The sequence below is a fragment of the Sphingobium sp. genome, from assembly GCA_035196065.1.
Classification (GTDB): Bacteria; Pseudomonadota; Alphaproteobacteria; order Sphingomonadales; family Sphingomonadaceae; genus Sphingorhabdus_B; species Sphingorhabdus_B rara.
The window spans coordinates 1,356,404-1,587,089 of the sequence record CP136575.1; the positions used below are offsets into that span (position 1 = coordinate 1,356,404).

191 protein-coding genes, 3 tRNA genes, 1 other RNA gene, 3 pseudogenes and 2 riboswitches (2 of these 200 cut by a window edge) are annotated in these 230,686 nt (G+C 57.1%); of the genes and pseudogenes, 105 read left to right on the forward strand and 93 right to left on the reverse strand.

Features of this window, described 5'->3' with window-relative positions:
• The 6 genes from RSE16_06615 to RSE16_06640 form a co-directional block, all read right to left on the reverse strand.
• Positions 1–332: the 5' portion of a DUF934 domain-containing protein gene (locus RSE16_06615; GenBank protein WRH77130.1), read on the reverse strand. It extends 82 nt beyond the left edge of the window; the window shows 332 of its 414 coding nt (coding positions 1–332); it begins with the start codon at positions 330–332; the stop codon falls past the left edge of the window.
• On the reverse strand, positions 325–1,956 hold the full coding sequence (locus RSE16_06620) for a nitrite/sulfite reductase (protein WRH77131.1): 1,632 nt from the start codon (positions 1,954–1,956) through the stop codon (positions 325–327). The genes RSE16_06615 and RSE16_06620 overlap by 8 nt, the downstream gene beginning before the upstream one ends.
• Before the next feature lies 1 nt (position 1,957).
• Positions 1,958–2,254, reverse strand: coding sequence for a DUF2849 domain-containing protein (locus RSE16_06625; GenBank protein ID WRH77132.1), 297 nt, complete (start codon positions 2,252–2,254; stop codon positions 1,958–1,960).
• Positions 2,251–3,018, reverse strand: a complete 768-nt coding sequence (gene cobA / locus RSE16_06630) for a uroporphyrinogen-III C-methyltransferase (protein WRH77133.1) — start codon at positions 3,016–3,018, stop codon at positions 2,251–2,253. The genes RSE16_06625 and cobA overlap by 4 nt, the downstream gene beginning before the upstream one ends.
• A gap of 110 nt (positions 3,019–3,128) precedes the next feature.
• Entirely contained in the window at positions 3,129–5,456 is a 2,328-nt protein-coding gene (gene clpA / locus RSE16_06635) for an ATP-dependent Clp protease ATP-binding subunit ClpA (protein ID WRH77134.1), read from the reverse strand.
• A 152-nt stretch (positions 5,457–5,608) separates the two neighbouring features.
• Positions 5,609–5,812: a DUF1192 domain-containing protein gene (locus RSE16_06640; GenBank protein WRH77135.1), complete on the reverse strand. Its 204-nt coding sequence runs from the start codon at positions 5,810–5,812 to the stop codon at positions 5,609–5,611.
• A 146-nt stretch (positions 5,813–5,958) separates the two neighbouring features.
• Here RSE16_06640 and RSE16_06645 point away from each other — a divergent pair, with 146 nt between their 5' ends.
• Positions 5,959–6,960 carry an NAD(P)H-quinone oxidoreductase gene (locus tag RSE16_06645; protein ID WRH77136.1) on the forward strand — a complete coding sequence of 334 codons (1,002 nt, stop codon included), beginning with the start codon at positions 5,959–5,961 and terminating at the stop codon, positions 6,958–6,960.
• A 49-nt stretch (positions 6,961–7,009) separates the two neighbouring features.
• Here RSE16_06645 and RSE16_06650 read toward each other — a convergent pair whose 3' ends face one another.
• The 4 genes and pseudogenes from RSE16_06650 to RSE16_06665 all read right to left on the reverse strand — a co-directional run bounded on the left by RSE16_06650 (position 7,010) and on the right by RSE16_06665 (position 12,818).
• A complete protein-coding gene (locus RSE16_06650; protein ID WRH77315.1) occupies positions 7,010–9,058 on the reverse strand; it encodes a TonB-dependent receptor in 2,049 nt (682 codons plus the stop codon).
• A 90-nt stretch (positions 9,059–9,148) separates the two neighbouring features.
• Positions 9,149–9,337, reverse strand: a pseudogene (locus tag RSE16_06655) (TonB-dependent receptor plug domain-containing protein).
• Positions 9,338–9,352: 15 nt separating this feature from the next.
• Positions 9,353–9,604, reverse strand: coding sequence for a hypothetical protein (locus RSE16_06660; protein ID WRH77137.1), 252 nt, complete (start codon positions 9,602–9,604; stop codon positions 9,353–9,355).
• A gap of 247 nt (positions 9,605–9,851) precedes the next feature.
• A complete protein-coding gene (locus RSE16_06665) occupies positions 9,852–12,818 on the reverse strand; it encodes a TonB-dependent receptor (protein ID WRH77138.1) in 2,967 nt (988 codons plus the stop codon).
• Between the two features lie 260 nt (positions 12,819–13,078).
• Here RSE16_06665 and RSE16_06670 point away from each other — a divergent pair, with 260 nt between their 5' ends.
• The 4 genes from RSE16_06670 (at position 13,079) to RSE16_06685 (ending at position 18,431) form a co-directional block, all read left to right on the forward strand.
• A complete protein-coding gene (locus RSE16_06670; protein ID WRH77139.1) occupies positions 13,079–13,786 on the forward strand; it encodes a DUF1013 domain-containing protein in 708 nt (235 codons plus the stop codon).
• Between the two features lie 92 nt (positions 13,787–13,878).
• Entirely contained in the window at positions 13,879–14,991 is a 1,113-nt protein-coding gene (locus tag RSE16_06675) for an MBL fold metallo-hydrolase (protein ID WRH77140.1), read from the forward strand.
• Between the two features lie 74 nt (positions 14,992–15,065).
• The gene (locus tag RSE16_06680) at positions 15,066–16,751 is read left to right on the forward strand and encodes an AMP-binding protein (GenBank protein WRH77141.1); all 1,686 of its coding nucleotides are present in this window, start codon (positions 15,066–15,068) and stop codon (positions 16,749–16,751) included.
• A 27-nt stretch (positions 16,752–16,778) separates the two neighbouring features.
• Complete coding sequence (locus RSE16_06685) at positions 16,779–18,431, forward strand: alkaline phosphatase family protein (protein ID WRH77142.1); 1,653 nt, start codon at positions 16,779–16,781, stop codon at positions 18,429–18,431.
• Positions 18,432–18,469: 38 nt separating this feature from the next.
• On the opposite strand, the gene RSE16_06690 is transcribed toward RSE16_06685, so the two are convergent.
• From RSE16_06690 to lipB, 3 genes are read right to left on the reverse strand one after another with little or no spacing between them, the layout of a single operon-like run.
• Positions 18,470–19,771, reverse strand: coding sequence for an NADH:flavin oxidoreductase/NADH oxidase family protein (locus RSE16_06690; protein WRH77143.1), 1,302 nt, complete (start codon positions 19,769–19,771; stop codon positions 18,470–18,472).
• Positions 19,771–20,040, reverse strand: a complete 270-nt coding sequence (locus RSE16_06695; protein WRH77144.1) for a hypothetical protein — start codon at positions 20,038–20,040, stop codon at positions 19,771–19,773. Before RSE16_06695 ends, RSE16_06690 begins: the two co-directional genes overlap by 1 nt.
• 52 nt (positions 20,041–20,092) lie before the next feature.
• Positions 20,093–20,761: a lipoyl(octanoyl) transferase LipB gene (gene lipB / locus RSE16_06700; GenBank protein WRH77145.1), complete on the reverse strand. Its 669-nt coding sequence runs from the start codon at positions 20,759–20,761 to the stop codon at positions 20,093–20,095.
• A gap of 79 nt (positions 20,762–20,840) precedes the next feature.
• On the opposite strand from lipB, the gene RSE16_06705 reads away from it, so the two are divergent.
• Entirely contained in the window at positions 20,841–21,572 is a 732-nt protein-coding gene (locus tag RSE16_06705; protein WRH77146.1) for a hypothetical protein, read from the forward strand.
• A gap of 4 nt (positions 21,573–21,576) precedes the next feature.
• Here the strand turns inward: RSE16_06705 and RSE16_06710 are convergent, their stop codons facing one another.
• From RSE16_06710 to RSE16_06740, 7 genes are all read right to left on the reverse strand, one after another.
• Positions 21,577–22,005 carry a group II truncated hemoglobin gene (locus RSE16_06710; GenBank protein ID WRH77147.1) on the reverse strand — a complete coding sequence of 143 codons (429 nt, stop codon included), beginning with the start codon at positions 22,003–22,005 and terminating at the stop codon, positions 21,577–21,579.
• Between the two features lie 51 nt (positions 22,006–22,056).
• A complete protein-coding gene (gene ychF / locus RSE16_06715) occupies positions 22,057–23,157 on the reverse strand; it encodes a redox-regulated ATPase YchF (protein ID WRH77148.1) in 1,101 nt (366 codons plus the stop codon).
• 98 nt (positions 23,158–23,255) lie between these two features.
• Entirely contained in the window at positions 23,256–24,239 is a 984-nt protein-coding gene (locus tag RSE16_06720) for an SDR family oxidoreductase (protein WRH77149.1), read from the reverse strand.
• A gap of 77 nt (positions 24,240–24,316) precedes the next feature.
• On the reverse strand, positions 24,317–24,886 hold the full coding sequence (gene pth / locus RSE16_06725; GenBank protein ID WRH77150.1) for an aminoacyl-tRNA hydrolase: 570 nt from the start codon (positions 24,884–24,886) through the stop codon (positions 24,317–24,319).
• Between the two features lie 110 nt (positions 24,887–24,996).
• A complete protein-coding gene (locus RSE16_06730; protein WRH77151.1) occupies positions 24,997–25,605 on the reverse strand; it encodes a 50S ribosomal protein L25/general stress protein Ctc in 609 nt (202 codons plus the stop codon).
• 121 nt (positions 25,606–25,726) lie between these two features.
• Positions 25,727–26,140, reverse strand: a complete 414-nt coding sequence (locus RSE16_06735) for a hypothetical protein (GenBank protein ID WRH77152.1) — start codon at positions 26,138–26,140, stop codon at positions 25,727–25,729.
• 89 nt (positions 26,141–26,229) lie between these two features.
• The gene (locus RSE16_06740) at positions 26,230–27,135 is read right to left on the reverse strand and encodes a TraB/GumN family protein (GenBank protein ID WRH77153.1); all 906 of its coding nucleotides are present in this window, start codon (positions 27,133–27,135) and stop codon (positions 26,230–26,232) included.
• A 138-nt stretch (positions 27,136–27,273) separates the two neighbouring features.
• On the opposite strand from RSE16_06740, the gene RSE16_06745 reads away from it, so the two are divergent.
• The 12 genes from RSE16_06745 (at position 27,274) to RSE16_06800 (ending at position 38,810) form a co-directional block, all read left to right on the forward strand.
• Positions 27,274–28,146 (forward strand): glycine--tRNA ligase subunit alpha, encoded by an 873-nt coding sequence (locus RSE16_06745; protein ID WRH77154.1) that lies wholly within the window; start codon positions 27,274–27,276, stop codon positions 28,144–28,146.
• The gene (gene glyS, locus RSE16_06750; GenBank protein WRH77316.1) at positions 28,146–30,233 is read left to right on the forward strand and encodes a glycine--tRNA ligase subunit beta; all 2,088 of its coding nucleotides are present in this window, start codon (positions 28,146–28,148) and stop codon (positions 30,231–30,233) included. The genes RSE16_06745 and glyS overlap by 1 nt, the downstream gene beginning before the upstream one ends.
• Before the next feature lie 94 nt (positions 30,234–30,327).
• Complete coding sequence (locus tag RSE16_06755; protein ID WRH77155.1) at positions 30,328–30,858, forward strand: cytochrome b/b6 domain-containing protein; 531 nt, start codon at positions 30,328–30,330, stop codon at positions 30,856–30,858.
• A gap of 81 nt (positions 30,859–30,939) precedes the next feature.
• Positions 30,940–33,591, forward strand: a complete 2,652-nt coding sequence (ppdK, locus tag RSE16_06760; GenBank protein ID WRH77156.1) for a pyruvate, phosphate dikinase — start codon at positions 30,940–30,942, stop codon at positions 33,589–33,591.
• Positions 33,592–33,627: 36 nt separating this feature from the next.
• Positions 33,628–34,203: a DUF1214 domain-containing protein gene (locus tag RSE16_06765; GenBank protein ID WRH77157.1), complete on the forward strand. Its 576-nt coding sequence runs from the start codon at positions 33,628–33,630 to the stop codon at positions 34,201–34,203.
• Positions 34,200–34,730, forward strand: a complete 531-nt coding sequence (locus RSE16_06770; GenBank protein ID WRH77158.1) for a DUF1254 domain-containing protein — start codon at positions 34,200–34,202, stop codon at positions 34,728–34,730. The genes RSE16_06765 and RSE16_06770 overlap by 4 nt, the downstream gene beginning before the upstream one ends.
• A gap of 44 nt (positions 34,731–34,774) precedes the next feature.
• Positions 34,775–34,851, forward strand: a tRNA-Arg gene (locus RSE16_06775).
• A 33-nt stretch (positions 34,852–34,884) separates the two neighbouring features.
• Positions 34,885–35,583 carry a 7-cyano-7-deazaguanine synthase QueC gene (gene queC, locus RSE16_06780; protein WRH77159.1) on the forward strand — a complete coding sequence of 233 codons (699 nt, stop codon included), beginning with the start codon at positions 34,885–34,887 and terminating at the stop codon, positions 35,581–35,583.
• On the forward strand, positions 35,580–36,218 hold the full coding sequence (gene queE / locus RSE16_06785) for a 7-carboxy-7-deazaguanine synthase (protein ID WRH77160.1): 639 nt from the start codon (positions 35,580–35,582) through the stop codon (positions 36,216–36,218). Before queC ends, queE begins: the two co-directional genes overlap by 4 nt.
• A 100-nt stretch (positions 36,219–36,318) precedes the next feature.
• Positions 36,319–36,648, forward strand: a complete 330-nt coding sequence (locus RSE16_06790) for a hypothetical protein (protein ID WRH77161.1) — start codon at positions 36,319–36,321, stop codon at positions 36,646–36,648.
• A gap of 34 nt (positions 36,649–36,682) precedes the next feature.
• Positions 36,683–38,029 (forward strand): TldD/PmbA family protein, encoded by a 1,347-nt coding sequence (locus RSE16_06795; GenBank protein WRH77162.1) that lies wholly within the window; start codon positions 36,683–36,685, stop codon positions 38,027–38,029.
• Complete coding sequence (locus RSE16_06800; protein ID WRH77163.1) at positions 38,022–38,810, forward strand: 3'(2'),5'-bisphosphate nucleotidase CysQ; 789 nt, start codon at positions 38,022–38,024, stop codon at positions 38,808–38,810. Before RSE16_06795 ends, RSE16_06800 begins: the two co-directional genes overlap by 8 nt.
• Positions 38,811–38,901: 91 nt before the next feature.
• Here RSE16_06800 and RSE16_06805 read toward each other — a convergent pair whose 3' ends face one another.
• The 5 genes from RSE16_06805 to crtY all read right to left on the reverse strand — a co-directional run bounded on the left by RSE16_06805 (position 38,902) and on the right by crtY (position 43,601).
• A complete protein-coding gene (locus RSE16_06805) occupies positions 38,902–39,192 on the reverse strand; it encodes a GIY-YIG nuclease family protein (GenBank protein ID WRH77164.1) in 291 nt (96 codons plus the stop codon).
• A 63-nt stretch (positions 39,193–39,255) separates the two neighbouring features.
• Positions 39,256–40,254, reverse strand: a complete 999-nt coding sequence (locus tag RSE16_06810) for a phytoene/squalene synthase family protein (protein WRH77165.1) — start codon at positions 40,252–40,254, stop codon at positions 39,256–39,258.
• 49 nt (positions 40,255–40,303) lie between these two features.
• The gene (locus RSE16_06815) at positions 40,304–40,885 is read right to left on the reverse strand and encodes a TIGR00730 family Rossman fold protein (GenBank protein WRH77166.1); all 582 of its coding nucleotides are present in this window, start codon (positions 40,883–40,885) and stop codon (positions 40,304–40,306) included.
• 56 nt (positions 40,886–40,941) lie between these two features.
• Positions 40,942–42,423, reverse strand: a complete 1,482-nt coding sequence (locus RSE16_06820) for a phytoene desaturase (protein ID WRH77167.1) — start codon at positions 42,421–42,423, stop codon at positions 40,942–40,944.
• Entirely contained in the window at positions 42,420–43,601 is a 1,182-nt protein-coding gene (crtY, locus tag RSE16_06825) for a lycopene beta-cyclase CrtY (GenBank protein WRH77168.1), read from the reverse strand. Before crtY ends, RSE16_06820 begins: the two co-directional genes overlap by 4 nt.
• 153 nt (positions 43,602–43,754) lie before the next feature.
• On the opposite strand from crtY, the gene RSE16_06830 reads away from it, so the two are divergent.
• Positions 43,755–44,423, forward strand: a complete 669-nt coding sequence (locus RSE16_06830; protein WRH77169.1) for an energy transducer TonB — start codon at positions 43,755–43,757, stop codon at positions 44,421–44,423.
• Between the two features lie 185 nt (positions 44,424–44,608).
• Here RSE16_06830 and RSE16_06835 read toward each other — a convergent pair whose 3' ends face one another.
• Positions 44,609–45,772 (reverse strand): hypothetical protein, encoded by a 1,164-nt coding sequence (locus RSE16_06835; protein ID WRH77170.1) that lies wholly within the window; start codon positions 45,770–45,772, stop codon positions 44,609–44,611.
• A gap of 88 nt (positions 45,773–45,860) precedes the next feature.
• Between RSE16_06835 and RSE16_06840 the strand changes: the two genes are divergently transcribed.
• Both RSE16_06840 and RSE16_06845 read left to right on the forward strand, forming a co-directional pair.
• The gene (locus tag RSE16_06840) at positions 45,861–46,604 is read left to right on the forward strand and encodes a sterol desaturase family protein (protein WRH77171.1); all 744 of its coding nucleotides are present in this window, start codon (positions 45,861–45,863) and stop codon (positions 46,602–46,604) included.
• Positions 46,567–46,968 (forward strand): DUF2141 domain-containing protein, encoded by a 402-nt coding sequence (locus tag RSE16_06845; GenBank protein ID WRH77172.1) that lies wholly within the window; start codon positions 46,567–46,569, stop codon positions 46,966–46,968. Before RSE16_06840 ends, RSE16_06845 begins: the two co-directional genes overlap by 38 nt.
• A gap of 63 nt (positions 46,969–47,031) precedes the next feature.
• On the opposite strand, the gene RSE16_06850 is transcribed toward RSE16_06845, so the two are convergent.
• The 3 genes from RSE16_06850 to RSE16_06860 form a co-directional block, all read right to left on the reverse strand.
• Positions 47,032–48,243, reverse strand: coding sequence for a cytochrome P450 (locus RSE16_06850; protein ID WRH77173.1), 1,212 nt, complete (start codon positions 48,241–48,243; stop codon positions 47,032–47,034).
• Positions 48,244–48,246: 3 nt separating this feature from the next.
• Complete coding sequence (locus tag RSE16_06855; protein WRH77174.1) at positions 48,247–49,608, reverse strand: NAD(P)-binding domain-containing protein; 1,362 nt, start codon at positions 49,606–49,608, stop codon at positions 48,247–48,249.
• Between the two features lie 95 nt (positions 49,609–49,703).
• Entirely contained in the window at positions 49,704–50,666 is a 963-nt protein-coding gene (locus RSE16_06860; GenBank protein ID WRH77175.1) for a glycosyltransferase family A protein, read from the reverse strand.
• Between the two features lie 105 nt (positions 50,667–50,771).
• Between RSE16_06860 and RSE16_06865 the strand changes: the two genes are divergently transcribed.
• Positions 50,772–51,623 (forward strand): MipA/OmpV family protein, encoded by an 852-nt coding sequence (locus RSE16_06865; GenBank protein WRH77176.1) that lies wholly within the window; start codon positions 50,772–50,774, stop codon positions 51,621–51,623.
• 4 nt (positions 51,624–51,627) lie between these two features.
• Here the strand turns inward: RSE16_06865 and RSE16_06870 are convergent, their stop codons facing one another.
• The gene (locus RSE16_06870) at positions 51,628–52,488 is read right to left on the reverse strand and encodes an MBL fold metallo-hydrolase (GenBank protein WRH77177.1); all 861 of its coding nucleotides are present in this window, start codon (positions 52,486–52,488) and stop codon (positions 51,628–51,630) included.
• A 66-nt stretch (positions 52,489–52,554) separates the two neighbouring features.
• Between RSE16_06870 and RSE16_06875 the strand changes: the two genes are divergently transcribed.
• The 7 genes from RSE16_06875 (at position 52,555) to RSE16_06905 (ending at position 59,371) form a co-directional block, all read left to right on the forward strand.
• Positions 52,555–52,887, forward strand: a complete 333-nt coding sequence (locus RSE16_06875) for a metalloregulator ArsR/SmtB family transcription factor (GenBank protein WRH77178.1) — start codon at positions 52,555–52,557, stop codon at positions 52,885–52,887.
• Entirely contained in the window at positions 52,884–53,417 is a 534-nt protein-coding gene (locus tag RSE16_06880) for a rhodanese family protein (GenBank protein ID WRH77179.1), read from the forward strand. The genes RSE16_06875 and RSE16_06880 overlap by 4 nt, the downstream gene beginning before the upstream one ends.
• 1 nt (position 53,418) lies before the next feature.
• Positions 53,419–54,183: a sulfite exporter TauE/SafE family protein gene (locus tag RSE16_06885; GenBank protein WRH77180.1), complete on the forward strand. Its 765-nt coding sequence runs from the start codon at positions 53,419–53,421 to the stop codon at positions 54,181–54,183.
• A 19-nt stretch (positions 54,184–54,202) separates the two neighbouring features.
• Positions 54,203–54,311, forward strand: a riboswitch (TPP riboswitch).
• A 34-nt stretch (positions 54,312–54,345) separates the two neighbouring features.
• Positions 54,346–56,208 (forward strand): phosphomethylpyrimidine synthase ThiC, encoded by a 1,863-nt coding sequence (gene thiC, locus RSE16_06890; GenBank protein WRH77181.1) that lies wholly within the window; start codon positions 54,346–54,348, stop codon positions 56,206–56,208.
• A 61-nt stretch (positions 56,209–56,269) separates the two neighbouring features.
• Positions 56,270–57,268, forward strand: a complete 999-nt coding sequence (locus tag RSE16_06895; GenBank protein ID WRH77182.1) for a hypothetical protein — start codon at positions 56,270–56,272, stop codon at positions 57,266–57,268.
• 454 nt (positions 57,269–57,722) lie between these two features.
• Positions 57,723–58,736: a hypothetical protein gene (locus tag RSE16_06900; protein ID WRH77183.1), complete on the forward strand. Its 1,014-nt coding sequence runs from the start codon at positions 57,723–57,725 to the stop codon at positions 58,734–58,736.
• Positions 58,733–59,371 carry a hypothetical protein gene (locus RSE16_06905; GenBank protein ID WRH77184.1) on the forward strand — a complete coding sequence of 213 codons (639 nt, stop codon included), beginning with the start codon at positions 58,733–58,735 and terminating at the stop codon, positions 59,369–59,371. The genes RSE16_06900 and RSE16_06905 overlap by 4 nt, the downstream gene beginning before the upstream one ends.
• 50 nt (positions 59,372–59,421) lie before the next feature.
• Here RSE16_06905 and RSE16_06910 read toward each other — a convergent pair whose 3' ends face one another.
• The 3 genes from RSE16_06910 to RSE16_06920 are packed head-to-tail and all read right to left on the reverse strand — an operon-like array spanning position 59,422 to position 60,782.
• Positions 59,422–59,901 carry a YaiI/YqxD family protein gene (locus tag RSE16_06910; GenBank protein ID WRH77185.1) on the reverse strand — a complete coding sequence of 160 codons (480 nt, stop codon included), beginning with the start codon at positions 59,899–59,901 and terminating at the stop codon, positions 59,422–59,424.
• Positions 59,902–59,950: 49 nt separating this feature from the next.
• Entirely contained in the window at positions 59,951–60,625 is a 675-nt protein-coding gene (locus RSE16_06915; protein WRH77186.1) for a dienelactone hydrolase family protein, read from the reverse strand.
• Positions 60,626–60,629: 4 nt separating this feature from the next.
• Entirely contained in the window at positions 60,630–60,782 is a 153-nt protein-coding gene (locus tag RSE16_06920; GenBank protein WRH77187.1) for a hypothetical protein, read from the reverse strand.
• A gap of 154 nt (positions 60,783–60,936) precedes the next feature.
• Between RSE16_06920 and ppsA the strand changes: the two genes are divergently transcribed.
• Positions 60,937–63,360: a phosphoenolpyruvate synthase gene (gene ppsA, locus RSE16_06925; GenBank protein WRH77188.1), complete on the forward strand. Its 2,424-nt coding sequence runs from the start codon at positions 60,937–60,939 to the stop codon at positions 63,358–63,360.
• A 4-nt stretch (positions 63,361–63,364) separates the two neighbouring features.
• The gene (locus RSE16_06930; GenBank protein ID WRH77189.1) at positions 63,365–63,955 is read left to right on the forward strand and encodes an NAD(P)H-dependent oxidoreductase; all 591 of its coding nucleotides are present in this window, start codon (positions 63,365–63,367) and stop codon (positions 63,953–63,955) included.
• On the opposite strand, the gene RSE16_06935 is transcribed toward RSE16_06930, so the two are convergent.
• A complete protein-coding gene (locus RSE16_06935; protein WRH77190.1) occupies positions 63,949–65,163 on the reverse strand; it encodes a divalent metal cation transporter in 1,215 nt (404 codons plus the stop codon). The two genes, RSE16_06930 and RSE16_06935, sit on opposite strands and share 7 nt — an antisense overlap.
• A gap of 217 nt (positions 65,164–65,380) precedes the next feature.
• Between RSE16_06935 and RSE16_06940 the strand changes: the two genes are divergently transcribed.
• The 3 genes from RSE16_06940 (at position 65,381) to RSE16_06950 (ending at position 68,696) form a co-directional block, all read left to right on the forward strand.
• On the forward strand, positions 65,381–66,193 hold the full coding sequence (locus RSE16_06940) for a universal stress protein (protein WRH77191.1): 813 nt from the start codon (positions 65,381–65,383) through the stop codon (positions 66,191–66,193).
• Between the two features lie 199 nt (positions 66,194–66,392).
• Positions 66,393–67,949, forward strand: a complete 1,557-nt coding sequence (locus tag RSE16_06945; GenBank protein WRH77192.1) for an MBL fold metallo-hydrolase — start codon at positions 66,393–66,395, stop codon at positions 67,947–67,949.
• 96 nt (positions 67,950–68,045) lie between these two features.
• Positions 68,046–68,696 (forward strand): BON domain-containing protein, encoded by a 651-nt coding sequence (locus RSE16_06950; GenBank protein WRH77193.1) that lies wholly within the window; start codon positions 68,046–68,048, stop codon positions 68,694–68,696.
• Between the two features lie 364 nt (positions 68,697–69,060).
• On the opposite strand, the gene RSE16_06955 is transcribed toward RSE16_06950, so the two are convergent.
• Positions 69,061–69,549, reverse strand: a complete 489-nt coding sequence (locus RSE16_06955; GenBank protein WRH77194.1) for an Hsp20/alpha crystallin family protein — start codon at positions 69,547–69,549, stop codon at positions 69,061–69,063.
• Between the two features lie 192 nt (positions 69,550–69,741).
• Between RSE16_06955 and RSE16_06960 the strand changes: the two genes are divergently transcribed.
• The 3 genes from RSE16_06960 to RSE16_06970 all read left to right on the forward strand — a co-directional run bounded on the left by RSE16_06960 (position 69,742) and on the right by RSE16_06970 (position 73,424).
• The gene (locus tag RSE16_06960; protein WRH77195.1) at positions 69,742–71,277 is read left to right on the forward strand and encodes a PAS domain S-box protein; all 1,536 of its coding nucleotides are present in this window, start codon (positions 69,742–69,744) and stop codon (positions 71,275–71,277) included.
• On the forward strand, positions 71,267–71,926 hold the full coding sequence (gene fixJ, locus RSE16_06965; GenBank protein WRH77196.1) for a response regulator FixJ: 660 nt from the start codon (positions 71,267–71,269) through the stop codon (positions 71,924–71,926). The genes RSE16_06960 and fixJ overlap by 11 nt, the downstream gene beginning before the upstream one ends.
• Positions 71,927–72,146: 220 nt before the next feature.
• Positions 72,147–73,424, forward strand: a complete 1,278-nt coding sequence (locus tag RSE16_06970; protein ID WRH77197.1) for a glycoside hydrolase family 130 protein — start codon at positions 72,147–72,149, stop codon at positions 73,422–73,424.
• Here RSE16_06970 and RSE16_06975 read toward each other — a convergent pair.
• From RSE16_06975 to RSE16_07000, 6 genes are all read right to left on the reverse strand, one after another.
• Positions 73,399–74,337 carry a 1-phosphofructokinase family hexose kinase gene (locus tag RSE16_06975; GenBank protein ID WRH77198.1) on the reverse strand — a complete coding sequence of 313 codons (939 nt, stop codon included), beginning with the start codon at positions 74,335–74,337 and terminating at the stop codon, positions 73,399–73,401. The two genes, RSE16_06970 and RSE16_06975, sit on opposite strands and share 26 nt — an antisense overlap.
• 4 nt (positions 74,338–74,341) lie before the next feature.
• Entirely contained in the window at positions 74,342–74,785 is a 444-nt protein-coding gene (locus RSE16_06980) for a host attachment family protein (protein WRH77199.1), read from the reverse strand.
• A gap of 21 nt (positions 74,786–74,806) precedes the next feature.
• Positions 74,807–75,130, reverse strand: coding sequence for a hypothetical protein (locus tag RSE16_06985; protein WRH77200.1), 324 nt, complete (start codon positions 75,128–75,130; stop codon positions 74,807–74,809).
• A gap of 15 nt (positions 75,131–75,145) precedes the next feature.
• Entirely contained in the window at positions 75,146–75,718 is a 573-nt protein-coding gene (locus RSE16_06990) for a GNAT family N-acetyltransferase (protein WRH77201.1), read from the reverse strand.
• A gap of 80 nt (positions 75,719–75,798) precedes the next feature.
• Entirely contained in the window at positions 75,799–78,327 is a 2,529-nt protein-coding gene (locus RSE16_06995; GenBank protein WRH77202.1) for a cation-translocating P-type ATPase, read from the reverse strand.
• Between the two features lie 347 nt (positions 78,328–78,674).
• Positions 78,675–78,751, reverse strand: a tRNA-Arg gene (locus tag RSE16_07000).
• A gap of 179 nt (positions 78,752–78,930) precedes the next feature.
• Between RSE16_07000 and RSE16_07005 the strand changes: the two genes are divergently transcribed.
• From RSE16_07005 to RSE16_07060, 12 genes are all read left to right on the forward strand, one after another.
• Entirely contained in the window at positions 78,931–80,205 is a 1,275-nt protein-coding gene (locus RSE16_07005; protein ID WRH77203.1) for an acyl-CoA dehydrogenase family protein, read from the forward strand.
• On the forward strand, positions 80,205–81,002 hold the full coding sequence (locus tag RSE16_07010; GenBank protein WRH77204.1) for a TIGR03084 family metal-binding protein: 798 nt from the start codon (positions 80,205–80,207) through the stop codon (positions 81,000–81,002). Before RSE16_07005 ends, RSE16_07010 begins: the two co-directional genes overlap by 1 nt.
• A gap of 78 nt (positions 81,003–81,080) precedes the next feature.
• Positions 81,081–83,597, forward strand: coding sequence for a transglycosylase domain-containing protein (locus RSE16_07015; protein ID WRH77205.1), 2,517 nt, complete (start codon positions 81,081–81,083; stop codon positions 83,595–83,597).
• Between the two features lie 127 nt (positions 83,598–83,724).
• Positions 83,725–84,264, forward strand: coding sequence for a hypothetical protein (locus RSE16_07020; protein ID WRH77206.1), 540 nt, complete (start codon positions 83,725–83,727; stop codon positions 84,262–84,264).
• 180 nt (positions 84,265–84,444) lie between these two features.
• Positions 84,445–85,221 carry a hypothetical protein gene (locus RSE16_07025; protein ID WRH77207.1) on the forward strand — a complete coding sequence of 259 codons (777 nt, stop codon included), beginning with the start codon at positions 84,445–84,447 and terminating at the stop codon, positions 85,219–85,221.
• A gap of 151 nt (positions 85,222–85,372) precedes the next feature.
• Positions 85,373–85,750: a CrcB family protein gene (locus RSE16_07030; GenBank protein WRH77208.1), complete on the forward strand. Its 378-nt coding sequence runs from the start codon at positions 85,373–85,375 to the stop codon at positions 85,748–85,750.
• Positions 85,747–86,907 carry an RluA family pseudouridine synthase gene (locus RSE16_07035; protein WRH77209.1) on the forward strand — a complete coding sequence of 387 codons (1,161 nt, stop codon included), beginning with the start codon at positions 85,747–85,749 and terminating at the stop codon, positions 86,905–86,907. Before RSE16_07030 ends, RSE16_07035 begins: the two co-directional genes overlap by 4 nt.
• On the forward strand, positions 86,907–87,524 hold the full coding sequence (locus RSE16_07040; GenBank protein ID WRH77210.1) for an FMN-binding negative transcriptional regulator: 618 nt from the start codon (positions 86,907–86,909) through the stop codon (positions 87,522–87,524). Before RSE16_07035 ends, RSE16_07040 begins: the two co-directional genes overlap by 1 nt.
• Positions 87,521–88,183 (forward strand): HAD-IA family hydrolase, encoded by a 663-nt coding sequence (locus RSE16_07045; protein ID WRH77211.1) that lies wholly within the window; start codon positions 87,521–87,523, stop codon positions 88,181–88,183. Before RSE16_07040 ends, RSE16_07045 begins: the two co-directional genes overlap by 4 nt.
• Entirely contained in the window at positions 88,180–88,416 is a 237-nt protein-coding gene (locus RSE16_07050; protein ID WRH77212.1) for a hypothetical protein, read from the forward strand. The genes RSE16_07045 and RSE16_07050 overlap by 4 nt, the downstream gene beginning before the upstream one ends.
• Positions 88,417–88,419: 3 nt before the next feature.
• The gene (locus RSE16_07055) at positions 88,420–89,115 is read left to right on the forward strand and encodes an ATP12 family protein (GenBank protein WRH77213.1); all 696 of its coding nucleotides are present in this window, start codon (positions 88,420–88,422) and stop codon (positions 89,113–89,115) included.
• Positions 89,116–89,279: 164 nt separating this feature from the next.
• Positions 89,280–89,696: a hypothetical protein gene (locus tag RSE16_07060; GenBank protein WRH77214.1), complete on the forward strand. Its 417-nt coding sequence runs from the start codon at positions 89,280–89,282 to the stop codon at positions 89,694–89,696.
• Here RSE16_07060 and gmk read toward each other — a convergent pair.
• The 4 genes from gmk to RSE16_07080 form a co-directional block, all read right to left on the reverse strand.
• Positions 89,693–90,325 (reverse strand): guanylate kinase, encoded by a 633-nt coding sequence (gene gmk / locus RSE16_07065; GenBank protein ID WRH77317.1) that lies wholly within the window; start codon positions 90,323–90,325, stop codon positions 89,693–89,695. The two genes, RSE16_07060 and gmk, sit on opposite strands and share 4 nt — an antisense overlap.
• Positions 90,326–90,418: 93 nt before the next feature.
• Positions 90,419–90,607 (reverse strand): hypothetical protein, encoded by a 189-nt coding sequence (locus RSE16_07070; protein ID WRH77215.1) that lies wholly within the window; start codon positions 90,605–90,607, stop codon positions 90,419–90,421.
• 46 nt (positions 90,608–90,653) lie between these two features.
• Positions 90,654–92,039 (reverse strand): class II fumarate hydratase, encoded by a 1,386-nt coding sequence (gene fumC, locus RSE16_07075; protein ID WRH77216.1) that lies wholly within the window; start codon positions 92,037–92,039, stop codon positions 90,654–90,656.
• Positions 92,036–92,509, reverse strand: coding sequence for a ClpXP protease specificity-enhancing factor SspB (locus RSE16_07080; GenBank protein WRH77318.1), 474 nt, complete (start codon positions 92,507–92,509; stop codon positions 92,036–92,038). Before RSE16_07080 ends, fumC begins: the two co-directional genes overlap by 4 nt.
• Positions 92,510–92,614: 105 nt before the next feature.
• Between RSE16_07080 and hisB the strand changes: the two genes are divergently transcribed.
• The 7 genes from hisB to RSE16_07115 all read left to right on the forward strand — a co-directional run bounded on the left by hisB (position 92,615) and on the right by RSE16_07115 (position 98,154).
• The gene (hisB, locus tag RSE16_07085; protein ID WRH77217.1) at positions 92,615–93,208 is read left to right on the forward strand and encodes an imidazoleglycerol-phosphate dehydratase HisB; all 594 of its coding nucleotides are present in this window, start codon (positions 92,615–92,617) and stop codon (positions 93,206–93,208) included.
• Positions 93,201–93,818, forward strand: coding sequence for an imidazole glycerol phosphate synthase subunit HisH (gene hisH / locus RSE16_07090; protein WRH77218.1), 618 nt, complete (start codon positions 93,201–93,203; stop codon positions 93,816–93,818). The genes hisB and hisH overlap by 8 nt, the downstream gene beginning before the upstream one ends.
• A gap of 13 nt (positions 93,819–93,831) precedes the next feature.
• The gene (hisA, locus tag RSE16_07095; GenBank protein ID WRH77219.1) at positions 93,832–94,560 is read left to right on the forward strand and encodes a 1-(5-phosphoribosyl)-5-[(5-phosphoribosylamino)methylideneamino]imidazole-4-carboxamide isomerase; all 729 of its coding nucleotides are present in this window, start codon (positions 93,832–93,834) and stop codon (positions 94,558–94,560) included.
• Positions 94,557–95,324, forward strand: a complete 768-nt coding sequence (gene hisF / locus RSE16_07100; GenBank protein WRH77220.1) for an imidazole glycerol phosphate synthase subunit HisF — start codon at positions 94,557–94,559, stop codon at positions 95,322–95,324. Before hisA ends, hisF begins: the two co-directional genes overlap by 4 nt.
• A gap of 179 nt (positions 95,325–95,503) precedes the next feature.
• On the forward strand, positions 95,504–95,791 hold the full coding sequence (groES, locus tag RSE16_07105; protein ID WRH77221.1) for a co-chaperone GroES: 288 nt from the start codon (positions 95,504–95,506) through the stop codon (positions 95,789–95,791).
• Positions 95,792–95,863: 72 nt separating this feature from the next.
• The gene (gene groL / locus RSE16_07110; GenBank protein ID WRH77222.1) at positions 95,864–97,507 is read left to right on the forward strand and encodes a chaperonin GroEL; all 1,644 of its coding nucleotides are present in this window, start codon (positions 95,864–95,866) and stop codon (positions 97,505–97,507) included.
• A gap of 95 nt (positions 97,508–97,602) precedes the next feature.
• The gene (locus RSE16_07115; GenBank protein WRH77223.1) at positions 97,603–98,154 is read left to right on the forward strand and encodes a pseudouridine synthase; all 552 of its coding nucleotides are present in this window, start codon (positions 97,603–97,605) and stop codon (positions 98,152–98,154) included.
• On the opposite strand, the gene phoB is transcribed toward RSE16_07115, so the two are convergent.
• The 8 genes from phoB to RSE16_07155 form a co-directional block, all read right to left on the reverse strand.
• Positions 98,151–98,834: a phosphate regulon transcriptional regulator PhoB gene (phoB, locus tag RSE16_07120; protein WRH77224.1), complete on the reverse strand. Its 684-nt coding sequence runs from the start codon at positions 98,832–98,834 to the stop codon at positions 98,151–98,153. The genes RSE16_07115 and phoB overlap by 4 nt on opposite strands.
• On the reverse strand, positions 98,831–99,520 hold the full coding sequence (gene phoU, locus RSE16_07125; GenBank protein WRH77225.1) for a phosphate signaling complex protein PhoU: 690 nt from the start codon (positions 99,518–99,520) through the stop codon (positions 98,831–98,833). Before phoU ends, phoB begins: the two co-directional genes overlap by 4 nt.
• An 11-nt stretch (positions 99,521–99,531) precedes the next feature.
• Positions 99,532–100,296 (reverse strand): phosphate ABC transporter ATP-binding protein PstB, encoded by a 765-nt coding sequence (gene pstB, locus RSE16_07130; GenBank protein WRH77226.1) that lies wholly within the window; start codon positions 100,294–100,296, stop codon positions 99,532–99,534.
• 13 nt (positions 100,297–100,309) lie between these two features.
• A complete protein-coding gene (pstA, locus tag RSE16_07135) occupies positions 100,310–101,191 on the reverse strand; it encodes a phosphate ABC transporter permease PstA (protein WRH77227.1) in 882 nt (293 codons plus the stop codon).
• Entirely contained in the window at positions 101,184–102,566 is a 1,383-nt protein-coding gene (gene pstC / locus RSE16_07140; GenBank protein WRH77228.1) for a phosphate ABC transporter permease subunit PstC, read from the reverse strand. The genes pstA and pstC overlap by 8 nt, the downstream gene beginning before the upstream one ends.
• A 20-nt stretch (positions 102,567–102,586) precedes the next feature.
• Entirely contained in the window at positions 102,587–103,630 is a 1,044-nt protein-coding gene (locus RSE16_07145) for a substrate-binding domain-containing protein (GenBank protein ID WRH77229.1), read from the reverse strand.
• 63 nt (positions 103,631–103,693) lie between these two features.
• Positions 103,694–104,683 carry an ATP-binding protein gene (locus tag RSE16_07150; GenBank protein WRH77230.1) on the reverse strand — a complete coding sequence of 330 codons (990 nt, stop codon included), beginning with the start codon at positions 104,681–104,683 and terminating at the stop codon, positions 103,694–103,696.
• Positions 104,684–104,836: 153 nt separating this feature from the next.
• Positions 104,837–105,181, reverse strand: coding sequence for a PilZ domain-containing protein (locus RSE16_07155; GenBank protein ID WRH77231.1), 345 nt, complete (start codon positions 105,179–105,181; stop codon positions 104,837–104,839).
• 163 nt (positions 105,182–105,344) lie between these two features.
• Here RSE16_07155 and ffs point away from each other — a divergent pair.
• The 7 genes from ffs (at position 105,345) to RSE16_07190 (ending at position 112,638) form a co-directional block, all read left to right on the forward strand.
• An RNA gene (gene ffs, locus RSE16_07160) (signal recognition particle sRNA small type) lies at positions 105,345–105,439 on the forward strand.
• 112 nt (positions 105,440–105,551) lie between these two features.
• Entirely contained in the window at positions 105,552–106,826 is a 1,275-nt protein-coding gene (ribB, locus tag RSE16_07165; protein ID WRH77232.1) for a 3,4-dihydroxy-2-butanone-4-phosphate synthase, read from the forward strand.
• Between the two features lie 5 nt (positions 106,827–106,831).
• On the forward strand, positions 106,832–107,251 hold the full coding sequence (gene ribH, locus RSE16_07170; protein ID WRH77233.1) for a 6,7-dimethyl-8-ribityllumazine synthase: 420 nt from the start codon (positions 106,832–106,834) through the stop codon (positions 107,249–107,251).
• 72 nt (positions 107,252–107,323) lie between these two features.
• On the forward strand, positions 107,324–108,931 hold the full coding sequence (locus RSE16_07175) for an AbgT family transporter (protein ID WRH77234.1): 1,608 nt from the start codon (positions 107,324–107,326) through the stop codon (positions 108,929–108,931).
• A 61-nt stretch (positions 108,932–108,992) separates the two neighbouring features.
• Complete coding sequence (locus tag RSE16_07180) at positions 108,993–109,115, forward strand: hypothetical protein (protein WRH77235.1); 123 nt, start codon at positions 108,993–108,995, stop codon at positions 109,113–109,115.
• 62 nt (positions 109,116–109,177) lie between these two features.
• On the forward strand, positions 109,178–110,776 hold the full coding sequence (locus RSE16_07185; protein ID WRH77236.1) for a carboxyl transferase domain-containing protein: 1,599 nt from the start codon (positions 109,178–109,180) through the stop codon (positions 110,774–110,776).
• A gap of 5 nt (positions 110,777–110,781) precedes the next feature.
• On the forward strand, positions 110,782–112,638 hold the full coding sequence (locus RSE16_07190) for an acetyl/propionyl/methylcrotonyl-CoA carboxylase subunit alpha (protein WRH77237.1): 1,857 nt from the start codon (positions 110,782–110,784) through the stop codon (positions 112,636–112,638).
• Positions 112,639–112,698: 60 nt separating this feature from the next.
• On the opposite strand, the gene acnA is transcribed toward RSE16_07190, so the two are convergent.
• The gene (gene acnA / locus RSE16_07195) at positions 112,699–115,377 is read right to left on the reverse strand and encodes an aconitate hydratase AcnA (protein ID WRH77238.1); all 2,679 of its coding nucleotides are present in this window, start codon (positions 115,375–115,377) and stop codon (positions 112,699–112,701) included.
• A gap of 342 nt (positions 115,378–115,719) precedes the next feature.
• The gene (locus RSE16_07200; protein WRH77239.1) at positions 115,720–116,076 is read right to left on the reverse strand and encodes a DUF559 domain-containing protein; all 357 of its coding nucleotides are present in this window, start codon (positions 116,074–116,076) and stop codon (positions 115,720–115,722) included.
• A gap of 226 nt (positions 116,077–116,302) precedes the next feature.
• Between RSE16_07200 and RSE16_07205 the strand changes: the two genes are divergently transcribed.
• The 4 genes from RSE16_07205 (at position 116,303) to rpmB (ending at position 119,153) form a co-directional block, all read left to right on the forward strand.
• Positions 116,303–117,007 (forward strand): hypothetical protein, encoded by a 705-nt coding sequence (locus tag RSE16_07205; GenBank protein WRH77240.1) that lies wholly within the window; start codon positions 116,303–116,305, stop codon positions 117,005–117,007.
• 37 nt (positions 117,008–117,044) lie between these two features.
• The gene (locus RSE16_07210) at positions 117,045–117,602 is read left to right on the forward strand and encodes an N-acetyltransferase family protein (GenBank protein WRH77241.1); all 558 of its coding nucleotides are present in this window, start codon (positions 117,045–117,047) and stop codon (positions 117,600–117,602) included.
• 50 nt (positions 117,603–117,652) lie between these two features.
• Positions 117,653–118,777, forward strand: coding sequence for an acyl-CoA dehydrogenase family protein (locus RSE16_07215; GenBank protein ID WRH77242.1), 1,125 nt, complete (start codon positions 117,653–117,655; stop codon positions 118,775–118,777).
• Positions 118,778–118,859: 82 nt separating this feature from the next.
• On the forward strand, positions 118,860–119,153 hold the full coding sequence (gene rpmB, locus RSE16_07220) for a 50S ribosomal protein L28 (GenBank protein ID WRH77243.1): 294 nt from the start codon (positions 118,860–118,862) through the stop codon (positions 119,151–119,153).
• A gap of 13 nt (positions 119,154–119,166) precedes the next feature.
• Here rpmB and RSE16_07225 read toward each other — a convergent pair whose 3' ends face one another.
• Positions 119,167–120,177: an esterase-like activity of phytase family protein gene (locus tag RSE16_07225; protein WRH77244.1), complete on the reverse strand. Its 1,011-nt coding sequence runs from the start codon at positions 120,175–120,177 to the stop codon at positions 119,167–119,169.
• A 167-nt stretch (positions 120,178–120,344) separates the two neighbouring features.
• Here RSE16_07225 and RSE16_07230 point away from each other — a divergent pair, with 167 nt between their 5' ends.
• Both RSE16_07230 and RSE16_07235 read left to right on the forward strand, forming a co-directional pair.
• Positions 120,345–120,740: a glycine zipper 2TM domain-containing protein gene (locus RSE16_07230; GenBank protein WRH77245.1), complete on the forward strand. Its 396-nt coding sequence runs from the start codon at positions 120,345–120,347 to the stop codon at positions 120,738–120,740.
• A 188-nt stretch (positions 120,741–120,928) separates the two neighbouring features.
• The gene (locus RSE16_07235) at positions 120,929–123,868 is read left to right on the forward strand and encodes an L-glutamate gamma-semialdehyde dehydrogenase (protein ID WRH77246.1); all 2,940 of its coding nucleotides are present in this window, start codon (positions 120,929–120,931) and stop codon (positions 123,866–123,868) included.
• A gap of 310 nt (positions 123,869–124,178) precedes the next feature.
• Here RSE16_07235 and gltB read toward each other — a convergent pair whose 3' ends face one another.
• The 5 genes from gltB to RSE16_07260 form a co-directional block, all read right to left on the reverse strand.
• Positions 124,179–128,711: a glutamate synthase large subunit gene (gene gltB / locus RSE16_07240; GenBank protein ID WRH77247.1), complete on the reverse strand. Its 4,533-nt coding sequence runs from the start codon at positions 128,709–128,711 to the stop codon at positions 124,179–124,181.
• Positions 128,712–128,726: 15 nt separating this feature from the next.
• Positions 128,727–129,404, reverse strand: a complete 678-nt coding sequence (locus RSE16_07245) for a DUF2059 domain-containing protein (protein WRH77248.1) — start codon at positions 129,402–129,404, stop codon at positions 128,727–128,729.
• Positions 129,401–130,843, reverse strand: coding sequence for an NAD(P)-dependent oxidoreductase (locus RSE16_07250; protein ID WRH77249.1), 1,443 nt, complete (start codon positions 130,841–130,843; stop codon positions 129,401–129,403). The genes RSE16_07245 and RSE16_07250 overlap by 4 nt, the downstream gene beginning before the upstream one ends.
• Before the next feature lie 163 nt (positions 130,844–131,006).
• A complete protein-coding gene (locus RSE16_07255) occupies positions 131,007–131,807 on the reverse strand; it encodes an undecaprenyl-diphosphate phosphatase (GenBank protein WRH77250.1) in 801 nt (266 codons plus the stop codon).
• Between the two features lie 141 nt (positions 131,808–131,948).
• Positions 131,949–132,905 (reverse strand): complex I NDUFA9 subunit family protein, encoded by a 957-nt coding sequence (locus RSE16_07260; protein ID WRH77251.1) that lies wholly within the window; start codon positions 132,903–132,905, stop codon positions 131,949–131,951.
• A gap of 245 nt (positions 132,906–133,150) precedes the next feature.
• On the opposite strand from RSE16_07260, the gene RSE16_07265 reads away from it, so the two are divergent.
• Positions 133,151–133,237 (forward strand) — tRNA-Leu (locus tag RSE16_07265).
• A 232-nt stretch (positions 133,238–133,469) separates the two neighbouring features.
• Here RSE16_07265 and RSE16_07270 read toward each other — a convergent pair.
• Genes RSE16_07270 through RSE16_07280 form a run of 3 tightly spaced genes read right to left on the reverse strand, consistent with a single transcriptional unit; the run spans position 133,470 to position 136,055 of the window.
• Entirely contained in the window at positions 133,470–135,278 is a 1,809-nt protein-coding gene (locus RSE16_07270) for a recombinase family protein (protein ID WRH77252.1), read from the reverse strand.
• Positions 135,271–135,825, reverse strand: a complete 555-nt coding sequence (locus RSE16_07275) for a DUF2924 domain-containing protein (GenBank protein WRH77253.1) — start codon at positions 135,823–135,825, stop codon at positions 135,271–135,273. The genes RSE16_07270 and RSE16_07275 overlap by 8 nt, the downstream gene beginning before the upstream one ends.
• Positions 135,822–136,055 (reverse strand): DUF3489 domain-containing protein, encoded by a 234-nt coding sequence (locus RSE16_07280; protein WRH77254.1) that lies wholly within the window; start codon positions 136,053–136,055, stop codon positions 135,822–135,824. Before RSE16_07280 ends, RSE16_07275 begins: the two co-directional genes overlap by 4 nt.
• A gap of 1,094 nt (positions 136,056–137,149) precedes the next feature.
• Here RSE16_07280 and RSE16_07285 point away from each other — a divergent pair.
• The 5 genes from RSE16_07285 (at position 137,150) to RSE16_07305 (ending at position 145,405) form a co-directional block, all read left to right on the forward strand.
• Positions 137,150–138,286: a DNA cytosine methyltransferase gene (locus RSE16_07285; GenBank protein WRH77255.1), complete on the forward strand. Its 1,137-nt coding sequence runs from the start codon at positions 137,150–137,152 to the stop codon at positions 138,284–138,286.
• Positions 138,286–139,224: a DNA cytosine methyltransferase gene (locus tag RSE16_07290; GenBank protein ID WRH77256.1), complete on the forward strand. Its 939-nt coding sequence runs from the start codon at positions 138,286–138,288 to the stop codon at positions 139,222–139,224. Before RSE16_07285 ends, RSE16_07290 begins: the two co-directional genes overlap by 1 nt.
• A 193-nt stretch (positions 139,225–139,417) precedes the next feature.
• On the forward strand, positions 139,418–142,153 hold the full coding sequence (locus RSE16_07295) for a DNA methyltransferase (GenBank protein WRH77257.1): 2,736 nt from the start codon (positions 139,418–139,420) through the stop codon (positions 142,151–142,153).
• A 13-nt stretch (positions 142,154–142,166) separates the two neighbouring features.
• Positions 142,167–144,218 (forward strand): ATP-dependent helicase, encoded by a 2,052-nt coding sequence (locus RSE16_07300; protein WRH77258.1) that lies wholly within the window; start codon positions 142,167–142,169, stop codon positions 144,216–144,218.
• Positions 144,218–145,405, forward strand: a complete 1,188-nt coding sequence (locus RSE16_07305; GenBank protein ID WRH77259.1) for a GIY-YIG nuclease family protein — start codon at positions 144,218–144,220, stop codon at positions 145,403–145,405. Before RSE16_07300 ends, RSE16_07305 begins: the two co-directional genes overlap by 1 nt.
• 57 nt (positions 145,406–145,462) lie before the next feature.
• Here RSE16_07305 and RSE16_07310 read toward each other — a convergent pair.
• Positions 145,463–145,679 (reverse strand): annotated as a pseudogene (locus RSE16_07310) (hypothetical protein).
• Positions 145,680–145,741: 62 nt separating this feature from the next.
• Positions 145,742–147,037 (reverse strand): trypsin-like peptidase domain-containing protein, encoded by a 1,296-nt coding sequence (locus RSE16_07315; protein WRH77260.1) that lies wholly within the window; start codon positions 147,035–147,037, stop codon positions 145,742–145,744.
• Between the two features lie 110 nt (positions 147,038–147,147).
• Between RSE16_07315 and RSE16_07320 the strand changes: the two genes are divergently transcribed.
• Together RSE16_07320 and RSE16_07325 are read left to right on the forward strand one after the other, a co-directional pair.
• On the forward strand, positions 147,148–148,179 hold the full coding sequence (locus tag RSE16_07320) for a WYL domain-containing protein (GenBank protein WRH77261.1): 1,032 nt from the start codon (positions 147,148–147,150) through the stop codon (positions 148,177–148,179).
• Positions 148,176–149,663, forward strand: a complete 1,488-nt coding sequence (locus tag RSE16_07325) for a DUF2779 domain-containing protein (protein ID WRH77262.1) — start codon at positions 148,176–148,178, stop codon at positions 149,661–149,663. Before RSE16_07320 ends, RSE16_07325 begins: the two co-directional genes overlap by 4 nt.
• Positions 149,664–150,114: 451 nt before the next feature.
• Here RSE16_07325 and RSE16_07330 read toward each other — a convergent pair whose 3' ends face one another.
• The 6 genes from RSE16_07330 to RSE16_07355 all read right to left on the reverse strand — a co-directional run bounded on the left by RSE16_07330 (position 150,115) and on the right by RSE16_07355 (position 157,698).
• Complete coding sequence (locus RSE16_07330; protein WRH77263.1) at positions 150,115–151,794, reverse strand: DEAD/DEAH box helicase family protein; 1,680 nt, start codon at positions 151,792–151,794, stop codon at positions 150,115–150,117.
• A 194-nt stretch (positions 151,795–151,988) separates the two neighbouring features.
• Positions 151,989–152,261: a helix-turn-helix domain-containing protein gene (locus RSE16_07335; GenBank protein ID WRH77264.1), complete on the reverse strand. Its 273-nt coding sequence runs from the start codon at positions 152,259–152,261 to the stop codon at positions 151,989–151,991.
• Position 152,262: 1 nt separating this feature from the next.
• Entirely contained in the window at positions 152,263–152,577 is a 315-nt protein-coding gene (locus RSE16_07340; protein ID WRH77265.1) for a hypothetical protein, read from the reverse strand.
• Positions 152,577–153,362, reverse strand: coding sequence for a hypothetical protein (locus RSE16_07345; GenBank protein WRH77266.1), 786 nt, complete (start codon positions 153,360–153,362; stop codon positions 152,577–152,579). The genes RSE16_07340 and RSE16_07345 overlap by 1 nt, the downstream gene beginning before the upstream one ends.
• A 133-nt stretch (positions 153,363–153,495) precedes the next feature.
• Positions 153,496–157,026 (reverse strand): CHAT domain-containing tetratricopeptide repeat protein, encoded by a 3,531-nt coding sequence (locus RSE16_07350; protein WRH77267.1) that lies wholly within the window; start codon positions 157,024–157,026, stop codon positions 153,496–153,498.
• The gene (locus RSE16_07355; protein ID WRH74554.1) at positions 157,027–157,698 is read right to left on the reverse strand and encodes a hypothetical protein; all 672 of its coding nucleotides are present in this window, start codon (positions 157,696–157,698) and stop codon (positions 157,027–157,029) included.
• A 51-nt stretch (positions 157,699–157,749) separates the two neighbouring features.
• Between RSE16_07355 and RSE16_07360 the strand changes: the two genes are divergently transcribed.
• The gene (locus RSE16_07360; GenBank protein WRH74555.1) at positions 157,750–159,111 is read left to right on the forward strand and encodes a HAMP domain-containing sensor histidine kinase; all 1,362 of its coding nucleotides are present in this window, start codon (positions 157,750–157,752) and stop codon (positions 159,109–159,111) included.
• Here the strand turns inward: RSE16_07360 and RSE16_07365 are convergent.
• Positions 159,093–159,788: a response regulator transcription factor gene (locus RSE16_07365; GenBank protein WRH74556.1), complete on the reverse strand. Its 696-nt coding sequence runs from the start codon at positions 159,786–159,788 to the stop codon at positions 159,093–159,095. The two genes, RSE16_07360 and RSE16_07365, sit on opposite strands and share 19 nt — an antisense overlap.
• Before the next feature lie 154 nt (positions 159,789–159,942).
• A complete protein-coding gene (locus RSE16_07370; protein WRH74557.1) occupies positions 159,943–162,114 on the reverse strand; it encodes a caspase family protein in 2,172 nt (723 codons plus the stop codon).
• 367 nt (positions 162,115–162,481) lie between these two features.
• On the opposite strand from RSE16_07370, the gene RSE16_07375 reads away from it, so the two are divergent.
• Both RSE16_07375 and RSE16_07380 read left to right on the forward strand, forming a co-directional pair.
• Positions 162,482–163,228 (forward strand): NAD-dependent deacylase, encoded by a 747-nt coding sequence (locus RSE16_07375; protein WRH74558.1) that lies wholly within the window; start codon positions 162,482–162,484, stop codon positions 163,226–163,228.
• Positions 163,228–163,803 carry a hypothetical protein gene (locus RSE16_07380; protein ID WRH74559.1) on the forward strand — a complete coding sequence of 192 codons (576 nt, stop codon included), beginning with the start codon at positions 163,228–163,230 and terminating at the stop codon, positions 163,801–163,803. Before RSE16_07375 ends, RSE16_07380 begins: the two co-directional genes overlap by 1 nt.
• 10 nt (positions 163,804–163,813) lie before the next feature.
• Here RSE16_07380 and RSE16_07385 read toward each other — a convergent pair whose 3' ends face one another.
• On the reverse strand, positions 163,814–164,191 hold the full coding sequence (locus tag RSE16_07385; GenBank protein ID WRH74560.1) for a hypothetical protein: 378 nt from the start codon (positions 164,189–164,191) through the stop codon (positions 163,814–163,816).
• 273 nt (positions 164,192–164,464) lie between these two features.
• A riboswitch (SAM-I-IV-variant riboswitch) is annotated at positions 164,465–164,561 on the forward strand.
• Between RSE16_07385 and RSE16_07390 the strand changes: the two genes are divergently transcribed.
• Both RSE16_07390 and RSE16_07395 read left to right on the forward strand, forming a co-directional pair.
• A complete protein-coding gene (locus RSE16_07390) occupies positions 164,562–165,074 on the forward strand; it encodes a hypothetical protein (protein ID WRH74561.1) in 513 nt (170 codons plus the stop codon).
• Positions 165,058–165,456: a hypothetical protein gene (locus tag RSE16_07395; protein WRH74562.1), complete on the forward strand. Its 399-nt coding sequence runs from the start codon at positions 165,058–165,060 to the stop codon at positions 165,454–165,456. Before RSE16_07390 ends, RSE16_07395 begins: the two co-directional genes overlap by 17 nt.
• Positions 165,457–166,499: 1,043 nt before the next feature.
• On the opposite strand, the gene RSE16_07400 is transcribed toward RSE16_07395, so the two are convergent.
• Positions 166,500–166,988 (reverse strand): hypothetical protein, encoded by a 489-nt coding sequence (locus RSE16_07400; GenBank protein ID WRH74563.1) that lies wholly within the window; start codon positions 166,986–166,988, stop codon positions 166,500–166,502.
• Positions 166,989–168,413: 1,425 nt separating this feature from the next.
• Here RSE16_07400 and RSE16_07405 point away from each other — a divergent pair.
• Complete coding sequence (locus RSE16_07405) at positions 168,414–181,949, forward strand: putative Ig domain-containing protein (protein ID WRH74564.1); 13,536 nt, start codon at positions 168,414–168,416, stop codon at positions 181,947–181,949.
• 148 nt (positions 181,950–182,097) lie between these two features.
• On the opposite strand, the gene RSE16_07410 is transcribed toward RSE16_07405, so the two are convergent.
• Both RSE16_07410 and RSE16_07415 read right to left on the reverse strand, forming a co-directional pair.
• Entirely contained in the window at positions 182,098–182,907 is an 810-nt protein-coding gene (locus RSE16_07410) for a Fic family protein (protein ID WRH77319.1), read from the reverse strand.
• A 63-nt stretch (positions 182,908–182,970) separates the two neighbouring features.
• A pseudogene (locus RSE16_07415) lies at positions 182,971–183,210 on the reverse strand (DUF4172 domain-containing protein).
• A gap of 213 nt (positions 183,211–183,423) precedes the next feature.
• Here RSE16_07415 and RSE16_07420 point away from each other — a divergent pair.
• Entirely contained in the window at positions 183,424–183,771 is a 348-nt protein-coding gene (locus RSE16_07420) for a hypothetical protein (GenBank protein WRH74565.1), read from the forward strand.
• Between the two features lie 6 nt (positions 183,772–183,777).
• The gene (locus tag RSE16_07425; protein ID WRH74566.1) at positions 183,778–184,332 is read left to right on the forward strand and encodes a hypothetical protein; all 555 of its coding nucleotides are present in this window, start codon (positions 183,778–183,780) and stop codon (positions 184,330–184,332) included.
• 93 nt (positions 184,333–184,425) lie between these two features.
• Here the strand turns inward: RSE16_07425 and RSE16_07430 are convergent, their stop codons facing one another.
• Together RSE16_07430 and RSE16_07435 are read right to left on the reverse strand one after the other, a co-directional pair.
• Positions 184,426–184,887 (reverse strand): DUF5681 domain-containing protein, encoded by a 462-nt coding sequence (locus tag RSE16_07430; GenBank protein ID WRH74567.1) that lies wholly within the window; start codon positions 184,885–184,887, stop codon positions 184,426–184,428.
• Positions 184,884–186,218: a DNA methyltransferase gene (locus RSE16_07435; protein ID WRH74568.1), complete on the reverse strand. Its 1,335-nt coding sequence runs from the start codon at positions 186,216–186,218 to the stop codon at positions 184,884–184,886. The genes RSE16_07430 and RSE16_07435 overlap by 4 nt, the downstream gene beginning before the upstream one ends.
• 997 nt (positions 186,219–187,215) lie before the next feature.
• Between RSE16_07435 and RSE16_07440 the strand changes: the two genes are divergently transcribed.
• From RSE16_07440 to RSE16_07470, 7 genes are all read left to right on the forward strand, one after another.
• Positions 187,216–187,386: a hypothetical protein gene (locus RSE16_07440; GenBank protein WRH74569.1), complete on the forward strand. Its 171-nt coding sequence runs from the start codon at positions 187,216–187,218 to the stop codon at positions 187,384–187,386.
• A 42-nt stretch (positions 187,387–187,428) separates the two neighbouring features.
• A complete protein-coding gene (locus RSE16_07445) occupies positions 187,429–187,776 on the forward strand; it encodes a hypothetical protein (protein WRH74570.1) in 348 nt (115 codons plus the stop codon).
• Between the two features lie 42 nt (positions 187,777–187,818).
• On the forward strand, positions 187,819–188,337 hold the full coding sequence (locus RSE16_07450; GenBank protein WRH74571.1) for a hypothetical protein: 519 nt from the start codon (positions 187,819–187,821) through the stop codon (positions 188,335–188,337).
• A gap of 975 nt (positions 188,338–189,312) precedes the next feature.
• Positions 189,313–190,539, forward strand: coding sequence for an FAD-binding domain-containing protein (locus RSE16_07455; protein WRH74572.1), 1,227 nt, complete (start codon positions 189,313–189,315; stop codon positions 190,537–190,539).
• Entirely contained in the window at positions 190,536–192,071 is a 1,536-nt protein-coding gene (locus tag RSE16_07460) for an FAD-binding domain-containing protein (protein ID WRH74573.1), read from the forward strand. Before RSE16_07455 ends, RSE16_07460 begins: the two co-directional genes overlap by 4 nt.
• A gap of 450 nt (positions 192,072–192,521) precedes the next feature.
• Positions 192,522–194,921, forward strand: coding sequence for a glycoside hydrolase family 3 N-terminal domain-containing protein (locus RSE16_07465; GenBank protein WRH74574.1), 2,400 nt, complete (start codon positions 192,522–192,524; stop codon positions 194,919–194,921).
• Positions 194,922–194,943: 22 nt separating this feature from the next.
• Positions 194,944–196,224 carry a sugar MFS transporter gene (locus RSE16_07470; GenBank protein ID WRH74575.1) on the forward strand — a complete coding sequence of 427 codons (1,281 nt, stop codon included), beginning with the start codon at positions 194,944–194,946 and terminating at the stop codon, positions 196,222–196,224.
• A gap of 1 nt (position 196,225) precedes the next feature.
• On the opposite strand, the gene RSE16_07475 is transcribed toward RSE16_07470, so the two are convergent.
• The 4 genes from RSE16_07475 to RSE16_07490 form a co-directional block, all read right to left on the reverse strand.
• The gene (locus RSE16_07475; protein WRH74576.1) at positions 196,226–197,437 is read right to left on the reverse strand and encodes an MFS transporter; all 1,212 of its coding nucleotides are present in this window, start codon (positions 197,435–197,437) and stop codon (positions 196,226–196,228) included.
• Positions 197,424–198,485 carry a LacI family DNA-binding transcriptional regulator gene (locus tag RSE16_07480; GenBank protein ID WRH74577.1) on the reverse strand — a complete coding sequence of 354 codons (1,062 nt, stop codon included), beginning with the start codon at positions 198,483–198,485 and terminating at the stop codon, positions 197,424–197,426. The genes RSE16_07475 and RSE16_07480 overlap by 14 nt, the downstream gene beginning before the upstream one ends.
• A gap of 3 nt (positions 198,486–198,488) precedes the next feature.
• Positions 198,489–199,463: a glycoside hydrolase family 16 protein gene (locus RSE16_07485; protein WRH74578.1), complete on the reverse strand. Its 975-nt coding sequence runs from the start codon at positions 199,461–199,463 to the stop codon at positions 198,489–198,491.
• A 123-nt stretch (positions 199,464–199,586) separates the two neighbouring features.
• Positions 199,587–202,778 carry a TonB-dependent receptor gene (locus RSE16_07490; GenBank protein ID WRH74579.1) on the reverse strand — a complete coding sequence of 1,064 codons (3,192 nt, stop codon included), beginning with the start codon at positions 202,776–202,778 and terminating at the stop codon, positions 199,587–199,589.
• A 158-nt stretch (positions 202,779–202,936) separates the two neighbouring features.
• Here RSE16_07490 and RSE16_07495 point away from each other — a divergent pair, with 158 nt between their 5' ends.
• Positions 202,937–204,442, forward strand: coding sequence for a tryptophan halogenase family protein (locus tag RSE16_07495; protein ID WRH74580.1), 1,506 nt, complete (start codon positions 202,937–202,939; stop codon positions 204,440–204,442).
• Between the two features lie 44 nt (positions 204,443–204,486).
• Here the strand turns inward: RSE16_07495 and RSE16_07500 are convergent, their stop codons facing one another.
• From RSE16_07500 to RSE16_07515, 4 genes are read right to left on the reverse strand one after another with little or no spacing between them, the layout of a single operon-like run.
• Positions 204,487–205,962 carry a bifunctional 3-(3-hydroxy-phenyl)propionate/3-hydroxycinnamic acid hydroxylase gene (locus tag RSE16_07500; protein ID WRH74581.1) on the reverse strand — a complete coding sequence of 492 codons (1,476 nt, stop codon included), beginning with the start codon at positions 205,960–205,962 and terminating at the stop codon, positions 204,487–204,489.
• Between the two features lie 36 nt (positions 205,963–205,998).
• On the reverse strand, positions 205,999–207,030 hold the full coding sequence (locus tag RSE16_07505) for an MBL fold metallo-hydrolase (GenBank protein ID WRH74582.1): 1,032 nt from the start codon (positions 207,028–207,030) through the stop codon (positions 205,999–206,001).
• Positions 207,031–207,035: 5 nt separating this feature from the next.
• Positions 207,036–207,875 carry a fumarylacetoacetate hydrolase family protein gene (locus RSE16_07510; GenBank protein ID WRH74583.1) on the reverse strand — a complete coding sequence of 280 codons (840 nt, stop codon included), beginning with the start codon at positions 207,873–207,875 and terminating at the stop codon, positions 207,036–207,038.
• Entirely contained in the window at positions 207,872–208,891 is a 1,020-nt protein-coding gene (locus RSE16_07515; protein ID WRH74584.1) for a VOC family protein, read from the reverse strand. Before RSE16_07515 ends, RSE16_07510 begins: the two co-directional genes overlap by 4 nt.
• A 79-nt stretch (positions 208,892–208,970) precedes the next feature.
• On the opposite strand from RSE16_07515, the gene RSE16_07520 reads away from it, so the two are divergent.
• From RSE16_07520 to RSE16_07550, 7 genes are all read left to right on the forward strand, one after another.
• Complete coding sequence (locus RSE16_07520) at positions 208,971–209,609, forward strand: TetR/AcrR family transcriptional regulator (GenBank protein WRH74585.1); 639 nt, start codon at positions 208,971–208,973, stop codon at positions 209,607–209,609.
• Between the two features lie 132 nt (positions 209,610–209,741).
• A complete protein-coding gene (locus tag RSE16_07525; protein ID WRH74586.1) occupies positions 209,742–212,744 on the forward strand; it encodes a TonB-dependent receptor in 3,003 nt (1,000 codons plus the stop codon).
• A 60-nt stretch (positions 212,745–212,804) separates the two neighbouring features.
• Entirely contained in the window at positions 212,805–213,698 is an 894-nt protein-coding gene (locus RSE16_07530) for a LysR family transcriptional regulator (protein ID WRH74587.1), read from the forward strand.
• A gap of 84 nt (positions 213,699–213,782) precedes the next feature.
• A complete protein-coding gene (locus RSE16_07535) occupies positions 213,783–215,072 on the forward strand; it encodes an FAD-dependent oxidoreductase (GenBank protein WRH74588.1) in 1,290 nt (429 codons plus the stop codon).
• Positions 215,072–216,802, forward strand: a complete 1,731-nt coding sequence (gene ggt, locus RSE16_07540; protein ID WRH74589.1) for a gamma-glutamyltransferase — start codon at positions 215,072–215,074, stop codon at positions 216,800–216,802. The genes RSE16_07535 and ggt overlap by 1 nt, the downstream gene beginning before the upstream one ends.
• Positions 216,803–216,824: 22 nt before the next feature.
• On the forward strand, positions 216,825–217,250 hold the full coding sequence (locus RSE16_07545) for a RidA family protein (GenBank protein ID WRH74590.1): 426 nt from the start codon (positions 216,825–216,827) through the stop codon (positions 217,248–217,250).
• A gap of 76 nt (positions 217,251–217,326) precedes the next feature.
• A complete protein-coding gene (locus RSE16_07550; GenBank protein ID WRH74591.1) occupies positions 217,327–218,937 on the forward strand; it encodes an amidohydrolase family protein in 1,611 nt (536 codons plus the stop codon).
• A gap of 64 nt (positions 218,938–219,001) precedes the next feature.
• Here the strand turns inward: RSE16_07550 and RSE16_07555 are convergent, their stop codons facing one another.
• The 3 genes from RSE16_07555 to RSE16_07565 all read right to left on the reverse strand — a co-directional run bounded on the left by RSE16_07555 (position 219,002) and on the right by RSE16_07565 (position 222,577).
• Positions 219,002–220,237 (reverse strand): MFS transporter, encoded by a 1,236-nt coding sequence (locus tag RSE16_07555; GenBank protein ID WRH74592.1) that lies wholly within the window; start codon positions 220,235–220,237, stop codon positions 219,002–219,004.
• Positions 220,238–220,239: 2 nt separating this feature from the next.
• Positions 220,240–221,583: a glycerate kinase gene (locus RSE16_07560; protein ID WRH74593.1), complete on the reverse strand. Its 1,344-nt coding sequence runs from the start codon at positions 221,581–221,583 to the stop codon at positions 220,240–220,242.
• A 91-nt stretch (positions 221,584–221,674) separates the two neighbouring features.
• Positions 221,675–222,577, reverse strand: coding sequence for a LysR substrate-binding domain-containing protein (locus tag RSE16_07565; GenBank protein WRH74594.1), 903 nt, complete (start codon positions 222,575–222,577; stop codon positions 221,675–221,677).
• 148 nt (positions 222,578–222,725) lie between these two features.
• Here RSE16_07565 and RSE16_07570 point away from each other — a divergent pair, with 148 nt between their 5' ends.
• Genes RSE16_07570 through RSE16_07585 form a run of 4 tightly spaced genes read left to right on the forward strand, consistent with a single transcriptional unit; the run spans position 222,726 to position 227,398 of the window.
• Entirely contained in the window at positions 222,726–224,633 is a 1,908-nt protein-coding gene (locus RSE16_07570) for a TonB-dependent receptor (GenBank protein WRH74595.1), read from the forward strand.
• Positions 224,599–225,294, forward strand: coding sequence for a TonB-dependent receptor (locus tag RSE16_07575; GenBank protein ID WRH74596.1), 696 nt, complete (start codon positions 224,599–224,601; stop codon positions 225,292–225,294). Before RSE16_07570 ends, RSE16_07575 begins: the two co-directional genes overlap by 35 nt.
• A gap of 53 nt (positions 225,295–225,347) precedes the next feature.
• On the forward strand, positions 225,348–226,625 hold the full coding sequence (locus RSE16_07580) for a trehalase family glycosidase (protein WRH74597.1): 1,278 nt from the start codon (positions 225,348–225,350) through the stop codon (positions 226,623–226,625).
• A gap of 17 nt (positions 226,626–226,642) precedes the next feature.
• The gene (locus tag RSE16_07585) at positions 226,643–227,398 is read left to right on the forward strand and encodes a phytanoyl-CoA dioxygenase family protein (GenBank protein ID WRH74598.1); all 756 of its coding nucleotides are present in this window, start codon (positions 226,643–226,645) and stop codon (positions 227,396–227,398) included.
• A 77-nt stretch (positions 227,399–227,475) separates the two neighbouring features.
• Here the strand turns inward: RSE16_07585 and RSE16_07590 are convergent, their stop codons facing one another.
• A complete protein-coding gene (locus RSE16_07590) occupies positions 227,476–228,645 on the reverse strand; it encodes an acyl-CoA dehydrogenase family protein (GenBank protein WRH74599.1) in 1,170 nt (389 codons plus the stop codon).
• A gap of 185 nt (positions 228,646–228,830) precedes the next feature.
• Between RSE16_07590 and RSE16_07595 the strand changes: the two genes are divergently transcribed.
• The gene (locus RSE16_07595; GenBank protein ID WRH74600.1) at positions 228,831–229,925 is read left to right on the forward strand and encodes a CoA transferase; all 1,095 of its coding nucleotides are present in this window, start codon (positions 228,831–228,833) and stop codon (positions 229,923–229,925) included.
• Here RSE16_07595 and RSE16_07600 read toward each other — a convergent pair.
• Positions 229,922–230,686, reverse strand: partial view of an alkene reductase gene (locus RSE16_07600; GenBank protein WRH74601.1) — the 3' portion only. 318 nt of this gene lie beyond the right edge of the window; 765 of the gene's 1,083 nt are visible here — the last part of the coding sequence; the start codon falls outside the window, past its right edge; it ends in the stop codon at positions 229,922–229,924. The two genes, RSE16_07595 and RSE16_07600, sit on opposite strands and share 4 nt — an antisense overlap.

Genomic DNA, 230,686 nt, shown 5'->3' on the forward strand with positions numbered 1-230,686 from the left:
TCGACATCGGCCGGGTTCAACGGGGCGTCGGACACGAAACTGTCAAAACCGCAACGCTTCATGAATGCGATCTGATCTACCAGAACATCGCCCTGCGCGCGCAATTCGCCAGTGTAGCCAGCCTCACGCAGGATACGGGCTGATGAATAGCCCCTGCCGTCGCGGAATTTCGGGAAGGCAATCTCCACCAGTGTGAGCCGGGTGATATGCGGGATCAGCGCGCGGGCATCATCGTCAGATTCCAGCCGCACCGCTGTCGCGTTGGTCTGGCCCAGAAAGGCATCGAGCGTGACGCAGGGTTCTTCGCCATCAGCGTGAATATGCTCAACCATAGATCGCCTCCTTGAACGGCGCCATGCCGACGCGGCGATAGGTATCGACGAAACGTTCGCCGCCTTCGCGCAATTCCTTATATTTTTCGGTGACGCGTTCGACCGCGTCGACAATGCCGTCCTCGTCAAAGCCGGGGCCGGTGATCGTGCCAAGCGACACGTCTTCGGCACCCGATCCGCCGAGCAGCAACTGATAATTTTCGACGCCCTTACGGTCGACACCCAAAATGCCGATATGGCCGGCATGGTGGTGGCCGCAGGCGTTGATGCAGCCCGAAATCTTCAGTTTCAATTCGCCCAGATCGCGCTGGCGATCGAGATTTTCGAAACGCTTTGCAATCTTCTGTGCGATCGGGATCGAACGGGCATTGGCAAGGCTGCAATAATCAAGGCCCGGGCAGGCGATGATATCGCTGATCAGATCAAGATTGGCATCGGCAAGGTCCGCTTCGCGCAGCGCTTGCCAAACTGCATAAAGATCGCGCTTGGCGACATAGGGCAGCACGATATTTTGCGCATGGGTGACGCGCAGTTCGTCAAAGCTGTATTTCTCCGCAAGGTCGGCCATTACGTCGATCTGCGCGGAGGAGGCATCGCCCGGAATGCCCTCAATCGGTTTCAGGCTGATATTGACGATGGCATAGCCGGCCTGCTTGTGCGGCTTCACATTCTGGTCGATCCAGACCGCGAAATCGGGATCGCTGCGGTCGATATCGTCGCTGAGGCCTGCTTCGAACGGCGGCGGAGCAAAATGGGCGGCAATGCGCTCCAGCTCTGCAGCCGGCGGGTCAATGCCGAGCGTCTTCACATGCGCAAATTCTTCCTCGACCTGACGGCGATATTCATCGGCGCCAATTTCGTGGACGAGGATCTTGATCCGCGCCTTGTAGATATTGTCGCGCCGGCCATAGCGGTTGTAAACGCGCAGGCATGCCTCGGAATAGCTGAGGAAATCCTCGATCGGCACATAATCCTTGATCAGCGGTGCGATCATTGGGGTGCGACCCATGCCACCGCCGACATAAAAGGCCGCGCCCAATTTGCCGTCGCGCGTCACCAGCTGGATGCCGATATCGTGGAGGCGCATCGCCGCGCGATCCTCGTCCGCTGCGATCACCGCAATTTTGAACTTGCGCGGCAAATAGCTGAATTCAGGGTGGAAAGTGCTCCACTGGCGCATCAGCTCGGCCCAGGGGCGGGGATCGGCCACTTCGTCGGCCGCAGCGCCTGCATATTGATCCGAACTGATGTTGCGGATGCAATTGCCGCTCGTCTGGATGGCGTGCATTTCGACACTGGCCAGATCGGCGAGGATATCGCCGGCATCTTCCAGCTTGATCCAGTTATATTGGATATTCTGACGCGTGGTGAAATGGCCATAGTCGCGGTCATATTTGCGCGCGATATGCGCCAGCATCCGCATCTGCCGGCTGTCCAGCGTGCCATAGGGAATGGCGACGCGCAGCATATAGGCGTGAAGCTGCAGATAGAGACCGTTCATCAGGCGGAGCGGCTTGAACTGGTCTTCGGTGATCTCGCCGGCAAGGCGGCGCTTCACCTGATCGCGAAATTCGGCGACGCGTGCATCGACGATCGCTTGGTCATAAGTGTCATATTTATACATGTCAGATCACCCAGTCGCCGACGCTCGGGTCGGCTGGTTTCAGCGAAAGGTCGAGGCGCACTGTTGGGCCAAGCGCGCGGACACGGTCCTTGATATGCGCAGGCCGCGGGCCTTCGGGTGTAGCCACCGCCTCGATGATATAAGGGGCATTGACGCGACGCGCACCTTCCTCGGCATGCAGAATGGCGTCGCCGCTTTCGCCCACATCGACGGCGTCCTCAACATGGACTGACCAGCTCTCGCCAGTCCACCAGGTTACCGCGCCCGAGGCGAGATCATTTCCTGTCAGCAATTTCAATTCAGATACTCCACTTCCCGGGCAATCGTCGTCAGCCGGTCTTCAGCATCGGCCATCATTACAACATCGCCCACAATGATGATGGCGGGAGAACGCACATTTTCGCGCGCGATCATATCGCCCAAGTCGGTCAAAAGGGTCCGCAGCGTGCGCCGGTCCTTTCGGCCGACACGCTCCAGCACGGCAACGGGCGTGTCGGGTGACAGGCCGTCGGAAATCAGTTTTTCGCAAATGGCGTCTGCAGTGGCGACGCCCATATAGATGACAAGTGTGCGGCCTTTGCCGGCAAGCCCTGCCCAATTCTGGTCGGTCAGCCCTTTGCATTGCCCTGCCACGAAAGTGACCGCGCTGGAGGCATCGCGGTGGGTGAGGGGAAGGAAGCTTTCCGCCCCACCTGCAATCGCCGCCGATATGCCGGGTATGACCTCGACCGGAACCGAGGCGTCACGGCAGGCATCAACCTCTTCGCCGCCCCGGCCGAAGATGAACGGATCACCGCCCTTCAGCCGGACGACGGCATGGCCTGCCCGCGCTTCTTCAACAAGGATTGCATTAATCCCTTCCTGCGGGACCGAATGGCGGCTGCGCTGCTTGGCAACCGAGATAAAGCGGGCGTCGCCGCGCGCGAGTGCGAGGATCGCATCGTCGACCAGACCGTCATGCACAATCACATCAGCGGCCGCGATCAGCCGTGCCGCCTTGACCGTCAACAGGTCCGGATCGCCGGGGCCTGCGCCCACCAGATAGACTATGCCTTTTTTCATGAAGAGCAGAATGGCGGGCAACCGAACAAAGGTAAAATCAGAATAGGTTGGCCGGGGGATAGGGCGACTTTAGCCCCATGCCATATCCCGGCCACCGATACGCTGCGACCTTAGCCCGCCTTGACTTTCTTTTTCGGCTTTTTCGGCTTTCCGGCCTTGGGTGCAGCAGGCGTAACCTCGAATGCAGGCTGCCCGTCCTTGATGCGGACTGCCACCTCGCCGCCATTGACCAGCTTGCCGAACAGCAGTTCCTCGGCCAGCGGCTGTTTGATCTTTTCCTGGATCAGGCGGCCCATTGGTCGTGCGCCGTACAGCTTGTCATAGCCACGCTCGGTCAGCCATGCGCGGGCTTCGTCGTCGAGCTTGATGTGGACATTCTGGTCGGCCAACTGCAGTTCCAGTTGCAGGATGAACTTGTCGACGACCATTGCAACAACCTCGGTCGGCAGATAGGCGAACGGCACTATCGCATCGAGGCGGTTGCGGAATTCGGGCGCGAACAGGTTTTTCACCGCATCTTCGCCGGCGTCTTCCTTGCTGATATTATTCCCGAAACCAATGCCTTCGCGCGCCATGTCGGATGCGCCGGCATTGGTCGTCATGATCAGGATGACATTGCGGAAATCCACCGTCTTGCCGTGATGATCGGTCAGACGGCCATTATCCATCACCTGCAACAATATGTTGAACAGATCAGGATGCGCCTTTTCGATCTCGTCGAGTAACAGCACGCTGTGCGGATTCTGGTCGACGGCATCGGTCAACAGACCGCCTTGGTCGAAACCGACATAACCCGGGGGGGCACCAATCAGCCGGCTAACCGAGTGGCGCTCCATATATTCGCTCATGTCGAAACGCTTCAGCGGAATGCCCATGATGCTTGCCAACTGGCGCGCAACCTCTGTCTTGCCGACACCGGTGGGGCCGCTGAACAGATAATTGCCGATGGGCTTGTCCGGATCGCGTAGGCCGGCACGGCTCAACTTGATCGCTGAGGACAGCACTTCGATTGCTTTGTCCTGCCCGAACACCACGCGTTTCAGATCCGCCTCAAGCGTACCCAGTGCGGTGCGGTCGTCAGACGATACCTGCCGGGGCGGGATGCGGGCGATGGTTGCGATCACGGCCTCGATTTCTTTGGGCGTGATCAGTTTGCGGCGCTTGGACGGCGGCACGAGCATCTGCATCGCGCCCACCTCATCGATGACGTCAATGGCCTTGTCCGGCAGTTTGCGGTCGTTGATATAACGCGCAGATAATTCGACCGCGGCTTTCAGCGCATCGGGGGTGTATTTCACCTTGTGATGCTCTTCAAACGCGCTGCGCAGACCAGCCAGAATCTTGACCGTATCCTCAAGCGTCGGCTCGTTCACGTCGATTTTCTGGAACCGACGCAGCAGGGCACGGTCCTTTTCGAAATGGTTGCGGAATTCCTTGTAAGTGGTCGATCCGATGCAGCGGATGGTACCGCCCGAAAGCGCGGGCTTCAGCAGGTTGGATGCGTCCATTGCACCGCCACTGGTCGCGCCGGCACCGATCACAGTATGGATTTCATCGATGAACAGGATCGCGTCGGGCAGCTTTTCCAGTTCGGAAACGACCGCCTTCAGCCGTTCCTCGAAATCGCCGCGATAGCGGGTGCCGGCAAGCAGCGCGCCCATGTCGAGCGAATAGATTACCGCCGGCAGCAACACTTCGGGCACCTGATGCTCGACGATACGCCGCGCCAGACCTTCGGCGATCGCAGTTTTGCCAACGCCCGGCTCACCCACATAAAGCGGATTATTCTTCGAACGGCGGCAGAGGATCTGCACCGTGCGGTCAACCTCTTCACTGCGTCCGATCAACGGATCAATCCGGCCCTGCTTCGCCTTTTCGTTGAGGTTGACGGTGAACTGTTCGAGCGCGGTTTCCTTGCCCTTCTTGTCCTTCGCGTCGGGCGCGGCTTCTTCTTTGCGTTCCTCGGCACCTTCAACCGGCTTCTGTTCGACCAGCTTGCCATCCTTGCCGATGCCGTGGCTGATATAGCTGACCGCGTCGAGGCGGCTCATATCCTGTTGCTGCAAGAAATAGACGGCATAGCTTTCGCGTTCTGAAAACAGCGCGACCAGCACATTGGCGCCCGTGACAACATCCTTGCCCGATGATTGCACATGCAGGATCGCGCGCTGCACCACGCGCTGAAACCCGCTGGTCGGCGAGGGATCGACATTGCCGCCGACTTTCAGGCTTTCCAGTTCATTGTCCAGATACTGGATTACCGCGTCGCTAAGCTCGCCAAGATCGACGCCGCACGCCTGCATTACCTTTGCCGCTTCTTCATCGTCAATCAGCGCCAGAAGCAGATGTTCAAGCGTCGCATATTCATGCGCACGTTCGGCCGCGTTCTTGAGCGCATTGTGCAGCGTAGCTTCGAGGGATTCGGCAAAACTCGGCATTCAAAAAACTCCAACGCAGTATGACCGACTACCGGCCACCCCGCTTTCATCAATGTCGCCCTTTTGACGACGCATTTCAACCGCAGTTGCGGCGAATGGTAAAGATAGCGAAAAAAACCGGTCGAAAAGTACGCGGGAAGTAGTGTTTGGTGTCACAAACCTTTGCGGAACAGGGCATCGGCGGCGCTGCGATGGCTTGTGGCAGCGGCCATTTTAGCCTCGCACCGGGCGATTTCTGTGTTCAGCGCGTCGATCCGGTCCTGAAGCTCATCCACAGATAGCCGGTCGATATCCTGCTTCAACACAATCGCAACCGGGTCTTCGGGCCGCTTGGCGAAAAGCTCATCCAGATCCATCGCTTCTTCTCCTGTCTGCAGCTATTGGCCCTGACCGGAAAATGGGGCTTGAGCCTGGCCTTGTCAATTCTTGCAGGCGGTGGCACGCAACATGCTGGAATCGCGACAGCTTGGCCGCTATGGTCTGACGCCTGAAGTGAGGGGACATGATGGCCGACTTTCCTGATATGATGACAGCGGTGGAAATTTCAGCGCCAGGTGGGCCCGATGTTCTGAAAGCGTGCACACGCCCCGTGCCCGAACCGGGTGAGGGTGAAGTGCTGGTGCGCGTTGCTGCCGCTGGGGTCAACCGGCCGGATGTTGTCCAGCGCATGGGGCTTTATCCGGCCCCGCCGGGGGCAAGCGATCTGCCTGGCCTTGAAATTTCGGGCACTGTGATTGCCTGTGGCGAGGGCGTGGGGCCGGAACTGCTGGGGCAGCATGTCTGTTCGCTGGTGGCGGGTGGCGGTTATGCCGAATATTGCATCGCCAGGGCCGACCTGTGTTGGCCGGTGCCCGACAGCCTTTCGATGGAAGAGGCCGCGGCCATCCCCGAAACACTGATGACCGTATGGCACAATGTGTTCGAACGCGGCTATGCGGTTGAGGGCGAGACCATCCTTGTCCATGGCGGAACCAGCGGCATTGGCAGCATGGCGATTAAGCTGGGCGGCCTTTTCGGTATTTCGGTGATTGCGACCTGCGGATCCGACGAAAAATGCGCAGCGGTAATCGCACTCGGCGCTGCACATGCGATCAATTACAAGAGCCATGACTTTGTCGAGGAAGTGAAACGCCTGACCGACGGTAAGGGCGTGCATTTGGTGCTCGATATGGTCGCAGGATCTTACGTGCCACGCAATCTTGCCTGCCTGCGCGAAGACGGCCGGCACGTGACCATTGCGGTGCAAGGCGGGTTGGTTGCTGAAATCAATATGGCACAGGTGATGAGCCGCAGGTTGACGCTAACCGGATCGACGCTGCGGCCGCGCAGCAACCAGTTCAAGGCATTGCTGGCCGACGAAATTCACCGCAATATATGGCCCGATGTGGTGGCAGGCCGGCTGCGGCCGACCATGGCGAAAAGCTTTCCGCTGGTTGAAGCAGCGGCCGCCCATAAGTTGATGGAAAGCGGCGATTTTGTCGGCAAGATTGTGCTTATCCCATAAAAAAACCCCGGAGTTTCCTCCGGGGTTTCTTTTTTGAGCTCAAGCCGATTTAGAATTTGGCGCGAACGGTAAGGCCGTACATGCGCGGTTCTTCAACGAAACCGATACGCGAACGTGTGCCTGCACCACCACGAAGCGGGGTGCTGGAGGTGATGCCACGCGTGATTTCATTGCTCAGGTTGGTACCCCACAATTCAAAGGTGAACTGCTCGTTCGGCGTCGTCAGGCCGATACGTGCGTTCATCTTGAAATAGGCATCCTGATAATCCAGCGGGATAGGCAGGTTGTTGGTATCCAACGGAACGGTGCTGGTACGGCGGCGATCCGAATAGTTGATATTGCCGTTTACCAGCAGGCCCCAACCCGAGTCATTGAGCGGACCATCATAAGTCAAACCTACAACACCGGCAAATTTCGGCGCGTTGGTCAATGACGATCCGCACAGGCGGTTGATTGATGCCAGCGCTGCTACAGCGACGCCAACATTACAGTTTTTGGGATAGCGGGCATCAGCATAGGTCGCCGAGACATTGGCCGAGATAGTATCGCTCAGCTTACCAAAAAGCTCCAGCTCCGCACCGGTTGAACGGGCCGAATGGACGTTAAAGGTAAGGAACTGAACGCCGGTGAATTCCAACACCTGGAAATCGCTCATCTTCATGTCGAACAAGGCCAGATTGGCTTTGATCGAACCGAACAAGGTCGCCTTTACACCGACTTCGATCTGGTCAACCTTTTCCGATTCAAAGCTGGGATCAGCATAGACCGGTGCCACGACCACTGGTGTGGGCGTTGTTGCCAGACCAGCCAGAATGGCGGCCGAGTTCTGCAAGGTTGCCGACTGCGGATCCAGATTGAAACCACCGGACTTAAAGCCATGGCTGTAACCTGCATAGAACAGCAGATCGTCATTCGCCTTGTACCCAACCTGTGCGGTATAGGTGATCTCGTCATCCTTGAACGTATCAGCCCATGCGCGCGGCAGAGGCAGCAAACGGCTTGCCAAACCACCGCCCAATGCCGCCGGTGCTGTCAGATTGACCGAAGTTGCAAAGGGGAAGCAGTTGATGCCGATCAGGCCCGCACGCAGCGGGGCCGGAACGGTACCTGCCAAGACGCCGTTGACGCTGGCCTGACAGGCGCTGGCGCCCGCACCCGTTGTGGCACCCAACTGGGTGAATGATGCTTCCTTTTCTTCCTTCACATAGCGTGCGCCCAAGGTCAGGCTCAGCTTGTCGGTGATGCTCAACACATTATGCGTGAAGATCGACCAGCTTTTGGCGTCCTGGAAAAAGCGGTTTTCGGCATAGTTGCCATTGGCATTGACCGGAACACCGGCATTGCCCAGCGCGGTAAGCGCGAACAACGGGTTGACGCCGGCGGCGCTACCAAAGTTGAATGCACCACCTGTGCGCTGGAAATCCGCATTCAGGGTCATGGTCTGGTCGGCGCGAATATTCTCGTCGCCATAGAAACCACCGATCAACCAATCCAGCTTGTCGCTAAAGGCCGTACCCTGAAGGCGCAGTTCCTGGGTCATGGTCTTGATGCGATCGCCTGACGGCAAAATGCCGGGCCGCGAAGTGGTAGCACCATTGCCAACAGTATAGGTGTCGTTGCTGGTGAAGCCACCTGTGGTGGTCGAGCTGGAATCAAATTTCCGATAGGAACCGATATAGGTCAGCTTTGCGCCGCCAAAATCCCATTTCAGTTCGCCCGACATGCCCCATTGCTTGGAACCGTTGAGATAGTTTTTGGCATTAATCGAGAGGTTGTTCAGTGCGGTCAAACCCGACTGATCAACACCGTCGGACGCCAGGCCATGAAAGGCTGAAAACGGTGCCAGCTCGGTTTCGCGAACGATAACGGCCTGACAGCATTGTTCATCGGTCTTGGCATAATCGGCAAGCAAACGGATGCTGACATCGGAATTGGGTTCGATGTAAAGCTGGCCGCGCAGCATATAACGGTCACGGTCATTGCTTTCGACGCCAGAGGGCGTTGTCAGATAACCATCGCGCTTGCGCCATGTGCCTGAAAGCCGAACGCCAGCGACGTCCTGTGCAACCGGAAGGCTGACGCCTGCCTGCACGTTCATGAAGTTGTAATTGCCATAGCTGGCATTCACAAAGCCTTCTGGGGTGGTCAGGCTGGGGCGTTTGGTGGTGACGTTCAACGCACCTGCCGAGGTGTTGCGGCCGAACAAAGTGCCCTGCGGACCACGCAGAATTTCAAGGCGCTCAAGGTCAACAAGGTCGCCAAGGGCAACGCCGGGGCGCGACTGATATACACCGTCGATGAACACGCCGACCGAGCTTTCAAGGCCGGTATTGTTGCCGGTGGTGCCGACGCCGCGAACCTTGATCGAGGTGCCCTGCGTTTCGGTCTGCGACTACTGGATGTTGAAGCTGGGCGAAATCGATGCCAGATTCTTGATGTCGTTGATGCCCTGGCGCTCCAGCGCCTCTGGCGCAACGGCCGTAACAGCTAGCGGAATGTCTTGCACATCCATCGCGCGCAGCGTGGCGGTAACGATGATTTCATCCGAAGCTTCTTCTTCGGTCTCCGGTGCATTTTGCGCATAGGCTGGCATTGCCAACGACATGGCAAGCGCAGTCGCACTGATAATTTGTAGCTTACGCATGGCCCTCTCCCTTAATTAAATTATTATAAAATATAGAGGTTTTTACAAATTCACTTTAGTAAGTCTTTTGAGGCCTCTGGGCGGAGGGTGTTAATCGCGGGATTAAATCAGTCAAGCCTTTCCTTCGCGGCCTATGCCATTGAGGGCATGGGAAAGATCGTGCGGTAACCAGCATTTATTGTGCGTTGCGCCAATAAAAAACCCCGGAGTTGCCTCCGGGGTTTTCAGTTTCAGACTGGTTGGAGGCTTAGAATTTGAAGCCTGCGGCCACGCCGTAACGGCGCGGTTCCAGCGTGAAGATGTTGGTGTACAGGCCCGACGACTGGTCGGTCACATACAGGCCGGTCGTGGCATTGCTGTTCGACAGGTTCTGGACGAACCCACGGACATACCAACGATCTTCGCGTCCGCTCAACTGGATCTGGGCATTGATCTGCGAATAGCCCTTCACCTTGTTGATCCGGCCATTGAAGATATTGCCATAGCTGTCACCGACATAGATGAGGTCGAGGCGCGGCACGAGTGTCAGGCCATTATCGAACTCGGTCGTGTGCTGGATGCCGACATTCCATTTGAAGTTCGGCGCCTGTGGCAGCTTGTTGCCCTTGATGTTCACAGGCACGCCGGCGGTGAGCACGTCAACACCGCCAAAGCTGCTGCCCACCGTTCCTGCAAGCGCCGAGAGGGCACCGCAGACGCTGAATGCGCCGGTTGCTGCAAGGCCGCTATCTGCCGGGAAGGCAGCTGTAGGCCGCAGGCCCGCACCCGCGCGCAGTCCGGGAATGGCGCCCGCATTGATCAGCGCGTTCACCTGGTTCACAAAGCCGTTTGCACCCGCAGCGCTGCCGCTACGGCTGGCCACGGCGCAGTTCGAACCGTTGGTGATGTCCTTGATGATCACGGCATCGGCACGGCCACCCGAGGGATCACGCTGATTGCTGAGCAACTTGTCCTGACTGACCTTGGTGTTCAGATAGCTGAGCCCGATATTGATCGCCAGTTGCCGGTCCGGACGGATGATGCTTTCCAGCTCAAGGCCATAGATATCGGCGTCAACATTGTCGTTGACCGACGTACGGGCGACGATGCGGCTCAACTGCAGTGCCTTATACTTATAGTAGAAAGCAGTTGCGTTGAGTGTGAACGTCCCGCCGGCGAAGCTGTTCTTCGAACCGATTTCAAAGGCATCGATGAATTCGGGGGCGAAGGATTCCTGTACAGCGAAGATCGGCTGCAATGGCGGGTTGATACCACCTGATTTATAGCCCCGCGAATAAGAGGCATAGATCAGATTGTCGTCGGTGATCTTGTAATCAAGCACCGCACGGCCGGTAAACTCGTCAAATGCGACATTGCGTTCCTGGAACAACTGGTTGCCAGCCAGACCCGGGTCGGCATCGTACAAGCCGACAAAGGGTGAACTGAAGGCGCTGGTCGAGTTATAGGGAACAAGGAAGCTCGCCAGCGTCGAACGGGCGCGGACAGCTTTCTTGTCATTGTTATAACGCAGGCCCAGCGTCAATTTCAGCTTGTCGCTGAAATCATAATAGGCCTCACCGAACATGCCGTAGCTTTTGACATGCAGGTTGTCCGTGTTGTTCCGGAAGTAGGGCGTTCCCAGGAATGACGGGGGAAGTCCGTTTGCGAAGGAGTTGAACGATCCGAGAATGCCCGTGACATAGTCGATGCCAAAGGAGTTCACGAAGTAGCTGTTCTCGCCCATCTTGAAGTCGGCATAGATGCCGCCGAGAAGGAAGTTGAACGGCCCGTCAAGATCGCTCGACAAGATGCCTTCAACCGACCAGTCCTTGCTGGACTGGTTCGAACGGTCGAAGTCTAGCGGGGTTGCTGCACAGATTTTCTTTCCGCCGAAGGAGCCCATGCCCGAAAACTCGGTGTCCGATGTGCACAGATTGCCATTCGGCCCGCCCGGGATAATTGCGGCTGCAAGCGGATTGAAATAGGCCGATGAACCGGGCACGAATGCGGGCGCTGCAAGACCGGTCGGGATGCCGTTAGCCGCGAACACGGCCAGCGTGTTGAGCGCTGGGGCAAAGCCCGCACGATCCTGGATCGACAGCGTGTAATCCTGCCGCGAATCAACCGATGACTTGTGATAGAAACCGGTGACCTGCAGTTTCATCTTGCCAAGATCCTGTTCGATCCGGGCCTGATATTGCTCCTCACTCGCCATATATTCCGGGTTAAAGTCTGTCCGCACCTGACGGACATTGGCCGGATTCACGAAGTTTGCATTGGTATCGGCGCCGTAAATGCTGCCAAGTGCCAACGCAGCCGGGATTCCCTGAGTGGTCAGGAATTCGCGTGACGACAACACGCCAACAAAGGTCGAGTTGGTGTTGGTGGCACCGAAATCGCGGCGGTTGGGCAGGCAGCCCAGAACGCCCGTGGGATCGCGCTGGCAAAGCTGTTTCTGGATGCGCGCGCGGTCGTCATTTTCTTTGAAATAATAGGCCATCAAATCGACGGTCGTCGATTCCGAAGGCTGCCAGCGCAGAGATCCACGCACGGCATACATGTCACGGCCGTCAGCATCACTGCCATCGTAAAGGTTTTCGGTGTAGCCGTCGCGCTTCAGATAAAAGCCGGAAACGCGCGCACCGAGCGTATCGCCCAGTGCCACATTGACCATCCCTTTGGCCTTCATCGAGTTGAAATTGCCATATTCGGCCTCACCCGCTGCGGCAAAGCCGTTGAGGTCAGGTCGGTTGGGGACAATGTTGACCACGCCCGATGTTGCGTTGCGGCCGAACAGCGTACCTTGTGGACCGCGCAGAACTTCGATGCGGCCGAGATCGAAGAACTCGGTTTCGAAGAGGCGCGTGCTCAGCAACGGCGTGCCGTCCAGATGGATCGCGGTTGCGCTATCGCACGATACGCCGACGCAAAGGTCGCCAATGCCGCGGATGGTGAAGCTGGATCCGGTAAAGTTGCCCTTCGAAAAGGTAACGTTGGGCAGGGTGAGCTGCAGGTCGCTCGAATTTTCGATCTGCTGTTTTTCCAGCGCTTCTTCGCTGAATGCCGATACCGCGATCGGAACATCTTGCAGGCTTTGCGCCTGACGCTGTGCGGTGACGACGATTTCGTCGTTAAAGCCGGTGTCTTCATCGGCTTGTGGTGCATTCTGCGCATAGGCTGGCATTGCCAACGACATAGCAAGCGCGGTTGCACTGATTAGATGTAGCTTACGCATGGTCCTCTCCCTCCATTAATGGCTACGAAAAATATAGGTGATGTAAGAAAATTACGTCTCAGAAGGTCTCCTCAAACCTTTGGTATCGGCGAGTGTTAAGTGCGCGATTAAGACAGTCAAGCCTTTCCTTCGAAGTAATGCAGAGTTTTCGGATGACTGTCGCACGAATGTCGCTTGCCGTAAGGGAGGCTTTGGCTTAAGCGGACGGCCATATCAGGCCGCTCCGGTAAGGGGCGGCCCTATTTATTGGAGAATCAGACATGGCCCAGAACGGACTCGTTCCCCTGATGCCGCATGCGACCGCTGCCTGGCTGGTCGACAATACTGCGTTGAGCTTTCAGCAGATCGCAGAATTTTGTGGCCTCCACATCCTGGAAGTGCAGGCAATGGCCGATGACATGACCGGGACCAAATATACCGGGCGCGATCCTGTGCGCGCAGGCGAACTGACGATGGAAGAAATCGAAAAGGGCCAGGCGGACGCCGATTACGCGTTGAAGATTTCCAAAGGCCCCGAACAGGTGCGTCGGACCAAGGGTCCGCGCTACACCCCGGTGTCGAAGCGTCAGGACAAGCCCGATGGCATCGCTTGGCTGCTGCGCAACCATCCCGAAATTTCGGACGGTGCAATATGCCGTCTGATCGGTACCACCCGCAACACGATTCAGGCGATCCGTGAACGCAGCCACTGGAACATCAGCGAGATCCAGCCCAAGGATCCGGTGACGCTCGGCCTATGTTCGCAGCGCGAGCTGGATGGCATCGTCTCGCGCGCTGCCAAAAAGGCCGGCCTTGAAGACAAGGCGGGCGAAGACAGCCGCTTTGCCGGCGACAAGGAAGCGCTGCTCGAACAGCTGCGCGCCGAGCGTGACGAAGCCAAGCGAGTCGCCGAAGACGCGGTGCATGGTGAGCCTGAGGCACCCGTTGAACTGACCGCCGAAACGCTCTTCAAGAAGAGCGGCGAATAAGAGGTGCAAACTCCTCTCCCCTCGGGGAGAGGATGTTTACCTTCCCTAACGTCACCATTGCGCATTGCGCCGGCATGAGGCACGGCAGGGGCATGACCTCTACCGAAATGCTCCGCGCCATCGACATGAGCCTTGAAGATCACGGCTTTGAACCGCTGGAGATCAAGGGATTGACCTATCCCTTGGGCGGACATGCGCCGGGCTATGGCGAAGTCTATCCGCTCGCCCCTGACATGGGCTGGACGCGGATGCCGGTGCCGGGCAACCTCAATCATATCAATATCTGGCTTCTCGACGATCGCGACGAAGAAGGTGATGGCTTTGCCATTGCCGATACCGGGCTGTTCATGCCGCCGGTGATTGAGGAATGGAAAGGCCTGCTCGAAGGCGCGTTGGGCCACAGGCGGATGACGCGGATTTTCGTTACGCATTTCCATCCCGACCATGTCGGCTGTGCGGGCTGGCTGGCGAACAGGGCCAAGGTGCAGGTCTGGATGAACCGAACCGAATGGCTGATGGCGCGCATGCTGGTGGCTGACCAGCGCGAAGAGCCGCCCAAGGATATTCTCGCCCGTCGCAAGTTTCAGGGCTATACCGACGAGCAGGTAGAAGACATGCGCCAGCGCGGTTTTGGCAACTTTGCCAAGGCCGTGTCGCTTCTCCCTACCGGCCACCGCCGTCTGGATGACGGCGCGCATATCCGTGTTGGCGGCCGCGTCTGGAAGGTGATGACCGGCGGCGGCCATACCCCCGAACATGCCTGTCTTGTCGATCACCACAATGGCGTGATTATCGCTGGCGACCAAATCCTTCCGCGCATCACCAGCAATGTATCGATCATGGACAGCGAACCCGATGCCGACCCGCTAGGCGAATGGCTCGACTCGATTGCCAAATTCCGCCGCGCGCTTCCTGCTGACATGCTGGTGCTTCCGGCGCATGGCGAACCGTTTCGCGGCGTCCATGTCCGGCTCGACAAGCTTGCTGACGGCCATAATGACCGGCTCGATAAACTGGAAGTCGCACTGCGCGAACGGTCTATGCGGGCAGTCGACACTTTCTCGCTGCTCTTCGACCGCCCAATCGACGAAAGCGTATTTGGCCTCGCAACCGGGGAATCGCATGCCCATCTTGTCCATCTTGTCGCGACCGGTCGCGCAAAAGTGGAGACAATTGACGGTGTAGGCTGGTATAGCGCTGCTTAAGGAATCAGGGTCGCTTCGATCAACCGCACGCCACCGGCAATCGCCGGGGTGAAGCTGCTGTACAATGGAGCCCTATGAACACTCCCGGTCCCTGGATTTCCAACTATCTCCATCCCGCTAAATGGGAACAGGCCTTTCCGCCGCTTTCGGTCCATGACATGTTTTTCCGGTCTGCCGAACGGATGGGCCAAGCCCCCCTGGCCGATTTCATGGGCCGCAAGTTCAGTTATGCCGAAATGGCCGCCATGGTGCGCCGTTTTGCCAAGGGATTGCAGGCGCGCGGCGTAGGGAAGGGGGATCATGTTGGCCTGTTCCTTCCCAATGTGCCCCATTATGTTGCGGCTTATTATGGCGCGATGGCGGCGGGGGCGACGGTGGTCAATTTCTCGCCGCTTTATACGGTCGACGAACTGACGCATCAGGTCGCCGACAGCGGGACGAGCATATTAGTCACTGTATCTGCAGTGGCATTGCTACCCACTGCGATCAAGGTCCTCGAAAAGTCCGACCTCAAACAGTTGATCGTCGGTAGCGTCGCAGAGGCACTGCCCCGCGTCAAAGGCTGGGCCTATAGGCTGTTCAAGAAAGCAGAGATTGCGTCCGTTCCGGACGATGCGCGAATCCTGCATTTTGGCGGGTTCATTGCCAATGACGGCGATTATGCGCCGCAACCCTGCGATCCCGAAACTACTGTTGCGCAGCTGCAATATACCGGCGGAACCACCGGCACGCCCAAGGGCGCGATGCTGACCCACCAGAATATCAGCGCCAATGCCCGGCAGATCAACCTGCTTGATCCGCACAGCAGCGCGAACAACCCGTTAGCGCCGGAACCCGATCGCATATTGGGCGTGCTGCCCTTCTTCCATGTCTTTGCCAATGCGACCGTGCTCAACCGCACGATCGACAATGGCGGAGAGATTGTGATGTTGCCCCGTTTCGAGGCGAAGGCGGCGTTGCAGGCGATTACACGCACAAAGGTGACATCGCTGCCCGGCGTGCCGACCATGTATCAGGCGCTGCTCGACAATCCCGAACTCGCAAAGACCGATTTCGGATCCTTGCGGGCCTGCATTTCAGGGGGCGCGCCACTCCCCGCCGAACTCAAGGCGCGGTTTGAGGAACGCAGCGGGTCGGTCGTGATCGAAGGCTATGGCCTTACCGAAAGTTCAGGCGTGATTTCCTGCAACCCCTATGAAGGCACGAACAAGACGGGCAGCATTGGCCAGCCGATACCCGGCACGCAAGTACGGCTGGTCGATAAGGAAGATCCGCACAAGGATGTGCCGCCTGGCGAGCCCGGTGAACTGGTTGCCAAGGGGCCGCAAATGATGGCGGGTTACTGGAACAAGCCAGAGGCGAGTCGCCAAGTTTTTGTCGACGGCTGGTTGCGCACCGGCGATGTTGCGACGATCGATGACGATGGCTTCATCTTCATCGTCGATCGTCTGAAAGACATGATTGCTGTCGGCGGGTTCAAGGTTTTTCCCAGCCAGATTGAAGATATACTCTACACCCATCCGGCGGTGAAGGAGGCGCTCGTCATCGGCGTGCCCGATAGCTATGCGGGAGAGCGTCCCAAGGCTTTTGTAACGTTGAACGAAGGTATAGCGGCGAATGGCGAGGACCTTGAAAAATGGCTCAATCCGAAGCTTGGAAAGCATGAGCGCGTGCTTGCGGTTGTCGTTCGCGAAAATTTGCCCAAGACGATGATCGGAAAGCTTGACCGCAAGGCGTTAAGGGCTGAAGTGGGCGCCTGATACCAAAAAGGGATACGGGTTATTGCCATGAAATTTGCCACTATTCTGATGGCCACTTGCGCCATGATCGGTGCCACTTCGGCCCGGGCCGAAACGTCCGCCGAGCCAACGGCGCCGCAGCCGAAACTGATTGTGGCGATTTCGGTCGACCAGTTCTCAACCGACCTGTTCAACGAATATCGCGCCAATTTCACCGGCGGTTTGAAAAGGCTTGCTGATGGCGTCGCCTTTCCCAACGGTTATCAAAGCCATGCCGCGACCGAAACCTGCCCCGGCCATTCGACGATCCTGACCGGCAGTCGCCCCTCGCGCACCGGCATCATCGCCAATAGCTGGTTCGACCCTTCGGCGACGCGGACCGGCAAGAATGGCAAGCCCGATTATGGCGTCTATTGTTCCGAAGACACCAGTGTCGCTGGCAGCACGAGCAGCAATTATACGGTTTCCCCCAAATTGCTGAAGGTCCCGACTCTTGGGGACCGGATGCGCGCGATCAATCCGGCGTCACAAGTCGTCGCCATTTCGGGCAAGGATCGCGGCGCGGTGATGATGGGCGGGCACAATACCAACTTGACCGTCTGGTGGGATGGCAAGGCGTTTCGCGGTTATGAAGGCAACACGCTTCCCGCTGCGGCAGCTTCGATCAATGCTCGGGCACAGGCTGCCATTGCAAAGCCGGCCATGGTTAAGCTTCCGCAGATGTGCGCTACGCATTCGCGTACTGTGCCGATTGGCGGTGACGCAACGGTGGGCACATTGCAGCCACGAAAGGCTGGCGATGCCCGCGCCTTCCGCGCCACTGGCGAATTTGACGCGCTGACCACGGATCTTGCGCTTGCCGCGCTTTCCGAACGGCAATTGGGCAAGGGCAGCGCTACCGATGTGTTGGCGATCAGCCTGTCGGCTACCGACTATATCGGCCACAGTTTCGGCACCGCAGGCGCGGAAAGCTGTACACAGATTGCGGCGCTGGACGCCAATCTCGGCCGGCTGTTCGCGGCGCTCGACAAAGCAAAGATCAATTATGTCACGGTTCTGACTGCCGACCATGGCGGCCATGACCTGCCGGAACGCAACAAGCAACAGGGCCTGCCCGCTGCCGAGCGGGCCGATATCAAATTGATGCCGCAGGGCGTTGGGCCGGCACTGGCCAAGGCCTTCGATCTTCCTGAAGCAGCGATCATGGGCGACGCGCCTTTTGGCGACATGTATCTGTCGAAGATGATCCCTGCGGAAAAACGGGACGCCGTGTTGGCAGCGGCGATCAATCATTACCGGTCACACCCGCAGATCGAGGCGGTTTATTCCAAGACCGATCTTGCCGCGATCCCCTCTCCTTCGGGCCCTCCAGAGGATTGGAGCCTCGCACAGCGTATCCGCGCCAATTTCGATCCTGAACGGTCGGGCGATTTCTATGTCGTGTTGAAACGCTATGTCACGCCGATTCCCAATACCGGTTTCGGCTATGTCGCGACACATGGGTCGCCATGGGGCTATGACCGGCGCGTGCCGATCCTCTTCTGGTGGAAGGGTGTTGCGCCGTTTGAACAGCCCAATGGTATCGAAACGGTCGACATCATGCCCACGCTTGCCAGCCTGATCAATCTGGACGTTCCCAAGGAAGAGATTGACGGCCGCTGTGTCGATCTGATCGCCGGTGCCGGGAGCAATTGTAAGTAATTGCACTTCCCCTCCCGCGCGGCGGGAGGGGGAGAGCATTATTTGCCCAAAGCGGCGCGCCGTTCTTTCATCCACCTTTTGTGGATTGCTTCAACCTCGCGCATTGCTTGGAAAACGCTGCGATCGGGGGCGGGGCGGCCCGTGCGGCCCAGCGCATATATCTGGCTGTAATACCAGAACTGGCAGGCAAAGCCGTCGATTGCCTTCAACGCCTTTATGCGGGTGAGGAACTGCAGCGACGGCGGGAAAAGCTTGAGCTCATTTTCCTTGCGCGGCAGCATTTCCATTCCGCCTAGCAGGCGCCTCGGCCCTTCGGGAAAATAGCAGAGCGGCCGCCCCAGCCCGATCACATCGGCCGCGCCTTGCCGCACCGCCTGTTCCATTGCTAACCGGCTGCGAAAGCCGCCAGTGACCATCAGGGGCATTTTGATTTCGGCGCGCATAGCCTTTGCAAAATCGACGAAATATGCTTCGCGGGCGAGCGTTGAGGCAGCGACATTTTGCGGTGCGGCTTCTTCCAGCCCTTCCATGTCCATCATTTTGGGCTGTTCATAGCTTCCGCCCGAAATCTCAAGAAGGTCGACACCCGCCTGTTCGAGCCATTTGGCAACTTGCAGGCTGTCTTCGAAGTCAAAGCCGCCGCGCTGGAAATCCGCGCTGTTTAACTTGACGGATATGGGGAAATTGGGGCCGACCACGGTGCGCACAGTGTTGACGATGAACAGCAACATACGGGCCCTGTTTTCAAGGCTTCCGCCCCAGCGATCGTTGCGCTGGTTGGAACGGGGGCTCAGAAATTGGGATAGCAGATAGCCGTGCGCCGCATGGATTTGCACACCGGTAAAGCCCACCTCCTTGCATATCCGCGCCGCAGTGCCGAAACGGCCGATCAGGTTGAGTATCTCTTCCTCGGTCAGTGCGACCGGCTGTCCGAACTGGCCGCCTGGCAGGCCGAGCTTGACGGCAGAGGGGGCCTTGGGATGCGGGTTGACCAGTTTCTGCGTCTGCCGCCCGGCGTGGCTGAGTTGGGCCCAGAAATGGTTGCCATTGCGCGTCGCTGCACTCGCCCAGTGCGACAGCGCGCGCTTTGCGTCGTCATCGGGTTCGCGGTCGATGATAACATTGCCCGGCCGTTCCAGATGATCGCCGTCGATCTGGATGTTGCCGGATAACAGCATTCCTGCGCCACCGTCGCTCCACGCAAGATAAAGGCGATCAAGGTCACCCGTCGCATGGCCATATATGTCAGCCAGCCCCTCGGTCATCGCCGCCTTGGAAAGGCGGTTCGGCAGGATGGCGCCACAAGGTAGCGTCAAAGGTTCGGCAAGTAGGGATGGCATTATTCGGCTTCGGCTTCGGTCTCGGACGTTTTGGCTGCGTCCTGACTCTTGTCATCTGCCTTGGGCTTGGCAGCAGCAGGGGCGGCGCTTGCCTCTATCGGTGCCATTTCGGTGTTTTCATCGGTCGGCACCATTTCATCGCTAATCGTACCTTCGACACTGTCGATATCGTCCATGCGCGTTTCGGTGACCTTGCTGTCAGCGCCGCCGCCCCCACAGGCAGCCAAAGCAAGGCAGGCAATCGGCAATATCATCAAGGGACGGCGCATAAGTTGACCTCTCTTCATTCTCAATTTTGCCGCATGTTACGGCCGGAAACATCTATGTGTTGCAAGTCCCGCTCGCCTTTTCAAGCGCAGCGAGAAAATCGGGCAATGTCGCCTCCAGTGCCGCATCAAAATCGCCAAGGCTGGCGGTGATGCCAAGGTCGGCAAGGCTGGTGACCGGATATTCGGCGATGCCGCAAGGCACGATGCCACCAAAATGCGATAGGTCGGGCGCGACATTGACAGCAAATCCATGTGCGGTGACCCAGCGGCGCACGCGTACTCCTATCGCGCCGATCTTTGCTTCCTGGCCAAAACGGTTGTCGCACCAGATGCCAATGCGTCCCTCTGCGCGGCGCGCCTTTATCCCGAACTGGTCCAGCGCGGCGATCACCCAGCCTTCGATGGCATGGACATAGCAGCGCACATCCTTGCAACGTGCCGCAAGGTCGAGCATCACATAGCCGACGCGCTGGCCGGGCCCATGATAGGTATAGCGCCCGCCACGGCCGGTATCATAAACGGGAAATTGCTGGCTCAGCAGCTCGGCCGGATCAGCGCTGGTGCCGCCGGTATAGAGCGGCGGGTGTTCAAGCAGCCAGATGAGTTCGCGCGCACTACCATCGCGAATGGCTGCTTGGCGTGTCTCCATCCTTGCCAACGCTTCCGGATAGGGAATGTGCGCGGCTGAAATGTCCCAGTCGATATTGCCAAAGGCCTGCATCGGATCGCCTTAGCGGCTGTGTACGCTGCTTGCCAGCCCTCCTGCCACAAGGTAACGCGTTGGGAAATTCGGAGACATTATGGCCAGACCGCTCGATTACTCACTCGCTTGGCAGGATGCCAAGGCATTGCTTCGCGGCCAGCGTGACGGGGTGATCGCCATTGCCGGCGCGCTCTGGTTCTTTCCGACCTGGCTTTCGGGATATCTGACCCGCAATAGCGAAATGGGATCAGGCGAAAACTTCGCTGACCTTATCATCGCCGTGCAGCAAATGTATGCCGCTCACTGGTATATCCTGCTGCCAACCATGCTGATCGGTCTGTGGGGTACGACCTCGCTCTACGCGCTGCTCACCCGTGGCGACCTTGCGAAAAATGGCGATGCCCTGCGTTTAGGGCTGGCTCTGCTGCCGGTCTATTTCCTTGCGCAACTTCTGACCGGCTGGGCGATCATGCTAGGAATATTGCTGTTCATCCTGCCTGGGCTGTATCTGATCGGGCGATTGCTTCCCGTTGGCGCGGTGATTGTTGCCGAACCGGCACGCGGCGTAATCGGCAGCCTGCGCCATGGCTGGGCGTTGACCGCCGGTCAGGGCTGGCGGGTGACGCTGTTTTTTCTGGTGATCATGCTGATTACGACGATCGCCTATTTTGTTGCCAGCCTGTTTATCGAACTTCCGGTGACATTGATGGCAGGGCGGGGTGGGGTACCTTTATTGTCGGCCGCGGTAGAGGCGGCGGGCAGCACGGTGATCAACCTGCTGTCGCTTGCCGTGACGGTGGCGGTATATCGGCGGTTGTCAGCAGACTGAGCGGCTAGTGGTTGTCGGTCTGGCCGGCATTTGCGGCCATCGATTTTGACATGCCGGCAAAGGCCGACACCATCGAATCCACGAAATCGGGATCGGCGGGGATGGTCTCCTTCGCCGCCTGTTGCATCGCCACTACCCATTGGGTGGCCACTGCATAATTCATTCCCGGCATCGCCCGATGCGCCGACATCACACAGGCCCCCGGGTGCTTTTCAAACCAATCGCGCGGGCCGCCCATCCATGCGACGAGGAAATCGGTCAAGGATTCGCGCATTGGTGCAAGGTCAGGGCCGTGCATCGCCCGCAATTCGGCAAAGTCGGGTTCGCTGTCCATCAGGTCGTAAAAGCGGTCGACCATGCGCGCGATCGGTTCACGCCCGCCGATACGTTCAAAGGGCCGTTGCGGCTTTGCTGCAGGGTCGGCTTCGCTCATGCTCTCGCTTTAACAATCAGATGTCGATTCCGTCTTTGCGTCAGATCAAAATCAGACGTTGAAACGGAACAGCATGATATCGCCGTCCTTGACCTCATATTCCTTGCCTTCGGAACGCCATTTACCGGCTTCCTTGGCACCGGCTTCCCCATTGTGATCGACATAGTCCTGATAGGCCATGGTCTCGGCGCGGATGAAGCCCTTTTCGAAATCTGTGTGAATGACGCCTGCGGCCTGCGGGCCCTTCGCGCCCTTGAACACGGTCCAGGCCCGCGCTTCCTTGGGACCGACGGTGAAGAAGGTGATGAGGTGGAGCAGTTCATAACCTGCGCGGATCACGCGGGCGAGGCCGGTTTCCTCTAAACCGAGATCGGCGAGGAAGACCTCCCGGTCTTCGTCTGGCATTGTCGAAATCTCGGCCTCGATTGCGGCGGAAACGACCACCGCTTCGGCACCTTCGGCCTTGGCCTTTTCAAACACCTTCGCCGACAACGCATTGCCGTTGGCTGCCGAGCTTTCTTCGACATTGCAGACATAGAGAACCGGCTTTGATGTTAGCAACTGCGCCTGTTTCAGGATGCGTTCTTCTTCGGGGTCGTTGGGCACGACCAGCCGGGCAGGCTTTCCATCGCGCAGCAGATCAAGCGCACGGCCCAGCACGGCCGCGGCGATCTTTGCTTCCTTGTCGCCGCCAGTCGCCTTTTTCTGAAAGGCGGGCACCCGCTTTTCTAGGCTTTCAAGATCGGAAAGCATCAATTCGGTTTCGACGGTGTCCGCATCCGAAATCGGATCGATCTTGTTGTCGACATGCTGGATATCGTCATTTTCGAAACAGCGCAGAACATGGACGATCGCGTCCACTTCCCGGATGTTGGCAAGAAACTGGTTGCCTAGGCCTTCGCCCTTGGATGCACCGCGCACCAGCCCGGCAATATCGACAAAGCTTAGCTGCGTTTCGATGATCTTGGCACTGCCGCCAATCTTGGCGATGGTGTGCAGCCGCGGATCGGGCACGGCGACTGCACCAACATTCGGCTCAATCGTGCAGAAGGGATAATTGGCCGCCTGCGCCGCCTGCGTCTCGGTCAGCGCATTGAACAGAGTGGACTTGCCGACATTGGGCAGCCCGACGATACCGCATTTGAAACCCATAATATCCTCTTTGGGAAAGATTTGCGGGCTCCCTAGCGGGAGTGCGCCGGAAAGGCCATAGCCACATCACCCCTCCCGCGTGCAGGAGGGGGAAGCGCTTAATCCAGCACGGCCTTCACCCAAGGCCCGACCGGCGAATTGCCGAGCATGGCGATTTGCGTTTCTGCCGAAACGCGATTGATCGCCTCTTGCGGCTTGGGCCCGGGATGCACCGCGCGGCGCAGCGGGCGGGTTCCGGCGGGCATGGCTGCAATCTCTGCAATCGCGCGGGGAATGTCCATCGGGTCGGCGGTACGGCGAGTGCCGTCTTCCTTGCCCATCCGGTCGACCAGCGCGGGGTAGGCCGCGGCTTCGTCTGCGGTCAGGCGCGCCTTTAATTCGCTGGCCAGTTCGTTGCGGTTCACCCAAACCTTGGTCGGATAACCACCGGGCTGGATCACGCAGACCTCGATATTGTGTGGCACCAACTCATACGCCATCGCCTCGCTCATTGCCTCCAGCGCGAATTTGGTCGGCGAATAATGGCCTGATGACGGGGTGATGACGCGGCCCAATTGTGAGGAAATGTTGAAGATCAGCCCGCGCTTCGCCTTGCGCATCCCGGGCAAAACAGCGCGCGCCATGCGGTGCGGGCCATAGACGTTGGTATCGAAGATCAGCTTGGTTGCCGCCATGTCCTGCAATTCGATTGGCCCGGCATAGCCGACGCCCGCATTGTTGATGAGGATGTCGATCGGCCCGCCCACTATCCGCTCCGCTTCGGCGACGCCTTTGGCGACCTGTTCGTCGGACGTCACGTCGATCTCGACGATATGCAGGTCCAGCTTTTCCTTCGCCGCCTCTGCCTTCAGTTCATCGGCTTCCTTGCGGGGAAGCCCCCGCATCGTCGCAATCACCTTTGCACCTTCGCGCGCAAGGTGCAGCGCTGCAAGATAGCCAAAGCCTGACGAGCAGCCGGTGATCAGCGCGGATTTGCCGGCGAGCGGCTTTGCGTTTGCCGAGGCTACGCCGGGAACGGCGGCAGCCGCGCCTGCGGCGATTGCGGTTTTCAGGATGGTTCGGCGTTCGATTGCAGACATCATGGCTCTCCTTCTGGTCGAAAGATTGGGTGCCGCCACATCGGATGCAAGTTCAGCCAGTCTTTAGGCTGTAGAGCCGGTCAATCCTGCAGGCGGAGCGCCACTTCGTTCATGAAGCGCACATCGTCGCCCTTGGCGAGCCATTCGGCCTCGGCAGCGATCGCGGCCAGCATATCGGCCAAAGGATCAATCTCGTTCTTGGCGAAATTACCGAGCACATAGGGCGTCACCCGGTCCTTATGGCCAGGATGGCCGATGCCCAAGCGTATCCGCCGGAAATCGGCGCCAATATGATCAATGGTCGAACGGATGCCATTGTGGCCGGCCGCACCGCCGCCGCGCTTCACCTTCATCTTGAACGGGGCAAGGTCGAGTTCGTCATAAAAGACGGTGACGTCTTCCGGTGTCAATTTGTAGAAATCGAGTGCGGCGCGAATGCTGCGGCCGCTTTCATTCATGAAGGTCGCCGGTTTCAGCAGGAGGATTTTGGCGGCGCCAATGCGCACTTCCTGTGCCCATCCCTGAAACTTCTTTTGGGCGGCGGGCGCATCATAGCGGTCTGCCATGACGTCAAGCGCCATGAAACCGATATTGTGCCGGTGCATCGCATATTGCGGACCGGGATTTCCGAGGCCTGCCCAGATCTGCAATTTGGCTCCCTTCCCACTTGCGGAAGGGGCTGGGGGAGGGCCCGATTTGGTGCCCCGTTACAGACCCTTCCCTAACCCCTCCCGCAAGCGGGAGGGGGATAAAGGGCTTATTAAGCGTCGGTCTTGCTGTTATCGCCTTCGGCCGAACGCATGCCCGAAGGGGCAACGATCGTCGCGATGGTGAAGTCACGGTCCGTGATCGCGCTCTTCGCGCCATCGGGCAGCTTCACATGGCTGATGTGGATCGAATCGCCGACGTCAAATCCGGCGACATCGATAGCGATTTCGTCAGGGATCTTGTCTGCAGCGCAAATCAGTTCGAGTTCGTGGCGAACAATGTTCAGCACGCCGCCGCGCTTCAAGCCAGGCGAGGCTTCTTCATTGGTGAACGACACGGGCACTTCGACGTGAATGGTCGAATCTTTGCCAAGGCGCATGAAGTCGACATGGATCGGGCGGTCGCTGACCGGATGGAAAGCCACATCCTTGGGAAGGGTACGCGTTACCGCGCTACCAACGGTGATCTCGACGATCGAGTTACCGAAATGGCCGGTCATCAAAGCCTTGATGAGTGCCTTTTCCTCGACATGGATGGTTTCGGGTTCCTTATTGTCGCCATAGATAACGGCGGGAACACGGCCTTCGCGACGCAATGCACGGGAGGCTCCCTTGCCAGCCCGTTCGCGCGGCTCAGCCGACAAAGTCAGCAGATCGCTCATAATATTTCTCCAGATAAATTTGCTTTTTGCCGCCACGCCTCCAGGGATGACCATCACGGCAAGCGCGCGCCACTAGGGCGAAACCTGCGCAAATGCAAGCCTTTTCGGGAATGTGCGCCCGTCAGTCGAGGATATAGTTGACCGATCCGCGATACCAACCTGCCGCATTGCCGCTGCCCTGGCGAATGCGCCCGTCCTGCGCAGCATAAAGTGCGGCACTTGCAGCGATGCTTTCAACCTCTGGGCAGCCAATCCGCTTCAACATCACCCGGTCGACTGAACCCGTGTCGCCAAACTGCACCAGGAACGGAATTTGCATGCGGATGCGTTTCTTGTTGCCAATCGCCTTGCACTTGCCAGCGGCAACAAGCCGGTCGACATCGGCCATCGCGCCGTCACCCAGATTGACCGTCATGCTCTTGGCAAGCGCCGGAAAATCCGCCCAGTCATTGTCTGCATCGGCAACTTCGACCCGCTGCGCCGCAAGCGGTGTTGCGGCAAGGGCAAACAGGGCGGTCAAAAGCAACGGACGCATGGACAATCTCCTTGAAAGGATCTTCTATCTTAAAGCAGCGGCGGCCGCCAGCGACCGCGCGACGAAGCGCCGATGCTGTTCGACCGGCCTCAATAGGCGATCCGCTTGGCCTCTATGCCATAGGCTTTCAGCAGTTCGGGTACACTGGTGGTACCCGAAAGATGCCCTGCACCCACCGCCATGAAGCTGGTGCCCGGCTTTTCCAACTGCTTGTTGATCCAGTGCGCCCATTGGGCATTGCGGTTGGTCAGCAGCGCGGCAAATAATTTGGGATCGGTCATCCCTTCATTCATCAATTTTGCCAGACCTTCAGGATCGGGCTGGCCCCACAGATCGACCATATTATCCATCATGCCGTTCAGGTCATCGATGCTTTTGGCGCCCTCGACCAGAAAGCGCAGTTGGGTTTCCTGCGACAGATTGTCGAAAATCTGCAGCTGCTGTTCCATCGTCTCCACGCCGATGATCGGCTTGTTTGCAGCCTTGGCAGCGGCCGTCAGCTGTGTTTCGACGCCACTATTCACATCAAAGCCGCTTTTCTGAAGGCCAACGACCTGCATTGTCACCGCTGCAGCCCATGGATCGAGCGGTTCGAACGCAGCGACCGGAAGGCCGACCTTCTCCATTGCCTTTGCATAGATCGCGCGCTCTTCCTCGGTCATTTTCGAGGTCAGTGCCTTGCCGCTATGGTCGATGCCATATTTGCCGAATAATTGCTGTGTTGTTGCCATGTCCGGCTCGACCAGTTCCAGCACAAGCCGTTCGGACCGGTCAAAGGCGGCCTTCACCTCTTCGTCAAACCACCCCATTCCCGGTTTCAGGATATGGACGGTGCCAAACATGTAGATTTTCGTATCGGCATCCTGAACGACCCAAAGCGCGGGATCGACATCCTTCACCGGTGCCGGCGCATCCTGCGCAACGGCGGGCGCTGCGGCTAGTGACAATGCGCCCAATGCTTTCAACAGGCGTGCGGGTTTACCAAATATCGACATTATCTTGGTCCTTTCAGCGGCTCGGGCCTTTCCACAAAATGGGATGCTCCGCAAAATTGTCCAGCTTTATGGGCAGATTGATCAGTAAAAAGAGGTAGCTGCCTTGATTTAGCCGGCTCCATCCGCCAAGGGCAGGCCATGTCTGATACAGGACCTTTGACCTTCCAGGACCTGATCCTGACGCTCCATGATTATTGGGGCAAGCAGGGCTGCGTCATCTTGCAACCTTATGATATGCGCGTTGGCGCGGGGACCTTTCACCCTGCCACCACTTTGCGCGCGCTCGGCCCCGATAGCTGGAACGCCGCATATGTGCAGCCCAGCCGTCGCCCGACCGATGGCCGCTATGGCGAAAACCCGAACCGGTTGCAGCATTATTACCAATATCAGGTGATCATGAAGCCCAGCCCGGCGAATTTGCAGGAGCTGTATCTGGGATCATTGGACGCGATCGGTATCGATCCGCTGAAGCACGATATCCGCTTTGTTGAGGATGACTGGGAATCGCCCACGCTGGGCGCCTGGGGTCTTGGCTGGGAAGTCTGGTGTGACGGGATGGAAGTGACGCAGTTCACATATTTCCAGCAAATGGGCGGCTTCGACTGCAAGCCTGTAGCCGGCGAACTGACTTATGGGCTGGAACGGCTCGCCATGTATATTCAAGGCAAAGACAGCGTTTACGATCTCGCCTTCAACAATGCCGGCGTGACTTATGGTGACGTGTTCCACAAGAATGAGGTCGAGTTTTCGACCTATAATTTCGAAGTCGCCGATACCGATCAGCTGTTTCAGGGTTTCAAAAATGCCGAGGCAGAGTGCAAGCGCTGCATCGAAGCGGGCGTGCCGCTTGCCGCCTATGACCAGGCGATCGAGGCGAGCCATTTGTTCAACCTGCTGCAAGCGCGCGGCGTGATCAGCGTGCAGGAACGCGCATCCTATATGGGCCGCGTCCGCGATCTCGCCAAAGGCAGTTGTCAGGCATGGATGGAAAAGAACGGTTGGGACGCGTGATGACCGATTTCCTCCTAGAACTTCGCAGCGAAGAAATCCCCGCGCGGATGCAGGCAAAGGCCAAGGACGATCTGGTCCGCCTTTTCACCGAAGCACTCGCCAAGGCCGGCCTCGCCGCCGAAACCGTCGAAGCCTTTGCCACGCCCCGCCGGCTGGCCTTGATTGCCAAGGGGCTGCCGCTGGAAACACAGGCGGTGTCTGAAGAAACCAAAGGGCCCAAAGTCGGCGCGCCGCCGCAGGCGATGGAGGGCTTTCTTCGTAAAACCGGATTGAACGAAGACCAGTTGGTTGAACGCGATGGCGTCTATTTTGCTGTGGTTGAAAAGCCTGGTCGCAAAACCGCCGATGTGCTGGCCGAAGCGATCCCGGCGATCATCCGCGCATTCCCCTGGCCGAAATCGCAACGCTGGGGTGCAGCATCGGCGAGCACCGAAAGCTTGCGCTGGGTGCGACCATTGCAGGGTATTATTGCCTTGCTCGGCGATGATGTGGTGGCATGCGAGATTGACGGCATCGTCAATGGACGTGAGACAATGGGCCACCGGTTCCATTCCACCGGCCCTGTCGAAATCGCCAATGCCGCCGCCTATGTTGAGGCATTGCGTGCCGCCCATGTGATCGTCCATTATAGCGAGCGCACCGCGATCATTCGCGATGGCGCCGCGGCCGCAGCGAAAGCGGCCGGGCTGACGCTGGTCGAGGATGAAGGTCTGGTCGCGGAAAATGCGGGCCTGACCGAATGGCCGGTGCCGATGCTTGGCCGGTTTGATCCTGCGTTTCTGGAAGTGCCGCAAGAGGTGATCCAGCTGACCGCGCGGGTGAACCAGAAATATTTCGTCTGCCATGACAAGTCCGGCAAACTGGCCAACGCCTTTGTCTGCACCGCCAATATCGTCGCCAATGATGGCGGCGCAGCGATTGTTGCGGGCAATGAAAAGGTGCTGGCGGCACGGCTTTCGGATGCCAAATTCTTCTGGGAACAGGATCTGAAAATCCCGCTCGACGAACAGGCGAAGAAACTGTCGCAGATCACCTTTCATGAGAAGCTGGGGACAGTTTCTGACAAGGTTGAACGCGTGGCACAGCTCGCCCGCTGGCTGGTTGAGCAAGCTATCGTCAACGGCGCTAGCGCCGATGATGCCGAACGCGCGGCACGCCTGTGCAAGGCCGATCTTGTCACTGGTATGGTCGGCGAATTCCCCGAACTGCAAGGCCTGATGGGCGGCTATTACGCCCGCGCCCAAGGCGAGGCAGATGCCGTCGCTGACGCAGTGCGCGACCATTATAAGCCGGTCGGGCAGGGCGATGATGTGCCCACCGCTCCGGTGACGGTGGCGGTTAGTTTGGCGGACAAGCTGGATACGCTGGTTGGGTTTTTTCAGATTGATGAAAAACCGACCGGATCCAAAGACCCCTTTGCTCTGCGGCGTGCGGCGATCGGGATATTGAGCCTTATATTGGAGAATGATCTGCGGGTTTCCATGCGAGACTTGATCACGGCGGCAGCTCATGCTGGCGGATCAAATGCTGGACTAGATATAGCCAACTTCCTGATTGACAGGCTTAAAGTTCAGCAACGCGATGCTGGTATTCGTCACGATATGATTGATGCCGTGGTGGCGGTTGCAAATGGCGGCGATAATGTCCTCATGGTAAAACGGGTGAAGGCTTTGCAAGGCTTTGTCGGCACCGATGAAGGCGCGAACCTGCTCGCGGGCTACAAGCGCGCGGCGAACATATTGAAGCAGGCAGACGTCGCCCCGGCGCAGGCCGGGGCCGCTGGAGGCGCTACTCAAACCGCACAGGATAAACCGACGGCGGCCCCTGCCTCCGCAGGGGCGACGGAATTAGCCCTGCTCTCTGCCCTCGACAGCGCCGAGCCCAAGGCCGTAGCCGCGATCGAGGCCGAGCAGTTCGAGGATGCCATGGCTGCGCTCGCCTCACTGCGCGCGCCGATTGATGCCTTTTTCGATGGCGTGATGGTGAATGACCCAGATCCCGAAAAACGGGCGTTCAGGCTGGGATTGCTGGCACGGTTCCGCGACGCGGTTAGCCAAGTTGCCGATTTCTCCAAAATCGAAGGATAGGTCTGTCCTGTAATCGGCCGCGATTGATCTGGATCATGGCGGCCGGCCCCGAAAGTGCCTCTGGTGGGTTACCTTTTATAAGGAGACCCGCATCATGGCCGTCATGCACCGAATTCGCATTTTTCATGCCTTTCTCGCGATCACCGTTCTTGCCGCTTATTTTTCCGCTGAAACCGGCCTGATCCACGCTTGGTTGGGATATGGCGTGGCGGCGCTTATCGCCTTCCGGTTGATTTGGGCATTGAGCGGTGCGCCGCAGCTCGGGCTTGAACGCTTTTATCCCTCGTTCAAGGACTTGCACCTAAAGGGCATCGCCACCCATCCCGCGATCAGCCGGCTGTTGCTAGCGTGCATCGCCCTTTCGGTCATCGGCGCGACGGGCACCGGGATAATGATGGACAATGGCCGTTCATTAAAGTCGGCTTCGCTCAGTTCCTTGTCCTTCTCGGCCGAAAGCGAGGAAAGCGAAGAAAGCGAGGACGAGTCGGGCGAGGCCTATGAAGAGGCGCATGAGTTGCTCGCCAATCTGGCCATGGCTTTTGTGGTCATGCATGTCTTATATTTGTTGGCATTCAAACGCCCCTTGGCGCGCTTCATGCTGTTTGCGAATAAATCCGCCAAATAATTCCCTTCTATGCTTGACTCTAAAGTGTTGCACTGCACAACGGCGCGCATCTTAGATGGCCACAAAGGAACCGGCTGCGCGATGACCCAATATGTTTTCCGTTTTGGCGGCGGTGTCGACGATAATGGCGCAGGCAATAAGAACCTGCTCGGCGGCAAGGGCGCGAATTTGGACGGCATGGCCGCGATCGGTCTTCCGGTGCCCCCGGGCTTTACGATCACCACCGAGGTTTGCACCGCCTATTACGCCAATGGGGAAGCCTTTCCTGACGGCCTTGCCGATCAGGTCGCACATGGAATTACGCATATTGAAGGCATGACGGACAAGCGTTTTGGCGATCCCGCCGATCCCTTGCTTGTTTCGGTGCGATCGGGCGCGCGGGTATCGATGCCGGGGATGATGGACACCGTCCTTAACCTTGGCCTCAACGATGTGACGGTCGAAGGGCTGGCAGCCTCATCTGGCGATGCACGCTTTGCGTGGGACAGTTATCGCCGCTTCATCCAGATGTATGCCGATGTGGTGTTGGGGCTGGACCATCATGCATTTGAGGATGCGTTGGAAATTGCGAAAGAGGATCGCGGGTTTTTTCTCGATACCGAATTGCAGGCTGATGACCTGATCGAACTGGTCGGCGAGTATAAGAAGCTGGTTGAGGCGGAATGGGGCAAGCCTTTTCCGCAGGATGTGCATGAACAGCTTTGGGGTGCAGTCGGCGCGGTATTTGCCAGTTGGGAATCGGATCGGGCCAAGGTCTATCGCCGTTTGAATGGCATTCCCGCCGATTGGGGCACCGCCGTCAATGTGCAGGCGATGGTCTTTGGCAATATGGGCGACACGTCGGCAACCGGCGTTGCCTTCACCCGCGACCCAGCGACCGGCGAAAATGCCTATTATGGCGAATATCTGATCAATGCCCAGGGCGAGGATGTTGTGGCTGGCATCCGCACGCCGCAATATTTGACCAAGGCTGCGCGCGAGGCGGCCGGTGCCAAGCCGCTGAGCATGGAAGAGGCGATGCCCGAGGCCTATGCCGAATTGGCGCGCGTGTTCGAGATACTCGAGCGGCATTATCGCGACATGCAGGATATCGAATTCACCGTCGAACGCGGCAAATTGTGGATGCTGCAGACACGTTCGGGCAAGCGCACCGCTAAGGCCGCGCTCAAGATCGCGGTCGATATGGCAGCGGAAGGGCTGATCACCAAAGAAGAGGCGGTCTGCCGCGTCGATCCGATGGCATTGGACCAGCTTCTCCACCCGACCCTCGATCCGCAAGCACCGCGCGATGTGTTGACCAAGGGTCTGCCGGCATCGCCGGGGGCGGCATCGGGCAAGATCGTGTTCGATGCTGACACGGCGGAAAAATGGAATGACCGCGGTGAGGCGGCGATCCTGGTCCGCGTTGAAACCAGCCCAGAAGATATTCACGGCATGCATGCCGCGCGCGGCATCTTGACCGCGCGGGGCGGGATGACGAGCCATGCGGCCGTCGTCGCGCGGGGCATGGGCCGGCCTTGCGTTTCCGGTGCAGGCAGCCTTGCAATTGACAATGCGGCAAAGCTGCTGCGCGTCGCCGGACGGACGTTGAGCGAAGGCGATGTGATTACCATTGACGGCGCGACGGGCGAAGTGATGGCAGGGTCTGTCCCCACGCTGCAGCCGGAACTGGTCGGCGATTTTGGCACGCTGATGGAATGGGCCGATGGATCGCGCCGGATGAAGGTGCGTGCCAATGCCGAAACGCCGCTGGATGCGCAGACCGCGCGCGATTTCGGCGCGGAAGGCATCGGGCTTTGCCGCACCGAACATATGTTCTTTGACGCGAGCCGGATCACCGCCGTGCGCCAAATGATTTTGGCCGAAGACGAACGTGGTCGCCGCGCCGCGCTGGAAAAACTGCTGCCTGAACAGCGCAGGGATTTTGTCGCGATCTTTGAAGTGATGGCGGGGCTGCCCGTTACCATCCGCCTGCTCGATCCGCCGCTGCACGAATTTTTGCCGACGCAGGAGGCCGATTTTGCAGAGGTCGCCGAGGCGGCCGGCGTCGGTATTGAAACGCTGAAACAGCGGGCGAACGAACTGCATGAATTCAACCCGATGTTGGGCCATCGCGGTTGCCGGCTGGGCGTGACCTATCCCGAAATCTACGAGATGCAGGCGCGGGCAATATTCGAGGCTGCCTGTGCGCTCGAAACCGCGCCAGTGCCCGAAATCATGATTCCCTTGGTTGCAACCAAGCGCGAGCTGGAGCTGATGAAAGAGGTTGTCGACAAAGCGGCAGAAGCGGTCTTTGCCGAACAGGGCAAGCGCATCGAATATCTTGTCGGCACGATGATTGAACTGCCGCGCGCCGCGTTGATGGCCGATGAGATTGCAGAGGTTGGCGCTTTCTTCTCCTTCGGTACCAATGACCTGACGCAAACCACGCTGGGTGTATCGCGCGACGATGCCGCGCGCTTCCTCATTCATTATGTGGATAAGGGCATCTATACGTCCGATCCATTCGTCTCGCTTGATGTTGAAGGCGTCGGCCAGTTGATCGAGATTGCGACAGCGAAGGGGCGTTCGGTGCGCCCCGAAATCAAGCTGGGCATATGCGGCGAACATGGCGGTGACCCCGCCTCGATCGCTTTCTGCGAAAAGACCGGCCTCGATTATGTCAGCGCCTCGCCTTATCGCGTGCCTATCGCCCGTTTGGCAGCAGCGCAGGCGGCCTTGCGTAGGGCGTAACCATGGGATAGCAGCCTCTTTGAGGGAGAGGCATTCATGAAGCCATGGTTACGATATGCGTTTTGCATCCTTTTGGGTGTCGGGGGCGGAACAGCCTTAGCCGTACACCAAGTGCGCGGTGCCGATCTTGGCCGGCAAGTCACCAATGGGCCATGGAGCACCAACACCGATAATGGCACCGCCGACGCCTCGGCGTTGAGCCGCGCCCGTGTTGCGCTTTTCGGCCTACTCGCGCTGCCCGCGAAGGAGGCGATGTATTACCGTGCGGAAAGCGATAGCGCCGGCGCTCCGCTCAACGGCAGTTGCACCTATACCGTCAGCGGCGGCGAAATGGATGCGCGCTGGTGGAGTATCACGCTTTACAAGGGCGAAGGTTGGCTGGTGAAAAATGAGGCAGACCGCTGGTCGGTGGGCGGCAATGCGCCGGCACGCGATGCGAGCGGCAACTGGTCGTTCACAGTTTCGCCTGAAAAGCCCGAAGGCGTTTGGCTGCCAACCGGACGGACGCCGCAATTTGACCTGACGTTGCGTATCTATCACCCGCGCGGTGCACTAATCGACAATCCGGCAAAAGCCACATTACCCGTCATCAAGAAGGAGCGCTGTGCATGATTCGCAATTGGCTCTTTCCCATCGCCGCAGGCCTGATCGTCGCAACGATCGCCTGGCAGGGCACTTTGGTTGCAACGCCTTATGTGCTGATGTCCACCGCAATGAAGCGCATCGGGCAGGGCGCACCGGTGAACAGTTTCGGATTTGGCGAAATGGCAACAGCTGATCGCCAGCCGATTGTGCGGCCCAGCCCCGATCTCAGCTATTCGACTTGCGTTTTTGACCTGTCGAAGGGACCGGTTCTGGTTGATGTTCCCTCTGTGCCGGGACGTTATTGGTCGGTCAGCATTTTTGATGCCCGAACCGACGTCGCCGCGGTCCGCAGTGATCGCGATACCGGCGGCAAGCCCGCAAGGTTGGCGCTGTTGCGCGAAGGACAAAAGGCCCCGGCAGGGTATGATGCTGTGCAATTGAGCTATGACAAGGGGCTGGCGCTGATCCGCATCCTGTTATCGAGTCCGTCGGACTTTGCCGAAATCGACGCGATCCGGCGCACCGCGACGTGCCGTGTCGCAAAAGCAAATTAAGGGCTTGCGAATCCGCCAGCGCGAGCCTATTGGCACGCCTCCACGCACCCATAGCTCAGCTGGATAGAGCACCAGACTACGAATCTGGGGGTCGGACGTTCGAATCGTTCTGGGTGCGCCATTTTCCTCTCCTTGTGCGAGAGTTGCCCCGAAAATGTCCTCAACAGCGAAATCCGCAATCGTTCTGCTGTCTGGCGGGCTCGATTCCATGGTTGTTGCCGCGCTGGCTCGTGAGGCGGGCTATGCAGTGCATGCGCTGACGATTGACTACAACCAGCGGCACCGTGTCGAACTGGAAAGCGCCGCGCGCATTGCCGCGCATCTGGGCGCCGCCGAACATATCGTCCTGCCGCTCGATCTGACCCGCTTTGGCGGATCGGCGCTGACGTCCGACATTGCCGTGCCCAAACATGGCGTCGACGAAAGCGGCATACCCGTCACCTATGTGCCGGCGCGCAATACCATCTTCCTTTCGCTGTGCCTTGGCCTTGCAGAGGCGCGCGGCGCGCATGACCTGTTCATCGGGGTCAATGCGCTCGATTATTCCGGCTATCCTGATTGCCGCCCAGAATTTATCGCGGCGTTTGAAACGATGGCCAATTTGGCGACAAAGGCCGGGGTTGAGGGTGCCCAATCCGGGGTAAAGGGTTTCACCGTCCACACACCGTTGCAGCACATGACCAAGGCTGAAATTGCGCGTGAAGCGCACCGGCTGGGCCTTGACGCTGGGATGAGCTGGTCTTGCTATGATCCTACGCCCGATAACAAGGCATGCGGCCAGTGCGACGCCTGCCGCCTGCGGGCCAAGGGCTTTGCCGACGCCGGCTTGCCTGATCCGACAATTTACGCATGAGCTACGCGGTCAAGGAAATCTTCCTGACATTGCAGGGCGAAGGCGTGCATGCCGGGCGGCGCGCTGTCTTCTTGCGCTTTGCCGGATGCAATTTGTGGAGCGGCCGTGAAGAGGATCGGAGCAGCGCAATCTGCCAGTTCTGCGATACCGACTTTGTCGGCATGGATGGTGAAAATGGCGGTCGTTACGAGGCGACCGCGCTCGCCGCGCTGGTTGCCGGCTTATGGGGGGAAGGGACCGCGCACCGCTATATCGTGCTGACTGGCGGTGAGCCCATGTTGCAGGTCGATGATGCGATCATCGATGCGTTGCACGCACAGGGTTTCACGATCGCGATTGAGAGCAACGGCACCTTGCCTGTCCATCCCGGAATTGACTGGGTGTGCGTCAGCCCCAAGGCAGGCAGTGATGTCGTGCAGCATCGCGGGAGTGAGTTGAAGCTGGTCTGGCCGCAGCCGGGCAGCGACACTGCCGCGATGGAGCAATGGGCATTCGACCATTTCCTGATCCAGCCGCTGGACAGCCATGATGCAGCGCGCAATGCCGGTAACCGGCAGGCCGCGATCGACTTTGTCCAAGCCAATCCCAAATGGCGGCTTTCGCTTCAAAATCACAAGGCTTTGGGGCTGCCCTGAACGGCTTCGTAAACCCCTTTGACTCGCTGCAACGATGGTGACAATATCATCGATGGAGAGAATGAAGGGGAGAGAGATTATGGCGTCAAAGGCGCAACCGATGATCCGTCGGGCCGAGCTGAAGGGCTATGGCAAGCGGATGAGCACCCACATTGCCTATGCGCTGGTGATGTACACACTCGCACTGATCTTTGAAGTGTCGCCGATGATCAAGGGATCGGGAATGGCGATCTGGCCTTATTTCCTGCTCGTATTCCTTGTTGGGTTGGTGATTCTTCCCTGCCGCAATTTTGAAAAGCGCTGGCAAATGCTGGAAGTCAGCGGTGAAGATGATTTGTCTGCCCAGTATAAGCGTGAGGTAAGGGGTCTTTGGCTGTGCGCCATCGGTGCTCCGACCGCGCTAATGGCGATCATCTGGATCATCCCCTGATTGACCCGTCTTCGCCCCCGTCCTAAGCGGGGGTATGCTATCCCCAAATGAAGCGCTCGATCGCGCAGTAAAACTCGTCGAACAGGCTCAAAAGGCCGGTGCCGACGCCGCAGATGCCGTTTATAGCTGCGATGCCTCCACCGAGGTGCAGGTGCGCCTTGGTGCGCTGGAAGATGTGGTGCGGTCCGAGGGCGAAGAGATTGGCCTGCGCGTTTTCCTGGGGCAGCGCTCCGCCACTATCTCCTCGTCGAGCATGAACCCGGACGTGTTGAAAAGCCTTGTCGAGCGCGCGCTGGATATGGCGCGTGAGGCACCCGAAGACCAATATGCAGGGCTTGCACCGCAAGACATGCTTCTGAAAGGCGCGGTTCCGGACGTTGATAGCGACGACGGGCTCGATCCCGATCCGCAATCATTGCGTGAAGTGGCGCTTGCCTGTGAAGATGCAGCGCGCGCCGTTGCAGGCGTTACCAATAGCGAAGGCGCGGGCGCAAGCGCCGGGCGATCCATCTTCGCCCTGGCCACCAGCCATGGCTTTGCAGGTGTCAGCCATGCGTCGGGCTATGGCATTTCGGCAAGCGTGCTTGCTGGCGAAGGCGATGCCAAGGAACGCGATTATGACTGGCGTTCGGCCCGCCACCGTGCCGATCTCGCTTCGGCCGAATCCGTTGGCCGCCGTGCTGGCGAACGGGCCGTGCGACGCATCAACCCAGGTGCGATCAAAAGCGGAGCGTTGCCTGTAGTGTTTGATCCGCGCGTTGGCGGGTCGCTTGTCGGCCATTTGATGGGCGCGATCAGCGGCGCGTCGATCGCGCGCAAGACCAGCTTCCTGCTTGAATCCGAAGGCGCGCAGCTTTTTGATAGCGGGCTGAGCGTCGTCGACGATCCGCTCCGCCTGCGCGGGCTCGGCAGCCGCGGCTTTGATGGCGAGGGCCTGCCCACGGCACGCCGCGCGATCATCGACAAGGGCGTACTTACCGGATGGCTGATGGAAAGCGCTGCCGCCCGCCAATTGGGCCGTAAACCCACCGGTCATGCCAGCCGTGGCGGCAGCGGTGCACCCGGCACCACATCCTCCAACCTGCATCTCGAGGGCGGCACGTTGAGCGTGGCAGAGTTGATCGCCGATATCGATTATGGCGTCTATGTCCATGAATTGTCGGGGCAGGGTGTGAACTCTGTAACCGGCGATTACAGCCGTGGCGCCGCCGGTTTCCTGATCGAAAAAGGCGAAATCACCGGCGCAGTCAGCGAGTTCACCATTGCATCGAATCTGAAGGACATGTTCCGCGCGCTGGTGGCCGCCAACGACATTGAATTCATCCGCTCGATCAATGTGCCAACGCTCCGCGTTGACGGTATGATGGTGGCGAGTGCCTGATCGCGATGCCGCGATAAGGATAGTTTGCGAGGCCGGGGAGCTTGCACTCGCCCATTGGCGCGAAGGTGCATCGCCTGTCGTTGATGTGTGGGAAAAAAGCCGCGACAATCCGGTCAGTGCGATCGACCTTGCCGTCGATGTCTTGCTCAAGGAACGTCTGGGCGCACTCGCGCCAAATATCGGCTGGCTTTCCGAAGAAACTGCCGACCATCCAGACCGGCTTTCCATGTCGCGCCAATGGCTGGTCGATCCGATTGACGGTACGCGCGATTATATTCGCGGGCGCAAGGGCTGGTGCGTATCAGTGGCGCTGGTCGAAGGTGCTGAAGTCGTCTTCGCCGTGATCCATGCTCCGGCGACGGGCCAGCTTTGGGTGGCGCATCAGGGGCAGGGTGCGACCTGTAATGGCCGACTGCTCAGTGCCAGCCAGCGGACTGACCTTGCGCGCGCGCGGGTGCCCACTGACGCACTACCCAAGGCGGACCGTGACCTCGAAATGGTCCACAAACCCAACAGCATCGCAATGCGGATGGCGATGGTGGCGTGCGACCGGGCCGATCTGGTCGCGACGCTGCGTTGGGGCAATGAATGGGATGTTGCGGCGGCCCATCTGATCGCGGCCGAGGCGGGGGCGATAGTAACAAGCGCGATGGGTGAGCCGATCCTTTACAACAAGCGCCAGCCGCTCGATTTTGGCCTGATCTGCTGCTCGCCGGGTATCCATGGGGCAGCGGTGGAGCGATTGAAGGGCAGGGCTTGGACGATACTGGCGAATACATGACGTCGCCGATTCCGAAGCGTCGCCCCTGCGAAGGCAGGGGCCGCTAGTGGTTTGCTAGGTCGACACTAATCGCCCGGGTTCAACCGCTCGCTTAACCGTTGAGCGTGGTGTAAAGATCATCCCAGTTCGGATTGGCATCAGAAGTCAGCCGCAATTTCCGTAGGTGGTTCCAGCCTTTCAGCCGCTTTTCTCGGATTATTGCCGCTTCGATGTCAATATGCGCCTCCATCCAGACAAGCCGTTTCAAGGCCCAGCGCCGACAAAAGACTGAGCCCCTGCCGTCGCGATGTGCGGTTATCCGTTCGGCGAGATTTGCCGTCACTCCAATATACAGGATACCGAACGGCTTGTTTGTCATAATGTAGACGTGGCCACCGCCCATGTCCGCTCTCCAGATCACCACCCTGGCTGAGATCGTGTCAGGGTAGCGGCGTCGGGGTAGACTTCAAGCGACCCCGGCCTCCGCCGGGGCGACGAAGTTTCGCGGCCGCGTCCATAATCCATCGCGGCACATTGCAGGCGGATGATTGCGCCACGCTTCTTGAAATGCCCGTGCCACCCACTGCAGTTTTTCCGCGCGAGAGGTGAATATCCGACCGTCCCAGGCATGGTCATCGGCTGCACGGACCTTACGCGCAATATCACCATAAATGCCCGCTGCGGATAGCACTGCCCAGCGCGCGCGGAACGGCAGGCGGGCTGCACCTATGCGCGCCGAGGCTTCATATTGTCCGGCTTCATCCGCAAGCCAGCGACCGATCAGCGCAAGTTTCTTGCGGTTATGCGGGCGCAGATGTTCGCCCGGCTCGATATCGAGTTGCGCCAGCCAGTCGTCAGGGATGTAGCAACGCCCGGCGCGGCCATCCTCGGCAATGTCGCGCGCGATATTCGCCAGCTGGAAGGCAAGGCCAAGGTCGCAGGCGCGGTCCAGTGTTTCGGTATCATCGGGTGATGCGCCCATCACGACAGCCATCATCACGCCGACCGCGCCTGCCACATGAAAGCAATAGCGATACAGATCGCCCTCATGACGCGGATGCCAGCCTGCGGTATCAAGCGCAAAGCCCTCGATCACGTCATCAGCCATTTTCTGGGTTAGGCCACATTCGCGTGCCACGATGCCAAGGCAGTCAAATGCGGCCTCGCCCGTTACCTCGCCTTGCAATGCTCTCGCGGTAAGATCGCGGATTGTTTGCAGCCGCGCATGCGGGTCGGCGATTTCGGACATCGCGCCGCCATGATCCTGCCCATCGGCCATGTCGTCGCATTTGCGGCACCAGGCATAGAGCAGCCATACCCGTTCCCGCGTGGTTCGGTCGAACAGCTTGCTGGCGGCGGCAAAGGATTTAGATCCGCGCGCGATACTCTCGCGGGCAAAGGCGACAAGTTCGTCCCTCCCACTTGCAGGAGGGGATGGGGGAGGGGTTGAAACAGTAAAGCTCACGCCCCTTCATGCCCTCCGCTGACCGCTGCCGCAAGCGGGAGGGGTAACTTCACAAATCCTCGGCCTTCATCTGGAAGATGTTCTTGTGCGGCACATGGCCCTCCATACGAGAGAGCAGCACGTCGAGTTCTTTCTCGACGATCATGATCCCGGCATGGGCTTCGCGGATGAAGCCGACCTCGATCATATGCGCGTTGAATTCGACTAGCCGGTCATAAAAGCCCGCGACGTTCAGCACCCCTACGGGTTTGGAATGATAGCCAAGTTGGGCCCAACTGATCGCTTCCCACAATTCGTCCATCGTGCCGACGCCGCCGGGGATAGTGACAAATCCGTCAGACAGGTCGGTGAACATGCGTTTGCGTTCGTGCATGCCGGGGACGACATGCAGTTCGGTGAGGCCGCGATGCGCAACCTCGCTGCCGACCAGCGCTTCAGGGATCACGCCGATAACCTCGCCGCCCGCTTCAAGACAGGCATCGGCTACTGCGCCCATCAGGCCAAGACGGCCGCCGCCATAGACCAGCCCGATACCGCGCGCCGCGAATTCGCGGCCGACCATGCGGGCGCTTTCCATATATACCGGGTCTGCGGGTGTGGCAGAGCCACAATAGACGGCTAGGCGTTTCAAATCAGGCCTCAAATAGATTTAACGTCGCCCCGCCTTCGCAGGGGCGACGGGATTTTTCAACCAGCCAAATCCGCAATCATCAATTCCGCTGTCGCCTTTGCGCTGCCGACGACCCCGGGGATGCCTGCACCGGGATGCGTGCCAGCGCCGACGAAATAGAGATTATCGATCACATCGTCGCGGTTGTGAACACGGAACCAGGCGCTTTGCGTCAGCACCGGTTCAAGGCTGAAGGCGCTACCCAGATGCGCGTTCAGATCATGACCGAAATCGGCCGGGGTGTAGTGGAACTTCGTCACGATCCGGTCGTGGATATCGGGGATCAGGCGGCGGCCGACCTCGTCAAGGATGCGCTTTTCAAAGACCGGGCCCATTTCCTCCCAGTCGATCGGCAGCTTGCCCTGATGCGCGACGGGCGCGAGCGCGTAAAAGGTAGAGCAGCCCTCTGGCGCCATGGACGGGTCGCTGACTGTCGGATGGTGCAGATAGAGCGAGAAATCCTGGGGCAACACGCCATGATCGTAAATGTCATCGAGCAGCCCTTTATAGCGCGGCCCGAACAGGATCATGTGATGCGGGATACCCGGCCAGCTACCCTTGATGCCAAAATGCACGACGAACAGGCTGGGGGAGAATTTCTTGCGTGAAAGCGCGCTTGCCGCCTTTTGTCCACGCGGATGATGGGCGAGCAGATCGCGATAGCTGTGCATGATGTCGCCATTGGTCGCAACCGCATCGCATTCGATCCGATGGCCCGACTGAGTGACAATGCCGGTGGTGCGATCGCCCTGTGTTTCGATCCGCTCGACCCCGTCATTCAGGATGATCGTGCCGCCGATGCGTTCGAACTGGGTCACCATTGCCGCGATCAGGCGGTTTGTGCCGCTCTTGGCAAACCAGACGCCGCCGTCCTTTTCCAGCTTGTGGATCAGCGCATAAATGGCGCTGGTTTTCATCGGGTTGCCGCCGACTAGCAGCGTATGGAACGACAGTGCCTCGCGCAATTTCTCGTTCTTCACGAATGAGGACACCATCGAATAGACGCTGCGCCAAGCCTGATATTTGGCAAGTGCCGGTGCCGCCTTGATCATCGAGGCGAAATCAAGAAATGCCTTTGTGCCGAGCTTTACATAGCCCTCGTCATGCACGCCTTTGCTGTATTCTAGGAATTTGCCATAGCCCGCCACGTCGGCAGGATCGAGCTTCTCGATTTCCTTGCGCAGCCCCGTCTCGTCATTTGAATAATCGAAATTGGTGCCATCGGGCCAATTCAGCCGGTAAAAGGGCATGACTGGCAGCAGCTCTATATCCTGCGCCATATCGTGCCCAGTCAGTGCCCAAAGCTGCGTTAGGCAGGGGGGATCGGTGATGACAGTCGGCCCACCATCAAAGATGAAGCCGTCCTTTTCCCAGAAATAGCCACGGCCACCAGGTTTGTCGCGTGCTTCGACGATTGTCGTCTTTATGCCCGCTGCCTGCAGGCGAATTGCCAGCGCAATGCCGCCAAAGCCCGCGCCAATCACTACTGCCGATTTCATCTTGCCTTCTTTCGCGACTGCAAAGCTTTCAACGCCTTTCCGACTGGCACCGGGGGTTTTCCCGTCAATATTCGTGCCTTGTCGCCCCCTGTGCTTTGGCCAGCGTAGAAGCGTTCGATCAATCCGGGCTTAAGCCTGTAGAAACGCTCGAAGATCTTGTAGCGCTCGCCATGGACCGATGCGCGGAACAGCATGCGGTTGAGTATGCGATAATATCTGCCATCTTTCCAAAGCGCTTCTGCACGTTGCCGCAGCAGCATGTTCAGCCGGTCGCCATCAAAATCGGTGAGTTCCGCAACAAAGGTGGCAAGCCGCACCGCATCGGGCAGCGAATAGCTGGTGATCGGGTGGAAAAACGCGCCGCGTGCACCTGCTTTTGCCGTTCGTCCGCTGCCGCTCGCCCAATAATTTTCAAGGTCGCCGCCCATCACCACCGGCAGCACGCCGGTTTCCTCGCGCAGCACCCGTTCAACTTCCCAGCCGCGATTGTCGGCATAAGCGGCAATGCGCTGTGCCATCACCCGCCTATCGAGATCCGGACGATCGCTGTAATAGGTATCCTCGACGAACACCTTGTCCATGCCAAAGGGCAGGACATAGACGAAGCGATAGCCGTCATGCTGGTCGACGGTTGCGTCCATCACGATTGGCCGGGTCAGGCTATGGGGCTCTGCCAGTTGCAGCAACTGGCCGGTGAATTTCTGCCAGCCGCAATCCAGATGATGATGGTCCGCGACCCCGCGCGCGTCGATCACGCCGCCGGCGTTGATCCGCTGTGCACCGTCAAGCACAACAAGACGCGGGCTGACCGCCTTCACTGTGCGCCCCGTCATCAGAGCCGATGCGGGCAGATTGTGCCGCAGCAGCCAATCGAGCCGTTCTGATTCAATTGTGTAGTATATCGTATCGAGCGTGCGGCTATGTTCCGGGAAGTGCACGTCATAGCCCGACCAACCATATGTAACGAGCGGCGCGGTCAGCCAGCGATGTTCAGGCGCAATGTCACTGGCAAAAAAGCTCCAGATATGATTGCCGCCAAAATGCTGTTCCTGTTCGATAAGGACAATCTTGAGTTCCGGTCGCGCCCGGGCAACCGCCAACGCGATCAACCCGCCGGCAAGACCGCCACCGACAATCGCCAAGTCGCATTTGATATGATCGGGAGCTGCCGAAGCCATGTAAAAAACCCTAGACGAGAGCGGGTCCAATCAAAAGTCGCGACCGCCACAAAGACGTGGATAATGCGCCGGTGAGGCCGGAAAATGTACCGAATGGCATCGGTGGCGGCGTCACCGTGGACAAGGCCAATGGTGCGCGATAGGGAATGGTCTATGCGTTTCGCTTGCCTCTTGCCCATCGCCTTGATGCTATCGCTCGCTGCCCCTTTCGGCAGCACAAAGGCCGCACCTATGCTCGCGCCCGGACAGATGGCAGCTGAGCAATGTATCGAATTCCGGCGAACCGGGGGTGCCGAATTCATCCTCTACAATGGCTGCGACGATGCCGTTAATCTGGCTCTGTGCGTGGAGGAGCGGGTTGGCACGGGTTGCGGCCGACCGGAGGATTTCGTAACCCACCGCGCCGCTGCAGGTGCCGACTATCCAGGCGTGTATCGCTCGCTGCAACTGCTGAACATGTTCGCCTGCCGCTCGCCCACTGTCGTGCAGTTTGCTGCAGGCGGGCAGGCGCGGTGCGAACGAGCCGAGGCATTATTGCCCCTGTTGCTGGCTTCCTCGCTCAAAAATCCCGGCACGATCATCACGGCGGCGGATTATCCACGCAATGTAAACGCCGAAGGGACGACGCGCTTCGAAATGTTGGTGGCGGCTGACGGCCGGCCAACAAGCTGCAATGTGACGGTGAGTTCGGGTACTGCAGCGCTCGACACGGCGACCTGCAATGCCTTCATGCGCCGGGCACGTTTCTCTCCCGCAAAGAACGCCAGCGGCCAACCGGTCGAAGGACGCTATCGCGGCAGCGTTACCTGGAAGGAACCCTGAGGCCGGCTTTCGCGTTGTACGCGGGCGCCTTGGCAAATCATGGCAGGCCGGAACAGTCCCCTCCGGCCTGCACGCCCCCCGCTGACGGACGGGTCGCTGAGTGATCAGCGAGGGACTCATGAATAGCAGTGTGATGCCCCGGGCACGATATGTGTGCACTACCCGAACGGGGAGGATTGCCGATTTTACAGTCGGTTAGACGGCGGTGGTTCCGGCAGCGTAGCGAGCGGTTTACCCCAACCTATCGGCACTTCGCGCAACATGGCAACCAGCTCGGTCTGGTTCGACAGGCCCGTCTTGGCGTAAATGCCCTTGAGCAGATATTTGCCGGCTTCTTTCGAAACGCCCCGATCTGAGGCATAGCCGCGCACGCCTGATCCCTGAACCAGGAATGTAGCCAGCCGCGCCTCGGCCGCGGTCAGATCAAAACTGGTTTGCAGCGCCTCTACCATGTCATTGGAAACCGCGATTTTCTGCCCTCCGACCAGCATCAGTGCTGTGCCGCCGACACCGTTGGCAAAGCTTTCGCCTTGCGCCGTAGGGACCGCGACTGCGCTCATCAACAATTGCCCGTCATCTTGGGTGCGGGCGTTGAAGGTAATCGATCGCGATTTGCCGTGGCCTGCCGCCATCTCGGCAAGGTCGCGCTGCGTGGCAGGGTCGTCGAGCAACAGCCGGCCATGGTGCAGCTTTATGCCACCACCGCGATCAAGCAAGGCTTGCGCCCGACTATTGGCCATCAACAGTTCAAGGCTGGGGCCAAGCGCGATGACACAATAGGGCGAGGAATCAATGAGGTCGGTTGCGGTCGCTGCGCGCAAATCCGCTTCCCCGATCCTACGGCTGATCCGCGCGGCACGCTGGATATGCGGGATCAGCATCGAAATTGCTTCCGGCAAATTGCCGGGGTCGCAGTCTGACGGTCCCGGGCAGACAATGCCCATATGATCGGGCCCTTGCCGGTCGAGCATGCCGAGGATTGCGAGTTCGTAACCCCAGGGGCCAAGGAAATGACGATAGAATTTCGTCTCCTTGAAATCATGCCGATCGATCAACTGATCGCTGAGCACGACATCGCCTAGCCGCATCTCGTGGCCGCGTATCGACCATTCGTGGCGGCCGGTAAAATGCTGCAGATAGGCGTCCCGCGCCAGCGGGTGGACCCCGGTAGAGCCAATGAAGCGGCCTGCAGGCGGATCGAGCCTTTCCCAGACGACAAAGGCCACATGCCATTCGCGCGGCGCGAAGAAATCGATCATTGAGGTAAGCGCAATATCCCAATGTGCGGGCACCAGTGCCGCTTCATAGATTTGGGAGACCACCCGATCATAGTTATCGAGTTCCAGCATAGCCTGATATTAGGCGCGTTGCTGCTGGAGTAAAGCCTCATAGAATGGGCGATTGCACTTACCGCGCACCAAATATAGACAGCCGGCCATGGCAGCCGTCCTTATCTCTGCACTTGCGATGACGCTGATCGTGGGGCTGCGCTATCTGGCGACCAGCGGTTTTTTCGCATGGCTAACGCAAAGGGTGCGTCCGGGGCTCTACGCTAAGCTTGGTCCGCAAATGCGGCGGGAAGTTTATTGGTCGTTGCTGTCTGCCGGAATTTACGGGATACCCTCCGGCATCGTCGCCTGGGGCTGGCAGAATATGGGGTGGACCCGCATCTATTCTGATATCAACGCTTGGCCTGTCTGGTATCTGCCGCTGTCGGTGCTGCTTTACCTTATCGCGCATGACAGCTGGTTTTATTGGACGCACCGCTGGATGCATACACCGCGGCTGTTCCGTATCGCCCATGCCGTCCACCATGACAGCCGCCCGCCCACTGCATGGGCCGCGATGAGCTTTCACCCATGGGAAGCGCTGACCGGCGCTGTTGTTATTCCGGCGTTGGTGTTTCTAATTCCGATCCATATCGGCGCGCTGGGTTTTGTGCTGTTCCTGATGACGCTGATGGGGATCACCAACCATATGGGTTGGGAAATGTTTCCGCGCTTCATGGTTCATGGCCGGTTAGGGAAGTGGCTGATAACGGCAACACATCATCAAAAGCATCACGATGCTTATAGGGGGAATTATGGCCTTTATTTCCGGTTTTGGGATCGCCTTTGCGGCACCGATCTTGGCCTTGGCAGTTTTGACAACAAGCGTCGCGGCGACCGCGTCAGCGGATAGCCAACTGGAAGTATCGGTTACGGGACTGCGCAACCAAAAAGGCAATGTGTTGATCTGCCTGACCGCCAACCCCAAGGCTTTCCCAGACTGTTCGAAAGATGCCAACGCCATCAAGCGGGTGGTTAAGGCAAATGCTGCCAGTTCGGTTGTCTTTGTTGGAGCCGCCCCGGGTACCTACGCCTTGTCGCTGATTCACGATGAAAACGGTAACGGAAAACTCGATACCGCGATGGCGATACCGCGCGAAGGCTTTGGCTTTTCGCGCAATCCAAAAATTGCGTTTGGCCCACCGAAATTCACTGCAGCAGCCTTTGCGTTCAGCGGCAGCGGCAGTCAGTCGGTGCGTATGAAATATATGTTCTGATCGCTTTCGACCTGTTTGAACGCCGGTGCTTGAAAGCCGGCGTACCAACGGCGGCGTTCCGGTTCAGACGCGTTGCAGTTGAACCGGATAGGCGGTGATGCCGTGGAGGAAGGGACTGGCGAGTCGTGTCGGCTTTTCCTGCGGCACGACATGCAGGCCGCGGTCGAGTAGTTCGTTGATCATTGTATCAAGCTGGATTTCGGCTAGCCGCGCGCCAACGCAGCGGTGGATGCCATGGCCAAAGGCGACGTGGCGGCGGGCGTTTTCGCGACCGATGTCAAATCTGTCCGCATCGGTAAAGACGGCCTCGTCGCGATTGCCGGAAATATACCAGAGGATGATCTTTTCGCCGGCCTTCAATTGCTGCCCCGCCAGTTCGACATCACAGGTCGTGGTCCGCCGCATGTGGGTGACGGGCGATTGCCAGCGGATGATTTCCTGCGATGCGTTAGAGACGAGGGACCGGTCCGCGCGCATCCGCTCGAGCTGTTCTGGATAGCGGGCAAGCGCATCGACCAGTCCGCTCATCGAGTTGCGGGTCGTGTCGTTGCCGCCGACGATCAGCAATGCGATATTGGCGATGCGTTCGATTGCAGTCAGATTGCCCATCGCTTCCGAATGCACCATCCGGCTCAATAAATCGTCTGCGGGCGGCTGGCTCCGCCGTTCTTCGAGCAATGCGTCGAAGCGTTGTAGCATGATGCCCATTTCGACGAAAAAGGCCTGCGCATAGTGCTCCGTCATCACCTCGGGCGAGACATTGCTCGCCATGTCGGACCATTTGCGCAAGTTCATCCGCTCTTCCCAAGGGAAATCGAGGACGATCGCCAGCATGCCGATGGTCAGCGGGATCGACACCTGTTCGACCCAGTCGAAAGTCTCGCCAATAGGCAATGCGTCGAACAACTCCTTCGTGCGTGCTTTGACCTGCTTCTCGCGTTGCGCCATCTGGCTGGGGCTGAACGCAGCCGCGACAACGCGGCGCTGTTCGGTATGGCGCGGCGGGTCCATCGCGATGAAGTTTGGAAATTCAGATCCCTCGGCACCCTCGGCGATGGTGATGTTGCCGGTTTCGGAGGAATAGGTCGCCGGGTCCAGTTCAACCTTCTGGATCAAATCATGCGTCACGACCGACCAATAGCCGCCATAGGGGCTGTCAGCACGCCAGCTGACCGGCGCATCGCGTCGCAGCGCGGCAAAGGGTTCGCGCCAGCTGCCTGCGGTATAGAGGCTGGTGTCGCTGAGATCGACGGGGGTAATTGCGCGGTCTGCCATGGCTTAAGCCTCCTCCAATTCGCGCGCTGCTAGCGGCGGGGCATGTCCCCGAGATGCAGCGCGTTTTGCGCCCTTTGCCAGTTCCTTGTTCAAGGCGCTGCAATAATGGTCGAAATCGAGCTGGATGGTGTGCCGGCGCGACTGATAGTAAAATCCGGTATAATAATCTTCGTCGGCCTGGATGATGCGTTCCATTTCCGCTTCAGGCGGCGGCGCATATTTGCCGGCGAGATAGGCGCCTACCAGTTTCGACTGCTGCTCTGCAAAATTGACCAGCGTCGGCAAGGGTTGCGCCAGTCCCATATAGAACAGGTCGGGCACGCCGGGTTTCATGATGCGCTTGAACAAGGGCGGCGGGCGGTTGTCGCTGTCAGCCAGAAATGCCGGGTCGTCGAAAAAGGGGAAGCTGATGTCATAGCCGGTGGCCCAGACGATTACGTCCACACTCTCGCGGCTACCATCGGTGAAGACCACGCCGTCGCCATCAAGCCGTTCGATCCCGGGTTTCATGGTGAGGTCGCCTGATCCGGCACGCAGCAGGAATTCCCCCGATACCGTGCCATGGCTTTCGAACATGCCATATTCGGGTTCAGGCAGGCCGTAATCGGGCATCGTACCGATCAGCTTGCGAACCATCCGTTCGCCGATCCTGTGACGCAACCAGCGCGGCATCCATGCCGGGGCAGGGTTTTTGTCACCGGGCTTGCCGCCGATATATTTGGGGAAGACCCAGACGCCACGGCGCGCCGATACAAAGAGTTTTTCAGCGATCGGGCGCGATGATAATTCGGATGAAATATCCATCGAGCTGTTGCCAAGGCCCACGACCAGCACTCTTTTCCCGATGCAGTCGATTGGATCGAAGGGAGAGCGATATTGGTGCGAATGGATTTGCGGTCCGTTGAAACTGCCAGGATATTCGGGGATGCGCGCGGCCCAATGATGACCATTGGCAACTACTAGCGCATCATAGCGTTTAGTCTCGCCGGTCGAGAGCGTGACATCCCAGCCACCGTCCGCGCGGCGCTTTGTCTTTTCGACGCGGGTGTTGAAGGTGATGTGCGGACGGATGCCGAAATGGTCGACATAATCGTGGAAATATTGAAGCAGTTGCGAATGGTGCGGATAATCGGGCCAGTCTTCGGGCACCGGATAATCTTCGAATGCCAGCCGCCATTTCGATGTGTCGATATGCAGGCTCTTGTAGCAGGCAGACATGCCATTGGGATTGTTGAAATACCAGTTGCCACCGATATCGTCCGACGCCTCATAGACGTCGAACGCGATGCCATAATCCTTGAGCCGCTTGGCTGTGGTAAAGCCAGAACAGCCAGCGCCGATGATACAAACCTTGGGCAGGTTCATGTCGCTCTCCCGTTTTTCCGCGCAATGCACGGTCTCCGGGAACGAGTATGTTTAAACGCGCGATTAAAGTCTAGCCCTATGCAAGGACCATACTGCTATTCTGCAGAAAGTAGAGCGATCGTTGCGGCATCAGACGCCGCAAGGCTGGTGGCGACCAGTTGCGTTTTCACGAAATAGGCGATCCAGCGCAAGATCTTGCCGGTGCTGCGCAATACGGTTGCAGGATGATCGCGTAGCGCACGCAGCAACAGGCCGAAGCGGATCTTGTACGGATCACGGCACAAGAGGCGGATATAGGCCTCTGCCCGGCGCGGCGAGCGCGGCAATGCCTTGATCTCCCGCAGCATGACCTGTGCGGCAAGCGCATGGATCTGCCGCGCCCGTGCACTGGTCAGGCTGCCCTTGTGCCGCCGGTAGAGGTACAGATCCTCGGCTATCGGAAAAAAGGCGAATTGCCGTGCGGCGCGCAGCCAGAAATCATAATCTTCCACACCGAACAGCGTCTCGTCATAGCCGCGCAGCGCCTGCTGGACTTCGCGGCGATAAAGGAAGCTACAGCCGACTGCATTACCGAACACCAGCTGGTCGGCAGGTGCGACCGCGACTTTCTGCCCGGGAACGCCGTCTTCATCGATCAAGCGGTAATCCGAATGGAACACCGCATGGCCCGGATTGGCTTTCGCCTCCGCGACCAGTGTTTCCAGCATGTGCGGGCGCAACAGATTGTCATCGGACGTCCAACTGAAAAGTTCGCCGCGGGCCAGTCTGAAACCGACATTGAGGCTGGCTGGCAGTTTGGAATTTGTCGCATTGCGATGAAGGCGGATGCGCGCGTCGCGGGCCGCATATTCGGCCAGGATTTCAGGCGTCGCATCGGTTGAACAATCATCCACCGCGATCAGTTCAAAGTCAGCAAAGCTTTGTGCAAGGATGGAATCAAGGGCATCGCGCAGATAGCATGCGCCGTTAAACACGGGCAGCACGATTGAAACCAGCGGCACAGTGCGTGCGCTGGCGGGTTTTGCATGATTGCCGTGTATTTCGACCCGATCATTCACGCTTCGTCGCATAGCAGCAAAGATTGAACGATTTCTTGATGGTAAGCGGGCAGGTGGGGCTTCGCCGATATGGCGGTTAGCCATGCCGGTTCTTATCTCCGGTATATGAAAACTGCCCCTTTTGCCATGCTGACCGGCGCTGCTTTGCTCCTGCTTCCTGCCATCGCTTCGGCGCAGCCTGCGGGCAGTGGCCGTCCGCCAGAGGATCGCAACAGCCTTGTCCTCGGATTGGGTGGCGGGATTGCTCCGGAATATGAAGGTGCAGACGACTATGGCTTTCAGCCCGGCGGTGTGATTCAGGGCAAGGTTGACGGTTTCGATTTCCAGGTGCGTGGGCCCAATATCTATGTCGATTTGTTGCGCGATGCCCCCGAAAGCCGATGGAACCTGATTGCCGGGCCGGTGGCGCAGGTGCGTTTTGAACGCAACAGCCGCAACGATATCGACGATCCGCGCGTCGCCGCGCTTGGCACGCGCGACACAGCGGTCGAATTGGGGGGCTATGTTGGCATTGGCCGCAAGGGTTTCCTTATTCCGCCCGCCAGCCTTACCTTTGATCTCGCCTTTGTGCGCGATGTTGCCGGCGCGCATGACAGTTTCATCCTGACGCCGGGCGTTGCCCTGTCCAGTCCGCTGTCGCAGCGCAGCTTTGCCCGGCTGGGGGTGACGGCTGACTATGTCGGCAAGGGCTACGGTCGCACCTATTTCGATGTCGCGGCCTTGCCCAACCCCGATGCACTGCCTGCTTATGCGACGCGCGGCAGCGGCTTGAAAAGCATCGGTACGACATTCCTCCTCACTCATGATCTTGGCGGCGATAACCGCAAAGGCTGGGCGTTGTTCGGCCTTGCCGGTTATAAAAGGCTGCTCGGCCAATATGCCCGGTCACCGATTGTGCGCGATGCGGGCAGTGCCGACCAGTTTCTGGGCATAGCCGGGATTGCCTACGCCTTTTGACCGATCAGATCGCGTTCACCGGTATGCGCAGATAGACGTGCCCCCCGGCTGACGGGGGCGGCATAGCGCCGGCGCGAATATTGACCTGCAGCGAGGGCAGTATCAATTGCGGCGCATCCAGCGTCGCGTCGCGCGCCGTCCGCATTGCGACAAATGCGTCCTCGCTGATGCCGTCATGGGCATGGACATTCTGTGCCTTTTGTTCGGAAACGCTGGTTTCCCAGTGAAAGTTGCTTCGGCCTTCCGGCAGATAATCATGCCCCACAAAGATGCGGGTTTGGGGTGGCAGGGCGAGTATCTTGCGGATTGACCGGTAGAGCGTCGCTGCATCACCGCCGGGAAAATCGGCCCGTGCCGTGCCATAATCGGGCATGAACAGAGTATCGCCGACAAAGGCGGCATCGCCGATCAGGTAGGTGACGCAGGCCGGCGTGTGCCCCGGCGTGTGCAGGACAACGATCTCCAATTCGCCCAAGGGCAGGGTTTCACCCTCGGAAACGAGATGGCCGAAGTCGCCGCCATCCGGCTTTACATCGTCGGCTTCGAACAAAGCGCCGAACACGCGCTGGACGTCTGTTATGTAAGATCCGATCACGATGGGCGCGCCGGTTTTCTCATGTAGATAATGGGCGGCGGACAGATGGTCAGCATGGGCATGGCTTTCGAGTAGCCACACAAGTTCAAGCTGCTGTTCTGAAACATAGCTCAGCAACGCATCGGCTGACGCGGTTGATGTGCGTCCATTGCGCGGACTGAAATCAAGCACGGGATCAATGATCGCGGCTTTTTTGCTGGTCGGATCATGCACGACATAACTCACCGTAAAGGTCGCGGGATCGAAAAAGCCTTTCACTTGCGGATTCATGAGTCGTCTCCTTACAGCCATTATATTAGCACTTACTAATTTAGAATCAATGAATATATTGGCGTCATGTTTGACCTCACCCGTTTTGATCTCGCCCTGTTTGAAGAAAATGCCGGACGCGCGGCGGCTTTGCTGCGACTGCTAGGCAATGAAAAAAGGCTGATGCTGTTGTGCCAGCTTGTCGATGGCGAACTGTCCGTTGGCGAAATGCAGCGCCGGATCGGCGTGTCACAATCGGCCTTGTCGCAGCATCTGGCCTTGCTGCGTGAGGAAGGCGTGGTCGCCACCCGCCGGGAAGGTCAGACGATTTATTACCGCATCTCGGATCATAGCGCGTTGCGGATCATTGAAACCCTGGCGGAACTGTTCTGCCCGCCGGAAATGAGGAAAACGCCATGACAGCCATATTGCACAAGCTCTCCCCCGCCGAAGTGCGCGCGCGGCTCGACGCTGGCCGGGCGGTGCTGGTCGATATTCGAGAGCCGGATGAATTTGCCCGCGCCCGCATCAAGGGTGCGCAATCACAGCCATTGTCGAAATGGGAGCAGGCGCATCTCGCCATCGATCCCGACGCCGATGTCGTCTTCACCTGCCGTTCGGGTATGCGCACTGCCGGGGCGTGCGACCGGCTGGCGGCAAGGGTTTCGGGTGAGGCTTTCATCCTCGACGGCGGGCTTGATGCCTGGGCGAAGGCCGGCCTTCCGGTCGAAAGCAACGCTGATGCCCCGATGGAGATCATGCGGCAGGTACAGATTGCCGCAGGTTCGTTGGTTCTGATCGGTGCATTGCTCGGCTTTTTCGTCGCGCCGGCATGGTACGGGCTGTCGGCCTTTGTTGGTGCCGGGCTTACCTTCGCCGGGGTGACGGGCTTTTGCGGCATGGCGCGGCTCTTGATGCTCATGCCATGGAATCGCGTGCGCAACGCCTGACATGGGCTGGGAACTGCTCCTGCTGGCGGCAATGGGCGGCGCGCTCATAGGGTTGCTGCTGACGCTATTTGGCGGGGGCGGGTCGGTGCTCGCAACGCCCTGGCTGATCTATGTCGTCGGGGTAGCCGATATCCATGCAGCGATCGGCACGTCCGCCGCTGCGGTTGCCGTGAATGCAGCAACGGGTCTTGCTGCGCAGGCGCGGGCCGGGCGGGTCAAATGGCCCTGTGCAATCACCTTTGGGATCGCAGGCCTTGCCGGATCGCTGGCGGGAGCACAGCTTGCACGGCAGGTGGATGGCAAAGCCCTGCTTGGCTGGTTTGCCTTGGCGATGATCGCGATTGCCGTGTCAATGTTGCTGCCGAAACGCGATGCGGGTGATCCGTCCGTTCGGTTGACGCCGCCGATGGTGCTCAAACTCGCGCCGGTTGGGTTGATCGCAGGCCTGGCCGCCGGCTTTTTCGGCATTGGCGGCGGATTTCTGATCGCGCCAGGACTGATGGCGTCAACGGGAATGACGCTGGCCAATGCCAGTGCCTCCTCGCTTTTGTCGGTGACCTTGTTTGGCGGTGCAACCAGCCTCAGCTATGCGGCATCCGGCCAGCTGATCTGGCCGCTTTTCGGCGCACTGGTTGCAGGCGGCGGGGTAGGCACGCTGGCAGCACTTCCGCTTGCCCGGCGGCTTGAAGGCAGGGCCCAGCTTGCGCGTTCGATCTTTGCTGTGATGGTAATCGCAGTCGCGCTTTTCATCCTACTGGACGGATAGCCCCTGCTGCCCTATCTACGCACCATCCCCGGGGAGCCTGCTGTGGCTGAGAGGGATGGGTAAGCTCCATCCGACCCGTTGAACCTGAACCTGTTAGCACAGGCGGAGGGAGGGAGCGGTTCATTCAAAGCCGCCCTTTCTCCGTCAAGATGGAGAGCAAAGATGGGCGACGCCCCCGCACGCACGGAACAACCCGCAGTCACCACTGGCCCGATCCGTGGATCGAAGAAAATCCATGTCGGGCCGTTGAAGGTCGCGATGCGCGAGATTTACCTCGAACCCTCCAGCGGCGAACCGCCGGTGCGCGTCTATGATACGTCAGGCCCCTATACTGACCCGCAGGCAAAGATCGACATTTCGCAGGGCCTTCCCGAATTGCGCCGCGACTGGATTATTGGCCGGGGCGATGTTGAACATAAGGAGCAGCGCGCCGTCCGCCCCGAAGATAATGGCCAGCTTGGCCCTGATCGTTCGGGTGGTGTTGCGCCTTTCCCCAATGTGAAAAAGCAGGTGCTGCGCGCAAAGCCGGGCATGAATGTCAGCCAAATGCATTATGCCCGCAAAGGCATCATCACCCCTGAAATGGAATATGTTGCCGAGCGCGAGAATCTGGGCCGTGCCCGCCTTGCCGAATATATCCGCGACGGCGAAAGCTTTGGCGCGGCCATCCCCGATTATGTGACGCCCGAATTTGTGCGCGATGAAGTTGCGCGTGGCCGGGCGATCATCCCCAATAATATCAACCACCCTGAAAGCGAGCCGATGGCCATCGGACGCAATTTCCTGGTGAAGATCAACGCCAATATCGGCAACAGCGCGGTTGCCAGCGACGTGGCGACCGAGGTGGACAAAATGGTCTGGTCGATCCGCTGGGGCGCGGACACCGTCATGGACCTTTCGACGGGGCGCAACATCCACGACACGCGCGAATGGATCTTGCGCAACTCGCCCGTCCCCATCGGCACCGTGCCCATCTATCAGGCGCTGGAAAAGGTCGGCGGCATTGCCGAGGAACTGACCTGGGAAATCTTCCGCGATACGCTGATCGAGCAGGCTGAACAGGGCGTCGATTATTTCACCATCCATGCGGGCGTCCGCCTGCCTTATGTGCCGCTTGCGGCAAAGCGCGTGACGGGCATCGTATCGCGCGGCGGCTCCATCATGGCGAAATGGTGCCTCGCGCATCACAAGGAATCGTTCCTTTACGAACATTTCGACGAGATCACCGAGATCATGAAGGCCTATGACGTTGCCTATTCGCTGGGCGATGGCCTGCGCCCCGGCAGCATTGCCGACGCCAATGACGAAGCGCAATTTGCCGAGCTTTACACGCTGGGCGAACTCACCAAGCGCGCCTGGGAACAGGATGTGCAGGTGATGATCGAAGGCCCCGGCCATGTGCCGATGCACAAGATCAAGGAGAATATGGACAAGCAGTTGGAGGCGTGCGGCGAAGCACCCTTCTATACGCTTGGGCCGCTGACCACCGATATCGCACCGGGATATGACCATATCACCAGCGGTATCGGTGCTGCGATGATCGGCTGGTATGGCACCGCCATGCTCTGCTACGTCACGCCCAAGGAGCATCTGGGCCTGCCTGACCGTGATGATGTGAAGGTCGGCGTTGTCACCTATAAACTGGCGGCGCACGCGGCCGACCTCGCCAAGGGCCACCCGGCGGCAAAGGTGCGCGACGATGCGCTGTCAAAGGCGCGCTTCGAATTCCGCTGGCGTGACCAGTTCAACCTCAGCCTCGATCCCGATACGGCCGAGCAGTATCACGATCAGACGCTGCCGGCAGAGGGCGCCAAGACCGCGCATTTCTGCAGCATGTGCGGGCCGAAATTCTGCAGCATGAAGATCAGCCAGGAAGTGCGTGAATTTGCGAAACTGCAAAATCAGCCCGCCGACGGCTTTGTCGCGGCGGAAGAGGCCGAGGCTGGCATGGCCGAGATGAGCAAGGTCTATGACGCGACCGGCCGTGAGCTCTATATGGGCCAAGGCGATCGGGAGCATGATTGAGTTGCCCGGTCGATAGACACCAGCTTACCAAAATCACACATCATCCGGGGGGAATGATCCTATGTTCGCACGCACCGCTACCATAACCATCAGCATCGCTGCCTTGGCGCTTTCAGCGATACCGGTGCGTGCGCAATATATGATGCACCTCGATCCCAATCTTTACATGTTCGTGGCGATGAACATGAATAGCGGGCCGAATACCTGCATGAACGGGATTGCGCCGCCGGTTAAAGAGATTGACGAAGCCCGCCTGCCAGCGCCGGGCATTATGCAGGCTTATTTCGCGGCAGCGCAGGGCGGCAGTGGCAAGGCCGCTTCGTTCCGCACCTCCAAAAAAGCAAGCTGGACCTATGGCGATATTGTTGCGTCGCTGGCGCAGATTGACGCGCAGACGGATCCGCTGGCCGTGGCCGGCAACCGGCTGGATAACAATGCGCTCCGCTTTTTCCGGTCCGGCGATTTCCAGACGGTGCAGGGGCAGTGGTTGGTCAAGCGCGCCGATGGTGAGGTTGCCGGGCTCTATGATGCCGTGTTCAAGCGTGAGAAGAAAATCTGGAAACTCGAACGGCTGACCATATTCAGTGCCGCCGATGCGGTTGTGCCGGCCATGCAATATTGCTCCACACCGGGGGATGTTGCCGAACATAATATGAAGTCGGCTGCGAACCAGATCGACTATCTGGAAAAGGAAATCGCCAAGGCCCAGGCAAAGCTTGAAAAGGCCAAGGAAACACTGGCCGCGGATGAGGCCGCGCTTGCCGCAAAGCCCAGCCGGGCTGAATTGAAAGAGATTGTCCGCCAATCCGCAAAACAATTGGAAGCGCGCAAGAAAAAGCTGGCCGATCTTCAAGAGAATCTGGTGGATGCCCAAAAATATCGGGATAATTCCAGCCGGGACAAGGCAGAGATTGCCGAAATGACCTTGCCCGCCGCGCAGGCCGCGCGTTTCAGTGGCTTTGAAACGACCACGGCGAAAGATTTGGCCGCGAAAAAGGCCGAAGAGGAAGCCAAGAAAAAGGCCGAGAAAGAAGCGAAGCAAGCCGCGAAGGCAGGCTGACCCCCAAGTGACGGGCCAGCGTTGCGAAAGCAACTGACTGGCCACTGTCAAACATCGCAAAACCCGCTTTCCCATAGGGTGCGCAGGCAATAGCGCGCGCCCGCTAATAATTGCGCCCCGAAAAGGCCATGTGCCTACAGCCCCGAATATTTAACGTAACCGAAGTTATACGAAAGTAAAACTTTGCGTGGACTCATTGCTGCAAGTGATGAGGCGTGCAATGCTTCAAGTCGGTGGCAGTTGAGGCCGAATATGCGCCGATGAGCAAGGTCTATGAAACGACGGGGTGCGAGTTTTAGTTGGGCGCTGGTGATCGGGAGTATGATTGACACCAGATAATGCGTCTTCCGAAATGGTGACATTAATGCGTCAGGGTTGCTGGGATGAATAATTTTAGCCGCTGTAGCTAGCGTTTCTGTGCGACAGTCGATCTAGAATATTATTGGGGGGACTTATGCCGATTACAAAGGCGTTCGCTTTTCTAATTCCGCCTGGGAAGGGTTCGGGTTCGGTTTCAGCAATTTCTAGCAAAGAAATTGCGATTGGAACCAACAAGCTGAGTGTCATGCTTTCCGATATCTTTGTTGACGATCCCGGGCCGCATGATTTTGCGATCACTTTCAATCACGCTCCGAACGGAACACAAGTCAACGAATGCCGGAATTTAGTGCTGGCATTCCAAACAGGGCCATCTGTCAAAACAGGCTTGCCGATTGCTCGGCGCCTTCAAAGCGTAACAGATAAGAGAAGTGGGACAGGGCTATTCTTTCTCATTGTCGGCAACAAAGGGATGAAGCAACGCGTGGTCATGTCTCGTTTTCCGACAGATCAAGCGATCAGGGCAGATACTAGCTCTGGTTCCCTTGACGTAGAATTCTTGGAGGAGGTGTTTATTAAACGCCTGTCATCATACAAGGCAGCGTTATTCGAGCATCCAAGTCCTGCAAGTGGCTTTTGGACAGGAACAGCGACAGACAGGCAAGCTGGCCAGTCAGGCGAGCACATCTCAGAGTACTGGCTCAAGGAATTCTTAAACGCCGATTTCTCCGAGACGCCGGAGCAAGGCACCGGTCGACTTGCGACTGCACTTAAGGATGCGCTGAAAACCAATCCTAGCGCGTCGGTCAAATCAGAAATTGCACATGCTTCGTCGCTTGCATCAGCAGTTTTTCGAGGCAAGGTAATGTCAATTGCAGACTTCTGCAAACACTTTGGATTTAGCAACGCTGCTCAGGACGCTGTCAAAGCAGCCCTTAAAAAGCCAAGTCTATTTGGCAAAAAATTCACATTTGATGCCGCTCGATTCAAAACTGTTGCGCCTTACCGAACCGTCGAAATGAATACAGGTGCGATATTGACAGCACCAAATGACCAGTTTGAAAACATTTTTCAGCAAACGTCTACTGACGGGATGGTTGAATATAAAACTAGAGGAAAAATCAGCGATCAGAGGCTTGCTAAGAAATGAGCGCTGATTACGGAATTCGCGACGAATATGCATCTCGATATCTGCTTCTGGTTGATACAGCAAGTGCACTTCAGACATACCTTAAGGAATTGACCGAAGGCTTGTTAAGAATTGATTCTATTGTCGCAAGAGCCAAGGATCCTGATCGATATTTCGTGAAGGCAAATAAATCCGACAATGAAGGTAATCAAAAGTACAAAGTACCAAAGTATGAAATCCAAGATCAAATTGGAGCGCGTATAAACGTATTTTATATCTCCGATATTAAAAAAGTAAGAGATCATATCATAAAATTCATGAGGTTTATAGAAGAGGTGCCGAAATATCCTTTGAAAGATGACGCTTTCGGATACGTGGGTCATCACTTCATATTTCAAACACCAGATGATATTATACCTGATGAACACAAAGACAGCATTCCCGAATTCTTTGAACTTCAGATAAAGACGTTGTTTCAGCATGCATGGTCAGAAACAAACCACGACATAGGATATAAGGCAATGCGCGAACTGACGTCTGATGAGCGTCGGCAGTTGGCCTTCACTGCTGCTCAGGCTTGGGGAGCAGACAAAATTTTTGAAGAGCTTTCCCAAGCATTTATTTCTAACGACAATGATCCAATTGCTTCCGAATAACAGTGATCGCTTGTTATAGGCGGACTTCAATTTTCAGTTAGATTACCCCCTCACCCCAACCTAACCAAAGCCTCATCCAGCGCCTGCAAAAATCTTGAGCGGTCCGCTTTGGCAAAGGGTGCTGGCCCTCCGGTGATGCCGTCCATTCCGGCGCGCAGGTCGGCCATGATCGCGCGGGTGGCGATGGCGCCGCCTATGGACGCGGTGGTGAAGGGCTTGCCATTATTGCCGATCACCACTGCGCCCGCCTTCAGGCACCGGTCGGCCAGCAATATGTCGGCGGTAATCACGATGCTGCGCGGGCCGGCTTGTTCCGCGATCCAATCATCCGCCGCGTCGAAACTGTCCGATACAATCGCCCTTGTGATCAGCGGATGGTCAGGAATGCGAAAGCGCGCATTGCTGACCAGCACGACGGCCACATTGCGCCGCCAGGCGACCTTGTAAATCTCCTCCTTCACCGGGCAGGCATCGGCATCGACCAATATGCGCGGTGAAGTGGGGGGTGCGGGGGCGGGGTTTTCAGTCACGGTTGGCCACCGCATTAGCAGGCTATGGCCGGCGCGCCACCCCGCGTCGCTATCTCCGCCCCGCGGCCATCGGCTGTCCATGGCGCGCAAAGCAGGTCGCGAACCAGCCGATGGCGTTTGCAACCAGTTGGTCGAGCGTGCCGGGTTCTTCGAATAAATGTCCTGCGCCGGCTATGACCTGGATCTTTTTCGGGCAGCGAAGGCGGGTGAAGGCTTGATGGTTCACATCGATTGCCGGGCCGTCGAGGCTGCCCACCAGCAATAATGTCGGCGCGCGCACCAGAGGCAAGGCGTTGAGCGCGAGATCAGGCCGACCACTTCGCGAGACAATGGCGGCTATATGCTGGTCCTTTGCCGCTGCGATCAGGGCGGCACCAACGCCGGTGCTCGCCCCGAAATAGCCAATCGGCAACTGTGCTATTTCCGGCTGTTCGCGCACCCATTGGGTCGCAGATGCGAGCCGGCTTGCGAGCAAATGGACGTCGAACATATTGGCCCGGCTTGTCTCTTCCTGCCCGGTCAATAGATCGATCAGCAAAGTTGCCATCCCGCCCCTCCGCATGGCCGCGGCGACCTGATTGTTGCGCGGGCTGAACCGTCCGCTGCCGCTGGCATACGCGAAGATGATAATTCCCGATGCAGCCGGGGGTACACCGATCAGGCCACCCAAATGGTATCGGCCAATGATGGCCTCATACGGTGCGGTATCGATACGGACTGACATGCCGTCACAATCCGAATGGATAGGTTTCGGGCGCGCCATGGGACTTTTTATGACCAAGCAGCGAGGCGGCTTGGCTCTGTTCGAACCAGACATACGCCTCGACCAGCCGGCGAGATGCGGCGCGCCGGGAACGATCGTTGAGCGTAAACATAGGCATATCCTGCTCCTTGCGATTGCGGGCTTAGTAGGCGTGCACATCGTGCGGCATCCGTTATTATGCGGAGAAAGCGCGCTTACGTAGGCTTACGGAGTTACGCCTTCGGACCTTCGGACTAGGTCATTTCCTTTACTGGCCATGCGGGAGATGCCAGATGCAGCAGCATCATTATGTCCGCTATGTCCGCTGGTTCGACGAGGTCGGCCTTGACGATCTTGCACTGGTTGGCGGCAAAAATGCTTCTCTGGGCGAACTGGTCGAAGCGATGGGCGATACGATCAAGGTCCCTGAAGGCTTTGCGATAACGATCGATGGCTATCGCGATATGGTTGATATGAACGGCCTGTGGCAGCGGATCATGGCCGTGCTCGATGACACCAATTGGCGCGATCCGAAGGTAACAGGCGCCGCATCGACAAAGCTGCGCAATATGATCAACACAGCGCCACTGCCTCAGGGCCTCGTCACCGATATTGAGATCGCGTACCAACGGCTTGAGCGCAAGTTTGGACGAGGCGTTGCGGTTGCCGTGCGCAGCAGTGCGACTGCCGAGGATTCGCCCGCCGCCTCTTTCGCCGGGGTCCATGAGAGTTTCCTCAACGTGCGAAGCGCCAAAGCATTGATGGAGGCTGTGCGTAGCTGTTTCGCCTCATTGTTCAGCGAGCGGGCAATCGCCTATCGCATCGACAATGGCTTTGCGCACCGTGCGGTGGCGTTGTCGGTTGGCGTGCAGCGGATGATCCGCGCCGACCGAGCGGCATCTGGGGTGATCTTCACACTCGATACCGAAAGCGGCAGCCGCGACGTTGTGCTGATTAGTGGCGTCTGGGGGCTGGGTGAGGCGATCGTGCAAGGCATTGCCGACCCCGACGAATTCCTTGTCCACAAGCAGACGCTGAAACGGGGCTTCGAATATGTCCTGCGTCGGCGGATCGGGGCGAAACAGGTCAAGCTGGTCTACGGGTCCCGCGCGGATGCTGGGCACACCAAATGGCAGAAGGTGCCCAAAAAGCTAAGGGTTATACAGTGCGTGACCGATGCAGAAATCCTCGATCTGGCGCGCCAGGCGGTTCAGATCGAGGAGCATTACAGCACATATTATCGCACGCCGATGCCAATGGATATCGAATGGGCGAAGGATGGCCCCAAAGGCGATCTGTACATCATCCAGGCGCGGCCCGAGACGGTGCACGCGAGCGCCGACAAAGCCATGCTCAAACTTTACCGGCTGACTGGCGATGGCCCGGTTGTTGTGTCGGGCCAAGCCGTGGGACAGGGCATCTCCGAAGGCGTTGTGCGGTTTGTTGCGTGCAAGGAGGATCTGGCTCATCTCAAAGAAGGCGATGTGCTGGTGGCAGAAACCACCGCGCCGGACTGGGAATCGGCGATGAAGCGTGCTTCCGCGATTGTCACTGAACATGGCGGGCGCACTTGCCATGCCGCAATCGTCGCGCGCGAACATGGCATTCCAGCCATTGTAGGTGCAACCGGCGCGCGCAAGCTGCTGAAACCGGGCCAAGAGGTCACTGTTTCCTGCGCCGAAGGCGAAACCGGCAAGGTGCGTGACGGCCATGTATCCTTTGCCATCGATACGGTCGATGTCGGCCATATCCGGCCTGCCAATGTCGAGATCATGGTCAATATCGGCAATCCGGATCTGGCCTTTCGAACTTCAGCTTTGCCTGTTGCGGGCGTGGGTCTTGCGCGGATCGAGTTTATCATTGCGAACGCCATCCGCGCACATCCGATGGCCCTATTATTCCCGGAACGTGTGAAAAGCGCCAAGGTGCAGCGCGCGCTTGCATCGCTGACCATGGGCTATAGCGACGGCGGGGATTATTTTGCCTCGAAACTGGCCGAGGGCATGGCTGTCATTGCCGCTGCCTTTTATCCGCGTCCGGTGATTGTTCGCACATCAGATTTCAAATCGAACGAATATGCCTCGCTCTTGGGAGGTGATGATTTCGAGATGGCCGAAGCGAACCCTATGCTCGGTTTTCGCGGGGCTGCCCGCTATTCGCACCCTGCCTACCAGCCGGCATTCGAACTCGAATGCGCCGCGATCCGCCGGGTGATTGAGGATATGGGGCTTACCAATCTGATCGTGATGATCCCCTTTTGCCGCAGCCTGCATGAAGCGAACGAGGTGCTGGGGATCATGGCGCGCTGCGGCCTCAATCGGGGCGAGAATGGCCTTAAAGTCTATGTGATGTGCGAAATCCCCAGCAACGTCATCCTGGTTGATGACTTTGCCAAACTGTTCGACGGTTTTTCGATCGGTTCAAATGATCTGACGCAGCTGACATTGGGGATCGACCGTGATGCGGAGATCTTGGCTTCAGCCTTTGATGAGGAAGATCCTGCCGTATTGCGCCTCATTGAACAGGCGATTGCTGGCGCGCATCGCGCAGGCCGCCATTGCGGCATTTGCGGGCAGGCGCCGTCCGACCGCCCCGGCTTTGCCGGTTGGCTGATAGAGCGGAAGATCGACAGCATCAGCCTAAACCCCGACAGCGTGTTGGACGTGATGCAGCGTTTGGCGAACCATGATGAAAATCCGAATGCACTCAGAAGGTGATGCCATGACCAAGAGAGAATGTAAGATCGCCATATTGGATGCGCACCCCGATCCCGATCCGGCTCGATACATGCATGCCTTGGCCGACGCCTACTGCGCTGGCGCCCGGGGTGCAGGGCATGACGTCCGCCATGTCCTGCTTGGCGATATCAACATGCCGATCCTGCACAGCCGCGAAAGCTGGTTGCATGAAGACACGCCCGAAGATGTGAAAGAGGGGCAGGAAGCCATGTTATGGGCCGACCATATCGTCTTTTTCTACCCGCTCTGGCTGGGCGACATGCCTGCTTTGCTCAAGGGATTTCTGGAACAGGCGCTACGCCCCGGCATCGCCTTGCAATATGGTGACAGCCCGATGCCGGAAAAGCTGATGAAGGGCAAATCGGCGCGGCTTGTGGTGACGATGGGAATGCCCGCCTTATTCTATCGCGCTTATTATGGCGCGCACAGTGTCCGCAGTTTCAAGCGCAACATATTGAACCTGCTTGGTATTGACGATGTCGCCTCATCGCTGATTGGCAATGTTGAGGGGAGTGAAAACCACCGCAAACGATGGCTGAAGTGGATGGAGGAATATGGCGCTGCGGGTTACTGAGAACGGATCAGAAAGAAGCCAGCCGCTACAATCCCCATAACGGCTGTCGCCAACCAGCCACCGACGGAGAGTTTGCCGGAAACACGCAATTTACCCATGACAGCGCGATTGGTGGCAATCAGCATCATCACCACCATCAGCGGTGCCGCCAATACGCCGTTGACAACAGCGGCCCAGTATAACGCCTTGATCGGATCTACACCCACATAATTGAGCGTCAGCCCCGCTATCGTGGCGACCGCAATGGTGGCGTAAAAGGCCTTGGCCTCGCGCGGCTTGCGGTCCAGCCCCTCCACCCAGCCGAAACTCTCGCTCACCGCATAGGCTGCGGATCCCGCCAATATCGGCACCGCCAGCATGCCGGTGCCGATGATCCCGATTGCGAATAGAGCAAACGCGAAATCCCCGGCGATCGGGCGCAACGCCTCGGCTGCCTGCGCCGACGATTCGACATGCGTGATGCCATGCGCGTTCAGCGTTGCAGCGGTCGCAATCACGATGAACAGTGCGGTGAGGTGTGAAAAGCCCATGCCAAGCATCGTATCGAGCCTGATCCGCCTCAATTCGCTGCCCGCCCGACGAGGCGCGACACATAACGGCTTTACATGTCGGCGATGCTGTTCCTCCACCTCTTGCCCCGCCTGCCAGAAAAACAGATATGGGCTAATGGTTGTCCCCAAGATCGCGACCAGCGCCATGGCATGTGCATTGTCGAACACGAAATTCGGGACAAGAGCACCAAAGGCCGCCTTGCCCCAGTCGACCCCGGCGACAAAGACCACGGCTACATAGGATAGCAGGGCGAGCGTGCTCCATTTGAGGACACGCGCATAACTCGTATAGCTCATGAAAATTTCCATCAGCACGCAGACAATCGCGAACAGCCCGGCATAGACCATCACCGGTCCGCCAATCAGCAATCCCAGCGCCGCGCCCATCGCTCCCAAGTCCGCACCCAAGTTGATGATATTGGCAATGAGCAGCAGGTTGACGACAATTTGTAGCAGCCAGCGCGGATAATGGCGGCGCAGGTTTTGCGCGACGCCCATGCCCGTCACCGAACCGATTTCTGCACTGATCGCCTGAATCGAAGCGAGCAGCGGATAACTGAACAGGATTGCCCAGCCCATGCCATAGCCGAACTGCGCGCCAACCTGGCTGTAGGTGGCAACACCGCTGGGATCATCGTCGGCGGCCCCGGTAACCAAGCCTGGCCCCAACTTTCGCAGGCCTAACCGGATTCGGTCGAAACGGGATCGGTCGCGTGGGCGACGATGCGGCGAATTTGCCTTTTCCATCCGCACCATCTGTCATGCCGGCCCTCGAGATCGCATCCGTATTTTCCCTGATATGGCGGTCATCAAGCGCCAGCTAGGCTGTTTGGATCAACGATTACGGTCGGTTTTTGCTTGAGGAGAAACCATCATGAAATCGATATTGCTCCACGTCCAGAGCGATGCCGGGATGGAGGCGCGATTGCAGGCAGCATTGGCGATTGCGCGGGCACATGGTGCCCATGTCAGTTGCCTGCATGTCACTCCGATCAATCTCTACATCGTATCCGATGGGGTTTATGGCGCTTATCTAGTGCCAGACTTCGCAACACGGCTGGACGCGATGGAGGCAAAGATCCGCGCCGACATCGAGGGAAGGCTGAAGAATGAGGATGTGTCCTCCGACTATCAACAGATCACCGGAGATCCTGCCCAGGAACTGATCAGCCGATCGGCCTTGGCCGATCTGATCGTGCTGGGACGCTACCATCATCATGAGACGCGCTACACTCCGCTGACGCTAATTGGTGACGTGTTGAGCAATGCACGCGTGCCGGTGCTGATCCAGCCGCAGGAAAAGGCGGTATTTGATGCGTTTGATTCTGCCATCGTCGCATGGAATGGCAGTCTGGAGGCAGCGAGTGCTTTGCGCGGTGCGCTACCGATGTTGCGCAAGGCATCGGCGGTCCATGTCGTCACCGTCGAGGAGCCGAAGGAACATGAATTGCCTTCGCTCGCTGCTTCGGAATATCTGGCGCGGCATGATATCAAGTCGGAATTGCATCCACTGACCAAATCCGAAATTCCCGTGGCTGAGGCGATTGTTTCGACAGCTCAGATCATGAAGGCCGCATATATTGTAATGGGCGGATATGGCCACAGCCGGGCGCGCGAATATCTCTTCGGCGGCGTTACGCGCGACTTGTTGAAGGAATCGCCAATCCCGCTCCTGATGGCGCATTAAGCCGCAATGTTTGCGGGTGATCCAGCCTATCGGGATTTTGCGGTCGCGCTTGTCGCCGACGTTTTGATCTGCATCCAAGCCAAATCCGACATGAACGTTCTCAACGCCGACTGGTCAAGAGGGCGGCGGTTCTTAACGCGAGCCGTGCTGCCTTGACCCATTCCGGCTCAGTTTTTGAAAAAAATGGAAGGAGGTGAAGGTGGATCAAGTGGAGATTGGATTTCACGGGGCCGCCGGAACTGTAACGGGATCATGCTTCGAAGTGCGGGGCAGAGGAAAGACGATACTTGTCGATTGCGGGATGTTTCAGGGCACGCGATCGCTGGAGGCGCTCAATCACGAACAACTGCCCATTGATTGCAAAGCGATCACTGCGGTCATCCTGACTCACGCGCATCTCGACCATTGCGGGCGACTGCCCTATCTGGTCGCCAGCGGTTGCCGCGCGCCTGTGTGGATGACCTCGGCTACTGCGGACATCATCGAGCCGCTGCTTCTGGATTCGGCCAAATTGGCTGCTGCAGAGGCCGCCCGGCGCAATCGGCGGCCCGACAGGATGGGGCTCACACCTTTTGTCCCGCTGTACACAGGTGACGATGTGACCGCATTGATGGGGCATGTCCGCGAGACTGCATTTTGCGAATGGAAGGATCTGGAAGATGGTGACGGCTTTCGACTTTGGGACGCCCGGCATATTGTCGGCTCTGCATCGGTTGAACTGAAACTTGCAGGGCAACGCATCCTGTTTTCTGGGGATATCGGCGGCGGCAGTTCCATCCATTGTGCAGATGCCGACTTGGGCGGCTATGACCAGATAGTGTGCGAGGCAACTTATGGGGATCGCACCCGTGAGCCAATGTTGCTGAGTGAACGGCGCGAACAATTGGCGGTTCATGTCGAAACGACATTGGCGCGCAACGGCAACCTTCTGATCCCTGCTTTTGCGGTCGAACGCACACAGGCTGTGCTGGAAGATCTGGCTGCACTTTTCGAAAGCCAGCGGCTGAAGAGGGTGAATGTCTTTGTCGATTCACCTTTGGCAGAACGGGTCACAAGGGCGACCTTGCGGCATCGCCATGCAGGATATGATCTGATGAAGGTGCCCAATATCCGTTTCGTCCATGATGTAGAGGAATCGAAGCAACTCAACAGCATGAGCGGCGTCATCATCATCGCCGGATCGGGGATGTGCCAGGGCGGACGAATCCGCCACCATCTGGTTCACAATCTGCCACATCCACGCGCGCGGGTGCTATTGGTTGGCTATCAGGTCACAGGCACATTGGGTTCCGTACTCCGCGATGGTGCGCGCCATGTACGCATTTCCGGGCAAGATGTTCCTGTAAGGGCCGACGTGCACAGCCTTGATGCCTACTCGGTTCATGCCGACCGTCCGGCACTGCTTGATTGGATCAAGGCACGCGGGCCGGTGTCAGGGTCGGTTTTTCTGGTTCATGGTGAGAGCCCGGCTCTTCAGGCGCTATCGGGTGCTGTTGAGGTCTCCGCCATGACGCGGGATGTGATTGTCCCTGTGTTGGGGGAACGATGGCAGGCGAATGCCGGTCACGCATCCAGGCGTAAGGTCGCCGCGCGTTCGGACGCGCATTTGCTGATTGCCCCTCGGGACTGGACGGCAAGTCTTGCCGCGCTCGAATCGAGCCTTGCCGACCGGCTGCGCGGTCTTCCGTCGGATGCTGCGCGCGAGAGGGCTTTGGCATCGCTTTCCCGGGCGCTTGATCGTGCTGAAGGTCGATAGGGGAAACACCATAAGTGTCATTCCCGATTGGCCGCTTTTCCTTAGTTCCCCACTAACTAATCCGTGCAGGGGACAAGATTTTTCAGGAGAATTGTCATGAAAACCGACAGTCAATTGCAAGACGATGTGATGGCAGAACTTGAGTGGGAACCCAGCGTCGACCATGCCAATATCGGCGTTGCCGTGAAGGACGGAATTGTTACGCTTTCAGGCTTCGTCAGCAGCTATTCAGCCAAGCTTGCCGCTGAGAATGCCGCAAAGCGGGTTAAACATGTTCGCGGTCTCGCCGAAGAAATTGAGGTGCGCTATCCCAGCGATGCGAAAACGTCCGATCCGGAAATCGCAAAGCGTATTGCCGACATGTTCGAATGGAGCGTGTCGATCCCCCAGAACAAGATCAAGATCAAAGTCGAGCATGGCTGGGTAACGTTAAGCGGCGAGGTGCCCTATCATTTCTACCGAGAGGCCGCACGCGACCTTGTTTCAAGGATCAGCGGTGTGAAAGGCATTTCCAACCTGATCGCGGTAAAGAAAGCGCTTTCGGCTTTCGATGTTCGGGATCGGATTGTGGCGGCGCTCAAGCGCTCGGCGGATATTGACGCCAGCACGATCACGGTCGTCACCGACGGCGATACCGTCAAACTCGGCGGTAAGGTACATGCCAGCTACGAACGCAAGGTGGCAGAACGGGCGGCCTGGGCGGCGCCCGGGGTTAACCGGGTTGAAGACAATATTTTAGTCATCTGACTTATGCAGCATACCCCCTAAGCGACCCGGGGGGCAGACTGGGCGGGCCTCGTTTCAATAGAAAATGAGGTCCGCCCTTTGTTTTTGCCAAACATGCATGCAGCCGGCATCACAGGTGTCTACAAACCAATGTCGGGTAAAGCCGCCAATGGCAGCTGCATTGTCAGGGCATGACTATGACACTGCCGACCAACCGTTCCGGGGCATTGACGGACAATGCCAAACGAACGTGCACAGCAGTGTAAGATTTTGCGCCGGTTACAGAAAAGCGGCAAGGTACAGGCGGCAGGTTCGCTATGGGGAGTGGGGGGGTAAGCGAAACCTGCCGCCTGTTAGGCCTGGCAGTTATTTACGTGCCAGGAATTTATGAACTGATCGGTATCTTGCGCTCGCGCTCAATTGCCGCAGCGCTTTTCGGCAGATGTACCGACAAAATGCCATCACGGGCGCTGGCCCGAATCTTGTCATGATCAATGCCTTGGGGCAGCTCGACCGCGCGTTCAAAGCGGCCATATCGGCGCTCGGAGAAGATGTAGCCTTCTTCCTTTTCCTCATGCACTTCCCGCTTCTCACCACAGAGACGTAAGATGCCGTCGGAAACTTTCAACTCGACATCCTCTGCTTTCATGCCGGGGATTTCGGCGATCAGCTCAAATTCCTTGCCCTTATCCTTGAATTCAAGTGCGGGGCCGGACAGCGCCTGAATGCGGCGCGTGAGGTTGAGACCCATCGGGCGAGACCAGAAGTCGTCCAGCAAATGGTCAAAATCTCCTCGCAGTTGGGCAAGCGGTTGCCAGAAATCATCACTGCGCTTCGCAGCGGAGCCGGACGTTACAACATCATGCTTGGTCATCGCATCCTCCAGTTGATGTAATCATTAAGAGAGTTTCTTACTGATATATGCACAGTGATAGTCTGGGTATCCGATTAAACCCTTACGCACTCCTACGTAATTGTACGCATTGTGCGATCTAACGGACTGCGTGACGACAATGGCAACATTTTACAAACAAGGGTGTCGTCAAGAGAAAAGGCGGTGAGACGCTTGAAAAGTTTTTACAAAACTTTACAATTGGGACCTGAAGATTTTCTTGATACTGTTCTTGATGCGATTCCCGATGCGGTGATCGTTATTGGCGTCGATAACAAGATTATTGCAGTAAATTCCGCAGCATTTGAAATGCTGGGTGTGACGTCACCTGCAGACCTGCCGAAAGGGGGGCTGTTGTCGCTGATCGCGCAGAACAGCGTCGTCACCTTCCAGCGCCATTTTGACCGCATTGCCGCAGGTGAGCTAAATGCTTCCCTGCAGCATTTGGCCGTCGATGTTCAGACGAAAGACGGCCTGCATCGCGCCGTTGAGTGCCAGATGACACCGCTGATGTCGCATGATGGCGTTATCGCAGGGGTGGTTTGCACGGGCCGCTATGTCACCAGTAGAGATGTCAATCTTCAGCCGCTGACCGATAACGCCGCCTTGTTGTCTGCTATCCTCGAGACGGTTCCCGATGCGATGGTGGTGATTGATGAAAATGGGCTGATCACTTCCTGCAGTGCGACTGCCGAAATGCTTTTTGGTTATTCTGCTCGGGAACTGCTCGGCAAAAATGTCCGCCTGCTGATGCCGGAACCTTATTCCAGCGCGCATGACGGTTATATCAGGCGCTACAGGGAGACGGGCGAAAAGCGGATCATCGGAAATGGCCGAACGATAGAAGGCCGGCGAAAAGACGGAAGCATCTTTCCGATTGCGCTTTCCATTGGGGAAGCGCGCACCAATTCGCATCGTGCCTTCACAGGGTTCATCCATGACCTCACCGAAAAGAATGAGGCAGAGGCCCGACTGCAGGAAGTGCAGGCGGAATTGCTTCACGCATCGCGATTGAGCGCGGCTGGCACATTGGCTTCAGCATTGGCGCATGAACTGAACCAGCCCCTTACTGCGATTGCCAATTATGTTGCCACCGGCAGTGATCTTGCCGTTCAGGCCTTGCCGGAAAATTCGGCAATAATTCAGGAAGCCTTGGGCGAAGCCGCGAAGGAAGCATTGCGTGCTGGACAGATAATTCGGCGGATGCGCGATTTTGTGTCGAAGGGTGAACTGCAAACCCAAATCCTTCCGCTCTCCAAGCTGATCAATGATGCGACGACTCTGGGCCTGATGGGGGCACGCGAAAAAGGTGTGAGTTGGTCGGTCGAAATCGAACCAGGGGTCGATCAGGTGATGGCTGATCGGGTTCAAGTCCAGCAGGTGATGGTCAATCTGATCCGCAACGCGATCGAGGCGATGGAAGGGCAGCCGACCCGGTCATTAACGATCACTGCGCGTCCCCATGGGGTTGATATGGTGGAAATCATCGTGGCGGATACCGGACATGGCATTTCTATGGAAATGCAGGATCAGCTCTTCCTGCCATTTATCAGTACCAAAGCGCGAGGCATGGGGTTGGGGCTTTCGATCTGCCGCACAATTGTCGAAGCGCATGGCGGACAAATGACAGTTGGGGCCGGAACCAACGGGGGTACGACGTTTAAATTCACGCTACCGCTTCCGCCCAAGGAGACCCTGCATGGCGACTGAAAAACTGGTCCATATCGTCGACGATGACGACGGCGTCCGTCGTTCCGCCGCTTTCATGCTCAAACATGCGGGGTATCGGGTCGAACTGCATGTTTCCGGTGTCGACTTCCTGAAACAGGCCAAATCATGCGAACGGGGATGCGTTTTGCTGGATGTTCGCATGCCGGATATGGATGGTCTGCAAATTCAGCAGGAAATGGTGAAACGCGGCATCGACATGCCGGTTATAATCCTGACGGGGCATGGCGACATTGCAGTTGCGGTTAAGGCGATGCGCGCCGGGGCAGTCAACTTCATCGAAAAGCCCTATGAGAAAGAAGATTTGCTGGGTTCAATCGAAGAGGCTTTCCATCGCCTGGAACGCACACATAATCGCGAGATGAAAGCTGATGAAGCACGCGTGCGGCTGGCCAGTCTGACGGGCCGCGAACGGGATGTGCTTGATGGTTTGGTCGCGGGTTATCCGAATAAGACCATCGCTTATGATCTCGGCATTTCGCCACGCACCGTAGAGATTTACCGTGCAAACATGATGGAAAAGCTGCGGGTACGCAGTCTGTCAGAGGCGTTGCGGATCGCCTTCATTGCTGAGCAAGCCGATGACGGGGTTTTGCAGATTTCCACTACAGCTGTTCAGACAGTGGAGTGATAATCTGATCGTCGCGTTTTGGGCGGTGATCCTGCACTGCAGAACATAGTATTGTTCCGGATTGCGTGCCGGGCTGCCGGAACGCAGTTGGAAATATGAATGGGGCGCATCACTTCTGACCAAGAGGCTCGCCCCATATGGATTATTCGTTTCAAACCCAAGACCCAGCCGTGCTCGGTGTTGAATGCGAGCCCGCCATCCCGCCGCACTTAGCGCCCGAATGCTGAACCTTTACCAATCCAAGCTGCGGTTGCGCGCTGATCCGTCACGCGTTGTACTGCGCCCCTTCCATCTTGCCTGGAATGCCGATGTTCCCAAGGAACGAATGCGCAAGCTGGTCGACGAAGTGCGTGCGCTCAACATGCGCGCCGCGCGTACCGAACTGGCCTTGGTCTATCATGATTTTGAATCGCGGCATCTGCAGACGCAGAATGTCTTCATGAAGCGTTATGAGGAGGTTGAGGCCGATCTGCAACTTGATGGCCGACGCATCCGCGAGGAAAAAAAGCTGCTGATCGGTGCCTATTTCTGCCACGAATACAGCTATGCCGCCGCCGCATTGATGAACCCCAGTGTCACCCTGCATCCCGACCAGGGTGAAATGTCTAATGGTTTTGTCCGCATATTACTGTCGATGCGCGCAGTGGGGGAGGGCCATATCTCCTCTATCGTGTTTCGCGAGGGTGTTGTGACTGGTGACCGCAAGTTTGAGCTGGTGCCGCAGCCGCGTTGCGCCATGTCGGCAAACACAGTCTCGCGGGAATCGCAAAACAACAGCAACATTGTGACGGTGCATCGCAATCCCGACAGCTCGCTGTCGGGCACAGTGATCTTTCCCGTCACCGACGCACAGCGCAACGGGCTGGAAGATTTGCGGCTCACGCGTTTCGAGCATGGCGACGGCAGTATCGAATGGATCGGCACTTATACCGCTTATTCAGGCCGCGAAATTCGCTCGGAACTATTGCGGACATCTGACTTCTGCCGTTTTGATCTGGTCCCGCTGGAGGGAAGCGCGGCGCGGAACAAGGGTTTGGCGTTGTTTCCGCGCGCCCTTGGCGGACGCTACCTTATGATCGGGCGCCATGACGGACAGAATCTTTTCCTGATCGATTCCGACGATCTTGGAAAGTGGGGCGAGGGGCAGTTGCTCCTCGAACCGCGCTATCCTTGGGAATTGATCCAGATCGGCAATTGCGGCCCGCCGATCGAGATTGATGAGGGTTGGCTGTTGCTCACCCACGGCGTAGGCGCGATGCGCAAATATTCGATCGGGGCGGTGCTGCTCGACAAGACGGATCCATCGCGCGTACTGGGGCGGACGAGCCAGCCCTTTCTGTCCCCTGCGGATGAGGATCGGGAGGGTTATGTGCCCAATGTCGTCTATTCATGCGGCGGAATGCGCGTGGGCAATGATCTGTTCCTGCCTTATGGCGTAGCAGATAGCTCGGTTGCCTTCGCTTTTGTCGCCATCAAGGATTTGCTCGAGGCGATGTAGCTGGAACCTGCATAAGCAGCCGTTCGACATCGGGCTTGCGGCACAGGTCGGTTCCCGGAGACAGGACCGTTGCCGTGGCGGCGGCAAGACCCAACCGGAACGCCTCTCCCATGGACTGTCCTGACGCGAGCGCATGGATCATGCCGCCGACAAAACTATCGCCTGCTCCAACCGCGCTGCTGGCATTGACAGGAATGGCAGGCAGGAAAAAGCTGCCACTAGCATTCGCCAGCAACGCGCCATCATGTCCCAATGTCACGGCGACATTTTCACATTTTCCGGTCTGCACCAACGCCAGCGCTGCTTTCTCAATGTCTTCAATTGTAGGCAGCTGACGGCCACAGAGCTTCTCCAGTTCACCGCGGCTGGGTTTGATAAGGAAGGTCGAGCTAGCGTCAACGGCCGCTTTCAGCGCCGGTCCAGAGCTGTCGACGATGACGCGTGCGGAGGATTTTGCCGCCAATTGCGCATAGAAATCATCCGGAGCCCCGCGTGGCAGAGAGCCGCTTAAAACGAGATAGTCGCAGTCGATATTGGCGAACAGTTCCCGACACGCATCCACATCGGCGGTGCTGATCATCGGTCCTTCAGGTACGAAGCGATATTCCTGCCCGCTTGCCCGTTCAAAAACGTTGAGGCTGATCCGCGTATGTCCCGCAATCGAGATGCGCTGTCTGTCGATATCGGCAGCATCGAGTAATTCATCGAGGACGCCGCCAGTCGCGCCGCCCGCCATATAGACCGCCCGCACATCTCCACCCAGCCGACTTACCACTCGCGCAACATTGATGCCGCCACCGCCTGGATTGTATCGATCATTGCGGGTGCGGATTTTGAGTGTCGGATGGACGACGTCCGTCTCGCTGGCGCCGTCAATGGTTGGATTTAGTGTTAAAGTGACGACCTGTCCCACCTCGTTAGCCGGGTAACTTGTCGAGTAGCTTAGCGATCTCCAGCGCAGTGCGTCCGGCATAATCTTTGTCGATCTCTGCGATCAGCCGGGCACGGGCATCGGGGTGAAGATATCTGCGGATTGTTCCCAACGTCCTAGGGGGAGCGATCAGGACACCTTTCCTACCATCGTCGTTCATGTGAAAGTTGAACAGTTCGGCCATCTCTTCGGCAAACTCGTCTTCCAGTTTCTGGTGCCAATCGGTTGTTTCATAGGCACCGCGCGTATGCCCTACACTTTGAAACATGCGCCCGGGCCGGTCGTCGCCCAGTTCAGATGTCGCAGGCGTTACGCGATGTTCTTGGGCAAGCAGCTCAAGCACCGTTTCGCGTTCGTTTCCCTTGTTCCGGAAGAGCGACATATGTCCACCATCGATAGCCATGATCAGGGCATCATGGGCGATCAGCATGATTTTCTCCTCGGCTTGGGGCTAAACGACGGGCTGTGCCGATGGACGTGAAGACCAGATTGCGAGGGCACCTGCTGCAACGACGACGGCTCCGGCAATTGCGGCGCCTGCAATAAGACTTTGGTTCGCCTCGTAAGAAGGCATTTTTGGCATGTGCGGCCGGTGAGACCACAACTCGCTACTTAGCCGCTTTTTGCGCCTTTTCTTACCCACCTTATTGTCCAGCAGGTCGTCCTTCAATTCGGCAAGATCGGAACCCAAGCGCTCAATGTCGGAGCGGACTGCGGCTAGCTGATCGGCATGGTCGCTTTTGAACTCGTCCTTTATGTCTGCGAGTGCTTTCATGTTGTTTCCTTCCATTCAGATTGTCGAGCTATCTTGCGTCAAATCGAGCTCGAGGAGCATCAGCGTCGCATCGCCCTGATAGCTGGAGGCTTTGAATCCCATCTCGCGTTCCAGTTCGATCGCTTGATGGTTTTCACGGTTTTCGATAGACTGAAGTATCTTCACGCCTTTGCGTGCTTCCTGTTCAGCGATGTAGCGCAGCAACGCCCACCCTACGCCTTTACCTTTATAGTCCCGGTGCATGGCGATCGCGACTTCGGCGCGCTCATTAGTGGTGTCCGCCGCAACAACGGCATTTGCGATCACCGTGTGGCTATCGGGCGCAACGGCAATGTAGCTTTCCTTGCGATCATGGTCGACATCGAGCATTTCTTTGAGCATTTCGTGGCTCGGTTTTCGCGGTGAGAGGAAGCGAAAACGCATGTCGTCTTTGTCTACATGGCTGAAAAGTTCCGCCAGCGCCGGCTCGTCAAATGGCCCGACCGCCCGCACGGCGAATTCAAAACCTGTCCGGGTGATCAGGAATCTAAGGTCGGCTATGCTGGGCACATGGCTTGCCGGCTTCGGTTGGGACAATGTTTCAGCCACGAGCTCCGCTTTCTTGGGGATCGGAATATTGGCCATGAATTTAGGTCATCAAAGGCAGAGCCGAAAATACGTAATGGACCTTAGCAAGCCGGACGAAAGGCAAGCGTCTTGAGCATCTGGGACAGCCCTAGAAGCGCTATCGCTATGCCGGCAATCAACATCCAGTCCCGCCAGTTTAGCGCTGAAAGTTGCAGCAGCCCCGTGACGCCAGGCACCAGCATAATGATGGCAGTAATTGTTGCGATGGTGGCTAGTACAATGGCGAGCGCAGCATTTTTTGGACGGAAAGTGGCGGCAAGCGCAGTGGTCCTCGATCGGTCGGCAAGGACGAGCGCGACAATCGATGCTATCAACGCAAAAAAGAGCAGCGCGCGCATATGCTCCAAGTCGAAGGCTTGACTGTTGCCCCATACATAAAGTCCAACGAGCAGGGAGAAGGCAAGCCCACCCTGGAGAAGGCTCCAGCCGATCATGTCCCATGAAAACAGCCGTTCATTCGGTGGACGAGGCGGGCGCTGCATATTGTCCGGATCGGCCTCCTCCGCTTCGAAAACAAAAGCGCAGACTGGGTCGATCACCATTTCCAGCAGCGCGATATGAATCGGCGTGAACAATATCGGCATCCCCATCATAAGCGGCAAAAGCGCAAAGCCGGCAATCGGCACATGCACTGCAAAAATGAAGGCCATTGCCTTTCGGATATTGCCGTAGATTCGTCGTCCCAGCGCGATCGCCTTGACGATCGAACCAAAGTCATCGTCGAGCAACACGATCGAGGCCGCCTCGCGTGCGACATCGGTGCCGCGTTTGCCCATCGCGATCCCGATATGTGCCGCCTTGAGTGATGGTGCGTCATTCACCCCGTCCCCGGTCATCGCCACCATTTCACCCGCCGCCTTCAACGCCTCGACGATGCGCAATTTTTGTTGGGGCATGATCCGCGCGCAGACGGACACGCTGCGCAGCCGTTCTGCCAGAGCTTCTTGATCAAGTGCCTCCATGTCCGCGCCGGTAAGCACGCTGCCATCGGCGATCCCGGCCTGCAGGGCAATTGCGCAAGCGGTCTTGGGATAATCGCCCGTTATCATGATCACGCGCACGCCCGCGGCTTGGCATTCCGCAACCGCGCGGGGAACGCCGGGACGCAACGGATCGGCAAGGCCAACTAGGCCGATTAGCCGGAAATCATAGTCGCGGTGCGAGAGTGCCGGTGTGTCATCTTCACTATCTGCGCACGCAACACCCAGCACGCGGATACCCTGCTCGGCCATCGCATCAGCGGCATCCAACATCGCCTTGGCTTTGGCGCCGTGAAGACGGCACAACATCGCTATGGCCTCGGGAGCGCCCTTGGCGGCGATCAACAATTTGTCGGGGGTTCGCCAGACATTGGACATTGCCAGCAGATCGGGCTGCAAGCCATAGCTATGCACAAGATCCCAATGCCCGTTTTGGGGGATATCAGTTGCCGCTCCGGCCTGATGGATTGCAACCTCCATCGGATCGACTGCCTGTTTCGGGCTGGCAAAACGGGCAGCTGCGATCAGTTCAGCGAAGCCGTCGGTGGCGGGGGCTGTGTCATTATGGTCCGACATCCCGTCGTCGGGACGCCACAGCCTTACCACCGCCATATGATTTTCGGTCAGCGTCCCCGTCTTGTCGGTACAAAGCACGGTGGTCGATCCCAACGTCTCGATTGCTGCCGCACGCCGAGTGAGCACCTGAGCCTTGCTGATCCGCCAGGCGCCAGCAGCGAGGAACACTGTCAACACCACGGGAATTTCCTCTGGCAGCATCGCCATGCCTGTCGCAATCGCGACCAGCACCGCATCGAGCCAGCCGCCTCGTGTCAGGCCATAAAGCATCGCCACGGCTAGTGCGATCAGCGCGCCGCCGGCAGCCGCAAGCCTAATGATGCGGGTTGCTTCCAGTCGCAATCGGGGCACCTCCGTATCAAGCGTCGCTAGCGACTTACCGATCTTTCCCATGAGGCTGTTGATGCCAATTGCCGTCACCAGCGCCACACCATGTCCGCGCGTTACGATCGATCCCGCAAAGACGAAAAGCTGCTCCTTTCCGTCCGGCGCGGTCGGGGGCGATGTTGCTTCGTCCGCCACACATTTTGCCACCGGCATGGATTCGCCCGTTAGCAGTGATTCATCGACCTCCAGTTCTCGTGCTTCGCAAAGCGTTGCGTCTGCCGCGACCCGATCACCCTGTCCGATCAGGATGACATCACCGCGCACGACATCGCACCCTGCAATCCGCAGTTGCTCCCCATCGCGGATCACCAGCGCACGCGGCGCAGAAAGATCGCGCAGGGCCTCCAGCACATGCTCTGTCCGACTTTCCTGAACTACCGTGATCACCACCGAGAATGTCGCCAAGGCAAGCAGGATCAATGCTTCAACAAGGTTGCCCAGCAGCAGATAGGCAAACCCGCCAATGAGCAGCAGCGCCAGCATAGGTTCGCGGACCACTTCTCCGATGATCTTGAAAAGCGATCGGCCATCAGGCTGTGGTAACTGGTTCGGCCCTTCGGCCTGAAGACGCGATGCGGCCTCGGTCGATGAAAGACCCTGTAAAGGAGTTATTGCGTCACTTGCCATGATGGACGGCATGCGCCCGACCTGCCAACATTCGCCATCAGGACTTTCCCGTATCGCGACCTATCTTGCTGTCGCGCCGGAAACCTCGATCGCTTGATCGTCTGTCCTTCGTGCGGGCAGACTCCAATCAATCATGGAGGAAGATCAGGGGGTCACCTCAGCAGGTCAATACGAACATTATCGTTTTTCGTCATAGACCGCTTTCTTTCGACTTTTTCAGCCTAATCAAGAAGTTGGCAGAAGAACACCGCTTTTTGTGCACGATTTGTGCATAGTGAAAATGCACATTTATAACCGCCTACCTGACCGGTACGCGTTTATATATTGTTATATATCAATGAGTTAAATGGCGCACCCAAGAGGATTCGAACCTCTGACCTCTGCCTTCGGAGGGCAGCGCTCTATCCAGCTGAGCTATGGGTGCGTGACGGCCTTAGCCGCGAAGCGCGGTTAGCAGGACGTGGCGGTGCTTGCTACCCCTTTTTGACGCGGTGCGGGTGATGCTTTTTCATGGGACGCAATTTTAATCGGACGATTAAATTGCGCTTGACTTGCAGGGGGGCTCAGCCGACTTTCTGCGTTGAGGAAAGTGGAGAGGCCCGCATGACGTTGTTTGAAATCCCCAAGCACATCACAGACTATCTTGCAGAGCTGGATGATTTTATCGAGCGCGAGATCAAGCCTATTGAAAATCGCGACGACAATATCCGCTTTTTCGATCACCGCCGCGAACATAGCCGCACCGATTGGGACAATAATGGCATGCCGCGGCATGAGTGGGAGGATTTGCTCCGTGAAATGCGTCAGGTGGCGGACCGTGCGGGGCATTTCCGCTTTGCTCTACCCAAGGAATTTGGCGGCAAGGATGGCAGCCATTTGGCGATGGCCTGTATTCGTGAACATCTGGCCGCCAAGGGGCTTGGCCTTCATAACGACTTGCAGAATGAAAGCTCGATTGTCGGTAATCTTGTCCAGCCGTTGATGGTCCGCGATTTCGGGACGGAGCAGCAGAAGCAGGATTATATTCCCGCAATGCTCGAAGGGCGGATGCGCTGCACCTTTGGGCTGACTGAGGAGCATCATGGTTCCGATGCCACCTGGATGGATAGCCGGGCGGTGCCGGAAAAGCGCGACGGTGTGGATGGCTGGCTGATCAACGGCAACAAGATGTGGACAACGGGCAGCCATGTCGCAACGCATTGCATGGTCTTTGCCCGGCACAGCGGCAATGATGGTGACGCAAAGGGTATTGGTTGCTTCCTTGTCCCTCAGGATACTCCGGGGTTCGAGGTTGGCGAATATCTCTGGACGTTCAACATGCCGACGGATCATCCCAAGGTCAGCCTGACCAATGTCTGGATTCCTGCAAATATGGTGCTGGGCGATCTGGATCATGGCCTCGCGCTCGCGCAGCATTTTGTCCACGAAAACCGCATCCGGCAGGCGGCAAGTTCGCTGGGTGCGGCACAATTTTGCATCAATGAGTCGGTAAAATATGCGCGGGAGCGCAAGCCATTCGGTAAGCCGCTCGCAGTCAACCAGGCGATCCAGTTCCCGCTTGTCGAACTGCATACAGAGGCTGCGATGCTGCGCCAACTCATCTACGCAACCAGCGCCAAAATGGACACCATGCCCAAGCCTGAGGTCGCCAAGCGCCTGTCCGATGTGATTTCAATGTGCAATTATCGCGCGAACCGACTGGTCTGCGATGCCGCCGATCGGGCGATGCAGGTGCATGGCGGGATAGGCTATTCCCGCCACAAGCCCTTTGAACATATCTATCGCCATCATCGCCGCTATCGCATCACCGAGGGAGCAGAGGAAATCCAGATGCGCAAGGTCGCAGGCCACCTCTTTGGCTTTATGGGTAAGAGCTGATGCAGCAGGCACAGGATTTCCGCGATGAGAGCGCGGCGTTGGCGGCGCTAGTCGCACCTTTGGCCGATGCCGATTTCGAACGCGAGACGCTTTTCAAGAGTTGGACAATCAACAATGTCCTGCGCCACCTGCATGTGTGGAATATCGCGGCTGCGCGATCGATCGAGGGTGACGAGGCCTTTGGTGCCTTCATCAAGCAGTTGATGGGCGGGGAACGAGGGCGGCGCTTCACCGAATATGAGCATGATTATCTGGAGGGGCTTTCGGGCCATCGACTGCTGGATGCCTGGGTCAGTGGGTTTGATGAACTGGCGGCGGCCTTTGCTGCAACCGATCCCAAGGCACGGCTGAAATGGGTCGGCCCGGATATGAGCGCGCTGTCATCGGTGACTGCACGGCTGATGGAGACATGGGCACATGCGCAGGCCGTCTACGACCTGTTGGGCGTTGATCGAGTCGATAGCGACCGGATCGGCAATATCGTCCGGCTAGGCGTGAATACCTATGGCTGGACGTTCAAGAACCGCAAAGAAGATGCTCCCGGTCCGATGCCCCGTTTGCGGCTTACCGCGCCGTCGGGTGCGATCTGGGAATATGGCCCGGGCGAGGGTGGCAGCGAAGATCTGATCGAGGGGAGCGCGACCGAATTTTGCCAAGTGGTCACGCAATGCCGCAACATCGCTGATACCGGCCTTGCCTTGCATGGCCCTGTTGCCACACGCTGGATGGCGATTGCGCAATGCTTTGCAGGTCCACCCAATGATCCCCCTTTGCCGGGTGCGCGGCGGCGCAATTAAGGCCGGCCGGCGTAAATTCGGCGACATTCTGCCGATAGAATCTGGACGCTTGCCCCAAATCCGTTAGAGAGGCGGGCGATGGACGATAATGCGCCGACCAGTATGAGCTACAAGCTGACCCGCAGTGCGGGCGGGCTGTGGGAACGTCTGCAGGTCTATTGGCAGAAAAAATGGTTCCGGCTGGGGGCCTATGCACTGGGCGCGGCCGTGCTTGGCTATATGCTGCTCTGGGCCGTATTGTTGCGCAACATGCCTGACGCCGATGCGCTGACGGAATATGAATCGCCCCTGCCTACAGTTGTGCGCGACATTAATGGCGAACCCTTTCACAGCTATGCGCGCGAACGCCGCGTGCAACTGGATTATGCCGATTTCCCGCCGATGCTGGTGCGCGCCTATCTTTCGGCAGAAGATAAGAATTTCTTCCAGCATGGCGGCATTGATTATGTCGGCATTCTAGTTGCCATCTACGACAATCTGACCAGCACCGGTCGGTCTCGGGGCGCATCGACGATCACCCAACAGGTGGCGAAAAACCTGCTGCTGACCAACGAATATAGCTATACGCGCAAGATCAAGGAGGCGATCCTCGCCTATCGCATCGAAAATGCGCTGACCAAACAACAGATCCTCTCGCTTTACATGAACGAGATCGCGTTGGGGCGGCAGGCTTTTGGTGTCGAGGCGGCGGCGCAAGCCTATTTCGGCAAGAGCACCGATGCGCTGGAACTGCACGAAATGGCTTTCCTGGCAGCCTTGCCCAAGGCGCCTGAAAAATATAGCCGCGCACGTTTTGAACGCGAAGCCATAGGCCGTCGCAACTGGATTTTGGGCGAGATGGTCTCGAATGGCTGGGTATCGCAGGCCCGCGCGACAGCCGCTCAGGCGATGCCGCTTGGACTTATCCCGCGTCAGGCGCAGGGCTTTAAGAATGACGGCGGTTATTTCGCCGAAGAGGTCCGCCGGCAACTGATCGAACGCTTTGGCGAAACCGCAGAAACCGGCCCTTACAGCGTCTATGCTGGCGGGCTGTGGGTGCGATCCTCGATGAATTCGCGCTATCAAGAATTGACGACCAAGGCATTGCGCGATGGCTTGCTGCGGTATCATGGTGGCCGTGGCTGGTCCAAACCGCTCGCGACGATACCTATGGACGACGGGAAGTGGCAATCGCGGCTGGCTGCGTCGAACATCGGCACAGACTATAGCAATTGGCGGATCGCCGTTGCGCTGCGCAAACGCAGCGGCGGGGCAGAAATTGGTTTTGCGAACGGCGAGACCGGCTTTTTGACAACCGCGCCAGCGGCGTTGAAGGCCGGGGATATCATCGCGGTCGCGCCTCAAGGTGGCAATAATTTCCAGCTTCGGACCGTTCCGGAAGTCGGTGGTGGCATGGTAGTGCAAAATCCGGTCAATGGCCGCGTCCTTGCCATGCAGGGTGGGTTTGACGTGCGCATATCGAGCTTCAACCGAGCAACCCAGGCACAGCGGCAACCGGGTTCAACGATAAAGCCTTTTGTCTATGCTGCTGCACTTGACAATGGAATGACCCCGTCATCGATCGTGGTTGATGCTCCTTATTGCGTTTGGCAGGGTGCTTCGCTGGGCCAGAAGTGCTTTCGCAATTTCAGCGGTGGCGGGGCAGGTCCGCAAACCTTGCGTTGGGGTCTTGAACAGAGTCGAAACCTGATGACGGTTCGTGCTGCTAGCGATGCAGGCATGGAGAATGTCGCAAATACCTTCCGGGCGATGAGCATCGGTGATTACCCGCCCTATCTTTCCTTCGCGCTTGGTGCGGGTGAGACGACCGTTCTGAAGATGACCAACGCCTATTCGATGCTGGTCAACCATGGCCGCGAATTGAAACCGACGCTGATCGACTTTGTGCAGTCGCGGACGGGTCGGGTTATCTGGCCCAAGGACTGGAAGCCCTGTCAGGGCTGCAATTTGAAGGATTGGGACGGAAAACCAATGCCGCGTTTCCGACCGGGCGGTAAACAGGTCATGGATCCTGTCACGGCTTATCAGGTCGTACATATGCTCGAAGGCGTCGTTCAGCGCGGCACTGCAACCATTCTGCGCGATCTCAACCGTCCGCTGTTCGGCAAGACCGGTACGACCAATGGCCCGACCAATGTCTGGTTCATCGGCGGCACACCGAACCTGATCGCAGGCGTCTATCTGGGTTTTGACCAGCCGCGCAATATGGGCGGCTATGCCCAAGGCGGCTCCATCGCTGCGCCGATTTTCAAGCAGTTCGCGCGCGACGCCCTGGCCGGAATGCCGCGGTTACCCTTTACTGCGCCCGAAGGTGTCCATCTGGTTCGGATTGACCGCAAGACGGGCAAACGCGTTTATGGTGCATGGCCCGACGATAATGATCCTAAGGGAGCGGTCATCTGGGAGGCTTTCAAGGCCGAAACTGAACCCAAACGCACGATCCGCAACGATGAGCTTGAGAAGCGCGGAGACAAGCCAAAACAAAAAGACAGTACGTCGGCTGCAGCAGATCCCGCCCGGGGCACCCAGGATGGTGCAGCGGCGGCTACACAGCGCGACCAGGAATTCATGACGAGCGAAGGTGGCATTTACTGAGCCGTCGCTGTGGGCTGACTTGTAAAAGGCTGTGAATTCGGGCACGTCTTAACACCTTATTAGGCATTATTCTTCACAACCGGACGAATGAAAAACGGGCTGATATGCCCCTTTTTAGGACCGAAGAATGACCCAGTCTTTTAAGAACAATCGCATCCTGATTGCCCTTTCCGCAGCGGCTTTTGCTGCCGCTATCCCTGCGATTCCCGCCATGGCGTCAAGCCCGGCGGCGATGATAGCCGCCAATTCAGTGCAATTGACCAGCGAAGCCTTTATCGAGCGCACCGAAGTCGCCGCAGATGGCAGCGAAAAGACTGTCACGAAACGCCCGCAAGACGTCATTGTCATTCCAGGTGATCGGGTTCTGTTTAAACTGGCTTATTCGAACAAGGGTAAGGAAGCCGCGAGCGATTTTCGCGCGGTTAACCCGATGCCCGCGCCTGTCCGCTTCGTCAGCGCAACCGAGGATTGGGCTGAAGTTTCAGTTGATGGCGGCAAAAGCTGGGGCAAGCTGGAAACTTTGACCGTTGCCGCAACCAATGCCGATGGCAGCGCTGCTAGCCGGGCCGCAACGCCCGAAGATGTCACCCATGTCCGCTGGGTTTTTGCCGCACCGATTGCGGCCGGCGCGTCAGGCACGCTGTCTTATCGCGGCGTGATCAAATAATTCGGGTATAAAACGCAACAATGGCTGGACCCTTTGTCCCGTGCTGGCACATGGTTGGCGCGGGGCAGGTTTATTTTACACGGTAAAGCTGAAGCGGTAGGCTATTAACCCTCTTTAGGGCTGGATTCCGTGCGTTAGGACGCGCAGCCTTGTTGCGTACCAACAATCGGAGCAGAGCCTGTGCGATCAAAGGCCAAGAATGTCCGTTTTATCGGCACCTTAGCGGCGCTGGCGCTTCTGCCGCTCACTTTGTCTGCCTGCGGCGGCGAAAAGAGCAGCGATGAAGTTGCCGCGCTCGACGAAAGTCTGGTGGGGAAGGGCGGCGATCCGGCCATGAATGCGGCGCTGCAGGACAAAATCCTTGTCGATCCCGACCTGACTGACAATGCCAACAGCAATATGGTGCGCACCGCTGACCAGTCGCTCGATGGCAGCACGCCCCCTGATGCTGGCTACGCAACGGCATCGGCAGAAGAGCTCGACAATGCAAAGTTGATGCGTGCACCCAAGCCGAAAATCGTCAGCGGCGAAAGCTGCACCGATTGCGCCGCACCGCGGGGGGAAACGCTGGAGGCACGTGCCGTGGCGCAGGGCGTCAAGCGCGGCAAGGGGACATGTGAGGCGAAGCTGCAATATGGCGCAGGCTGGGCGAACCGCATGCCGACCGAATTTCCGATCTATCCCAACGGCCGGCTCAAGGAAGCAGCCGGTGTCGATGGCGGAATTTGCGACATCCGGGTTGCAAGCTTTACGACATCGGCTGGGCGTCAGTCGGTGGTCGACTATTATTACACGCGCGCGCGCCGTTCTGGTTTCTCTGCGGATTATGAGGTGCGCGATGGCGAGCATATGCTCGGTGGCACACGTGACAGCGATGGCGGCGCCTATGTAATCACCTTCACCGCGCTTGCCGCGGGCGGCATGCAGGTCGATATTGTCGCCAATAACGGCCGATAGACCTCGCTTTACTGGTTCCGAAACGCCTTTGTGGGGCATCTGCCCCCCCCCCCCTTCTTCTTGTGTTGGCGGGGGCAGCGAAAACGGGTTGCGGCTATTTGGCGGAAATTGGGGTTAGAATTTTTCGCCAACTCTGGCTAAGCCGTGCGCCATGAAACCCTACCTTCTTGTCATGGCAGGCGGTGCTGTCGGCGCAGCGTTGCGTTTCCAGCTCGCGCGCGCCTTGCCGCTGTCATCCGGCGGCTGGCCATGGCCGACCTTCGTCGCCAATCTGCTCGGCGGCCTTGCCATGGGGCTGCTTGCCGCATGGTTGTGGCAAAAGGGGGACGTAGGCGAACCTTGGCGGTTGCTGATTGGTGTAGGGTTGCTTGGCGGATTTACGACCTTCAGTGCCTTCAGCCTTGAAATGGCGCAGATGATCGAACGAGGGCAGGCACCGCTCGCTTTTGGCTATGCGGCTGCATCGGTGCTGGCGGCGCTGGCGGCGCTGTTTGCTGGCCTCGCGCTGGGAAGGGTCTTGGCAGCATGAGCAAATCTGACGCATCGATCCGTCATTTTACTGTGGCCCTAGACGATGATGGTATCCGTCTCGACCGCTGGTTCAAGCGACACTTGCCCGACGCCAGTTTCAATCTTGTTTCGCGCTGGGCCCGTACTGGGCAGTTGCGCGTTGATGGCAAGCGGGCGACGCCCGGTGACCGAATTCTTGCCGGGCAGGAAATTCGCGTGCCCCCGGCTGAAACCGCATCTGCAAAACCTGCGCGTCCGCTGCGCAAGCGGCTGGAATTGTCGCCCGACATGATAGAATTTGCGCAAAGCCTTGTTATCCATAAGGATGCGAGCGCGCTTGTGATCAACAAGCCCCCCGGCCTTGCGACACAGGGCGGCACCAAGACTGAAAGCCATGTTGACGGCCTGCTCGATGCGCTTGAGTTCGAGCTGGATAGCCGGCCCAAGCTGGTGCACCGTCTGGATAAGGATACCAGCGGCGCATTGCTATTGGCGCGCACCTCGCGCGCAGCCGGCCATTTTTCCAAGGCCTTTTCATCGCGCACCGCGCGCAAGGTTTACTGGGCACTGGTCGTTGGCATACCCGACATCTATGATGGCATGATCGATTTGCCGCTCGCCAAACAGCCGGGCACCGGCGGCGAGAAAATGTATGTCGACGAGAAAGAAGGGCAACCTTCACGCAGCCGCTATCGCGTGATCGAGCGCGCAGGCAACCGCTGTTGCTGGGTTGAACTTCAGCCCTACACCGGCCGTACGCATCAGTTGCGCGTCCATATGGCGGCGATTGGCCATCCGATTGTGGGTGACGGCAAATATGGCGGTAAGGACGCTTTCCTTACCGGGACAATCAGTCGCAAGATGCACCTCCATGCGCGCCGTATCAGGATCGATCATCCGGATGGCGGCTTTGTCGATGTGCGCGCAGACCTGCCGGCGCATATGATCGACAGCTTTGCCGATCTGGGTTTCGATATCGATATTGGCGATGCCATGCCATTTGATGAACCCAAGCGATCAGAAACGCCTGAGGCCAAGCGACGCGCCGCGACGGCCCGAGCTAAGGATGCACGTAAGGAACGCAAAGGCGAACGGCGGTCGCGCGGTGCGGTGAAGGCACCACCCAAAGGAGGCAAGCCAAAGCCGTCGCCCAAAACGGGGTCGCGCAAGAAATAATGCATCCCGATCCGTCCTTCCGCCTCAAGGGCAGCGATGCGGATCAGCGCGCGACGATGGAAGCGCTGATTGCGGAGATCGGCTTCGGCATGGTCTTCGCGCAGACGCCCGACGGGCCGCGCGTGGCGCTAAGCGCGCTCTATCTAACCGGTGATGGTGCGGTGCAGTTTCATCTGGCAAACGGCAATGCCCTGACGCGCTATCTCAGCGGGCGGGAGGCACTGATCGTTGTCAACGGACCCGATGGCTATATCAGCCCCGATTGGTATGCGGGGCCCGATCAGGTGGGGACGTGGAATTATATCAGCGTAGAGATTGAAGGGCCTGTTCGGGCCATGGATCGCGAAGGGCTTGTCGGGCTGCTTGACGATCTGACTGCAGTGAATGAGGCACGGCTGGCGCCAAAGACACCTTGGACGCGTGACAAGATGGATGCCGGAAAATTCAATCGCATGTTGGGCGCGATCACCGGTTTTGAAATGGAAATCCGTGCATGGCGGCCGACATTCAAATTGTCGCAGAACAAGCCTGAAGCTGATCGTTTGCGCGCAGCTGACGCGCTTGAGAAAAGCGGTCGGCGAGCATTGGCACATTTGATGCGGGAATGGAGATCATGACAATCCGTCTCGCCATTTTCGATTGTGACGGTACACTCGTCGACAGTCAGGCTAATATCTGCATGGCGATGGAGCATGCCTTTGAAGAGGCCGGCCTGGTGCCCCCTTCGCGCCATGCAACCCGTCGGATTGTCGGGCTCAGCCTCGTTGAGGCAATGCGCCAACTGCTTCCCGATGCCGAAGATGCGCTGCACGTTGACCTGGCCGAGCGATATAAGCAGGCTTTTTTTACCCTGCGTGGTAACGGTCTTGTCGATGAACCGCTTTACGACGGGATCGCCGGTGTGTTGAGCGAGCTTGACGAGAAAGGTTGGCTGCTAGGCGTTGCAACGGGGAAGTCGGACCGCGGCCTGGCGCGTTGCCTTGACCATCATGGCATCAAAGGGCTGTTCGTTTCGCTGCAAACCGCCGACCGTCATCCATCGAAACCACACCCGTCGATGGTCTATGAGGCTATGGCCGATGCAGGCGTAGATGCCGGACAGGCAGTCGTCATTGGTGATACGGTTTATGATATACATATGGGCCGGGCGGCAGGCTGCCGCACCATCGGTGTCGGTTGGGGCTATCATCCGCTTTCTGAACTGGGTGAGGCGGGGGCCGACCATCTGGTCGAGACAATGGAAGAATTGAGATTGGCATTGGAGTACGGCGCATGAACAGCGACGAACGCGAACGGCAGGCGCGGCAGCGCTTTATGATTCTGAATCTGATCCGCTTTTCTGGCGTTGGGATCGTCATGTTGGGTGTTGCTAGCGTTGCCGGCAAGTTTTTGCCGGAACTGGGGCCCGAATTCGGTACATTGCTGATGCTGATCGGGATGGTCGAGTTTTTCTTCCTGCCCATCATCGTGAAAAAAGGCTGGCGCAAGAAAGACAGCGGGCAGGGCTGATCGATGCGGCGTTTCTGGAAAGAGGTTGCGCTCGAACAGAGCACCCACGGCCTCGGCATCCTTCTGGATGGCCGGGCGCTGAAGACGCCCAAGCGTAATGCATTATCCCTGCCAACACAGGCGCTTGCCGATGCAGTAATGCAGGAATGGATCGATGTCGGCGAAACAATCGATCCGCTGCAAATGCCGTTGACTGGTTTTGCTAACGCAGCGGTTGATCATGTTACGCCTGACCGTGCCGGCTTTGCTGCCGCGATTGCAGCATATGGCGAGAGCGATGCCTTTTGCTACCGCGCCGAGCCGGATGAACCGCTAGCGCCTCGACAGGCGGAGGTCTGGGACCCCTGGCTCGATTGGGCGCAGACACGTTATGACGTTTCGTTCCGGCGCGTTGCCGGCGTGCTGCACCAGCCCCAGCCCGAAGCCACTTTGGAAAAGCTGCGTATGGCGGTCAGTGCGCGAGGAACCTTTGAACTGGCGGCCATGGCAAAGCTTGCGCATCTTGCTGGATCGCTTGTCGCGGTGCTTGCACTTGTCGAGCGTGCGGGCAGCCCGGAAGAACTTTGGCAGGCGGTTTGCCTTGAGGAGTTATGGCAGGAAGCCAATTGGGGCGCAGATTATTGGGCGCAAAAAAACCGCGCCGACCGCGAAGCTGAGTATATGAGCGCGGCGCGCTTTCTGGATCTGCTGCGCGGTTAACCGGATTGACGCTTTTTTGCTCTATGCCGCACCTAAGAAGGTGCAGCATGCAAGAATATGTCACATCGTTCGAGTTGTTATTGGTCTGCGGTCTCGCGGCGGCAATATGTATTGCGTTATGCTGTTTGATATTCTCCATCCCGCCTAAGAAGCCCGGATGGATCATGGTCACGCCGGCACCCCTTCATTGGAGCGCCATAATCCTGAGCGCCGCGCTGTTCCTCTTCATCGGCTATATCTGGCTTTTTGTCGGATCGTCTCGGCCAGATGGAGCGTCACAGATGCGGATTGCATTCTGGCTGAGTGTGATTTTTGGCACGGGTAGCGTCGTTGCGGCGTTCCAGACAATGCGAATAATGCGGAGCGTACTCAGCCTGCGCGGCAACGAAATTGCCTTTCAAAAGGCTGGTGGCCAAATCCTTTTACGATGTTCGGATGTCATCTTCGGCGAACGCCGGTGGGGCGGCGAAATCCGCTTCGGCTTCGGCGATGGTACTATTCTGGATGTCGACCCTTATGCCCGTAATGCAGACCGGCTGATTGAACGGCTTGCCGACCAGTTGGCTGTTCCGCGTTGTTAGTCTGCAACCAGGTCTCGCACAAAGCCGATCAACCCCTTTTGTCGGCGGCGCTTCAGTCGTTCGGCGGTCAATATCTGACGGACCTGGGCAAAGCAGCGTTCAACATCATCGTTGATCAGAACATAGTCATAACCGTCCCAATGGCCGATCTCGGACTTGGCCCGCGCCATCCGCTCGCCGATCACAGCATCGCTGTCTTGGGCACGTGTATGGAGGCGGCGTTCAAGCTCTTCAATTGACGGTGGCAGGATGAAGACGCGAACAACATCGGGCCCTGCTTCCTGATAAAGCTGCTGCGCGCCCTGCCAGTCAATGTCGAACAGCACATCGCGGCCCGATGAAAGCGCAGCTTCGACCGGCTCCTTCGGTGTACCATAACGATGGCTAAAGACATGCGCCCATTCGAGGAACTGACCATCCTTTGCCATTTGCTTGAACGTTGGCACGTCAATGAAATGATAATCCTTGCCATCCACCTCACCGGGGCGCGGTGGGCGCGTGGTGCAGGATACCGACAGTGCGACTTCCGGCTCGGAAGCCAGTAACATCCGGGAAAGCGTCGATTTTCCTGCGCCCGATGGCGAGGAAAGCACGAACAACAGTCCACGCCGTTCAAGTTTTGCAGGGATTTGGGTGTCGCTATCGGCCATAGCCGCTACTGCGCGAAAGCGCAGCGAGCCGTCAAGCCTTTTGAAATCCTGATCCGAACCAGGGAGTACAGATCAGCCTTTGCGTTTCTTGCGCTCGTCATAGACTTTTTTAGCGATGAACGCTCCGCCGACGAGCAGTGCGCCGGGAATCGAGCGAGTTGCGACGCGGGCTGCCACTGCACCGATGCCAGCCCCCAGCAGTCCGTGGCCGCGCCGTTTGCCGATGACTTCGCCGACCAAGGCGCCTGCAATTGTTTTCAACAGGGGTATGTGGATAACTCCTTTTTCCACAGAGGGGTGTGGATAATTAAATCATGTCTTCCGGTATGACATGGGTATCGAACGTGTCCGCGTCAACCAGCCCGGATGCCAACGCGGCGTCGCGCAACGTGGTTCCCTCCTGATGCGCCTTTTTTGCGATTTTTGCGGCATTGTCATAACCGATGATCGGCACCAGCGCGGTCACAAGCATCAGCGACTGTTCCACCAGTCCTGCAATGCGCGCACGGTTAGGTTCCAGCCCGTCGATGCAATTCTTCGCAAAAGTCTCCATTCCAATCGAAAGAAGCTCGATAGAACGCAGCACATTCGCACCAATCAATGGTTTGAATACATTGAGTTCCAGATGGCCCTGTATCCCGCCGACCGTAACCGCCTGATGGTTGCCGATCACCTGCGCGGCGATCATCGTCAGCATCTCGCACTGCGTAGGATTGACCTTGCCCGGCATGATCGAACTGCCCGGTTCGTTTTCTGGCAGGATGAGTTCGCCCAGTCCCGAACGCGGACCTGATCCGAGCAGGCGAATGTCATTGGCGATCTTGGTGAGGGCGACGGCGAGAGTGTTTAGGGCACCGGAAAACGCGACTAAAGTGTCATGACTTGCCAATGCTTCGAACTTGTTATCGGCGGATTCGAAAGGTTCGCCGATAATATTTTCAATCTCATTTGCAAATTCATCGCCAAAACCGGGTGGAGCGTTCAGGCCGGTTCCAACTGCCGTTCCGCCTTGTGCGAGAAGTTGCAGCCCCGCACTCGCTGAAACGAGATTAACATGGCAGTGGATCAGCTGACTGGCGTAGGCCGAGAATTCCTGGCCTAAGGTAAGCGGTGTTGCATCTTGTAAATGCGTCCGACCGATTTTGACTAAGCCTTGCCAGTCAAGCTCTTTGGCCCGCAGCGCATCCTTGAGTCTTTCGATTGCGGGCTGAAGCTGTCTCGCAAACGCAAGCTCGGCGGCGATATGCATCGCAGTAGGAAAGCTGTCATTCGACGACTGGCTCATATTGACATGATCATTGGGATGTACCGGCGATTTGCCGCCGCGCTTGCCGGTCAGCATCTCATTGGCGCGGCCCGCGATCACTTCGTTGACGTTCATGTTCGATTGCGTGCCGCTGCCGGTCTGCCAGATGGTCAGCGGGAACTGATCATCATGCAGGCCAGCGATAACTTCCGCCGCCGCCGCTTCGATTGCGTCCGCTATTTTTCCATCCAGCCCGTGCTTGCGGTTCACCCGTGCGGCAGCCTGCTTCACCAGGGCAAGCGCATAGATGATTCCGATGGGCATCCGTTCATGCGGAGGGAAGGGGAAATTGCCGATGCTGCGCTGTGTCTGTGCGCCCCAATAGGCTTGGGCAGGGACCTCGATCGGGCCGAAACTGTCGCTTTCGCTGCGGGTTTCCCGCGTCACTTCTTTCGCCCGAAATCCACTGTCACGACGTTAGAGCCTTCATTGGCTTCGATTGTCGGGCCATCATTTTCGGCATGCTCATGATGTTCAGGGCCCGATTCCGCTTCGACATGGAATTGCAGGGCAAAGTCGACTGCCGGATCGACGAAAGATGTGATCGCCGAAAAGGGAACATGCAGATGCGCCGGGACTTGGCTGAACGAGAGGCCGACCTCGAAATGCTCGGGTCCGACCTTAAGGTCCCAATATTTATGCTGCAGGACGATCGTCATCTCGTCCGGAAAGCGCTCCATCAGATGCACGGGGATCGCAACCCCGGGCGCGCGGGTCTTGAAGGTGATGTAGAAATGATGGTCGCCGGGAAGGCCGCCCGCCGCTACATCACCGAGCACACGGCTGACTACAGCGCGCAGCGCCTCTTGCACGACGTCGTCATAGGGAATCAGGCTGTCGGGTGCATCGTCGGTCATACGCGCATTGGTGGACTGGGTGCGCGGTGAAATCAAGATGAACTTTTGACGGAGAAAGGGCGCACATGCTTGCCAAATCGCCATATCAGCCTATAGCGCTCAGCCATGCGCACCGCCTCGATCAGTCGAAATACCAAGGAAACCGAAATTGCGGTCGAGGTGAATCTCGATGGCAGTGGCCAGTATGAAATTTCGACCGGAATCGGCTTTCTAGATCATATGATCGAGCAGTTTTCGCGTCACTCGCTGATCGATATCAAATGCCACATCAAGGGCGACCTGCATGTCGACCAACATCACACGGCAGAAGATAGTGCGATTGCCATCGGTCAGGCCATATCCAAGGCGCTAGGCGACAAGGCCGGCATCATGCGTTATGGCAGCGCTTATTCGCCGATGGACGAAACGCTGAGCCGCGTGGCGCTGGATATTTCCGGTCGCCCTTATTTCGTCTGGAAGGCGGGCTTCACGCAGGAACGGCTTGGCGAGATGGATACCGAATTGTTCGAGCATTGGTTCCACTCGATTGCCGATGCCGTCGGGCTGACGCTGCATATCGAACTGCTGTACGGCAAGAATAACCACCATATCGCTGAAAGCATCTACAAGGGCTTTGCCCGGGCGATGCGCGCGGCGGTCGAGATTGATCCGCGCAAGGGCGGTGCTATCCCCTCGACCAAGGGGATATTGGGTGGCTGATCGGGTCGCGCTCATCGATTATGGCGCGGGCAATCTCCAGTCGGTTCGAAATGCGCTGAAAGCAGCGGGCGCCGATCAAATCGCCGTCACTGCCGATCCAGATATTGTTGCGCGCGCGGAGCGTATTGTTCTGCCGGGCGTAGGTGCTTTTGCGCATTGCATGCAGGGTGTTTCTGCCATTGCCGGAATGATCGACGCCCTTGAGGCGCGCGTGCGGTGCGAAGGCGCGCCTTTTCTTGGCATCTGTGTTGGCATGCAATTGCTCGCTGATGAAGGCGTCGAACATGGCAGCACCAAGGGGTTGGGCTGGATAAGCGGCACGGTGAGGGGGATCGAACCCGCGCCGGGCCTGAAAGTGCCGCATATGGGTTGGAATGATGTCAGCCCTGCCCGTGATCATCCGGTTGTTGCAGCTGGCGAAGCCTATTTTCTCCACGGCTATCATTTTGACGCGACCGAACAGGCCGATGTTCTTGCCACCACCGACCATGGCGGCCCGCGCGTCGCAGCGGTTGTAAAGGGCAATATCCTAGGCGTGCAATTCCATCCTGAAAAAAGCCAGGCCTATGGTATCGCGACATTGGCGCGCTTTCTAAAGTGGTGTCCTTGAAGAAAGATTTGGCATGATAGTCTTCCCCGCAATTGATCTGAAGGGTGGTCAGGTTGTCCGTCTTGCCGAAGGCGATATGGATCGGGCGACCGTCTATGCCGATGACCCGGCAGCACAGGCCCTTCTCTTTGCAGAGGCCGGTGCAGAGCATCTGCACGTTGTTGATCTTGATGGCGCTTTTGCAGGCAAACCGGAAAATGCCGAGGCGGTCGAGTATATCATCGAAAATTTCCCCGGCTATGTGCAACTGGGCGGCGGCATACGCAATCGTCAGACCGTGGAACGCTGGTTCGATCTCGGTGTGGCGCGATTGGTGATTGGCACCGCGGCGCTGAAGGACCCGCTATTCGTCAAGGATATGGCGCGCGAATTTGAAAATGGCATCGTCGTCGCCGTAGATGCGCGCGACGGTTTTGTTGCGACTGAGGGCTGGGCGGAAAAATCGGACATGCCGGTGATCGATCTTGCCCGCCGCTTCGAGGATGCAGGCGTCGCCAGCCTGCTCTTCACCGATGTCGGACGTGACGGGATGCTTACCGGTTGCAATATCGAAGCAACGGTCGATTTGGCCCGCGCGGTCGATATTCCCGTGATTGCTAGCGGTGGCGTGAAGGGTATCGACGAAATCCATGTCCTTGCGCTGCATGCGCAAGACGGGATTGAAGGCGTGATTACCGGCCGCGCGATTTATGACGGACGGCTCGATCTGGCGACGGCAATCAGGATGGCGAAACGCGGATGACAGTCCGCATCCGCGTCATTCCCTGTCTCGATGTTGCCAATGGCCGGGTGGTCAAGGGCGTGAATTTTGTCGACCTGAAGGACGCCGGCGATCCGGTCGAGCAGGCCAAGGCCTATGATCAGGCGGGTGCGGACGAATTGTGCTTCCTCGATATCACTGCAAGCCATGAAGGGCGCGATACGATCCTCGATGTCGTTCGCCGCACCGCAGAAGTCTGCTTCATGCCGTTGACCGTTGGCGGCGGTGTGCGCAGTGCTGAAGATGCGCGGGCATTATTGCTCGCTGGGGCGGACAAGGTCGCCGTTAACAGTGCGGCGGTCGCGCGGCCAGAGGTCGTTGCCGATATCGCCGAACGTTTCGGCAGTCAGTGTGTCGTCGCCTCAGTCGATGCCAAGCGCTGGTCCGACGGGCGCGACGGGTGGGAGATTTTCACCCATGGCGGACGCAAACCGACCGGAATCGATGCCGTCGAACATGCACTGAAACTGGCCGAATTGGGTGCGGGCGAATTGCTCGTGACCAGTATGGATCGCGACGGCACAAAGATTGGCTTTGATCTGGATTTGACGCGCACCATTGCCGATGCGGTTGCCGTTCCGGTGATTGCAAGTGGCGGCGTTGGAACGCTCGACCATCTGGTTGACGGCGTGACCATAGGGCATGCCAGTGCGGTGCTTGCCGCGTCAATCTTCCACTTTGGCACATACAGCATCGCCGAAGCGCATGCCGCGTTGCGGGCTGCGGGATTGCCGGCGCGAAGCTGAACGCCGGATTACAAAAAATTCGATTCTTCCCCTTGATCGAGCGCGGCAAACGCTTATCTGGGCTGCAGTTAGCACTCGATCTGCTTGAGTGCTAATCGCGATTCAGGTGCGGGGAGGGGCTTTCTTTTTCCGGAAAGCCCGTCGCGCCACCAACTGGAAAAAAAAGGAAAGGTTCAAAAATGGCATTTCGTCCGTTGCATGACCGCGTCCTCGTCCGCCGCGTCGAGGCCGAAGAAAAAACTGCTGGCGGGATCATCATCCCCGATAGCGCTAAGGAAAAGCCCCAAGAAGGCGAAGTCGTTGCCGTTGGTGAGGGAGCCTATAATGAAGATGGCGACCGCATTAAGCCCGATGTGAAGGCTGGCGACCGCGTATTGTTCGGCAAATGGTCGGGCACCGAAGTCAAGGTCGACGGTGAAGAACTGCTGATCATGAAGGAATCTGACATTCTGGGGATCGTTGGCTGAACCCAGCCCGGAACAGGGGGTGGTTTGCCCTCTACTTTCTGAAGAATCCGCCAATTTTTGAAGGAAAATGACATGGCTGCAAAAGACGTAAAATTTGGCCGCGACGCGCGTGAGCGCATCCTTCGCGGTGTCGACATCCTCGCCGATGCGGTGAAGGTGACCCTTGGCCCCAAGGGCCGCAATGTCGTAATCGACAAGAGCTTTGGTGCGCCCCGCATCACCAAGGACGGCGTTACCGTCGCCAAGGAAATCGAACTTAAGGACAAGTTCGAAAATATGGGTGCACAGATGCTGCGCGAAGTCGCCTCGAAGGCGAATGACGCAGCCGGTGACGGCACCACTACGGCGACCGTACTTGCCCAGGCGATTGTTCGCGAAGGCATGAAGTCGGTTGCTGCCGGCATGAACCCGATGGATCTGAAGCGCGGCATCGACCAGGCTGTTACGGTCGTCGTCGAAGATCTGAAGAAGCGCTCTACCCCGGTTGCCGGTACGGGCGAAATCGCCCAGGTTGGCATCATTTCGGCCAATGGCGATCGTGAAGTCGGTGAGAAAATTGCTGAAGCCATGGAAAAGGTCGGCAAGGAAGGCGTAATCACCGTTGAAGAAGCCAAGGGCCTCGAGTTCGAACTCGATGTCGTTGAAGGCATGCAGTTCGACCGCGGTTATCTGTCGCCCTACTTCATCACCAACACCGAAAAGATGCAGGTCGAGCTCGATAACCCCTATATCCTGATCCACGAAAAGAAGCTGTCGAACCTGCAAGCCATGCTGCCGGTTCTCGAAGCTGTGGTGCAGGCAGGTCGTCCGCTCCTCATCATCGCAGAAGACGTCGAAGGCGAAGCGCTGGCAACCCTGGTTGTCAACAAGCTGCGCGGTGGCCTGAAGATTGCTGCCGTGAAGGCTCCGGGCTTTGGCGATCGTCGCAAAGCGATGCTCGAAGACATTGCGATCCTGACCAAGGGTGAGATGATCAGCGAAGATCTGGGCATCAAGCTCGAGTCGGTTACGCTCGGCATGCTCGGTCAGGCCAAGCGCGTCACCATCGACAAGGACAACACCACCATCGTCGACGGTGCCGGTGACGCCGAAGCGATCAAGGGCCGCGTCGAAGCTATCCGTGCGCAGATCGAAACCACCACCAGCGATTATGATCGTGAAAAGCTGCAGGAACGTCTTGCCAAGCTCGCTGGCGGCGTTGCCGTCATCAAGGTTGGCGGTGCGACCGAAGTCGAAGTCAAGGAGCGCAAGGACCGCGTTGACGATGCGCTGCACGCAACCCGTGCAGCAGTGGAAGAAGGTATCGTCCCCGGCGGTGGTACTGCGTTGCTCTACGCCACCAAGGCTCTTGATGGCCTGAAGGGTGCAAATGACGACCAGACCCGTGGTATCGACATCATCCGCAAGGCAATCATGGCTCCTGTCCGTCAGATCGCGGAAAATGCCGGCCATGACGGTGCGGTTGTATCGGGCAACCTGCTGCGCGAAGGCAATCAGGAGCAGGGCTTCAACGCTGCGACTGACACCTACGAGAACCTGAAGGCTTCAGGCGTTATCGACCCGACCAAGGTTGTGCGCACGGCGCTGCAGGATGCAGCATCGGTTGCCAGCCTGCTCATCACCACCGAAGCGACCATTGCGGACGCTCCGGAAGACAAGGCCCCGGCAATGCCGATGGGCGGTGGCATGGGCGGTATGGGCGGCATGGATTTCTAAATCCACCGCTCAGTTCAGGCTGAAACGGAATAAGAGGCCGGTGGGGAAACTCGCCGGCCTTTTTCCTTGCCCACGTTGCTGTTAGAACCCTGCCTGTGTCCCGTCTGATCCTCTTCAACAAGCCTTATGGCGTGCTTCCCCAGTTTACCGACAAGGGAACTGAAGGATCGCCGCGTCCCACGCTGTCGGCCTTTATCGACGTCCCCAATGTCTATCCCGCCGGGCGGCTTGATATGGATAGTGAGGGGCTGATGCTATTGACCGACGATGGCCGATTACAGGCACAGATCGCTGATCCGCGACACAAAATGCCTAAATGCTATCTGGTACAGGTTGAGGGCGCAGTTGGTGACGATGCTCTCCAAAAACTTCGTAGTGGGTTCAAGCTCAATGACGGAATGACTTTGCCCGCATTGGCCGAAGCGATCGAGCCGCCCGCTCTTTGGCCACGCGATCCACCGATCCGCGTGCGAAAGACAGTTCCCGATAGCTGGATAAGGCTTACGATACGGGAAGGGCGCAACCGGCAGGTCCGACGGATGACTGCTGCAGTCGGGTACCCCACTCTGCGGCTCGTACGTTGGTCTGTCGGTGACTGGAGTGTCGAGGGGCTGCCCCCCGGGAAATGGCGAGACTTAAGACTTTAGCCGTCCATGGCATATCCGACCGAACGAATTGTCCGGATCGGATCGTCCTTGCCAGGCAGTTCGATCGCGCTGCGCAGGCGCCGGATATGAACGTCAACAGTCCGTAGTTCGATATCGCTATCATGCCCCCAGACAGCATCGAGCAACTGGCTGCGGGATTGCGCGCGACCGGGGCGTTCCATGAAATGCCGCAACAAACGGAATTCGGTGGGGCCAAGCATGATCTGTTGTCCGTCCCGCTTAACCCGCACTGCAACTGGATCCAGCTCGATATCGCCTACGACCAGCATACTGCCCGTCATCGCCGGACGTGTGCGGCGCATCACCGCTTCCACACGCGCTTTTAACTCACGCGGACTGAAGGGCTTGGTGACATAATCGTCTGCTCCCGTCTCCAACCCCCGGATGCGATCCTCTTCCTCACCCCGGGCGGTGAGCATGATGACAGGTATCTCCGCCGTTTCACGCCTTTTGCGCAGACGCCGACACACTTCGATACCCGGCATCTGCTCGATCATCCAGTCAAGGATGATGATATCCGGGACGAATTCCTCCGCAAGCAGCAATGCTTCCTCACCGTCGGCAGTCTGGGCCACTTCGTAGCCGGCGCTCTTGAAATTCCATTCGAGCAGTTCGGCGAGGGCTGGCTCATCCTCTACGATCAGGATGCGCGGTGTCATTTTTCGCCGTCTTCGATGAATCCGCGATCCGTGAAATAGCGCCCGGTTGCCGCGTAGAAGACCATTTCTGCAACATTGGTCGCATGGTCGCCGATGCGTTCCAGATTGCGCGCAACAAACAAAAGTTGCGCTGCGCTGCTGATTGTCGCGGGGTTTTCCATCATGTGCGAAACAAGGTTGCGAAAGATCGAATTGTAGAAGTTGTCGAGCTTTTCATCACGCTCGATAACGTCGACGGCAAGTTGTTGATCGCGTGACGCATAGGCATTCAGCACGTCGCGCACCATGCCCTGCGCAATCTCGCCCATTGCAGGGATCAGGGTAAGTGGTTCAAATTTTTTCTGTCGTTCGATCTCGCCGACGCGCTTGGCAATGTTTTTTGAATAGTCGCCGATCCGCTCGACTACGCCGGAAATCTTCAGCGCGGCGATCACGTCGCGCAGGTCGTCAGCCATCGGCGCACGGAGTGCGATGATGCGCACGGCCAGTTGGTCAACTTCTGCTTCGAGTGCGTCCAGTTTCGCGTCGCCCGCAACCACCGATCGTGCAAGTTCTTCATCATGATTGATCAGCGCGTCGACAGCGCGACCGATGGAGATTTCGGCGATGCCACCCATTTCGGCGATAAGGCCGCGCAGCTGGGTGATTTCATTGTCAAATGCCTTGACGGTATGCTGTTCAGCCATCGAATAAACTCCTAGCCGTAACGGCCTGTAATATAATCCTGGGTGCGCTGTTCGCGCGGATTGGTGAATATGTCCGAGGTTTCACCATATTCGACAATATTGCCGAGATGGAAAAAGGCAGTGCGCTGCGATACGCGGGCTGCCTGTTGCATGGAATGGGTGACGATCACGATCGCATAACGGCCTTTAAGTTCGTCGATTAATTCTTCGATGCGAGCGGTCGCAATCGGGTCAAGTGCCGAGCAGGGTTCGTCCATCAAGATGACTTCAGGGCTCACCGCGATTGCACGCGCGATGCAAAGGCGTTGCTGTTGTCCGCCGGACAGGGCCGTGCCGGCATCCGTCAGTCGATCCTTTACCTCGTCCCAAAGGCCAGCGCGGCGCAGCGATTTTTCGACGATGGCATCCATATCTGCCTTGGTTGCGGCAAGGCCGTGGATGCGCGGGCCATAAGCGACATTTTCGTAGATCGACTTGGGAAATGGATTCGGCTTCTGGAACACCATGCCGACGCGGGCGCGCAGCTGCACGACATCCATTGTGTTACCGTAAATGTCTTCGCCGTCCAGATCGATCGTTCCTTCAACGCGGCACGACGGAATGGTATCGTTCATGCGGTTCAGCGTCCGCAGGAAAGTGGACTTGCCGCAACCTGACGGTCCGATGAAAGCCGTGACATGTTCGGTCGCGATGTCGATCGAGACATTGTTGATGGCCTGTTTCGATCCATAATAGACGGATACGTCGCGGGCAGAGATTTTTGTTGTTTCAGTCATTGGTTAAACCCGTTCACCAGCGCGTTTCAAAGCGGTTGCGGAGATAGATGGCAAGGCCGTTCATCAACAGCAGGACGAACAACAGCACGATGATTGCGGCGGATGTATTCTGCACAAAACCTTGGTCGACTTCGTCGGACCAAAGGAAGATCTGCATTGGTAACACCGAAGAAGGTTCGGTGATGCTGCCCGGAGGGGTCGAAACAAAGGCGCGCATGCCGATCATCAGCAACGGCGCTGTTTCACCCAGAGCGCGCGCCATGCCGATGATCGTTCCGGTTAGAATGCCGGGCAGGGCAAGCGGAAGAACATGGTGGAAAACCGTCTGCATCGGGCTGGCACCGACGGCGAGGGCTGCATCCCGAATGGATGGCGGAACCGACTTGATAGCATTCCGGCCGGCGATGACAATGACCGGCATGGTCATCAACGCGAGCGTCAGGCCGCCAACGAGGGGGGATGAACGGGGCAGGTGGGCAAGCTGGATGAACACGGCCAAGCCCAAAAGTCCGAAAATGATCGACGGCACGGCAGCGAGGTTGTTGATAGATACTTCAACCAAATCCACCCAGCGCTTTTTCGGGGCAAATTCCTCCAGATAGATTGCGGCGAGAACGCTGGTCGGGAAAGCGAGACCAAGCGTCACGACCATAGTCAGGATGGATCCCTTGGCCGAGCTCCATACGCCGGCGACGTCGGGGTTGGTCGAGTCGGAACCGGTAAGGAATGCCCAGTCGATCCCCGCAAGGCCGTTTTTGAACATCGTAAAGAGCAGGAACGCCAGAAATGACAGCGATAACAATATCGCCGCAAAACCGATGGCCTTGAACCGCCTTTCGGCGGCGTAGCGTTTTTTCAGGCGCTTTGTGGCCTCAGGGGATTGCCAATTACTCATATGCCTCCCGGAAGCGCTTCACAACGCGCAGGGCAATAATGTTGAGAGCGAGCGTCACTAAGAACAGCACCAGGCCGAGTGCGAACGCCGCCAATGTCGTCGGATGATCGAAGCTGCCTTCGCCGGTCAGCAGTGCAGCGATCTGGTAGGTGACGGTGGTCATGCGATCGAACGGATTGGCTGACAGGTTGGCAGATGCGCCGGCCGCCATATAAACAATCATCGTTTCACCGATGGCGCGGCTGATGGCGAGCATGATCCCGGCGACAATCCCCGGCAGCGCCGCAGGAATTAGCACCCTTTTGATCGTTTCTGATGTGGTCGCGCCCATAGCCAGCGAACCGTCCCGCATGGCCTGCGGCACGGCAGCGATACTGTCATCGGCCATTGACGATACAAAGGGGATAATCATCACGCCCATCACCAAGCCTGCAGCAAGCGCGCTTTCGGTCGAAGGGTTGTTGATGCCAATTGCCAGTGCAAAATCGCGAATGAGCGGAGCGGCGGTCAGCGCCGCGAAATAGCCGTAAACGACGGTCGGAATGCCGGCGAGTATTTCAAGGATCGGTTTCAATATGCTGCGCGCGCGCGGGCTTGCATATTGCGTCAGATAAATCGCGCTCATCAAGCCGAAAGGAATGGCCACGACCATCGCGATTACGGCACCAATGAAGAAAGTGCCCCAGAAAAGCGGTACTGCGCCCAGATCCTTGCCCATATCTACATTGGCCGAAGCCATCGTGTCGGGCGTCCAGTTCGTACCGAACAGGAAGTCGATCGGGCTGACCATCGAGAAGAAGCGCCCGGTTTCGAAGATGAGTGAAGCGATGATGCCGAATGTCGTCACGATCGCCACGAAGGAAGCGATGAGCAGCGCGAACATGACAAGCCGCTCGACGCGTTCGCGCGCGGGGAAGGTCGCCCGGATGCGGGTGAAAGCGTAACCGCCGCCAGCCAAAGCAATGACAAGCGCCATCAGTCCGCCAATGATCCCATAGCGGCTTTTCGCCTCTGCAATGACTGGTGCTAGATCACGCGCCAGCGGATCCGTGGCAAATGCATTAGGATTTCCGGCGATCGAATAAGCTTCGCCTAGGATCGACTGACGCTGCAGATCAAAAGCCGGCAGTTGCTGGGCCAATGGATGCGCAAGTACAGCCTGATCGACCAGTGCTGGGGCGATAACTGACCATATCCACACCGCAATTAGAGCCGGTACGACGGTCCATATCCCGACGTAAAATCCATAATGCTGCGGCAGCGCAAGCCGAAGCTTGCCCCGTGTTGGTGCGAAATGCGCTGCCTTTGCACGTGAAATGGCCCAGGCGATAAAGCCCAGGCCAATCACTGCAAAGAGGACGAACGTTGTTGGCATTAGCCCCCTCTACGAACCGATTATTTCAGTTCCGATGTTTCCATAAGGGTCATCTTCTTGACCACCTCGGCATTCTTGGTGCGGACGTCTTCAGGAGCAACAACCATGCCCTTTTGCTGAAGCGCGCCATCTGGACCCCAAGATGTGACGAACTGGTTCAAGAACGAATCGATGCCCTTGATCGCCTTCACATGCGCTGCCTTCACATAAAGGTAAAGCGGGCGCGCACCGGGGTAGGAGAAATCGGCAACGGTCGCAAAGGTCGGCATCACGCCTGACATCGGCACAGCCTTGATCTTGTCGCTGTTTTCTTCAAGGAATGAGAAACCGAACACGCCGATTGACTTCGGGTTGGCAGCGATTTTCTGGACGATCAGATTGTCATTTTCGCCTTGGTCGACATAGGCACCGTCCGTGCGCACCTTGGTGCAGACTTCCTTATGCTTGTCCTTGTCGCTGTCCTTCAGCGCCTTCATTGCAGGGTCGGTATCGCAGCCCTTCGTCAGGATGAGTTCTGACAGCGCGTCACGCGTGCCAGAGGTCGACGGCGGACCGTAAACGAGGATCGGAATTGCCGGCAGAGCGGGATTCACGTCGCTCCAGTTCTTTGCGGTCTGCGGCTTGCCGAACGGATTGGCGGCGAGGGCCTTGTAAACGTCGGTCGGTGTCAGTGCCATTTTCGGACCGGCATTGGCTTCAGCAAAGGCGATCCCGTCCAGGCCGATCTGGACTTCGATGATGTCGGTGACGCCGCTTTTCTGGCACTCCTCGAACTCCGATTTCTTCATGCGACGCGAAGCCATGGTGATATCGGGGTGCTGCGAACCGATGCCTGCGCAGAACAATTTCATGCCGGCGCCGGTTCCCGTCGATTCGATCACAGGTGATTTAATTCCACCTTCGGCCTTGGTCGCTGCTTCGGCGATGATTTCTGCGAAAGGCGAAACGGTTGACGAGCCGACAACGCGGATGAAATCGCGCGTTCCCTCGCCAGTATTTCCGCCGCAAGCCGACACGGCTAGCGCCGCGACCGATGCCATTACGATATAACCCCATTTGCGCATTTGCTTGTCCCTTTCAATTTCGTGCGTCGCTCAAATGCGACAGTTTGATTACAGTTTTAAGACTCAATCCTGAATCAGTTGCGGCAGCATGATTGTAGCCGTGGTTCCTTCGCCAATCCTGCTCTTGATATCAAAGCGGCCACGGTGCCGTTCGACAATGTGCTTGACGATGGCAAGGCCCAGACCAGTACCCCCCGCAGCGCGGCTACGCCCGGCGTCGGCACGGTAAAAGCGCTCTGTCAGTCTTGGCAGATGTTCGGGCGCTATGCCTTCGCCATGATCTTCGATAGCGATGCTGACCCAGCCATGATCGGTGGCCTCGATCCGGATCATTGCTGCCTTTTCTGTCGTGCCATATTTTTCTGCATTGTCGACGAGATTGCGGATCGCTTGGGCCAATTGCGGCGCGTCACCTGCAACCAATACCTTGCTATTGTCGGTTTCCAGCGTGAATGCCGGATTGCGTGTTTGTTCTGCCAACACTTCGCGGCACAGTGCCACAATATCAACTTCGGTTGATGGTATTTCATGGCGGATGGCTTCGATCCGCGACAGCGACATCAGGTCGGAAACAAGCGCTTCCATCCGCGCTGCCTCACGCTTGATGGTCGTCAGGAATTGGTGGCGTGTTTGCGGATCGTCGCCGGCTTTCGGATCAAGTAGCGTTTCGACATATCCGCGAATGGCGGCAAGCGGCGTTCGCAGTTCATGGCTCGCATTTGCAACGAAATCAGCGTGCGCGCGCGCGACGCTTACCTGAACCGACTGGTCCTGCAGGGTTATCAGCCCGACTTTATCGTTGAGCATGCTGTAGCGCATTTCCCAGACGCTACCCTTTACGGAAAGACCTACCAGTCGGACGTTGCCGCTCTGCCCGGTCTTGATGAGTCGCAGTGCCTCCGGATCGCGCAAGGCGATGCGAATATCCTGCTGCTCGATATGGCTGCCAAGGAGGGCTTGTGCAGCGCTGTTGGCAAAATGCACCCTTTCGTCAATCACAAGCAGAATCGGCAATTCGATCAGGGCGAGATATTTTAAAGGGTCGTTAGCCATCACTGTCGCTATCCTCGGCCTTGCTGCCCGAATCATGTTCAGGTGAGCAGAACAGTAAGGCTATCACAACGGTTTAGCGCAGCGGAATGTTACAGCTTGATGACATTTATGCGACGATAGAAGGCCGGATTTGTCAAACTGGCAAAGCCGGGGTCAGGAAAAGGCGAAGCGCCGCATTATCGAATCGACAACTGCAACATTAAGGAGGCTTGCAAAAGCGCAGCCGACTCCCCCGCTATTGTTCCAGACCAGTTGCGCCTCAATTGGTGACAGCCCGGGCAAGGCCAGCCAGCAGCGGGCTCCCGGCGGCATTCCTGTCAGTGCCTCGCACTGAAAACCGGCGACCGACAGGTCGGTGACGACAACCGCAAAGCCGGTGCTGCCCGACGGACGCAGCAGAGCAGGAATTCGAATCTTAATGCGCGGAGCGCAGCGATCTTCGAGTGCAACGCTTTCGGGGCGCAGCAAGGCTGGATTAATGGTGTCGCTGGTATCCATGGCAATCATCCTTTCGGCCGCGAAAGAATGACCGGACAGGGTGAATCAACCGCGTCGGAACGCGGATAATGCAGGATTAACTCGCCAAGTTGCTGCGATCGGACGGGATTTTCCTGTTTGTCCCGGTGCTTGAAAAGCCACGCTGAAGCTGCCATATGCGCGTCCGGGAGTCGGATGGGCGTAGTCGTCGCCAACCCGGTCAGGTCCTGACGGAAGCAGCCGTAACGATATTTCTGCGGGTCATCCGGCTCCTATTATACCCCAAAAGGGCGCGCCTTCATTCAGATGTGAATATTGTTTTTGACAATCACATTGCGGTGTGAAAGAGCCCGCGGAGTAAAGGCTTCTATAGCCGACTCCGGGGGATCTCATGTCCAGTCAGTTAATTGATAAGCTTCGCCGCCTTGTAAATGAAGGTGGTTTGTCCCGTTCGGGTCTTGCGCGTGCCGCAGGCCTGCATGCCAATACATTGCGTGATCTTGATGCGCCTGATTGGAATCCTACGGCGGATACGCTGCGTAAGCTGGAGAGCTATCTTTTCTCGAATGATGACACGCCGGCGCTGGTGCCGATCGAGGAAATCATCGAGGAAGCCCGCAACGGGCGCATGTATATTCTTGTCGATGACGAGGACCGGGAGAATGAGGGCGACCTTATCATTCCGGCGCAAATGGCGACGCCCGATGCAATCAATTTCATGGCAACGCATGGCCGAGGCCTCATCTGCCTTGCAATGACCAGATCGCGTTGCAATCAACTAGGCCTTGCACCCATGACCAGCGAAAATCGCGAAAGCATGGAAACGGCTTTCACCGTCTCGATCGAGGCGAAAGAAGGGGTAACCACCGGAATCAGTGCTGCTGATCGCGCGCGGACCATTTCGGTCGCGGTCGACGCTTCCAAGGGGCCTGCCGATATTGTCTCGCCCGGCCATGTCTTTCCGCTAACTGCCCGCGATGGCGGCGTGCTGGTGCGGGCAGGCCACACCGAGGCGGCGGTCGACATCAGCCGCCTCGCCGGCCTTAATCCCTCAGGCGTGATCTGCGAAATCATGAAGGATGATGGTACGATGGCCCGGATGGACGACCTTGTCGCCTTTGCCCGGCTGCACCAGCTGAAGATGGGTACAATCCGCGACCTCATCGAATATCGTCGGCGCAACGATCATCTGGTTGAATGTGTTTCCGAAGCGCCGTTCCGTTCGGATTATGGCGGCGATTGGGTGGCGAAAAGCTATCGCAACAAGATCGACGGCAGCGTCAATATCGTGCTGCAAAAGGGACGCGTCATCGCCGACGAACCGACACTGGTACGCATGCACGGCATTTCTATATTTTCCGACGTGCTTGGTGCGCCTGGTCCGCGCAAGCGCATCCTGCAGCGTGCGATGGAGGAAATCGGCAAGGTCGGTGCTGGAGCGATCGTGTTGCTGATGCCGCATAATCCTGAAAGCCTGACCGCTGAAGTGGGCGGATCAGGCGGACGTCGTCCTGACATGGACCTGAGGGCCTATGGCATTGGCGCGCAGATCCTTGCCGATCTTGGCATTCACGACATGATCCTCCTCACAAATGCACACCGTAATGTTGTCGGCCTTGATGGCTATGGCATTCGCGTCGTGGGCGAACGGCCGATACCGGAGTAAGAGCAATGGCAAAATTTCTCATCGTAGAAGCACGATTTTACGATCATCTCAATGACATGCTGGTCGCGGGTGCACATGCTGCGCTGAAAGCTGCCGGGCATGAGGTCGATGTCGTCACCGTTCCAGGCGCGCTTGAAATTCCCAGTGCAATCGTGCTGGCCGATCAGAGCGACATGTATGACGGTTATGTCGCGATTGGCGTCGTCATCCGCGGCGAAACCTATCATTTCGAAATCGTTGCCGGCGAAAGCGCGCGCGGTATCATGGCGCTGACGATGGACGGACTCGCGATCGGCAACGGCATTCTCACCGTTGAAAATGAACAGCAGGCTCTCGTCCGCGCTGACCCGACCCAGAGAGATAAGGGCGGGGAAGCGGCGAAGGCTGCAATTGCACTGCTGGACCTGCGCAGCCGTTTCAGCTAGGCGGGAATTCAAGGGGAAATAGGGACCACGTTCACCGCGCAAGCGGTGGGCGCAAAGTTAATGGGCCCTTGAATGACAACACAATCGCAAGCATCTCCCCGCCAGCGCGGTTTCCTCGGCTTTGTCGAGCGCGCGGGCAATCTTCTTCCCGAACCAGCGATGATCTTCGTCTGGTTGATCCTGTTCCTGATGTTGCTGTCGGCACTGGGACAAGCCCTCGGCTGGTCAGCATCGCTTGCCTATACGGGCAAGGAATCACCGCAATGGGGCGTTCTCAAGGACGGGGTTCTCACTTATCGGGCCACCAGCCTCTTTTCTGAAGAGAATATCGCCCGACTTGTGACAGAAATGCCCAAGACACTCACCGGATTTGCGCCCTTGGGGCTGGTGATGACACTGATATTGGGTGCGGCCGTTGCTGAACGATCGGGTCTGTTTTCGGCGCTGATCCGCGCCAGCCTGCGCAATGCCCCGCGCATGATCCTGACCCCCATTGTCGCCGTGATCGGCATGGTTTCGCACCATGCCTCAGATGCGGCTTATGTCGTGTTCATCCCCTTGGCGGCGATCCTTTACGCAAGCGTCGGACGGCACCCGTTGGCTGGCTTGGCCGCCGCTTTTGCAGGCGTGTCTGGCGGTTTTGCCGGCAACATCACGCCGGGGCAAATGGATGTATTGTTATTCGGTTTCACGCAGGAGGCAGCGAGGATCATCGATCCCAACTGGACAATGAACCCGCTTGGCAATTGGTGGTTCATCCTGTCCATCGTTGTCGTCTTCACTCCGATCATTTGGTACATTACCGACCGGGTTGTTGAACCGCGCCTCGGCACCTGGGGTGCAGAGCCCGATGAAGAACTGAAAGCGGAGCTCGCCCGGTCGGAAGTGACGCCGGCTGAACGCCGCGGGTTGCGTGCTGCCGGTGTCGCCGCATTGCTGATAGCAGGGGCCTTTGCCGCACTCGCGCTGTGGCCGGGATACACTCCGCTGATCGACGAGACGAAGACCGGCACGGCGCAGTTGCAGCCCTTTTATGCCGCGCTAGTTGCAGGGTTTTTCCTGCTGTTCCTTATCACAGGTGTCGTATTCGGCCGCGCGGCAGGGACGGTGAAGGATTCGAAAGATGTGATCACGATGATGCAGGAAGGCGTGCGAATGCTCGCGCCCTATCTGGTGTTCGTATTTTTTGCCGCCCATTTCGTCGCAATGTTTAACTGGTCGCGGCTCGGGCCGATCTTTGCGATCGATGGCGCGCTGGTGCTGCAAGCGATGAACGTGCCAGCACCTTTGCTGCTTGCCGGCGTCCAGTTCGTGTCCTCTTTCCTTGACCTTTTCATCGGTTCGGCCGCTGCGAAATGGAGCGCGATGGCACCGGTTGTAGTCCCCAAATTCATGCTGCTGGGCATCAGCCCGGAAATGACGACAGCGGCCTATCGCATGGGGGATAGCTACACCAACATCATGACCCCGCTGATGAGCTATTTCCCGCTTATCCTAGCCTTTGCTCGGCGTTACGATAACTCGCTTGGTGTGGGTTCGCTGCTCGCGTTGATGTTGCCCTATGCGCTGACCTTCATGGCGTTCGGTATCGCGATGACAGTCGGCTGGGTCTATTTTGACTTACCCTTGGGGCCCGGCGCGCAAGTCTATTACGAGCCGCCGGTCGCAGGAGCGCGTTGATGGTCAAATTCTCCGTTCGAGCGCACGGACCATATGGTCCAACAGGCGCTCGGCGGGGACCATGACGCGCAGCAACATGCCGATACCCAAGCGTCTGCATACTGCTGTTTTGGTTTCTGGCGATGCGGCGCAGATATGGGCGATGCACCAACTTGGTGGCGACCATGAAGTCCTGTCGCAATAAAGCGTCGGATTTACAGCTAAATTTGAAATTCCTTCTGCGCCGGCGGTGGCTATAGTGGGGCTATGACCGCACCTGTGATTGCCACCGCTGTCCAGCCCGACAGCGCCGAGTATAAAGCCCGCGCCTTACATAACCGCGCCTTGGCTGCAGATTTGCGTGCCAAAGTGGCCGCGGCCGCGCTTGGTGGGCCGGAACAGCATCGCGAACGCCATATTGCACGCGGAAAGCTGCTGCCGCGAGACCGCGTCGAACGGCTGCTTGATCCCGGCGCGCCTTTCCTTGAAATTGGCCAGCTTGCGGCCAATGGCATGTATGAGGGCGATGTGCATGGGGCGAGCCTGATCACCGGCATAGGCCGCGTATCGGGACGTACCTGTATGATCCTATGCAACGATGCGACGGTTAAGGGCGGCACCTATTATCCGCTAACGGTGAAGAAACATCTCCGTGCTCAGGAAATCGCAATGGAGAACCGGCTGCCGTGCATCTATCTGGTCGATAGCGGCGGGGCCAACTTGCCGCATCAGGCGGAGGTTTTCCCTGATCGGGAGCATTTCGGACGCATCTTTTTCAACCAGGCGAACATGTCGGCAAAGGCAATCCCGCAGATTGCCTGCGTGATGGGCAGTTGCACGGCGGGCGGCGCCTATGTGCCGGCCATGTCGGACGAGACAGTGATCGTGAAGAAGCAGGGCACGATTTTCCTTGCCGGCCCGCCCTTGGTGAAAGCCGCGACGGGGGAGGAGATCAGCGCCGAGGACCTGGGCGGCGGCGATCTGCATGCGCGCAAGTCAGGTGTGGTCGACCATCTGGCCGAGAATGACGAACATGCGCTGACCATTGTGCGCGATATCGTCAGCCATCTGGGTGCGAACGAAGGATTTAAAGTCGAAGCCCGCGAACCACGACCGCCCAAATATGATCCGCAGGAACTCTACGGCATCATCCCCGAAGATGTCCGCGCACCCTATGATGTGCATGAGGTAATCGCGCGGCTCGTCGATGGCAGCGAGTTTCATGAATTCAAGGCGCTTTATGGCAGCACGCTGGTGTGCGGCTTTGCCCATATCTGGGGGACGCCGGTTGCGATCCTTGCCAATAATGGCGTGCTGTTTAGCGAGAGCGCGCAAAAGGGCACGCATTTCATCGAGCTGGCGCAGCAGCGCAAAATCCCTTTGCTGTTCCTGCAGAATATTTCCGGTTTCATGGTCGGTGGCAAATATGAGGCAGAGGGGATAGCCAAGCATGGCGCAAAGCTGGTCACTGCAGTCGCCACCGCGACTGTGCCCAAAATCACCGTGCTGATCGGCGGCAGCTTTGGCGCGGGCAATTATGGCATGTGTGGTCGGGCCTACTCGCCCCGCTTCCTGTTCAGTTGGCCCAACGCCCGCATCAGCGTGATGGGTGGAGAACAGGCCGCGAGCGTGCTGGCGACGGTCCACCGCGATGCCGCAAGCTGGAGCCCCGAACAGGCCGAAGCCTTCAAGGCCCCGATCCGTCAGAAATATGAGGATGAGGGCAATCCCTATTACGCCACCGCGCGGCTGTGGGACGATGGAGTGATCGATCCGGCACAGACAAGGGATGTGCTGGGACTAGCGCTGGCGGCGACGCTGAATGCGCCGGTTGAAGAGCGTAGCTTTGGCGTGTTCAGGATGTAATGACGATGATCCAATCCCTCCTTATCGCCAATCGCGGCGAAATCGCCTGCCGGATCATCCGCACCGCGCGTGCGATGGGAATTCGCACGGTCGCGGTCTATTCAGATGCCGATGCCGAAGCGCTGCATGTGCGCATGGCGGACGATGCGGTTCATATCGGCCCATCGCCGGCACGCGACAGCTATCTTGTTGGGCCAAGGATCATTGCCGCCGCGAAGGCTGCGGGTGCCGATGCGATTCATCCGGGCTATGGCTTCCTTTCCGAAAATGCCGAATTTGCGCAGAGCGTGATCGATGCGGGCCTCAACTGGGTTGGTCCCGATCCGGCCAGCATCACTGCCATGGGATTGAAGGACGCGGCGAAGCAATTGATGCAGCAAGCGGGCGTTCCGGTGACCCCCGGCTATATGGGAACCAATCAGGATCCGGGTTTCCTTGCCATTCAGGCAGATGCGGTGGGCTATCCGGTTTTGATCAAGGCGGTGGCCGGGGGCGGTGGCAAAGGAATGCGGCTGGTCGAATGGCCAGAGGATTTTGCCGATGCGCTGGCCAGTTGCCGACGCGAGGCGACGTCTAGTTTTGGCAATGACCATGTCCTGATTGAAAAATATATCCAGCGACCGCGTCATATCGAGGTGCAGATATTTGGCGACCGTCATGGCAACATCGTTCACCTGTTTGAACGCGACTGTTCGCTGCAGCGTCGCCACCAGAAGGTGATTGAAGAAGCGCCTGCCCCCGGGATGGATGCGGCAACGCGCGAGGCGCTTTGCGCTGCTGCCGTCCGGGCGGCAAGGGCGGTCAACTATGTCGGGGCTGGTACGGTTGAGTTTATCGCAGACGCCAGTGCGGGTCTTCGTGCTGACCGCATCTGGTTCATGGAAATGAACACCCGTTTGCAAGTCGAGCATCCAGTGACAGAAGCGATCACCGGTGTCGATCTGGTCGAATGGCAGTTGCGTGTCGCCAGCGGAGAGGTGCTGCCGATGACGCAGGATGATCTTGCGATCAATGGCTGGGCGGTCGAGGCGCGGCTGTATGCCGAAGACCCGGAAAAGGGCTTCCTGCCCTCGATCGGCGTGCTCGAACATCTGATATTGCCCGATCACCTCCGGGTCGACAGCGGCGTTGTGCAGGGCGGTACGGTTTCACCTTTTTACGACCCGATGATTGCCAAGCTGATCGCACATGGGGCTACCCGCGGCGAAGCCATATCCCGTCTAGAGGCAGGCCTCGATGACAGCGAGATCTGGCCGGTGCGCACCAATGCCGGATTCCTTAGCCAGTTGATGCAGCATCCCGATTTCCTGTCGGGCGATGTTGATACAGGTTTGATCGGGCGCGACGGTGAAGCGTTAGTCATGCCGCCCGAGGCGGAGGCAGAGGAACTTGTGGAAGTCGCCGCAAATCTGGCTTCTGCTGCCGGGCAGGGGCCTTGGAGCGCCGCACTCGGTTTCCGGCTCAATGCAGATCCGCACGCAATTGTGCGCTTGCGCGATGATCGGGGGACGCTGTTTGAGGTGCCCGTCACCGAAGTCAACGCCACTGCCCCTGCACATGACGTCCTTGTGTTTACGGCCGGTTTCGCCCGGCGTTACACGCTGGATCGGCATGAGAGCGCGCATGGCGGTGTCGCCGGCGATGGTACCATCCTGTCGCCCATGCCGGGGCGGATTATCGGGGTTGATGTGATCGTCGGGCAGGCGGTGACCAGGGGCCAAAAGCTGCTCACCCTCGAAGCGATGAAGATGGAACACACGCTGACCGCGCCGTTCGACGGAGTGGTTGCGGAGCTTAATGCCGAGGCCGGAGCGCAGGTGCAGGTCGATGCTTTACTCGCGCGGATCGAAGACGCAACTTGAGGCCAATGAAAAAGGGCCGCGATTGACGCGGCCCCTTTTTAATCACCCTGTTATCCCAGATTAAGCGGCAAGCTTCCGCAGCACATAGTGCAGGATGCCGCCGTTCAGGAAATACTCCAGTTCATTGGCGGTATCGATGCGGCACAGCGCGTCGAAATTGAAGGTTGAACCATCCTTGCGCGTCACCTTTACCGTCACCGTTTGGCGCGGCTTCAGGTTGGCGACGCCGGCGATGGTGAAGGCGCAATCACCGTCAAGGCCAAGGCTCTGGCGGCTCTCGCCATCCTTGAACTGAAGCGGCAGCACGCCCATGCCAACAAGGTTCGAACGGTGAATACGCTCAAAGCTTTCGACGATCACGGCCTTGACGCCGAGCAGATTGGTGCCCTTCGCCGCCCAGTCGCGTGACGATCCGGTACCATATTCCTTGCCGCTGATGACGACCATCGGTGTGCCATCGGCTTTGTGTTTCATGGCGACGTCATAGATCGGTTCGGCGGGGCCGCCATCATAGGATGACATGCCACCTTCGATTCCGGGCACCATTTCATTCTTGATTCTGATGTTCGCAAATGTGCCACGCATCATGACTTCGTGATGGCCGCGGCGGGCGCCGTAGCTGTTGAAATCAGATTTGCTAACCTGATGTTCCATAAGCCATTTTCCGGCGGGGCTATCTGCCTTGATGCTGCCGGCGGGGCTGATGTGGTCGGTGGTGATCGAATCGCCGAGTATCGCGAGCGGCTTTGCCTCGATGATGTCAGAAACCGGCGCCGGGGTCATTTCCAGACCTTCGAAATAAGGCGGGTTGGCGACATAGGTGCTGCCTGCGCGCCACTGATAGGTTTCCGAACCTTCGACGTTGATCTTCTGCCAATGTTCGTCGCCCTTATAGACGTTGGCATAGCGCGCCTCGAACATTTCGCGGCTGATATTCGCGGTCATCAAATCGTGGATTTCGGCGTTGGAGGGCCAGATATCCTTAAGGAAGACGTCATTGCCGGCCTTGTCCTGCCCGATCGGGGTGGTGGTGAAATCCTCGGTCACCGTGCCCTTCAGCGCATAGGCGACGACCAGCGGCGGCGAAGCGAGGAAGTTGGCGCGCACATCGGGTGACACGCGGCCTTCAAAGTTGCGGTTGCCCGAAAGGACAGACGCGGCAACAATGTCATTGCCGTTGATCGCCTTCGAAATCGGCTCTGCCAGCGGGCCGCTATTGCCGATGCAGGTGGTGCAGCCATAGCCGACCAGGTTGAAACCGATCGCGTCCAGATGTTCTTGCAGGCCCGCCTTCACCAGATAGTCGGTGACGACCTGGCTGCCCGGCGCAAGGCTGGTCTTCACCCAGGGCTTGGGCTTCAAACCGCGCTCATTCGCCTTTTTCGCAACAAGGCCCGCGGCAACCAATACGCCGGGGTTGGAGGTGTTGGTGCAGCTGGTGATTGCTGCGATCACAACATCGCCATCGCCGATATCATGGGCTTTGCCTTCCACCACAACGCGCTTGAAACCTTCATGCTTGTAAACTTCGGCAAGATCCTTGTTGAACACATCGTCGACGTTCGAGAGCACAACCTTGTCCTGCGGGCGCTTCGGCCCGGCAAGGCTGGGCTGCACGGACGACATGTCGAGTTCAAGCGTTGAGGTGAACACCGGTTCGACCGACGGATCGATCCAGAAACCCTGTTCCTTGGCATAAGCCTCGGCCAGCGCAATCGCCTCTTCGCTGCGGCCGGTAAGGCGCATATAATCGAGTGTCTTGTCGTCAATGCCGAAAAAGCCGCAGGTCGCGCCATATTCGGGCGCCATATTGGCCAGCGTCGCACGGTCGGCGAGTGTCAGCGAGGCAAGGCCCGGGCCATAATATTCGACGAAGCGGCCGACCACGCCATGCGCGCGCAGCATCTGGGTCGCGGTCAACACAAGGTCGGTCGCGGTGATGCCTTCGGGCAGCGAACCGGTCAATTTGAAACCGACCACTTCGGGGATCAGCATTGATACCGGCTGGCCCAGCATCGCGGCCTCTGCCTCGATGCCGCCCACGCCCCAACCCAGAACGCCCAGGCCGTTGATCATTGTGGTATGGCTGTCGGTGCCGACACAGGTGTCGGGATAAGCGACGGTCGTGCCATCGGCATCGGTTGAGGTCCACACCGCCTGCGCGATATGTTCAAGGTTCACCTGGTGGCAGATGCCGGTGCCCGGGGGAACCGCCTTGAAATTGTCGAGGCTCTTCGATCCCCATTTCAGAAAGTCATAACGCTCGCCATTGCGATAATATTCGATTTCGACATTCTGCTCGAACGCCTTGGGGTGGCCGAATTCGTCAACCATCACCGAGTGGTCGATGACCAAGTGGACGGGAACGAGCGGGTTGATCTTGCTGGTATCGCCGCCCAGCTTTGCAATCGCATCGCGCATCGCGGCCAGATCGACCACGCAAGGCACGCCGGTGAAATCCTGCAACAGCACGCGCGCGGGGCGATACTGGATTTCATTCTGGCTTTCGCTTGGGTTCTTCTGCCAATCGACCAGTGCCTGTGCATCGGCGGTCGAAACGGTGAAACCACCATCTTCAAAACGCAGCAGATTTTCGAGCAGCACCTTCATGCTGAAAGGCAGGCGCGAAACATCGCCCAGCTTTGCCGCCGCTTTTTTCAAGGAATAATAGGCATAGCTTTTGCCGCCCACATCCAATGTGGAGCGGGTGCCTAGTGAGTCTTGTCCAACGGCGGTCATGGTATTACCCCTTCTGTGTTCGGTGCCCATGCGCGGGATTGGGGAAGACGCTCAACGAACGCAATCACCGTTCGCCCTTAGCTTGTCGCAGGGTCTTGTCGAAAGGTGTCCGCTGACCATCAAACCAGCGCAGAAGCGGGAGATTCGATTATCGCGCGCGGCCTAGCGGAAGTGCGGGTTTGGAGCAAGAGGGGGAGGGGCGTTAGGTTGCAACGCTTCTCTCTCCTTTAGGGGAGTTGAGCGGGTGAGGGAGTTCGGCCTTTGCCGCACTACCCCTCTCCGCTGCGACTAGGCAGCAAGCTGCCAAGTCTCGCACCTCTCCCCTGAAGGAGAGAGGGGGAGTTATCCTTTAAACGCAGTTGAGAGGGCGGCGGCGATCGTTGCGATTACGCTGTTGACATTCTGCATCACATCGCGGTTGGCAAATCGAAGCACCCGATAGCCTCGATCTTCAAGATAGCGCGTGCGATCGGCATCGTGGCTTTGCTGGCTCGCATGCGTGTCGCCATCCAGTTCGATGACGAGCATCATCGGCGTCCTGCAGGCGAAGTCGGCGATGTAAGTTCCAATCACTACCTGCCGGCGAAACTTTGCGCCGCCCAATTGGTCGGCCTTCAGATATGCCCATAATCGGCGCTCGGGCGGCGTTGCCTCGCGTCGCATCTGTTTGGCCCGACTAATCAGCTTATGGCTGCGCAAACCCTCTCTCCTTCAGGGGAGAGGTACGAAGTCTTATTGCCAAAGGCAATTAGACGCAGTGGAGAGGGGGAAAGAGAGCATGAAGTTGCATTCTTAAACCACTGTCCTACATATAACCATATAGGTTATCAGTGATTCGTTTCGTTAACCTCGAAAGGAATCGCCCCATGCCCGTCGTTGCCCCTACCTGTCCCGATCCGCATCATCGCATCTGGGGCAACCGCTGATGGCGCGGCGTCGCAAGCCGGCGGATGATCTGGCCGATGCCTCTGCCAATCCGGCGCAGCATATCCCCGCAGGGCCGATCAAGGCGGATATTGCGACGATGATGCCGGGTTACCGCGCGCGGCATGATGGCTGGAACCAGCAACGATTGCAGCGCTTTCTGGATGTGCTGGCGCATAGCGGCTGTGTTGAGGATGCGTGCCGCTGTGCGGGCATGTCTGATGTGGCGCCTTATCGGGCTAAGAAGAAATATCCCCTCTTTGCCGCGGCGTGGGAGGATGCGCTCGAACGGTCGCGGCAGGGGTTGATCGCCATTGCCTGGCAGCGCGCGGTTGAGGGACGTGAGACGATCATCATCCGCAAGGGGGAGGAATATGAACGCAAGATCCAGCCATCGGATGCGATGCTTGGCCTGTTGATCAAACGCGGCGATCTATCGGGCGGGGCGCTTGCGGAAAAATCCGACGATGTGCTGACTTATGAAGAATGGAAGGACGGCTGGACCTTCAAGAAACATGGCGGCAAATGGAAACCGCCCAGCGCGGCAGAGGTGACCGCGCGCCTGTCGGCCAAATTTGGCCTGATGCACAAAAGGATGCTCACTGATGCCGACGCGCGCGGCGTGTGCATCCGTTGCGACGCGCCGTTGCGCCCGGGCATGACCAACGCGATGATGGAGGAAGGCGGCAGTGCATCAAAGCAATAGCATTGCGTGGATGGCCGCAATTGGGCAGGAGGGCGCGATGCACGATGCCCTTGATATCCGGCCGGCAAAGGCGTTGGACGCACAGGCGATTGCCGCGATTTACGCGCACCATGTCCGCCATGGGACCGCCAGTTTCGATACAGAGCCGCGTTCGGTTGCGGCGACCGAGGCAAAGATTGCCGAATGCGCGGCGCGCGATTGGCCCTTTCTTGTCTGCACGCAGGGCCCAACGGTCATCGGCTATGCCTATGCCGTGCAGTTCCGCGACAGGCCGGCCTATGGCCTGACCTGCGAGGATTCGATCTATGTCCATCCCGACCATCTGGGCAAGGGTGTGGGGCGGGCACTGCTCGGCGCGCTGATCGATGCGGCGCAGGCGGCGGGTTTCCGCCAGATGCTTGCGGTTATAGGCGGGGCTGAACCGGCTTCGGTCGCGCTGCATGCGGCGCTTGGCTTTACAGAGGCAGGGCGGATGCGCGGCGTCGGGCGCAAATTCGGTCGCTGGCTCGATTCGCTGTTCATGCAGCGGGCGCTGGGCGCAGGCGATGGCGCGCCGCCTGAAAAGGAGCCGGACGCAGCGCCAATCCGGCCTTGATTTAACCGCACGATTAAACCAGATAGTGGTGATTAGAGGAGGAGCGCGTCATGGATTTTGCGGGGCTGGGCTATAGCGAGGAGCAGATCGAACTGCTCGATGTGGCAACCGCATTTTGCCGCGAAAAATCACCGATGACAAAGGTCCGCACGCTGATGGAGAGCGAGACCGGCTTTGATGCCGATGTCTGGCGCGAAATGGCCGATCTGGGCTGGCTTGCAGTCGCGGTTCCAGAGGCGCAGGGCGGCGTCGGGCTGACACTGGCTGAGGTGGTGCCGATTGTCGAGCAGATGGGGCGGACCATGCTCCCGTCGCCCTTTGTCGCAACGACCCTTGCGCAACAGGCGCTGCTTGCAGGCGGCACGGCGGCGCAGCAGGGCGAATGGCTGTCCCGGCTGGCTGCCGGCGAGGTGGGCACGCTGGCCTTGAGCGAGGCCAATGGCGACTGGCAATTGACCAATATTGAGGCGCGCGCATCGCGCAGCGGCGATGGCAGCTTGACGCTTTCGGGTACAAAGCATTTCGTGCTTTGGGCGGAAAATGCCGCGCTTGTCATTGCCACGGTGCTGCTTGATGGAAAGCCCGTGCTGGTCGCGATTGAGCGGGCGGCGATCCCCGCAGGTGCGCTGCGCCGTGAGGGTATTGTCGATGAAACCAAGCGCAGCTTTGCGCTGACGCTCGACGGGATCAGTCTGCCCGAAAGCGCGCTGCTGGATACAGATCGGGCAACGCAGGCACTGGCTCAGGTGGAACTGGCGGCGAATCTCCTTCAGTCTGCCGAAATGTGCGGCGGATCGCAGGCGGTGATAGACTATACGCTCGATTATCTGCGCACGCGCAAACAGTTTGGAAAGCTGATCGGCGAATATCAGGCGCTGAAACATCCGATGGTTGACGCCTATGTCACCTATGAAAAGGCGCGCACGCATCTTTACAGCGCGGCCTACAGCCATGGCGAGCAGGGGCTGGGTGAGGTCGCCGTGCGCATGGCCAAGGCGGCTGCAGACGGCGCCTATAGCTTTGCTGCGGACCGGGCGGTGCAGTTTCATGGCGGCTTTGGCTTCACCCATGATTGCGATGCGGGGCTCCACCGGCGCGCCGCGATTTTCCAGGCATCGCAATATGGCGACGCCGGATGGCAGCGGGCGAAACTGGCTGACCTGCTTCTCGCTTGACCTTTCACGCCTGCACGGTTAGGGGCAGGCGCTTTCCGGGGATAGCGATTCCCGTTTATCGACACAGAATAGGATTTTCACGATGTCGCGCATTTGCGAACTGACCGGTAAAGGCCGCATGGTCGGCCACAATGTGAGCCACGCGAACAACAAGACCAAGCGTACCTTCCTGCCCAACCTGCAGAATGTTACGCTGATCTCGGACGCGCTGGAACAGAATTTCAAGTTCCGCGTCTCGGCGTCGGGTCTGCGTTCGATTGAGCATGTTGGCGGTCTCGACAACTGGCTGCTCAAGACTTCGGACGAGAAGCTGTCGATCAATGCACGCAAGGTGAAGAAGGCTGTCGCCAAGAAGCAGACGGCTGCCGCCGCCTAATCAGCGCGCTTCGCTAAAGAGTTTGAAAGCCGGGGGCGGGTTCCGCCTCCGGTTTTTTATTGGGCAAGGTCAGCGCGAATTTCAGCAGCAAGCTGCGCTGCATTGCCGAGAAATTATTGTCGGATAGCATCCAGACGATCAGTCGCCCGTCTTGCTGCGTCACGGCCAGCGCCTCCATATTGTCGACGAGCAACGGGGCGGCCAGCGCCGCCAGCAGTTGTGGCTGTGCGGCGGCATCTTCCTTGATCATGGCGGGATCAATCAGCGTCAGCTTGGCCGAAAAGCCGTCGGGAAAGGCGATCCGCCGGTTGAGTATCAATATCCGCCCGTCGGGCAATAATGCCGCGTCGGTGGGTCGGTATCCCTTGGGCGCGCGATAGCCAAAGGGCATGACCCGGCTTCCCGTTTCAACCGGATCGCCCGAAAAGAGATAGGCGCTGTGGCTGCCATCGGGGCGCGAATGGGTTTCGGATATGATCAGGAAACGGCCATCGGCAAGCCGCACCAATGTTTCGACGCCGCCATTGGCGCGCCAGTTTTTGGCAAAGGCCAGCCGCTTCACGCCGTCGATCCGGCTGAGCGATGCGGGCATCCGGCGAATGGCGTGGCGCGCTTCATAGCTGATCCAGATCCGCCCGCTATCGGGATCACGCGTCATCCCTTCGCTGTCAAAATCGCGATAGTCACTGTCTTCGCTGACGCCAGGCAGCGCGGCGATGAAGCTGTCCGCCATCTTGCCCGCCCGACCCGGTGTGAAGCCGATCAGCGTTCCCGCATCGCTCAACGCAAGGAATCGGCCGTCGGGCAGCGCCACCATCCCCGAAATCCCGCCAAAGCGGCTATTGTCGCTGCGCAATTCCCAACCGCCCAGATAGGTCAGCGCGCCGACGCGCCGCCGTTCGGGATTGGCGGCATCCAGCGGCAGCGGAACCATCGCAATCGTCTGGCTGTCATTGCGCCAATAGGCGCGGTGCCCGCCGATCGACAGCAGGGCGAGTAACAATATCGGCAATAGGCGGAGCATTCGCATCGCCCCCTCATATCATTCATGAAAAAAAGCAGAAGTCTGAACAGGAGATAACATTGGCATTCATGAAAGGCTCAAGTCGAATCGCATAATCCGGTTTCACAGACAGCAGACCGCCCAGCCAGAAACGGGCCCGGGTCAAAAAATGAAGAGGAGACAGGAAAATGCAGATCAAGAAAAACATCGGCGCACTGTTCGCCACCGCCCTTCTCGCCACGGGCTTTGCCGCAGTTCCGGCTGCAGCGCACAGCGGATATGACGATGATGATGGCTATTACAGCTACAGCCGCGACCGCGAATATCGCAATGACCGTGGCTATCGCGGAGACCGTGGTTATCGCGGTGACCGCAGCGACCGGGGTTATCGTAACCGTGGTGATCGCTGTGATCGCGGTACCGGCGGCACAATCATCGGCGGTGTTGTCGGCGGTCTTGCCGGTCGTGAAGTTGCCCGCCGCGGTAACCGCACTGAAGGCGCGATCATCGGGGCTGCCGTCGGCGCATTGGCGGGTCGCGCCATCGACAAATCCGACAGCCGCTGCGGTCGCCGCTGGCGTTGAAACTAAGGTGAAGGGGAGCGCGGTCAGTACCGTCCCTCCCCTCTCCGCTGCGACTAGGCGGCAAGCGGCCAAGCCTCGCCCCTCTCCCCTGAAGGAGAGAGGGGGAATTGGTAACAATTGAAACTTGCAGCAGCCTGCCCCCGGCGGCTAATGCCGCTGGCATGACTTCCTCGTTAGAAAAAGCGCGCATGGCGATACGGCCGCATTATCGTGCCGCCGAACCCGAAACACTGGCCCCGCTGGTGGCTGCGGCACAATTGCAGCATGGCGAACGCGAGGCGATTGTCGGCCGCGCGCACGGGCTCCTCGCCGATTTGCGCGGCGCACAGTCTGATGGCTGGGTGAACCAATTTCTCCAGGAATACCGACTAGGCACCGAAGAGGGGACGGCCTTGCTATCGCTGGCCGAGGCCTTTTTGCGCGTGCCTGATGCCGACACGGCTGATCTGTTGATCGCAGACAAGCTGGGCGATGCCAATTGGCGTGCGCATAAGGGGCAGTCGGCCAGCCTATTGGTGAATGGTGCGACCTGGGGCCTGGTGCTCGGCAAGGCGATGGTGGGCGATGAAAGCACGGGCGTGCTGCGCAAGCTGCTGTCGCGTGCAGGTGAACCCTTTGTGCGTCAGGCGGTTGGTGCTGCCATGCGGTTGATGGGGCAGGTGTTCGTCATGGGCCGCACCATTGATGAGGCGCGCAATCGGATGGAGGACAGCGAGAATCGCGGTTTCACAGCCAGTTTCGACATGTTGGGCGAAGCAGCGCGCACCCGCGACGATGCCGCCCGCTATTTCGAGGCCTATCAAAATGCGGTCGCCGCGGTCGGTGCCGATCCGGCGCGCGGCCACAGCGTTTCGGTGAAATTGTCGGCGCTGCATCCACGTTATGAAACCGCAAAGGCGGCGACCTGCGTTCCCGAACTGTCGGCGATGCTGGTCGAATTGGCGCGGCAGGCGGCCGATGCCGGCGTGCAATTGACGGTTGATGCCGAAGAAGCCGCGCGGCTGGAAATGAGCCTTGATATCATTGAAGCAGCGGCCCGCGACCGGCAGCTGAAAGGCTGGGACGGGCTGGGCATGGCGGTGCAGGCCTATTCCAAACGCGCGCGTCCAGTGCTGGCATGGGCGGACAGCCTTGGCCGCGAAACCGGCCGCGTGATGCAGGTCCGGCTGGTAAAGGGCGCCTATTGGGACAGCGAAATCAAATGGGCCCAAGAACGCGGCCATTCCGATTTCCCGCTGTTCACGCGCAAGCCGGCAACCGATGTGTCCTATCTCGCTTGCGCGCGCGACATGCTGGCGGCAAGCCATATCCGCCCGGCCTTTGCCAGCCATAATGCGCTGACCGTGGCGACGATCCTCGAATGGGCTGGCGATAGCCGTGATTTTGAATTCCAGCGGTTGCACGGCATGGGGCAGGGGTTGTTCGAACGGTTGGTTCGCGAAGACGGCTATCATTGCCGCATCTATGCGCCCGTTGGCGGCCATCGTGATCTCTTGGCCTATCTCGTCCGCCGCCTGCTGGAAAATGGCGCGAATAGCAGCTTTGTCCACCAGCTTGCTGATGAGGATGTGAGCGAGGAAGAATTGCTCGCTGACCCGGTGGAAAAGGTGATGCAAACAGGCGGCAGCCGTCATCCGTCAATCCGTTTGCCGTCTGACCTTTTCATGCCCGAACGGCGCAACAGCGACGGTCTGGATCTGGATGATGCCGCCATACTCGCTGATATTGCCAGCAAGGTTGTCGCGATGCCCGCGATGCCTGCGGGTATCGATGCCAATGTGTCCGGGGCGATTTCCGCCGCGCAATCTGCTTTCCCGACATGGTCGGCGACTCCGGTCGAAGACCGCGCCGCCTGTCTTGATCGGCTGGCCGACCTTTTGGAGGCGCATCGGAGCGACCTGATGGCGATTGCCGTGCAGGAGGCGAAAAAGACGATCCCCGATGCACTATCCGAAGTGCGCGAAGCGATCGATTTTTGCCGCTATTATGCAGCACGTGCGCGTTCAGACCTTCTGCCGATCGAACTGCCCGGACCGACCGGCGAGCGCAATGTGCTGCGCCATGAAGGGCGCGGTGTTTGGGCGGCAATTGCGCCGTGGAATTTTCCGCTGGCGATATTCCTCGGGCAGGTCGTTGCTGCTTTGGTCACCGGCAACGCCGTGGTGGCAAAGCCTGCACCGCAGACGCCGCAAATTGCGCGCTTCGTAGTGGCGCTCGCTTATCGTGCAGGCGTGCCTAAGGGTGCTTTGCAACTGGTGACTGGCGGCGGAGATGTGGGTACGGCGCTCACTGGCGATCCGCGCATCACCGGCGTTGTTTTTACCGGATCGGTGCCAACGGCCAAGGCGATTGCGCGCAACCTGCTGGCGGACGATTCCCGTCCGCTGGTGCCGCTGATCGCAGAAACGGGCGGTCTCAATGCCATGTTCGTCGATTCAACCGCATTGTCCGAACAGGTGGTGCGCGATGTTATCGTCTCGGGCTTCCAGTCTGCCGGGCAGCGCTGCTCGGCGCTGCGCTTGCTGATGCTGCAGGAAGATATTGCCGATGCGACGCTTGAAATGCTGGCGGGGGCGATGGACGAACTTGTCGTGGGTGATCCTGCCGACCCTGCAACCGACATTGGCCCTGTGATCGACAAGGCTTCCTATGACCGACTGATGGCCTATCGTGCGTCGCAGGCAGACCGGATGGTGCACAGCATCGCGGTGCCGGATGATGGGTTGTTCGTGCCGCCGACGGTGATCCGCCTCGATAGCCTTGATGATCTCAACACCGAATATTTCGGTCCCATAGTTCATGTTGCGACATGGCCTGCCGGAAAACTGGAAGAGGCGATCGCGGCGGTCAACGCCAAGGGTTTTGGCCTTACCATGGGGCTGCACAGCCGCATTGCGCGCATTTCCGACATGGTCGAGGCGCGGGCGCGCGTCGGCAATCTCTATATAAACCGGTCGATGATCGGTGCCGTTGTCGGCAGCCAGCCTTTTGGCGGCGAAGGGCTTTCGGGAACGGGGCCCAAGGCGGGCGGGCCCAATTATCTCCACCGTTTCTGTGCAGAGCGCACGACCAGCACCGATACGACCAGCGCAGGGGGCAACGCCTCGTTACTGTCGCTTGAGGACTGAAATGAAAAGGGGCGGTGCGCGACCCGGCACCGCCCCTCCCTACATCGCACTAGTCCGGCGCAATGCCGAAGGCGATGGCCCCCGTTCGCGAAAAAGCCGTCGCTTTATCGCGATCGTGACATGATCTTTCATCCGCGCGACAACATCGCGCGCCAGCTATTGAAAAGGCGCCCTATCTAAGGCCGCAGCCGCGACCGGATCCGCCTGAACGCCTTTTGCTTTAGCAGAAAAGGACTTTCGGCGCACTTAACAAAGCGCTCATTTAGGCGTCAGAATGGTAAATGGTTGTAAAGCGCCGGGGTGCTGCGCACTATTCCGCAGCGACGCTTTGGACAGCATCTGACAGCGGGTGGGTTAGCCGTGTGAGCATTTCCTTCGGGCAGACCTGCCAGAATTCCCCGCGCCGCCTTTCCCAATCTTCGATGATCGAATTTGACCATGGACTGTCGGTGGCCTGCGCATGTTCGGCGACGAGCGCCTTCAGCTGCGCTTCCCAATAGACGCTGTCGAGCCGTTGCCAGACGATGCTGTCAGGGTTGGCGCGCGATTCAAAGCGGCCATCGGGATCAAGGATGAAGGCCATGCCGCCGGTCATGCCCGCGCCGAAATTGCTGCCGGTCTCGCCCAGGATCACCGCAGTTCCGCCGGTCATATACTCGCAGGCATTGGCCCCGGCGCCTTCGACAACAACGGTCGCGCCCGAATTGCGCACGGCAAAGCGTTCACCCGCCTGCCCCGCGGCAAACAGTTTTCCGCTGGTCGCGCCATACAGCACCGTGTTGCCGATGATCGAATTCAGCTGGCTTTCCAGGTTCGAACTCACCGTCGGGCGGACGATGATCTTGCCACCCGAAAGCCCCTTGCCGACATAGTCATTGGCATCGCCAAATACTTCGAGCGTGATCCCTTGGCACAGGAAAGCACCCAAGGACTGGCCGGCCGATCCGCGCAGGCGGACCTGCACATGATCATCGGCAAGCCCCTTCATCCCGTATAGACGCGTGATTTCCGAGCTCAGCCTTGTGCCGACCGCGCGATGCGTGTTGCGGACATTATAGGTCAGCTGCATCTTTTCGCGCCGGTCGAATACGGGCCGCGCGTCCTTCAATATCTGCGCATCAAGGCTGTCGGGCACTTCGTTGCGGAACCCGTCAATATGGAAACGCCGCGCTGCATCGGGGGCGTCGACCTTGGCAAGGATCGGGTTGAGATCAAGGTCGTCCAGATGTTCTGCCCCGCGATTGATCTGACGCAGCAATTCGGTGCGGCCAATCACTTCGTCCAGCGAACGGAAGCCCAGCTTGGCCAGTATTTCGCGCACTTCCTCTGCAATAAAGGTCATCAGGTTGATTACCTTTTCGGGGGTGCCGGTAAATTTCGCACGCAGCTTTTCATCCTGCACGCAGACGCCGACGGGGCAGGTGTTCGAATGGCATTGCCGCACCATGATGCAGCCCATGGCCACAAGACTCAGCGTACCAATGCCATATTCCTCGGCACCAAGGATCGCCGCGATCACAATGTCGCGGCCGGTTTTCAGCCCGCCGTCGGTGCGCAATTTCACCCGGTGGCGAAGGCCATTGAGCGTCAGCACCTGATTGGCTTCGGATAGGCCCATTTCCCACGGCGTACCGGCATATTTGATGCTGGTCAGCGGGCTTGCGCCAGTGCCGCCAACATTGCCCGATACGAGGATCACGTCGGCATGCGCCTTGGCAACGCCGGCCGCGATCGTGCCAATCCCTGCGGCGCTCACCAGCTTCACACAGACCCGCGCGCGCGGGTTGATCTGCTTGAGGTCATAGATCAGCTGCGCCAGATCCTCGATCGAATAAATGTCATGGTGCGGGGGCGGGGAGATCAGGGTGACGCCGGGCGTCGAATGGCGCAGCCGCGCGATCATCTCGGTCACTTTGAAACCGGGAAGCTGCCCACCTTCGCCGGGCTTAGCACCCTGGGCCACCTTAATCTCGATTTCCTCGCACGCACCCAGATATTCGGCGGTGACGCCGAAACGGCCGCTGGCAATCTGTTTGATCACGCTATTGGCATTGTCGCCATTTTCATAAGGTTTGAAACGCTTGCTATCCTCACCGCCTTCGCCCGAAACGGCCTTGGCACCGATCCGGTTCATCGCGATAGCCAGCGTCTCATGCGCCTCGGGTGAAAGCGCGCCCAACGACATGCCCGGTGTTACAAAGCGCTTGCGAATCTCGGTGATCGCCTCAACCTCGTCCAGCGGCACGCCAGCCTTGGGATAATTGAATTCCATCAGGTCGCGCAGATAGACGGGTGGCAATTCCCGCACGCCGGCGGAGAATTGCAAATAGGTTGAATAGCTGTCTTTGGCGACAGAGCTTTGCAACAAGTGCATCAACCCTGCCGAATAGGCATGGGCCTCACCATCCTTGCGCTGCTTGTAGAAGCCGCCAATCGGCAGGCGTGCGACAGCCGCATCATAGGCTTCTGCATGGCGTTCAGCGGCGTTGACGAACAGCGACTGGTAACCTTCGCCCGAAATCTTGTTTGGCATGCCGGGGAAGAAATCATTGACGAGTGCGCGGCTCAGACCGACCGCCTCGAAATTATAGCCGCCGCGATAGCTGGAGATCACCGCAATCCCCATTTTCGACATGATCTTCAAAAGACCTTCGTTGATCGCGGTGCGATAATTTTCGAGCGCCTGAGCGAAAGCCATGCCGCCAAACAGGCCGCGTGCATGACGGTTGGCAATGGCGGCCTCTGCCAGATAGGCATTCACCGTCGTTGCGCCGACGCCGATCAGGACCGCGAAATAATGGGTATCGAGGCATTCGGCCGAACGCACATTGACCGACGCATAGCTGCGAAGGCCGGCACGCACGAGGTGGGTGTGCACCGCTGCGGCTGCAAGGATCATTGGAATGGCGACGCGGCCTTCATCAATGCCGATATCGGTCAGGAATAATTCGGTCTGGCCCGAACGTACGGCAGCCTCGGCAGCATCGCGGATGCGGCGGATTGCGGCGCGCAGACCCTCCTGCCCCTCGGCGACCTTGTAGGTGCAGTCAATTTCGGCGGCGGATTTGCCAAAGGCTGCCTTCAACCGGCCCCATTCGGCATTGGTCAGGACAGGGCTGTCGAGCACAAGGACATCGCTATTCTGCCCGGCCACATCCAGAATATTGGCAAGGTTGGAGAAACGCGTCTTCAGGCTCATCACATGCCGTTCGCGCAAAGAATCGATCGGCGGGTTGGTAACCTGGCTGAAATTCTGGCGGAAAAACTGGCTGATGATGCGCGGCTTATCGGAAATCACCGCCAGCGGAGTATCGTCGCCCATGCTGCCAACGGCTTCCTTGGCATCCTCGACCATCGGGCTGAGGATCATTTCCATATCCTCAAGCGTCATGCCTGCCGCAACCTGCCGCCGCGTCAGTTCAGCGCGGGTCCAGTCAGTCGCTTCATCCTTGCCCTCGGGCAGGTCGGATATGCGGCGGAAACCGCCGACCAGCTTGGCATAATCCTGTTCGGCGGCGGTCCTGTCCTTCAGTTCATCGTCGCGATAGAGCTTTCCTTCATCCAGGTTGACCGCGATCATCTGGCCGGGGCCAAGCCGCCCTTTTTCGACAATGGTGTTTTCGGGCACCACGACCATCCCCGTTTCCGAACCGATGATCAAAAGCCCGTCATTGGTGCGGCTGTAACGCAAGGGGCGCAGTGCGTTGCGATCAACGCCGGCAACTGCCCAATGGCCGTCGGTCATGGCGAGAGCGGCCGGGCCATCCCATGGCTCCATCACGCTGGCCATATATTCGTACATGGCCTTGTGGTTGGCGGGCAGATTGGGGTTGGATTGCCAGGCTTCCGGGATCAGCATCAGCTTGGCCGTCGGCGCTTCCTTGCCCGAACGCACCAGCGTTTCGAACACCGCGTCCAATGCGCCAGTATCGGATGCGCCGGCAGGGATCACGGGCTTGATATCGTCGCTATGGTCGCCAAATGCGATCGATGCCATTTTGATCTCGTGGCTTTTCATCCAGTTCTGGTTGCCGCGGATGGTATTGATCTCGCCATTATGGGCCAGCGCGCGGAATGGCTGTGCCAGCCACCATTGCGGGAAAGTGTTGGTTGAATAACGCTGGTGGAAAATCGCAACGCGGCTTTCAAAGCGTTCGTCCTGCAAGTCAGGGTAAAAGATCGACAGCGATTCCGCGAGGAACAGGCCCTTATAGACGATCGACTGGCACGACAGGCTGCAAATATAGAAATCGCGGATTTGCGCAGCGATCACCTTCTTCTCGATCCGGCGACGGATGAGATAGAGGTTCTTTTCAAACTCGGTTGCGTCGACCGAATCTGGCCCGTCGATGTGTGGCCCGGCAATCATGATCTGCTCGATTTCGGGGCGGGTGCGTTGTGCCTTGTCGCCAATCACCGAGACATCGACCGGCACCTGCCGCCAGCCATAGATGGTATAGCCTGCCTCGATGATCTCCGCCTCAACGATCGTCCGGCAGGCCTCTTGCGCGCCCAGATCGGTGCGCGGCAAAAAGACCATGCCCACCGCCAGCCGGTTTGGCCGCGGCTTGTGCCCGGCGGCAGTGATTGCATCGTCAAAGAAACGTACCGGCAGGTCGACATGCAGGCCCGCACCGTCGCCGGTCTTGCCATCTGCATCGACTGCGCCGCGGTGCCAAACAGCCTTGAGCGCTTCAATCCCCGCCGCCACCACCCGGCGTGAAGGCTTGCCATCGGTCGCCGTTACCAGACCCACGCCGCAGGCATCGCCTTCAAATTCGGGGCGATACATTCCTTCACGGGCAAGACGTTCATGTTCGGGAGTGGGGAGAGGGTAGGTCATGTCACGGCCAATCGGTCAGAGGCTTTGTTCGTCGCCCGCAGCGTCGGGCTTGGGCAGTGGCGGCAGATGGGCGGTTGCCGCTTCCACCTTCTTCATCATTTCGGGCATCGCTTCGATGATTTTGGGCATCTGCCCCATCATCGCCTGCATCATTTCTGGATCAGAAAATGTCGCCATGAAATCCGCTGCAAAGGCAGAGCCGCTGGGCGTTGCGAAAAAGACTTTCATGTCGGTCAATTGCTGCGCCGAATAGCGGCGGGCATAGACCTTGGCGAGGGCATCGCGCGCGACGGGCTCCATCTCGTTCATCATCTTGCCCATTTCATCAAACATCACCCGCATGGTGATATCCATCCGTTCCTTGAAATGGGGATCGGATGCAGCGGCGAGTTCGCCAACGGACTTGCCCTCTTTACCCTCCGCAGCATCGCCACCTGCCGTGCCCATCATGGTCGCTGCATCCATCCCCATCATCTGGTCAATCATCGCGGATGCCATCTGCTCGGATACATCCTTCATGATCTTCTGATAGGTGCCGGGCGGGATCAACTGGCCAGCTATGCCCTGTGCCAACGTCAGCCGTGCGAGATCAACAGGTGCTGCCTCGGTAGCCACCTCTTGCGCGAGAATGGGTGCGGGCAGGGTGATGGTTGCGGTACCTGCGGCCAGCGCAAAAATGCAATTACGGATCATGCTGCGGTCCTTTCATGATGCTGGTTCGCCTTCATCCAGCGGTGCATATGTTCGACGACGTCACGGCCGTCCTTGATCGCCCAGACGACGAGGCTCGCGCCGCGGACAATATCGCCGACAGCAAAAACCCCGGGCAGATTGGTCATGCCGGTGCCATGATCGGCGCGGATCGTGCCCCAGCGGGTGACGTTCAGATCGGGCGCGCCGAACAGATTGGGCAGATCTTCGGGTTCAAATCCCAGCGCCGTGATCACCATGTCGGCATCGATTATGAAATCGCCTTCCGGATCCTGTTCCGGGCTGCGGCGGCCGCTGGCGTCGGTCGCGCCAAGGCGCATTTTCGACACATGCATCTTTTCAACCGCGTCTGTGCCGCCAAAGGCTTTGGGTGCGGACAGCCAGATGAACTCAACGCCTTCTTCCTCGGCATTGGCGACTTCGCGCTGCGATCCCGGCATATTGTCGCGGTCGCGGCGATAAAGGCACTTCACCGACTTCGCACCTTGGCGGATCGCGGTGCGTACACAATCCATTGCGGTATCACCGCCGCCGATGACGACAACATGCTTGCCCTCTGCATTCAGCGTGCCGTCGTCAAATGCGGGGACGGGATCGCCAAAATTTTTGCGGTTTGATGCCGTCAGGTAATCAAGCGCGGCATGGATGCCCGAAAGACCGATGCCTGGCGTCTTGATGTCCCGCGCCTTGTAGACCCCGGTGGCGATCAGCACGCTGTCATGGCGGGCGCGCAATTCATCGAGGCTGGCATCGCGGCCGACCTCGAAATGGGTGTGGAAGATGATGCCCGCTTCTTTGAGCCGTTCGACGCGGCGCATCACCACGTCCTTTTCCAGCTTGAAGCCCGGGATGCCATAAGTGAGGAGGCCCCCGGCACGGTCATAACGGTCATAGATATGGACCGCATAGCCGGCGGTGCGCAGATATTCGGCGGCAGTCAGGCCAGCAGGGCCTGCGCCGATAATGCCGACCGACATTCCGTTGGCTCGTCCGATCTCAACCGGTTCGACCCAGCCATTTTCCCAAGCGGTGTCGGTGATATATTTTTCGACGCTGCCGATGGTGACGGCACCATGGCCGGAAAATTCGATCACGCAATTGCCTTCGCACAGCCGATCCTGCGGGCAGATGCGACCGCAGATTTCGGGCATAGTGCTGGTCAGGTTCGAAAGCTCATAGGCTTCTTTCAAGCGGCCTTCGGCGGTGAGTCGCAGCCAATCGGGGATGTGGTTGCCCAGCGGGCAATGCACCGAACAATAAGGAACGCCGCATTGTGAACAGCGCGAAGCCTGCTCTGCCGCTTTTTCGGGGGCATAACGGTTGGCGATTTCCTGAAAATCTTCGGCGCGCAAGGTCGCTTCCCGTTTTTCGGGGAAGGCCTGGCCGGTGCCGACAAATTTGAGCATGCGTTCGTGCGCCATCGTCTGTTCCCTCAATATAGAGGGACACATAGCGGAGCATCGGAGCTATGTTCAAGGCCTTTTGGGTAAGATAGGGCAAATATACTGTCCTATTTCAGGCTCTTTGAAGCATCCTTCCTGTGCTGTGTAATTTTATTACGTATTAATAGGTCCGTTTCGGCCCTTACCGCCCCTGCAGCCAGACCAAGGCCGCAATCCCCGCCGCGATTCGGTACCAGGCAAAGGGTCCAAAGCCATAGCGCGTCACCACCGCAAGGAAGGCCTTCACCACCGCCCAAGCGACAAAGAAGGAAACGACAAAGCCCACCGCAATCAGTTGCAGTTCACCGGCGTTAATCGCGTCGCGATGCTTGTACATCTGCAGCACGGTTGCCCCGGTCAGCGTTGGCAGTGCGAGGAAGAAGCTGAATTCGGCGGCCGTTTTGCGATCAACACCCATCGCCATCGCGCCCAATATCGTCGCGCCCGAACGCGACACGCCGGGGATCATCGCAAGGCATTGCACCACGCCGACCAGCGCGCTCCTTTGCCAGCTGATTTCGGAAACCCCGCCCATATCCTGCGTCTTGGCAAAACGTTCGACAATCAGGATCGCGACCCCGCCGATGATCAGCGCCCAGGCAACGATCACCGCATTTTCCAGCATCATTTCAATCGCATCGCCAAGGGCAAGGCCAAGGATCGCGGCAGGAATGAAGGCGAGCAAAAGGTTGCGGGTAAAGGCCACGGACTTGGCATCCCAGCGGAAAAGGCCGGTGAACACTTCCCAAAAGGTGCGCCAATAGAGCACGACGATCGCAAGAATTGCGCCCGGCTGGATCGCAATGTTGAACAATGCCCAGCGCCCGGCATCATAACCCATCAACTCGCTGGCAAGGATTAAATGCCCGGTCGAAGATACCGGCAGAAATTCGGTAATGCCCTCAACAATGCCAAGGATGACCGCGGTCCAAAATTCACTCATCGGTTTTGCCCCACTCCCTTTTGGTCATTCCCGCAAAGGCGGAAATCCATGCTCTGCCCGTTCGGTCTAAACGTTGCAGCAGGCCATGGCCCCCCGATCAGGTCGGGGGTGACAGTCTTTGTGTGTCTATAAATGCCTTGATCAAGCCGCAACCGTGCCGCTGAAACGGCCATGCTTGCGATACAGCGTCAGCCAGTCATGCGCGACCGCGTCCATCGGCGTCGCGACAATGCCAAAACGGTCGAGGCCATTGGCGCCCGACACCACATTATCCTTGGCCAGCATCTTATACTGGTCGGCGGTGATCGGCGCACCCGGCAGCCAGCCTGTGCCAAAGGCCAGCGCTTTGGCCGCCACATCGGGCACGGGAAGGAACAATTTGTTGTCCCGGCCGGTCGCAGCGGCGATCCAGCGGTTGAGATCGAGCATCGACAGCGTCTGCGGCCCGCCCAGTTCGAGCGTTTGGCCAGCCGCTTGGGCATCACCGCGCAGCGCCGCGACGACGGCACGGGCCACATCGCCCACAAATACCGGCTGGAATTTCGTATCCGCACCGATCACCGGCACCACCGGCAACAGGCGGATCAGCCCGGCAAAGCGGTTGATAAACTGGTCTTCACGGCCAAAAACGATCGACGGACGCAGGATGACTGCAGCCGGAAAGGCGGCGCGCACGGCATCTTCGCCCTGGCCTTTGCTGCGGCCATAGATGCTGTCGCTTTCGCTATCTGCGCCAATGGCAGACATATGGACCAGCGCGGCAAGCCCCGCCCCGCCATTTGCCTTTGCTGCGCATTGCGCCACAATTTCCGCGCCCACGCGCTGGATGGCATCCATATTGTCGAACGCGCCGACAAGGTTCACCGCCATATCCGCCCCGGCCAGCGCATTGGCGACCGTGCCCGGCTTGGTCACATCCGCGGCGCACAGCGATACCTGACCCAAATTGCCCAGCGGCTTCACATGGCCCGCCAGCGTCGGCTTGCGCACAGCCACGCGCACCCGCGCGCCCGCATCACACAAGGCCTGCACAACATAGCGGCCGATAAAGCCGCCGCCGCCAAAAACCGTTACCAATTTGCCGTTGAGATCGCTCATCGAAATGCCCGTTTATGCGTGGGAGAAACTGCCGCGCGCTTTGCACCATCCCCGCGCGCGAGGCAAGAGGGGTGGGAGGGGGAAGGGTGGGCGAGAGAGGGTGGGGACTCCTGACTGTGAGATGGAACCGCTTCCCGAACGGTCATTGCCAAAAAAGCCGCGCGCGCCCTGTTGACATGCGCGCCCCACCCTTTAAAGGAGCGCGCCTACCCTAGATGCGGAGCATAAGCGGCCCCGCATCCCGTGCCCAGATGGCGGAATTGGTAGACGCACCAGCTTCAGGTGCTGGCGCTCGCAAGGGCGTGGAGGTTCGAGTCCTCTTCTGGGCACCATACAGTCCCTTAACCGGCTGATCTCCAATGATGAAAGTCGCAGACTGGGCCCGAAAGGGCGCAGTTTTTGGTGGTTTTGTCGCGTTGGATGTTGCGCTGGAGACAGCTTCTATGTGCCGCCTTGGCGCATCTAAAATGGCACCAGTCTCCAGTGGCGGTTTTTCGGCCGCTTTTTGACATCGATAAATTGGAGACGTTAGCGCGAGATTCGCCTCTCTCGCGTTTTGTCGAGTTAGCTTATTTGGAACAAAGTTCGCTGCTCAGCCCAAGAGACCGGGATCGCCGCGGTGCGTAGCTTAGTTGTGGTCAGTGAGCTCGGCTGCTTGCCTGCGAGTATCGCGGTCACAATATCTGGGGCGAGACAGGATAGCTCGATGAGTTTGGCGAGATGCTTGCTAGACGTGCCTTGCTGTTTGGCGAGTTCTGCCAGCGAGGTATAGGGATGCGCAAGGACGAGCTTTCGCGCAGCATGAGCCTCGGCAAGCACAGCAATTAGGTTAGTATCGCGTTGCCTTTGCTGAGACAAAGCGACTTGGGCTGAGGGCTTCGGGCCGGCGGGCCCGGCTAATGCCGTCGAAGGTGGCCCATCACCTTCAATGACCAATCGGATCTGCCGCCCGTGCCGCAGGCGGTTGGCAGCCACACTGAGGATGGTGGGCGCGGATTGCGGGTTGGCTGGAATGCCGAGAAGTTGCGCAAGACCGTATTGCGATAGTGTAAGCTCTACCCGGTCCTCATGGAGCATAGCCTGTGCGAGTATCTGGGTAATGATCTGATGCTTTGCCTGCACAGAGCCATTGCGCAGCGTTGCTGCGGCTACGCTTGCCTTTGCGAGCGCCTGCTGCAAGGCGTGGGCATCAATGTCGCTGCTGGCTAGGTATGCGATGTTAGACTGTACGGCAAGATAGGCCGCTAGCCTTTGAGTGACGATCTGCTCCAGATCATGTGCTGAGATCCTATAGGCAGGCTGATCTTTGTACAGGTCAGGGCGGGTCACATAATAGCGGTAGCGCAATCTCTTGGTCTGGCCTTTGCTACCGGGCGCACCATCGCCTTGGCCGTTAGTTGTGCCAGTAACGCTGCTTTTACCCTTGCCCTTATCCTTGCTTGCATGGCTGGGGGTCATGGCCCGACCTTCACTATCGATGAGGATGCCTGTCAGCAGACTGGGTTGCTGACCCTTAAGCCGTCGCGATGAGCCTGCCGTATTGGCTTTGAGCTTGTCCTGTACCGCCTGCCAGATATCGTCAGTGACGATCGCATCATGCTCGCCTGGATAGACATCCTGTTTATGGGCGATGTTGCCCTGATAAATGGGGTTAGCAAGCAAGTGATAGAGCATGCCGCGTCGGAAGATACCGCCACCGCGCTGGGAACCATTGGCTCCAAGTTTAACCTTGGTCTTATACCCCTTGGCATTGAGATAATCGACAAGCTCTACAACTGAGCCCAGTTCCAGATAGCGGGCATAGATATGCCGGACGAGATCAGCTTCCGTCTCATTGATCACAAGCCGCCGGTCTTTGACATCATAGCCTAAGGGAAGTGGTCCACCCATCCATAGCCCCTTGCGCTTGGAGGCAGCGATCTTGTCCCTGATCCGCTCGCCGGTCACTTCACGTTCGAACTGGGCAAAGGAGAGAAGCATGTTGAGGGTAAGCCTGCCCATGCTGGTTGTGGTGTTGAACGCCTGTGTGATCGATACAAAGCTTGCCTTGGCCATATCCAAGACATCAACGATTTTGGCAAAGTCAGACAGGCTTCGGGTCAATCTGTCGATCTTATAGACAAGGATGATATCGACCCTGCCATCTGCCACATCCTCAAGCAGACGCTTAAGGCCAGGGCGTTCCATATTCCCGCCAGAGAAGCCGCCATCATCATAACGGTCGGATAAGAGATGCCAGCCTTCATGCTTCTGGCTCAATGCATAAGCCGCACAAGCCTCATATTGGGCATCAAGGCTGTTAAACTCCTGTTCGAGCCCATCCTCTGTCGACTTACGCGTATAGACAGCACAGCGCTTGAAACTCTCAGCCACGGCCTGCAATCCCGAAGAACCTGGGGCCTGACCAGCGCGTACCGGTGACGGTTCGCGCAATCTCGCTCAAGGAGCGATAACGCACATCATTCCAGACAAAGCCATCGCCCACCACATCGACGCTGATCGTGCGGCCATTCCACTCACGTACAAGGCGTGTGCCTGTTGCAAGTGTAACTTGGCGTAAAGGAGGGGAGGGCCGGGAGGGGCGCCTTGGAACGGGCGGTGACGATGAGAATGTTGGTGATGGATGTGCGCCTGTGGGGCATGCTGAGTGCTTCGATGATGCAGATGGTGAAGATGAACCAACAGCTATGCCGCTCTCATCCACATAGGCAGCTGCATCCAGCTTGCGCATTGCTGACGCTGAAAGCCCACCATAGGTCTGTTCCTGCACCAACTGTGCGAGCAGGCGCTTGACTAGGGGCAGGGGTAGCCGGGGTGCTTCACCAAAGCCAAGAGCGCGCCACTGCTCCAACAGATCAGGCAGGGATAAGTTGGGAATAGCGGTAAGCTGCAGCCCTATATCTTCATCCGCACCCCTCACCGCATCATCTCCAGATGATAGCGGCTGACGCCTGTCACCTTCGAACGCAGCAGTCTGTAGCGGCGGTTTGTGCGCACAGATGTGAGGAATGACCTACACGTACAGGCCTTCCAGCCAGTTACCTGCATGATCTCAGCGAGGCTCGCGCCATCTTCTGTCATGAGCATCGCCCGCACCATAGCGGCCTTGCTCGCTGTACTTTGTTCAGGATTGTAAAATCGTCTATCCAATGGGTGGTCTCCATTGCAGCAGCACCTTGCCGCTGCACCACCCAAAGCCCCGCCGGCCGTACCAGCAGGGGCGCGCGTCAGCCGATTAACAGCCTACCGCGACTCGTGCGCGGGTCCACTCGCTCCAGTCGCACCAGAAGTCGAGTGCTATGTGTATACAGGATCGAAGCCCGGCTGACTGCCAGCACCCGCCACCAGCCAAGGCCCTGGCGGGCAGGTCAGGACTGCCTGATCCACGGTCTGCTCGTGGACCGGACACATTCTAAGCTTTGTAAGATAGTCCAGCAATTCATCTGCAGCGAGAGCAAAAGCTGTGGCTAGACTTTTGGTCCACTTTACCCATGAACCGCTGCATCAATGAACAGGAACGGGACAGGATGGTTGCGCTGCTCGCGTGCATCGGTTCCGAGATGAACAATAACGGTACTGTGGGCGTTGGGCGGGCCGGCTAAAAGGCGCTGAACTTGCAGTTGCAGTGCGCGCGGTACTGGCATCCGCTGGGTACTGCACACCAAATGCCCGCGTACAATCCACTTCACGCCGGCGCAGAAATCATCGACGTTTGAAACTTTTTGAGTAGACGTTCTTTGTTTGTTCGGTCACAGATAGCAATTGACGTTCAAGCAAAGCTTTTGGACCATGATGCCAGCGCGGATGATTTGTTTCGGTAAAGGTTTGGAATGAGAGGAGATCGCGAGCACTCGCCAGATCTCCGGCGGCGCATGATACGGCGTAAAAAGAAAAATGCTAAGCTAGAGATGCGGACACTCTGGCTGTTAAAAATTATGGGCTCTCGCTACCATCTCAACCGGCGCTACGCATCAGGTTGCTACGACATCTCCTTGCCAGCGCGGCAGAAGGTCGTTGAGTTCATGGCATGTTTTTGGCATGAGCGTGGCCGACGCGTGGGTGGTGCCCTTAGGGCGAATCCATCATTCTGGTCCGCGAAGTTGGCTTCGAATGTCGCGCGAAATTGGCGCAAATTTGTGCTTAGTCGCCTTCCAAGGTTGAAAGAGGCTCGATGTGTGGCAATGTGAAATGAGTGACCTGTCCGTTTTAGCAGATCGGTCAAAGAGCGTCCTTGGCCCAGCCGGATGGAGCGTTGGTCGGATCAATCAAACCAGGCGCGATGCGAAGGCGCAGGAGCCCAGTGGCGACAGCTTCGAAGCCGCAGCTACGCGCTGTTGGGAAAAGAGCACGCTTATCACTGCATGTCGGGGCATCGTTGCTTGCAAATGAGCGACCGCCATGATCCAGATCGTGCTCACGAGAGCCACCAAAGTTCCAATGGGTATGATCCATCTTCGGACTTCGGCGATAGCTCGACACTTCGGACGGTGGATTTGTTTGCAGGCTGCGGCGGAATGTCGCTAGGGTTCCAGCAGGCTGGTTTCCAAATAGTCGCTGCATTCGACCATTGGTTGCCGGCCGTCGAGGTCTACACGCAAAATTTCTCGCATCCAGCCAAACTAGCAGATCTTAGTGATCCTGCCATCATTCCGGAAATAGTCCGATTGTCACCGGATGTGATCATCGGTGGTCCGCCATGCCAGGACTTCTCTAGCGCCGGCCCTCTGCAATCAGGAGGCAAGCGTGCAAACCTGACACGTGCATACGCGGACATCGTGATCTTATCGCGCCCTCGTTATTTCGTATTCGAAAATGTACCAAGAGCGAGGTTCAGCGAAGTATTCTTAGACGCTAAGCGCGCTTTTAAAGAAGCAGGCTACGGCCTCACCCAGGTGCAATTAGATGCTGCGTTCTGCGGAGTACCGCAAAGCCGTAAACGACTGTTTTTGATCGGTTGCCTCGGTCAAGTTGATGCGTTTCTCGAGAAAAGTCTGACCTCCAGCTTGTCGAACAAGCCGCTTACTATGAGAGAATACCTAGGCAACGAGATCAATATTGATCATTACTTTCGGGTTCCGACAAATTATAGTCGAAGGGGGGTTTTTAGTGTCGATGAACCTTGCGCGACCATAAGAGCTGTCGACCGGCCAGTGCCAAGAGGATATCCGGGGCACAAAGATGACACGGCTCCGATCAACGAATCTCTCAGAGGATTAACAGTTTTAGAGCGGAGCCGTATTCAAACGTTTCCCAAAAATTTCAAATTTGTTGGAGTTAAAACAAACCTAAACACTTTAATCGGAAACGCAGTTCCTGTAAACTTGGCTAAATACGTCGCCACTAAAATAAAGAATTTTGATTCTGATTTAGGTCAATTATAATGAGAACAGTTGATTTATTTTCAGGATGTGGTGGGTTTTCTTTGGGCTTTGAGCAAGCTGGTTTTCAGCTGGCTGCTGCTTATGAGGTTTGGTCTCCTGCTATTGAGACGTATAGAAGAAACTTCAAACACGCTGTACACGAACTTGATCTTTCAAATGCTGATTATTGTTCACATCATATTGGACAATACTTTCCTGAAGTCATAATCGGTGGACCTCCGTGTCAAGATTTTTCTATTGCAAACAATAAAAAATCAACAGATCGAGCAAATCTGACTGTTGAGTTTGCACGTATTGTTGCAAATTTAAAGCCACACCTTTTCGTAATGGAAAACGTTTACAACATCGAACGAAGTCAGTTTCTTTATGATGCCATAGACGTCTTCCGGGATGCTGGATACGGTTTGACGAGTAGGGTTATCGAGGCATGTCGGGTCGGTGTGCCTCAAATGAGAAAAAGATATTTTTTGATTGGCCATCTGTCGCTCCATGACGATGCCTTCGGTTCCGCGCTGGATGAAGGCCTGTCGGCCGAACGAATGACTGTACGTGATCACTTTGGGCCCCGTACGCCTTTTGACTTCTATTACGCACATCCTAGGAATTATAAGAGACGCGGAATATTTAGCGTCGACGAACCTGCTGCTACGATCCGCCGGGTTAACAGACCAATTCCGGCAACTTACAACCTGCATCCGGCGGATAAGGCCCCCGTCACCCAAGGTCTCCGACCACTTACAACGCGTGAAAGAGCAGAGATTCAGACTTTCCCTGGTACGTTTGAGTTTCAAGGCTCGGTATCACAGGTTGAGCAACAAATCGGGAATGCGGTACCCGTGAAACTGGCTTTGTATGTCGCGCACGCCATCTTGAAAACACTTAGCGAGTCTAAAAATGGCTCTCTAAATCACAATCTTACGATCCAAGAGACTAGATGAACCAAACGCGCGATCAAATGCGATTAAACTTAGTGTCCCTTGCAGCCGAATGGCAGAGTGCCAGCTGCGAACTGGCAGAAGCTCAGTTTTGTACATAGAGTTTGCTAAGTTTTGGGCGTCCGGCGTATGTTGGTCGCAAGGTTTCAGGAGCATTTCAGCAAGCTAGGCCCGGGTCAAAAAGAAAATCGGGGGAATGAAGTTGAACACAATCCAGATTGAGGAAGAACTCGATCAACTCGTCTTTGATGTATCGGCCGGCACGGTCTCGTTGCACGATTTTCCGTTCCGTTTAATGGAAGCCTATCAGGCTTCTCGCAACGAAGTGTCCAAGCTACGTATGAAGCACCCCGAGGGAGTGGTCTCTACCGATATCCTATGGCCGAGAAAACTGCTCTACCGGCCCGCAGCGCCTGGTCAAGCCCAGGCTGCTTTGGAAGCTCTGAAGGCGTCTCAGGCCGGAATAAAGGCTGCCGCAGCGAAGAATGCCCCCCGTTTTCTAGTGAGCACGGATGGCGAGGAGTTTGTAGCCGTCGACACCAAGACTGGGGAGACGCCAGACTTCGATGAGCTCTCAAAGCTGCCGGTTAACTATGACTTTCTAATGCCCATGTTCGGAGGCGAGCGGTACAAGCCGGTGCCTGAAACCGAGGCCGACGTTCGTGCCGCTCGCCATATGGCTAAATTTCATGATGCCATTCGTGATGCGAACCCTACTTGGGGCGCAGAGCGCGTCCATGATTTGAACTTGTTCATGACACGGCTACTGTTCGTCATGTTCGCCGAAGACACGGGCATCTTCGCTGAAAAGCTGTTTGTCAGAGCGATCCAACGAGAAGCGACGCAGATCGATGGATCCGACACCAAGCGCGTCATAGAAGACATTTTTCTTGCCCTCGACATCGCCGAAAAGGATACTCGACGAGCCAAGGGTGTCCGATCCCAGCGGATTGCTGCGGACTTCCCCTATGTCAATGGCGGCCTGTTTCGCGATCACACCGATGTTCCGAACTTTAACCGCAAGGCCCGACGCCTGCTTATTGAGGCTGCTTACCTGCAGTGGGACCAGATACACGCCGACATCTTCGGCTCCATGATCCAGGCAATCGTGCAGACAGATTTGCGCGCTGATTTCGGGATGCATTACACGTCGGTGCCAAACATAATGAAGGTCCTGGAACCGTTGTTTCTCAGTGGCCTTCGGGAACAGCTCATAGGCGCCGGCAACAATGTAAAGGCGCTGGAAAAACTGGTCGACCGAATATCACGTGTCCGTGTGTTCGACCCCGCGTGTGGTTCCGGCAACTTTCTTATCATTGCATATCGTGAACTTCGCCTACTCGAAACCGAAGTCTACAAGCGGATAAGGGATGTAAACCGTGAGGGCCAGGTTGCCTATACTGATTTCAAGACAGCAGTTAAAATAAGTAGCTTTTTTGGTATCGATCCAGTCGACTTCGCTTGCGAGACAGCGAAGCTGTCACTCTGGATTTCGCAATACCAGATGAACCGAAAGCTCGATGAGATTTGTTCAACCCCTACCGCCGTGCTGCCGCTAACGGACGCTGGCAGCATTGTGGTAGGAAATGCATTGCAGGAGGATTGGACAAGTGTCTGCCCCCCGTCTCGGGATAACGAGACTTATGTTGTTGGGAACCCTCCCTATCTGGGACGCGCGAACCAGACACCCGCGCAAAAACAAGAAATCATCAATGTTTTTTCTCCGCTTACTGACAAGTTTAAGAGGCTCGATTATGTTGCTTGCTGGTTTGCCTGTGGAACTAAGTACCTAAGAGCAGGTGGTACAGCATTTGCGTTCGTTTCAACTAATTCCATTTGCCAAGGGGAGCAGGTTGGTTTGCTGTGGCCACATGTCATTGACCAAGACCATCGTATCATTTTTGCTCACCAAGGTTTCAAATGGGCAAACAGCGCTGCTAAGAACCCAGGCGTGACGTGCGTAATCATCGGGGTTGGAGATAAGTCCGTTCCACGCAGGCTATACAGCGCGGAGCGTATAACGACGGTGGATAATATCAATGCCTATCTAGCCGCCGCCCCCGACGTGATTGTTAAAGGGTTATCTCACTCCAAAAGCGGAAAGCCGCTCATGAGGTGGGGGAATATGCCTGCAGACGGAGGAGCGCTCATTCTTAGTGCGGACGATCGTGAGAAACTGCTCAATGATTTTCCTCAGGCGTCTGTCCTCGTTCGTCCACTTTATGGAACCCAGGAGCTGCTGGACAGTCGGCCGCGTTATTGTCTCTGGATACCAGACAATAACCTGAAGTTAGCGCAATCGGTCCCACCGGTTGCCGACCGGATCGCCGCCTGCAAGGCCTTCCGTCTCAGTTCAACGGACAAGGGGACGAGGGGTTTGGCGGCTCGACCGCACCAGTTTCGCGAGATGCACACAGCCAATCGCAATCAGATTGTGGTCGCAATGACTGCATCAGAAAACAGGCTATACATTCCAGTTGAGGTCATGAGTGCCGAGCCAGTGATCAGCAATCTGGCTTTCTCCATACATGATGGCCCGATGTGGATCTTCGCAATAATCAGTTCTGCGCTGCATGTGGCTTGGGCCAAGGCTGTCGCAGGCGGACTGGAAACCAGACTGCGATATTCGAACACGCTCGTCTACAACACATTTCCCCTGCCTGACCTCTCGAAAGCACAGCAAGAAGCCTTGGAGAACTACGCGTTTGATATAATGCGTATTCGTGAGCCTTATATCGCGGATGGCAAGTCGATAGCTTGGCTTTACAACCCTGACACAATGCCGATGACACTCCTAAAGGCGCACCGAAATCTCGATGAATATTTTGAAAATGTATACATCGGGCGTCCCTTCAAAGATGACCATGAGCGGCTTGAACGCCTGTTCAAGCTATACGCTCGCATGACCAAAACCGCGGCTAAGGCCGCCTGAACCGGAGGGACCGATGCCCGATTTCATCACCGTCGAGTATGGTGCCTCTGGCGCCAGCAAGTCAAACAACGGGTCAGGCATGCGGGCCATCCAGGCTCGGGCGTATGACGCTAGGAATTCGCAGTACCTCTTAATCAAATCACCACCGGCGTCGGGCAAGAGTCGGGCTCTTATGTTCCTTGGTTTAGACAAGCTCCGCAATCAGGGACTGAAAAAGGTAATCGTGGCTGTGCCCGAACGTTCGATCGGAAACTCGTTCCGCTCGACCAATCTGAAAGGCCATGGCTTCTTCGCTGACTGGATTGTGGCACCGCAGAACAATCTGTGTGACCTGATCGGGGGCGAAGGCGGCAAGATCAAGGCCTTCATCAGGTTCATGAACAGCGATGATCAGATCCTCATTTGCACCCATGCCACTCTGCGATCCGCATTCGACCGCATGATGTGCGATGACAAGGGGATTGCAGCGTTTAACGATTGCGTTCTAGCTGTAGACGAGTTCCATCACGTGTCGGCGGACGCTGACAATCGACTTGGTGAGTTGATCCGCGCCGTCATGAACGCAGGCGCTGCCCATCTCATCGCAATGACGGGCTCATATTTCCGTGGCGATCAGGTGCCGGTGTTACGGGCCGAAGACGAGGAAAAGTTCACCCGTGTCACTTACACCTATTATGAGCAGCTTTCGGGCTATGAGCACTTGAAAACCCTAGGCATCGGTTACCATTTTTACCACGGGAGCTATCTGTCCGCGATTGGCGAGGTACTTGACCCAAACAAGAAGACGATCATCCATATTCCAAGTGTTCAATCGCAGGCCGCCTTGGGCGACAAGATCCGGGAAATGAACGGCATCCTCGATGCTCTTGGAGATGTGGTTTGCATTGATGCGGCTACCGGTTTCCAGCACTTGAGAACGCCGTGCGGCCGTATCCTCAAGATTGCTGACCTGGTGACGCCGGACACTCAGCAAACCGTCCTATCCGGCCTTCGCAATGTTGAAGCCAAGGATGACTTGGATATCGTTATCGCGCTGGGAATGGCAAAGGAAGGCTTTGATTGGATTTGGTGCGAACATGCCCTGACCATCGGCTATCGTGGCTCCTTGACGGAGGTAGTGCAGATTATTGGCCGTGCCACACGCGATGCCCCAGGCAAGAGCCATGCCCAGTTCACTAATTTGATCGCCGAACCTGATACCGATGACGATGTAGTCCGGACCGCTGTCAACGATATGCTGAAGGCGATTGCCTGCTCGCTTCTGATGGAGCAGGTCCTAGCTCCTAACTTCAATTTCAAGACGCGGCCGTCTGATGACCAGTTCGATGGCGCCGCCCGGCCAACCGTCAGAATCGACCTGCTCGCGGCGGAGCCGACCATCGAGATCAGCGGCTTCAAGGAGCCGACAAGCCAGCGAGCTCGGGAGATCATTCAGACGGATATGACGGACTTGATGGCAGCGGTGCTCCAGGATTCGCAGGTGCTTCGCGTCAGCTTGATCCCTGACGAGTTTCCGGCTGAGACCATCAATCAGTATCTCATCCCAGACATTATCGCGCGCCGTTATCCTGACATTGCCGAGAATGAGCATGATATCGAAGTAATCCGTCAGAATCTCGTCGCTCGTCGGGCGGTGCTGGCGACGCTTACCCAAAACAGTCGTGCATCTGGGCTTGCACGTTCTGAAGGTGATCAGGCTACCGATGGCCAGAAGGCGCATGCGCAATTGCTGAAGCTGACTTCGAGGTTCATCTCGATGCCAGATCTCAACATCGACTTAATTGATCAGGTCAATCCATTCCAGCAATCCTATGAAATCCTGTCGAAAGCCCTTGGGGAATCCGTCCTGCGGCGTATCCATCAGTCCATTGCTGAAACCCGCATAGACATCAGCGAAGCCGAAGCGCTGGCTCAGGTACCCCGTATCCGCGCCTTCAAGGAACAGCATGGCCGGGAGCCGGACATGAATTCGGCCAATCCGATCGAGAAGCGCATGGCCGAAGTTTTGGCGTGGATACGGGCGGCGGCCATTCGCCGGCAGCGTGAGAAAGGCCAGGCGGCCTGATGTCTACCGACAACAGCCGGTTCTATGAAGTGCTTGATGAGCTCATCGCGAACAAGGACAAACTCTTCGTTCCTGAGGTTAGGCGTGTGCCGACGCAATCTGATGATCAGGCCCGGCTTTTCCTCGAGATTGTAGCCTTCCAAGAGCGCCACGGACGTGCCCCTGAGGCCAGCGCCCGGACGCCAGAGGAAATGCGTCTTGGCGTGCGCTTAGACGCCTATCGGGCAGCTCCAGCAAAGGCGGCAGCACTGGCGCATCTCGATCAACACGGGCTGTTGGTTCTTGCTGCCAAAGCGGCTCCTCAGCTTCCCGCCAGTCTCGATGACCTAATTGCTGCTGGCGATGATCTTCTTGTCACCCCGGATGACCACATCTTCGAATTCCGGGCGACCCCCGAGCCGCAGATGAAGGCGGCTGCTGATGTCATCGCGGAACGCGTGCCTTGTAGGGACTTCGACCTGTTCGCTCCGATTTTCGATGAATGTGTCGCCGATGTGGCCGCTGGGTTCCGCGGGACTGTGCCAACGAATTCGACCTACCAGATCGCTAAAGGCGACTTGTTCATTATTGATGGGCAGTTCGCCTTGATCGCTGAGGTTGGCGCATGGCAAACCAGAGGTGACCAGAAGGACGCTAGACTTCGGATTATCTATGACAATGGCACTGAGAGTGATCACCTGCTGCGCTCGTTCGGCAAGGCACTCTATCGCGCTGATAATAGCCGACGTGTTTTGTCGGCGGCTGCAGGGCTGATATTCGATGGGCATGAGAGCCCGATCACAGGACGTATCTATGTGGCGAAGACGCTATCTACCGATCCAGCGTTAAACGATTTACGCAGTCACATCTTAAAGATCGGATCGACAACCGGGAGCCCTGCCGATCGCCTCGCAGGTGCCGCGGCTGATCCAACCTTTCTGTTGGCCAGCGCCGAAATCCTCGCAGAGTATGATACCCGCGGCGTTCACCCACGCAAGATCGAGACTTTGCTCCATCGTTTCTTCGCCGGGGCATGTGTCAACGTGCGGATCCCGGACAGGTTTGGCAGAGGTGTAGACCCTCGGGAGTGGTTCTTTGTGTCGCCTGGATCGGTTGAGCAAGCGATCCAAATGATCGCCACCAAGACGCTTCATCTCTATGAATATGTGATTGATGACGATACAATTGCCCGGCGTGATGTTCAATAATTGTACATTGTCAGATTATTTTAGCCACGAGGCGGCAAATATTAGCGGAGTTTCCGCCTAATCTAGGGGTTGATGTTTTGCGGCAAGCTTGCCGTGTTGCAAGCGCCGGTATGCGATAGTCTGTCGCCTAATCATTTCACGTTGTTTGATGATGGCCGCAGCCCTGCCGAAGCAGGCATCGGCGGGTGTCAAATTTTTCAAGGCTCTCATGGTAGCGTTGGTGATTGTGGTGCTCGATGAATGCCTCGATCTGGACCTCAAGATCACCGGCCACATTCAGTTTTCACGAGGCACGTCTGAGTATTTGAAATAGGCAGCTCTATTTTATTTCTTATCTCAATGCGCCGCCACCCATTCCAGTTTCGTTCTGGACAGTTCGATGTGGTGATATTCCCGGTGAACCTCGGGAGCCAATGAAGCTCTCCGCAAGATGATCTCGACAGTTTGATCTGACGATACACTGTCCAAATAGCTGTAGAGCGCATCTACCTTTTCAAAACTCTGACCATCGACGCTGACGATGTAATCGGAGACTTGAGCTCCTGCGAGTACACCCTCCTCACCGTTTTCATACCAATCGATGACAAGGTTGCGTTTCGGGTTCACCTCAAAATCATCTAGCTTCCAGGGCTCTGAAATGATCAGGCCAGAAAAATTGATGGCTCGTGCTTTAAGTGCATCCGGCACAATGCTGACGGGCGAGGTGACATCCAAAACCTTGCCCTTACGGTCCACGGTTATGTTGGTCACATTGCCCGCGCCGCGTAGCGAGGTGAGAAGATCGGCATAGGTCTCGAGATCTTTCCCGCCATTCGCGCGCAGAATGATATCGCCATTTTTGAGGCCACTTTTGTTGTCAAATACGTCTGCGACACGGGGCCGAAGATCCTCACCAGCCGTGGCAATCGCCACAGGCAGCAGCCTCAGCCTTGCGTCACCGCCTACTTTAAGCAGATCGAGGATGGTGCAAATGGAGGGAATAGGTTCTGCAAGACCAATGGCTGTTGAAGTGCCGCTGGCAGTATCCGGCTGATAAGTTGCAGTGTTAACCCCAATAACGCGCCCATCGGCAAGATTGATCAACGGGCCGCCAGAGTTGCCAGTGTTGATCGCTGCGTCTGTCTGTATCAACTGGTTTGGGTAGAACCAGGCAAGTCCTGACAAAATGCCGCGCGAGGCTGTGTAGGACAGTCCCCATGGGTGACCAAAGGCAAGGAGGGATGCGCCGGGGCTTGGAACTGCATCACAAGCCAGCACAGCTTGTATGGCTGTCGAGGGGATATCCGCCGGATCGATTGCTAACACAGCCAAGTCTTTAGCAGCGTCTATATGGATACGTTTGGCTTCAATCGCCGCCTCGCCCCGAAATGCAACCCGCAAGGTGCTAGGGGATCGTGTCGCAACATGGGCGTTTGTGACGATCCAGCCTCTTGCTCGATCCACAAGAAAACCTGCCCCAAACGCCGATCCGCCAGTGTCCTGATTGAGGGCGATCTCGTTCAACACTTCAATCTTGACGGTATATCGCGATGCCTCAGCTAAAATCTGTTCAGGCGACGGCGGAGCAGCAAACGCTGACGTGGCCACGCCAGAGGACATAAGCACAGCTGCAGCGACAATTTTGAAGTTCATTCTGTTCCCCCACGCCCCTGCGAGTAGAGACACTTGTTACGATAAAGCTTCTGAAAATATAGCTTTTATAAAAAGCACAATCGCATATCCGGCATGTAAGGCGCACACCAATGCCCTCATTTGGCATAGTTAGGTGTTACCGGAACGATGTTGGAGGGAACATGCGATACAGCCGGGCCGAACGTCTCATACAATTAGCACTAGAAATGCAGTCCACCCGTGGGGGGCTGACATTGGGTGAGATTGAAGAAAAGTTTGACGTTAGCCGTCGCACAGCGATCCGCATGCGTGACGCGGTTGTGCGGGCATTCCCTGAAGCAATAGAGGTGCCTACCGGCGACAGGACAAAAAGGTGGCGGCTTCCATCAGGCAGTGCCCAAACCTTTGCCGATCTGACGGCAGAAGATTTAGCGGCACTTGAGACGGCCGTGCAGGCCATGAGGCATGCCAATCTTGAGACGCATGCCAACGATTTGCAGATGCTTGGGTCAAAGGTGCGCAATATGCTCGCCGCCAATCGTCTGCGCCACATAGACCCCGATCTTGAAGCGCTGACTGAAGCAGAAGGTATTGCGCACAGGGCGGGGCCCCGTCCGGCCATTCCCGCCGCCTTGTTCGAGTTACTTCGAACCGCGATCAAGTCCTGCCGGTTGGTGACATTCCAATATACTGCGCGCTCGGGTGTGTCGTCGAGCCTGCGGACAGTTGCGCCGCTCGGTTTCCTTTATGGGCATCGCCATTACCTTGTGGGCAATGAGGTCGGGCAGACAAAACCGAAATTCTTCAGCCTGCCGTCAATTTCGAAAATCAAGCTACTTCAGGTCTCTTTCGAGCGTGATCCGGCTTTCGACCTGAAGGAACTCGTGTCTCAGTCCTTTGGGGTGTTTGAGGAACCTGCCCAAGATGTGGTTTGGCGGTTCTCGGCAGAAGCAGCTCCCAATGCTCGCCAATATCTCTTCCATCACAGCCAAGAGTTTCAAGATGCTCAAGGCGGCGAGTTGATCGTTCGATTTCGTGCAGGTGGTTTGCTGGAGATGGCCTGGCACCTCTTGCAATGGGGGGATCATGTTGAGGTCCTTGCGCCTGTACAGTTGAAGGAACTGATGCCCGAGGTCCGCCTGTCATGGCCTGCACTGCCATGAGTTCTGAGCCCCGAAAACACGGCCTTTCAAAATCCCGCACCACGGCTTTCGAGCAGTGTCCAAAGAAGCTCTGGCTTTCAGTGCATCGGCGCGATCTTGCTGAAACACAGGCGCAGTCAGAGCTTCGTTTTGCAGTTGGTCATAAGGTTGGCGCCATAGCCTGTGACCTTGTGCCCGGCGGCGTCATGATAGAAGCGCAGCCAGACCTTAGGGCGGCCTTGGAGCAGACTGCTGATTTGCTGGCGGCCGGCTACCGTGGTCCAATCTACGAAGCGACCTTTGTGCATGATGGGGTGCTCATCCAAGCTGACATCCTAGAACCAGTCGGCCAGAATGGCTGGCGAATGGCAGAAGTCAAAAGCTCCACAGGAGTGAAAGACTATCATTTTGGCGATCTAGCAACTCAAGTCTGGGTCTTGGAGCATTGCGGCATTGAAATTGATGATGCGGCTATCCGCCACATCGACACAGGGTTCATCTTGACCAATTTGGGAGACTATCGCGGCCTGCTGAAGGATGCGCCGCTGCTTGAAATGGTTCGCCCAATCGTTTCCATGCGAAATGAGGTGGTTGCGAATGCGCGGCAGACACTGGCTGGTTCCGAACCACAAATTGATACCGGGCCGCACTGTCTGAAGCCCTTTTCTTGCGAATTTCAGGGATATTGCAGCAAGGACATACCGCCCCCACCCGAATGGCCCATTGCTATTCTGCCGAGAATTGGCGGCCGCCTTGCTGATGAAATGGCCAAGGAGGAGATATTTGACCTCCGAGATCTGCCAGCGGAGTTTTTGAAGAAACCGCAACACCGCATTGTTCACCAAGCGACGGTAAGCGGCATTGCATATCATGACCCGGCTGGAGCAATACAGACGACAAAAGATTGGGATTTCCCTAGACACTATCTCGACTTTGAGACGATCGCGCTTCCGGTGCCTGCATGGATAGGAACCCGGCCATATGAGCAAGTCCCATTCCAGTTTTCCTGCCATGTAGAGACTGCTGACGGTGCTATAGAACACCATTCATTTCTGAGTGTGGATGGGTCTGATCCTCGGCGCAAATGCGCAGAGGCCTTAATTGCGTGTTTGGGAACGTCCGGGTCAATCATTGCCTATAACGCTAGTTTCGAGCGTAGCTGTGTAAGAGGCCTTGCGAAGGCCTGCCCAGACATCGCGGCGGAGCTTGAGGCCATTGCTTCGCGGTTTGTGGACCTTCTGCCCGTTACCCAGGCGCATTATTACCACAGAGATCAGCGGGGCAGTTGGTCAATCAAGAAGGTGCTTCCGACAATTGCGCCAGAGCTTGATTATTCCGACCTCGAGGTTGGCGATGGCGCAGCGGCCCAGCTTGTTTGGCTCGAAGCCGCGTCGCTCAATTGTAATTCGGAACGAAGAGTGGAAATTGGCTTATCCCTTCAAGCATATTGCGAGCGGGATACATGGGCGATGGTTATCCTTCTAAGGAGGCTCTTATCAGCATGAAATGAACTGACACAGTAGATGGAACTGCAGCCTGCCGGGCAGGGATACCCTGCAGGCAATTTTGCCTGTTTATTGAACCCTTGAAGTATATCGCTTTTTTAACTAGTTCGCCTGCGGTCAAAGCATTTGTTCATTCAGGCGGTCTGTGCCGCACGAGAGGTCTCCTTTCGTTGCTGATAACTTTGCGGCACAGCCCACCTGAGTGAATATGTCTGTGCCCTAGTCACAAAATTTGGCACAGTTCGTACCGGCGATGCGCTTCGTAAATTTCTGCGGCGAAGTTTCGTAATTTTGCGGCCGAACTCTGTGTGCATTCAATTACGGATGCCTTCGCAAGCATGCACACTAATCTCGACTGATGAAGCGCCAGATCTCACGTTCTGGGCGAATACATTTCTTGGACAGGGCCACCTCACGATTTCATTGGCCCATCTTCGGCATGATGTTTGCCTCACGCCTCTCCTCTTGCGCGCTCTGCTATCATGAGGAACCTAGCGAGGCTCTCGTCGGGAAGCTGCCGATAGATACGAATAAGTGTGCTATCTCCTGAGTTAAGCACATCTCGGCGGATAGGACCGGCCATCATCTCACCGGCGGCCACCTCGGCTTCGTCGAGCTCCATGCCGCGAACAATGGCACCCGTCCGAAGTGCTTCATCGAGGGTGAGCGAGAAGGATGAACCGAAAGAGGTGCCACATGCGTGACAGCTTGTCGCCGCTACCGGGTTGAGGGCGTCGCAATCACTGCATCCCTTGAACTGGGGCCCACCGCGGTCTGGAAACTCATGGCCGCAGCATTCGCACTCCTTAGCCTTGACGTCACACTCGGTGTGACAGGCGGGGCACTTCCGTGTGGCGGGTGTCCCCGTGTCCTTGCGCTTGCCGGGCGACATTTCGAGCTCAATTCGACGTGCGTAAGCCTCAAATGTCTCGGTGCAGGGCATCACTACATAGGCACGGGTATCATCGTCGTGGCCTTGCGTGCGCACGACGCGTCCAATGGCCTGACGGAAGGCTAGCTCAGTCAGCGCATTGGGCAAGTGGACCAGAACGCGGAGGCGCTTGATATCGACGCCTTCCGAAATCATCGCGACCGATACAATCCAGCGCTTGTCAGTGTTGCGAAATGCCTTGATGCGTGCATCCGGATTATTCATCTGGCTGTGAACAATCATGGGTACCTCGCCCTCGATTGCTGCGAGAAGCTTAGCCATATACTCAGCCATCTTGATATCAGGAGCGATGACCAGTCCGCCTGCTTCGGGCATGCGGAGACGAAGATCGTCCAGTTTTCTGCTGCCCCACTCCAGCATGGTTGCCTGATAGCCTGATATCAACGGTGTTACGCCATCAGCCTGATACTGGGGCGTGCAGGCGAGACGATAGAAATCTAGGGCGTTCTGGAGCCCGGGGATGCCCCTGAGTTCCCTAGTCAGCTCAGCGGGTTTGTGGCTGTCGACCTCGACACTCTCGCCGCCGTCTAGGTCCACGGTGAAGCGGCCCTCGTGCTTGTGAAAGGTAACTGGTCGGCAGTAGCCAAGGTCAACGGCCTCGCCATAGGTGAGTGTGTAAGTGCCCCCCTCAGGATGATCTATCGCTCCGGCATCGTCATATGCTAACCAGACCGAACGCTCTCCGTCGGACCGGATCGGTGTGCCGGTGAGCACCAGAACATGTTTTGCCTGGACAAAGGCACTGTCAGCGCTGTTTCCCCATGCAGCTTCGACTGCTGCATGGTGGTGCTCATCGCAGATCACAAGCGTCCTTGACGAATTACAAATGGCCTGCAGGCCATCCTGCAATCCCTGGACGGCAGCCCATGTCGAGCAGACATCGATCCCAAGGGCATCGATATCCCCATCAGATCCGGTAACCTTGCTCATGAAGCGGCCAGTAACCCGCTGAAAATCAGCTGACCATTGGTTCACCACTTCAGCGCGCGGCGCGATGACTACCACACGATCGATCTCGTCGCGGGTGATCAGCTCGCGCGCGATCACACAGGCAGCAATGGTCTTGCCTGCACCGGGTGCGGCATTGATGATGAAATGGCGGTCGCCTTGGCTCGAGAGCAACCAGGTGAGAGCCTTGTTGAGGGCTTCGACCTGCCAATTACGGAGTTTGACGGTCATCGACTTATTGCCTTTCTTGAGGTTGCAGTTCGGGCACAAAGCTTGCCCGTTCGCAGTGATGGTCTTGCCTCCCTTCGAGAAAGGCAGAATGTGATCGGCATGGAAGTTATGAGTGAGCCTGCAGCCACACGCCTGGCATCGACCGCCAGAGACAAGTGCGAGAATCTTTCGTTGTCGTTTGCTGAAACATCGCCTCACTTACTCATCCAGTATTCGGTGAGCTGTATCTCGCGCACCGGCAGGTTTTTGGGTGGTTCAAGGACAGCGTATTCATTTACGCGTTTGACGGCGGCGGCGAACGAGATGGACCGGGATTCAATGATCCACCCTTCCTTGCGCATCTCGCTGATGGCATCGGTTAGGTTCGATACGCCGAAAAGGATAAGCGCTTCCAAACGAGTGATGGGCTTCCCACTATGGAGGTGCTCTTTGACACCAAGCGTAATTCCAAAACGATTGTTTTTCATGTCACCAACTCCACTGGATCTGCTTCAGGGCGTTTGATTCCTGATAAAGTCCCGCATCGTCGTCATAGCTTTCAGCCACAAAGTCCCTTTCATATTTCATTATTTGCCACTGTCCGGAGTTCAGCACCTTGTCCACTGGCTGCTCATAGAATGCCGCTCGCTGCTCCCTGAACTGATCTGACAGTCCATGATCGAGACCATCCGCGACTTCGATGAGGTGGCTTGCCAGTCTCAAGGCCTCGTAGGCAGTGATTGCTGGCCCGAGGGAGCCCGTTATCTCTGCAAAGAGCCCCCTGACGCGTGCAGGGCGGTTCATCAGAAGACACTCTTGCTGTAATCGTAGAGACGGGTGACTGAGCATTCCCCGTCATCGATCAGTTCACCCACGCTGTTGGAAAGGGCCCACCAGACGCTTCCACCCGTTCGGTAATCTGCAGCTATCCAGCGGTCATGAAATTTTCTGTCGCTGTCGGAAGACATTTCGATAATCTCGAGTGGTATCCTCCGGCCAATCTTGTTGTTCCATAACTGCCGGAATTCCATCGCGGGAACTGCCCGATTTTCCGGATACTCCCGGCCCACGCTATTTGCATCGTAAGCCTCGATTCTTACGGAACTTACCGAGGCGCAAGCCTTCATGATCGTTCCAATGAGAGCGAAGGTTTGGTTCCGCCTCAAACTGCCGGCAAGCGCATATCTGTCCCGGATGACTAGGCAGCCCATTTCCTCGGCCCAGACAGCATCTTCGAAGATACTGAACTCCCTTGGTTGACTGGCTTCGAATGACACGAAGCTATCCACCATGAGATTGGCCTGATGAGGATTAAAGCTACTCTTACCTGCCGGGCAGGTAGGCTGATCCTTGGCCCCTTTTTTTATGGGCGGAAGAATAAGAGTGTCGGTAGCGTTGATCGAGTGTGCCAGTGCCGATGTCTGAAACATCAGTGACCAGGACCCCGCAGCAGGCTCAATATGGTTGCAGCCTTGGATCATGTCCGCACTGTGTGCGCCAGCTTCACCTTCAGGGTTCCCAATCAGCACCGGCAAGAAGGGGGCGCGGCTAGTTTTCCACTGCGATGCACCGCAATCCAAATATCCCATTATCAGTCTCCATACTTTAGAAGTTTGCTGTGGAGCTGATGGATATTGTCAGGTGTGTGTGGTTGGAACTTACCGATGCAGTAAGGGGTAATTCAGGCTTACTGAGGTGGCTGTGTCGAGGCCAATCGTGTTGTCATCTTCCGTCGCCGAGGATGGAGAAGGGAGCCCATGCGGAGGGGTGAGCGAACCGCGGGTCGGGTGAAAGGCGGACGTCTTGCATAGCTGTCTGGAGCGCTTGCGCCCGCGACATGCCTGTAGCCGAGTAGTTGATGGTGCTGGTCGTGATCCTAGCTGCGACGTCATCATAGACTGGCCAGTGACTTACCAGCAGGGTTGAGGCGCCTGCATAGAAGAACGATCGAGCAAGCCCTGACAGTCCTGCCTCGCCATCCTTTCCTGATGCAGCAGCCGTGCTGCATGCAGACAGGATGACCCAGTCTGTATTGGTGAGATCGAGGCCGATCACTTCCGATGATGAGAGATATCCATCGTCTGCAGATGTAGCCTCGTCCGGAGGCGTGAACACAAGGCCCGGCTCTGCAAGCGTGCCGCTCTGAACTGCAGTCAGACCATGTGTGGCAAGGTGCAGTATGCCGACACCGGTGAGGTTGCTGGTTCTTATGGAGCTTTCGGTCATCTGCTCTGCCAGACGCAGGGATGATGCAGGCGCTTTAAGGCTCAGGCGTACCCCTTCAAGCTCCGTTGCAGTGCCGGGCAGACGGGCAAGGCGGCGCAGCCGTTCCGGGTCCATCAGAAGCGCGCCATTGTCTGTCACGCCGGCACCCGTAAGGCTGTTCACGTCGACCGCAGGCAGTGAATCGGTTCTCGAACCTCTCTCAAAGGGCTTGCCGCCAAGAAGCGGATCACCGAACCCTGCAAAGCCGTTACTGGCGAGCGCCCCGATTGCCGGCCGGTTGTAGGTGCGCAAATAGGCGAGCGACTGCAGAGAGGGCAGCTGGACGATCGGCCATGCGTCAGCAAGCCATGCAGTATTGCGTAGGACGTCAGGATCAGCATCCTCCTCGCCCTCCATCGGCTCCTTGGTCACAAGGACACCAAAGGGTAACGAAGCCAAGGCTCCATCGGTGACAATGTAAACCTGTGAACTGCCATTCAGCAGTTCCGCCGCCGGCTTGATCAGGGCCGCATAAAGATCATGGGCACTCTTGCGGTCGAACGAGGGCATGGCGCCTGCCCCGGGCAAGGACATGTCCGGGCCGCGTGCGCCGGAAGTACCGGCCGGATCGAGGTCACTCCGAAGCCGGCTCACCAGTCTTTCAATATGATCGCGATTGAGTTCCGAGCGTTTCCAGGCGATGCCCTTTTCGGTAAGGACGATAACATGGGTGCCGAACGAGGTTGGCGCAATGAGGAGGATGGCCTCGCCCTTCTTCAACAGCCTTCTCGCCTCCAGAATGCGCAGGGGCGCTTGTTGCAGGATGGAGAAGTACCGCGGTGCCTGCTTTTCGAGCACGCTGTCGATGGCACGGATCTCGTTGCTGATCTCCTTCATCCTCTCGCCAAGAACTTCTCTTCTGGCTACATCTCTTTGACTGGTCGAACCCATAGCCTCAAGCGACTGTTTCTCGCTCGCCAGCCATTGACCGACCAAGTCACGCCGCCTTCTCGCTGCCTCCTCGACGCCTGAAGCCGCGGCATGGCGCAGGGCGGCACTGCTGGCTACAGCATCGGAGACAGTTCCGCTCGAGCCTCTCTGCAAAGCCTGAAAAACCTCCTCGACCGAGCTACCTGAAGAAGCTTTTCCCCGAGAAGATACCCACAGCGCATCAGCAAACAGATGGGACGAACGATCAAGCTTGATACGCTCTCGTCGCGCTTGATCTTCGCCGTGTGCCCCCAACCCTTCCAGTTCCGCGATACGCCCGATTTTCGCTTCATAAACCTCTCGTGCATACACAAGTGCCTCAGGCGAACCGTCAGGCTGCATAAGCAGAGACATGGTAAGTAAGTTCTTCGCCTCAAGCGTATTCGGATGATTTTCTCCCCAAGCCGGGCGGATAATCTCTAAAGTCTGCTTCTGGATGTCGAGAGCCTGAGGGGAAGCCTCGTAGATCGACAAAAGGGCGGCAAAACCATTTATGGAAAGTATTGTTGTTGGATGCCCTTCTCCAAGAACCTTGCGTGATTGCGCAACGACCTGCTGTTGGATTTCAAGCGCATCATCGAAGCGTCGAAGATTGATCAAAATAGCGGCAATGCCTTCCAAGGCGCTAATTGTATCTGGATGCTCTTCTCCGAGAACCTTGCGGCGCAGTTCAAGGACCTGTTTCTGCAACTCAAGAGCCTGAGCCGGATGCCCCTTTTGGGACAAGTTAATCGCAAGGCTTTCCTGGACCTCGAGCGTTTTCGGATGAGCCTCCCCCAGAAGCTTCTGGCACATTTCAAGTGTCTGTTTCTGCAGCTCAAGGGCCTCATCTGAACGTCCCAGTTTGGATAAAGCCTTCGCAAGTTCGTTCATTAAATGCAGGCTCGTCGGATGGCCCGGCCCATCAAACCTGCTGGAAAGTTCGAGAGCCTGCTTATAAAGCTCAAAAGACTCCTCGGCACGCCCAGCCACATTCAGCATTATGGCTAGCACCCCGATGATTGCGGGTCTGTTTCGGCTGTCTTCGCCGTTGAATTCAACGACCTCTCTCTGAAGCTCTAGAGCCTCCGCGTAACGCCCAATTTTGAACAGACTTAGAGCAAGGTTCTGCATGGCCACGATTGTACTCACCGCCGCCTCACCGTCGACCTTTCGCGATAGTTCGAGAACCCGCCTTTGGATTCCGAGCGCCTCGTCATAACGCCCAACACTCAATAGCGAGAGACCAAGCGCGGCCATGGGGAATAATGTATCAGGATGCTCATCCCCGTTGACCCTCCGGCTTACTTCAACGACCTGCTCTTGAATTTCGAGCCCCTCAGCATAAAGACCGAGTTCGGCTAGATAGATGCCAAGGAAAGACATTGCGAATAAGGTATCAGGATGATCCACGCCATTGACCTTGCGATGCCAGGTCACGACCTTCCTCTGAACATCAAGGGCCTCAGCGTAATGCCCAAGAGAATTCTGAATTCTACCAATAGCTTCCATCGCCTCTATAGTATCTGAGTGCTCATCACCCAGAACCCTTCGGCTTAAATCGAGGGCCTGCCTAGCAATATCGAGCGCTTCTTCATGTCGGCCCCCGTTAGAAAGAAAGTCCGCAAGCCTCTGCATGGCACGAGCTGTCACCAGACTTTGACCGCCTTCCGATGTCTTGATCATTTCGTAAGCCTGATGCGCAGCCTCAATCGCTTCATCAGGCCTCCGCTGGAGGCTGTAAGCATCGGCAAGCCGGAGATAGGCTATCGCCAATATAAAATAATTCCGACTTTGATATGATTGCTGTTTTGCAATCATATATTTTGCCAATTTTTCTAGTTTTTCTCCATCCCGTGCCGCTTCAGCGTTATTGGCATCCACTATCCAGCCCTGATACTCATTGTCATCGTCGAGAGGATTGGTGACCTCATTCGCCTCAATTCCCGATGCAGGGTTCGTCTGCTCTGCGGAGGCCGTGGCAGGCATGATGAATGCGCACATGAACGCAACAATGCAGAACGATGATATCTTAGCATTGGATATCAAGTTAAGAGGATATCGAAAAATATCAGCCACCTAGTTTGCTGCCACCCTGACTGGTCCTCGACCTGACTTTCGTTCGGCCGAAATCCGGAATTTCCCCTTTCGTCTCGGTACCCAGCGGCAATAGGCTGATTTGCTGGTCCAGCCTGTCTGACAGACAGGCGCACCGCTATCGTCCGAAACAATTATCCGGACTTCTCCATTTGCAGGTCGCAGATGGATGATTGCAGGTTGCCCTCCTTCATACTCGAGGTCTTTTCCCGAACTTGGCGCCGGGGCTATTTGCAGGTCTACTGGGCTGGACCCGACCAACCACTTGCCCGAGCGATGCCTGCGAGCCTCCAACTCAGCCTTTAATGCCTTTCTGTTTCCGATGACAGCAAGAGCATCTGCCCAGAACGTTTCAGGATAAACAGACACAAAGCGGCCCGTCTGCATGCCATCAGCCAGGCTCCCAAGCTCCTGATAGATGCCAGCAGCTGTAATGAAACCGTAGGGATCATTGTTGTCCTTGGCGTGGATGTAGATCTGGTCTGCAAGGGCCATGCGATCAACGCGCTCCTCGGCTCCCGGACTGGAAACGGTGGCTATTGCATCTCCGGTGTTACCGGATGTGTTGCCGGTTTCCTGAGCGCGGGCAGCGCTGCAGACAAATGCTGTCACGAAGATCAGGCACAGTGCATTGAACCATGTCATCAATACCATTCTCCTAGTGCTCTCGGCATTGCCCGCAATTGATGATAGTCTCTTTTAGACATGAAACCAAGATTCGGATTTTTTTCAATATTGCTCTCACCCGGATATTTTCTCTGGGTTGCCAATATTGTATTGGTTGTTGGTCTCTCGGCCCTTGGCTTCATAGCCTACTCAAGCCTTTCAGCCGATGCTCTGAGTAGGGCACGCTACGAAGCTTTCCGGGAGGTGGAGCAGCAAAGCTATATGGAGGATGCGGCCCGTTGCGAATTGCTTAAGTGGCGAGCCGAAGGGTTTACCCGAAATGCGAACAATAGCTTTTTTGTCATCGCCAGCGACAACGAAGCAGCCCGATTGATCAGCGAAGGACCTAATCCCGCCAGGTCTGAAGCTGTCCGCGTGCTCTCGTTCGATCGACAACCTGTGGTGGGTGCGTGGTGGTCTGGCGCGGATTGTGGCTGGTATTTCACAGGCTTTTACGTCGATACTTTCGAACGGCCAGTCTGGATTGCGCTGCGGTTCATTCTGCTGATTGGTGCGATTGCGGTCTTGGCCAATCTATTTATCGGTATTTTTGCACAGCGTCTGCTGAGAAGGGATCTTGTTGCAGTTCTGAACGATTGCCAGGCCATTGAAGAAGGCAATCTAGAGCACCCTGTGGCTTCGGATCTCACTTCTGCCGAGCTGTCTTCGATTGCAGCCCGGATCAATTCTATGACCGGCAGTATCAGGCACCTTGTTCTCAACCTCAGAACCATCTCCGTCACGCTGACGCACGATCTGCGCAATTACATAAACCACGCCCGGATAAGGCTTCGCTATGTAGCGAAGGATCTTGATGGCAAAGATGCAGATGAAATTGCTGCGGCCCTCTCTGCGCTCCAGAGGTTGGATGCCCTAGCTGTTCAGATTTCGAAAATTTCTGCAAATCCGGGAGGTTCCCTTGCTCTTTCTGTCACACCGCTTGATGCGGTTGCAAAGAGGGCTGTTGCCCTCTTCTCAGACAGCTTCGAGGATGCCGGAATCAGCCTTGAAACTGACCTTCGGGCATCAGCAGCCCGCATAAGCGAGCCTCTCGTCACGGAGGTTGTTGCCAATCTTCTTGGAAACACGATCAAGTATGGAGGCGAGGGAAAACGGGTTGCTGTCAGGACCTTTACAGAAGATGGCATGGCGGTCATCGAGGTCGCAGATTTCGGACGCGGCATCCCGGATAATGAGAGGGAGGCAATATTCAGGTTGGATCGTCGTCTGACGGAAGATGATGATGTGGAAGGAAATGGTTTCGGCCTCGCAATCGCGTCTCTTTTCACATTGATGAACAATGGCAGTATTTTGGTACGACAAAGCCGCGATGACGACGTCCTGCCCGGGGCTACTTTCCGGATCGAGTTTCCCTCAGCTTATCATACTTCGAGTGAATAACCGCCATCGACAGAATTGATGGTTATGGCTGCCCCTGCCTTGTCGATCTTCCGGCGCAGCCTCGAGAGGTTTGTCTGGATAGTTTGCTTCTGGGGGTCGATGCCCTGAAATTCGGGCCAGGCCTCCTTCCAGATCTGCTGATAACTTGCAGTACCCGGAGATGCTTCGGCGATGCATAGCAGGAGGGCAAACTGTTGTGGTTCAAGGTCAAGATCCTTTTCCATCCACATCGCGGTCCGCGCCGTTCTGTGTAATTCAAGGAAACCAATCCTCAATATCCGAGGGTGACCGTCGGCTGCCGACCGGCGGATTAGGTTTTGGATTTGGGCCTTGAGAACCATCGGTTCGAAATCCTTGCCCTCGTAGGCATCGGCCCCGGATGACCATCCCTCGATCTGATGGTCTGCCGAGTTCAGATTTGTGAGCATGAGAGCAGGCGTCCTGACGTCTTTTTCGCGCAGGGCGCTGACGAGGCCAAGTCCGTCACCTCCAATAACATTGCGATCCAATATCAGGCAGTCGAACTGTGTGCCGAGCGCAAGCGCCAGAGCTGCGTCATAGGTTCGAGTATGAACGACTTCTGCCTCGGGCATGACCTCGCGGAGTGATCCGATAACATGATCAGCCATGAACTGTTCGTCTTCAAGCAGGAGGAGTTGCAAAGTTGGGTTTTCCATACTTTTGATGTTTGTTGTGGAGTTGATGAATATTGTCAGCTGTGTGTGGTTGGAACTTACCGATGCAGTAAGGGGTAATTCATGATCCCTAAGGTTGTTGTGTGGGTGCCTCGTGTGTTGTCATATGTCGTCGCCGATGAAGTCCAACTTCGCGTCATTCGCGAGGTCCAAAAAGGAGTGGCAGCGAAATGAGTTGGGTTGAACCGACTTCCATCTGGCCGCCGCCCCTCAAGGCAGGAATGGCTATCTCTGACAACAGTCCTTCAAGAGTTTCTGTGGCATATTGGCCGTCAGCTGTTCGGAAAGTTTCATCATTCGTCGAACGCGCAAGCCATGCATAGTCCCTCACGGGATCCGACGCAGACCGGATCGCCGCAATGAGCATGATGTTCTCGCTGCCGAAAGGGTAGGGTATCCCCCCTTGCCTCGCTCTGATCGACCGCTGCCTTGCGATCAACTTGTCTCCGGCCTGGAGCCGGATGTTTTGCCCCGCAGACAGCATGCTCGCGATTGTTCCATCAGCGCCGATATAAAGCGCCGTAATATCAGCGGCGATATCGGGGTCCGCCTTGCCAGACATCGAAACGTTTATCTCCAGCTGGTCACAGTTGCTGACTGCAAGAACGCCGGGGACGGCTTGCGAAGAAGTTGTGTCGAAGAAAATTTGCCGTTCGGCGTCGGCTTGCCATTTTCCGCAGGGCCGCTCGTCACTCTGGGCAAGTTTCTGGATTGTGCCGCTGACAATGAGGCCACTGGCATCAAGTGCCGAGGTATTAAGCGAAAGGATACGGATAAGCTGGACCGCGCGTGACTGCCGCGCAACAACCCTAACAAGGCCGTCGAGACAAATGTCAGCCGGGCATTTGATCGAGACAACGCCATCCCCGGGCATGTCAGGTCCATCATTGGTTCTGAAGACGCGAACTTCGTCCCGCAAAGAAACAATCGTGAGGTCTGAAAGATGTTTCTTGTCGACAAGGCGAAGATGATGTCGGTCCTCGGGCGGACCGAGATTAAGCCGCTCCCGGATCTTTTCACGTAATAGCTCGTTATTGCCCTGATCGATGAATACTCGCACCGTGAGACCGGTCGGAGTTCCTGTCAATTCACCCGTCAGGCCCGAACGCGTGTCCGGGTTGAATGGCTCTGGTTCAACCGGTTCAAGAAAGGAGCGGCTGAGCATGGTTTCCGAAACCCGGAACTTGCGGGCAGGGCTATCACCAGCGCTCCCAACAACCTTTATCAGGTCACCTTCCTTGAGCAGGTCAAGGCTCCCGGCTTCCAGCATAATGGCATTACCCGAAATTGTAATCGGCCACCGTTTGCGTTGAATAACTGGGCTCCCAAGAATGCCCTTTTCCATGTTCCCTGAGAACTGGGGAAGCAATGTCGCTGGCTTCCGCTGCAGTCCATAGACCAGACTGGTCAGGCGGGCGAGTTCGCGATAACTGGAAACGCCCTCTTTCCGCATTGCTGCGTTGAGTGCGAAAGTGAGAAGCGAATAAGATTGCCCTGAAGGCTCTCCTCCATCCCACCAGATATCTGCAAATGCAGACTGGTTTGCAGGCGCTGCATAAAAGGCGGTTATGGCGCCGCCGACTTCTTCCATTGGCAATGCGGAGGAGGAGTGCGCGAAAGGAACCTTGATCGTTGACGGAATTCCCAGCGTTTCAGGCGAGATAGACTTGGCCTGCCTGCTGCCAGCCGATACGCCACGCATGAGCGTTCCGGAGTTACAGCTGTCCATCACAAGCCAGACGTTTGCGCCCCTTGATCTTATCCTGTCGAGCATCAACCCCAGCTCATCATCAGTTATGGCGTTGATGATGCTGCCTGTTTCAGAAGACCATATTCCAGCATCTACCGGCAGTATCACCTCATCCCAGCCATCAGCCTCATCACTGCGTGGATCATCGGGTTTCTGATCCGGTTGCTGACTGCCATGCCCGGTGAAATAGACGAGGACGTCATCCCCCGCTTTCGAAGCCTCAGCGAGACTTGCCATTGCAGCGAGTATATTTGCTCTTGTTGCGCGTCCCGAACGCCGACCGTTGACCTGTCGGTCTGAGTGACTGTCCGCAAGAATGATGACCTTGCTTTCAGAAATGGCCAGCTGACGGGACAGGCTGACCATAAGCTGCAGGTCGTTTGGGACAGCTTCAAGATCCTCGATTGCAGGGTTGTCATAGGAACCGGCAGCAACCAGCAAAGCCCTTTTTTCTGCAAGGGCAGGAGAGGCGAGAAACAAGCCAAGGACTAGAGCAACAAGCCATTTGTGCGAAGTGGCTAACAGCCCCGCGCGGGTTAAGGTCAGCAATCCCGTCATTGATTTAAATTGGTTCCTCTTCGAACAGTCTGTTTTGAGCTGCATGCAGCATTAGTCAGGTCTCCCGGATCAGAGCCTCACATCTTCTGTGTCGAGGACCTCGAGATCAAGAACGAAATTATCTTACGCCCCCCGCGGCCTCCTTCAGAACGCAAAGAATCTGATCTTCTGTAAACCTCGCTTGCTTCATCGTCTGTCCTTCCTTCAGGCCAGAGACTAATCAATTCCTTAGGAAAATCAGGGGATCATGGCACCCACCTTGCCCTTCAGCGACCCTGAATGCAATGTGACTACAATGCCGGCAGCTATCGGCCCGAAACACACAAGAATATGGCCAGCCTAAAAACATCAGGATGTCAGAGACAGAATGCTCAAAGGCAAATTCAATATATTCATTCTTACCGGCGCAGGAATATCCGCCGAGAGCGGATTGACCACATTCAGAGCGGAAGGCGGTCTCTGGTCCGGCCACAGGATTGAAGATGTTTGCACACCAGACGCTTTGGCAACAAATCCTGACCTTGTTTGTGGTTTCTATGACGAACGCAAGAAAGCCGCATCAAAAGCGCTGCCCAATCCGGCGCATGAGGCGCTAGCGGAACTAGAGCGCTTTTGGCGAAACGCTGCCTTGGGTAATTTCACCCTGATAACTCAGAATGTTGATGACCTTCACGAGCGCGCTGGTTCCCAAAATCTCATACACATGCACGGAGAGCTTAACTCTGCATATTGCATGGACTGCAGCGTCCAGTTTGTTCGCCATGGACCGCTTGAGGGCAATCGGGAATGTCCAAGTTGCAGCCAAGAGGCTCTGCGGCCGGACATTGTTTTATTCGGCGAAACGCCGAGATGCTTGCCAACAATTGAGGCGGCACTCGAAGCTTGCCACATCTTTGTTGCCATCGGCACGTCAGGCAATGTTGTGCCAGCAGCCGACTTTGCGGCCCAAGCCAAATCGCATGGCGCAGAGACGCTTTTGCTTAATCTTGAGATCCCTGAACTACCCGTGCAGTTTTCAGATTGCCGGATGGGTCTAGCAAGCCAGATCGTGCCTCAATGGGTAAGTGAACTCCTCCTCAAAATGAATGGCACCATGCAGAGATCAGGCGAGTAATGAGCGGCGCACGAAATGTTTACTACCTGCCTGGCCGCGGCGGCCGAATTGACGCCGGCCTCGGTTTGGAAATTCAATCTCGTGGCTTTTCTGTGTTCGGGCGCGATATGTCCGGAGACCTCCAACGTCTAAGGTTCTCAGATCAGATCCGGGTCATCGCTGACGATCTGAAAGCCGGTTTCTGGGCGGAGGAAGCATTAGTCATTGCAAACTCCTTTGGTGCTTATCTTTATCTTCATGCGCAAACTTTAGTGGACCCGTTCCCTGGCAGAGTGCTGCTACTTTCTCCGATCATTGGTGCTGCGGCCACCCTAGGAAACGGCCCCCGATTTTCTCCGCCGCATGCTGATCGGTTAGCAGGGCTGGCAGAGGCTGGTAAATTGCGCGTTGCTTCACGCTGCGAGATCCACGTTGGCGAGTTGGATTGGCAATGCCAGCCAGCATCATTGAACCGCTTTGGCGAGCAAGTCGGCATTGCAGTCTCTGTCGTGGCCGGAGGCGGGCACAGGTTAGATAAGAGCTACGTCTCTCGATTGCTTGATGGCTGGCTCCCGAACAGCGAACCCGCAACATAGCGAGCCCCTCTCACGTGCCAATGATGGCAATGATTACGCTTAAAGCGATCAAGGTGATCCACGGCCAAGGCGTTGCCCATGGTGACTGCATTTTCACTGCCTGCAGTTGGGCTATTGCCATTTTTACACTGGCTTGTTGGACGTGGAGGTTCTTGATGGCAGCCCTCATTACGTCGGCCTCGACATATGTTGCAGCGTCGTCCGCTAGAAGCTCTACCTCATCCAGTAACCTGAGCACTTCTTGCAGCCGTGGAAGCGCGTTTTGAACAGGCGTGCCCAGCAGTGCCATCGCCTCTTCATGCTTGCTCTTGGCTAGCGTCAACATCTGGCTGATATGTTCCACCGCAGTATCAGGCAGGTCAAGATGGTCAGTGTCCATGAAACTCACATTAGTTCGCCTTTGCTGCATATTTATCCCTGCCGGGCGGTGAAGCTAGGCGACAGCTTTCCCCGCGATACTTGCCTTTAGATATCTCATTTGGCCGAGTCCAGCAGCGCTGCTCCCTAGCGTTACCGAAGCACTTTTGAGCCTTAGAAAATAGACCCAGGCCGGCCGACGGTCATAAAGAGCGGGTAGTCCTAACATCTGCCAAGGCTGGCTGAATTTGCGGACAGGACAAATTTATGGGCTTGATACTTCGATAGCATCATGCCATCAATCAGCCATCGTTCAGAAGGGCATTGGGCCCTGCCAACCGACCAACTCCGGCACCGGTGGCAAAATAACGAGGCTCTTACGAGCAAACTGGGAGTAGCTTATGACTAAAGACGGCATTGCCTTGAGCGGGGAGCGGCCCCGCGCTTATGACATTATTCGCTCTGAACAGGCGCAAGCTGAAGCGCTGGCGGCCGAACTGCTATTGGCGGTAAGGGCCCAGCTATCTGCAGCTTCCTCTGATCTGGATAATGTGGGCGCTGACGCAATCATGATGAATGCGTTGCTTATCCGTGCAGGCACCCAGCGCTACTACTGGCCTACGCTGGAGTGGTTATTGCAAGCTGCTTATGATCATGGCCACCGGCCTTATACCAATCCGATATGTCGGTTGGTTGACGCTGGAACCGAGTTTGAGCGTTACAACTCCTTCGATTACTACCACCGTCAAGTTCCCGCAGTGGATGAGGACTATCAGGATCCTCCTCCAGGCTTTTACCGCCCGCTGCGCTTTATGCCTGCCGATCTTTACAAGTGGGAAGCAGAGTTGGGGACGGACAACGAAAATACTCGCCGTCTTTATGAGGGGGAGGACATCGATGGACGTGATGCTTGAGGGTTTTGCGCGTTATTATGGCCGTGGACCCCGCCCTAGTGTCATTTTGCCCTATCAAATGATCGCCGACACAAAAGGCGATATGATTGGACACTTGGCTGCCAAGCTTCTCGACACACCCGGCGGTTGGTCGCCTATAAAGGAGCGAATGCGTGAGCATCTAGAGCGTTTGACGCGGATGCATCAGTATGAAGGCGCTTGGTTGGACTACCGCCATTATCAACTGACCAGAGTGGGCCAGTCGTTCCAATATCAAGTGCCTGAAGGCAAGCGTGGTTTTCTCAGTCAGTTTTCTGGGCACCGTGTTCGCTTGGTATGCACGTACAACGGCCCATTTCGCAAATGGGTGCGTGTCGGCCGCGTGGCGTATCCTTCAGAGTGAAATGATGGGTTGCGGCCCACCTGTACCTGAAAATCCAGAGACAATCAGTGTCAGGGCAAATGCAAGAAAACGTCCAACTCTGTCGATACGATAATGCGGTTTCCCAAAAAGCAATTAATGGAAAGGACTAAATATGGTTTTTGTAAAAACGAAATGGGGCGGCTTCCATGAGCCGCCATACACTGAGGCTGAAATCCTAGAGGGTTCACGACGGTCAAACAGTGGGGTCGTAGCTTTTAAAAGCCATCAGCACCGTCAGCCTCCTCATCATCCTGATGCGCGTGAAGACCTTGAAGATCCAGACGTTCAAATGAAAACATAGCTGACATGACCTCAGCTTTCTAGCAACTGAGAGTAGAGCCCGACGGTGGTGCAGCCCCGCCCAACCTATGACCGCAGTTTTTCGCCTTGGTTTATGACCAACGGCCATTTGGCGCCTGTAAACTTTCAGGTCTTCATGCTGTACCCACTTGCCCTGCCGAGGATATCTGCAGCGGAAAACCTGACTGCGAATAGTCCAAAATTCGGGTGACGGAGCGTGAGCAGCTTAATTAATTTGAAGCCGGAGCGCCGCCTATGACACAATTTGTCGAGACAGTGTGATCAAACGGTCGTTGCCCTCTTTAGGCTCGATGGGGCGCCCCCAATACCCTTGGTCATCAATGCAGCTTTGATAAACACGTTCAGATAGTTTTTTGTCTACGCAGCTGCGGTCCACCGTCAAATTTTCTGCGGGAAGGAGGCAACCAAGCTCCGTTCTCAAGAAGGGATTACAGGCCTTCAACTGGGACCATTCGTTATCGTTCTTAATGGCTATGCACCGATCAATTATGTCTTCTTTGCGCTGTTCGTTAGCTGAGTGTGCTGTCGCGTATAAAGGTACCGCGCTGACAACAATCCAACTCAAGACATATAGTTTCATACTTCTTCTCCGACCTTCCAAACGGTGGCACAATCACCTCGCTTCGCTTGGAGATGGTTTTGGCTCTTTGCCTTCACAGAGGCATTCCCGTTCGAAGCTGACGTCTGCTCTTCCAAGGCTGCTACCCCTGAAATGCACTGACTTCTAGGGTGGCTGGGGGCAGAAGCTTTCCATATGCTATGGTCAAGAGCCAATCATGCCAATCCACATTATCAAATCTGTGCACCAATGCCTGGGTCAAGAGATCTTCTGCGTGATAGCCGTTTTCAACATTTTGATGACCTAGAACAATCGTCACATTGCGGACGATCGCTGCTTGGTCGCGCCATAGACCCAATTCGTTTTTTAGCCATGCTTTCCATTTGCGTTCAATAACCACTTCGCGGTCCGTTTGAAAAAATAGCGGCATCTCAGTTTTTAGACATTCAAATCGCCATGCTGCGGCTACTAAATCATGGGCGAGCTGCAGTGTTCGATGGTCAAATTGAAACACTCCATCCCATTTTTTTGGGTAGTCTTGACCGGCCAGCATGAATCCAGCTTTCATGTGGTTCAGGCATGCACTTACCATCAAACTCAACGAGCTTTGGTAAACATCATGCTGGATCAATGAGACCCTCACTGAAGGATCATTATCGCCATGGAAGTAGTCAGTAACCCACATTTCCGACGATGGTCCTTTTCTTTGACGGCCCTCGGCTCGCTAGCGTTCCCGATTAATCCTAGGTAGAGTATCAGGCGGACTAATTTGGCGGCTTAGAATTCTACTCTTGTGGCTGGCCTTTCCGATGCGCGATGTCACCACCTCAATCACAATAATCCGAATAACTCGAGTGCCGATTGAACTGGTATGATTGAAAGGGCCATAAAAACCATATTCGCGAACATTAATCCAATCGGAGCGCATAAAAATAATAATGCCTTTTTCCAGATTGATGGAGGCAATATTACAAAATCATCTACATTATAAGAATAATAAATAAAAACAATAAACCAATATATGTAGAACAATGTTATAAAATGTAAAAATGTTTCTTCATGATTTTGATCGCCATTTGAAATCATCGCAAGTGCTAAAGTCATCGGAAATTGAAGTATAATCAACTCCGATATGCTCGTAACTTTGCGTCTATCCATTGCGATCCTCCTGCACTTGAATATTTAAGAACGTCACAAATTGAGTGCGTCTACTATCAGTGTAACCGTAGGTTTGGGCAGATGACGTGACCACCAGTTGCGATTAGAGTCTGACGGCTTTGTTGCGCATAAGCGCGGTTGAAGCAATGGCCTGCCTTAGTCCGAATTGATCAACTTCAGACGTTACGAATTGTGCCAGTCCCATAAGTTTGGACCCAAAGTGATCATTCTTTCTGGGCAAGAAACGCACGGGCCCTAAGGGGCTGTTTTGTGGCGCAGGACCCATCAAGATGCCTCGGCACAGCGTAGGGGAGGGCCATGTCACCCCCAGCATTCCTGTGATCTTCAAATATACAAATGAAACAAAGACGCGCCATTATTAGCGATTAATATAGTTAACGAACGAAGCCAATGCTTTCGATAAAAAATGCCATTTCTCCAATCAAAGACATCAAGATTGCAAAGTGAATGCAATATCATGGTTAACGGATTTTAATCATAATCTTCCCGTTCCCTAGAACAGCTTCTTTGCGATTCTAAAATGAAAGTCCGTTCTCAGTCGGGCTGATGGGGAGTATGTATGGCCAGTCCGATCATTGTCGCTGCTTTAGCGACCAGTTCTCGAGCCCTTTCCGCTTCAGATATCACTAACCCAGTCACCCAGTTCTTCTGGGATCCAGCGCAAGGTGGGAATGGACATATCTATGAATATGTCAGCACCCAAACGTCATGGCAACAGGCTGCATCGCAAGCAACAAGTCGTTCTATTGCCGGCGTCCCCGGTTATCTTGCTACAGTGACGACACAGAGTGAGTTGGCGGCTGTTTGGGGCGCTTTTGGAGCCCTCTACAATCTTTCTGAGCGAGGCATTCCATGGGTTGCTGCCAGTGATAGCGCTGTGGAGGGGGTCTGGCGCTGGGTTGCCGGCCCTGAAGCAGGCCAACTGGTGGATGCGAGCTTATGGGCCGCAGGTGAGCCGAACAACCTTGGTGATGAAGATTATGCTGTTCTGCATTGGCAACGCGGCAACGGCCTATTTTTTGATTATCCAACTTCGCTCAATCAAGCCTCTGTAGTTGAGTATTCAGGCACTGTATCTGACAGCACGCCAGCAATCCCTGCAACATCGAGCGATTATGTAGAAGGTCGGGAGCTTTTTGCTGATATATCGCTAATCACAGATCCAGATGGCATGGGCGCTGTGAGTTTGGCGTGGCAGCGTTCGACCGACGGTGGGCTGACATGGATCAACATTCCGGGAGCAACCACAGCAAGCTACATGTTGGCACAGGCCGATGTAGGAAATTTAATCAGAGTGAGCGGAAGCTATACTGACGGCAGCGGTACGTCGGAAACGGTAACTTCAGCGAGTTCTACCCCAGTCATCAACATCAACAACGCACCACTGATCACTTCTAATAGCGGCGATAGCATTGCTAACATCACCGTCTCGGAGAACACCACGGCGGTCACCACCGTTGCGGCCACCGATGTCGATCCCAACACGACATTGAATTACTCAATTTCCGGCGGCGCGGATGCGGCACTGTTCATGGTCGATGCTGCAACAGGTGCACTGAGTTTCAAAACGGCCCCTGATTTCGAAAGTGCGGGCGATAGCAATGGTGACAATCGCTACGATGTCGTCGTTCAAGTCAGCGATGGAATTTTAACAGACACGCAGCAGATTGCGGTAGCTGTGACCAACGCCAATGACAGGCCGAGCGGGACCGTGAACATGCTATCGCAAGCTAGCCAAACTACTACTCGTGCTCTCAATGTTTCAGATATCACAAACCCTTCAATCCAATTCTATTGGGACCCTGCTCAAGGCGGAAATGGGCATATCTACGAATTTGTGAATACCGATGTTACCTGGCACACCGCATTTAGTCTCGCAAACCAGAGCACCTTGGCAGGCACGCAGGGTTACCTCGTAACCGTGACTTCGATTGCTGAATTGAACTTCATCGGGTCGCATATGAACCTGATTACCGTCGGGTGGGATGCAAGTGACGTTTGGATCGGAGCAAACGATAAGGCAGTCGAAGGAAACTATGTTTGGCTGAACGGTCCAGAGGAAGGGACAAATGCTCGAGAGTTTTTGGTCTCAACGGGCTGGAACCAGACTTACTCTGGCTGGCAGCCTGGTGACGACTATCTGTCTATCACGCGCGGCCCTGCCAAAAACATCCTAGCCATCCAGACACTAGACGAGCAATGGTTTAGAGGAGGCGCAGGCGGAAACAGCAGTGCTTATAGTTCGGTATTCTACGGAAATGGGTATGTAATCGAATACTCAGATACAACCACTACTGTTACGCCCGGGATCGTTGCCGGCACATCCGATTTTACGCAGGGGCGTACACTTTACGCCGACGCGAGTTTGATCAGTGATCCAGAAGGAGTTGGCTCAATCAACTGGCAGTGGCAGCGGTCAATTGATAGAGGGCTGGCTTGGCTTGATGTTACAGGCGCCAATGCAGCGAGTTACACGCTTGGCGATGCCGATGTTGGCAACCTAGTCAGGGTCGCAGCTGTTTACACCGACGGTCTTGGAACAGTTGAAACCGTCTACTCCCAACCCTCTAGCGCAGTCATCAATATCAACGACGCACCTGTGGTCGCAGCTGCGATTGCCGATCAGAGCGTCAATGAAGACACAGCCTGGAGCTATCAGGTTCCTGCAGGCACGTTCAGCGATGTCGATGGTGATTTGCTAATCTATAGTGCTACTTTGGCCAATGGCGCCCCGTTGCCTGACTGGCTTTTTTTTGATGCGCCAACCCGCACGTTTTCAGGAACACCGCCACTGAATGCGCTCGGAGTATTCAATGTTCTCGTAACTGTATCGGATGGCTTGGCCAGTGCTACTGATGTTTTTGCACTTAATGTGACAGGGGCTGTTGGACAGTTGATCGAAGGTACGGAAGCGGGTGAGACGCTGACGGGTTCTGCGGGAGCAGATACGATCAACGGCCTTGGCGGCAACGACACGATCTTTGGCCGTGCGGGTGACGACATCGTGAATGGTGGTGATGGATTTGATTACATCATCGGTGATGGCGGCAACGACATTATCTATGGAGGCGCAGACGGCGATTCCATCGATGGTATGGATGGTGACGATATTCTTGATGGCGGTGACGGTAACGACTTCGTCAACGCTTCTGCAGGTTCCGACGTGATGCGAGGCGGGGCCGGCAACGATAGCATGTATAGTTATAGTGTTGGGTCCGACAGTCGACAGATTGATGCCGGATCTGGTGACGATTCTCTTCGCCTGTTAGCCCTCGGTTCGGGGGCCTTGAACGTTGATCTTGGAGAAGGGAACGATGTTGTCTTTCTAGAGGCTTTGACCAACACAGGTGCGCAAATAGCCCTTGGCGCCGGCCAAGACCGTGTCGAGTTTCGTGTGGTCAATGGTATCGTGACCATTACCGACTTTGCAGCCGGTTTGCAGGGCGACATTCTGGACTGGTCGCAGTTGCAAAATGGCCAACTAGTCGGATGGGATGGTCTCAGTAATCCGTTCGGTCAAAGCGGCTTTTTGCGCATAGTCCAGTCAGGCGCAGATACACTGCTGCAGGTCAACAGAGATGGCGCTGCGGGCAACAGTGCAAACTTCACAACGCTGGCTATCCTCAAAAACGTCAATGCCGCAGAACTCACAGCATTCAACTTCGGTGGGTACAGCCCGGATGGCAGTTCAGCTGTTGGACAGTTGATCGAAGGTACGGAAGCGGGTGAGACGCTGACGGGTTCTGCGGGAGCAGATACGATCAACGGCCTTGGCGGCAGCGACACGATCTTTGGCCGTGCGGGTGACGACATCGTGAATGGTGGTGATGGATTTGATTACATCATCGGTGATGGCGGCAACGACATTATCTATGGAGGCGCAGACGGCGATTCCATCGATGGTATGGATGGTGACGATATTCTTGATGGCGGTGACGGTAACGACTTCGTCAACGCTTCTGCAGGTTCCGACGTGATGCGAGGCGGGGCCGGCAACGATAGCATGTATAGTTATAGTGTTGGGTCCGACAGTCGACAGATTGATGCCGGATCTGGTGACGATTCTCTTCGCCTGTTAGCCCTCGGTTCGGGGGCCTTGAACGTTGATCTTGGAGAAGGGAACGATGTTGTCTTTCTAGAGGCTTTGACCAACACAGGTGCGCAAATAGCCCTTGGCGCCGGCCAAGACCGTGTCGAGTTTCGTGTGGTCAATGGTATCGTGACCATTACCGACTTTGCAGCCGGTTTGCAGGGCGACATTCTGGACTGGTCGCAGTTGCAAAATGGCCAACTAGTCGGATGGGATGGTCTCAGTAATCCGTTCGGTCAAAGCGGCTTTTTGCGCATAGTCCAGTCAGGCGCAGATACACTGCTGCAGGTCAACAGAGATGGCGCTGCGGGCAACAGTGCAAACTTCACAACGCTGGCTATCCTCAAAAACGTCAATGCCGCAGAACTCACAGCATTCAACTTCGGTGGGTACAGCCCGGATGGCAGTTCAGCTGTTGGACAGTTGATCGAAGGTACGGAAGCGGGTGAGACGCTGACGGGTTCTGCGGGAGCAGATACGATCAACGGCCTTGGCGGCAGCGACACGATCTTTGGCCGTGCGGGTGACGACATCGTGAATGGTGGTGATGGATTTGATTACATCATTGGTGATGGCGGCAACGACATTATCTATGGAGGCGCAGACGGCGATTCCATCGATGGTATGGATGGTGACGATATTCTTGATGGCGGCGACGGTAACGACTTCGTCAACGCTTCTGCAGGTTCCGACGTGATGCGAGGCGGGGCCGGCAACGATAGCATGTATAGTTATAGTGTTGGGTCCGACAGTCGACAGATTGATGCCGGATCTGGTGACGATTCTCTTCGCCTGTTAGCCCTCGGTTCGGGGGCCTTGAACGTTGATCTTGGAGAAGGGAACGATGTTGTCTTTCTAGAGGCTTTGACCAACACAGGTGCGCAAATAGCCCTTGGCGCCGGCCAAGACCGTGTCGAGTTTCGTGTGGTCAATGGTATCGTGACCATTACCGACTTTGCAGCCGGTTTGCAGGGCGACATTCTGGACTGGTCGCAGTTGCAAAATGGCCAACTAGTCGGATGGGATGGTCTCAGTAATCCGTTCGGTCAAAGCGGCTTTTTGCGCATAGTCCAGTCAGGCGCAGATACACTGCTGCAGGTCAACAGAGATGGCGCTGCGGGCAACAGTGCAAACTTCACAACGCTGGCTATCCTCAAAAACGTCAATGCCGCAGAACTCACAGCATTCAACTTCGGTGGGTTCGATCCGGGGAGCATCACGTTCTTAGGAAGCGCAGGAGATGACCAGCTTGTGGGTAGCAATCGCGATGACGTCTTCGATGGTTTGACCGGTGACGATATCTTGACCGGCTCTGGCGGCAATGACAGCCTCAACGGCGGCGAAGGTATTGACACTTCAGTCTATGACGGTTCGCCTAGCGATTACACCGTTACAACAAATCCTGAAGGCAGCGTCACTGTAGCGGACAATCGTCCCGGCAACCCGAACGGCACAGACACATTGGTCGCTGTCGAGCGCCTGAACATTGGTGGAATACTCTATGCCGCAGATGGCAAGCCGCTGATCATTTCGAATGGCGGTGCGGATGCGGCGACAGTCAGCATTGCCGAGAATAGCACCTTTGTGATGCAGATGGTTGCAACTTCGCTCAATGTGAACGCTACTTTGGTCTATTCGATTTCTGGCGGCGCCGATGCAGCGCTGTTCCAAATTGACCATTCGACTGGTGCACTAGGTTTCAAGGTCGCACCTGACTTTGAGGCACCCGCTGATATGGACGCGAATAATGTTTATGAAGTCCAAGTTCGCGTTAGTGATGGGATCACATTCAGCGATCAACTGATTAGGGTCAGCGTTGCCGATCGCAATGAGATCATTGGTACAGTAGGGCCGGACAGTTTGTTAGCCGGCCCAGAGAGTGCGGACCTTCTCGGTTTAGAAAGCAATGACACGCTCACAGGCGGTGCTGGTGACGACAGGCTCACCGGCGGTGCTGGAAACGACACCCTCACAGGCGGTGCAGGACGCGATACCTTCATCGTAGATGCCGGTAGTGATCAGATCACAGACTTTGGCAACGGCAACGATGTCCTGACCGTTGCTGCAGGCGCTGGTGCCGGTTTGACGCTCGGCGCTGACTGGACCGCAGTAGCTGCCGACCTTCAGATAGATGGCGGCGTCAATATCAATGCGAACGGCTATAACGTCGACCTGTCAGCAATCACGACCGGCAGCGGGTTCGGCGTCTCCAATAATAGCAGTGTAGGTGTGACGCTGACCGGCTCCGCCTTCGATGACGCTCTCACCGGAGGCTCTGGCAACGACACGATCATTGGCCTTGCTGGCAACGACACGCTCCACGGCGGCTCTGGCCAGGACACGCTCACCGGCGGCGCAGGGGCTGATACCTTTGTTACCACCTATGACTACAGTGTCTTCAACGTCGACATGATCACAGATCTCGGTCTTGGCGCTGACGTGCTTCAGGCTAACGGCACCTCTGATGCCGAACGCCAGGGAATCTATCCGCGGCTAGTCTTTAACGCGACACTGGGAGCGGACTGGACTGCTACATCGGCAACCTACAACAACTATTCGACCGTCAACCTTACCAGCAACGGCTTTGCCGTTGACCTTTCGGCTGCCTCTGGCAATCGCGGTTTCACAGTCACTAATATCGGTGCTGCCACCCAGCTCATAGGCTCGACCTTCAACGACACGCTCACAGGCGGTGCTGGTGACGACAGGCTCACCGGCGGTGCTGGAAACGACACCCTCACAGGCGGTGCAGGACGCGATACCTTCATCGTAGATGCCGGTAGTGATCAGATCACAGACTTTGGCAACGGCAACGATGTCCTGACCGTTGCTGCAGGCGCTGGTGCCGGTTTGACGCTCGGCGCTGACTGGACCGCAGTAGCTGCCGACCTTCAGATAGATGGCGGCGTCAATATCAATGCGAACGGCTATAACGTCGACCTGTCAGCAATCACGACCGGCAGCGGGTTCGGCGTCTCCAATAATAGCAGTGTAGGTGTGACGCTGACCGGCTCCGCCTTCGATGACGCTCTCACCGGAGGCTCTGGCAACGACACGATCATTGGCCTTGCTGGCAACGACACGCTCCACGGCGGCTCTGGCCAGGACACGCTCACCGGCGGCGCAGGGGCTGATACCTTTGTTACCACCTATGACTACAGTGTCTTCAACGTCGACATGATCACAGATCTCGGTCTTGGCGCTGACGTGCTTCAGGCTAACGGCACCTCTGATGCCGAACGCCAGGGAATCTATCCGCGGCTAGTCTTTAACGCGACACTGGGAGCGGACTGGACTGCTACATCGGCAACCTACAACAACTATTCGACCGTCAACCTTACCAGCAACGGCTTTGCCGTTGACCTTTCGGCTGCCTCTGGCAATCGCGGTTTCACAGTCACTAATATCGGTGCTGCCACCCAGCTCATAGGCTCGACCTTCAACGACACGCTCACAGGCGGTGCTGGTGACGACAGGCTCACCGGCGGTGCTGGAAACGACACCCTCACAGGCGGTGCAGGACGCGATACCTTCATCGTAGATGCCGGTAGTGATCAGATCACAGACTTTGGCAACGGCAACGATGTCCTGACCGTTGCTGCAGGCGCTGGTGCCGGTTTGACGCTCGGCGCTGACTGGACCGCAGTAGCTGCCGACCTTCAGATAGATGGCGGCGTCAATATCAATGCGAACGGCTATAACGTCGACCTGTCAGCAATCACGACCGGCAGCGGGTTCGGCGTCTCCAATAATAGCAGTGTAGGTGTGACGCTGACCGGCTCCGCCTTCGATGACGCTCTCACCGGAGGCTCTGGCAACGACACGATCATTGGCCTTGCTGGCAACGACACGCTCCACGGCGGCTCTGGCCAGGACACGCTCACCGGCGGCGCAGGGGCTGATACCTTTGTTACCACCTATGACTACAGTGTCTTCAACGTCGACATGATCACAGATCTCGGTCTTGGCGCTGACGTGCTTCAGGCTAACGGCACCTCTGATGCCGAACGCCAGGGAATCTATCCGCGGCTAGTCTTTAACGCGACACTGGGAGCGGACTGGACTGCTACATCGGCAACCTACAACAACTATTCGACCGTCAACCTTACCAGCAACGGCTTTGCCGTTGACCTTTCGGCTGCCTCTGGCAATCGCGGTTTCACAGTCACTAATATCGGTGCTGCCACCCAGCTCATAGGCTCGACCTTCAACGACACGCTCACAGGCGGTGCTGGTGACGACAGGCTCACCGGCGGTGCTGGAAACGACACCCTCACAGGCGGTGCAGGACGCGATACCTTCATCGTAGATGCCGGTAGTGATCAGATCACAGACTTTGGCAACGGCAACGATGTCCTGACCGTTGCTGCAGGCGCTGGTGCCGGTTTGACGCTCGGCGCTGACTGGACCGCAGTAGCTGCCGACCTTCAGATAGATGGCGGCGTCAATATCAATGCGAACGGCTATAACGTCGACCTGTCAGCAATCACGACCGGCAGCGGGTTCGGCGTCTCCAATAATAGCAGTGTAGGTGTGACGCTGACCGGCTCCGCCTTCGATGACGCTCTCACCGGAGGCTCTGGCAACGACACGATCATTGGCCTTGCTGGCAACGACACGCTCCACGGCGGCTCTGGCCAGGACACGCTCACCGGCGGCGCAGGGGCTGATACCTTTGTTACCACCTATGACTACAGTGTCTTCAACGTCGACATGATCACAGATCTCGGTCTTGGCGCTGACGTGCTTCAGGCTAACGGCACCTCTGATGCCGAACGCCAGGGAATCTATCCGCGGCTAGTCTTTAACGCGACACTGGGAGCGGACTGGACTGCTACATCGGCAACCTACAACAACTATTCGACCGTCAACCTTACCAGCAACGGCTTTGCCGTTGACCTTTCGGCTGCCTCTGGCAATCGCGGTTTCACAGTCACTAATATCGGTGCTGCCACCCAGCTCATAGGCTCGACCTTCAACGACACGCTCACAGGCGGTGCTGGTGACGACAGGCTCACCGGCGGTGCTGGAAACGACACCCTCACAGGCGGTGCAGGACGCGATACCTTCATCGTAGATGCCGGTAGTGATCAGATCACAGACTTTGGCAACGGCAACGATGTCCTGACCGTTGCTGCAGGCGCTGGTGCCGGTTTGACGCTCGGCGCTGACTGGACCGCAGTAGCTGCCGACCTTCAGATAGATGGCGGCGTCAATATCAATGCGAACGGCTATAACGTCGACCTGTCAGCAATCACGACCGGCAGCGGGTTCGGCGTCTCCAATAATAGCAGTGTAGGTGTGACGCTGACCGGCTCCGCCTTCGATGACGCTCTCACCGGAGGCTCTGGCAACGACACGATCATTGGCCTTGCTGGCAACGACACGCTCCACGGCGGCTCTGGCCAGGACACGCTCACCGGCGGCGCAGGGGCTGATACCTTTGTTACCACCTATGACTACAGTGTCTTCAACGTCGACATGATCACAGATCTCGGTCTTGGCGCTGACGTGCTTCAGGCTAACGGCACCTCTGATGCCGAACGCCAGGGAATCTATCCGCGGCTAGTCTTTAACGCGACACTGGGAGCGGACTGGACTGCTACATCGGCAACCTACAACAACTATTCGACCGTCAACCTTACCAGCAACGGCTTTGCCGTTGACCTTTCGGCTGCCTCTGGCAATCGCGGTTTCACAGTCACTAATATCGGTGCTGCCACCCAGCTCATAGGCTCGACCTTCAACGACACGCTCACAGGCGGTGCTGGTGACGACAGGCTCACCGGCGGTGCTGGAAACGACACCCTCACAGGCGGTGCAGGACGCGATACCTTCATCGTAGATGCCGGTAGTGATCAGATCGACGGAGGTGTCGGTAATGATACTCTGATAGTGTCGGGTTTGCGCTCAAACTATACACTCACGGCTTTAGCAAACGGTGCTTATAACCTTATCGGTCCAGATGGGATTGACCATCTGGTTAGTGTCGAGGTTGTTCGCTTTGATGATCAGATCGTAAAACTTGTTAACACAGAGCCGGAGTTGAACTCGCCTGCAGTTGCAAAACAAATTACAGAGGATATGGCTTGGATTTACCAAGTCCCGGCTGATACATTCAGCGATGTAGACGGCGATGTACTTACCTACAGTGCCACCTCGGGCGATGGCTCAGCGCTTCCGCAATGGCTCAAATTTGATGCAGCTTCGCAGACCTTCTCAGGCACACCGCCGCTGAACTTCAACGGCAACATTAGCCTGACCGTCACAGCGTCTGACCCGAGCGGACTGACTGCTTCAGATACATTCGTGCTAACTGTGAACCCTGTTGAGGATGAAGCAACCGGTACGCTTGTCGTTGCTGGTGCGGTCGCTGAAGGCGGCTTGGTCACAGCTGATCTCTCGGCCAGCGATGTCGACGGTGCGATTGTGGCGACCAGCTATCAGTGGCAGATCTCAGCCAATGGTGTGGGCGGTTGGACCAACATCGCAGGCGGAACATCTGCAAACTATCAGATCGCCTCCGATCAAAGTGAGGTTGGCAAGTATCTGCGTGTGGTTGCAACCACCACTGATGCACTTGGCGGAACCACTGCGTTCACCAGCGCAGCAACTGCGGCAATTGCCAATGTGAACGATGCGCCTGTCGTTGCAACCGCGATTGCCGATCAAAGCGGCAATGAAGACACAGCTTGGAGCTATCAGGTTCCTGCAGGCACCTTCAGCGATGTCGATGGCGATACGCTCACCTACACGGCAACGCTCGCCAATGGCGACCCGCTGCCGACCTGGCTGAGCTTTGATGCAGCAACCCGCACCTTTAGCGGAACGCCGCCTCAGGATTTTAACGGTAATATCAGCCTCACCGTCACAGCCTCAGATGGCAGCCTAACGGCTTCGGATGAGTTCGTTCTCACCGTCAATGCGGTCAACGACGCTCCCGTGGTCGCAGCTGCGATCACCGATCAAAGCGTCAATGAAGACACAGCCTGGAGCTATCAGGTTCCTGCCGGCACGTTCAGCGATGTCGACGGTGATATACTCACCTACTCGGCGAAGCTGGCCAATGGCGACGCGCTGCCGGCTTGGCTGGCCTTCGATGCGGCAACCCGCACCTTTAGCGGAACGCCAACGCCGAACTTTAACGGCGATATCAGCCTCACCGTCACAGCCTCAGATGGCGGCCTGACCGCTTCAGACACGTTCGTACTGACCGTGAACCCGGTTGAGGATGAAGCGACCGGCAGCGTAGCTGTAATCGGAACGGTCGCCGAAGGCGGAACCGTTGGCGTTGATGTAAATGTTACAGATGTTGATGGAGCCATCACGGGCACCACATATCAGTGGCAGATCTCCGCCAATGGCACCGACGGATGGACCGATCTTAGCGGTGCAACTGCTGTAACCTACGCAATCGCGTCGGATCAGAGCCAGGTTGGCAAGTATCTGCGTGTGGTTGCAACAACCACCGATGCGTTGGGCGGCACGAGCGAGTTTGTGAGCGCTCCGACTGCGGCCATCGCCAATGTGAACGATGCGCCCGTGATCGCAGCGCTGATCGCCGATCAGTCTGCGACTGAAGATGCTCCGTTCAGCTTTGTGGTGCCGGCAGGCAGCTTTGCTGATGTGGATCCGGGCGATGTGCTGAGCTTGAGCGCAAGCCTTGCTGATGGCAGCCCGCTGCCGGCTTGGCTCTCGTTCAATCCAGCAACGATGACCTTCAGCGGTACACCGCTCAGAGGCGATGTCGGTACCGTGTCTGTGCGGGTAACCGCAACCGATGTTGGCGGCTTGACCGTTAGCGATGACTTCAACCTGACCGTGGCTCCAGAGACCATTGCGCCTACTGCTATCATTACAGATAATGTTCCTGGCACTGCGACAGGGACGGTTCTTTACACGGTTACGTTTAGCGAGACCGTCACCGGGCTTGCGGCCAATGACTTTGCCGTCACCAATGGTACGGTCAGCTCTGTGACCGGTAGCGGTACAAGCTATGTGGTTGCGGTTGCGCCTACTGCAGGCTTTGAAGGCAGCCTTGCGCTATCGTTGAACGCAGCAGCGGTCATCGACAAGGCCGGCAATGCGAACGCAGCTGTCAATGCAGCAGCACAGTTGGTTGATACCCGTGCGCCTGTGTTGACCACCATCACCCCTGTTGCAGACAGCATCGGTGCTGCAGTCGCAACCAACATCACGCTGGCATACTCAGAAGCCATACGTGCAGGCACTGGCGTGATTGAACTGCGCACTGCTGCAGGTGTGCTGGTGGAGAGCTTCAATGTTGCAACCAGCAACAGGCTGAGCTTTACAGGTTCGACCCTGACGATCGATCCGACCGCATCGCTGAATGGGGGAACGCAATATCGTCTGACCGTGCCGCAAGGCGCGGTGCTCGATACAGCAGGCAATGCCGCAGCCGCATTGGCAACCTATGCCTTTACGACCCAGGCCCTTGTCAACATCATCAACGGGACGGCTGTTGCCAACACATTGAACGGCACTGCAGGCGATGATGAGATTTATGGGCTTGGCGGTAATGACACATTGAACGGCAATGCCGGTAATGACCTTCTGGATGGCGGGTCAGGCGTTGACCGTATGACAGGCGGTGCAGGCGATGATATCTATATCGTCGACAATGCTGCCGATACGGTCACTGAGGCGGCCAATGCCGGTATCGATCTGGTGCGCACGACCCGCAACAACTACACCCTGACCAACAATGTCGAGAACCTCACTTATGTGGGTGATGCAACCTTTACAGGAACCGGCAATGGCCTTGCCAACCGGATCCAGGGCGGCATTGGCAATGATCTGATCGATGGCAGGGCCGGCGCGGACACGATGATCGGCGGCATTGGTAATGATCGCTATGTGGTCGACAATGTAGGCGATGTGGTCGTGGAACAGGCCGGTGAAGGCACAGACACGGTCACAGCATCGATGAGCTATGTTCTGGGCGCCAATGTCGAGAACCTGACGCTCAGCGGCAATGCTGCGATTAATGGTACCGGCAATGCGGTTGCGAACATCATCACCGGCAATAATGGCGCGAACATCCTTCGCGGCGGTGGCGGTGCAGATACATTGAACGGCGGCGCTGGTAATGACACGGCTGCATTCGAACAGGCTGTTGCCAACTATGCGATCGATCATAGTGGGACTGCGATCATCGTCAGCGATCTGGTTGGCGGTGAAGGCACTGACACGCTCACAGCCATCGAGACGCTGAGCTTCTTAGGATCAAGCTATAATGTGGTGGCAGGCACGGGTGCTGCCAATGTCATCACTGGCGGCGCAGGCTCACAGGCGATCTTTGGGCTTGGCGGCGCTGATACGATCAATGGCGGGGCTGGCAATGACATTGTCATTGGCGGGCTTGGCAATGACAATATCAGCATGGCCTCGGATACAGGTGGCCGTGACTTTATCGATGGCGGTGCAGGTGAAGATACCTTCACGCTGCTCACCGCTACCGGCGCTGAGAACTTTGTGATCTACACCAGGGCTGCCGCCCAACAGGCGATTGCAGGTTTGGTCATCAACCCCAACAGCGAGATTGTGGTTACCCGCAATGGTGCGGTCATTGCTGAACTTGATAATGTTGAAGAGATTGTGGTGAGTTCGCTCCGGGTCACCTCGCCTGCAGGGGCCAATGGCGGCACAGTTGCAGGTGATACGGTCCAGGTTGTGGGCGACTTCAACCAGACCAGCCTCAACTTCAACACGATCACAGTGAACGGGACAACGGCAAGCGATACGGTCGACATTACAGGACTTCAGTCTGAGCATCGCATCGTGTTCACCGGCAATGGCGGCACAGACAATGTTGTGGGCAACTTGCGGCCGCAGGATATCTTTGTGACAGACATTGAAGCTGCCACAACGAGCCTGACTGCCAGCCTTGCTGCCAGTGCTGCAACGAGTGCCACAACAAATGCCGCGACCAGTGCAGCAAGCGTCATAACCAGTGCCATAACCAGCACATCTGCCTCGCTGCAGGCCCTGAAACAGGCGGCGGTTGTATCTGCCGAGCCGCTAACAGATGACGCATCGCCCCAAATGCATCGTCTCCATCACAAGGAAGTCGATGACAGTGTAACCAGCCTGCTGCGCGACATGTTCGATGACAGCAAGACAGGCTCGCTGTTCCGCCATTGGGATGCAACCGATAAGCGCCAAGAAGCCAAGATCGACGATCATCCAGGCCTCGCCCATGACGCCGACGAAGACGCTGTCAAACTCTATGATGATAGCTGGAGCGATGTCCTCATCCGCAGACCAGATAGCTGGCATGCAGAGTTTGAGCATCTGATGTAAGGCACGCTCAACCAAACGCTACGCCGCCTGCCAGACATGGCCGGCGGCGTAGTTGTAAAGTTCAAGATTGACGCTGTCGGTAGAATGCAACTGCCGGTTGTCATTAGAGCCACGAGATGCATCGTCAATTTTCGGGGTAAAGAGCGGGTCAGCCGGGTAGGGCGGTGCGCAATATGTAACTTGTGCTGCGCCCTCCAGCCGCTTCTTTTTCCAAAACGCCAAGGGTGATCAAGGCCTCAATATCCCTGAGCGCTGTATCGTGCGAGCATTTGGTAAGTTGCGCCCATTTTGATGAGGTCAGCTTGCCCTTGAAATTGTCGAGGAGCTTATTCAGCATCAAGCGCTGGCGGTCATTCATCGGCTTTTCGCGAAAGCTCTCCCAGAAGCGTGCTTTGAACATGACATTTTGCAGTTCATCTTCGGATCGGGTGATCGCACCATTGAGACAGTCAAGGAACCAAAGCAGCCAGCTTGTGATATCGAGATCGCTCTTTTGGGTTTTTTCCAGAATATCATAATAGCTTTTGCGGCGCTGGCGGATCTCAGAGGACATGGAATAAAATCGCTGGGAGCTGCCTTCTGAGCGCGCAAGGGCAATATCGGCGATGGCGCGCGCAATGCGTCCATTGCCATCATCAAAGGGATGAATGGTCACAAACCATAGATGCGCAATCGCAGCCTTAATCACTGGGTCATGCTTGTCATTACCGTCAAACCAATCCAAAAATCTGTGCATTTCTTGGGCCAGTAAGCTGGCGCTTGGCGCCTCATAATGTATTTTTTCTCGTCCATAGGGGCCTGAGACAACTTGCATGGGCCCTTCGTGATCGAGACGCCATGCGCCTACAATGATCCGGGTCATGCCGCTGCGGCCTGTCGGAAAAAGGGCCATATGCCAGTCGAAGAGGCGCTCTTGGGTCAGGGGCTTGGCAAAATTTTGCGTCGCATCGAGCATCATTTCAACCACGCCTTCGACATTACGGTCTGAATGTATAAGGCCCGCAATATCCATGCCCAATCGGCGCGCAATTGAGGAGCGGACTTGATCATGGTCGAGATCTTCGCCCTCTATTTCGCTCGATTTGAGAACGTCTTGGGTGAGGGTTGCGAGTATGGCCTCATTGCGCAGTTCAAAGCCTAGACTTTCCATCCGGCCGATGAGGCGGCCCTGCCGGTGTCTGACTGTTGCCAATAGGGTGGAAATCGCATCTTCTTGCCATTGGAAGTCGGGCCATTGCGGCAATTGATGAATATAGATCATATTTTACGCATCCTTTGCGTGTATTATCGCCTTTTTTCTCCGCATGGCAAGCGATATTCTACGCAAGCGATGCGTATCAAACTGGCCTTTATCTCCTTATGAGGCAGTTAGCTTCTCCCCATGTTGCGCTCGGCATGGCTCAAAAATGCAATTTATACTGATGTAAAATGAGAGCTATGCGAGGCCGCTCAAATGGCTATGACGGGGCGTCTTATGAAAACATCTCTTCCAGTTATTCGGCTACTCAACCTTTTGCGGGCAGTACGCGAACTCTCGCCATTTGACGCATTGGCAGCCGATGAAGAGCTGTTGTTAAATGATATCATTCTTAGGTGGCATGTTCAGGATCGGCTGACCATAAAGGAGGTTATGGATGACATACGCTACCCCTCCCGAACCACAGCCTATCGCCGCCTGGTCCAGATGAGAAATAAGGGAATGATCACCCTCGACACGGCAGATCATGATGGCCGGATCAAATATGTTTGCCCCACAGAGGCGTCGCTCAGCTATGTGGCCAGTCTCGAAGCGGGTGTCGCACAACTGGCACGCGGCCAGTAATTTTCTATGGCTGCAACCCTTGAACGCTCGTTGCGAGCGATATTGATTGTCGGCGGCACCGCTGTCTTGTGGTGGGCCGTGTTCAACGTCAACATGTGGCTGTTTGCGCACACGGCCTTTTCCGAGCGAGCGCATTGGATATTTCTGCCAGCAGCATTTCGCGTCATGGCGGTGTTGATTTTTGGTGGTCGGGGCGCAGCAGGGTTGATGTTAGGTGCCTATCTCACCCAGCCTCAAGATGATCTCTTCTATGAGATATTGCTCTCCATTTCGTCAGGCTTAGCGCCATGGGTGGCCATCATGTTGTGCCGTCACTATTTCAGGATCGACAATGATCTTGTCGGTTTGAATGGCTGGCATGTGATCGCCCTGTCGGTCAGTTGCGCTGCTGCCAATTCTATCGTCCTGAACACACTCATGTGGATCATGGGCACGCAGCAACCCGATTTCCGGGCGATCAGCGCAATCTTTGTGGGCGATGTATTGGGCGCAGCGATCATTTTGGGGGCAATTTCGCTTCTGCTCTCTATCGCCTTAAGGATCATGCGCCGAGGGCAATGAACGCCGGGAAGCAAAGCCGCACGAACCTGCCTCGGCAAATCATCAGCAATTTCTAACAAGGGGAGCGCGGCCCGCGCTCCCCGTTCGTCAGGATCATTCATCATCAGGTGGCTGGTTTGCCAGCTTCTCCCGTGCGGCTTTGATACCATCTTCGATCATGCGCTCCTCGATCCTGCGGGTCACTTCTTCGTCACCGAGATTGAGGGTCACAACCACCTTGCGCCTTTGTTCGGGCTCTGGCGGTTGCGCCGGCGCATAGCGAAGACGCTCGCGTTCATATCGCAGGATATCGCGGATCGCCTCGGCCTCACCTTTAGTCGCGCGCATGGCTAACTTTTCGCTGATGATCTCACAGCGTGAGAGACGTTTGCAACGTCCATTGACGACCACCTTTTCCTTTTTCATCAGCGCATTATGCAGCGCCTGTGATATCGACCCAGGTGCGGCCTTGCGTTTGGCCCCTGCCGGATTTCCGGATTGGCCGGGCTTAAACTGCGTTGCAACCGGTGGCTTGCAATAGCCTATTTCATAGGCGCCAGACTTCTTCTTGCTCATTGGCTGTCTCCCTGCGCGAGATTGCCCACGCGTGCGTCGGCGACTTCTTCTGAGGTCTGCCCGGTTGAGACGAGGATCGCCTGCTGGCCTGTGAGCTTTTCAAATCGCTGGATGATCACATCGCAATAGCCCGGATCATATTCGATAAGGCGGGCTATGCGCCCCACCTTATGCGCCGCGGCCAGAACAGTCCCCGAGCCCGCAAAGCAATCCAGAATTATATCGCCGCGCTTTGAACAATCGAGGATCGCGTCCTTCACAAGCTCCACCGGCTTGACCGTGGGATGCATGGCAAGGTCATCCTCCCTGTTGGCCCCAAAGCCATTGGCGCCTGCATAGTCCCAGACATTGGTGCGATAGCGTCCATTGGCGCCCAGTCCAAAATTGTTGACGTGGGGAGCCGTGCCGACCTTGAACACAAAGACGAGTTCATGCTTCGAGCGGTAGAAGGTACCGTTCGATCCCAAACTCTTGTTCCAGACGCACAGGTTCTTCAACGCACTGAACACCCGGCGGCCTGCAACGAGCAGCCCGTCCATATGCCGCCAGTCCATGCAGATATACGCAATGGCACCGTCCCGGCAGCGTGCGGCCGCCAGGCCCAGACTGGTCTCTAAGAATAGCGTGAACTCAGCCTCGCTCAGTTCACCTGTGGCTAGCGCAAAATTGTCGTGACGCACCTTGCCTTTGCCCGAGACATTGCGCTTGATCGGAACATTATAGGGTGGGTCTGTAAAGATCAGCCCTACCTCTTCATTACCGAGCAGCGCATCATAAGCGCTTGCATCGCGGGCATCGCCGCACACAAGGCGATGGCGCCCAAGCTGCCAGATATCGCCGAGACGGGTTACCTCAGTCTCGCTGATCGCAGGGACCATATCATCTTTGTTCGCTTTCGAGACCAGAGTGGATGCATGGCTCTCGAGGATGATGTCGATCTCAGGAACATCAAAGCCCAAAGGCTCAACCTCAAAGTCGAGATTGATTAGCGCCTGCACTTCCATTGCCAGAAGTTCCTGATCCCAACCGGCTTTCAGGGCAAGCTGATTGTCTGCGATGACATAGGCCCGCCTTTCGTCTGCATTGAGATGCGACAGGCGAATGACTGGGACTTCTTTCATGCCAAGTTCGTGCGCGGCACGCAGCCTTGCTGAACCTGCAATCACTTCCATGTCGTCACTGACAAGCAGTGGGCTCGTAAACCCGAAACGCTTGATGCTCGCTGCGATCTGGCGGATCTGTTGTTTGGAGTGGGTACGTGGGTTGCCCGGATATGGGCGCAAATGGTCAAGCGGGATTAGCTCGACCAGACGGTCGATCAATGGGCTCATTCAAGCCTCCTTACTCATAATAAGAGCTTGAGGGTGCGTGACCCCCGGCTTGCCAGCCCTGTGAGTGCGCTCATTGGCCCACTGGGCGAGCGGTCCGCTACACAGCTGACATGGTGCTGCTGCGGTATCGCTTGTCCTCACATTGACGCGATTAGGAGCATCGCGCAAGTGGTATCATTCAAAAAAGCGTTCGTTATCATGGGCTTGATACTGAGATGCCGTTCCGGGCCCCAATAGGCGGGCAAGACGCACACAGATCGCCCCGGTTTGCGATCAACCGGGCTGCCAAAACGAATCAGTCGAGCGGACTGGAGCCAGGGCTGCCTCTCTTTGAACCAGATTCAGTCCATATTGGTCTGGCTCGGCCACGAAAATTCCCTGCTCAATTCCCTGCAAATTCCCTGCTCGCTGTACGCCCCATAATGGCCAAGCCATCCAGAAGTGCCCAGAATAGCTCATTGATAGAGCGAGCAGCCGCCTTGCCGCACCAAATACCCAATAATTGCAGGGAATTTCCAAGGAGACGGCTTCGCCCAGGACTGCAATGCGCACCATACAGTCCTTTAACCGGCTGATCTCCAATGATGAAAATCGCAGACTGGGCCCGAAAGGGCGCAGTTTTAGGGGGTTTTGACGCATTGGATGTTGCGCTGGAGACAGCTTCTATGTGCCGCCTTGGCGCATCCAAAATGGCACCAGTCTCCAGTGGCGGTTTTTAGGCCGCTTTTTGACATCGATAAATTGGAGATGTTAGCGCGAGTTTCGCCTTTCGCGCGCTTTGTTTCTCTAGCTTATTTGGAACAAAGTTCGCTGCTCAGTCCAAGAGACCGGGATCGATGATCATCCAGGCCTGCGTCACGATGCCGGCGAAGACGCTATCAAACTCTATGATGACATCTGGAGCGACGTCCTCATTCGCAGACCAGTTAGCTGACATGCAGAGTTTGAGCATCTGCTGTAGAACAAATTAAAACAAACACTACGCCGCCCGTCAGACATGGCCGGCGGCGTTGTTGTCATGGCGTTGAAATTTGTTCGCAAAAGAAGCGATTTTTCTGCGCAAGTCATGCGTATAAAACTCGCCTTTATCTCCTTATGGGGCAGTTGGCTTCTTCCCATGTTGCGCCCGGCATGGCTCAAACATGCAATTTATACTGATGTAAAATGAGAGCTATGCGAGGCCGATCAAATGGCTATGACAGGGCGTCTTATGAAAACATCTCTTCCAGTCATTCGGCTACTTAACCTTTTGCGGGCAGTACGCGAACTCTCGCCATTTGACGCATTGGCAGCCGATGAAGAGCTATTGTTAAATGATATCATTCTTAGGTGGCATGTTCAGGATCGGCTGACCATAAAGGAGGTTATGGATGACATACGCTACCCCTCCCGAACCACAGCCTATCGCCGCCTGGTCCAGATGAGAAATAAGGGAATGATCACCCTCGACACGGCAGATCATGATGGCCGGATCAAATATGTTTGCCCCACAGAGGCGTCGCTCAGCTATGTGGCCAGTCTCGAAGCGGGTGTCGCACAACTGGCACGCGGCCAGTAATTTTCTATGGCTGCAACCCTTGAACGCTCGTTGCGAGCGATATTGATTGTCGGCGGCACCGCTGTCTTGTGGTGGGCCGTGTTCAACGTCAACATGTGGCTGTTTGCGCACACGGCCTTTTCCGAGCGAGCGCATTGGATATTTCTGCCAGCAGCATTTCGCGTCATGGCGGTGTTGATTTTTGGTGGTCGGGGCGCAGCAGGGTTGATGTTAGGTGCCTATCTCACCCAGCCTCAAGATGATCTCTTCTATGAGATATTGCTCTCCATTTCGTCAGGCTTAGCGCCATGGGTGGCCATCATGTTGTGCCGTCACTATTTCAGGATCGACAATGATCTTGTCGGTTTGAATGGCTGGCATGTGATCGCCCTGTCGGTCAGTTGCGCTGCTGCCAATTCTATCTTTCGGAATATACTCCTGTGGATGATGGGCACGCATCAACCGCACTTTGACGGAATCACGGCAATCTTTGTGGGCGATGTATTGGGCGCAGCGATCGTTTTGGGGGCAATTTCGCTTCTGCTCTCTTTCGCCTTAAGGATTATGCGACGAAGGCATTGAACAGCGGGAAGCAAAGTCCTGCCGCCCGGCTCAGCTAAATCACTAGCAATTTTCAACAGTCTGTAACCAATAGTATTTTACACTATTTTACATAGTTGTTGACGCTTATTAAGCGTTATCAATAATTGCTGATGTCGATCAACTGTCATTGGCTGAATCATGATAGATGCATTAGACAAGATTATAAAATTTCAGTCTGGCACCAACATTAAGTGCCTGCATAACGAAATCAGAATAATCTATGAGCTGGCGACCAACGGCCCCCTCCCATCGTTCGAGATTATGCGGCGGACGGGGCGATCCATGTCTGCACATAATGTCGATATACAAAAGCTTCTTCAGACGAACGCCTTATTCGCAAAGCAATGTGACATTGATAGGCGAAAGAAGCTTTTCGACCTCTCGGACGATGTAAAATCCTATTTCCGATAATCATTATGTGGCAGGTTTGGGACCTGTTTCATCCGTTCAGGTTGTGGCTATGAACAACCTGCTGGCTCGTCAGCCTTTCAAAGCGCTGGATGATCACATCGCAATAGCGCGGATCATATTCGATAAGGCGGGCCGCGCGTCCCACTTTATGCGCTGCGGCCAGCACCCTGCCTGAGCCTGCAAAGCAACCGAGACGGTTGTGTCAGAGCAAACGCGCCAGTTGGGCGGAAGCGCGTTAAGCGATCAGTGGGCGCGATGTCCTGTTCCAGAAAACCAGCCAGCCGTTCCGCTATTCACTGTCTTGCGCATTAAATCTTGGCGGCGTTGGAATGGGTGGGTGAGCATATCTGCCAAGCGATCCTGACTTCGATATGCGTGCTGGCAATATTCCTCTTCTCTCGCATACGGCCCAATGCCCATGCTGACAGCGCATTGCTTCAGCTTTAGCGCCACCCAGATGGGAAACTTAATCCATTGGTTTGAAAAAAGCTGTCTGCTTTGCGCTTGGGATAATGCGCATTTGCGATGGCTTGATGTCTGGCCATGCACGCAACGCGCAATTGTGCGGTGATGACGGCCGACTTTCATTGCGCCGCCACGCGCGCCGATGGCTTGAACCGGCTCACGCAATTCGTGCCGGATGCAGGGGCAGCATACGCAACTGGCCGTAACACGGATCACGGCCCTGATCAGCCCGGTGCGGTTTCAAGGCTTTCCAGCTATTTGCGTTATCGGCTGATTACCGAACAAGAAGTCTTCACTCATGTTCTCGCCCAGCATCCTGACGGATCGGCGCAAAAATTTTTGCAGGAAGTTTTCTGGCGGACTTACTGGAAAGGGTGGTTGGAAATGCGACCAGCAGTCTGGTCGCGCTATCTGGCAGAATGTGACATGCAGCGCAGGGAATTTGCTGATCACAGTGCGATCACTGCTGCCGAAGAAGGACGTACCGGGATCGACGGGTTCGACCACTGGGCCCGGGAACTGGTTGAAACCGGCTATCTGCATAATCATGCACGGATGTGGTTCGCTTCGATCTGGATATTCACCCTGCGTTTGCCCTGGGCGTTGGGTGCCGACTTTTTCCTGCGCCATCTGATTGATGCCGATGCAGCCAGCAACACGCTATCCTGGCGGTGGGTGGCGGGACTGCAGACCGTTGGCAAAACCTATCTTGCCGCGGCGGACAATATTTCCCGCTATACCAATGGACGGTTCGCCCCGGTTGGACTGGCAAAATCCGCTGTGGCGCTTACCGAACCGCCAGTTGAAGCGGCGCGTGCACTGCCTGACATGGCGCCATTTGTTGCCGAACAGCCTTCGCTCTTGCTGGTCACGCATGACGACATGCACCTGGAATCACTGTTCCCGGCCAATGCTATAATCAGAGCAATACGCATCGCTGCAGATGCGGACTTGCTGTGGGGCAAGTCTGCGCGAAGGTTTGTGCAAACCGCCGCGGCGGATACCGCAACACGGACATCTGCCTATTTCAAATGTCCTGCCGATATATCGTCCAAGCTTGATGCCCATATGCTCATCTCTGCGGCAGAAGCTGCGGGTGTGCGGCAGATTATCACGCCATATGCGCCCATAGGACCAGTGGCGGATGCTTTGGCGCGTGTCCATCCGGTGCTTGCCGAAAATGGCATTGCGCTAAGGCAGGTGCGCCGCAGTTGGGACAACCAGTTTTGGCCCCATGCGCTTAAAGGCTATTTCGCCTTCAAGCAGTGCATGCCGGCCGCGTTGCAGGACTGCAATCTGCCATGACCCGGCCGCTCAACATCGTTTGGTTCAAACGTGATCTGCGGATCGACGATCACCGTCCTTTGGCAATGGCCGCACAGGCTGGATCGGTGCTACCCCTATATATTGTCGAGCCTGAACTATGGGCGCAACCCGACGTATCGGCCCGGCAATGGGCATTTGCGGCAGAATGCCTAGACCATCTCCAGCACGCGCTTGCAACGCTTGGTCAACCCTTGTGTCTGATGGTGGGCGATGCGGTATCCATTCTCCAGCAACTGCATAACAGCCATGGTATTGCAGCCTTGTGGAGCCATGAAGAAACCGGCAACGGATGGACTTATGCCCGCGATCGCGCAGTGGCGGCATGGGCTAGGGCGGCAGGCATCCCTTGGCATGAAATGCGGCAGTTCGGGGTCGTCCGGCGCCTGAAATCACGCAACGGCTGGGCTCAGGCCTGGGACCGTGACATGGCCCAAGCCATTACGCCGCCGCCGCAAATGCTCTCGCCGGTCGTGGGGGATTGGCCAACTAACATCCCGACTGGCGATGACCTGCGGCTTGCACCAGATCCATGCCCTTACCGCCAGCGCGGAGGCCGTGCGGCGGGGTTGGACATATTGGCCAGTTTCCTGAACCAACGCGGCCGCGATTATCGCTATCAGATGTCGAGCCCGGTCACCGCCTTCGACGCCAGCTCACGCCTATCGCCGCATCTGACCTGGGGTACAATTTCCATGCGTGAAGTGGCGCAGGCCAGCTGGACGCGCATGCGCGCTTTGAAGCTTTCGAACGCACCCGATTCCAGCAGGTGGCGGGCCTCGCTGCGCTCTTTCACCGGTCGGCAACACTGGCATTGCCACTTCATGCAGAAGCTCGAAGACGAACCAAGGCTCGAATTTGAAAATCTGCATCATGCTTATGATGGTCTGCGCCCCGCCGTTGCCGATAGTGAGCGGCTATCCGCTTGGAGCGAGGGTGCCACGGGGTTTCCGTTTATCGATGCTTGCATGCGCGCACTTAATCAGCATGGCTGGATCAACTTTCGCATGCGCGCAATGCTGATGTCGTTCGCCAGTTATCATCTCTGGCTGCCCTGGCGCGATAGTGGGCTTCATCTTGCGCGCAAATTTGTGGACTATGAGCCCGGCATTCACTGGCCGCAGGTCCAGATGCAATCCGGGACAACGGGCATCAACGCCATGAGGATCTATAATCCGGTCAAGCAGGGCTATGATCATGACCCCGAGGGTAGTTTTGTGCGCAGCTATGTGCCTGAACTGAATATAGTCCCTTCGGCCTTCATCCATGAGCCCTGGCGATGGGAGGGTGCAGCCGATTTGTGCTATCCGGCCCCGATTGTCGATAACGTCGCAGCGGCAAAAGCGGCGCGAGGAGCGCTCCATGCCATTCGTAAAGGCGCTGGTCACAAAGCTGGCGCACGCAAGATTGTTGCCAAACATGGCAGCCGCAAAGCCGGTATAAGGATGAATGGCAAGGACCGTCGGTTAAAGGTCGAGCCGGCAGCTAGTGGGCAACTTATGCTCGATTTATAGTGGCGAAGTTGTTGAGAGTTACGTCACCAAAACCGGCGACAAAGCGGCAGCCTTGACCTTCATGAGGAAGCCTCTGAAGCGCGACGGCAAGGCGAATGATACCGCCGCCAACGGAATGCGGAGATACCCAGCAGCGATGCGGGAACTGGGTGTGTTGATCGTGGCGAGATGGGCTGCTGATTGAATGATGGGGCTGAGAATAGCTACGTCCCTGTCCGACGAAGAGAGCGGGCAATGCAGCGTTTATAGGTGGCGATCCTCTTCCCCGGCGCGACCTTGGCGGCCATTTGCGGCAATGCGTAACTGCCCGTGCGGTTAAAATGGGTCATCCTTCAAATCTTGGTGCTTGATTCTGACGGAACTTCGGGTATTTCCAAAATTGAGAACGTTATCAAAATTGGGTGCGTGCGAGGGATGATGTATAATAGGTGTTTGGCAGCGGTATTGGCGATGAGCTTGCCGAGCAGTGGTTCTGCCGAGAAACGCGTGGAAATTGCCGCCCCCGATTTGCAGACTGCCGATGCCACCGCCGAGCTTTGGCCCGCAGCGTCCAGTCCGGAGGCGATCACGTCGCCCGCGACCGAGGCCGCCATTGACCGGTTGCTGCAATCCATGACTTTGGAGCAGAAGGTCGGGCAGCTTATTCAAGCCGATATCAGCGCAATAAAGCCGGACGATTTGGTCCGTTATCCACTGGGTTCGATTCTGGCTGGTGGCAATTCCGGTCCCTATGGCGACGAGCGGGCCAGTGCGGCCCAGTGGAGCAAGCTTGTCACCGAGTTTCGCGCAGCTTCCCGCACATCCGGGGCAGGCATTCCGATATTGTTCGGCGTTGATGCGGTTCACGGCCATTCCAACCTGCCGGGTGCAACGATCTTTCCGCACAATATCGGGTTGGGCGCGGCACGCGATCCTGATTTGATCCAACGCATTGGGAAGGCAACCGCGGCAGAAATATCCGGCAGCGGTATCGAATGGACTTTTGCGCCGACGCTTGCCGTGCCGCAGGATTTGCGATGGGGACGCAGCTATGAGGGCTATGCGGCCGACCCCGCCCTTGTCGCCAGCTATGCAAAAGCGATGACATTGGGCCTGCAGGGGCCTTTGTCACCGGACAAGCCGCTGGACACGGAGCGGGTGGCCGCCACTGCTAAGCATTTCCTTGCCGATGGCGGCACGGTGGATGGGCGCGATCAGGGTGACGCACGCATAGGCGAGGCCGAATTGATCGCCAAGCATGCACAAGGCTATCCGGCGGCGATCAATGCAGGTGCCCTGACTGTCATGGCCAGTTTTTCGAGCTGGAATGGCACAAAGCATCATGGCAACAAAACCCTCCTCACCGATGTTTTGAAGGGGCGAATGGGTTTTGCGGGCCTGATTGTGGGCGACTGGAATGGCCATGGCCAGATCCCCGGTTGTTCGGCAACAAATTGTCCGCAAGCGATCAATGCCGGTCTCGATCTTTTCATGGCTCCGGACAGTTGGAAGGGGCTTTTTGACTCCACATTGGCTGCGGCAAATGATGGCCGTATCCCGATGGCGCGCATCGATGATGCGGTTCGGCGCAATTTGCGCGTGAAATTCAAGCTGGGCCTGATGGGGGCAATGCCGACGCAGCGCGGAAATACGGCGTTGGTTGGCGCAGCCGACCATCTGGCTTTGGCGCGCGAGGCGGTATCCAAGTCGCTGGTTCTGCTGAAGAATGAAAAATCCACTCTTCCCATCCGCAACGGCGCGCGCGTCCTGATTGCGGGTTCGGGCGCCGACAATATGGCTATGCAAGCGGGTGGGTGGACGATCAGTTGGCAGGGCACAGATACCAAGGCATCGGATTTTCCCAATGGCCAGACGATCGGGCGTGCCATTTCGCAGGCCGTGTCGGCGCGCGGCGGTTCGGCAGAAATCGCAACTGACGGTCGTTCGGTATTGCGGCCTGATGTCGCCGTTATTGTCATTGGTGAAAAGCCTTACGCCGAATTTGAAGGCGATGTTCCCGACCTTGCTTTCCGGATAAAGCCGGAGGAGGAAGAACTGGTCGCGCGGCTGAAGTCGCAAGGCACAAAGATTGTCATATTGTTTCTTTCGGGCCGGCCGATGTTCGCCGGTAAGCTGATCAACCAGGCAGATGCTTTTGTGGCAGGCTGGTTGCCGGGCACGCAGGCACTGGGCGTTTCCGACGTGCTCGTCGCAGGAGCTGGCAACAAGCCTGTCCGCGATTTCACCGGGCGTCTCCCCTTCGCCTGGCCCGCCGACGGCCGTTCACCGATCAACAAGCCGTTGTTCGCCGAAGGTTATGGTCTGTCTTACGCCAAAGCGGGCCGTGTCCGTCGGGTAAACGAGGATCCGCGGGTTATGCTCTCGATGCAGGCGCATGAAACCCATTATATGGTGCGTGGCAAAAGCCCTGCGCCGTGGCGCCTTGATATCGATGGAGCAGTCAGTGTGCGTGCGGTGGATATCTCCGCGCAGGAAGATGCGCGCCAATTCAGTTGGAACCGCGAAGGCATGCTTTCGATTTATGGTCCGCCGGTGGATTTGCGCCAAAAACTGGAATCGGGATCGGCATTGGTGCTGGATTGGCGAGTAGAACAGCCCGCCAATGGAGCGCTCAAGCTTTCTTTGGATGAAGCGACACTGGATATTGGCCGTCTTGCGGATGCGTCGCCAGCCGGCACGATCCTGCGAACGCAGATTCCGCTGCGATGTTTTGCGCAAGCGGGTGCGAAGCTGAACGCGGTTGGCGTTCCGTTGCGCCTTGCCGCTCCAAAAGGATTTGTTGCGACCTTGCGCAATGTACGCGTTGAGGCAGCGGAAGGATCCGCAAGCTGTCCTCCAAAGGCAGAATAGTTTCGGATAGGGGAGAGAAGAAATGGCATTGGCACCAAGCGGCAACGCGACAGCCGGCGACGGTATGAAGATAGAGGGTAAAGCGCGGAGCGTCTTGTTCCTGACTTTTGCGGTGTTTTTCATCCTGGGCGGGGTGACGAACATCAACGATGTCCTCATCCCTAAATTGAAAAATCTTTATCAGCTGAGCCATTTCGAGGCGAACCTGGTGCAGTTCGCGTTCTTCATGAGCTATGCCTTGTTTTCCATTCCTGCGGGGATGCTGGTTGCGCGGATCGGCTATGTGCGGGGCTTTGTGGCAGGCTTTCTGGTCGTCGCAGCCGGCGCTCTGCTTTTCCTGCCTGCTGCAAATTCGGGCATATATGGCTCATTTCTGGCCGCGCTATTCGTGATTGGTGGCGGGATCACATTGTTGCAAGTTGGCATGAACCCGGTGACGATTGCATTGGGGCCAAAGGAAACGTCACACAGCCGTCTGACCTTTGCCCAGCTTTTCAATTCAATCGGCGTTTTCCTGATGGTCTATGGCGGCGCCGAACTGATGCTCGGCAAGGAAAGCGGGGTCGACCCTTCCACCTTGTCCGGTACAGCATTGCAGGCACATCGCGTTGCAGAATCCGCTGTGATCGGCCACGCTTATATGTGGTTGGCGGCAGCAATGGCAGCCATAGCCGGGCTCTTCTGGTTCTGGCGTTCGGCGCTCGACAAGGCTGAGGCTGCGGATGTGAAAGTGGGCGGAACGCTGGCCCTTTTCCTGAATAACGCCCGGGTGCGTTTCGGCGCACTTTGCATCTTCACTTATGTGGGTGCAGAGGTTGCTATTGGCTCCAATCTGATTGCCTATCTGACCGATGACGGGGTGATGGGCATTACTGCCGTTGAGGCGGGGCGCATGCTCGCGCTTTATTGGGGCGGTGCCATGGTCGGGCGGTTCTTTGGCGGTTTTGTCCTCAGGATGTTCAAGCCGGGGTTGGTGCTCACCGCCTTTGCGGCGACGGCCATTGCGCTGATCTTGCTGTCGGGCATGTCGTCTGGTGCGATTGCCGGTTGGTCACTGGTCCTTGTGGGCTTTTTCAATTCGCTGATGTTCCCGACAATTTTCAGCCTTGGCACAGAGGGCCTGACCGATGATGCACCGCGGGCTTCGGGGATCATGTGTACCGCCATTGTGGGTGGGGCTCTGGTTCCGCCGCTGTTCGGGCTGGTTGCCGATGGTGCAGGCCTGAAGTTTGCCCTTGTCGTTCCGATTATCTGCTATGCCATCATTGCAACCTTTGGGCTTTGGGCCGCGAAAAGAGCCTGATTTACCCAGCTGGCCTGCGCGGCATCTTCGCAAGCAAGATTGCCGCACAGGCCGATAAAATGGCGAGCAAAAGGAACAGCATGTTGAAACCATAGACGGGCACCATGGCCAGAGTAATCCACGGCATGATTATCGATGGAACGGTGTTCGTCAGGTTGAAATAACCAAGGTCGCGTCCTCGCGTGGCAGGCGCTGGCAATACGCCTAACGTCCGGCTGGCATGGAGTGACAGAAAAACGGTGCTGGCAAGGCCAAAAATGACATAGCCGCCAATGCCTGCGAAGAGGGTGGTCGAGATGGCCATCACAATCAGGCCGGTCGATGCGACAAGCGCACATATGGTGAGTGGCAGGATGGGGCGATTGCTATGGTCGGACCATCTGCCGATAAGCAGCGCCAGAATGACTGCGGCGCACAGCACAGTCGCAAATATCGTGGCGGCGTCATTGTCAGCAAATTCAGGATCTATGCTGCGAAACCACAATAGCAGAAACGCAAACAGCGATGCTTCGGCAATTTGCACCAGCAGGCGCGCCGACCACATCTGCGCGACTGCGGATCGGTTATACTCAGGCTGCGGGTAAGTCGCGTCCTGTTTCTGTCCCTCGCCAATCAGATGCGGCATTTTTTTTGGCCGTCCAACGATCAGTGCCGGGCTGACCATGATAATGACAAGCGCCGAGACGATTGCCAGTCTGCCGCTGTCGCTTGCAAGGCCAGGAAAAGTTATCAATGCACCCGAAATCGCCCCCAGTGCCGGGGCAAATGCAAGCAAACCGCCCAGAAATCCTTTTTGGGCATCGGGAACAGTATCGCCAGCCCATGCCGCTAATGGCGCCAGCATCATGTTGAGACCGAATTGCCAACATGCGATCATGAAGATCATCATGGTTGCGTCAGTGGCGAGCGGCATCAGAGGCAGCATGATGCAGCTCAGAAAGAGGCCGCCTGCAATCCAAGGACGCCGGTTGCGTGTCTTGTCACTCGCCCAGCCAAAAAGGATGTTGGCAATGCTGGCGGTGATCGCGCCTGCAAAGGCAATATGTGCCAACAATTCCAGTGCAGCTTTGCCATTCAGCATCGTGGCCTGGTTGGGCAGCAAGATGGTCAGGAACGGAACATATGCGACCGAGCCGCCAGATACGGCCAAAGCATAAAGATACAGGAAGCGTTTTGACTGCCTGTCCGAACTCAGCTGGTCAGTGGCTGTCATTGCTACCCGGTGGGGCAGTGCTGCTCCGTTCGATCAGTTCGCCTGCAACGATGACCGGATCTTGCGGCTCAGGATCAATGCCGCCGGTGATCAACAGTTCGACGGCTTTCGCAAAGGTCGCTGCGATCGGTTGATCGATGGCGGTGAGTTGCGGCGTTGCAAATCGCACCACGGGGCTGTTGTCGAAACTGATCAGCGACAGCGCATTGGGAACATCAATACCCCGTGCTGCGGCTACATCCAGCACGGCCAGCGCCATCTGATCGTTGCTGGCGATGATGGCGGTTGGTGGTTGCGGCATATCGAGCAGGCTCGCGGCCGCCTGTTCGCCACTTTCATAACTGAAATCGCCTTGGATCAGCAGCCCGTCTGCATCCAATCCGGCATCGCTCATCGCCCTTTGCCATCCCTGCACGCGCCATTCCGAAAGACTATATTCGCGTGCGCCTGCGATGAATCCGATGCGGCGGTGGCCCAATTGGATCAGATACTCGGTCGCCATTCGGGCCGAGCCTTCATCGCCCATGGTCATCGCAATTCCGGGACCCGGCAATATCGAACCGATGCGGGCAAAGGGAATATTACGTTCAGCCAATAGCCGCGTGATTTGCGTGTTTTCAGAGTGTGGAGGCGTCAGAATGATTCCGTCAGGTTGCAATGCAGCGATGGCAGCGCTCAACTCGCGCTCGACATGGTCGCTGTGCGTATCGACCAGCTCGAAGATCATCCGATAACCGTGCTCGGCGCATTTGAGCATGCCTCCCAGCAGCATTTGGCCGACCCAATCGCTGCCTTGGCGCTCCTGCCAATCGGCAATTGTGCGGTCACGATCATTGATCGCAAGGATCAGATAGGAACGCGACCCGCTCATCCGTTGAGCAGCGATGGAGGGCACATAACCGAGCTTGTCGATCGATTCCTGTACGCGCACTTTCATCGCCGGGCGCACATTGGGTTCATTATTGATCACACGGCTGACGGTCTGCAGGGAAACACCTGCATCTGCGGCAACATGCTTGATGGTTACATTCTGGCGGCGTCTGCCCATGATTTATTCGCCCCCTTTGGCACCCTTGATGCAAGCAAGTCCGCTCTCCCTGTCATCTTTGCATTGATAGACACGGATCCAGTCGATCATGAACTCCGCTGGGACGGAGTTCATGATTATTCCCTTGTCATTGTTTTCTTCTGACAATTTCCCTCCGATGGCGAGGTTCGCCATGATGTAGAAGGCCTTGTCAAAAGGCGCAACGGGATTTGATTTTGCGCGTGGAGAGGCCGTATTCCATTGATCCGGGGTGACTTCCCAATAGAGTTTGTTGTCCAGATAGAAGCGCATCAGCCCCTTTGCCCATTCCAGCGTCCAGATGTGAAAATCGTCTGAAGGCAGGGCTTGGTCGGGCAGGGCCACCCGCTGGTGAACATGCTCGTTCTTTGGCGCCTTGTCGCCGAAATGGATGGCGCTGAGTGTGCGATTTTCCCCGACATTGCCCTTACACTCGTCACAGGTCGCGCCGAGGTTGACGGCTTCCAATATGTCGATCTCGCCTGACAATGGCCATCCGCCATAATGATCGTCCGCCGGCATCATCCAGACTGCCGGCCAGGTTCCTTGACCCTTGGGCACTTTGGCGCGGAATTCAAATTTTCCATAGGTCCAGCTGGCAAGCTTGCGCGTGCGTATCTTCCCCGAAGTAAAGGGCTGCGTCTTATTGGGATTGGGCATCGATGCAATTTCAGGCGGACGATCCGGCCCTGTAAAACGCTCTTCAAGCGCCGTCAGGTAAAGCAGGCCGCCGCTCACCCGAATATTCTTCGTCCTGTCAGTGTAGCATTGGCGTTCATTATTGCCGCCGCCCCAGCAGGATTTTTCGGGCTTCCATTTTTTGCGATCAAGTTCCGTTCCGTTGAACTCATCAGACCAGACAAGTTCCCATGCCGGCTTGTCGGCACCGCCTGTTTCCGCCCTCAATGGATGGATCGACAGAGTGGCAACAAGCAGCGCGAAACAATATGATATTCTCATAGCTAGATCCCAATGGCTCCCAAGCAGCGCGAAAGCATGCGTCCTCTTGTCATGCTTCAAAACGAAGAGCGGGCCCCGGTCAATGACAGAGGCCCGCTCGTTACCATATCGGCAAACGGATGCTTAAAAGTCGAACCGCGCCAGGAAGGTGTAGCGCCGGTCATTGCGGAAAGCAGAGCGGGTTGCCCGCGTTCCGTCAAAGTCGATCACTTGCGAGGTTTGGGTGACTTCATCGAGCAGATTGACCCCCTGGATACCCACTTTCACATTCTCGGTCACCTTGAAGAAGATCGAAGCATCCAACTGCCCCGTGCTTTCTCCATAAATGGGCGAGAATGGGAAGATCACGTCCCGCGGTGTTTGCAGGAAGTCAGACCGCCAATTATAGGCGGCGCGCAAACTCAGCGGCCCCTTTTCATAAAAGGCGACGGCATTGACGGTGTGCTTCGAAACGCCGGCCAAAGGCAAACCGCCAGCCAAGGGGCTCTGTTCGGCACCCAGTGATGCGTTGTTGAAATCGCCGGCATCGACATAGGTGTAGGTCAATCCTGCCCCCAAGCCGCTGAGCAATCCGGGCAGGAAGTCATAAGCCTGCTGATAGGCGACCTCGACGCCCTTCAATGTGCCGCCGTCGCTGTTGACCGGCGTATTGAAGATGATGTCGGTGGTGCCAGCGCGGGTTTGGAAAGGACGCACAACCGCACCGCTGTTGATGATGTTTGTGATGTCCTTGACGAAACCGGAAACGGTCAGCGAGCCGACATTAGCCCAATACCATTCGAACGAGAGATCGTAATTCCACGATTCCACCGGGCGAAGGAAGCGGTTGCCCGTGCCGATACCAAGCAACGGACCAGTGGCCAGAAGACCGCCTGCACGCAGGTTGTTGGTATTGTCATAAGCGCCGCCGCCGGATGTGAACGCTGAGAGATCCGGCCGCGAAATCCCCTTGGACGCTGCGGCACGCACCAATATCCCATTACCGAAATCAAGCTTGGCGTTGAAGCTGGGCAGCCAGTTTTCATAACGGATGTTCAGCGGGTCAGGAATGATTTCACCGGTAAACAAAGCGGCATAGGCGGCTTGGCGGCTGGGTGACAGACCGCAATAGCCTGGCACCGGCGTGATATTATTGGCCAGAATGAATGCGCAAGATCCTTGCACTTCTGCCAACTGGACTACGCCGTCACGATTGCCGTTATTGTCGAAGAATTCCGGCGTAGGTAAGCTGAACGAACCGCCGCTGCGGACCGATGTGCTGATGTAACGCAGGCCGAAATTGCCGCTAAGCTCGGCATTGTCCCCAAAACGGGTGCCGAAATCGACGCGTGCATAAGCGCTGGAGGTGCTTTCCTCGACATCAGAGATTTCGCCGGTGGTCCAAACGCCGCCGGGCACGTTGCTGGCGCGTGCAGAGATCGGGAACCATGCATTGGGCGTCAGAGTTGAAGCGGTGATTGCATTGGCTTGCGTACGGATCGCACCGCTCAAATAGTCGGCGACCATATTGTCGCCGCCGAAGAAGAAGGCCGAGCCATTCCCGAGGGGAACCGGAGCATTGCCGCGCTGGAAGCCATCACCAAAGGGATTGCGCAGTTGTGCCGAATTCGGGAAATCCCGGACATAAGCGCCGCCGCAACCAAAGGCCTGGAAGTCGCCGCAATTCCAATTGCCGCCACGACCAGTCCATGGTGCGCCCAAATTGCCCCAGTTCGAGAAGTTCGCGCTGCGGGTTACGCGGCTGCGATCACCCCAGCGTGCGCCAAAGCGGGCTTTTTTGAAGAAGCCTTCATCGCTGACATCATATTCAGCATCGAAACGCATCGATGTCAGCTCGCCCTCATTCTTGACCTGGTTATCGATCAGGAACCAATAGAATGTCCGCGACGGGTCGTTGAAATAAGACGCAGGTGAAGTGGTCTGGCCGGGCTGCAAAAACTCGACCTGCGGCGTGCTGCCGGTGTTGTCGATGCGCACGTCGGAGTAGGTTTGCATCGCGGAGATGAAACCATCTTCGGTCCGGTCCGATTTGATGTGCTGCACTTCAAAGTTGAACCGCAGTCGATCCGAAGGGCTGAGCTTCAGATGCGCCGAAAAATCTTCGGTCATTGCGGTGTCTTCGCGCTGGAAGCGGAGCAGTTCGGTTGGAATGCCGCGTCCGCCCGTGAAGGGCTGCAACTGCGTCAATGTGCCCGCGACGAACTGGTTGTCGTCATAGGTTGCTGTCGTGCCCGGTGCCAGTACCGGGAAAAGACCATCGTCGTTGACGAGGGCGAGAACAGCATATTCGTTCAGCGTCGCATCGGTTTCGGCACGCAGATATTCGACTGTCAGCAGAGCGCGACCGTCGTTGCTTTCCCATTGCCCGATTGCGGAAAGCGCATTGCGATCACGCGTCAGATCGGTGGTGCGAACGCCGGCACCCTTGGGTACAAAAACCGCTCCGGCGGGGGGGAAATTGCTGGACGTGAACTGCTGGTCGCCGCCAAACCCGCCCGAACCGACGGGGCGAACGCGCAAACATGGGCCGTTGAGGGAGGGCGCGCGATAGCAGGGATCGGTAATCTGCGACGCATCGGTGCGCGTTACCAGTTCGGATTGTGCATAAGCGATTTGGACGCCAAATCGGCCCATGCCGGTTTCGAACGTGTTCGATCCCAGAATAGAAAAGCCAGGCGACCATTTCTTTGCCATGTCGCCATAATTGCCTTCGATCGTGCCAGCAATTTTCAAACCGGGAGTGTCCAGCGGTTTGCGGGTAATCAGGTTGACCGATCCTGAAATGCCGCCATCGATCATGTCTGCCGTGCTGTTCTTGAACACTTCGACCCGGCCAAGAAGTTCCGGCGAAACGTCGTTGAAGGACAGTTCACGTCCGCCATTGGCTGAGAAAATGTCGCGACCGTTCAGTTCAGAACGCACGAAGGGCAGGCCACGAATGATGACGCCCGAACCTTCGACAGAGAAACGGTCCGGATCATTCCGCTGTTCAAAACGCGAGATATTGATGCCGGGGACGCGCTGCAGCGCTTCTGCGACTGATCTGTCGGGCAGGGCGCCGATATCTTCTGCGGTGATGACGTCAACAAAGGTGTCTGCATCGCGCTTTTTATTCTGCGCGCTTTCAAGGGCCTTGCGATAGCCTGTGACGAGGATGACTTCCTCTTCAGCCTTGCTTTCATCGGCCGCTGCGGTTTGTGAGTCGGCGTCTTGCGCCAGCACCGGTGTCGCAATCAGCGCGCTCAGCGCCAGGCTTGAAGCAGTCGTTAACGCCGCAAATCTGCGAGCGTGCGCAAAAGTTGAAATCTTGGCCAAGGCAACCTCCCATTTCCCCAAAATATTGCGGGCGTGATTCTCCCGTTAATTTGGCGGCATAATTTAGAATGTGAGCGTTCACAAGGTGTAAAATGAACGTTCACATTTTGATGGAATGCGTTATTGCAATTGGACAGTCTTTCGAGTGGATAGGGCATATGGCGATCGAAAAAATCATTATTGTCGGCGGCGGAACAGCAGGCTGGATGGCCGCCGCAGCCTTGTCGCGAATAAAGGCCGGGCGCGCTGTCGATATTACGCTTGTCGAGTCGGAGCAGATTGGCACCGTCGGGGTCGGCGAAGCCACGATTCCGCCATTTCTCGATTTCAACAAATTGCTGGAAGTCGATGAGCGTGAGATGCTTGCCGCCGTGCAGGGCAGTTTCAAACTGGGCATCCAGTTCGTCAACTGGGGCAAATTGGGCGACAGCTATATCCACCCGTTCGGCAATTATGGCTACCAGATGGAGGGCATATCGTTCCACCATATTTGGCACAAATACCATCAGGCGGGCGACAAGCGGCCCATTCAAGTCTTCAATATGGAAACAATGGCCGCACATTTCGGCCGCTTTGCACGGACAGAAGATTATCAGCGCGAAGATTTGCCGCCCGTAAATTATGCCTATCATATTGATGCTGGCCGCTACGCCAGATTTTTGCGCAGCTATGCGGAAAAGCGCGGCGTGGTGCAGAAAGAGGGCAAGGTCACCAGTGTCGCGCAGGATAGTGAAAACGGCTTCATCACGTCGATTACCCTGGACGATGGCAGCGTTTTTGAAGGCGATCTGTTCATTGATTGCTCCGGTTTCCGCGGCCTGTTGATCGAACAAACGCTCAAAACAGGTTATGAGGACTGGACGCATTACCTGCCCTGTGACCGTGCGGTCGCTTTGCCCTGCATGCGTGAAGACGGCAGCCCGCCATTGCCCTACACGCGCGCCACAGCGCATAGCGCAGGCTGGCAATGGCAAGTCCCCTTGCAACATCGCAATGGCAACGGACATGTCTATTGCAGCAGCTATATGGGCGACGATGAGGCGCTTGATATCTTGGTCAAGAATATGGCCGGAAAACCGGGTGCGGATCCGAACTTCCTGCGTTTTACAACGGGCAGACGGAAGAAGTTCTGGAACAAGAATGTCGTGGCACTCGGTCTTTCGGCGGGTTTTATGGAGCCGCTGGAATCCACCTCGATCCACTTGATCAACACCGGCATCAACAAGCTGATCGCGCTGCTTTCACTGGATGGAATAACGCAGGCGCAGGAAGATGCTTTCAACCGGCTGACCGGGAAAGAATATGAGCGTATTCGCGACTTCCTGATCCTTCATTATAATTCGACCACGCGCAGCGATAGCGAATTCTGGAATCATTGCCGGACTATGGCAGTGCCAGATAGCCTCACCGAAAAGGTCGAATTGTTCCGTTTGAATGGACAAATCTTCCGCGAGGATGATGAACTTTTCACGGAAACAAGCTGGGCAGCGGTGATGATGGGGCAAGGTATTGCGATGGGGGGCCATAACACCATGGCGGATGGTCTGAAGGAGCCTGCGACTGCAAAGGAAATGGACGCCATTGAGCAGTCTATTCGCTTTGTGGTCCAGCATATGCCGGGCCATGGCGAATATCTCAGCAAATATTGCCCAGCGGTTTTGTAACTAGATAAAAGCCAATGAAATTGGGGGCATGCTCTCTATCGCGTTCAGACGCGGAAGGAGCATTCTGCACCCTGCGCCACCATTGCCGTTTGCGCCTGCCATGCGCGGCTCAGCGATGGTCCATCCGCAGCGCCGAATAGATAGCGGTCCGGCCGGATGAGGACCGCATCGGCGCCGGTCTGGTTCAGCCAATCCCGCAAAGCCGGGGCAAAGGGAGCAAGATCCTTCCGGTCGAGATCCTCTCGACTGAGGAGCCATGGCTCCGCTCCCACCACATCATCGAGCCGCGCACCCTCGCTCGACACAAATTGCGGGAAATAGCTGCCGGCAACTGCGCAGCCAGTGAGGATGATTCCGGCAGTGATTGGCGGATATGCCGGCGGCCCGTCGGGCAATTTCCCAAGGGCGCGGGCGAGCTTGAATTTGAGGTCGCGCATCCACGCACCCCATTTGCTGGTGATGCACACTGTGCGCCCCATCATGATCGCCATTTCGATGGTTGCGCGGACATTGGGTTCGCGTTCCGGCTGGTAACTGTCGAGCAGGCTGTCGGGCGCTTTGCCGGTGACAACCTCTGCCAGTTTCCAGCCGAGATTGGCGGCATCGCGAAGGCCCGAACACATGCCCTGTCCCGCAAAGGGCGGCGTCTGGTGCGCGGCATCGCCTGCCAGCAGCACGCGGCCCTTGCGCCATTGGTTAGCGATACGCGCTCGAAAGGTATAGATCGCCTTGCGTTCGATCCGCACGGCACCCTTCACCTTCCATGGCTCCAGCAGCTTTTCGATAAAGGCATCGTCGCTGACCTGCTCGGCGCTTTCGCCCGGCTTGATCATAAATTCCCAGCGGTGCCGGCCTTCCCCCATCAGCACGCAGGTCGTCGGGCGTTCAGGGTTGCAGATCTGCAGATTTTTCTGGGGCAGGCGCGACGCATCATCGACCAACACATCGACAACCAGCCATGGCTCTTCAAAATTCAAATCATCAAAGGCGATGTCAGAGGCTTTGCGCAACAGCGATCGTGCACCATCGGCGCCGACAAGATAGCGGGCCTGTATCGCCCGCTCGCCATCGGGCGTTGCAATCATCGCCGTCACTACGTCCCCGTCATCAACAAAGGATGTGACCTCCCAACCGCCATAGAATTCGGCATTGGCATAGGCCGACAGCGCGCGCCGCAGCGCCGCCTCTACCGAAGGCTGGTGGATCATGTTCGCCACCGGCCAGCCGCCCGCGCCGATCTGTTCCGCGCCGTCGAAACGCAGCAGGACTTCGCCCTTTGCGTTGAGGAAATCATAGCGGGAGGCCCGCCGGCTTGTCGCCATCACCTCATCGGCGACCCCCGCCTCCTGCAGGATGCGCATGCATTCATGGTCGATATGGGCTGCACGGGGCAGCGGATAGATCGCGGCTTCCTTCTCCGCGACGATCACCTTCACCCCGCGTCGCGCAAGAAGCACCGCCAGCGTGACGCCGGTCGGGCCACCGCCCGCGATCAACACATCGCAATCAAAATCCGTCATCCGAACCCTCCCCCGGATTAGCGAGCCAATTTGCGATCAAAGCACCAGGATCATCCCGTCCTGCGCAACTGTCAGCTTGCCCTTAAACTGTTGCCCCATCCCCTCAGTGTACATCTGCCGGACCACGAAACTGTCGGGATAGGGTATGAGGTGCGTGAGCAGCAGGTGCTTCACCCCAGCCTCCTGCGCCTGCTGGGCGAGCGCCATATTGTCGGCATGGTAGGGGATGGTGCGTTCGGCCACGGTTGCCTCAAAATCCATTCCCAGTTTCCGCATTTGCGGGATCGCGCGGCGCACCATGTGCGCGGCATAGGATTCATGGATAGCCAGATTGGCATCGCGCATCGCATCCATGTTGACCGGACTAACCTCGGTATCGCCGCTGATGAAGACCTTTTTGCCCTTATATTTGAGGACGTAGCCCAAAGCGGGTTTCACCGGATCGTGTGCAACGAGCGTTGCATCAATCGTCACGCCATCCTTGTCATACACCCGCACCACGCGCTGACCCTCGGCAAAGGCGATTTCGAGCGGCACGCCAAAGGCGACAGCGCGGTTCTTGGCCAGATGCGGCATATTGGCGCTGCGATAACCTTCATCGAGAGCATAAGCCTGTGCGAAGCCATCGAGCACTTGCTTAATTCCGACCGGACCTTGCACCTCCAGCGGTGTTCTTCGACCCCAAATCCAGCCGGCATTAATCAGCGTGGCAAGGTCGTTGAAATGATCCGAATGGAAATGGGTGATGAACACGCGTTCGAGCTGGTTCACCGGTATCTTGGAATGCGCGAGCGAGCGAACTGCGCTGTCACCAACGTCAAAGAGGAACATCTTGCCGCCCGCCGACACCAGCGTGCAGGCCTGTGCCTTGGCCGAGCTGACTTCGGGCGAACCGGTACCGCAGATCAGCACGCGGACATGCTCTTTGTCTTTAAGGAAGCTGCGGTCAGGCTCTTGCTGCAACCTGCCTTGGATCGCCCGGTCAACCAGTGCATCACGATTGATCCACGCCAGCACCAACGCGCCTACTGTTAGCGCCAGGACAGCGTAAATGATTTTGCGGATCATCGGGCTCAGCCTTCCGCGACCATGGTGCCTTCGATGTGGCCGAGCCCGTCCACTTCACAGCGCACCACGTCGCCGGCCTTCAGGAACTGGCGCGGGTCCATGGCAGCGCCGACGCCGCCCGGGGTGCCGGTAAACAGGCAGTCGCCCGGCTCCAGGGTCATCCCTACCGAGAGATGCTCGACCTGTTGCCAGATGTTGAACACCAGATGCGCTGTGGTCGAGTTCTGTCGCACTTCGCCATTGACGAGGCAGCGCAGGCCCAGCGCGTGCGGATCGTCCACTTCATCAGCCGTGACGATCCACGGCCCCATGGGTGCATGTGTGTCGAAACTCTTGCCCAATGACCATTGCGGCGAGGCGTGCTGCCACATGCGCTCGGTCACATCATTGCCGATACAATAGCCGAAAATGGCCGCAGGCGCGTCTTCGGTGGTAAGATGCTTGCCGCCCTTGCCAATCACGGCCACCAGTTCGACCTCATAATCATTGGCCATCGTGCCGGTTGCGATTTCGATGTCATCATAAGGCGCATTGACGCTGGTCTGTGCCTTGGTGAACCAAACCTGCCGCTGCGGCGTTTCCATCTTTGATTCCGCGATATGGTCAGCATAGTTGAGGCCGATCGCGAAGATTTTGCCCGGACGTTGAACCGGCGCTTCCAGTCTGACCGAGGCGAGCGGCAGGCCGCCGCCGGCAGCCGCCTTTGCCTCAAGACCGGGCTTCAGCGCGTCCCAGTCGCGGATCAGGTCGATCATCGTGCCTTCGACACCGCTGTCGACGATCTGGTCACCCAAGACGATGCCGGTACGGGTTTGGCCATTAGCCGTATAGGTGGCGAGTTTCATGCGGGATTTCCTTTTGGCTGGCGGCTGAACAGCCGTTTGATGCGGATATTGAGGGCAGTGAAAAAAGCGATGAGGCCTGCAGGGGGCGGCATTTTGCTGGCAAACATTGGATGCGGTGCACCCCATTGCACGGCGAGCAGCGCGCTTATCGGCTGTTTCTGTGGCGGATCGGCGGCAGTGAACAGGTCGCCATCGGTCCAATGTTCGAGTTCATTGCCGAACGGATCTTTCCAATAATCGAATATCTGGCTTCCCATTATGTGACGGCCAACGCCCCATGCGGCTTCGCGCTTCTTCGCCTTCAGATGCTGGTGGCCAAGCATCAGGTCATCGAGATTGGCGACCTCGAACGCCGCGTGCAGCAGTCCGAGTGGGCCGGGCAGTTGCGCGAGAAATAGTGTATGATGGTCCGCGGGCTTGTCTCCGCGGTCGCAGCGCATGAACGCCCCGAGCGCAACATCCTTGGCCGCTTCCACTTCGTCGGATGTCAGAAATCCGAAACGATCCTTGTACCATTTCTCCGACGCGCGGAAATCGCGCACCTTCAAAACAGCGTGACCGATGCGGCGGACATGGGCGGGTGCGGGGTCGAGCCTTATGGTGGAGCGGAAACGCGGTTTGGCGGATGCCGTGTTTCGCTCTGGGTCAGCAAAAGCGGGCGTTGCTTCGCCTTTGCACTGGCCGGCGACAACCTCGACGCCATAGCCATCGGGATCGATCAGGCGGATGATCTTGCCGCCGCCGGGTTCTTCCAAATCGTCAATCGCGACGCCTTCGGCTGCGGCAAGCTTTTCCAGATCGGCAACAGTCTCAGCGCGGAAACCAACCGCGAGGAACTTCGCTTCACCCGGCTGTGTCACATGGACGAACGGGCGTCCGTCGCTGCCCTTGCCGTAAAGCCGCCCGTCCGTTTCAAATGTATGCATCCCGAAATCGTTCAGGAACGCGCGCATCGCAGCGAGGTCCGGCGCAGCAAAGCGTACATGCGCAATATCTTCGATCCGAATGATCGACATCGCCTCTCTCCCGCGATTCAGTTTTGACTATTTGGTCAAATAACTTGCGATTGACCAGATAGTCAATTAGAATTGGCGCATGGCCACTTCGTCTCAATCGCTTGCTTCATCGCCGCGTGTCGCCCGTACCCGCGCGGCGCTTATCGCTGCGGGTTTTGACCTTTTGGTCGATCGATCGATTGACGCCATTCCGATTGACGATCTGGTCGCAAAGGCGGGTGTCGCGAAGGGCAGTTTTTTCAATCATTTCGCTGACAAGCAGGATTTTGCCAACGCCATCGCCACCGAAGTGCGGCTCGAGCTTGAGGATCTTGTGGCACGGTGTAACGCGCGGATTGACGATCCGGTCGAGCGGATCGCGCGGGGCATGCGCGTCGTTGCTGAATTTGCCATCACAAACCCCAAAAGATCGGCCGTGCTGCTGCGGAGCCATGCAAGCTCGACTGCAAGAGATCATCCGCTGAACAAGGGTCTTGTCGAAGACATGGAGGCGGCCAGCGCGCTCGGATTGGTCAGGGCCGAAGCCCGTCACAGCGGCGTGCTTTATTGGCTGGGTCTTTGCCAGGTTCTGATGATCAACCTCGTCGAGCGCAAATTCCCCCGACCAGATGCCGACCGGCGGATTGAAGACATGATTGTGCTGGGATTGTCGGGGCTGGGTGTGGACGCAGAGCGCGCGACCCGGCTGGGCGACCAATTGCGCAACTTCGCAACGTGACATGCGTCTTGGTCGCAAGATCATAACATTGGGTTATGGCTATCACATAAGTTTTTATCACATTTGCCATTTCAAAGCAGAAATTTAGTTGTAACACCCTTCGCCATATTAAAATCACATCAGGGGGCGGTAATGTCAGAAACGATGAAATATGTGCGTAATGGCCTGTTGGTCGGCGCATCGACGTTGGTCTTTTTATCTCAAGTCTCGGTCGCGCAGGATACCGCAGCCGAAACTCCACCGCCCGCAAATGCTGAGCAGAAACAGCCCGAAATCGTTGTGGTTGGCAGCCGCATTGAAAATGCGAAGATTGCCGAAGCATTGCCGGTTACCGTCGTGGGTGAGGACCGTATCGCTGCAACGGGCAGCGTATCCGGCGACGATCTTTTCCGTTCCTTGCCGCAGGCAGGTGACGTCCAGTTTCAGGAATCGCGCACAACGGGCAACCTGAACGATGCGCGCGGTGACAATGCATCGATCAACCTGCGCAGTGTCGGTACGGGCAACACGCTTGTTTTGGTCAACGGACGGCGCATGATTTTGACGCCGGGAACGCAAACGGAGAATTTCGTTCCGGTCCAGACGGCAAATACCAATGCCATCCCGGTTGGCGCGACGCGGCGCATTGAAGTGCTTCGCGACGGCGCAGCCGCTATCTACGGCGCCGATGCCGTTGCGGGTGTTGTCAATGTCGTGCTCGACGACCGTTATGAAGGCTTCAGGGTCAATGGCCGTTATGGCTTTGCAGATGGAACCAGCGAGGCAACCGTTGCTGCAAAGGCAGGGATAGAAACCAAGTCCGGCGGACGGTTCATGCTGTTCGGCAGCTATACGCGCCGAACGCCCCTGTTTGCCAGCGAGCGCGATTTTTCCGCCAGCGAAAACCATCTTGCTGATGTTGCCGGTACGCCCTGGGAGGCAGACACTGGCTTTGACAACCGTTCAACCTCTTCACCTTGGGGCAGCTTCACGACCGTACCGGTGACGACGGTACGCCAAGGCACTGCGACGCTGACAGCATCGGGTGTTTTTAACATTCAGCCCACTGCGAACACGGCGGCGGGATGTTCAAGCACCGTTATCAACGGCAATCTGTGCCTTCGTTCCGGTACGATCACCGGGGCCACCTCGCGCGTGCTGCGCTATGACGAAAATCCGGATCGCACCCTGCGTGGCGGGCTGGACCGTGTGAACGTCTATGCCAGCGCAAAGCAGGAATTTGGCGCAGTCGAAATGTTTGGCGAGCTTGGCTATTATCATGCCCGCTTGCGGGGCCAGCGTGAGCAGTCCGCGCCCATTTCCAGCGCGGTGATTACGGTACCGGCGACGTCTTATTGGAACCCGCTGGGTCCGACGCTGTTTGGGACAACGCCCAATCCAAACAGGCTTGCCGGTTTGACTGGCGTGCCGACTGGCGGCCTCCCTCTGAGAATAACCACGTATCGCCCGGTGGATACCGGACCGCGGAAGTTTGAGGTGACGGATGATATGTTCCGCGCACTGCTCGGCCTCAGAGGAGAATTTGGTGACTTCAAATGGGAATCGGCGGCGACCTATGCCTGGGCACGCACCGACGATTTCACCAAGAATGCGATCAGCAACACCAAGTTCCAAGAGGCACTCGCCCTTACCACTCCTGACGCCTACAACCCCTTCAACGGTGGCAACCAGACCAATTTCTCGCTCGGAGATGGTACGCCGAGCAATGCCAATACGATAAACTCGTTCCTCGTCGGGGTTCACCGCATCAGCAAAACATCGCTGACCACCTGGGATTTCAAGGTTACAAATTCGAACCTGTTTGAACTTCCCGGCGGTTCTGTCGGCTTCGCAAGCGGTGTCGAAGTGCGTTATGACAGCTACAGCGACAACCGTGATGCGCGTCTGGATGGGACGATCACCTACCGGGATTCGGTGACCGGTATCGTCTATGGCACCGACGTTATGGGCGCCAGCCCGGCACCCGACGTGAAGGCAGATCGTACGGTTGCAGCAGCCTATGTCGAATTTGCGGTCCCCGTGATTTCCGAGGATATGAACATTCCTCTGATCAGCTCTCTCGATCTGCAGCTGGCGGCGCGCGATGAATATTATTCGGACTTTGGCAATGTGCTGAAGCCGAAGGTTGCCGGCTTTTTGAAGGTTGTGGATGGCCTGCGGTTCCGTTCTTCATGGTCGCAAAGCTTCCGCGCCCCCAATCTTGCGCAATATTACAGCGCTGGCACCCAGGTCGCGAATACCCGCACCGACTGGGCGCAATGCCGTATCAATGTCACGACTTGCAGCGGCATCAGCACACTGGAAGTTCGCTCGGGTAACCAGCAGCTGAAACCGGAAGACGCAGAGACGATTTCATGGGGTGCGGTGTTCCAACCGCTCCGCAATCTGACGCTTACGGTCGACCGTTGGTCGCTTAAGTCAACGGGCGTGATCGGTCTGCAAGGCGCGCAGAACCAGATATTGTTTGACTATCTTGAGCGTCTTGGCGGCCGCAGCAATCCGAACGTAGTGCGCCTTGCACCGGTAGGAACGCAGCGGGTTGGCGATATCTCCTTCGTGCAGGATGACTATTTCAACCTTGGCCCGCGCAAACTTCGCGGGATCGACATCGCCCTCAACTATGATTCCGGGAAAACGGATTTGGGGCGGTTCAGCTTCGATCTGGGCGCATCCAAACTTTTGAAATGGCAGCAGACCCCGTCTGACCTGCAGGCGCAGTTGATTGCTGCCAATGCTGCAGGGACTCTGGGCACGGGTATCAATATTACCCAGGCCGGGGATCAGGTTAAGCAAAACGGCAATCCGGAATGGCGCTTCAGCGGGAGCGTTACCTGGAAGTCGGGTCCTGTCACTGCTGGCGCGCAGTTGGACTATATCGGGTCGATATTCGACACCGGAACGACGGTTGTGAACGGAAGCTTCTACGAGGCACCTGCCTTCACGACGATGAACGCTTACATCCAGTTCCAGGGCAGAGAGCAAGACAAGCTGTTGCAAGGAATGCGCTTCCGGGTCGGTGCGCGCAATCTGTTCGACCGGGATCCTCCGCTGACTTCGTCTAACTTCGGCTTCAACGGGGCGATTGCCAACCCAACCGGCCGGTTCGTCTACTTCGAAGCATCCAGAGATTTCTGATCTTCTGTTGACACGAAACATGCTGGTCGCATGGCGCAGGATTTGTAAAGGATCCTCGCCGTGCGACTAAGGCAGATAGAAATCTTTCACGCAGTATATGCGAATGGCTCGATAAGCGCAGCTGCCCGGGCCCTTAATGTTTCGCAGCCTGCGGTCAGCAAGGTTTTGCGGCACACTGAATCCTACCTCGGCATCCGGCTGTTCGATGTGGTTCGCGGCAGGCTTGCCCCGACTGACGAAGCGCATGCTTTGTATCGCGAAGTTGATGAAGTTTTCCGGCGCGTGTCTTCGCTAAAGCAGGCTGCTGCCAATTTACGACGTTCGGGCGCTGGGCATTTGCGGATTGGCGTCGTCCCGTCACTCGGTCTTGAACTATTGCCACAAGCAATCACGGAATTCCGGTCCGCAAATCCAGATGTGACGTTCGACATCAAGACGATCCGGCACAGCGATATATTAAGATCGCTCTACGAACGTGAATGCGACATCGCCTTTGGTTATGATCCGCCGCCGCATCCGCGTTTGAACCAACGCAAGCTGTCAAAGGGTAAAGTCGTAGCGATCGCGCCGACGGGGGTGTTTGATCCGGCGAAGGAAGCCGTCGGCTGGCACGAAATCAGCAATTTGGATTTGATCGGTGTTTCGACCAGTGGCCCCATCGGCGATGTTGTGGCCGCCGCACAAACCACTGCCCAAGCCGATTTGAAAGAAATCGGGTCGGTCGACACTTATTATATCGCCGCTGCCTTGGTTAAGCATGGATCAGGCGTGGCGGTGGTCGATGAATTCACCGCCATGGCCATGAAGACCGGCGGCTTGGACGTGTTCCCCATTACCCCTGCCGTGACATTCACTGTTCAGGCTGCTTGGTTGGAGGATCGTCCGCTTTCCAAGCTTGCAGAGCGGTTGATACAGGTCATGAAAAGCATTCTCGACCGGCAGTCGAACCTGTAAAACATAACTCACGGTTATACGTTCAGCCCCAGATTATTGGGTCATCATACTTGCCTAGGCGTGCACGTTGCCTAGCATGAGAACATGTTAAATGTTCCGCAATCAGCCAATATCAATGACCTACCTTTGGGACGCGGCCCAATCATTGGGAGCGAACGAAAACGCACCGCAATCATTATTGGTGCCGGGGTGGTCGGGATGGCGACTGCCTATGCCCTGGCCCAACGGGATATTCGGGTGACGGTTATCGAGGGGAAGGAATCCCCCGGACTGGGAGCCTCTTTCGCCAATGGAGCGCAGCTCAGTTATGCCTATACCGATGCACTCGCCAGCCCGGCCTTTTTGAAACAAGCGGCAAAGATTGTTGTCGGGCTTGATCCGGCCATACTGGTCCGGCCGACGATCGATCCCGGCCATCTGATTTGGTTTTTGAACTTCCTGCGCAACACGACATCGACCAAATATTTGGAAAAGACATTGGCCGGCCTGTGCCTTGGATTTGAGTCTCGTATTGAAATGGAGCGGTTGGTTGCCGCGCATGGATTGGAATTTGGCCGCAAGGCTACGGGTAAGCTGCACATTCACAGCAATGAAAACAGCTTTGCGTCGGCGCGAAAGCTTGTCGAGGCTAAACGCTCATTGGGCGCAATTCAGCATATATTGAGCCGCGCGGACTCCATCAATCTGGAGCCAGCACTTGCAGATTATCGGGGCGATCTGGTCGGCAGTATTCATTCGCCGGATGACGAGGTGGGCGACCCGCACAAATTTTGCCGCGAAATGCAAAGGCTGCTTGAAGAGAAATATCAGGCTGTAATGTGTTTTAGCACCCCGGTGCGCACGCTTGAAGATGATGGTCGTTCGGCCTGGATCGAGACTGAAGCAGGCGAGAAAATGACTGCCGACGAAATTGTGCTGTGCGCCGGCATAGGGGCCGGAAGGTTAGGACGAAAATTCGGTCTCTACGGCGCCGTTATGCCGATGAAGGGCTATTCATTCACGGCAGCTCGCGGCGAGGTATCTTTGCAGCTCAGCGTAACGGATGTTGCGAAAAAGGTTGTTCTGTGTCCGCTCGAAGGAAAAATCAGAGTGGCTGGTCTTGCGGAAATTGCAGCCAATAATAACGAAGTCGATGATCCAAAAATCAGTAAGTTAATCGGCACTGCGGAGAATATTCTTCCATCGGCAGCGAATTATGATGACATTGAATCGGTGTGGGCCGGGGTGCGACCAATGTCTTCGGATTCTCTTCCGATCATAAAACGGATATCAGGCCGCATTTCAGCGAATGTCGGGCATGGCATGCTCGGTTGGACCTATGCCATGGGATCAGCGGAACGGGTTGCGAAAATCGTTACAGGAGAGAGAGTTTGATGTTTGGGATCTGGAAACCGGTACGTAAATTTGCGCTGGTCGTCGGGCTCGCGGCGACTTTGGCATTGCCGGCGACGGCCCAGAAGAAGCAGCTTCTTGAATATCCGAGCATTCATTCCCCCGTTGTTGGTGAACGCGGGATGGTGGTTTCGCAAAGCGCCTTGGCGAGCAAGGTCGGTGCCGACATATTGAAGCAGGGCGGTAACGCTGTTGACTCGGCCGTTGCCATCGGTTTTGCGCTTGCGGTCACCTTACCCCGTGCCGGCAATATTGGCGGGGATGGCTTCATGCTTGTCCATGACGGCCGGACAGGCGAGCAGATGTTTTTCGATTTCCGTTCCGTCGCGCCCGGAGCAGCGACCACTGCCATGTATCTCGACAAGGATGGACGCGAAGCGGACATAGCAAGCAGGGGCTATATCGCCCCAGCCGTGCCTGGAACTGTCGCAGGGCTGTTTGCTGCGCACAAGCGCTTGGGCAAGCTGCCATGGTCCAAAGTTCTGGCCCCTGCCATCAAACTTGCGCGCGACGGCATAGCGCTGACCCCGGACGAAGCCTTTGTGTTCAGCTGGGGACAAGAGCGATTGTCGACGAGCGCAGCGGCACGGCAAGCCTATTACAAGGCAGACGGTTCGCTCTATCGCGCCGGTGAAATCTTGAAGCAGCCGGATCTTGCATGGACCCTAAAACAAATCGCTGAACGCGGTGCAGATGGTTTCTACAAAGGGCCGGTCGCAGAACGCATTGCTGCGGATATGAAAGCGAATGGCGGGCTGATCACATTGGATGATCTGGCAAATTATCGTGCCGTAGAACGGCAACCGTTGCGCGGCACCTATCGCGGTCTCGAAATTGTGACGGCACCGCCGGCAAGCGCGGGGGGCGCCACGCTTATCAACATGCTCAACATACTCGAAAATTTCGATCTGGCGGCCAATGGTGCCGGTTCCGCCAAATCGTTGCACTTGATGGCAGAAAGCATGAAGCTGGGTTATGCGGACCGGTACCGGTTCATTGGCGATACCGATTTTGCGTCTGTGCCACTAAAGGGATTCACGTCCAAAGATTATGCGCGGCAGAGAGCCCGGCTAATCGATCCTGACAAAGCGGGTTCGTCTGATGTGATGGGCGTGGGCGATCCATGGCAGTTCGAAAGTCCATCGACCACGCATTATTCGGTTGCCGATGCAAATGGCAATGTCGTGTCGACCACTTATACGCTGGGCGCCGATTTCGGTTCCGGAGTGATGATTGCAGGCACCGGTATTCTACTCAACAACCAGATGAACAATTTCAGCCATGTGGCAACGGCAAAGGCGCTCTCCGAAGGCAAGCCCGTGCCGCCCAATGCCTTGCTGCCGGGCAAGCGCATGGTGTCGACCATGATGCCCACCTTCGTCATGAAGGACGGGAAACCTTGGTTGGTCACGGGAACGCCGGGCGGGAGCACGATCATCAACACCGTCATGCAGATCATCGTCAATATCGTCGATTTCAAGCTCAACGTTGAAGAGGCCACGCATCAGCCCCGGATCTTCCAAGATGCGGGAAGCAAGCTGCGGGTGGAACCCAACTTCAACCCCGATACGGTGCGTTGGCTGCAATCCATGGGGCATATCATTACGTCTGATGAGACCATGGGGAGCGCACAATCAATCATGATCGATGGCAAGCTTTATCTTGGCGCAGCCGACCCACGGCGCCCGGGCGCTCTGGCGGTAGCGCCCTGAGCAGCTCTCTTATTAAACTCGAATGGCCGCCACACGGGGTAAAGGCCCGCCCCTTGGTTGCGCCCGAAAACATATCGCTGATTGGAGAATGAATATTATGGCTGACAGTCTGCCGCTTTCGCGGGTAACCCAAGCGGGTCAAATGATCTTTACCTCAGGCCAGCTTGGCCGAGGTGCTGACGGGCAAATCGTCGCAGGGGGATTTGCCAATCAAGCACGGCAAGCGCTGGAAAATCTTCGTGCTGCAGTGGAGTCTACCGGGTGCAATCTGGCCGACGTGGTCAAAACAACTGTATGGCTAACCGACCGGGCCTATAATGCCGAATTCAATATGGTGTATCGGGAATTTTTTGCGCACCCTTTCCCCGCCCGATCAGTGGTCATTTCGGATCTTGCAGCCCCCGAGGCCTTGATTGAAATCGAAGCCATCGCTTGGCAGGAAAAATGATAATCGCCGCCCCGGCTGATGGGCGGACGCAGAAATCAGGTTGGTGAAGAGGGGATTGATTGTGGCAAGAAAGCGAATGCGTTTCTGGATCGGCTCCGCAGCTTTGGCCTTTTCCTCACTAGCCATGGCCGGCGCACCATCCGCCTCTTCTGCACCCGCATATGATACCGTGCTGAAAGGCGGCACGATATACACCGGCGACGCTCCGCCTTTTGTTGGCGATGTCGCCATCAGCGGCGACAAAATCGTCTATGTGGGGCGCAAAGCGCCGGGCCGTGCTGGCAAGACCATCAATGCCCATAATCTGGTTGTGGCGCCGGGCTTCATTGATCCGCATACCCATGCCGGTGACGCCCTTTTGTCTGAAAATCCTGTCGCACGCCTTCTTCTCCCCTTTCTGACCCAGGGCGTGACCACGGTGTTCATAGGGGGCGATGGACTGGGCAGCCCTAACATCGCCAAGACATTGGGCACGATTGAGGGAGCAGCGGCCGGCGAAACCAGATCGGGCTATGGGGTCAATTTCGCAACCTATGTTGGCTTTGGGGCGGTTCGTTCTGCCGTGATCGGCCAATCGGATCGGGCACCGACTTCGGATGAACTCGGGCAGATGCAGACGATTGTAGCGAACGCAATGTGCGAGGGTGCGATGGGTCTGTCTTCCGGGCTATTCTACGCGCCGCAAAGTTTTGCCAAGCGTGACGAGGTTACCGCATTAGCCCGCATAGCCGGTTCGGCTGGCGGGGTTTACGACACCCATCTGCGCGATGAATCGAGCTATTCAATCGGTCTGCTTGCCTCAATCGATGAGGCATTGGCGATCGGCCGTGATGCAAGCCTTCCGCTACATATCGCCCATATAAAGGCGTTGGGCGTCGACGTTCAGGGGATGGCCCCCCAAGTCATAAGCAAGATCGAAGCCGCGCAGGCTTCCGGGCAGATAGTGAGCGCCGATCAATATCCATGGTCGGCATCGGGAACCGGCCTGTCTGCAGCCTTGATACCTCGTTGGGCGCAAGATGGCGGCCGCGCAGCCATGCTTGATCGCTTTGCCAATCCCGAAACACGATCGCGGATGCGGCCCGAGATTGAGGATAATCTGCGCCGGAGGGGAGGGCCTGCCGCACTTCTCATCACTGCTGGCCCCAACTGGGCGATAGGCAAAACCTTGAAAGAGATCGCTGAAGCAAGGGCGACTGACCCGGTTGTTGCCACGATGGACCTGCTGTCGGTTGACGAGGTAAAAGTCGCGTCATTCAATCAGAGCGAAAGCGATATAGCGCAGTTTATGCAACGCCCTTGGGTTGTGACGAGCTCGGATGCCTCGTTGGGGCATCCCCGCTATTATGGCTCATTCGCGCGCAAATATGACACCTATGTTCGCGACCGGAAAGTGATCGATCTGCGGACATTCATTGCATCGAGCACGATCCGGCCTGCCCGCATTTTCGGGCTTAAGGACAGGGGAGAATTGCGCGCGGGTGCATATGCCGACATTGTCGCCTTTGATCCGCGCCGTTTCCGGCCGCGGGCCGATTACATGCATCCCACCGCGTTTTCGACCGGGGTAGTGGCCGTACTTGTGAACGGTAAAATCGCTATCGAAGATGGCGCCGCAACAGGCATGGGTTCAGGATTACCCTTGCCGGGCAAGGGACGCGGTACCAAGTGTAGCGCCCCCGAATAAGGCCTGCAGTGCATCGTCCTGCCGGTTTTCGAAAGCGAGCTGGCGCCGGCCCTTTAAGTTCCGATCAATGCGCCTCTTGTGCATTGGCCAGCACGGCTTCGCGCGTCTTTCCTCTATAGGCCAGCAGGATGATGACTGCGAGCAGATAGAGACCGGCCAGCGACGTCAAGCCAGCCACCATGCTAAAATGGTCCGATATCTGGGCTACGAAGATGGGCGTGATCCCGGCACCGAAAAAGCCGATCATGGTCATCGCGCCAACCGCAGTTGCACGTGCGTGGGCTGGCACGACGTCGTGCATCGCCGAATAGATGCAGCCGTCGAAAAGGCCCTTGCCGAAACTGGTTGCGATCAAGACAAGGCTTACGCCGGTTGCAGTGGTGACGCCGATCAGTGGCACAAGCATTACAGCAGCAATGGCAAGGCCGATGGCTAGCGTATAGAAACGGCCAATGGGGCTGCGTTTTGCCAGCATGTCGGCAAGATAGCCGCCCAACGGCACGGTGAGAAACCCGGCGATGTTGATCGTTGCCGATCCGACCAATGCCGATCCGGCAAGATCCAGTTTCAGGGCGTCATGGACATAGGTAGGCGCCCAGACCATCAAACCCGTTGATGCGCCAGTGCCCAGGAAAAAGACGATGCAAAGCATGATTGCGGGTTTGATCCGCCAGATGACGCCGAGCGGTTCTTCCTTCACTTCATGTTGCACAACAGCCGGCGGATCGCGCAGCAGGAACCACAATATCCCGGCATGGACGATGCCGATGCCCGCGAAGATCAAGAAGGGCGTGTGCCAACTGAACGTATCGGCCAGATAGCCGGCAAAGAAGGCGCCAAGGCCGGCTCCTGCGAAAACGCCGGTCTGGTGCAGCGAAAGCGCACGGCTGCGCCATTTGGGCTGATGCCAATCGCTGATCAATGCTGTGGCGCTGGGATAATAAGTGGATTCGCCCAATGCAACGAGAGCGCGGAAACCGAGGAGCATGGCAAAGCCAGTGGAAAGCGCGGTCAGGCCTGTCGCCATGCTCCAAAAAATCAGGCCATAGATGATGATCCGGCTGCGCCGGACGCTGTCACCCATGCGACCCGTCAAAAATGCCGCGATGGCGTAGATCCAGAAAAACACCGAATTGATCAGCGCCAGTTCGGTGGTCGTCAGGTTGAATTCGTCGCGCACCGACGGCATCACAGCGATCAGGATCGAACGGTCTGCGGCATTCAGGAATGCGACCAGCCAGAGGAGGCCGATAAGGATCCACGGATAGTCCGAATGTCGGAAAGAGCGTTCGCCTTGCATAGTCAATCCTTCCCCTCGGGCCTTTCATTTTCGATCAGTATCACCCGGAAATCATTCACATTGGTCAGTGTCGGGCCGGTGATGACGAGATCGCCCAGCGCCTCGAAAAACAGATAGGCATTGTTCGATGTCAGATGCTCGGCCGGGTCAATGCCCGCACTGCGGGCCCTTTCCAGCGTATCGGGTGTGATGATCGCCCCTGCGGCATTTTCAGTTCCGTCAATGCCGTCGGTATCGCAGGCCAAAGCAAATATCCCCGGCGCACCGTTCAGCGCGATGGCAAGACCCAGCAGATATTCCATGTTGCGGCCACCGCGCCCTGCCTTGTTCTGGACAGTCACAGTCGTCTCTCCGCCGGAGATGATAGCGCGCGCGTGGCCGTCCTGTGCAAGGCGCCGGGCCAGCGCTGCATGGCTTGCCCCCAAATGGCGGGATTCCGCCTGAAGTTGGTCGCCCAGATCGGTCACGCGATAGCCATGGCTTTCAGCCGCCGTCCGCGCTGCGGCCAGCGCATCGCGCGCCCGTGCGATCACCACTGTGTCGGAGCCGGCCAGGCCCAGACTGTCCGCCGCAGGCGTTTCGTTGGCCGGATCGTTCAGCGCCCGCATCACCGGTTCCGGGCAGGTGATTCCATATTTGGCAACAATATCGCGCGCCATTTCCAGACTGGTATCGTCGGCAACGGTCGGCCCGGACGAGACAAAGGAAGGGTCGTCACCGGGAATGTCGGATATGATCCATGTCGTAACCTTGGCAGCGCCAGCTGCAACCGCCAGTCGCCCGCCCTTGATCGTCGACAGATGCTTGCGAACGCAGTTAATCTCTTCGATTGTCGCGCCAGATTGCAGCAAGGCGCGTGTTACCTGCTGTTTATCAGTCAGGGATACGCCATCGGCAGGCGCAGCCAGCAGCGCCGATCCTCCGCCCGAAAGCAGGAACAATAAATGATCGCCAGCCTCCAATTGCGTGGCGATGGCCAGCGCCTTTTGTGCGGCGAGCACACTATTGTCGTCAGGATAGGGGTGGCCGGCTTCGATGGTTTCAACCCCGGGCCAGGCGGCTAGCCCTGTAGGCAGATGGCCATGGCGGGTGACCAAAAGGCCGGGCAGGGGATTGGCTGCGCGCGATTGCGCCACGCCCATCATGTCGGCCGCTGCCTTGCCCACGGCGATCACGGCGGTGCGTCCGTGCTGCGATGTTGGAATATTGCGCGGCATCGATCTTGCCGCCGATACGGCATCGACGGCTGCGTCAAACAGGGCGCGCAATCGGTCGCGTGTCGATGCGCCCCGTGTTGCTAGGCCGACTAAAGGCTCAGAAAAGCTGATGGTTTCCTCCCGCGTCATTCAAAGGAATAACGGCCAAGAAACTGACGCCTGCCGCCACCAGCGGCTAGCATCGATTTGCGGAACATAGTGTTCCAAAATCTGCAACAGATTAAATTTCCCACGACAGGGTGGGACGCAGATTTTCCGCCAGATAGTCGATCAGCGACCTGACGCGCAGCGGAACGCCTTTGGGATCGGGGAATAACGCAAAGAATGTCATGTTCGCGGCCTGCCATCCGGGCAAGACTTCGACGAGCCGCCCCTCGGCCAGATCATGCTTGCACAAAAAGGCTGGCAGGCTTGCAATGCCCAGTTCGGACAATACGGCATCGCGCAGCAGGATAAGGTCGTTGCAGATCAGTCGCGGCGAAAATTCGACTGAAACCTGTTCATTGCCGCGATGCAGTGCCCAGCGGTGCCGGCGATCAACAATGCCGGAGGCCAACAGGTCGAAACGCGGAAGCTCGACATGGTTTTGCGGCGAACCCTTGCGTTCGAAATAGCCCGGCGATCCGAATATGCCGCAACCGGTGGTGCCCAGTTTCACCGCGACCAGTTCGGAATCCGAAAACGGGCCGACTGCCAGTGCGACGTCAAAGCCTTCACGCAGCAACCCCACGGCATCATCGGTCAGCGCACTGACAAGCCGCACATCAGGATATTGTTCCAGAAACCCTGCAAGCAAAGGCCCGATAAGGCTTTGCCCCAGAACATAGGGGATGGCCACGCGTACCACGCCTTGCGGCACATTTTTGCGGTTCAGCAGCGCCCGTTCGCCATCCCGCAAGACGCCTAGCGAACGCATGCAATATTCAAAAAACATTGCGCCATCTTGCGTGATTGTGACCGCGCGGGTGGAACGGTGGAGCAATTGGACGCCCAGATGTTCTTCCAGTCTGGATATCCGGCGACTGATCGTCGATTTAGGTAAGCCGAGCAGCTTGCCAGCCTTGGTCAGGCTTTCGGTTTCTACGACTTTTGAAAAAACCTGCAAATCGCCCAAGTCCAACATGGCCGCCTCCCTCGTCGCGGCCGATATTCCATTGTTGCGAAACTGGCAACATATTGTTGCGCGATTAAAGGCTATCGAAATTACCGCTTCGGCCACAATTTTCGCGCAACAGCGCGCATTTGTCGCGTGATCGATCAGGGAGAGGTTTATGTTGAAGATCCGAAACCGAATGGGAATGTCAAGCCGCGTCGCGTTGCTCTGCACCGGGGCTGCGATTGCATTGGCAATGCCTGTTGCAGCCGTTCAGGCCCAAGACGCCGGCAATGAAGACGCCGCTGAAGAAGCTGCCAATCCGGAAATCATCGTGACGGCAACGTCGCGCGGGCGCATCGCGCTCGATACCCCGCTTGCCGTCAGCCAGGTGAGCGAAGAATCGCTCTCGCGCCTTGGCGTTAGCAGCCAGGCCGACGTGCTCAACTCGATCCCGACGATCAAGGCTGACGCTGGCGGCGGTGAAGTTGCATCGAATGTGTTCGTGCGCGGCCTTCCATCTGGCGGGCAGTTCCAGTTCACCCCGCTGACCTATGACGGCATCACAGTCCTGTCGACTTTTGGCCTCAACTCGTCGGCCTATGATGTTTATTACCGCAACGATCTGGGCATCAGCCGGATGGAATTCGTCCGTGGCGGCGTTTCCAACCTGTTCGGTGCCGGTTCGGTCGCCGGCATGATCAACTATATCAGCAAGACTGGTGGCGATACGCTCGAAGGCACTGTCCAACTCGAGGTTGCTGAAAAGGAACGTTACAAGGGCGACTTCGCTTTGAGCGGTCCACTTTCCGAAAACATGTATTTCGCGCTCTCCGGCTGGTACCGCACTGACAAGGGTCCGCTCAAGACGGGGCTCGATACCGAAGGGTTCCAGCTGCGCGGCAATTTGAAATATGAATTCCCCGATGACAGCGGGTCGGTGACGCTGTTTGGTCAATATATTGACGACCAGGCGGTCTTCTACCTGCCGATCCCGCTCGACGGCACGACCCGTAACCGCACCGCCGGCAATGACGGCCGCAAGGTGTTTTCGGTGCAGAATCCCAATGTCGCCGGCTTGGGCTTCAACACCCCTGATGGTCCATTTGTTACCGACATCACCGATGGCGTTTCTTCCAAGGGCAGCCAGATCGCCATCGCATTCGACAAGGATTTTGGCGACAGCGGTTGGGGCATTAACGGCCGCATCAAATATAGCGACTATAACCACAAATTTGGCCTCTGGTCGGATGGCGACGGCGTGGTCAATGTGCCCGAAACGCTGGCTGCATTCGTTAGCAACAGTGCCCGTCGCGGCCAGATTGCAGAGCTGAACGGCATCGGCGCGGCCAATGCGAACTTCACCTATGTTGGCGGCGGTGCGGTGGCATCCAATGCGATTTTGTTCGCAAACCGCTTTACCGATCGTGACCGGCCGATGCAGGATTTCACCGCCGAGGCGAACCTGACCAAGGACGCCACCACCGGCAATGTTGAGCACAGCTTCACGCTGGGCGGCTTTTACGCCAATGCCACTGCAGACGATATCAACGTCACGACGACCTATCTGGGCGAGTTCAACAATGAAGCGCGTCTGGTCAACCTGACCGTTACCAATCCGACCTCGGGCGCCAGCACGATCATTTCGCGGAATGGCTTGCTCAATGCGGGCGGTGGCTATGTGAATAACCGTCATAAGGCGGAACGTTATGCGGCCTATTTTGCCGATCAGATGCAGATTGGCGAACGCTTCAATTTCGACATCGGCGGCCGCATTGAACATTTCAAGGGTGACATCAGCCGTGAACGTACGTCAACGACTGTCACCGATGCCACCACGACGCAACTGTCAGCTGCGCTGCGTGATGTGATCTGGGGCAATGACGGCTATCTGACCGGCAAGGTTTCGACCACCGAATGGGCGCTGGCCGCTGGTGCGCTGTATAAGCTTACCGACCGGGTTAGCCTCTATGCCAATGCCAGCCGCGGATATTTCTTCCCTGAAATCCGCTCGGTCGGCTTCCGCACGCTGCCCGCTGGCACCGCTGCCAATGCCAGCCTGTCACCGAGGAACCGCCAGCTATGAAGGCGAAGTGATCAAGCAGGCGCAAGGCGGCATCAAGATCAGCCAGCCGACCTTCAGCTTCGAAGCTGCGGCCTTCTACACCAACCTCAAAAATCGTCGTCAGGTGTTGTTCGTCAACGCGCCGGGCGGTGGTTTCCAGGAACTGGTCAATCTCGTCGCGACCGAATCCTATGGTGTTGAGGCGGTTCTCGATATCGAACTGGTGAACAATCTGCGCTTCAACGGCAATTTGACGCTGCAAAAGGCGAAATACACTGAGTTTCAGGCCAATGTCGGCGGCGTTCCTACATCGAACCCCGCAATCATCGGCAATGATCTCGAACGTCAGCCGGAAATGTTGTATAATGCAGGTCTCTATTATGATGATGGCGCACTCGATGTGTCCCTCTTCACCAACTACACTGCAGACAACTACACCGCTTCGAACAACGCCATCCGGTTGGACGGCTGGAATGTCGTGAATTTCGATGCCGGCTATACGTTCAAGCTTGGTAATAATGATGCTCGGCTCGGTCTCAACGTCTTCAACCTGTTGAACAGCGACGCCGTTACCGAAGGCTCGCCGCGCCAGGATAACAACCAGACGGTTGCGGGTGCCTATTTTGTAGGTCGTCCGGTGCTGCCCCGCCGCATCATGGGTCGCCTGACCTATAACTTCTGATATCCCTTTGCCGGGCGCGCTTGTTGCGTGCCCGGCTGTTTTTCGGATACCAAATGACCAATATGATTTCGAATGAAGCTGCACGTGACATTTTGCGGTCGAATGACCGTGGCGGTTACACAGTCCCCAATGGCCGGGTTTATCCCTTTCAGTGGAACTGGGACTCTGCCTTTGTCGCGATCGGTTTCGACACGTTCGACCATGACCGTGCCTGGCAGGAGGTTGAAACCCTTTTTAGCGCGCAATGGGAAGACGGCTTCGTCCCGCACATCATCTTCTGGCAGGAAGATGAAGGATATTTCCCCGGCCCCACTGTCTGGGACACAAAGCGTAATCCGATAACATCAGGGATCACGCAGCCGCCTGTCGCAGCCAGCATGATCTACATCCTCTGGGAAAATGCGAAAGCCCGTGGCGAGGGCGATACATTTAAGCCGCGCATGGTGGCGCTGTTTGACCAGCTGCTGGCTTGGCACCGTTGGTTCCGCGATCATCGCGATCCGGACAAACGGGGGGTCGTCGTTGCGATGCACCCTTGGGAAACGGGGCGCGATAATTCCCCCGAATGGGATGCGCCGGGTGAACCGATCGATATTTCCAATGTCGGTGAATATGTGCGCCGTGATACCGGGCATCTGGATGCAAAGATGCGCCCGACAAAGCTGGAATATGATCGTTATCTAGCGCTGGTCCAATATGGGCATGCGCAAGGCTGGGATCATGCGAAGATCGCTGCAGGCAATCCGTTCAAGGTTGCCGATGTCGGCATGTCGATGATGCTACTGCGCGCCAATCGTGACCTTTTGCTGCTGGCACAGGATCTGGGTCGGAACGCCGAGGCTGAGGAAATCGCGGCGATGGTCGCCACGGCAGAGGCAGGCATTGACTGGCTGTGGGATGAGCAGAAGCATGCCTGGTGCTCGCGCGATCTGATTAGCGGAAAATCCTCTGGCTACATCACCAGTGCATCGTTTCTCAGCTTTTATGCCGGCCTTTCCGACCCTGCGAAGGATGCGGCGATGCTGACGCATTTTGCCCGGATCGGCAGCAAGGTTGAATATCTGATGCCCAGCCTTGATCCGGATGATTCTGGTTTCCAGATGATCCGTTACTGGCGCGGCCCGGTTTGGGCGGTGGTCAATTTCATGATCGGCAAGGGCCTTGCCGAAATGGGGTATGACGCCGAAGCTGAACGGATGCGGCGCGATACATTGGCGCTGATCGAACGGAATGGCTTCTACGAAGCCTTCAGTCCGATTGATGGCACTGGCAGTGGCGGGGACGATTTCAGCTGGACAGCGGCCATCTGGCTGGCGCTTAACGAAGCGTGACGGGTGAGGGGGCTGCCGTGCATCTGACCCCCGAGCAAAAGGCCTTTTACGACGAGAATGGCTATGTGCTGGTTCCGGGGCTGTTCACCCCGGAGGAGGCCGCAGCCTATCGAGCGGAAGTCCACGCCATTGACGCTCGCCAAGGCGAGACCAATGCGACATGGGCAAGTGTGAAGGGCGACACCGCGATCGCGCACAGCCATGATGTACATTTCAAGAGTGGCGCATTTACACGGTTGCTGACCGACGCCAGGCTAACCGGGATTGCGCAGGACATTATCGGCCCGAATGTCCAACTGCACCACACCAAGATGTTCATCAAGCCGCCGGAACGCGGATCGCCCTTTCCGATGCATCAGGACTATCCTTATTTCCCGCATCGCGATCATAGCATGATTGCGGTCATCCTGCATTTTGACGATGCGCCCGAGGAAAAGGGGTGTTTGTGCGCCTATCCGGGATCGCATAAATTGGGGCCGCTGCCTGCGGAAGGTGCCGACCATCATGTGTCGCAGACAGACTTTCCCTTCGAAGGCGCAACGACCATCCCTGCCAAGGCGGGCGATGCGATCTTCTTTAACTATCTGACCGTCCATGGATCGGGCATTAACCGGTCCGATGAGCCCCGCACCACCCTGTTGATCCAGTTGCGTGATCCCGCTGATCCGCCGCTCAACAACCGCCACGCATCGCGCGGGCAGGGGATGATGCTGGCCGGGATCGACCCGACGATCGGGGAATTCAAATTCGCTTGGGAAAATGGCGACGCCTGATCGTCCGCCAGCGGTTGTGATGCTGCGTATAATGCACCGCCGAACCGGATAGGTGGCCGTGCCTGCACAATAAGGCGTCAGGCGTTGCCGGCTTTCCAGTCGCGCTTGATCTTCTTGGCGAGGCTCCATTTATGGACTTCTGTGGGGCCGTCATAGATGCGGAAGGCGCGGATTTCGCGGAAGACTTGTTCAACGATCGTCTTGTCGGTCACTCCGGTGCCGCCCATCACCTGCACGCAACGGTCGGCGATGCGCATCAAAGCCTCGGATACTGCGACCTTGGCCATGGAGCTTTCCGCAGTGCCGAGATCGCCGCTGTCGAGCACGGCCGCACACCATTGGATCATCAGCTCGGCCTGTTTCAGGTCGATCAGATTTTCCGCGAGCATGAAGCCGACGCCCTCATGGTCGATCAACGTTTTACCGAATGCCATGCGGCGATTGGCATAATCGGTCGCAATTTCATGGGCCCGCTGGCAGGCGCCATGCCAGCGCATGCAATGTGAAAGCCGGGCAGGGGAAAGGCGGATCTGCGCATATTTGAAGCCTTCGCCCGCGTTGCCGAGCATCTGGTCGGCCGGAACGCGCAGATTATCGATCAGCACGGTGGCATGGCCGCCGGGCATCGAATTGTCGATTGTGTTCGGCACATGCTCAATACGGATGGCAGGATCGGGCAGGTCGACAAGGAACATGCACGCACCTTCGTCTGCCTTGGCCATGATGATGCCGACCTTTGCACCCTGCGCCCCGGTGATGAATGCCTTGCGGCCGTTGATGACCCAATGGTTGCCATCCATATGGCAATGGGTCTGCATCATTGATGGATCGGATCCCGCGCCGCCTTCGCTGGCCGGTTCGGTCATGAAAAAGGCAGATCGGGCCCGGCCTGCGACCAACGGCTCGAGAAATCGTTCCTTGATTTCTGGGCTACCCACCTTGCCAAGCAGATACATATTGCCCTCATCGGGCGCACCTGTGTTGCATGCCAGCGGCCCCAGCGGCGACAGCCCGGTCTTTTGCAGGACATAGGCCGTTTCCACTTGAGTCAGATGTCCGCCATCGGGCAGGATATGCGGGGTCAATACGCCTACCGCGCGGGCTTTCTCTTTCAGCTCCGCGACCAGATCATCGGTCGGCGCGCCATGATGGTCGCGGCGCGGATCGCTTTCATAAGGCGCAACAACTGTGCGGACGAATTCTTCCACCCGGGCGCCAATATCCAGTGCGCGTTGCGTCATGCTCATTCAAACATCGTCCTTATCTTGCGCCACAATGGCGGCGCCGCTTCTCCAAGCAATGCATCTGCCTGTGTCGAGGCGTTTTGCCAAGCTGCATTGGCGGATGCGGGTGGTGCGGTTATCGCTTTCTACATTGCCCCAAGGCTGGCTATAGGCCGCCGCAACGATTTTTTGCGCAAAGTGGGGCAATCATGGGAAAACTGACCGGCATCAAAGTTATCGACCTTTCGGTGTTTCTTCCCGGGCCGATGATGACGGTGATGATGGCAGATCAGGGCGCGGAGGTTATCAAGGTTGAGTCCATGGCGGGCGATCCGTCGCGTGAGCAGGCCCCGTTCGAGGCCGGCCAATCGGTCTGGTTCCGCAATCTTAATCGGGGCAAAAAGAGTGTTGTTCTTGATCTGAAAAGCGAAGCCGGCAAGGCCCGGCTGTGGCGGATGATCGAGGATGCAGATGTTTTTGTCGAAGGTTTCCGGCCCGGCGTGATGCAGCGACTGGGTTTCGATTATGCAGCGGTCGCCGCGCGTAATCCGCGCATCGTCTATTGCTCGATTTCCGGCTTTGGCCAATTTGGTGCGCTGGCCCACCATCCCGCGCATGACATGGCGACGCAGGCGCTGGCCGGTTTCCTCTCGGTCAATGACGCGCCCGATGGCACACCGGTTGTGCCAGGCGTCGCCGCCTCCGATATGGCTGCCGGGCTGACTGCGCTTTCCGCCACGCTGATGGCGCTGATCGGGCGCGAACGGACAGGGCGGGGCGACTATATCGATTGCGCGATGTTTGATAGCCTCTTGCCTTGGTGCGTTCATACTGCGGGCAGTGCAATTGCCGGTGGTCCGTCGCCTGTTTCGTCGCAGCAAAGGTCGCTTGGCGGGGCTGGCTTCTATCAGATTTATCGCACCAGTGATGCAAAGCATGTGGTGCTCGGCGGGCGGGAGATCAAATTTGCCGAAAATCTGCTCCATGCCCTCGACCGTCCCGACCTAGTCGAACATGCGAAGCGTGAGGCGGGCGAGCAGGTGGAATTAATCGCCTTTCTGCGTGCCACCTTTGCCCAAAAAACGCGCGATCAATGGGTCGCATGGTTCGCCGACAAGGATGTCGCCTTTGCGCCGATACTGGATTTTCGCGAAGCGCTCGATCAACCCCATATCGCCGAACGGGGGCTTTGGGTCGAACATGATGGGGCGCACCATATGGCGCCCGCCATCCGCTTTGCATCGGAACAATGGACACCGGCAAAGGCGCCGGACCTTAATGGAAATGGTGATGAACTGCCCTAGGCCCTAGGATAATCGGTATAGCCCTTTTCTTCCCCGGTATAGAGATGCGCATAGTCGGGCTTGGTCAGCGGCACGCCAGATCTTAGTCGCGCCGGAAGATCGGGGTTCGATATGAACGGGCGGCCAAAGGATACGGCATCAGCGCGCCCGGCATCGAGTATCGCGGCCGCGCTGTCCGCCTTAAGATTGTTGTTGGTGATGATCGGGCTGGACCAGTTGGCGCGCACCATGGCGAGGCTATCGAGATCGGCAAGCGCCATATCGACCAGATGGACATAGGCGAGGCCTGCCCCTGTGCGCGGATTTCCAATCCCTTCTGCGGCGCGCAACAAGGCTGCAAACACCGGTTCGGGATCGGATGGATCCATGCCGTTATAGGGATTGCCGGGCGATATGCGGAAGCCGACCCGGTCAGCCCCGATGCTGTCCGCCATGCGCCCCAACAGCAGTTCGGCAAAGGCCACCCGATTTTCGGGTGAGCCGCCAAAGGCATCGTCACGATGGTTGCTTGCGCTATTCAGGAACTGGTTCACCAGATAGCCACTGGCACAATGCAATTCCACGCCGTCAATGCCCGCGGCACGGGCATTTTTGGCGGCCTGTGCAAACTCCTCGGCAACACGGAAGATATCCTCCGGCGTCATAGCGCGCGGCGTACCACAGTCCGCAGGAATGCCATCGGGGCCTGGAACCTTGTCTGGGCAGGAAATGGCCGAAGGGGCGATGATATCGGCTGCATAGCCGCGATTGGCCTCAACGAC

Excerpts from the sequence above, each read along its gene's own strand:
- RSE16_06675 (WRH77140.1), top strand. The coding sequence starts at position 13,879 with ATGACCTCTACCGAAATGCTCCGCGCCATCGACATGAGCCTTGAAGAT.
- RSE16_06895 (WRH77182.1), top strand. The coding sequence starts at position 56,270 with ATGTTCGCACGCACCGCTACCATAACCATCAGCATCGCTGCCTTGGCG.
- RSE16_07150 (WRH77230.1), bottom strand. The coding sequence starts at position 104,683 with ATGGCTAACGACCCTTTAAAATATCTCGCCCTGATCGAATTGCCGATT.
- RSE16_07035 (WRH77209.1), top strand. The coding sequence starts at position 85,747 with ATGAGCAAATCTGACGCATCGATCCGTCATTTTACTGTGGCCCTAGAC.
- RSE16_06740 (WRH77153.1), bottom strand. The coding sequence starts at position 27,135 with ATGTCGATATTTGGTAAACCCGCACGCCTGTTGAAAGCATTGGGCGCA.
- RSE16_07445 (WRH74570.1), top strand. The coding sequence starts at position 187,429 with ATGAAAACATCTCTTCCAGTCATTCGGCTACTTAACCTTTTGCGGGCA.
- RSE16_07215 (WRH77242.1), top strand. The coding sequence starts at position 117,653 with ATGGATTTTGCGGGGCTGGGCTATAGCGAGGAGCAGATCGAACTGCTC.
- RSE16_07055 (WRH77213.1), top strand. The coding sequence starts at position 88,420 with ATGCGGCGTTTCTGGAAAGAGGTTGCGCTCGAACAGAGCACCCACGGC.
- RSE16_07500 (WRH74581.1), bottom strand. The coding sequence starts at position 205,962 with ATGACGGATTTTGATTGCGATGTGTTGATCGCGGGCGGTGGCCCGACC.
- RSE16_07525 (WRH74586.1), top strand. The coding sequence starts at position 209,742 with ATGTCAGAAACGATGAAATATGTGCGTAATGGCCTGTTGGTCGGCGCA.
- RSE16_06660 (WRH77137.1), bottom strand. The coding sequence starts at position 9,604 with ATGCGTAAGCTACAAATTATCAGTGCGACTGCGCTTGCCATGTCGTTG.
- hisA (WRH77219.1), top strand. The coding sequence starts at position 93,832 with ATGATAGTCTTCCCCGCAATTGATCTGAAGGGTGGTCAGGTTGTCCGT.
- RSE16_07510 (WRH74583.1), bottom strand. The coding sequence starts at position 207,875 with ATGAAACTCGCCACCTATACGGCTAATGGCCAAACCCGTACCGGCATC.
- pstB (WRH77226.1), bottom strand. The coding sequence starts at position 100,296 with ATGACTGAAACAACAAAAATCTCTGCCCGCGACGTATCCGTCTATTAT.
- RSE16_07335 (WRH77264.1), bottom strand. The coding sequence starts at position 152,261 with ATGAAAAACAATCGTTTTGGAATTACGCTTGGTGTCAAAGAGCACCTC.
- ychF (WRH77148.1), bottom strand. The coding sequence starts at position 23,157 with ATGGGTTTCAAATGCGGTATCGTCGGGCTGCCCAATGTCGGCAAGTCC.
- hisB (WRH77217.1), top strand. The coding sequence starts at position 92,615 with ATGCGCACCGCCTCGATCAGTCGAAATACCAAGGAAACCGAAATTGCG.
- RSE16_07545 (WRH74590.1), top strand. The coding sequence starts at position 216,825 with ATGGCCGCCACACGGGGTAAAGGCCCGCCCCTTGGTTGCGCCCGAAAA.
- RSE16_06645 (WRH77136.1), top strand. The coding sequence starts at position 5,959 with ATGATGGCCGACTTTCCTGATATGATGACAGCGGTGGAAATTTCAGCG.
- RSE16_07330 (WRH77263.1), bottom strand. The coding sequence starts at position 151,794 with ATGACCGTCAAACTCCGTAATTGGCAGGTCGAAGCCCTCAACAAGGCT.
- RSE16_06865 (WRH77176.1), top strand. The coding sequence starts at position 50,772 with ATGAAAACTGCCCCTTTTGCCATGCTGACCGGCGCTGCTTTGCTCCTG.
- RSE16_07260 (WRH77251.1), bottom strand. The coding sequence starts at position 132,905 with ATGAGCGATCTCAACGGCAAATTGGTAACGGTTTTTGGCGGCGGCGGC.
- RSE16_07550 (WRH74591.1), top strand. The coding sequence starts at position 217,327 with ATGCGTTTCTGGATCGGCTCCGCAGCTTTGGCCTTTTCCTCACTAGCC.
- groES (WRH77221.1), top strand. The coding sequence starts at position 95,504 with ATGGCATTTCGTCCGTTGCATGACCGCGTCCTCGTCCGCCGCGTCGAG.
- RSE16_06720 (WRH77149.1), bottom strand. The coding sequence starts at position 24,239 with ATGATGTCTGCAATCGAACGCCGAACCATCCTGAAAACCGCAATCGCC.
- ribH (WRH77233.1), top strand. The coding sequence starts at position 106,832 with ATGGCAAAATTTCTCATCGTAGAAGCACGATTTTACGATCATCTCAAT.
- RSE16_07470 (WRH74575.1), top strand. The coding sequence starts at position 194,944 with ATGGCATTGGCACCAAGCGGCAACGCGACAGCCGGCGACGGTATGAAG.
- RSE16_07535 (WRH74588.1), top strand. The coding sequence starts at position 213,783 with ATGTTAAATGTTCCGCAATCAGCCAATATCAATGACCTACCTTTGGGA.
- RSE16_07060 (WRH77214.1), top strand. The coding sequence starts at position 89,280 with ATGGTCACGCCGGCACCCCTTCATTGGAGCGCCATAATCCTGAGCGCC.
- gltB (WRH77247.1), bottom strand. The coding sequence starts at position 128,711 with ATGACCTACCCTCTCCCCACTCCCGAACATGAACGTCTTGCCCGTGAA.
- RSE16_07455 (WRH74572.1), top strand. The coding sequence starts at position 189,313 with ATGCACGCAACGCGCAATTGTGCGGTGATGACGGCCGACTTTCATTGC.
- RSE16_06920 (WRH77187.1), bottom strand. The coding sequence starts at position 60,782 with ATGCCTATGTTTACGCTCAACGATCGTTCCCGGCGCGCCGCATCTCGC.
- fixJ (WRH77196.1), top strand. The coding sequence starts at position 71,267 with ATGGCGACTGAAAAACTGGTCCATATCGTCGACGATGACGACGGCGTC.
- RSE16_07395 (WRH74562.1), top strand. The coding sequence starts at position 165,058 with ATGGACGTGATGCTTGAGGGTTTTGCGCGTTATTATGGCCGTGGACCC.
- RSE16_07520 (WRH74585.1), top strand. The coding sequence starts at position 208,971 with ATGGCCACTTCGTCTCAATCGCTTGCTTCATCGCCGCGTGTCGCCCGT.
- RSE16_07560 (WRH74593.1), bottom strand. The coding sequence starts at position 221,583 with ATGACGCGGGAGGAAACCATCAGCTTTTCTGAGCCTTTAGTCGGCCTA.
- RSE16_07360 (WRH74555.1), top strand. The coding sequence starts at position 157,750 with ATGAAACCAAGATTCGGATTTTTTTCAATATTGCTCTCACCCGGATAT.
- RSE16_06930 (WRH77189.1), top strand. The coding sequence starts at position 63,365 with ATGACCAAGAGAGAATGTAAGATCGCCATATTGGATGCGCACCCCGAT.
- RSE16_06710 (WRH77147.1), bottom strand. The coding sequence starts at position 22,005 with ATGAGCGAAGCCGACCCTGCAGCAAAGCCGCAACGGCCCTTTGAACGT.
- queC (WRH77159.1), top strand. The coding sequence starts at position 34,885 with ATGTCCTCAACAGCGAAATCCGCAATCGTTCTGCTGTCTGGCGGGCTC.
- RSE16_06880 (WRH77179.1), top strand. The coding sequence starts at position 52,884 with ATGACAGCCATATTGCACAAGCTCTCCCCCGCCGAAGTGCGCGCGCGG.
- RSE16_06770 (WRH77158.1), top strand. The coding sequence starts at position 34,200 with ATGATTCGCAATTGGCTCTTTCCCATCGCCGCAGGCCTGATCGTCGCA.
- ppdK (WRH77156.1), top strand. The coding sequence starts at position 30,940 with ATGACCCAATATGTTTTCCGTTTTGGCGGCGGTGTCGACGATAATGGC.
- lipB (WRH77145.1), bottom strand. The coding sequence starts at position 20,761 with ATGCAGGCCTTTGGCAATATCGACTGGGACATTTCAGCCGCGCACATT.
- RSE16_07180 (WRH77235.1), top strand. The coding sequence starts at position 108,993 with ATGACGCGCAGCAACATGCCGATACCCAAGCGTCTGCATACTGCTGTT.
- RSE16_06850 (WRH77173.1), bottom strand. The coding sequence starts at position 48,243 with ATGGCAGACCGCGCAATTACCCCCGTCGATCTCAGCGACACCAGCCTC.
- RSE16_06805 (WRH77164.1), bottom strand. The coding sequence starts at position 39,192 with ATGGGCGGTGGCCACGTCTACATTATGACAAACAAGCCGTTCGGTATC.
- RSE16_07410 (WRH77319.1), bottom strand. The coding sequence starts at position 182,907 with ATGATGCTCGATGCGACGCAAAATTTTGCCAAGCCCCTGACCCAAGAG.
- RSE16_07480 (WRH74577.1), bottom strand. The coding sequence starts at position 198,485 with ATGGGCAGACGCCGCCAGAATGTAACCATCAAGCATGTTGCCGCAGAT.
- pstA (WRH77227.1), bottom strand. The coding sequence starts at position 101,191 with ATGAGTAATTGGCAATCCCCTGAGGCCACAAAGCGCCTGAAAAAACGC.
- RSE16_07190 (WRH77237.1), top strand. The coding sequence starts at position 110,782 with ATGATCCAATCCCTCCTTATCGCCAATCGCGGCGAAATCGCCTGCCGG.
- RSE16_07590 (WRH74599.1), bottom strand. The coding sequence starts at position 228,645 with ATGAGCATGACGCAACGCGCACTGGATATTGGCGCCCGGGTGGAAGAA.
- RSE16_07005 (WRH77203.1), top strand. The coding sequence starts at position 78,931 with ATGACGTTGTTTGAAATCCCCAAGCACATCACAGACTATCTTGCAGAG.
- RSE16_07460 (WRH74573.1), top strand. The coding sequence starts at position 190,536 with ATGACCCGGCCGCTCAACATCGTTTGGTTCAAACGTGATCTGCGGATC.
- phoB (WRH77224.1), bottom strand. The coding sequence starts at position 98,834 with ATGACACCGCGCATCCTGATCGTAGAGGATGAGCCAGCCCTCGCCGAA.
- RSE16_07495 (WRH74580.1), top strand. The coding sequence starts at position 202,937 with ATGGCGATCGAAAAAATCATTATTGTCGGCGGCGGAACAGCAGGCTGG.
- RSE16_07205 (WRH77240.1), top strand. The coding sequence starts at position 116,303 with ATGGCGCGGCGTCGCAAGCCGGCGGATGATCTGGCCGATGCCTCTGCC.
- RSE16_06995 (WRH77202.1), bottom strand. The coding sequence starts at position 78,327 with ATGGCAAGTGACGCAATAACTCCTTTACAGGGTCTTTCATCGACCGAG.
- RSE16_07355 (WRH74554.1), bottom strand. The coding sequence starts at position 157,698 with ATGGTATTGATGACATGGTTCAATGCACTGTGCCTGATCTTCGTGACA.
- RSE16_07485 (WRH74578.1), bottom strand. The coding sequence starts at position 199,463 with ATGAGAATATCATATTGTTTCGCGCTGCTTGTTGCCACTCTGTCGATC.
- RSE16_06840 (WRH77171.1), top strand. The coding sequence starts at position 45,861 with ATGGCAGCCGTCCTTATCTCTGCACTTGCGATGACGCTGATCGTGGGG.
- rpmB (WRH77243.1), top strand. The coding sequence starts at position 118,860 with ATGTCGCGCATTTGCGAACTGACCGGTAAAGGCCGCATGGTCGGCCAC.
- RSE16_06900 (WRH77183.1), top strand. The coding sequence starts at position 57,723 with ATGCCGATTACAAAGGCGTTCGCTTTTCTAATTCCGCCTGGGAAGGGT.
- RSE16_06670 (WRH77139.1), top strand. The coding sequence starts at position 13,079 with ATGGCCCAGAACGGACTCGTTCCCCTGATGCCGCATGCGACCGCTGCC.
- RSE16_06915 (WRH77186.1), bottom strand. The coding sequence starts at position 60,625 with ATGTCAGTCCGTATCGATACCGCACCGTATGAGGCCATCATTGGCCGA.
- RSE16_07250 (WRH77249.1), bottom strand. The coding sequence starts at position 130,843 with ATGGCGCACGAACGCATGCTCAAATTTGTCGGCACCGGCCAGGCCTTC.
- RSE16_07340 (WRH77265.1), bottom strand. The coding sequence starts at position 152,577 with ATGAACCGCCCTGCACGCGTCAGGGGGCTCTTTGCAGAGATAACGGGC.
- RSE16_07570 (WRH74595.1), top strand. The coding sequence starts at position 222,726 with ATGTTGAAGATCCGAAACCGAATGGGAATGTCAAGCCGCGTCGCGTTG.
- RSE16_07185 (WRH77236.1), top strand. The coding sequence starts at position 109,178 with ATGACCGCACCTGTGATTGCCACCGCTGTCCAGCCCGACAGCGCCGAG.
- RSE16_06745 (WRH77154.1), top strand. The coding sequence starts at position 27,274 with ATGTCTGATACAGGACCTTTGACCTTCCAGGACCTGATCCTGACGCTC.
- RSE16_06765 (WRH77157.1), top strand. The coding sequence starts at position 33,628 with ATGAAGCCATGGTTACGATATGCGTTTTGCATCCTTTTGGGTGTCGGG.
- RSE16_06640 (WRH77135.1), bottom strand. The coding sequence starts at position 5,812 with ATGGATCTGGATGAGCTTTTCGCCAAGCGGCCCGAAGACCCGGTTGCG.
- RSE16_07440 (WRH74569.1), top strand. The coding sequence starts at position 187,216 with ATGGCCGGCGGCGTTGTTGTCATGGCGTTGAAATTTGTTCGCAAAAGA.
- RSE16_06650 (WRH77315.1), bottom strand. The coding sequence starts at position 9,058 with ATGAACGTGCAGGCAGGCGTCAGCCTTCCGGTTGCACAGGACGTCGCT.
- RSE16_07375 (WRH74558.1), top strand. The coding sequence starts at position 162,482 with ATGCTCAAAGGCAAATTCAATATATTCATTCTTACCGGCGCAGGAATA.
- RSE16_06875 (WRH77178.1), top strand. The coding sequence starts at position 52,555 with ATGTTTGACCTCACCCGTTTTGATCTCGCCCTGTTTGAAGAAAATGCC.
- acnA (WRH77238.1), bottom strand. The coding sequence starts at position 115,377 with ATGACCGCCGTTGGACAAGACTCACTAGGCACCCGCTCCACATTGGAT.
- RSE16_07080 (WRH77318.1), bottom strand. The coding sequence starts at position 92,509 with ATGACCGACGATGCACCCGACAGCCTGATTCCCTATGACGACGTCGTG.
- RSE16_07015 (WRH77205.1), top strand. The coding sequence starts at position 81,081 with ATGGACGATAATGCGCCGACCAGTATGAGCTACAAGCTGACCCGCAGT.
- queE (WRH77160.1), top strand. The coding sequence starts at position 35,580 with ATGAGCTACGCGGTCAAGGAAATCTTCCTGACATTGCAGGGCGAAGGC.
- RSE16_07210 (WRH77241.1), top strand. The coding sequence starts at position 117,045 with ATGCACGATGCCCTTGATATCCGGCCGGCAAAGGCGTTGGACGCACAG.
- RSE16_07155 (WRH77231.1), bottom strand. The coding sequence starts at position 105,181 with ATGGATACCAGCGACACCATTAATCCAGCCTTGCTGCGCCCCGAAAGC.
- RSE16_07045 (WRH77211.1), top strand. The coding sequence starts at position 87,521 with ATGACAATCCGTCTCGCCATTTTCGATTGTGACGGTACACTCGTCGAC.
- RSE16_06980 (WRH77199.1), bottom strand. The coding sequence starts at position 74,785 with ATGCTGATCGCCCATGATGCCCTGATCATGGCTATCGATGGTGGACAT.
- RSE16_07515 (WRH74584.1), bottom strand. The coding sequence starts at position 208,891 with ATGTCGATCATTCGGATCGAAGATATTGCGCATGTACGCTTTGCTGCG.
- RSE16_06755 (WRH77155.1), top strand. The coding sequence starts at position 30,328 with ATGGCCGTCATGCACCGAATTCGCATTTTTCATGCCTTTCTCGCGATC.
- RSE16_06695 (WRH77144.1), bottom strand. The coding sequence starts at position 20,040 with ATGCGCCGTCCCTTGATGATATTGCCGATTGCCTGCCTTGCTTTGGCT.
- RSE16_07050 (WRH77212.1), top strand. The coding sequence starts at position 88,180 with ATGAACAGCGACGAACGCGAACGGCAGGCGCGGCAGCGCTTTATGATT.
- RSE16_07370 (WRH74557.1), bottom strand. The coding sequence starts at position 162,114 with ATGACGGGATTGCTGACCTTAACCCGCGCGGGGCTGTTAGCCACTTCG.
- thiC (WRH77181.1), top strand. The coding sequence starts at position 54,346 with ATGGGCGACGCCCCCGCACGCACGGAACAACCCGCAGTCACCACTGGC.
- RSE16_07255 (WRH77250.1), bottom strand. The coding sequence starts at position 131,807 with ATGAGTGAATTTTGGACCGCGGTCATCCTTGGCATTGTTGAGGGCATT.
- RSE16_06955 (WRH77194.1), bottom strand. The coding sequence starts at position 69,549 with ATGACCAAGCATGATGTTGTAACGTCCGGCTCCGCTGCGAAGCGCAGT.
- RSE16_06705 (WRH77146.1), top strand. The coding sequence starts at position 20,841 with ATGGCCAGACCGCTCGATTACTCACTCGCTTGGCAGGATGCCAAGGCA.
- RSE16_07465 (WRH74574.1), top strand. The coding sequence starts at position 192,522 with ATGAGCTTGCCGAGCAGTGGTTCTGCCGAGAAACGCGTGGAAATTGCC.
- RSE16_07285 (WRH77255.1), top strand. The coding sequence starts at position 137,150 with ATGGAGCGTTGGTCGGATCAATCAAACCAGGCGCGATGCGAAGGCGCA.
- RSE16_07235 (WRH77246.1), top strand. The coding sequence starts at position 120,929 with ATGGCGATACGGCCGCATTATCGTGCCGCCGAACCCGAAACACTGGCC.
- RSE16_07315 (WRH77260.1), bottom strand. The coding sequence starts at position 147,037 with ATGAACTTCAAAATTGTCGCTGCAGCTGTGCTTATGTCCTCTGGCGTG.
- cobA (WRH77133.1), bottom strand. The coding sequence starts at position 3,018 with ATGAAAAAAGGCATAGTCTATCTGGTGGGCGCAGGCCCCGGCGATCCG.
- hisF (WRH77220.1), top strand. The coding sequence starts at position 94,557 with ATGACAGTCCGCATCCGCGTCATTCCCTGTCTCGATGTTGCCAATGGC.
- RSE16_07380 (WRH74559.1), top strand. The coding sequence starts at position 163,228 with ATGAGCGGCGCACGAAATGTTTACTACCTGCCTGGCCGCGGCGGCCGA.
- RSE16_06735 (WRH77152.1), bottom strand. The coding sequence starts at position 26,140 with ATGCGTCCGTTGCTTTTGACCGCCCTGTTTGCCCTTGCCGCAACACCG.
- clpA (WRH77134.1), bottom strand. The coding sequence starts at position 5,456 with ATGCCGAGTTTTGCCGAATCCCTCGAAGCTACGCTGCACAATGCGCTC.
- RSE16_06835 (WRH77170.1), bottom strand. The coding sequence starts at position 45,772 with ATGCTGGAACTCGATAACTATGATCGGGTGGTCTCCCAAATCTATGAA.
- RSE16_06940 (WRH77191.1), top strand. The coding sequence starts at position 65,381 with ATGAAATCGATATTGCTCCACGTCCAGAGCGATGCCGGGATGGAGGCG.
- RSE16_07245 (WRH77248.1), bottom strand. The coding sequence starts at position 129,404 with ATGATCCGTAATTGCATTTTTGCGCTGGCCGCAGGTACCGCAACCATC.
- ggt (WRH74589.1), top strand. The coding sequence starts at position 215,072 with ATGTTTGGGATCTGGAAACCGGTACGTAAATTTGCGCTGGTCGTCGGG.
- RSE16_06790 (WRH77161.1), top strand. The coding sequence starts at position 36,319 with ATGATCCGTCGGGCCGAGCTGAAGGGCTATGGCAAGCGGATGAGCACC.
- RSE16_07345 (WRH77266.1), bottom strand. The coding sequence starts at position 153,362 with ATGGGATATTTGGATTGCGGTGCATCGCAGTGGAAAACTAGCCGCGCC.
- ribB (WRH77232.1), top strand. The coding sequence starts at position 105,552 with ATGTCCAGTCAGTTAATTGATAAGCTTCGCCGCCTTGTAAATGAAGGT.
- RSE16_07505 (WRH74582.1), bottom strand. The coding sequence starts at position 207,030 with ATGATCCGCAAAATCATTTACGCTGTCCTGGCGCTAACAGTAGGCGCG.
- RSE16_06730 (WRH77151.1), bottom strand. The coding sequence starts at position 25,605 with ATGAGCGATCTGCTGACTTTGTCGGCTGAGCCGCGCGAACGGGCTGGC.
- groL (WRH77222.1), top strand. The coding sequence starts at position 95,864 with ATGGCTGCAAAAGACGTAAAATTTGGCCGCGACGCGCGTGAGCGCATC.
- RSE16_07290 (WRH77256.1), top strand. The coding sequence starts at position 138,286 with ATGAGAACAGTTGATTTATTTTCAGGATGTGGTGGGTTTTCTTTGGGC.
- RSE16_06885 (WRH77180.1), top strand. The coding sequence starts at position 53,419 with ATGGGCTGGGAACTGCTCCTGCTGGCGGCAATGGGCGGCGCGCTCATA.
- RSE16_07425 (WRH74566.1), top strand. The coding sequence starts at position 183,778 with ATGGCTGCAACCCTTGAACGCTCGTTGCGAGCGATATTGATTGTCGGC.
- RSE16_07300 (WRH77258.1), top strand. The coding sequence starts at position 142,167 with ATGCCCGATTTCATCACCGTCGAGTATGGTGCCTCTGGCGCCAGCAAG.
- RSE16_07320 (WRH77261.1), top strand. The coding sequence starts at position 147,148 with ATGCCCTCATTTGGCATAGTTAGGTGTTACCGGAACGATGTTGGAGGG.
- glyS (WRH77316.1), top strand. The coding sequence starts at position 28,146 with ATGACCGATTTCCTCCTAGAACTTCGCAGCGAAGAAATCCCCGCGCGG.
- RSE16_07325 (WRH77262.1), top strand. The coding sequence starts at position 148,176 with ATGAGTTCTGAGCCCCGAAAACACGGCCTTTCAAAATCCCGCACCACG.
- RSE16_07595 (WRH74600.1), top strand. The coding sequence starts at position 228,831 with ATGGGAAAACTGACCGGCATCAAAGTTATCGACCTTTCGGTGTTTCTT.
- RSE16_07020 (WRH77206.1), top strand. The coding sequence starts at position 83,725 with ATGACCCAGTCTTTTAAGAACAATCGCATCCTGATTGCCCTTTCCGCA.
- RSE16_07175 (WRH77234.1), top strand. The coding sequence starts at position 107,324 with ATGACAACACAATCGCAAGCATCTCCCCGCCAGCGCGGTTTCCTCGGC.
- RSE16_07475 (WRH74576.1), bottom strand. The coding sequence starts at position 197,437 with ATGACAGCCACTGACCAGCTGAGTTCGGACAGGCAGTCAAAACGCTTC.
- crtY (WRH77168.1), bottom strand. The coding sequence starts at position 43,601 with ATGGCTTCGGCAGCTCCCGATCATATCAAATGCGACTTGGCGATTGTC.
- RSE16_06795 (WRH77162.1), top strand. The coding sequence starts at position 36,683 with ATGCTATCCCCAAATGAAGCGCTCGATCGCGCAGTAAAACTCGTCGAA.
- RSE16_07295 (WRH77257.1), top strand. The coding sequence starts at position 139,418 with ATGAAGTTGAACACAATCCAGATTGAGGAAGAACTCGATCAACTCGTC.
- RSE16_06665 (WRH77138.1), bottom strand. The coding sequence starts at position 12,818 with ATGCGTAAGCTACATCTAATCAGTGCAACCGCGCTTGCTATGTCGTTG.
- RSE16_06985 (WRH77200.1), bottom strand. The coding sequence starts at position 75,130 with ATGAAAGCACTCGCAGACATAAAGGACGAGTTCAAAAGCGACCATGCC.
- phoU (WRH77225.1), bottom strand. The coding sequence starts at position 99,520 with ATGGCTGAACAGCATACCGTCAAGGCATTTGACAATGAAATCACCCAG.
- RSE16_07230 (WRH77245.1), top strand. The coding sequence starts at position 120,345 with ATGCAGATCAAGAAAAACATCGGCGCACTGTTCGCCACCGCCCTTCTC.
- RSE16_06830 (WRH77169.1), top strand. The coding sequence starts at position 43,755 with ATGCGTTTCGCTTGCCTCTTGCCCATCGCCTTGATGCTATCGCTCGCT.
- RSE16_06620 (WRH77131.1), bottom strand. The coding sequence starts at position 1,956 with ATGTATAAATATGACACTTATGACCAAGCGATCGTCGATGCACGCGTC.
- RSE16_07565 (WRH74594.1), bottom strand. The coding sequence starts at position 222,577 with ATGTTGGACTTGGGCGATTTGCAGGTTTTTTCAAAAGTCGTAGAAACC.
- RSE16_06690 (WRH77143.1), bottom strand. The coding sequence starts at position 19,771 with ATGCCATCCCTACTTGCCGAACCTTTGACGCTACCTTGTGGCGCCATC.
- RSE16_07580 (WRH74597.1), top strand. The coding sequence starts at position 225,348 with ATGACCAATATGATTTCGAATGAAGCTGCACGTGACATTTTGCGGTCG.
- RSE16_06970 (WRH77197.1), top strand. The coding sequence starts at position 72,147 with ATGCTGAACCTTTACCAATCCAAGCTGCGGTTGCGCGCTGATCCGTCA.
- RSE16_07390 (WRH74561.1), top strand. The coding sequence starts at position 164,562 with ATGACTAAAGACGGCATTGCCTTGAGCGGGGAGCGGCCCCGCGCTTAT.
- RSE16_07555 (WRH74592.1), bottom strand. The coding sequence starts at position 220,237 with ATGCAAGGCGAACGCTCTTTCCGACATTCGGACTATCCGTGGATCCTT.
- RSE16_07305 (WRH77259.1), top strand. The coding sequence starts at position 144,218 with ATGTCTACCGACAACAGCCGGTTCTATGAAGTGCTTGATGAGCTCATC.
- RSE16_07575 (WRH74596.1), top strand. The coding sequence starts at position 224,599 with ATGCCAGCCTGTCACCGAGGAACCGCCAGCTATGAAGGCGAAGTGATC.
- RSE16_07430 (WRH74567.1), bottom strand. The coding sequence starts at position 184,887 with ATGAGCAAGAAGAAGTCTGGCGCCTATGAAATAGGCTATTGCAAGCCA.
- RSE16_06870 (WRH77177.1), bottom strand. The coding sequence starts at position 52,488 with ATGAATCCGCAAGTGAAAGGCTTTTTCGATCCCGCGACCTTTACGGTG.
- RSE16_06685 (WRH77142.1), top strand. The coding sequence starts at position 16,779 with ATGAAATTTGCCACTATTCTGATGGCCACTTGCGCCATGATCGGTGCC.
- RSE16_07010 (WRH77204.1), top strand. The coding sequence starts at position 80,205 with ATGCAGCAGGCACAGGATTTCCGCGATGAGAGCGCGGCGTTGGCGGCG.
- RSE16_06680 (WRH77141.1), top strand. The coding sequence starts at position 15,066 with ATGAACACTCCCGGTCCCTGGATTTCCAACTATCTCCATCCCGCTAAA.
- pstC (WRH77228.1), bottom strand. The coding sequence starts at position 102,566 with ATGCCAACAACGTTCGTCCTCTTTGCAGTGATTGGCCTGGGCTTTATC.
- RSE16_06905 (WRH77184.1), top strand. The coding sequence starts at position 58,733 with ATGAGCGCTGATTACGGAATTCGCGACGAATATGCATCTCGATATCTG.
- RSE16_07225 (WRH77244.1), bottom strand. The coding sequence starts at position 120,177 with ATGCTCCGCCTATTGCCGATATTGTTACTCGCCCTGCTGTCGATCGGC.
- RSE16_06950 (WRH77193.1), top strand. The coding sequence starts at position 68,046 with ATGAAAACCGACAGTCAATTGCAAGACGATGTGATGGCAGAACTTGAG.
- RSE16_07030 (WRH77208.1), top strand. The coding sequence starts at position 85,373 with ATGAAACCCTACCTTCTTGTCATGGCAGGCGGTGCTGTCGGCGCAGCG.
- RSE16_07145 (WRH77229.1), bottom strand. The coding sequence starts at position 103,630 with ATGCGCAAATGGGGTTATATCGTAATGGCATCGGTCGCGGCGCTAGCC.
- RSE16_07040 (WRH77210.1), top strand. The coding sequence starts at position 86,907 with ATGCATCCCGATCCGTCCTTCCGCCTCAAGGGCAGCGATGCGGATCAG.
- RSE16_06820 (WRH77167.1), bottom strand. The coding sequence starts at position 42,423 with ATGAAATCGGCAGTAGTGATTGGCGCGGGCTTTGGCGGCATTGCGCTG.
- ppsA (WRH77188.1), top strand. The coding sequence starts at position 60,937 with ATGCAGCAGCATCATTATGTCCGCTATGTCCGCTGGTTCGACGAGGTC.
- RSE16_07365 (WRH74556.1), bottom strand. The coding sequence starts at position 159,788 with ATGGAAAACCCAACTTTGCAACTCCTCCTGCTTGAAGACGAACAGTTC.
- RSE16_07420 (WRH74565.1), top strand. The coding sequence starts at position 183,424 with ATGAAAACATCTCTTCCAGTTATTCGGCTACTCAACCTTTTGCGGGCA.
- RSE16_07435 (WRH74568.1), bottom strand. The coding sequence starts at position 186,218 with ATGAGCCCATTGATCGACCGTCTGGTCGAGCTAATCCCGCTTGACCAT.
- RSE16_06855 (WRH77174.1), bottom strand. The coding sequence starts at position 49,608 with ATGAACCTGCCCAAGGTTTGTATCATCGGCGCTGGCTGTTCTGGCTTT.